Source organism: Streptomyces tauricus, from assembly GCF_014650955.1.
Taxonomy (GTDB): domain Bacteria; phylum Actinomycetota; class Actinomycetes; order Streptomycetales; family Streptomycetaceae; genus Streptomyces; species Streptomyces tauricus.
This window is the reverse complement of record NZ_BMVY01000001.1, coordinates 519044-745890: the sequence shown is the minus strand read 5'-3', so window position 1 is coordinate 745890 and position 226847 is coordinate 519044. Positions and strand designations below refer to the sequence as shown.

221 protein-coding genes and 12 pseudogenes (2 of these 233 running past the window's edge) are annotated in these 226847 nt (G+C 69.3%); 133 read left to right on the top strand and 100 right to left on the bottom strand.

Annotated elements, in window-relative coordinates; genetic code table 11:
• The 8 genes from IE278_RS03145 to IE278_RS03110 all read left to right on the top strand — a co-directional run.
• Nucleotides 1-324: the final stretch of an alpha-amylase family protein gene (locus tag IE278_RS03145; RefSeq protein WP_189768412.1), read on the top strand. Its footprint begins 1377 nt before the window's first position; 324 of the gene's 1701 nt are visible here — the last part of the coding sequence; its start codon lies off the left edge, out of view; the stop codon is at nt 322-324.
• Nucleotides 325-597: 273 nt separating this feature from the next.
• Nucleotides 598-1752, top strand: a complete 1155-nt coding sequence (locus tag IE278_RS03140; RefSeq protein ID WP_189768410.1) for a DUF475 domain-containing protein — start codon at nt 598-600, stop codon at nt 1750-1752.
• A 186-nt stretch (nt 1753-1938) separates the two neighbouring features.
• Nucleotides 1939-2775, top strand: a complete 837-nt coding sequence (locus IE278_RS03135; RefSeq protein WP_189768409.1) for a helix-turn-helix transcriptional regulator — start codon at nt 1939-1941, stop codon at nt 2773-2775.
• 188 nt (nt 2776-2963) lie between these two features.
• Nucleotides 2964-3425: a nuclear transport factor 2 family protein gene (locus IE278_RS03130; protein WP_189768407.1), complete on the top strand. Its 462-nt coding sequence runs from the start codon at nt 2964-2966 to the stop codon at nt 3423-3425.
• 12 nt (nt 3426-3437) lie between these two features.
• A complete protein-coding gene (locus tag IE278_RS03125) occupies nt 3438-4352 on the top strand; it encodes a helix-turn-helix domain-containing protein (protein WP_189768405.1) in 915 nt (304 codons plus the stop codon).
• Between the two features lie 118 nt (nt 4353-4470).
• A complete protein-coding gene (locus IE278_RS03120; RefSeq protein WP_189768403.1) occupies nt 4471-5526 on the top strand; it encodes an aldo/keto reductase in 1056 nt (351 codons plus the stop codon).
• Between the two features lie 39 nt (nt 5527-5565).
• Nucleotides 5566-5868 (top strand): hypothetical protein, encoded by a 303-nt coding sequence (locus IE278_RS03115; RefSeq protein ID WP_189768400.1) that lies wholly within the window; start codon nt 5566-5568, stop codon nt 5866-5868.
• Between the two features lie 76 nt (nt 5869-5944).
• Nucleotides 5945-6313, top strand: coding sequence for a nucleoside triphosphate pyrophosphohydrolase family protein (locus IE278_RS03110; RefSeq protein WP_189768398.1), 369 nt, complete (start codon nt 5945-5947; stop codon nt 6311-6313).
• A 31-nt stretch (nt 6314-6344) separates the two neighbouring features.
• On the opposite strand, the gene IE278_RS03105 is transcribed toward IE278_RS03110, so the two are convergent.
• Nucleotides 6345-6956 (bottom strand): TetR/AcrR family transcriptional regulator, encoded by a 612-nt coding sequence (locus IE278_RS03105; protein WP_189768396.1) that lies wholly within the window; start codon nt 6954-6956, stop codon nt 6345-6347.
• A gap of 164 nt (nt 6957-7120) precedes the next feature.
• Between IE278_RS03105 and IE278_RS03100 the strand changes: the two genes are divergently transcribed.
• Entirely contained in the window at nt 7121-7597 is a 477-nt protein-coding gene (locus IE278_RS03100; protein WP_189768394.1) for a nuclear transport factor 2 family protein, read from the top strand.
• A gap of 108 nt (nt 7598-7705) precedes the next feature.
• Here IE278_RS03100 and IE278_RS03095 read toward each other — a convergent pair whose 3' ends face one another.
• Entirely contained in the window at nt 7706-8041 is a 336-nt protein-coding gene (locus tag IE278_RS03095) for a YnfA family protein (RefSeq protein WP_189768392.1), read from the bottom strand.
• A gap of 173 nt (nt 8042-8214) precedes the next feature.
• Here IE278_RS03095 and IE278_RS03090 point away from each other — a divergent pair, with 173 nt between their 5' ends.
• Together IE278_RS03090 and IE278_RS03085 are read left to right on the top strand one after the other, a co-directional pair.
• Nucleotides 8215-8682: a hypothetical protein gene (locus IE278_RS03090; RefSeq protein ID WP_189768390.1), complete on the top strand. Its 468-nt coding sequence runs from the start codon at nt 8215-8217 to the stop codon at nt 8680-8682.
• A gap of 176 nt (nt 8683-8858) precedes the next feature.
• On the top strand, nt 8859-10322 hold the full coding sequence (locus IE278_RS03085) for a helix-turn-helix domain-containing protein (RefSeq protein ID WP_189768388.1): 1464 nt from the start codon (nt 8859-8861) through the stop codon (nt 10320-10322).
• Between the two features lie 120 nt (nt 10323-10442).
• On the opposite strand, the gene IE278_RS03080 is transcribed toward IE278_RS03085, so the two are convergent.
• On the bottom strand, nt 10443-11618 hold the full coding sequence (locus IE278_RS03080) for an epoxide hydrolase family protein (protein ID WP_189768386.1): 1176 nt from the start codon (nt 11616-11618) through the stop codon (nt 10443-10445).
• A gap of 139 nt (nt 11619-11757) precedes the next feature.
• Entirely contained in the window at nt 11758-12123 is a 366-nt protein-coding gene (locus IE278_RS03075) for an STAS domain-containing protein (protein WP_246569790.1), read from the bottom strand.
• A gap of 234 nt (nt 12124-12357) precedes the next feature.
• On the opposite strand from IE278_RS03075, the gene IE278_RS03070 reads away from it, so the two are divergent.
• The 3 genes from IE278_RS03070 to IE278_RS03060 all read left to right on the top strand — a co-directional run bounded on the left by IE278_RS03070 (nt 12358) and on the right by IE278_RS03060 (nt 14658).
• Nucleotides 12358-12753 carry an ATP-binding protein gene (locus IE278_RS03070; protein WP_189769057.1) on the top strand — a complete coding sequence of 132 codons (396 nt, stop codon included), beginning with the start codon at nt 12358-12360 and terminating at the stop codon, nt 12751-12753.
• Nucleotides 12754-12932: 179 nt separating this feature from the next.
• Nucleotides 12933-13523, top strand: a complete 591-nt coding sequence (locus tag IE278_RS03065) for a TetR/AcrR family transcriptional regulator (RefSeq protein ID WP_246569788.1) — start codon at nt 12933-12935, stop codon at nt 13521-13523.
• 19 nt (nt 13524-13542) lie between these two features.
• Nucleotides 13543-14658 (top strand): DNA alkylation repair protein, encoded by a 1116-nt coding sequence (locus tag IE278_RS03060; protein WP_189768382.1) that lies wholly within the window; start codon nt 13543-13545, stop codon nt 14656-14658.
• A 51-nt stretch (nt 14659-14709) separates the two neighbouring features.
• Here the strand turns inward: IE278_RS03060 and IE278_RS03055 are convergent, their stop codons facing one another.
• Nucleotides 14710-15342, bottom strand: coding sequence for a TetR/AcrR family transcriptional regulator (locus IE278_RS03055; protein ID WP_189768380.1), 633 nt, complete (start codon nt 15340-15342; stop codon nt 14710-14712).
• 110 nt (nt 15343-15452) lie between these two features.
• Between IE278_RS03055 and IE278_RS03050 the strand changes: the two genes are divergently transcribed.
• A complete protein-coding gene (locus IE278_RS03050; RefSeq protein WP_189768378.1) occupies nt 15453-16415 on the top strand; it encodes a zinc-binding dehydrogenase in 963 nt (320 codons plus the stop codon).
• A 20-nt stretch (nt 16416-16435) separates the two neighbouring features.
• Here the strand turns inward: IE278_RS03050 and IE278_RS03045 are convergent, their stop codons facing one another.
• Complete coding sequence (locus IE278_RS03045; RefSeq protein WP_189768376.1) at nt 16436-17155, bottom strand: GntR family transcriptional regulator; 720 nt, start codon at nt 17153-17155, stop codon at nt 16436-16438.
• 202 nt (nt 17156-17357) lie between these two features.
• Here IE278_RS03045 and IE278_RS03040 point away from each other — a divergent pair, with 202 nt between their 5' ends.
• The 10 genes and pseudogenes from IE278_RS03040 to IE278_RS03000 all read left to right on the top strand — a co-directional run bounded on the left by IE278_RS03040 (nt 17358) and on the right by IE278_RS03000 (nt 29378).
• Nucleotides 17358-19598 (top strand): MMPL family transporter, encoded by a 2241-nt coding sequence (locus tag IE278_RS03040; protein ID WP_189768374.1) that lies wholly within the window; start codon nt 17358-17360, stop codon nt 19596-19598.
• An 85-nt stretch (nt 19599-19683) separates the two neighbouring features.
• Nucleotides 19684-20406 carry a response regulator transcription factor gene (locus tag IE278_RS03035; protein ID WP_189768372.1) on the top strand — a complete coding sequence of 241 codons (723 nt, stop codon included), beginning with the start codon at nt 19684-19686 and terminating at the stop codon, nt 20404-20406.
• Nucleotides 20403-21839 (top strand): sensor histidine kinase, encoded by a 1437-nt coding sequence (locus IE278_RS03030; protein ID WP_189768370.1) that lies wholly within the window; start codon nt 20403-20405, stop codon nt 21837-21839. Before IE278_RS03035 ends, IE278_RS03030 begins: the two co-directional genes overlap by 4 nt.
• A 196-nt stretch (nt 21840-22035) precedes the next feature.
• Nucleotides 22036-23157 (top strand): ABC transporter substrate-binding protein, encoded by a 1122-nt coding sequence (locus IE278_RS03025; RefSeq protein WP_189768369.1) that lies wholly within the window; start codon nt 22036-22038, stop codon nt 23155-23157.
• Nucleotides 23154-24899 carry an ABC transporter permease gene (locus IE278_RS03020; protein ID WP_189768367.1) on the top strand — a complete coding sequence of 582 codons (1746 nt, stop codon included), beginning with the start codon at nt 23154-23156 and terminating at the stop codon, nt 24897-24899. Before IE278_RS03025 ends, IE278_RS03020 begins: the two co-directional genes overlap by 4 nt.
• Complete coding sequence (locus IE278_RS03015) at nt 24892-26004, top strand: ABC transporter ATP-binding protein (protein WP_189768365.1); 1113 nt, start codon at nt 24892-24894, stop codon at nt 26002-26004. Before IE278_RS03020 ends, IE278_RS03015 begins: the two co-directional genes overlap by 8 nt.
• Nucleotides 25988-27379 (top strand): acyclic terpene utilization AtuA family protein, encoded by a 1392-nt coding sequence (locus tag IE278_RS03010; protein WP_189768363.1) that lies wholly within the window; start codon nt 25988-25990, stop codon nt 27377-27379. Before IE278_RS03015 ends, IE278_RS03010 begins: the two co-directional genes overlap by 17 nt.
• Nucleotides 27372-27629: pseudogene (locus tag IE278_RS41800) on the top strand (DUF4387 family protein); the annotation flags it as partial. The gene IE278_RS03010 and the pseudogene IE278_RS41800, both read left to right, overlap by 8 nt.
• A gap of 75 nt (nt 27630-27704) precedes the next feature.
• Nucleotides 27705-28496: a class II aldolase/adducin family protein gene (locus tag IE278_RS03005; protein ID WP_373311894.1), complete on the top strand. Its 792-nt coding sequence runs from the start codon at nt 27705-27707 to the stop codon at nt 28494-28496.
• A gap of 10 nt (nt 28497-28506) precedes the next feature.
• Nucleotides 28507-29378 (top strand): IS5 family transposase gene (locus IE278_RS03000; RefSeq protein ID WP_409350854.1). Its coding sequence is split into 2 segments (ribosomal slippage): nt 28507-28890 and nt 28893-29378, totalling 870 coding nucleotides; the frame shifts between segments, so codons are not numbered across the junction.
• Nucleotides 29379-29476: 98 nt separating this feature from the next.
• Here IE278_RS03000 and IE278_RS02995 read toward each other — a convergent pair.
• The 4 genes from IE278_RS02995 to IE278_RS02980 form a co-directional block, all read right to left on the bottom strand.
• Complete coding sequence (locus IE278_RS02995) at nt 29477-29848, bottom strand: fic family toxin-antitoxin system, toxin component (protein ID WP_189768361.1); 372 nt, start codon at nt 29846-29848, stop codon at nt 29477-29479.
• Entirely contained in the window at nt 29845-30096 is a 252-nt protein-coding gene (locus tag IE278_RS02990) for a hypothetical protein (protein WP_246569917.1), read from the bottom strand. Before IE278_RS02990 ends, IE278_RS02995 begins: the two co-directional genes overlap by 4 nt.
• A 129-nt stretch (nt 30097-30225) precedes the next feature.
• Nucleotides 30226-30471 (bottom strand): DUF7660 family protein, encoded by a 246-nt coding sequence (locus tag IE278_RS02985; RefSeq protein WP_189768358.1) that lies wholly within the window; start codon nt 30469-30471, stop codon nt 30226-30228.
• A 202-nt stretch (nt 30472-30673) separates the two neighbouring features.
• Complete coding sequence (locus IE278_RS02980; RefSeq protein WP_189768356.1) at nt 30674-31258, bottom strand: TetR/AcrR family transcriptional regulator; 585 nt, start codon at nt 31256-31258, stop codon at nt 30674-30676.
• Between the two features lie 82 nt (nt 31259-31340).
• On the opposite strand from IE278_RS02980, the gene IE278_RS02975 reads away from it, so the two are divergent.
• Nucleotides 31341-32144: an SDR family NAD(P)-dependent oxidoreductase gene (locus IE278_RS02975; RefSeq protein ID WP_189768354.1), complete on the top strand. Its 804-nt coding sequence runs from the start codon at nt 31341-31343 to the stop codon at nt 32142-32144.
• Nucleotides 32145-32182: 38 nt separating this feature from the next.
• Here the strand turns inward: IE278_RS02975 and IE278_RS02970 are convergent, their stop codons facing one another.
• Nucleotides 32183-33058 (bottom strand): helix-turn-helix transcriptional regulator, encoded by an 876-nt coding sequence (locus tag IE278_RS02970; protein ID WP_373311869.1) that lies wholly within the window; start codon nt 33056-33058, stop codon nt 32183-32185.
• Nucleotides 33059-33163: 105 nt separating this feature from the next.
• On the opposite strand from IE278_RS02970, the gene IE278_RS02965 reads away from it, so the two are divergent.
• A complete protein-coding gene (locus tag IE278_RS02965; RefSeq protein ID WP_189768350.1) occupies nt 33164-33862 on the top strand; it encodes an SDR family NAD(P)-dependent oxidoreductase in 699 nt (232 codons plus the stop codon).
• A gap of 296 nt (nt 33863-34158) precedes the next feature.
• On the opposite strand, the gene IE278_RS02960 is transcribed toward IE278_RS02965, so the two are convergent.
• Nucleotides 34159-34977 (bottom strand): endo alpha-1,4 polygalactosaminidase, encoded by an 819-nt coding sequence (locus tag IE278_RS02960; RefSeq protein WP_189768348.1) that lies wholly within the window; start codon nt 34975-34977, stop codon nt 34159-34161.
• Nucleotides 34978-35443: 466 nt separating this feature from the next.
• Between IE278_RS02960 and IE278_RS02955 the strand changes: the two genes are divergently transcribed.
• The 7 genes from IE278_RS02955 (at nt 35444) to IE278_RS02930 (ending at nt 41812) form a co-directional block, all read left to right on the top strand.
• Nucleotides 35444-36118: a winged helix-turn-helix domain-containing protein gene (locus IE278_RS02955; RefSeq protein ID WP_189768346.1), complete on the top strand. Its 675-nt coding sequence runs from the start codon at nt 35444-35446 to the stop codon at nt 36116-36118.
• A complete protein-coding gene (locus IE278_RS02950; RefSeq protein ID WP_189768344.1) occupies nt 36115-37467 on the top strand; it encodes a sensor histidine kinase in 1353 nt (450 codons plus the stop codon). Before IE278_RS02955 ends, IE278_RS02950 begins: the two co-directional genes overlap by 4 nt.
• A 61-nt stretch (nt 37468-37528) precedes the next feature.
• On the top strand, nt 37529-38380 hold the full coding sequence (locus IE278_RS02945) for an endo alpha-1,4 polygalactosaminidase (protein WP_189768342.1): 852 nt from the start codon (nt 37529-37531) through the stop codon (nt 38378-38380).
• An 816-nt stretch (nt 38381-39196) separates the two neighbouring features.
• A complete protein-coding gene (locus IE278_RS43065) occupies nt 39197-39550 on the top strand; it encodes a lipase family protein (RefSeq protein WP_308434873.1) in 354 nt (117 codons plus the stop codon).
• Nucleotides 39547-40050 (top strand): alpha/beta fold hydrolase, encoded by a 504-nt coding sequence (locus tag IE278_RS43060; RefSeq protein WP_308434872.1) that lies wholly within the window; start codon nt 39547-39549, stop codon nt 40048-40050. The genes IE278_RS43065 and IE278_RS43060 overlap by 4 nt, the downstream gene beginning before the upstream one ends.
• Nucleotides 40051-40205: 155 nt before the next feature.
• Nucleotides 40206-41042: an alpha/beta fold hydrolase gene (locus tag IE278_RS02935; protein ID WP_189768340.1), complete on the top strand. Its 837-nt coding sequence runs from the start codon at nt 40206-40208 to the stop codon at nt 41040-41042.
• Between the two features lie 122 nt (nt 41043-41164).
• Nucleotides 41165-41812, top strand: a complete 648-nt coding sequence (locus IE278_RS02930; protein ID WP_189768338.1) for a type 1 glutamine amidotransferase domain-containing protein — start codon at nt 41165-41167, stop codon at nt 41810-41812.
• A 195-nt stretch (nt 41813-42007) separates the two neighbouring features.
• Here IE278_RS02930 and IE278_RS02925 read toward each other — a convergent pair whose 3' ends face one another.
• A complete protein-coding gene (locus IE278_RS02925; protein ID WP_189768335.1) occupies nt 42008-42460 on the bottom strand; it encodes an Rrf2 family transcriptional regulator in 453 nt (150 codons plus the stop codon).
• 174 nt (nt 42461-42634) lie between these two features.
• A complete protein-coding gene (locus tag IE278_RS02920; protein ID WP_189768333.1) occupies nt 42635-42871 on the bottom strand; it encodes a hypothetical protein in 237 nt (78 codons plus the stop codon).
• A gap of 504 nt (nt 42872-43375) precedes the next feature.
• On the opposite strand from IE278_RS02920, the gene IE278_RS02915 reads away from it, so the two are divergent.
• The 9 genes and pseudogenes from IE278_RS02915 to IE278_RS02875 form a co-directional block, all read left to right on the top strand.
• Nucleotides 43376-44110 (top strand): hypothetical protein, encoded by a 735-nt coding sequence (locus tag IE278_RS02915; protein WP_189768331.1) that lies wholly within the window; start codon nt 43376-43378, stop codon nt 44108-44110.
• 106 nt (nt 44111-44216) lie between these two features.
• A complete protein-coding gene (locus IE278_RS02910; RefSeq protein ID WP_189768329.1) occupies nt 44217-44981 on the top strand; it encodes a GntR family transcriptional regulator in 765 nt (254 codons plus the stop codon).
• A gap of 134 nt (nt 44982-45115) precedes the next feature.
• On the top strand, nt 45116-46240 hold the full coding sequence (locus IE278_RS02905) for a TIGR03364 family FAD-dependent oxidoreductase (RefSeq protein ID WP_189768327.1): 1125 nt from the start codon (nt 45116-45118) through the stop codon (nt 46238-46240).
• Nucleotides 46241-46245: 5 nt separating this feature from the next.
• Entirely contained in the window at nt 46246-46980 is a 735-nt protein-coding gene (locus IE278_RS02900; RefSeq protein ID WP_281403101.1) for a phosphonatase-like hydrolase, read from the top strand.
• Nucleotides 46977-48089, top strand: a complete 1113-nt coding sequence (locus IE278_RS02895; protein ID WP_189768325.1) for an ABC transporter ATP-binding protein — start codon at nt 46977-46979, stop codon at nt 48087-48089. The genes IE278_RS02900 and IE278_RS02895 overlap by 4 nt, the downstream gene beginning before the upstream one ends.
• Nucleotides 48082-48942 carry a 2-aminoethylphosphonate ABC transporter permease subunit gene (locus tag IE278_RS02890; RefSeq protein WP_189768323.1) on the top strand — a complete coding sequence of 287 codons (861 nt, stop codon included), beginning with the start codon at nt 48082-48084 and terminating at the stop codon, nt 48940-48942. Before IE278_RS02895 ends, IE278_RS02890 begins: the two co-directional genes overlap by 8 nt.
• Nucleotides 48929-49726: an ABC transporter permease gene (locus tag IE278_RS02885; RefSeq protein WP_189768322.1), complete on the top strand. Its 798-nt coding sequence runs from the start codon at nt 48929-48931 to the stop codon at nt 49724-49726. The genes IE278_RS02890 and IE278_RS02885 overlap by 14 nt, the downstream gene beginning before the upstream one ends.
• Nucleotides 49727-49799: 73 nt before the next feature.
• Nucleotides 49800-50861: a 2-aminoethylphosphonate ABC transporter substrate-binding protein gene (locus tag IE278_RS02880; RefSeq protein ID WP_189768321.1), complete on the top strand. Its 1062-nt coding sequence runs from the start codon at nt 49800-49802 to the stop codon at nt 50859-50861.
• A 243-nt stretch (nt 50862-51104) separates the two neighbouring features.
• Nucleotides 51105-51224: pseudogene (locus IE278_RS02875) on the top strand (IS5/IS1182 family transposase); the annotation flags it as partial.
• A gap of 82 nt (nt 51225-51306) precedes the next feature.
• Here the strand turns inward: IE278_RS02875 and IE278_RS02870 are convergent.
• Nucleotides 51307-51915, bottom strand: a complete 609-nt coding sequence (locus IE278_RS02870) for a hypothetical protein (protein ID WP_189768320.1) — start codon at nt 51913-51915, stop codon at nt 51307-51309.
• Between the two features lie 700 nt (nt 51916-52615).
• On the opposite strand from IE278_RS02870, the gene IE278_RS02865 reads away from it, so the two are divergent.
• Nucleotides 52616-53047, top strand: coding sequence for a cupin domain-containing protein (locus tag IE278_RS02865; RefSeq protein WP_189768319.1), 432 nt, complete (start codon nt 52616-52618; stop codon nt 53045-53047).
• 318 nt (nt 53048-53365) lie between these two features.
• On the opposite strand, the gene IE278_RS02860 is transcribed toward IE278_RS02865, so the two are convergent.
• Nucleotides 53366-53863 carry a hypothetical protein gene (locus tag IE278_RS02860; protein ID WP_189768318.1) on the bottom strand — a complete coding sequence of 166 codons (498 nt, stop codon included), beginning with the start codon at nt 53861-53863 and terminating at the stop codon, nt 53366-53368.
• A gap of 452 nt (nt 53864-54315) precedes the next feature.
• Between IE278_RS02860 and IE278_RS02855 the strand changes: the two genes are divergently transcribed.
• Nucleotides 54316-54957, top strand: coding sequence for a hypothetical protein (locus IE278_RS02855; protein ID WP_246569781.1), 642 nt, complete (start codon nt 54316-54318; stop codon nt 54955-54957).
• Nucleotides 54958-55427: 470 nt separating this feature from the next.
• On the opposite strand, the pseudogene IE278_RS02850 reads toward IE278_RS02855, so the two are convergent.
• Nucleotides 55428-56431 (bottom strand): annotated as a pseudogene (locus tag IE278_RS02850) (IS5 family transposase).
• 72 nt (nt 56432-56503) lie between these two features.
• Complete coding sequence (locus IE278_RS02845) at nt 56504-56938, bottom strand: winged helix-turn-helix transcriptional regulator (RefSeq protein ID WP_189768317.1); 435 nt, start codon at nt 56936-56938, stop codon at nt 56504-56506.
• Between the two features lie 130 nt (nt 56939-57068).
• Between IE278_RS02845 and IE278_RS02840 the strand changes: the two genes are divergently transcribed.
• Nucleotides 57069-57941: an aldo/keto reductase family oxidoreductase gene (locus tag IE278_RS02840; protein ID WP_189768315.1), complete on the top strand. Its 873-nt coding sequence runs from the start codon at nt 57069-57071 to the stop codon at nt 57939-57941.
• 286 nt (nt 57942-58227) lie between these two features.
• Here IE278_RS02840 and IE278_RS02835 read toward each other — a convergent pair whose 3' ends face one another.
• Both IE278_RS02835 and IE278_RS02830 read right to left on the bottom strand, forming a co-directional pair.
• Nucleotides 58228-58545: a hypothetical protein gene (locus IE278_RS02835; RefSeq protein ID WP_189768313.1), complete on the bottom strand. Its 318-nt coding sequence runs from the start codon at nt 58543-58545 to the stop codon at nt 58228-58230.
• Between the two features lie 42 nt (nt 58546-58587).
• The gene (locus IE278_RS02830; protein WP_189768312.1) at nt 58588-58743 is read right to left on the bottom strand and encodes a hypothetical protein; all 156 of its coding nucleotides are present in this window, start codon (nt 58741-58743) and stop codon (nt 58588-58590) included.
• A 593-nt stretch (nt 58744-59336) separates the two neighbouring features.
• Here IE278_RS02830 and IE278_RS02825 point away from each other — a divergent pair.
• The gene (locus IE278_RS02825; protein ID WP_189768310.1) at nt 59337-60458 is read left to right on the top strand and encodes an FAD-dependent oxidoreductase; all 1122 of its coding nucleotides are present in this window, start codon (nt 59337-59339) and stop codon (nt 60456-60458) included.
• A gap of 315 nt (nt 60459-60773) precedes the next feature.
• Nucleotides 60774-61727, top strand: a pseudogene (locus IE278_RS02820) (hypothetical protein); the annotation flags it as partial.
• A 95-nt stretch (nt 61728-61822) separates the two neighbouring features.
• Here IE278_RS02820 and IE278_RS02815 read toward each other — a convergent pair.
• On the bottom strand, nt 61823-62092 hold the full coding sequence (locus IE278_RS02815; RefSeq protein ID WP_189768309.1) for a DUF8825 domain-containing protein: 270 nt from the start codon (nt 62090-62092) through the stop codon (nt 61823-61825).
• A gap of 1481 nt (nt 62093-63573) precedes the next feature.
• Between IE278_RS02815 and IE278_RS02810 the strand changes: the two genes are divergently transcribed.
• Nucleotides 63574-64818, top strand: coding sequence for an esterase/lipase family protein (locus IE278_RS02810; protein ID WP_189768308.1), 1245 nt, complete (start codon nt 63574-63576; stop codon nt 64816-64818).
• Between the two features lie 67 nt (nt 64819-64885).
• Here the strand turns inward: IE278_RS02810 and IE278_RS02805 are convergent.
• Together IE278_RS02805 and IE278_RS02800 are read right to left on the bottom strand one after the other, a co-directional pair.
• Nucleotides 64886-65404, bottom strand: a pseudogene (locus IE278_RS02805) (serine hydrolase); the annotation flags it as partial.
• A 373-nt stretch (nt 65405-65777) separates the two neighbouring features.
• A complete protein-coding gene (locus tag IE278_RS02800; RefSeq protein WP_189768306.1) occupies nt 65778-68162 on the bottom strand; it encodes an Orn/Lys/Arg family decarboxylase in 2385 nt (794 codons plus the stop codon).
• A gap of 563 nt (nt 68163-68725) precedes the next feature.
• Between IE278_RS02800 and IE278_RS02795 the strand changes: the two genes are divergently transcribed.
• Nucleotides 68726-69559 carry an SDR family oxidoreductase gene (locus IE278_RS02795; RefSeq protein WP_189769049.1) on the top strand — a complete coding sequence of 278 codons (834 nt, stop codon included), beginning with the start codon at nt 68726-68728 and terminating at the stop codon, nt 69557-69559.
• 291 nt (nt 69560-69850) lie between these two features.
• Here IE278_RS02795 and IE278_RS02790 read toward each other — a convergent pair whose 3' ends face one another.
• On the bottom strand, nt 69851-70303 hold the full coding sequence (locus tag IE278_RS02790) for a winged helix-turn-helix transcriptional regulator (protein WP_189768304.1): 453 nt from the start codon (nt 70301-70303) through the stop codon (nt 69851-69853).
• Between the two features lie 88 nt (nt 70304-70391).
• Here IE278_RS02790 and IE278_RS02785 point away from each other — a divergent pair, with 88 nt between their 5' ends.
• Nucleotides 70392-71678, top strand: a complete 1287-nt coding sequence (locus IE278_RS02785) for an MFS transporter (protein WP_246569914.1) — start codon at nt 70392-70394, stop codon at nt 71676-71678.
• A gap of 174 nt (nt 71679-71852) precedes the next feature.
• Nucleotides 71853-73121, top strand: coding sequence for a DUF6357 family protein (locus IE278_RS02780; RefSeq protein WP_189768300.1), 1269 nt, complete (start codon nt 71853-71855; stop codon nt 73119-73121).
• A gap of 426 nt (nt 73122-73547) precedes the next feature.
• On the opposite strand, the gene IE278_RS02775 is transcribed toward IE278_RS02780, so the two are convergent.
• On the bottom strand, nt 73548-74150 hold the full coding sequence (locus IE278_RS02775; RefSeq protein ID WP_189768298.1) for a hypothetical protein: 603 nt from the start codon (nt 74148-74150) through the stop codon (nt 73548-73550).
• 336 nt (nt 74151-74486) lie between these two features.
• On the opposite strand from IE278_RS02775, the pseudogene IE278_RS42100 reads away from it, so the two are divergent.
• The 3 genes and pseudogenes from IE278_RS42100 to IE278_RS02760 all read left to right on the top strand — a co-directional run.
• Nucleotides 74487-74665 (top strand): annotated as a pseudogene (locus IE278_RS42100) (SpoIIE family protein phosphatase); the annotation flags it as partial.
• A 400-nt stretch (nt 74666-75065) separates the two neighbouring features.
• The gene (locus IE278_RS02765; protein ID WP_189768296.1) at nt 75066-75458 is read left to right on the top strand and encodes an Imm7 family immunity protein; all 393 of its coding nucleotides are present in this window, start codon (nt 75066-75068) and stop codon (nt 75456-75458) included.
• Nucleotides 75459-76596: 1138 nt separating this feature from the next.
• Nucleotides 76597-77016: a hypothetical protein gene (locus tag IE278_RS02760; RefSeq protein WP_189768294.1), complete on the top strand. Its 420-nt coding sequence runs from the start codon at nt 76597-76599 to the stop codon at nt 77014-77016.
• Between the two features lie 249 nt (nt 77017-77265).
• Here IE278_RS02760 and IE278_RS02755 read toward each other — a convergent pair whose 3' ends face one another.
• Entirely contained in the window at nt 77266-77838 is a 573-nt protein-coding gene (locus tag IE278_RS02755) for an Imm1 family immunity protein (RefSeq protein ID WP_246569776.1), read from the bottom strand.
• 205 nt (nt 77839-78043) lie between these two features.
• Complete coding sequence (locus IE278_RS02750; RefSeq protein ID WP_189768293.1) at nt 78044-79234, bottom strand: FAD-dependent oxidoreductase; 1191 nt, start codon at nt 79232-79234, stop codon at nt 78044-78046.
• 314 nt (nt 79235-79548) lie between these two features.
• Between IE278_RS02750 and IE278_RS02745 the strand changes: the two genes are divergently transcribed.
• A complete protein-coding gene (locus IE278_RS02745; RefSeq protein WP_189768291.1) occupies nt 79549-80166 on the top strand; it encodes a TetR/AcrR family transcriptional regulator in 618 nt (205 codons plus the stop codon).
• Nucleotides 80167-80587: 421 nt separating this feature from the next.
• On the opposite strand, the gene IE278_RS02740 is transcribed toward IE278_RS02745, so the two are convergent.
• Complete coding sequence (locus tag IE278_RS02740; protein ID WP_189768288.1) at nt 80588-80749, bottom strand: hypothetical protein; 162 nt, start codon at nt 80747-80749, stop codon at nt 80588-80590.
• A 292-nt stretch (nt 80750-81041) separates the two neighbouring features.
• On the opposite strand from IE278_RS02740, the gene IE278_RS02735 reads away from it, so the two are divergent.
• Nucleotides 81042-81416: a hypothetical protein gene (locus IE278_RS02735; protein ID WP_189768286.1), complete on the top strand. Its 375-nt coding sequence runs from the start codon at nt 81042-81044 to the stop codon at nt 81414-81416.
• A gap of 165 nt (nt 81417-81581) precedes the next feature.
• Complete coding sequence (locus IE278_RS02730) at nt 81582-81950, top strand: ArsR/SmtB family transcription factor (RefSeq protein ID WP_189768284.1); 369 nt, start codon at nt 81582-81584, stop codon at nt 81948-81950.
• 459 nt (nt 81951-82409) lie between these two features.
• On the opposite strand, the gene IE278_RS02725 is transcribed toward IE278_RS02730, so the two are convergent.
• Nucleotides 82410-83261 (bottom strand): maleylpyruvate isomerase family mycothiol-dependent enzyme, encoded by an 852-nt coding sequence (locus tag IE278_RS02725; protein ID WP_189768282.1) that lies wholly within the window; start codon nt 83259-83261, stop codon nt 82410-82412.
• 257 nt (nt 83262-83518) lie between these two features.
• Here IE278_RS02725 and IE278_RS02720 point away from each other — a divergent pair, with 257 nt between their 5' ends.
• Nucleotides 83519-83920, top strand: coding sequence for an effector-associated constant component EACC1 (locus IE278_RS02720; RefSeq protein WP_189768281.1), 402 nt, complete (start codon nt 83519-83521; stop codon nt 83918-83920).
• The gene (locus tag IE278_RS02715; RefSeq protein ID WP_189768280.1) at nt 83917-85935 is read left to right on the top strand and encodes a caspase, EACC1-associated type; all 2019 of its coding nucleotides are present in this window, start codon (nt 83917-83919) and stop codon (nt 85933-85935) included. The genes IE278_RS02720 and IE278_RS02715 overlap by 4 nt, the downstream gene beginning before the upstream one ends.
• A 123-nt stretch (nt 85936-86058) precedes the next feature.
• Here IE278_RS02715 and IE278_RS02710 read toward each other — a convergent pair whose 3' ends face one another.
• The 3 genes and pseudogenes from IE278_RS02710 to IE278_RS02700 all read right to left on the bottom strand — a co-directional run.
• On the bottom strand, nt 86059-87024 hold the full coding sequence (locus tag IE278_RS02710) for an alpha/beta hydrolase family protein (protein ID WP_189768279.1): 966 nt from the start codon (nt 87022-87024) through the stop codon (nt 86059-86061).
• A gap of 136 nt (nt 87025-87160) precedes the next feature.
• The gene (locus IE278_RS02705) at nt 87161-87760 is read right to left on the bottom strand and encodes an NADPH-dependent F420 reductase (protein WP_189768278.1); all 600 of its coding nucleotides are present in this window, start codon (nt 87758-87760) and stop codon (nt 87161-87163) included.
• An 87-nt stretch (nt 87761-87847) separates the two neighbouring features.
• Nucleotides 87848-87967 (bottom strand): annotated as a pseudogene (locus IE278_RS02700) (dehydrogenase); the annotation flags it as partial.
• A gap of 106 nt (nt 87968-88073) precedes the next feature.
• On the opposite strand from IE278_RS02700, the gene IE278_RS02695 reads away from it, so the two are divergent.
• The 3 genes from IE278_RS02695 to IE278_RS02685 all read left to right on the top strand — a co-directional run bounded on the left by IE278_RS02695 (nt 88074) and on the right by IE278_RS02685 (nt 90385).
• On the top strand, nt 88074-88922 hold the full coding sequence (locus IE278_RS02695) for a LysR family transcriptional regulator (RefSeq protein ID WP_189768277.1): 849 nt from the start codon (nt 88074-88076) through the stop codon (nt 88920-88922).
• Between the two features lie 216 nt (nt 88923-89138).
• Complete coding sequence (locus IE278_RS02690) at nt 89139-89321, top strand: maleylpyruvate isomerase N-terminal domain-containing protein (protein ID WP_189768276.1); 183 nt, start codon at nt 89139-89141, stop codon at nt 89319-89321.
• Nucleotides 89322-89647: 326 nt separating this feature from the next.
• Entirely contained in the window at nt 89648-90385 is a 738-nt protein-coding gene (locus IE278_RS02685; protein WP_189768274.1) for a dienelactone hydrolase family protein, read from the top strand.
• A 179-nt stretch (nt 90386-90564) separates the two neighbouring features.
• On the opposite strand, the gene IE278_RS02680 is transcribed toward IE278_RS02685, so the two are convergent.
• On the bottom strand, nt 90565-91152 hold the full coding sequence (locus tag IE278_RS02680) for a hypothetical protein (protein WP_246569774.1): 588 nt from the start codon (nt 91150-91152) through the stop codon (nt 90565-90567).
• Between the two features lie 41 nt (nt 91153-91193).
• Entirely contained in the window at nt 91194-92525 is a 1332-nt protein-coding gene (locus IE278_RS02675; RefSeq protein WP_189768272.1) for an MFS transporter, read from the bottom strand.
• A gap of 55 nt (nt 92526-92580) precedes the next feature.
• On the opposite strand from IE278_RS02675, the gene IE278_RS02670 reads away from it, so the two are divergent.
• A complete protein-coding gene (locus IE278_RS02670) occupies nt 92581-93342 on the top strand; it encodes a helix-turn-helix transcriptional regulator (protein WP_189768269.1) in 762 nt (253 codons plus the stop codon).
• Nucleotides 93343-93502: 160 nt separating this feature from the next.
• Here IE278_RS02670 and IE278_RS02665 read toward each other — a convergent pair whose 3' ends face one another.
• Nucleotides 93503-94930 carry a non-reducing end alpha-L-arabinofuranosidase family hydrolase gene (locus tag IE278_RS02665; protein ID WP_189768267.1) on the bottom strand — a complete coding sequence of 476 codons (1428 nt, stop codon included), beginning with the start codon at nt 94928-94930 and terminating at the stop codon, nt 93503-93505.
• A 641-nt stretch (nt 94931-95571) separates the two neighbouring features.
• On the opposite strand from IE278_RS02665, the gene IE278_RS02660 reads away from it, so the two are divergent.
• Nucleotides 95572-96222: a uridine kinase family protein gene (locus IE278_RS02660; RefSeq protein WP_189768264.1), complete on the top strand. Its 651-nt coding sequence runs from the start codon at nt 95572-95574 to the stop codon at nt 96220-96222.
• 205 nt (nt 96223-96427) lie between these two features.
• Here the strand turns inward: IE278_RS02660 and IE278_RS02655 are convergent, their stop codons facing one another.
• Nucleotides 96428-97336, bottom strand: a complete 909-nt coding sequence (locus tag IE278_RS02655) for an NADP-dependent oxidoreductase (RefSeq protein WP_189768262.1) — start codon at nt 97334-97336, stop codon at nt 96428-96430.
• 327 nt (nt 97337-97663) lie between these two features.
• Here IE278_RS02655 and IE278_RS02650 point away from each other — a divergent pair, with 327 nt between their 5' ends.
• Nucleotides 97664-98017 carry a MerR family transcriptional regulator gene (locus IE278_RS02650; protein WP_189768260.1) on the top strand — a complete coding sequence of 118 codons (354 nt, stop codon included), beginning with the start codon at nt 97664-97666 and terminating at the stop codon, nt 98015-98017.
• Between the two features lie 191 nt (nt 98018-98208).
• On the opposite strand, the gene IE278_RS02645 is transcribed toward IE278_RS02650, so the two are convergent.
• The 5 genes from IE278_RS02645 to IE278_RS02625 form a co-directional block, all read right to left on the bottom strand.
• A complete protein-coding gene (locus IE278_RS02645; protein ID WP_189768259.1) occupies nt 98209-99351 on the bottom strand; it encodes a PQQ-dependent sugar dehydrogenase in 1143 nt (380 codons plus the stop codon).
• A 214-nt stretch (nt 99352-99565) separates the two neighbouring features.
• Nucleotides 99566-100249, bottom strand: coding sequence for a S1 family peptidase (locus IE278_RS02640; RefSeq protein ID WP_189768257.1), 684 nt, complete (start codon nt 100247-100249; stop codon nt 99566-99568).
• A gap of 131 nt (nt 100250-100380) precedes the next feature.
• Complete coding sequence (locus tag IE278_RS02635) at nt 100381-100911, bottom strand: hypothetical protein (RefSeq protein WP_189768255.1); 531 nt, start codon at nt 100909-100911, stop codon at nt 100381-100383.
• 172 nt (nt 100912-101083) lie between these two features.
• The gene (locus IE278_RS02630) at nt 101084-103855 is read right to left on the bottom strand and encodes an AAA family ATPase (protein ID WP_189768253.1); all 2772 of its coding nucleotides are present in this window, start codon (nt 103853-103855) and stop codon (nt 101084-101086) included.
• A 188-nt stretch (nt 103856-104043) separates the two neighbouring features.
• Entirely contained in the window at nt 104044-105411 is a 1368-nt protein-coding gene (locus IE278_RS02625) for a cytochrome P450 (RefSeq protein ID WP_373311893.1), read from the bottom strand.
• A 632-nt stretch (nt 105412-106043) separates the two neighbouring features.
• Between IE278_RS02625 and IE278_RS42090 the strand changes: the two genes are divergently transcribed.
• Nucleotides 106044-106496, top strand: a complete 453-nt coding sequence (locus tag IE278_RS42090) for a hypothetical protein (RefSeq protein ID WP_246569769.1) — start codon at nt 106044-106046, stop codon at nt 106494-106496.
• A 33-nt stretch (nt 106497-106529) separates the two neighbouring features.
• Here IE278_RS42090 and IE278_RS02615 read toward each other — a convergent pair whose 3' ends face one another.
• The 3 genes from IE278_RS02615 to IE278_RS02605 form a co-directional block, all read right to left on the bottom strand.
• Nucleotides 106530-107075 carry a DUF305 domain-containing protein gene (locus IE278_RS02615; protein WP_189768249.1) on the bottom strand — a complete coding sequence of 182 codons (546 nt, stop codon included), beginning with the start codon at nt 107073-107075 and terminating at the stop codon, nt 106530-106532.
• Between the two features lie 26 nt (nt 107076-107101).
• Nucleotides 107102-108478: a DUF1996 domain-containing protein gene (locus tag IE278_RS02610; RefSeq protein WP_189768246.1), complete on the bottom strand. Its 1377-nt coding sequence runs from the start codon at nt 108476-108478 to the stop codon at nt 107102-107104.
• 134 nt (nt 108479-108612) lie between these two features.
• Nucleotides 108613-110331: a discoidin domain-containing protein gene (locus tag IE278_RS02605; protein WP_189768244.1), complete on the bottom strand. Its 1719-nt coding sequence runs from the start codon at nt 110329-110331 to the stop codon at nt 108613-108615.
• 328 nt (nt 110332-110659) lie between these two features.
• Here IE278_RS02605 and IE278_RS02600 point away from each other — a divergent pair, with 328 nt between their 5' ends.
• The 3 genes from IE278_RS02600 to IE278_RS42880 all read left to right on the top strand — a co-directional run bounded on the left by IE278_RS02600 (nt 110660) and on the right by IE278_RS42880 (nt 116383).
• Nucleotides 110660-111652, top strand: coding sequence for a LacI family DNA-binding transcriptional regulator (locus tag IE278_RS02600; protein WP_189768242.1), 993 nt, complete (start codon nt 110660-110662; stop codon nt 111650-111652).
• 98 nt (nt 111653-111750) lie between these two features.
• On the top strand, nt 111751-112062 hold the full coding sequence (locus IE278_RS02595) for a trypco2 family protein (protein ID WP_189768239.1): 312 nt from the start codon (nt 111751-111753) through the stop codon (nt 112060-112062).
• Nucleotides 112046-116383, top strand: a complete 4338-nt coding sequence (locus IE278_RS42880) for a trypsin-like peptidase domain-containing protein (protein ID WP_189768237.1) — start codon at nt 112046-112048, stop codon at nt 116381-116383. The genes IE278_RS02595 and IE278_RS42880 overlap by 17 nt, the downstream gene beginning before the upstream one ends.
• Nucleotides 116384-116477: 94 nt before the next feature.
• On the opposite strand, the gene IE278_RS02585 is transcribed toward IE278_RS42880, so the two are convergent.
• Entirely contained in the window at nt 116478-117143 is a 666-nt protein-coding gene (locus tag IE278_RS02585) for a nitroreductase (RefSeq protein ID WP_189768235.1), read from the bottom strand.
• Nucleotides 117144-117340: 197 nt separating this feature from the next.
• Between IE278_RS02585 and IE278_RS42875 the strand changes: the two genes are divergently transcribed.
• Both IE278_RS42875 and IE278_RS42075 read left to right on the top strand, forming a co-directional pair.
• The gene (locus IE278_RS42875; protein WP_281403095.1) at nt 117341-117475 is read left to right on the top strand and encodes a hypothetical protein; all 135 of its coding nucleotides are present in this window, start codon (nt 117341-117343) and stop codon (nt 117473-117475) included.
• Between the two features lie 22 nt (nt 117476-117497).
• Nucleotides 117498-117662 (top strand): hypothetical protein, encoded by a 165-nt coding sequence (locus IE278_RS42075; RefSeq protein WP_246569767.1) that lies wholly within the window; start codon nt 117498-117500, stop codon nt 117660-117662.
• A 91-nt stretch (nt 117663-117753) separates the two neighbouring features.
• Here IE278_RS42075 and IE278_RS02575 read toward each other — a convergent pair whose 3' ends face one another.
• Nucleotides 117754-118770 carry an STM4015 family protein gene (locus IE278_RS02575; RefSeq protein ID WP_189768233.1) on the bottom strand — a complete coding sequence of 339 codons (1017 nt, stop codon included), beginning with the start codon at nt 118768-118770 and terminating at the stop codon, nt 117754-117756.
• A gap of 173 nt (nt 118771-118943) precedes the next feature.
• Here IE278_RS02575 and IE278_RS02570 point away from each other — a divergent pair, with 173 nt between their 5' ends.
• The 7 genes from IE278_RS02570 to IE278_RS02540 all read left to right on the top strand — a co-directional run bounded on the left by IE278_RS02570 (nt 118944) and on the right by IE278_RS02540 (nt 124945).
• Nucleotides 118944-119204: a hypothetical protein gene (locus tag IE278_RS02570; RefSeq protein WP_189768231.1), complete on the top strand. Its 261-nt coding sequence runs from the start codon at nt 118944-118946 to the stop codon at nt 119202-119204.
• A 65-nt stretch (nt 119205-119269) separates the two neighbouring features.
• Nucleotides 119270-120097 (top strand): helix-turn-helix transcriptional regulator, encoded by an 828-nt coding sequence (locus IE278_RS02565; RefSeq protein ID WP_189768229.1) that lies wholly within the window; start codon nt 119270-119272, stop codon nt 120095-120097.
• A gap of 117 nt (nt 120098-120214) precedes the next feature.
• Nucleotides 120215-121153: an NADP-dependent oxidoreductase gene (locus IE278_RS02560; protein ID WP_189768227.1), complete on the top strand. Its 939-nt coding sequence runs from the start codon at nt 120215-120217 to the stop codon at nt 121151-121153.
• A gap of 185 nt (nt 121154-121338) precedes the next feature.
• Entirely contained in the window at nt 121339-122166 is an 828-nt protein-coding gene (locus tag IE278_RS02555) for a helix-turn-helix transcriptional regulator (RefSeq protein WP_189768225.1), read from the top strand.
• Nucleotides 122167-122322: 156 nt separating this feature from the next.
• Nucleotides 122323-123273 (top strand): alpha/beta hydrolase, encoded by a 951-nt coding sequence (locus IE278_RS02550; RefSeq protein ID WP_189768223.1) that lies wholly within the window; start codon nt 122323-122325, stop codon nt 123271-123273.
• A 52-nt stretch (nt 123274-123325) separates the two neighbouring features.
• On the top strand, nt 123326-124393 hold the full coding sequence (locus IE278_RS02545; protein ID WP_189768221.1) for an alkene reductase: 1068 nt from the start codon (nt 123326-123328) through the stop codon (nt 124391-124393).
• A gap of 3 nt (nt 124394-124396) precedes the next feature.
• A complete protein-coding gene (locus IE278_RS02540; RefSeq protein WP_189768219.1) occupies nt 124397-124945 on the top strand; it encodes an SRPBCC family protein in 549 nt (182 codons plus the stop codon).
• Between the two features lie 34 nt (nt 124946-124979).
• On the opposite strand, the gene IE278_RS02535 is transcribed toward IE278_RS02540, so the two are convergent.
• Entirely contained in the window at nt 124980-125681 is a 702-nt protein-coding gene (locus IE278_RS02535; RefSeq protein WP_189768217.1) for a response regulator, read from the bottom strand.
• On the bottom strand, nt 125678-126817 hold the full coding sequence (locus IE278_RS02530; protein ID WP_189769043.1) for a sensor histidine kinase: 1140 nt from the start codon (nt 126815-126817) through the stop codon (nt 125678-125680). Before IE278_RS02530 ends, IE278_RS02535 begins: the two co-directional genes overlap by 4 nt.
• A 240-nt stretch (nt 126818-127057) precedes the next feature.
• On the opposite strand from IE278_RS02530, the gene IE278_RS02525 reads away from it, so the two are divergent.
• Both IE278_RS02525 and IE278_RS02520 read left to right on the top strand, forming a co-directional pair.
• On the top strand, nt 127058-128581 hold the full coding sequence (locus IE278_RS02525; RefSeq protein ID WP_189768215.1) for an alpha/beta hydrolase: 1524 nt from the start codon (nt 127058-127060) through the stop codon (nt 128579-128581).
• Nucleotides 128582-128671: 90 nt separating this feature from the next.
• Complete coding sequence (locus IE278_RS02520) at nt 128672-129325, top strand: hypothetical protein (protein WP_189769041.1); 654 nt, start codon at nt 128672-128674, stop codon at nt 129323-129325.
• A 22-nt stretch (nt 129326-129347) separates the two neighbouring features.
• On the opposite strand, the gene IE278_RS02515 is transcribed toward IE278_RS02520, so the two are convergent.
• A complete protein-coding gene (locus tag IE278_RS02515) occupies nt 129348-129758 on the bottom strand; it encodes a RidA family protein (RefSeq protein WP_189768213.1) in 411 nt (136 codons plus the stop codon).
• A gap of 76 nt (nt 129759-129834) precedes the next feature.
• Between IE278_RS02515 and IE278_RS02510 the strand changes: the two genes are divergently transcribed.
• Nucleotides 129835-130206 carry a winged helix-turn-helix transcriptional regulator gene (locus IE278_RS02510; protein WP_189768210.1) on the top strand — a complete coding sequence of 124 codons (372 nt, stop codon included), beginning with the start codon at nt 129835-129837 and terminating at the stop codon, nt 130204-130206.
• Between the two features lie 36 nt (nt 130207-130242).
• Here IE278_RS02510 and IE278_RS02505 read toward each other — a convergent pair whose 3' ends face one another.
• Nucleotides 130243-130752, bottom strand: a complete 510-nt coding sequence (locus tag IE278_RS02505; RefSeq protein ID WP_189768208.1) for a hypothetical protein — start codon at nt 130750-130752, stop codon at nt 130243-130245.
• A 109-nt stretch (nt 130753-130861) separates the two neighbouring features.
• On the opposite strand from IE278_RS02505, the gene IE278_RS02500 reads away from it, so the two are divergent.
• Nucleotides 130862-132052, top strand: a complete 1191-nt coding sequence (locus tag IE278_RS02500; RefSeq protein ID WP_246569765.1) for a serine hydrolase domain-containing protein — start codon at nt 130862-130864, stop codon at nt 132050-132052.
• Between the two features lie 30 nt (nt 132053-132082).
• On the opposite strand, the gene IE278_RS02495 is transcribed toward IE278_RS02500, so the two are convergent.
• On the bottom strand, nt 132083-133027 hold the full coding sequence (locus IE278_RS02495) for a LysR family transcriptional regulator (protein WP_213089698.1): 945 nt from the start codon (nt 133025-133027) through the stop codon (nt 132083-132085).
• 91 nt (nt 133028-133118) lie between these two features.
• Here IE278_RS02495 and IE278_RS02490 point away from each other — a divergent pair, with 91 nt between their 5' ends.
• Entirely contained in the window at nt 133119-134447 is a 1329-nt protein-coding gene (locus IE278_RS02490) for an aspartate aminotransferase family protein (RefSeq protein ID WP_189768204.1), read from the top strand.
• A 68-nt stretch (nt 134448-134515) separates the two neighbouring features.
• Here the strand turns inward: IE278_RS02490 and IE278_RS02485 are convergent, their stop codons facing one another.
• The 5 genes from IE278_RS02485 to IE278_RS02465 all read right to left on the bottom strand — a co-directional run bounded on the left by IE278_RS02485 (nt 134516) and on the right by IE278_RS02465 (nt 140590).
• Complete coding sequence (locus tag IE278_RS02485; RefSeq protein ID WP_189768202.1) at nt 134516-135511, bottom strand: ornithine cyclodeaminase family protein; 996 nt, start codon at nt 135509-135511, stop codon at nt 134516-134518.
• A 55-nt stretch (nt 135512-135566) separates the two neighbouring features.
• Nucleotides 135567-136490, bottom strand: coding sequence for an ABC transporter permease (locus IE278_RS02480; protein ID WP_189768200.1), 924 nt, complete (start codon nt 136488-136490; stop codon nt 135567-135569).
• Nucleotides 136487-137566, bottom strand: coding sequence for an ABC transporter permease (locus tag IE278_RS02475; RefSeq protein ID WP_189768198.1), 1080 nt, complete (start codon nt 137564-137566; stop codon nt 136487-136489). Before IE278_RS02475 ends, IE278_RS02480 begins: the two co-directional genes overlap by 4 nt.
• Before the next feature lie 88 nt (nt 137567-137654).
• Nucleotides 137655-139379 (bottom strand): ABC transporter ATP-binding protein, encoded by a 1725-nt coding sequence (locus tag IE278_RS02470; protein ID WP_246569762.1) that lies wholly within the window; start codon nt 139377-139379, stop codon nt 137655-137657.
• Between the two features lie 194 nt (nt 139380-139573).
• Complete coding sequence (locus IE278_RS02465) at nt 139574-140590, bottom strand: BMP family protein (RefSeq protein WP_189768194.1); 1017 nt, start codon at nt 140588-140590, stop codon at nt 139574-139576.
• A 166-nt stretch (nt 140591-140756) separates the two neighbouring features.
• On the opposite strand from IE278_RS02465, the gene IE278_RS02460 reads away from it, so the two are divergent.
• Nucleotides 140757-141476, top strand: a complete 720-nt coding sequence (locus tag IE278_RS02460; RefSeq protein WP_246569759.1) for a GntR family transcriptional regulator — start codon at nt 140757-140759, stop codon at nt 141474-141476.
• Between the two features lie 162 nt (nt 141477-141638).
• On the opposite strand, the gene IE278_RS02455 is transcribed toward IE278_RS02460, so the two are convergent.
• On the bottom strand, nt 141639-142247 hold the full coding sequence (locus IE278_RS02455; RefSeq protein WP_189768192.1) for a TetR/AcrR family transcriptional regulator: 609 nt from the start codon (nt 142245-142247) through the stop codon (nt 141639-141641).
• Nucleotides 142248-142356: 109 nt separating this feature from the next.
• Between IE278_RS02455 and IE278_RS02450 the strand changes: the two genes are divergently transcribed.
• The 3 genes from IE278_RS02450 to IE278_RS02440 all read left to right on the top strand — a co-directional run bounded on the left by IE278_RS02450 (nt 142357) and on the right by IE278_RS02440 (nt 145203).
• Nucleotides 142357-143409, top strand: a complete 1053-nt coding sequence (locus IE278_RS02450; protein ID WP_189768190.1) for a zinc-binding dehydrogenase — start codon at nt 142357-142359, stop codon at nt 143407-143409.
• 19 nt (nt 143410-143428) lie between these two features.
• On the top strand, nt 143429-144031 hold the full coding sequence (locus IE278_RS02445; RefSeq protein ID WP_189768188.1) for an NADPH-dependent F420 reductase: 603 nt from the start codon (nt 143429-143431) through the stop codon (nt 144029-144031).
• 74 nt (nt 144032-144105) lie between these two features.
• Nucleotides 144106-145203 (top strand): alkene reductase, encoded by a 1098-nt coding sequence (locus tag IE278_RS02440; protein WP_189768186.1) that lies wholly within the window; start codon nt 144106-144108, stop codon nt 145201-145203.
• Nucleotides 145204-145899: 696 nt separating this feature from the next.
• Here IE278_RS02440 and IE278_RS42070 read toward each other — a convergent pair.
• The 4 genes from IE278_RS42070 to IE278_RS02415 form a co-directional block, all read right to left on the bottom strand.
• Nucleotides 145900-146073, bottom strand: a complete 174-nt coding sequence (locus IE278_RS42070) for a hypothetical protein (RefSeq protein WP_246569939.1) — start codon at nt 146071-146073, stop codon at nt 145900-145902.
• Between the two features lie 763 nt (nt 146074-146836).
• Entirely contained in the window at nt 146837-147781 is a 945-nt protein-coding gene (locus IE278_RS02425; RefSeq protein ID WP_189768182.1) for a CU044_5270 family protein, read from the bottom strand.
• Nucleotides 147778-148536, bottom strand: a complete 759-nt coding sequence (locus IE278_RS02420) for an RNA polymerase sigma factor (RefSeq protein ID WP_189768181.1) — start codon at nt 148534-148536, stop codon at nt 147778-147780. The genes IE278_RS02425 and IE278_RS02420 overlap by 4 nt, the downstream gene beginning before the upstream one ends.
• Nucleotides 148537-148674: 138 nt before the next feature.
• Entirely contained in the window at nt 148675-149517 is an 843-nt protein-coding gene (locus IE278_RS02415; protein ID WP_189768179.1) for an NmrA family NAD(P)-binding protein, read from the bottom strand.
• Between the two features lie 128 nt (nt 149518-149645).
• On the opposite strand from IE278_RS02415, the gene IE278_RS02410 reads away from it, so the two are divergent.
• Both IE278_RS02410 and IE278_RS02405 read left to right on the top strand, forming a co-directional pair.
• Nucleotides 149646-150104, top strand: coding sequence for a MarR family winged helix-turn-helix transcriptional regulator (locus IE278_RS02410; RefSeq protein ID WP_189768177.1), 459 nt, complete (start codon nt 149646-149648; stop codon nt 150102-150104).
• A 42-nt stretch (nt 150105-150146) separates the two neighbouring features.
• Entirely contained in the window at nt 150147-150482 is a 336-nt protein-coding gene (locus IE278_RS02405; protein WP_189768175.1) for a hypothetical protein, read from the top strand.
• A gap of 67 nt (nt 150483-150549) precedes the next feature.
• Here IE278_RS02405 and IE278_RS02400 read toward each other — a convergent pair whose 3' ends face one another.
• Complete coding sequence (locus IE278_RS02400) at nt 150550-150954, bottom strand: SRPBCC family protein (RefSeq protein WP_189768173.1); 405 nt, start codon at nt 150952-150954, stop codon at nt 150550-150552.
• 58 nt (nt 150955-151012) lie between these two features.
• On the bottom strand, nt 151013-151276 hold the full coding sequence (locus IE278_RS02395) for an HU family DNA-binding protein (protein ID WP_189768171.1): 264 nt from the start codon (nt 151274-151276) through the stop codon (nt 151013-151015).
• Here IE278_RS02395 and IE278_RS42870 point away from each other — a divergent pair.
• The 6 genes from IE278_RS42870 to IE278_RS02365 all read left to right on the top strand — a co-directional run bounded on the left by IE278_RS42870 (nt 151257) and on the right by IE278_RS02365 (nt 163255).
• Entirely contained in the window at nt 151257-151805 is a 549-nt protein-coding gene (locus IE278_RS42870; RefSeq protein WP_281403094.1) for an MmyB family transcriptional regulator, read from the top strand. The genes IE278_RS02395 and IE278_RS42870 overlap by 20 nt on opposite strands.
• A gap of 620 nt (nt 151806-152425) precedes the next feature.
• A complete protein-coding gene (locus tag IE278_RS02385) occupies nt 152426-155704 on the top strand; it encodes a DUF6603 domain-containing protein (RefSeq protein WP_189768166.1) in 3279 nt (1092 codons plus the stop codon).
• 6 nt (nt 155705-155710) lie between these two features.
• A complete protein-coding gene (locus tag IE278_RS02380; RefSeq protein WP_189768164.1) occupies nt 155711-157123 on the top strand; it encodes a hypothetical protein in 1413 nt (470 codons plus the stop codon).
• Entirely contained in the window at nt 157120-157941 is an 822-nt protein-coding gene (locus tag IE278_RS02375) for a hypothetical protein (protein WP_189768162.1), read from the top strand. Before IE278_RS02380 ends, IE278_RS02375 begins: the two co-directional genes overlap by 4 nt.
• The gene (locus tag IE278_RS02370) at nt 157938-161579 is read left to right on the top strand and encodes a hypothetical protein (RefSeq protein ID WP_189768160.1); all 3642 of its coding nucleotides are present in this window, start codon (nt 157938-157940) and stop codon (nt 161577-161579) included. The genes IE278_RS02375 and IE278_RS02370 overlap by 4 nt, the downstream gene beginning before the upstream one ends.
• 26 nt (nt 161580-161605) lie before the next feature.
• Nucleotides 161606-163255, top strand: coding sequence for a hypothetical protein (locus IE278_RS02365; RefSeq protein ID WP_189768158.1), 1650 nt, complete (start codon nt 161606-161608; stop codon nt 163253-163255).
• A gap of 197 nt (nt 163256-163452) precedes the next feature.
• On the opposite strand, the gene IE278_RS02360 is transcribed toward IE278_RS02365, so the two are convergent.
• The 3 genes and pseudogenes from IE278_RS02360 to IE278_RS02350 form a co-directional block, all read right to left on the bottom strand.
• Nucleotides 163453-163683: a hypothetical protein gene (locus tag IE278_RS02360; RefSeq protein WP_189768156.1), complete on the bottom strand. Its 231-nt coding sequence runs from the start codon at nt 163681-163683 to the stop codon at nt 163453-163455.
• 357 nt (nt 163684-164040) lie between these two features.
• Nucleotides 164041-164730, bottom strand: a pseudogene (locus IE278_RS02355) (IS701 family transposase); the annotation flags it as partial.
• An 86-nt stretch (nt 164731-164816) separates the two neighbouring features.
• On the bottom strand, nt 164817-165593 hold the full coding sequence (locus tag IE278_RS02350) for an alpha/beta fold hydrolase (RefSeq protein ID WP_189768154.1): 777 nt from the start codon (nt 165591-165593) through the stop codon (nt 164817-164819).
• A gap of 54 nt (nt 165594-165647) precedes the next feature.
• Between IE278_RS02350 and IE278_RS02345 the strand changes: the two genes are divergently transcribed.
• Both IE278_RS02345 and IE278_RS02340 read left to right on the top strand, forming a co-directional pair.
• Nucleotides 165648-166061: a MarR family winged helix-turn-helix transcriptional regulator gene (locus IE278_RS02345; RefSeq protein ID WP_189768152.1), complete on the top strand. Its 414-nt coding sequence runs from the start codon at nt 165648-165650 to the stop codon at nt 166059-166061.
• A gap of 144 nt (nt 166062-166205) precedes the next feature.
• Nucleotides 166206-166802 (top strand): TetR/AcrR family transcriptional regulator, encoded by a 597-nt coding sequence (locus IE278_RS02340; RefSeq protein ID WP_189768150.1) that lies wholly within the window; start codon nt 166206-166208, stop codon nt 166800-166802.
• Between the two features lie 250 nt (nt 166803-167052).
• Here the strand turns inward: IE278_RS02340 and IE278_RS02335 are convergent, their stop codons facing one another.
• The 3 genes from IE278_RS02335 to IE278_RS02325 form a co-directional block, all read right to left on the bottom strand.
• Entirely contained in the window at nt 167053-167310 is a 258-nt protein-coding gene (locus IE278_RS02335; protein ID WP_246569756.1) for a type 1 glutamine amidotransferase family protein, read from the bottom strand.
• Between the two features lie 391 nt (nt 167311-167701).
• Nucleotides 167702-168157, bottom strand: a complete 456-nt coding sequence (locus tag IE278_RS02330) for a GNAT family N-acetyltransferase (RefSeq protein WP_189768148.1) — start codon at nt 168155-168157, stop codon at nt 167702-167704.
• Between the two features lie 34 nt (nt 168158-168191).
• Entirely contained in the window at nt 168192-169676 is a 1485-nt protein-coding gene (locus tag IE278_RS02325) for a carboxylesterase/lipase family protein (RefSeq protein ID WP_189768146.1), read from the bottom strand.
• Nucleotides 169677-170025: 349 nt separating this feature from the next.
• On the opposite strand from IE278_RS02325, the gene IE278_RS02320 reads away from it, so the two are divergent.
• Nucleotides 170026-170928 (top strand): helix-turn-helix transcriptional regulator, encoded by a 903-nt coding sequence (locus IE278_RS02320; RefSeq protein ID WP_189768144.1) that lies wholly within the window; start codon nt 170026-170028, stop codon nt 170926-170928.
• A 32-nt stretch (nt 170929-170960) separates the two neighbouring features.
• Here the strand turns inward: IE278_RS02320 and IE278_RS02315 are convergent, their stop codons facing one another.
• Nucleotides 170961-171890, bottom strand: a complete 930-nt coding sequence (locus IE278_RS02315) for an AraC family transcriptional regulator (RefSeq protein ID WP_281403091.1) — start codon at nt 171888-171890, stop codon at nt 170961-170963.
• Between the two features lie 143 nt (nt 171891-172033).
• Here IE278_RS02315 and IE278_RS02310 point away from each other — a divergent pair, with 143 nt between their 5' ends.
• On the top strand, nt 172034-172786 hold the full coding sequence (locus IE278_RS02310; RefSeq protein ID WP_189768140.1) for an SDR family NAD(P)-dependent oxidoreductase: 753 nt from the start codon (nt 172034-172036) through the stop codon (nt 172784-172786).
• 42 nt (nt 172787-172828) lie between these two features.
• Here IE278_RS02310 and IE278_RS02305 read toward each other — a convergent pair whose 3' ends face one another.
• Both IE278_RS02305 and IE278_RS02300 read right to left on the bottom strand, forming a co-directional pair.
• Nucleotides 172829-173596, bottom strand: a complete 768-nt coding sequence (locus IE278_RS02305) for a hypothetical protein (RefSeq protein ID WP_189768138.1) — start codon at nt 173594-173596, stop codon at nt 172829-172831.
• A gap of 166 nt (nt 173597-173762) precedes the next feature.
• Nucleotides 173763-174032, bottom strand: a complete 270-nt coding sequence (locus tag IE278_RS02300; protein ID WP_189768136.1) for an EF-Tu C-terminal domain-related protein — start codon at nt 174030-174032, stop codon at nt 173763-173765.
• A gap of 361 nt (nt 174033-174393) precedes the next feature.
• On the opposite strand from IE278_RS02300, the gene IE278_RS02295 reads away from it, so the two are divergent.
• A complete protein-coding gene (locus IE278_RS02295; RefSeq protein WP_189768134.1) occupies nt 174394-177369 on the top strand; it encodes an NACHT domain-containing protein in 2976 nt (991 codons plus the stop codon).
• A 43-nt stretch (nt 177370-177412) separates the two neighbouring features.
• Here IE278_RS02295 and IE278_RS02290 read toward each other — a convergent pair whose 3' ends face one another.
• The 3 genes from IE278_RS02290 to IE278_RS02280 all read right to left on the bottom strand — a co-directional run bounded on the left by IE278_RS02290 (nt 177413) and on the right by IE278_RS02280 (nt 179633).
• Nucleotides 177413-177649 carry a hypothetical protein gene (locus IE278_RS02290; RefSeq protein WP_246569753.1) on the bottom strand — a complete coding sequence of 79 codons (237 nt, stop codon included), beginning with the start codon at nt 177647-177649 and terminating at the stop codon, nt 177413-177415.
• Between the two features lie 197 nt (nt 177650-177846).
• On the bottom strand, nt 177847-178509 hold the full coding sequence (locus IE278_RS02285) for a response regulator (protein ID WP_189768132.1): 663 nt from the start codon (nt 178507-178509) through the stop codon (nt 177847-177849).
• On the bottom strand, nt 178506-179633 hold the full coding sequence (locus tag IE278_RS02280; RefSeq protein ID WP_189768130.1) for a sensor histidine kinase: 1128 nt from the start codon (nt 179631-179633) through the stop codon (nt 178506-178508). Before IE278_RS02280 ends, IE278_RS02285 begins: the two co-directional genes overlap by 4 nt.
• 232 nt (nt 179634-179865) lie before the next feature.
• On the opposite strand from IE278_RS02280, the gene IE278_RS02275 reads away from it, so the two are divergent.
• Nucleotides 179866-180270: a DUF6223 family protein gene (locus IE278_RS02275; RefSeq protein WP_189768128.1), complete on the top strand. Its 405-nt coding sequence runs from the start codon at nt 179866-179868 to the stop codon at nt 180268-180270.
• A 301-nt stretch (nt 180271-180571) separates the two neighbouring features.
• Nucleotides 180572-181555 (top strand): AraC family transcriptional regulator, encoded by a 984-nt coding sequence (locus IE278_RS02270; protein ID WP_189768126.1) that lies wholly within the window; start codon nt 180572-180574, stop codon nt 181553-181555.
• 495 nt (nt 181556-182050) lie between these two features.
• On the opposite strand, the gene IE278_RS42065 is transcribed toward IE278_RS02270, so the two are convergent.
• Nucleotides 182051-182506, bottom strand: coding sequence for a DUF1931 family protein (locus IE278_RS42065; RefSeq protein ID WP_246569738.1), 456 nt, complete (start codon nt 182504-182506; stop codon nt 182051-182053).
• A 100-nt stretch (nt 182507-182606) separates the two neighbouring features.
• On the opposite strand from IE278_RS42065, the gene IE278_RS02260 reads away from it, so the two are divergent.
• The 4 genes from IE278_RS02260 to IE278_RS02240 all read left to right on the top strand — a co-directional run bounded on the left by IE278_RS02260 (nt 182607) and on the right by IE278_RS02240 (nt 186193).
• Nucleotides 182607-183713: a hypothetical protein gene (locus IE278_RS02260; RefSeq protein WP_189768124.1), complete on the top strand. Its 1107-nt coding sequence runs from the start codon at nt 182607-182609 to the stop codon at nt 183711-183713.
• A 96-nt stretch (nt 183714-183809) separates the two neighbouring features.
• The gene (locus tag IE278_RS02255; protein ID WP_189768122.1) at nt 183810-183959 is read left to right on the top strand and encodes a hypothetical protein; all 150 of its coding nucleotides are present in this window, start codon (nt 183810-183812) and stop codon (nt 183957-183959) included.
• A 545-nt stretch (nt 183960-184504) separates the two neighbouring features.
• A complete protein-coding gene (locus IE278_RS02250) occupies nt 184505-185152 on the top strand; it encodes an HAD family hydrolase (RefSeq protein ID WP_189768120.1) in 648 nt (215 codons plus the stop codon).
• 492 nt (nt 185153-185644) lie between these two features.
• Complete coding sequence (locus IE278_RS02240) at nt 185645-186193, top strand: hypothetical protein (protein ID WP_308434871.1); 549 nt, start codon at nt 185645-185647, stop codon at nt 186191-186193.
• Between the two features lie 10 nt (nt 186194-186203).
• Here IE278_RS02240 and IE278_RS02235 read toward each other — a convergent pair whose 3' ends face one another.
• The 3 genes from IE278_RS02235 to IE278_RS02225 form a co-directional block, all read right to left on the bottom strand.
• On the bottom strand, nt 186204-186584 hold the full coding sequence (locus tag IE278_RS02235; protein ID WP_220451668.1) for a DUF6083 domain-containing protein: 381 nt from the start codon (nt 186582-186584) through the stop codon (nt 186204-186206).
• 147 nt (nt 186585-186731) lie between these two features.
• Complete coding sequence (locus IE278_RS02230) at nt 186732-187124, bottom strand: NUDIX hydrolase (RefSeq protein ID WP_189768118.1); 393 nt, start codon at nt 187122-187124, stop codon at nt 186732-186734.
• Nucleotides 187125-187190: 66 nt separating this feature from the next.
• Nucleotides 187191-187574: a DUF6281 family protein gene (locus IE278_RS02225; protein ID WP_246569726.1), complete on the bottom strand. Its 384-nt coding sequence runs from the start codon at nt 187572-187574 to the stop codon at nt 187191-187193.
• Nucleotides 187575-187752: 178 nt separating this feature from the next.
• Between IE278_RS02225 and IE278_RS02220 the strand changes: the two are divergent.
• From IE278_RS02220 to IE278_RS02210, 3 genes and pseudogenes are all read left to right on the top strand, one after another.
• A pseudogene (locus IE278_RS02220) lies at nt 187753-187935 on the top strand (hypothetical protein); the annotation flags it as partial.
• 8 nt (nt 187936-187943) lie between these two features.
• Complete coding sequence (locus IE278_RS02215; RefSeq protein ID WP_189768114.1) at nt 187944-188423, top strand: hypothetical protein; 480 nt, start codon at nt 187944-187946, stop codon at nt 188421-188423.
• A 100-nt stretch (nt 188424-188523) separates the two neighbouring features.
• Nucleotides 188524-188898, top strand: coding sequence for a hypothetical protein (locus IE278_RS02210; RefSeq protein WP_246569723.1), 375 nt, complete (start codon nt 188524-188526; stop codon nt 188896-188898).
• 193 nt (nt 188899-189091) lie between these two features.
• Here the strand turns inward: IE278_RS02210 and IE278_RS02205 are convergent, their stop codons facing one another.
• The 6 genes from IE278_RS02205 to IE278_RS02180 all read right to left on the bottom strand — a co-directional run bounded on the left by IE278_RS02205 (nt 189092) and on the right by IE278_RS02180 (nt 193833).
• Entirely contained in the window at nt 189092-189505 is a 414-nt protein-coding gene (locus IE278_RS02205; RefSeq protein WP_220451667.1) for a DUF6086 family protein, read from the bottom strand.
• 162 nt (nt 189506-189667) lie between these two features.
• Nucleotides 189668-190249, bottom strand: a complete 582-nt coding sequence (locus IE278_RS02200; protein ID WP_189768112.1) for a hypothetical protein — start codon at nt 190247-190249, stop codon at nt 189668-189670.
• A complete protein-coding gene (locus tag IE278_RS02195) occupies nt 190246-191634 on the bottom strand; it encodes a hypothetical protein (protein ID WP_189768111.1) in 1389 nt (462 codons plus the stop codon). Before IE278_RS02195 ends, IE278_RS02200 begins: the two co-directional genes overlap by 4 nt.
• Nucleotides 191631-192464, bottom strand: coding sequence for an ABC transporter ATP-binding protein (locus IE278_RS02190; RefSeq protein WP_189768110.1), 834 nt, complete (start codon nt 192462-192464; stop codon nt 191631-191633). The genes IE278_RS02195 and IE278_RS02190 overlap by 4 nt, the downstream gene beginning before the upstream one ends.
• Nucleotides 192461-193333 carry a zf-HC2 domain-containing protein gene (locus IE278_RS02185; RefSeq protein WP_189768109.1) on the bottom strand — a complete coding sequence of 291 codons (873 nt, stop codon included), beginning with the start codon at nt 193331-193333 and terminating at the stop codon, nt 192461-192463. The genes IE278_RS02190 and IE278_RS02185 overlap by 4 nt, the downstream gene beginning before the upstream one ends.
• Nucleotides 193330-193833: an RNA polymerase sigma factor gene (locus tag IE278_RS02180; protein ID WP_373311892.1), complete on the bottom strand. Its 504-nt coding sequence runs from the start codon at nt 193831-193833 to the stop codon at nt 193330-193332. Before IE278_RS02180 ends, IE278_RS02185 begins: the two co-directional genes overlap by 4 nt.
• A gap of 459 nt (nt 193834-194292) precedes the next feature.
• Between IE278_RS02180 and IE278_RS02175 the strand changes: the two genes are divergently transcribed.
• Entirely contained in the window at nt 194293-194526 is a 234-nt protein-coding gene (locus IE278_RS02175) for a hypothetical protein (protein ID WP_189768107.1), read from the top strand.
• 69 nt (nt 194527-194595) lie between these two features.
• Here the strand turns inward: IE278_RS02175 and IE278_RS02170 are convergent, their stop codons facing one another.
• A complete protein-coding gene (locus IE278_RS02170) occupies nt 194596-194919 on the bottom strand; it encodes a winged helix-turn-helix transcriptional regulator (protein WP_189769021.1) in 324 nt (107 codons plus the stop codon).
• A gap of 354 nt (nt 194920-195273) precedes the next feature.
• Here IE278_RS02170 and IE278_RS02165 point away from each other — a divergent pair, with 354 nt between their 5' ends.
• Both IE278_RS02165 and IE278_RS02160 read left to right on the top strand, forming a co-directional pair.
• On the top strand, nt 195274-196008 hold the full coding sequence (locus IE278_RS02165; protein ID WP_189768106.1) for an alpha/beta fold hydrolase: 735 nt from the start codon (nt 195274-195276) through the stop codon (nt 196006-196008).
• Between the two features lie 95 nt (nt 196009-196103).
• On the top strand, nt 196104-196454 hold the full coding sequence (locus IE278_RS02160; protein ID WP_189768104.1) for a DoxX family protein: 351 nt from the start codon (nt 196104-196106) through the stop codon (nt 196452-196454).
• A gap of 232 nt (nt 196455-196686) precedes the next feature.
• On the opposite strand, the gene IE278_RS02155 is transcribed toward IE278_RS02160, so the two are convergent.
• Entirely contained in the window at nt 196687-197610 is a 924-nt protein-coding gene (locus IE278_RS02155; RefSeq protein ID WP_189768102.1) for an NmrA/HSCARG family protein, read from the bottom strand.
• A gap of 193 nt (nt 197611-197803) precedes the next feature.
• Here IE278_RS02155 and IE278_RS02150 point away from each other — a divergent pair, with 193 nt between their 5' ends.
• The gene (locus IE278_RS02150; RefSeq protein WP_189768100.1) at nt 197804-198457 is read left to right on the top strand and encodes a TetR-like C-terminal domain-containing protein; all 654 of its coding nucleotides are present in this window, start codon (nt 197804-197806) and stop codon (nt 198455-198457) included.
• 82 nt (nt 198458-198539) lie between these two features.
• Nucleotides 198540-198908 (top strand): ALF repeat-containing protein, encoded by a 369-nt coding sequence (locus IE278_RS02145; RefSeq protein ID WP_246569720.1) that lies wholly within the window; start codon nt 198540-198542, stop codon nt 198906-198908.
• Nucleotides 198909-199078: 170 nt separating this feature from the next.
• Here the strand turns inward: IE278_RS02145 and IE278_RS43150 are convergent.
• Nucleotides 199079-199147 (bottom strand): annotated as a pseudogene (locus IE278_RS43150) (hypothetical protein); the annotation flags it as partial.
• A gap of 3 nt (nt 199148-199150) precedes the next feature.
• Here IE278_RS43150 and IE278_RS02135 point away from each other — a divergent pair.
• Together IE278_RS02135 and IE278_RS02130 are read left to right on the top strand one after the other, a co-directional pair.
• Nucleotides 199151-199252 (top strand): annotated as a pseudogene (locus IE278_RS02135) (sugar phosphate isomerase/epimerase); the annotation flags it as partial.
• Nucleotides 199253-199343: 91 nt separating this feature from the next.
• Nucleotides 199344-200054 (top strand): AAA family ATPase, encoded by a 711-nt coding sequence (locus IE278_RS02130; protein WP_189768098.1) that lies wholly within the window; start codon nt 199344-199346, stop codon nt 200052-200054.
• A 54-nt stretch (nt 200055-200108) separates the two neighbouring features.
• On the opposite strand, the gene IE278_RS02125 is transcribed toward IE278_RS02130, so the two are convergent.
• A complete protein-coding gene (locus IE278_RS02125; RefSeq protein WP_246569718.1) occupies nt 200109-200573 on the bottom strand; it encodes a peptidoglycan-binding domain-containing protein in 465 nt (154 codons plus the stop codon).
• 433 nt (nt 200574-201006) lie between these two features.
• On the opposite strand from IE278_RS02125, the gene IE278_RS02120 reads away from it, so the two are divergent.
• The 4 genes and pseudogenes from IE278_RS02120 (at nt 201007) to IE278_RS02105 (ending at nt 204798) form a co-directional block, all read left to right on the top strand.
• Entirely contained in the window at nt 201007-201975 is a 969-nt protein-coding gene (locus tag IE278_RS02120; RefSeq protein ID WP_189768094.1) for an AraC-like ligand-binding domain-containing protein, read from the top strand.
• A 552-nt stretch (nt 201976-202527) separates the two neighbouring features.
• Nucleotides 202528-203200 (top strand): annotated as a pseudogene (locus IE278_RS02115) (nucleotidyltransferase family protein).
• A 324-nt stretch (nt 203201-203524) separates the two neighbouring features.
• Entirely contained in the window at nt 203525-204052 is a 528-nt protein-coding gene (locus tag IE278_RS02110; protein ID WP_189768092.1) for a DUF3291 domain-containing protein, read from the top strand.
• A gap of 98 nt (nt 204053-204150) precedes the next feature.
• Nucleotides 204151-204798, top strand: coding sequence for a dihydrofolate reductase family protein (locus tag IE278_RS02105; RefSeq protein WP_189769017.1), 648 nt, complete (start codon nt 204151-204153; stop codon nt 204796-204798).
• A gap of 265 nt (nt 204799-205063) precedes the next feature.
• Here IE278_RS02105 and IE278_RS02100 read toward each other — a convergent pair whose 3' ends face one another.
• A complete protein-coding gene (locus tag IE278_RS02100; RefSeq protein ID WP_189769126.1) occupies nt 205064-205363 on the bottom strand; it encodes a hypothetical protein in 300 nt (99 codons plus the stop codon).
• Between the two features lie 217 nt (nt 205364-205580).
• Between IE278_RS02100 and IE278_RS02095 the strand changes: the two genes are divergently transcribed.
• Nucleotides 205581-206543, top strand: coding sequence for a hypothetical protein (locus IE278_RS02095; RefSeq protein ID WP_189768090.1), 963 nt, complete (start codon nt 205581-205583; stop codon nt 206541-206543).
• A gap of 90 nt (nt 206544-206633) precedes the next feature.
• Here IE278_RS02095 and IE278_RS02090 read toward each other — a convergent pair whose 3' ends face one another.
• Both IE278_RS02090 and IE278_RS02085 read right to left on the bottom strand, forming a co-directional pair.
• Entirely contained in the window at nt 206634-207509 is an 876-nt protein-coding gene (locus IE278_RS02090) for an ABC transporter permease (RefSeq protein ID WP_189768088.1), read from the bottom strand.
• Nucleotides 207506-208417, bottom strand: coding sequence for an ATP-binding cassette domain-containing protein (locus IE278_RS02085; protein ID WP_246569716.1), 912 nt, complete (start codon nt 208415-208417; stop codon nt 207506-207508). Before IE278_RS02085 ends, IE278_RS02090 begins: the two co-directional genes overlap by 4 nt.
• 132 nt (nt 208418-208549) lie before the next feature.
• On the opposite strand from IE278_RS02085, the gene IE278_RS02080 reads away from it, so the two are divergent.
• The 3 genes from IE278_RS02080 to IE278_RS02070 all read left to right on the top strand — a co-directional run bounded on the left by IE278_RS02080 (nt 208550) and on the right by IE278_RS02070 (nt 212060).
• Nucleotides 208550-209791 carry a sensor histidine kinase gene (locus IE278_RS02080; RefSeq protein ID WP_189768084.1) on the top strand — a complete coding sequence of 414 codons (1242 nt, stop codon included), beginning with the start codon at nt 208550-208552 and terminating at the stop codon, nt 209789-209791.
• Nucleotides 209788-210459: a response regulator gene (locus tag IE278_RS02075; RefSeq protein ID WP_189768082.1), complete on the top strand. Its 672-nt coding sequence runs from the start codon at nt 209788-209790 to the stop codon at nt 210457-210459. The genes IE278_RS02080 and IE278_RS02075 overlap by 4 nt, the downstream gene beginning before the upstream one ends.
• A 332-nt stretch (nt 210460-210791) precedes the next feature.
• Complete coding sequence (locus IE278_RS02070) at nt 210792-212060, top strand: cytochrome P450 family protein (RefSeq protein ID WP_189768081.1); 1269 nt, start codon at nt 210792-210794, stop codon at nt 212058-212060.
• Between the two features lie 219 nt (nt 212061-212279).
• On the opposite strand, the gene IE278_RS02065 is transcribed toward IE278_RS02070, so the two are convergent.
• Nucleotides 212280-212870, bottom strand: a complete 591-nt coding sequence (locus IE278_RS02065) for a hypothetical protein (RefSeq protein WP_189768079.1) — start codon at nt 212868-212870, stop codon at nt 212280-212282.
• Between the two features lie 159 nt (nt 212871-213029).
• Complete coding sequence (locus IE278_RS02060; RefSeq protein WP_189768077.1) at nt 213030-214520, bottom strand: alpha/beta hydrolase; 1491 nt, start codon at nt 214518-214520, stop codon at nt 213030-213032.
• A gap of 360 nt (nt 214521-214880) precedes the next feature.
• Between IE278_RS02060 and IE278_RS02055 the strand changes: the two genes are divergently transcribed.
• Both IE278_RS02055 and IE278_RS02050 read left to right on the top strand, forming a co-directional pair.
• Nucleotides 214881-216170: a sensor histidine kinase gene (locus IE278_RS02055; protein ID WP_246569714.1), complete on the top strand. Its 1290-nt coding sequence runs from the start codon at nt 214881-214883 to the stop codon at nt 216168-216170.
• Nucleotides 216167-216835 (top strand): response regulator, encoded by a 669-nt coding sequence (locus IE278_RS02050; protein ID WP_189768075.1) that lies wholly within the window; start codon nt 216167-216169, stop codon nt 216833-216835. Before IE278_RS02055 ends, IE278_RS02050 begins: the two co-directional genes overlap by 4 nt.
• A gap of 25 nt (nt 216836-216860) precedes the next feature.
• Here the strand turns inward: IE278_RS02050 and IE278_RS02045 are convergent, their stop codons facing one another.
• Entirely contained in the window at nt 216861-217760 is a 900-nt protein-coding gene (locus tag IE278_RS02045) for an aminoglycoside phosphotransferase family protein (protein ID WP_189768073.1), read from the bottom strand.
• Nucleotides 217761-218075: 315 nt separating this feature from the next.
• Here IE278_RS02045 and IE278_RS02040 point away from each other — a divergent pair, with 315 nt between their 5' ends.
• The 3 genes from IE278_RS02040 to IE278_RS02030 all read left to right on the top strand — a co-directional run bounded on the left by IE278_RS02040 (nt 218076) and on the right by IE278_RS02030 (nt 220348).
• Entirely contained in the window at nt 218076-218300 is a 225-nt protein-coding gene (locus IE278_RS02040) for a hypothetical protein (RefSeq protein WP_246569713.1), read from the top strand.
• Between the two features lie 147 nt (nt 218301-218447).
• The gene (locus IE278_RS02035; RefSeq protein ID WP_189768071.1) at nt 218448-218750 is read left to right on the top strand and encodes an antibiotic biosynthesis monooxygenase; all 303 of its coding nucleotides are present in this window, start codon (nt 218448-218450) and stop codon (nt 218748-218750) included.
• Nucleotides 218751-218911: 161 nt separating this feature from the next.
• Nucleotides 218912-220348, top strand: coding sequence for an FG-GAP repeat protein (locus IE278_RS02030; protein WP_189768068.1), 1437 nt, complete (start codon nt 218912-218914; stop codon nt 220346-220348).
• A gap of 321 nt (nt 220349-220669) precedes the next feature.
• Here the strand turns inward: IE278_RS02030 and IE278_RS02025 are convergent, their stop codons facing one another.
• From IE278_RS02025 to IE278_RS42055, 4 genes are all read right to left on the bottom strand, one after another.
• Nucleotides 220670-221380 (bottom strand): S1 family peptidase, encoded by a 711-nt coding sequence (locus tag IE278_RS02025; RefSeq protein WP_189769011.1) that lies wholly within the window; start codon nt 221378-221380, stop codon nt 220670-220672.
• A 292-nt stretch (nt 221381-221672) separates the two neighbouring features.
• On the bottom strand, nt 221673-223064 hold the full coding sequence (locus IE278_RS02020; protein WP_189768067.1) for a M1 family metallopeptidase: 1392 nt from the start codon (nt 223062-223064) through the stop codon (nt 221673-221675).
• 108 nt (nt 223065-223172) lie between these two features.
• Complete coding sequence (locus tag IE278_RS42060) at nt 223173-223376, bottom strand: hypothetical protein (RefSeq protein ID WP_246569712.1); 204 nt, start codon at nt 223374-223376, stop codon at nt 223173-223175.
• A gap of 45 nt (nt 223377-223421) precedes the next feature.
• Entirely contained in the window at nt 223422-223568 is a 147-nt protein-coding gene (locus IE278_RS42055) for a hypothetical protein (RefSeq protein WP_246569711.1), read from the bottom strand.
• Between the two features lie 269 nt (nt 223569-223837).
• Here IE278_RS42055 and IE278_RS02010 point away from each other — a divergent pair, with 269 nt between their 5' ends.
• The 3 genes from IE278_RS02010 to IE278_RS02000 all read left to right on the top strand — a co-directional run bounded on the left by IE278_RS02010 (nt 223838) and on the right by IE278_RS02000 (nt 226780).
• Nucleotides 223838-224353, top strand: coding sequence for a DUF4334 domain-containing protein (locus IE278_RS02010; RefSeq protein ID WP_189768064.1), 516 nt, complete (start codon nt 223838-223840; stop codon nt 224351-224353).
• Nucleotides 224350-225441 carry an NAD(P)-dependent alcohol dehydrogenase gene (locus IE278_RS02005; protein WP_189768063.1) on the top strand — a complete coding sequence of 364 codons (1092 nt, stop codon included), beginning with the start codon at nt 224350-224352 and terminating at the stop codon, nt 225439-225441. Before IE278_RS02010 ends, IE278_RS02005 begins: the two co-directional genes overlap by 4 nt.
• Before the next feature lie 142 nt (nt 225442-225583).
• Entirely contained in the window at nt 225584-226780 is a 1197-nt protein-coding gene (locus IE278_RS02000; RefSeq protein WP_189768061.1) for a TetR/AcrR family transcriptional regulator, read from the top strand.
• A gap of 28 nt (nt 226781-226808) precedes the next feature.
• Here the strand turns inward: IE278_RS02000 and IE278_RS01995 are convergent, their stop codons facing one another.
• Nucleotides 226809-226847: the final stretch of an oxygenase MpaB family protein gene (locus tag IE278_RS01995; protein ID WP_189768059.1), read on the bottom strand. It continues 1170 nt past the right edge of the window; only the last 39 of its 1209 coding nucleotides appear in the window; the start codon falls outside the window, past its right edge — the gene reads right to left on this strand; it ends in the stop codon at nt 226809-226811.

Below are 226847 nucleotides of genomic sequence, written 5' to 3'. Positions count from 1 at the left end.
CGCTACCGGGAGGCTCCCGAGCTGGCCTGGGGCGACTACCGCGTGGTGGAGACGGGAGAGAAGGCGGTCCTCGCGCACGCGGGCCGCGCCGGTGACGGAACGGTCCTGGCGGTGCACAACTTCGCGGGCGAGCCCGTCACCGTACGGCTGCGGCTGTCCGAGGCCGGGCCCGGCGGGAGGCTGACGGATCTGCTCGACGAGCGGCACGCCGGTCTCACGGTGCCCGACGACGGCCTGTTCCGGGTCGAGCTGCCCGCGTACGGATATCGGTGGCTGCGTGTCGGCACCCCGGCGGACGACCCCGAGAGGGTGGTGGCCGACTGAGCCCGGGTCCTGAACAGGTCCTGGGCCAGCCGTGAACCGGTTCTGATGCGGCCGTGAACCGGTTCTGATGCGGCTGTGATCCGGCCCTGGCGTGAATCACCACGGAAACCCCTGTGAATCACCGCAAGAGCCTCCGTGGATCGCCGCGAGAGCAGCAAGGACTCCGTGGGTACCATCGACGTGCCCGTCACGTCCCACGCACCACGCGGACACCACCCACCACACAACAGCGCAACGGGGCCCACGGCCCCCCACCACACGATGGGGTAACCAGTGCTTTTGAAAACCTTCGGCTGGTCGTTCGCGGTCACCGCGCTCGCCCTGGTCGCAGCGGTCTTCTACGGAGGGTGGACCGGCTTCGGCGTCGTGGCGATCCTCGCCATCCTCGAAATCTCCCTGTCGTTCGACAACGCGGTCGTCAACGCCGGAATCCTGAAGAAGATGAGCGCCTTCTGGCAGAAGATCTTCCTCACCATCGGCGTCCTCATCGCCGTCTTCGGTATGCGGCTGGTCTTCCCCGTCGTCATCGTGGCGGTCAGCGCCTCCATGGGCCCGATCGAGGCCGTCGACCTCGCCCTCACGGACAAGGACCGCTACCAGCAACTCGTCACCGACGCCCACCCGTCGATCGCCGCCTTCGGTGGCATCTTCCTGCTGATGATCTTCCTGGACTTCATCTTCGAGGACCGGGACATCAAGTGGCTCGGCTGGCTGGAGCGGCCGCTCGCCAAGCTCGGCAAGGTCGACATGCTGTCGGTCTGCATCGCCCTGATCGTGCTGCTGATCGCCTCCCTGACCTTCGCGGCCCATGCCCACCAGCACGGCGGAGTGCACGCCGACAAGGCGGAGACGGTCCTGCTCTCCGGTATCGCGGGCCTGGTCACGTACATGATCGTGGGCGGTCTCTCGAGCCACTTCGAGAACCGGATCGAAGAGGACGAGGAACGCGAGAAGGAGGCGCAGGGCGAGGCCGAACGCGGCGGCGGGCCCCGCTCAGCGGTCGCCCTCGCGGGCAAGGCCGCGTTCTTCATGTTCCTGTACCTCGAAGTCCTCGACGCGTCGTTCTCCTTCGACGGTGTCATCGGCGCCTTCGCCATCACCAACGACATCGTCCTGATGGCACTGGGCCTCGGCACCGGCGCGATGTACGTCCGTTCGCTGACCGTCTACCTGGTCCGCCAGGGCACCCTCGACGACTACGTGTACCTGGAGCACGGCGCCCACTACGCGATCGGAGCTCTCTCCGTCATCCTCCTCGTCACCATCCAGTACGAGATCAACGAGGTGATCACCGGTCTCGTCGGCGTCGTCCTGATCGGCTGGTCCTTCCTGTCCTCCGTACGCCGCAACAAGGCACTCGCCAAGGAGGGTTCGGTGGAACCGGCCGATCCGGACAAGGACAGGGCCGGGGCCACGACCGGCTCCTGAGACCCCGGCGGCACTTTCGTCCTCCCACCGAGGCTCTTTGTCCATGGCCCCACCCCGCCGCCGACGGCGAGGTGGGGCCATGGGTCGTTCCGCCGGTACGAGAACCTTCGGTTCGACCAGTGGTGCTGATCTCGACGAGACTGCATGGGACACGACAGTTGTTCGCCCCAGCGAGTAGGCCGGTAGATGCAGCAGCCACAGAACGAACTCGGCGCATTCCTGCGAGCGAACCGCGCCCGCACCGAACCGGCCGACGTCGGGCTGCCCGCCGGTGGCGGCAGCCGCAGGGTCGAGGGCCTGCGACGCGAAGAGGTGGCCGTACTGGCCGGTGTGAGCGCCGACTACTACGCGCGCCTGGAGCAGGGGCGCGAGCGCAACCCCTCACCCCAGGTGGTCGACGCGGTCGGCCGGGCGATGCGGCTGACCCCGGACGCGCGGACCCACCTCTTCCGGCTGGCGGGCCTGCACCCCGCGCTCACCTCGGCCGCGGGCCGCGACCTGGTCCACCCCTCGCTGCTGCACCTCCTGGACGCCTTCCCCGGGGCCGCCGCCTACGTCCTGAGCCCCGCCTTCGACGTACTCGCGAAGAACGCCGTCGCCACCGCGCTCCTCGCACCCTTCGAGGGCACGTCGAACATGGTCCGGGTGCTGTTCCAGCACCCACGGGCCCGAGAGGTCTTCGTCGACTGGGACGTCGTGGCGCGCGCCACGGTGCACGCGCTGCGGCTGCACGCCGGCCGCTTCCCCGACGACCCCGCCATCGGCGGCCTGGTGTCCGAGCTGTCGCGGACGGCACCTGACTTCCGGCGCCTGTGGCAGGAGAACGAGGTGGAGAACCTGGCCCGCGCGTACAAGGTCTTCGTGCTGCCCGGCGCCGGCCGCATCGAGCTGACGTACCAGACCTTCGACGTCCATGACGTTCCCGGGCAGCAGCTCCTGGTGGGCGTGCCCGAACCCGGCAGCGCGAGTGCCGCGGCGATCGCATCCCTTCTGGCACCGGCCGAACGCGGGGGCGCTTCCTGACGGGCGGCGGTGACGGGTGACGGGTGACGAGTGGCGGTGCCGAGCGGGCGGACCGGAGGCGGCCGGGCGCGCTGCCTGGGTGTGGGACTCCTAGGCGGACACGTCCTTCCTGGCAGGGTCCCGCGCGAGCAGGCTGACGGTGTCCGCCCTACGGAGGCGAACGAAACCCCTGTTGAAAGGCCGCTGCCATGCCGTCTCCCACCGTCTCGATGTCGAGCGCCCGACAGATCGAGAACCTCATCGCCCGGTACTCCCACCTCGTCGACGAGGGCGACTTCGCGCGGTTCGGCGCCCTCTTCGAGAACGCCGACTTCGTGAGCGGAGAGGTGAGTCTCCGTGGCGGCAGGGCCATCGAGGAACTGATCAGCTCGATGCTCGTCGTGCACGACGACGGGACCCTGCGCACCCGGCACATCACGACGAACATCCTGATCGAGGTCGACGAGGACGACGACAGCGCCGAGGCACGCTCGTACTACAACATCCTCCAGTCGGTGCCCGGCCGGCTGCCGCTGCAGATGGTGGCAGGAGGCCGCTACCGCGACCGCTTCGAGCGGCGCGACGGCACGTGGTCCTTCGCGCGGCGGGAGGTCACGATCGACTTCACCGGTGACACCCGCTACCACCTCAAGGCCCCGCGGGACGCCTGAGACCGGCCGGAGGTGTCACCGGCCAACCCCCTGGGAGAGTTCCTACGGGCCTGCCGGTCGCAGCTGACTCCCGCGGACGTCGGCCTGGGCCTGGGTCCCGGCGGTCGTCACCGACGGGTCGCAGGACTGCGCAGGGAGGAGGTCTCCGTCCTGTCGCAGGTCAGCGTCGACTACTACAGCCGGCTGGAGCAGGGCCGGGAGCGACACCCCTCGCCCCGCACAGCCGAGGCACTGGCCAAAGCCCTCCGGCTCGACCCGGACACGCGAAACCGTCTGTTCCTGCTCGCCGGACTCGATCCGCGCCTGTGTTCCGACGACACCCGCGGGCACGCGCACCCCGAGCTGCTGCGCCTGCTGGAGACGGCGAACCCGTCGGCGGCCTACGCGCTGAGCCCGTCCTTCGACGTCCTGGCGGCCAACGCGGAAGCGCGGGCGCTGCTGTCACCACTCGGCGGAGTCGGAGGAGGCGGCGGAGTCGGCGGACCGGCCGGTGTCGGTGGATCGGCCGGTGTCGATGCCGGTGCCAGTGGCAGCGCCGGTGGACAACTGAATTTGATCCGCGCCCTGTTCACCCACCCGCAGGCCAAGAGCTACTACACCGAGTGGCCGCTCGCCGTGACCGCCTCCCTGTACGCGCTACGCCTCAACGCCGCCCGGCTGCCGGGAGACATCGCGATCGCGGGCCTCGTCGCCGACCTGTCCGCCGGGGTGGCCGACTTCGCAACAGCGTGGCGGGACGGGTCGGCAGCCGTCCTGGAGCGCGCGTACGGGACCGTCGTCCATCCCGAGGCCGGGCGCGTCGCGCTCACCTACCGCGTCCGGGGCCACCCGGCCGCTCCGGGACAGCGTCTGCTGGTCGGCACCCCTGCCCCGGGGAGCCGCAGTGCCGAGGCCCTCGTCTACCTGGCGGCCATGGCCGAGCGCTGACCACGACGCCGAAGCCCGCCGTACCGCCGTACCGCCGTACCGCCGTACCGCCGTACCGACCTGACCCTCTGTCCGCAGAACCCGTCAGAGCCGATTCCGAGAACCAAGAAGGAACACCATGTCTCTCACCTCGTACCGCACCCTCGGCCGTTCCGGTCTGCGGGTCAGCCCGTTGGCCTTCGGCGCGATGAACTTCGACGACGGCAGCTGGGGCTCCGGCCCGGAGACCTCGTTCGGGCTGCTGGACCACTACCTCGACGCGGGCGGCAACTTCGTGGACACCGCCAACATGTACAACGGCGGTGCCTCGGAGGAGACCCTGGGCCGTTACTTCGCCCAGCGCCCCGGCCGCCGCGACCGTGTCGTCCTGGCGACGAAGTTCGGCGGCAGCATGCGGGCGGACGACCCCAACTCCGGCGGCGCCGGCCGGAAGGCGATCCGGGCCCAGCTCGACGCGTCCCTGCGCCGGTTGAACACGGACTACGTCGACCTGTACTGGATGCACCAGTGGGACCGGCACACCCCCGTCGAGGAGACCCTGTCGACCCTCACGGACCTGGTGCGGGCCGGAAAGATCAACGCGATCGGCCTGTCCAACGTGCCTGCCTGGTGGGTCGCGGAGGCCGCCACGACCGCCCGGCTGCGCGAGTGGGAGCCCGTCGCCGCGCTCCAGGTGGAGTACTCGCTGCTCGCCCGCAGCGTCGAGGGCGAGACCTTCGGCGCGGCCCGCCGCTTCGGACTCGGCATCACACCGTGGAGCCCGCTGGCCAGCGGGGTCTTGTCCGGCAAGTACTCCCGCACCGCCACCGAGGTGGCAGGTTCCGGACGCACGGCCTACGCCGCCGCCTACCTGACCGAGTCCACCTTCGTCCTGCTCGACGCCCTGAAGAGGATCGCCGACGACCTCGGTACGACCGTGGCCGCGGTGGCGCTGGCGTGGGTCCGGCAGCGCTCCGAGGTCACGTCCACGCTCGTGGGTGCCCGTACGCAGGAGCAGCTGGCCGCCAACCTCGCCTCGCTCGACGTCACGCTCACCGAGGAGCAGACCGGTGAGCTGAGCGCGCTCACGGCGCCGGTCCTCGACTACCCGCACAACATGACCGAGTCCATGGTCGGCTTCCAGCAGGGTGACACCACCATCAACGGCCTGGCCGCCAAGGCCTTCGTCCGCTGACCCCCTCGACACCACGACACGGCAGGAACGGAACACACCATGACGGAAACGCTCGAGATCACCACCCTGCGGCCGGCCCCGGGCCACACCGCCGACGACTTCGTGAAGGCGAACGCCGACATCGACGCCTATCTCAGGCGGCAGCCCGGCTTCCTGTGGCGGCGCATCGTCGGGACCGACGACGGACGCGTCCTCGACATCGTCGCCTACGACAGCCTGCCGCACGCGCGGGCCGGGGCCGCCAGCATCACCGGTGAGATGGCGGACTCGCCCGTCCACGCCACGATCGACCACGACAGCGTGGACTGGCAGCTCACCACTGCGCTGCACCACCTGACGTGATGGAGTCACCATGTCGGACATGTCATTAGCTGTCCGTCGACAGACCGAATCACCAAACTGCTCGAAGGGCACCCGTATGAACGAGACACAGGCGCACGACGGCGAGGCCGGACTCGTCGAGGCCGACGACAGGGCACTGAAGGTCCGGGCGCAGTACGAACAGGTCGAACAGCGGGTGCTGGGCAGGACCTGGACCCTGCCGGAACTCGCGATCGGCTTCACCAACGACGCCGCCTACGTCGGGCGCCTGGTGCTCGCCGCCGAGCGCACCTGGGGCATCGACGGTGACGTGGACGCCGAACTGCGGCACAAGCTGGCCGAGTGCCTGTGGTGGGTCTTCGTGCTCGCCGACCGGCTCGACGTCGACATGCCGGAGGCCTACGCGACCACGATGGACCGCATCGGCGGGGGCCTGGAGCGGACCCTGCGCGACATGGGCGCGTAGGGCCTGCCCCGGGGAGGGTGCCGCCACATCCTCAGGTCGTCGGCGGCTGCGGGGGGTGGTGGATCCAGGCGGGCAGCAGTGCGTACAGGCGGACCGCGATCTCCTCCGGGTCGCAGTCGGTGTTCCCTCCGACGGCGGCCGAGAAGACTCCGTGCACTCCGGAGGCCGTATAGACGTCCTCGACCGAGTTCCCCGGGCCGGTCTCCCGCTCGTCGATGCCGAGGTCGCGCCTCAGGGCGTGGAGCTGTTCGAGGAGGAGGTCGCCGATTCCCATCAGCCCGCTCGGCGACCGCCATGTCGAGGCCAGCAGGAACAGGCTCCTTCGCTGCTTGAGGGTGTCGAGCATGGCGTTCAGTGTCGCCACGGCCAGCTCGGCGGGCTCCCCGCCCCTCCGCCGGTCGCTGATGTTCAGGTCGTGGAGGGCGCGGAATTCGTCCGCGATCACGTACACCGCGGCCTCCTCGACCGAGTCGAAGTGGTTGTAGAAGGTGGCGCGGTGGATGCCGGCGGCTTCCGCCAGGGCGGAGACCGACGGACTCGTCCGCTTCTGCCGCATGAGGTCGGCCAGGGCGTCCGCGATCGCCCGTCGCGAGCGGGTGAAGCGCGGATCCGCTTCGACGGCCGGGGACTGGTCACTCACCATCCCCGCACACTACTGCGCAGGTCATCGGCGGACCTCACCCCCTCGGCCTTCTTCGGGCATGACTCGCCTGCGACCGGCCCGCTGTCGACGTCGACGACTATTCGACATGTGTCAAATAGTCGTCTACGGTGAAGAAGCACCAGCCCACCGACCAAGGACGCGAGATGACGACCACCGACAGCGCCACCGCCCCCACGGCGATCGAGGACAAGTTCGCCGCGGTGGAGACGCTCTACCGCTACGCCGCGGGTCTCGACCTGCGCGACGAGGAACTGCTCGCCTCCGCCTTCGCGGACGACGCGGTGGCCGACTTCGGTCCGGCGACGAAGAAGGCCGGCCAGGAGTACCCGCCGATCAAGGGCGGGGGGACCATCGCCGCGGCCCTGCTGGGCTCACTCGGCCACCTGGACACCACGCACTCGCTGAGCAACCCGAGGGTGACTCTCGACGGCGACACGGCACACCTCGAAGGCATCATGGCGTGCCAGCACCTGCCCCGCGAGGACCACTCGCGTCACGTCCTGATGACCAACCGGTACGACGTGGACCTGGCCAGGCAGGGCCAGGTGTGGGTCATCCGGCACCTCACCGTCGACAACGCCTGGACCGAGGGCGACCCCTCCGTCCTCGCCGGCATCTAGGAACGCACCCATGAGCGACACGTCGACGTCTTCGACGCCCACCTGCCGGAAGGAAGGAAGGCGTTCGGCGGTGTGACGGGCGACGGCAGCCCCGACGGGTGTCGGGAGTCAGTGTGAGCGAGGCGCGTACATGATCACCGCCATGCCGGTGAGGCAGACCAGGGCGCCGACGACGTCGTAACGGTCCGGGCGGTAGCCGTCCGCGACCATGCCCCAGGCGATCGAACCCGCGACGAAGACCCCGCCGTAAGCGGCGAGGATCCGCCCGAAGTTGTCGTCGGACTGGAAGGTGGCGACGACGCCGTAGAGGCCCAGCGCGACCACACCGGCGCCGATCCAGATCCAGCCCCTGTGCTCGCGGACGCCCTGCCACACCAACCACGCGCCGCCGATCTCGAAGAGGGCGGCGACGGCGAACAGGGCGACGGAACGAGCGACGGTCATACCGGCCGACCCTACCCGCGGACCCCACCCGCGACCGGCAGCGTCCGGTCACGCCCGGGACCGTCACCGGGCCGCCCGCCTCCTCTGTGAGCATCGTGCTCCCGACGGTGGCGCGCGGCGCAGGAGGCCGGTATGCGTACAGGGCAGGAATGGACGGCGGCGGTCCGGCTGCTGTGGCGGGCAGGCCCCCCCCGTACACGGCCGCCCTCGCCCTGACCGTGGTCTGCGGGGCGCTCACCGGCCCGCTCATCGTGGTCGGGACCGGTCGGCTCGTGGGCGCGCTGCCCGGAGCCGTGACGGCGGGCGCCGGATCGCAGGAGGCCCGGCGCGCACTGGTCGCCCTCGCCGTGTTCGGTGCGCTGACCCTCGTACGCACGGCACTGCGCGCCCTGGAGAGCGGGCTCGCCGCGGTGCTGCGGCTGCGGGCGGCCGGAGTGGTGGAGTTCAGGAAGGTCGGGAGATTTGTTGCAGATCCTGCTCATGGAGGTTGCGTCTCCTTCGTCGTCCGATATCGGTCATGCCTGGTTCGACGCTCGGTGTCCGGGACCGGGGCCCGGAACGTGAGGCCCCGCACGCGAGGCCCGGAATTCGAGGGAAGCGGTACCAAACCGTTGGGCGGCACTCCACGAATGCCCCAGTGACAGCCGGTGCGATGCCCGGTCGCCGAATCGCGGGACCCGAGCGGTAGTTGGATGCTCGCGCGCGTCCCGGGGAGCGGTTCGGGATATCGGGCAGCGCCGGACAGGTTCGGATGGCCTCGGCCGGGCGACGCCCCCAGCGGTCGCCCGGTGTGCGCCGGTGCGGAGGATGCGAACGAATGTCAGGCGGACCGGGGGCGGCCGGACATCCGGCGGACGGGGAACCGAAGGAGGCGGCAGCGGGCATCGGCCCGGTCGACGCCGTGCACACGACCGAGGAACTGGCGGCGCTGCTACGGCAGTTGCGCAGGCGCGCCGCGCGCAGGGGAGGCGGAGCACAGCCCACCTACCGACAGCTGTCCGCGCTCACAGGCTGGGCGCACGGGGTGATCGGCGACTACTTCGCCGGCAAGACCCTGCCACCGACGGACCGTTTCGACACCCTGGTCCAACTGCTCGGTGTCACCGGCCGTGAGCTCCGGCAGCTGGCGACGGCCCGCCACCGGGTGGAGGAGGCCCGCCGCGCCCGCCTGGCCGCAAGCGGCCGCGCGGTCCCGCCCGGCACGGACGACACCGGTCCGCTGTCTCCCGTCCCCCGCCAGTTGCCCGCGGACATCCCCGAACTCCTCGGCCGGGCGGGGGAGCTGGACGCGCTCGACGTGCTGCGCCCGGGGCAGCGGGGGAGCGGTCCCGTCGTGGTCGCTCTCGACGGCCCCGGAGGCGTCGGCAAGTCGGCGCTGGCGGTGCACGCGGCCCATCGGCTCGGCGAGCGGTTCCCCGACGGTCAGCTCTACGCCGACCTGCGGGGTTCACATCGCGGCGAGCGTCCCGTTCCGCCCGCCGCCGTCCTCAGGCGATTCCTCTGCGCGCTGGGCGAGCCGAGGCTCTGCCCCGGCAGCGAGGCGGACGCGGCGGCGGCCTACCGCACGCTGCTCACCGAGCGACGGATGCTGATCGTCCTGGACAACGCGCTGGACGCGGCCCAGGTACGTCCGCTTCTGCCCGCGGCCCACGGCTGTGCCGTCATCGTCACCAGCCTCGGTGTCCTCGCCACCCTCAACGGCGCCGTCCACCTCCACCTCTCGCCCCTCACACCCCCGGCGTCCATCGAGGTCCTCGGTCTCTGGGCGGGACCGGGACGGCTGGCCGCCGAACGCGGCGCCGCCGAGACGATCGCCCACCACTGCGGCCACCTTCCGCTGGCCCTGCGCATCGCGGGCGCCCGTCTGGCGGCGCGCCCGCGGTGGCCGGTGCGGGAACTCGCCGACCGGCTCGCCGATCCCGCGGGGCGCCTCGCGGAGCTGTCCTTCGCGGATCTCGACATGCACGCGGCCCTGGACGCCGGCCACCGGGAGCTGCTGGCCCGGGGGCCCGCCAGCCGCGCGGCGGCGCTCGCGCTCCCTCTGCTGGCGGCGGGACAGGGCGAGTTGACCGTCACGGAGGCGGCCGCGACGACCGGTGCGGCGGTGTCGGCGACCGAGGTGATCCTGGAGCAGCTGGTCGACGTACAGCTCCTGGAGTCCCGCGCCCCGGGCCGCTACCGCTTCCACCCGCTCACCCGGCTGTTCGCCCTGCGCTCGGCCGCCCGGCACACGGTCGTCGCGCGCACGGCCCCCCGGGCGGACGGGCCGTGGGCCGACTGACGGCGCCTGCCCCTCACGCCTCTCACGCCTGCCGTGCCTGCCACACCGGGCACGCCGGGCACGGGCATCCACCGCGCCTGGGGCAACTGCGGCAGCGCCCTCGTTCTCGCGCCCTCGTTCTCAGTTCTTCGCCGCCGCCCGGTAGGGACGGAAGAACGCCCGCAGTTCCTCCGCGTAGAGCTCGGGCTCCTCGAACGGCGCGAAGTGCCCACCGCGCGCGGGCTCATTCACGTATACGGCGTTCGTCGTGCGCTTTAGCCATGCCCTCGGCGGGCGGACGATGTCCCCCTGGAAGAGCGAGAACCCGGACGGCACCTCGACCCGGCGGGTGAGCTGCTCGGGCGGGAGCGCGCCGTTGGCGTTGTACATGCGCATCGAGGAGCCGATCGTGCCGGTGAGCCAGTAGAGCGTGACGTTCGTCAGGATCTCGTCCTTGGTGAAGCTCCGTTCGACGTCGCCGTCGCAGTCGCTCCACGCCCGCAGCTTCTCGACGATCCACGCGGCGAGCCCGGCGGGCGAGTCGTTGAGTCCGGCGGCGGCGGTCTGGGGCCTGGTGCGGTGGATGGCCCCGTAGGCACCCTCGCTCGCGCCCCACGCCGCCGCTTCCGCGAACCAGGCGCGCTCCTCCGGTGCCAGCTCGGCCGGGTCGCCGGTGAAGACGGGCAGCCCACCGTCCATACGGTGGACGGCCACGACCCGGTCGGGGTGGTCGAGCGCGAGATAGCGGCTCACGTGGCTGCCGATGTCCCCGCCCGCCGCGCCGAACCGCGCGTAGCCGAGGACGTCCATGAGCTCGGCCCACAGGCCCGCGACGCCGACGGAGTTGAGCGGCGGGCCGGTGGGGCGGTCCGAGTACCCGTAACCCGGCATGTCCGGCACGACCACGTCGAACGCGTCGGCGGGGTCACCGCCGTGCGCGCCGGGATCGGTCAGCAGCGGGACGACCTTCGAATAGCGCCAGAACGAGTCCGGCCAGCCGTGGCTGAGGACCAGGGGCAGAACGGGGCCGGCCGGCGCGACGGCCCGGGCGTGCACGAAGTGGATGCCCAGGCCGCCGAGCCGGACGCGGAAGCGGGGCAGCCGGGCGAGCGCGGCCTCCTGCGCGGGCCAGTCGAACGTGTCCGCCCAGTAGGCGACGAGTTCACGGAGGTAGTCGACATCGGTGCCGAGCGACCAACCGGCGTCCTCGGGCGCGTCCGGCCAGCGTGTCGCACGCAACCGCGTACGGAGATCTTCGAGCGCGGCGGGCTCGGTGTGCGGGGTGAACGGCTCCGGCTGAGGCGATGCGTCCGACATGCCCCGCATGCTACGTGGCGCACCCCGCGCGCTCACTGCGAAGAGGGCCCGACCGGCGGCCCGGCGGCTCAGGAGTCCTGGGCCCAGTTACTCGGGCGGCCGGGCAGCCGGGCGGCCATCTGGCGATACGGCCGGGCGGTCAGGCGTTCACGGCCTGTTCAATGGTGGGGTGGCAACTGATCAACGTGTCCATCCCGACGATCTGCAGGATCCGCAGCACCGCTTCCTGGGCGCCTGCGATGCGCAGCCAGCCCTGGGTGTCGCTGACCGCCTGGTACGCGCCGATGAAGACGCTGATCCCGCTGGAGTCCATGAAGGTCACACCGCTGAGGTCGACCACGGTCCGCGGAGGCGTCTCACCGTCGGGCGACAGCAGAGCCTCGCTGAGCATGTCCTTGACGGTGTGGTCGATCTCGCCCCGCACGGTCACGACACGGATGCCGTCGATCGCGGAGTGCTCGACGGAGAGCTGGCCTGGCTGATCCACGCTCTGAATGGGGGTCACCGTCTCCTCGACTGCGGTTGTGTGCCCGGACTTGCCCCGGGCCACGAGGTGCCCGGCCATTGTGCCCGAACGCTTCACCTCCCGCACCCACACAGCTGTGCCGGAGAGCACATTTGTACGATGCATGAATGACGGGACCACGGGTAGCGGAGCGCCTGTGAACGGAGAATGAGGGCGGTGCCGGTGGGACCCCACGACGACGGTGACGGCTGTACAGGGTCGGACAGACACATGATGCAGACCGGCTACGCCATAGGCGGGGACGACGGATGCATCGCCGATGCCCGTCATCACGCCGCGGCCTTCCTCGAACGGGCTCGCACCGAGCACCACTCGGCCGTCACCGCCCGTGTGATGGATCTGACGCAGCTGGTGGTCAGCGAGCTGGTCACCAATGCCTGCAAGTACGCCCCCGGCCCCGTGCTGATGGAGCTGCGCGTGACCCTTGAGACGGTGGATGTCGTCGTGTGGGACAGCGACCCGACGGTCCCCGAGGCGCATGCCGCCGACGCGGGCAGGGTCGGCCAGCACGGCCTGGAGATCGTCAAAGCCGTCGCCAAGGACCTGGAGATCCACCAAGAGCCGGTCGGCAAGCGGATAACAGCCCGCATCGCCCTGTCCGACCCGTAAGGGAGCGGGTGCCTCTTCCTTCTTCCTGGATCCAGGGAGGCAGAATGCTCCGTCTTCCTGGGAGGTGGCGCGGGAGATGAGCAAAGGGCATGGCAGGGCGTGTGCGCTGCGGCGGTCCACGCGAGAACGCTCGTTCCAGGAATCGTCAGGGAGAACGGTCGTTCCGGTATAGTGAGGGCGTGACCTCGTCCCCCGCTTCCGGAACCTCGTCTCCGGCCCGCACCCGGCTCCTGGAGACGGCGTCCGCCATCTTCTACGCCGACGGCATCCGCCATGTCGGCGTGGACCGCATCATCGCCGAGGCCCAGGTCACCAGGGCCACCTTCTACCGGCACTTCCCCAGCAAGGAAGACCTCGTGCTCGCCCATGTCGAGCAGCGCGACCAGCAGATCAGGGCGCTGGTGACGGAGGCGTTCCGGGGGACCACCGACCCGGAGGCGCTGCTCGTCATGATGATGGCCGGGATCGGGGAGGAGATCTGCGGCCCCGGTTTCCGCGGCTGCCCGTTCATCAACGCGGCCGCCGAGTACCCGGACCCCGAGCACCCCGTCCGGCTGGCGGTCCAGGCACACCGGTCCTGGTTCCGGCAGACGGTCCTGAACCTCGTGACCGCCGCGGGCTGCACCGACCGCGAACACACCACGGCCGCTCTGGTGCTTCTGCGCGACGGGGCGATGACCGGGGGAGACCTGGACGATCCCGCCCAGGTGCGTGAACACCTGATGCGAAGCGCCCGCGCGATCCTCGCCGACGGGCGGAAGACCGAGTAACACCGCTGGAGAGCCCGCCATGCCGTTCGCCGACGAACTCATCGGCCGCCACACCGTGCAGAGCCTGATCAGTGCCATGCGGACGGCCGCTCCGGAGGCCGAACTCACGGCGCTGCGCGCGGCGCCCGAACTGATCGACCCGTTGTCCCTGCGGGAGCGTGCCGACCTGCTGCGCGACGCGCTGCTCGCGGACCTTCCGGGCGACTACGCGGCGCTGGCCCGGACGGTACGCGTCGCCCGCGACCACGCCCCGCAGTTCACCGGATGGCTGATCTGGCCGGTCACCAGCGCTCTCGCCACCCGCGCCGTCCAGGAGGGCGGGGCGGCGGCCTTCGACGACGCGATGGACCTCCTCGCGAGTCTCACCGGGCGCCTGTCCTCGGAGTTCGCCATCAGGACCCTGCTGCGGCACGATCTCGACCGGGCCCTCGGCGTCGTCGTGGGCGGCTGGACCGGCTCGGCCGACGCCGACGTGCGCAGGCTGGCCTCCGAAGGCACCCGCCCCTACCTTCCCTGGGCGGTACGGGTCCCGGACATCCTGGCCCGTCCCGCGGTGACCGTGCCCATCCTGGACGCCCTCTACCGCGACGAGAGCGAGTACGTACGCCGCTCGGTCGCCAACCATCTCAACGACCTCAGCCGCGACCATCCGGACATCGTCGTCGCCGCGGCCCGCCGCTGGCTGGAGAACCCCGGCGCCACCACGGAGCGCCTGGTGCGCCACGGGCTGCGCACCCTGGTCAAGCGAGGCCACCCCGGCGCCCTGGAACTGCTCGGATTCCCTCCCGCGACCCTGGAGGTCGAAGGACCCCGACTGGACCACGCCGTCGTCCCGTTCGGCGGCACGGTCCGCTTCACGGCGTCGATCCGCAACACCGGCGACGTCCAGGCGCGGCTCACGATCGACTACGTCGTGCACCACCGCAAGGCCAACGGCGGCCAGACCGGCAAGACCTTCAAACTCACCACCCGCACCCTCGCGCCGGACGAACGGATCGACATCGCGCGGGAGCACTCGTTCCGGCCGATCACGACGCGCCGCTACCACCCCGGGCCGCACGCCGTCTCCCTGCAGATCAACGGAGTCGCGACGGCCCGTGCAGACTTCGAACTGGCGGCCCCGGACACACCATGAGCGGCCCGCACCCGCACGGCTCCGTCAGGTGCTGTGAGCGGTGCTTGCAGTTCAGGTGATGTCCCGTGCCGTGAACGCCGGCCGTGCCGACGGCGGCAGCGGGGCGTGCCGGGGGCAGGCCTCGAACGCCTGGATCACGAACGCCGCGAAGCGCCGGGAGGCCATGACCTGGGCGGCGGTCGAGGCGGTGTGGAGCCCTTTGTTGGCCATGAGCATGAGGATGAGGTCGTCCAGGACGAAGTCGGGACGCAGGCGCCCCGCCTCCTTGGCGCGCTGGGCCAGTCCGGCGACCGCTCGCACCGTGTACTCACGGCCCGCGTCCACGTCGGCCGCGCCCGGGAACGTGGACATGAAGGCTTCGGTGAAACCCCGGTCGCGTGCGTGCAGTTCACAGACCTGCTCGATCACCTGGCAGAAGCCCCGCCAGGGATCGGGATCGGCGCACCCCTCGTCGACGATGGTGCGGCACGCGCGCAGCTGGTCCGCGAAGACCGCGGTGACCAGTGTCTGCTTGGTCGGGAAGCGCCGGTACAGGGTGGCGGGGCCGACCGCGGCGCGCCGGGCGATCTCCCGCATCGGTACGTCCAGGCCCTCGGCCGCGAACAGTTTCCTCGCCGCGTCGAGGATCCGTTCGCGGTTGTCCAGGGCGTCGGAACGCAGCGTGTGAGGCAAATGATCGGTCACCGCTCTCACTTTACCCAAGTGGACGGGGGCGTCCGTTAGCGTCCGGGAGCGGGAAGCAACCGCCCTGGTCACTGGGTGCGGCACATCGATCCGAGCACGTGGAGACGACAGTGAAGGCAATCGAGATCAGGACGTACGGCGGCCCCGAAGGTCTGGCCGTGGTCGACCTGCCCGCAGCCGTACCGGCCGCCGGAGAAGTGGTGATCGCCGCGGAAGCGGTGGGCGTCGGCGGTGTCGACACCGTGATCCGAAGCGGCGCTCTGGCGGCCTACGGCTTCAAGGAGGGGCATGTCCCCGGCAGCGAGGTGGCGGGCCCGGTCACCGCGGTGGGCGACGGCGTCGACCCGTCATGGATCGGCCGACGGGTGTGGGGATTCACCGGCACGGGCGGCGCCTATGCCGAACAGGCCGTCGCCCCGGTGCAGGAGATCCTTCCCCTCCCCGACGGGCTCTCCGCAGCCGACGCCGTGACGCTCGGCAGCTCAGGAGTCGTCGCCCACTACGCACTCGCGCATGCCCACTTCGCCCCCGGGGAGTCGGTCCTGGTGCGCGGCGCGGCCGGCAGCATCGGCATCATGACCGTCCAGTTGGCGGCCAGGGGCGGTGCCGCCGCGGTGGCGGTCACCACGTCGTCGGCCGAACGCGGCGCGCGGCTGGGCCGGTTGGGCGCGACCCATGTACTGGACCGGGCCGGGAACGGCGGACAGGACGCCCCGGCCGGCTACGACGTCATCATCGACATCGTCGCCGGTGACGCCATGCCGTCGTTCTTCGACAGGCTCAACCCGAACGGCCGGATGGTCGCCGTCGGCGTCGTGGCGGGCCAGCCACCGGCGGACTTCGGTACGAAGATGCTCGCCGCGTTCCGGAAGTCGCTGTCCTTCGCCACCTTCAGCGCGGACACCGTCACCTCGGCCGACCGGCACGCCGTACGGGGCGAACAGTTCGCCGCCGCGGTCCGTGGTGAGCTGGCGACGGTCGTGCACGAGTTGCTGCCGCTGGACCAAGCGGTGCTCGCGCACCGGAAGATGGACGACGGTGAGGTCTTCGGCAGGATCGTGCTGACGCCGTAGCCCTGCCCGGAGCAGCCGCGTCAGCTCGGGAAGCGCGTGGCGATCCGGGAGATGTTCGAGGTGTGGCTGTGTGCCCGCATCAGCTCCTCGGCCCGCTCGCCGTTGCCGGCGGCGATGGCCTCGTAGATGATCCGATGCTGTCTGTACCGCTCGTCGACCACCTTCGAGTGCTCGCCGCGCACCTCCGAGAGGATGCTGTCCCGCCGCTCCTCCGAGCCGAAGGCGTCGACGGTACGCAGCATCTGGACCAGGGTCGCGTTGCCGCTGGCCTGGTCCACGATCGTGTGGAAGTGGCGCATGAGTCCCTGGATCTCGAGCACCAGGTCCCGCTCCGAGTCGGTGCCCGCCTCCGCGTCGCGCAGTTCGCCGCGCAAGGCGTCCGCCCTGTCCAGGCAGTCGGACATCTCGCGGCGCTGGGCCGCCGTCGACTTCTCCGCGGCCAGCCGGGCGGCGAGGGCCCGGAGCACGTCCTCCATCATGGTGAACTCGCGCAGCTCTTCCTTGCCGAACTGTGCGATACGGACCGACCTGGGGCCCGTACGCTCCACCAGCCGGTCCTGTTCCAGGCGCCGCAGCGCTTCCCGGACAGGGGTCGCGCTGATGCTGAGGGACTCCGCCAGGCCGCGCTCCGTGACCTTCTCCCCGCGCTTCAGGGTTCCGGTGACGATGGCCTCGCGGATCGCGGTGTACGCCTGATCGCCGAGGGTGACCGGTGATGGGAGCTGGGGGAGCAGAGCCATGACGGACATGGTATTTGCTACAGCATAATTGTCAAACAAGCGAGCCGGTCGTCGAGAAGCCGTCCGGTCGTCGAGAGGCCTGTCCGGTCGTCGAGAAGGCGGCCGGCGACCGTCAAGAAACCCTCAGGTTCGGCGTGGGGTGGCCGTCAAGTCCGCCGAGCAGGATCAGTGCCTCAACCACCTACCCATGGGGGATGCAGGCATGGCAGCACTTCTGTACCGGCTGGGCGCTCTCGGCGCCCGACGGTGGCGAACGACGCTGGTCGGATGGCTCCTGGCACTCGGCGCGGTCACCGGCCTCGGCTTCTCGTTCGCCGGCTCCTTCGAGGACAGCGGTTCCATCCCCGGGTCACCGGCGCAGACCGCGTTGACCAAGATGGACCGTCACTTCCCCTCCCCGGACGTCCAGTCCGCGGACATCGTGTTCCAGGCCCCGCCCGGCCGCGAGGTGACCGACCCCGATCTGCGCGAGGCACTGGCGGCCGGCATCGCCGCGATGGGAGACGTCCACGGCGTGGCCGAGGTCGGAGACCCGGTCGAGGACGACACCGTCTCCGAGGACGGCCGCACCGCCGTCGCGCAGGTCGCCTTCACGACGAAGAAGGACGAGGACGTGCCCGCCGGCACGCTCGACGCCGTGAAGGACGCGGGGGAGCGGGCCAGGCAGGCAGGTCTCAGGACGGTCTACGGCGGTGACGCCTACGCCCCCTCGACCTCGCCCTTCGGGCCGCCCGAGATGGTCGGGCTGGGAGTGGCCCTGGTCATCCTCGTCATCACGTTCGGCTCGCTGCTCGCCGCGGGACTGCCGCTGATCACCGCGGTTCTCGGAGTCGTCGGCACCATGGCGGCCATGATGGGCGCGGCCACGGTGCTCGGAGTGAGTGACAGCGCGCCCACCCTGGCGATGATGCTGGGGCTCGCCGTGGGCATCGACTACGCCCTGTTCATCGTCTCGCGCCACCGGACCCAACTCGCCGCCGGCATGCCCGTCGTGGAGTCCGTCGCCCGCGCCAACGCGACCGCGGGCAGCGCGGTCGTCTTCGCCGGTGCCACGGTGGTCATCGCGCTCGCCGGACTCTCGGTGGCGGGTGTCCCGATGCTGACCTCCATGGGACTCGCGTCCGCGGGAGCCGTGGCCGCCGCCGTCGTACTGGCACTCGGACTGCTCCCCGCACTGCTGGGCATGGCCGGCCGCAGACTCATCCCCAAGGCCGGCACACGCCGGGTCCGGCGACCGGCACGGCAGGGCGGGACCTCGATGGGCGTGCGCTGGACCGAAGGCGTACTGCGTCGGCCGGTGCGTACGCTCGTCCTCGGAGCCGTCGCCCTCATCGCCCTGGCTCTTCCGGCGACACAGCTCAAGCTCGCCCTGACCGACGAGAGCAACAGCCCCACGACGACATCGAGCCGTCAGGCGTACGACCTGGTCGGTGACGCCTTCGGAGCCGGGGCGAACGGCCCGTTGGTGATCCTCGTCGAGGACGACGACCCGGCCGCCGTCGCCTCGACGGCCACCGCCGTCGAGGACAGGCTGCGGGACGTCGAGGGCATCGCGGACGTCAGCGGCGTCGAGGTGGCCGAGGACGAGTCGGCCGCGCGCATCCGGATCATCCCCGACACCGGACCGCGTACCCAGCAGACCAGCGACCTGGTCTCCCGGCTGCGCACCGAGATGAAGCCCGTCGCCGAGTCCGGTGGCAGCTATGTCGCCGTCACCGGTCTGACCGCGGTCAGCATCGACGTCTCCGACAAACTCAGCGGCGCGCTGGTCCCCTTCGCGGTCGTCGTGGTCGGCCTCTCCCTGCTCCTCCTGATGATCGCCTTCCGGTCCGTCGCCGTACCCGTCAAGGCCACCATCGGATTCCTGCTCTCCGTCGGTGCCGCGTTCGGAGCCACCGTCGCGGTCTTCCAATGGGGCTGGCTGGCCGGCCTGCTGGGGGTGGCGAGCACGGGGCCGGTGGCCGGGTTCATGCCCATCATCGTCATGGCCGTGCTGTTCGGACTCGCCATGGACTACGAGGTGTTCCTCGTGTCCGCCATGCGCGAGGACTACGTCCGTCACCGCGACGCCCGCGCCGCCATCCTCACCGGAGCCCGCGACGCCGCCCGCGTGGTCACCTCCGCCGCCCTCATCATGATCTCGGTATTCGTCGGCTTCCTGTTCTCGCACGACGCCGATATCATGCCGATCGCTTTCGCCCTGGCCTTCGGAGTCATGGTGGACGCCTTCCTGGTCCGTATGACACTCGTGCCGGCGGTACTGGCCCTTCTCGGGGACCGGGCCTGGTGGCTGCCCCGGCGCCTCGACCGCTTCCTGCCCCGGCTCGATGTGGAGGGCGAGAACTTCCACGCACCCGACACCGCACTCGATGCCGCGTCCGGCACCGCACCCGATGCCGCGCCCGAGACCCCCGGCAAGCAGTCCGCTCCAGTGGGCCTGTGACGTACCTGCGTCGGTCGCGTCGACGGGCTTCGGACCTGTGTCGGCAGACTTCGTGCAGCCCCATCCGCCCGCACAAGGAGCACGTATGAACGCCGTCGACGCACCGGGCACCACCGACCGGGTGCTCGTCATCGATGACGACCCCGGGATCAGGCGCCTGCTGGTCTCGGCCCTCGGATTCGCCGGATTCGCGGTGGACGTGGCGGGCGATCTGACCGAAGCGCTCGAACAGGTCGCCCGCCGCCCGCCCGACGTCATCGTCCTGGACGTCATGCTCCCCGGCGCCGACGGCTTCGAGATCCTGCAACTGCTGCGCGACCGCGGTATCGAGGTGCCGGTCCTCTTCCTCACCGCACGCGACGCGATCGAGGACCGGGTACGGGGGCTGCGGCTGGGCGGGGACGACTACGTCACCAAGCCGTTCAGCGTCGTCGAGGTCGGTGCCCGACTGCAGGCGCTGCTCCGGCGGGCCCGCAGCGGGGCACCGGCCGCCACCGAGGAGCCACCCCTGTCCCTCGCGGACCTCGCGATGGACGACCCACGCCACGAGGTCCGCCGCGCGGGCCGCCTCCTCGAACTGTCACCCACGGAATACCGCCTGCTGCACTACTTCCTGAGCCACCAGGGCCAGGTCCTCTCCCGCGCCCAGATCCTCGAAGCCGTCTGGCAGTACGACTTCGGGGGAGACACCGTCGTCGTCGAGCGGTTCGTCTCCAACCTCCGCCGCAAGATCGACCACGGTCGTCCGCCACTGCTGCACACCGTCCGAGGCGTCGGCTACACCCTCCGGGAGCAGGCCCGCACATGAGACTCCGCGACCGCCGCATCTGGTCCTTCTCCAGTGTCCGTCTGCGGCTGCTGACCGGCCTCGCCGTTCTGCTCGCGTCCGGACTGACGGCCAGCGCCGTCATCACCGGCGCCCTCCTGGAGGACTATCTGGACAGGCGCTACGAGAGGACCCTCGAAACGAGCGCCGACCGGATCACCGAAGTCATCGGCCGCGGTCCGCAGACCGCCGACGCCGACCAGCTCGGCACTCTTCTGGGGCCTCCGCTGGGTCTCGTCGCCGTGGACGCCGCCAACAAGGTGCTGCTGAGCACCGGTTCGGCGTCCTCGGCGGCCCGCCCGGTCGCCGCGCTCAGCACGACCGCGCCGGTCGGCACCATCGTCGACTACGACGGGCACGACGAGGAGCACGGCCTCGCCGTGATCCGTATCCCCAGCCCCGGGCTCACCGTCGACCGCGGACCCGGTGAGGACGACGTACGACCTGCGGCGCTCGTCCTCACCATCGACTCGTCGGTCGGCGACGGCACGGTCGGCGCCCTCGTCAAACGGCAGCTCGTCCTGGTCGGGACCGCGTTGCTGCTCCTGCTGGGGCTGGCCGTGCTCGTCCTGCGGCTGGGGCTGCGGCCCCTGGCCCGTATGGCGCGTACCGCCGACGCCATCGCCGAGGGCCATCTGACGGAACGGCTGCCGGCCACCCGGAACGGCAGCGAGGCCGACCGGCTCGCCGAGGCGGTCAACCGGGCCTTCGACGCCCAGGCCCGCGCGGAGGCGACCGTGCGCTCCCTGGCGGCCGACACCTCCCACGAGCTGCGCACCCCGCTCTCCACCATCTCGGGCTGGCTCGACCTGCACCGGCAGGGCGGTGTCTCGGGACCGGGTCTGGAGACAGCGCTCGAACACATCGAGAACGAGGTGGGACGGATGCGCCTGCTGGTCGAGGACCTCGCCCTGCTCGCACGCCTGGACGCCGGCCGTCCCGTCGAGCGGCACGACGTCGATCTCACGGAGCTGGCCGCCAGCGTCGTCGAGGACGCCCAGATCATCTATCCCCGACGCGCCATCACCCTGGCGCCCGCGCCCAGGGCGCCCGTCGTGGGCGAGGCCGACCGGCTCCAGCAAGTCCTGCGCAACCTCGTGGGCAACGCCGTCCAGCACACACCCGCCCGGACCGCCGTACGGGTCGAGATCACCCAGGACCGCGAGGGCGTGCGACTGCGCGTCATCGACGACGGTCCCGGTATCGCCGCCCAGGACCTGCCCCGTGTCTTCGAACGCTTCTGGCGCGCCGAGGCCAGCCGCAGCCGTGCCTACGGCGGCTCGGGCCTGGGCCTGGCCATCGTGGAGGCCATCGTGCACGCGCACCAGGGCGGGGTACGGGTGGAGTCCGAGGTCGGAGTGGGCACCACCGTCACCATCCGGCTCCCGCGCGTTCCGCGCGGCGCAACTGGTTGACAATGATGCTGTAGCAAATACCATCTCTACCCATGGGGTGACCCCAGTGGCCCCGCCCGGCGTATCGCCGTACTCACCGCCCTTGCCCTGCTCGGTGCGCTGATCTCCTCGACTTCCGCACCCCGAGTCGCCCGTCCCGCACGGAAAACCCCCGTTCATCTACGGCACTAGTGCTATAGCAAATAGTGGAGGATCAATGATGATCTCGCTCCCCAGGGCCTGTGCTCTGGCAGCCGCCTGCGCGGTCGTTCTGACCGCGTGCGGAGGCTCCACGGGTACGGACGGGTCGACGACACCGACCTCCTCGGTCGACGTGGGCAAGGCGGCGCCCGCCACCCCGCTCGACGCGGCCACCGTGGCCAGGGCCGAGAAACAGGGATCGGTCCTCCTCTACACGAACGCGGACGCCGACCAGATGGCGCCGCTCACCAAGGCCTTCGAGGCGAAGTACACCGGCATCGACGTACGTGTGCTGAACATGAACGACACACAGACCTTCCAGCGCTACGCCACCGAATCCGCCACCGGGGTGCGCACCGCGGACGTCGTCATGGCCACGGACGCGGTGGAAGTACTGAACTTCGTCGACAAGGGCAATGTCCTCGACTACCAGGACCCCAACCTCGAACACCTTCCCGCGTACGCGCGACTCGCCCCGGGAGTGGTCTCCATGTCGGAGGATCCGCTCGTCGCCGTGTACAACACCGCGCTCATTCCCAAGGACAAGCAGCCCAAGGACCTCACGTCCCTCGCCGAACTGTCCAAGTCCCTCAAAGGGAAAATCGGGACCACCGACATCAGCAACCCCCATTCCTTCGGCGCTGTCAGCAACTACACCGCCAAGCACGGCGACGCGGGGTGGAAGAACATCGAAGCCCTGGGCCCGAACACCGGCGTCGAGTCGGGCAACGGAAATCTGATGCAGAAACTGGCCCAAGGGCAGTACCAGGCCACCTATTTCGTGGCCGGCTCGGTCCGGGCGCTGATCGAGGGGGAGGAAGCGGCGAAGATCCTCAACTACACGTATCTGACGGACGGAACACCGCTCCTCCCGAGGGCCGTCGCCGTCACCAGGAAGGCGAAGTCGCCCGACGCGGGAAAGGTCTTCGTGAACTTCCTGCTGTCGGTCGAAGGACAGGAAGCCGCCTGCGAGGGCGGATTCACGCCGTACCGCGACGGAGTGAAGTGCGCCTACGGTCTGCCGGCCGTCGAAAAGGTCGTCGGCGCCGACAACATGATGCTCGGCGGCTATCCCAAGGACATCGTCAAGAACAAGCCGGTGATCGTCGACCGTTGGAAGAAGGCGTACGGCCGATGAGTACCGCCCCACTCCGGCCACCACCGGCCCGTATCCCCACGCCATCGCCGCAACGGCCCCGACGGCGTGGGATCTCCACCAACGCGAGCCACTACATTCTCTGGGCCGTCGCCCTGCTGGTCATCGTCGGGTCCGTCCTCCCGGTCGTGGCCGCCGCGCTGTGGTCGACCCCGCTCTACGAATCGGGCGGGCATCCGACGTGGGACAACTTCCACGCGCTGCTCACCGACCGCACCTGGTGGACCGCGGTCACCAACTCCGTACTGTTCGCCGCCCTCAACACCGTCGGATCGATTCTGGTGGGCGTGACGTGCGCGTTGTTCCTCACGCGCACCGACGTTCCAGGACGCCGGGTACTGACGACGCTCCTGCTCGTGCCGATCGCCCTGCCCGGACTCGTCCTCATCATCGGCTGGGCGGCCATGTGGACCCCGGCGGGGTTCGCGTCCTCCTGGCTGGAGACGCACACGGTCCTGAGCATGCCGGTCGACCTCTACAGCATCCCCGGCATGGCCGTGGTCGCGATGAGCGTGGCCTCACCCACCGTCTTCCTGCTGTGCCGCGGCACTCTGCTGTCGATCGACCCGTCCCTGGAGGACGCCGCCCGCACGTCGGGGGCGAGCCCGCTGCGCAGCCTGCTCTCCGTCAGCCTGCCGTTGATGCGTCCGGCGATCACGAACGCGGCGCTTCTCGTCTTCGCCCTCTCGATGGAAGTACTCGGACTGCCACTGATCCTGGGTTTCTCCAACAGGATCAGCCTGATCTCCACGTATCTCTACGACCACTGGGTGAACGACGCGCAGCAGGGCCTGGTGTCCGCCGGCGCGGTGTTCCTGCTCGTCGCGGTCTCCGCACTCCTCGTCCTGCGGAACCGGCTCGTGGGCGACACCGCGCGCTTCACCACGACCACCGGAAAACCCACCGGCGTCCGCATACTCCAACTGGGGCGTGCCCGCTGGTTCACAGCCGCCGCGATCGCCCTCTTCCTTCTCGTCTTCGTGGTCGTACCGCTCGCCGGAGTCGTCCTCGCGGCCTTCACCTCCATCCTGTCGCCCTTCATCTCCCCGTGGAGCGTCCTCACCTTCAGCAACTTCTCCGCCGTCTTCGAGAACCCGCTCTACACCGACTCGATCATCAACAGCCTGCTCATCGCGACAGTCGGCGGGGCGCTCACGACCCTCGCCATCGCCGTTCTCTCGGTCATCGCACACCGCTCCCGTTTCCGCTTCCGGGGATCCCTGCAACAGGGCATGCTGTGGCCGCGCATGATGCCGGCGCTCGTCACCGGCATGGCGTTCTTCTGGAGCTTCGCCCTCCTCGACCGATCCGGGGCCATCCGCGCCGGCCTGTGGGGCATCGGCATCGCGTTCGCGGTCAGAAGTCTCGCTCTCGGCTACAGCGCCTTCTATCCGGCACTCGCCGGAATCGGCGCCGACCTCGACAACGCCGCCCGTACGTCCGGCGCCACCTGGTGGACGGCGATGCGCACCATCGTCCTGCGCCTGGTCGCACCCGCCATGGGCGCCTCATTCGTGCTGCTTTTCGTAGCCATGCTCAACGACGCCGAACCGGCGGTGTTCCTTGTCACCGACGAGACCCCCGTACTCGGCCTCACCATGCTGCAACTCGCGGCAACAAGCATCGGCGGGACCGTCGCCGCGTTGGGAGTCATCCAGATGGTCATCACCTTGGTCGTCCTGGGCGCAGGCCGCGCCCTGCTGGGGGTGCGTCCGCGTGCCTAGTCTCCAACTGGACGGCATCACCAAACAGTTCGACCGTCATACCGCTCTGCACGAGGTGTCACTCACCGTTCAGGACGGCGAGATATTCACCCTGCTGGGCCCCAGCGGCTGTGGAAAGTCCACCACGCTGTGGTCGATCGCCGGTCTGCACCAGCCCGACTCGGGCAGCATCGCGTTCGGCGACCGTGTCGTCTTCGACCACGGGCGCGTCAACGTCGAACCGGAACACCGCAATTGCGGAGTCGTGTTCCAGTCCTACGCCATCTGGCCGCACATGTCGGTCGCGGAGAACGTGGGGTATCCCCTCAAACTCCGCAAGACCCCCCGGGCGGCACGCGAGCGGCGCGTGCGGGAGGTCCTCGAACTCGTCGAACTGAGCCGCCACGCAGGCCGCTACCCCCACGAGCTGTCCGGCGGCCAGCAGCAGCGGGTCGCACTGGCCCGGGCCCTCGCCCACCCACCCGACCTGCTGCTCCTGGACGAACCCTTCTCGAACCTGGACGCCAAACTCCGCGACCGGTCGAGGCAGTGGCTCAAGACACTCCAGTCGCAGGTCGGAGTCACCACCGTCTTCGTGACCCACGACCAGGACGAGGCCCTGTCCGTCAGCGACCGCGTCGCCGTCATGGACCGGGGAAGGGTACGCCAGGTCGGCACCCCCGCCGAGATCTACGAGCACCCGGCCGACCTGTTCGTCGCCGACTTCGTCGGAACCGCCAACATCCTCGCCGCGACGGTCGTCGAGGCGGACGGCACCCATGCCGTGCTCCGCGTCGACGGCGTCGCCGAGCCACTGAAGGTGCCGCACACGGACAGGCGGCTCGGTCCGGTACGGATCTGTGTCCGGCCCGAGAACATCGACATCCAGCGAGGCGCCGACGCGAGCCACCCCCGCAACACGCTGACGGCCAAGGTCGACAGCCAGGCCTACCTCGGCGACCACTACCGCTACACCATCCGCATCGGCGGCACCCCGGTGATCGTGACCACCACACGACCGGCGGCCACCGGCGAACTCACCGTCAGCCTTCCGCCGGAAGACATCCGCGTCTTCCACGAGGAAGCCGACTCCCACGAGGAGAACCACCATGCCCCCGTCCACTGACGCCGCCGCGCGGGTCGGAATCCTGACACCGTCAGGCATGCTCGGCGCCGGTTTCACCCCGGAGAGCATCGAGCGCGGCCTGACACTCCACCCGGACGTCATCGCGGTCGACGGCGGCTCCACCGACTCCGGACCCCACTACCTCGGCGCCGGTGTCGCGAAGACCACCGCCGCCGCGGTGGGCCGTGACCTGCGCATCCTCCTCAAGGCGGCCGCCACCGCCGACATCCCCCTCATCGTGGGCTCCTGCGGTACCAGCGGCACCGATTCCGGCGTCGACTGGGTGGCGGGGATCGCGGAACAGATCATGGCCGAGGAAGGCCTCGATCTGCGGATCGCCCGGATCTACAGCGAGCAGGAACCCACGTTCCTCAAGGGGGAACTCGACGCGGGACGGATCCACCCCCTGGCCCCGCACGGCCCCCTCGAACCGCACACGCTCGAAAGCTGCACGCACATCGTCGGCATGATGGGCCACGAACCCTTCGTCGAAGCGATCCGGGCGGGCGCCCAGGTCGTCCTCGCGGGACGGGCCACCGACACCGCCCTGGCCGCCGCCGTACCCCTGATGCTCGGCATGCCGGCCGGACCCACCTGGCACGCCGCCAAGATCGTCGAATGCGGCGGACAGTGCACCACGGACCCGCGGGCCGGCGGCGTCTTCGCCACCATCGACCACAGCGGTTTCGTCATCGAGCCCCTCGACCCGGCCAACGCCTGCACACCGATCTCGGTGGCCGCGCACATGCTGTACGAGACCGCCAACCCGTACCGGATGCGGGAACCGGCGGGCACGCTGGACGTCTCCGACGCCACCTACACCGCACTGGACGAGCGCCGGGTACGCGTCGAGGGATCCCGCTTCGAGCCCGCCGGGCAGCACACCATCAAACTCGAAGGAGCCAGGGTCACCGGCTACGAGACGGTCTCGTTCACCGGCATCCGCGACCCGTACATCACCGCCCACATCGACCGCTGGGCGGCGCTCCTGCGCGTCATCCTCACCGAGCGCGTCGGCCAGACCCTCGGACTGACCGACGACGACTACGGCCTGGACATCCGCCTCTACGGCCACAACGCGATTCTCGACGACATCGAGCCCGACTCCGGCCCACCCCGCGAGGTCGGCGTCATGCTCCTCGTCAACGCGCCCTCGCAGGCCACCGCGACAGCGATCGCCAAGGTCGCCAACCCCCTGATGCTGCACCTCCCGCTGCCGGAGATGGAGTACCTGCCCAGCTTCGCCTTCGCCACCTCACCGGCGGAGACCCAGCGCGGGGCGGCCTACGAGTTCGTCCTGAACCACGTCGTCGAGGTCGACTCGCCCACCAGCATGTTCCGCACCCAGCACTCCCGCGAGGTCTCCCATGTCTGAACACGTCCACCGTTCGACCGTGCTGGGTGACTACGCGACCGAGATCCGCTCCAAGAACGCCGGCCCCTTCTGGGTCACCTTGGAAACGTTCATGAAGGACAGCGCCGGATACGCCGTGGCGGCCGACGAGTCCATCCTCAACGAGGCGGTCGTCGCCGACCTGTACCGCGTGGACGCCGAGCAGGTCCAGATCTTCCGCATCCCCGCACTGAACGTCGTGAAGATCTCCTTCCCGCGCCCCGTCACCCAGGCCAGTCTCCGGGACCGGGACATCCACGCCGGCCAACACCACGTCCCACTGGCCGCGTTGAGGGTGCCCGACCGGCTGGGCCGGCAGGACCTGACGCCGATCCCGGAGGAGAAGCTGACCTTCCGGCTCCCCGCCGTGTTCAGCGACCCGGCCGCCGAGCGACGTCACCGCAAGGAACGCCTGGCCGGCGCCCTGCGCATCTTCGGCCGGTTCGGGTTCGAGGAAGGCGTCGCCGGACACATCACCGCACGCGACCCGGAGTTCCCCGACCACTTCTGGGTCAACCCCTTCGGCATGTCGTTCAAGCACGTGAAGGTCAGTGACCTGCTGCTCGTCAACCACCAGGGCGATGTCGTCCAGGGCCGCCACCGGGTGAACCGGGCAGCCTTCGCCATCCACGCGGCCGTCCACGCGGCACGGCCCGACGCGGTCGGCGCCGCCCACAGCCACTCGGTGTACGGCAAGGCGCTGTCGGCGACAGGCCAGCGCCTCGAACCCCTCACCCAGGACGCCTGCGCCTTCTACGAGGACCACGGCTGCTACGAGAACTACTCGGGCGTGGCCGACGACCCCGCGGAGGGCCGGCGCATCGCCGAGGCACTGGGCGGACACAAGGCGGTCATCCTCCGCAACCACGGCCTGCTCACCGCGGCGGGCTCGGTCGACGCCGCCGCGTACTGGTTCATCACCATGGAACGTTCGGCCCAGGCCCAACTCGCCGCCAAGGCATCGGGACCCACGATCCCGATCCCCCACGAAGAGGCCAAACTCACCTACGGCCAGGTGGGCTTCGACCTGGCGGGCTGGTTCCAGTTCCAGCCCCTCTTCGACCAGATCACCCGCACCGACCCGGACCTCTTCGACTAGGTCATTTCGTTTGGATCAGTCGGTCGTTGGTCCGGGTGTGCCGTTGACTGATGCGCAGTGGGCGCGGATTGAGCCGTTGCTTCCGGACCGGACGCCGAAGCGGGGTGGCCGCTGGCGGGACCATCGTGAGGTGATTGACGCGATCGCCTTCAAGTTCCAGACCGGCACCCAGTGGGTGCACCTGCCGGAGAAGTACGGCAACTGGCGGGGCGTCTACAACCGGCTGCGAATGTGGGCCGTCGACGGCACCTGGGAGCGGGTGTTCACCGCCCTGGTCGCACAGGCAGACGCTGACGAAGACCTCAACTGGGCCGTCTCGGTCGACTCGACCATCGTGCGCGCACACCAGCACGCGGCCGGAGCCCGCAAAAAGGGGCCCCGGCCGGCGAGCCGGACAACCACGCCATCGGCCGGTCCCGCGGCGGACTGACCACGAAGATCCACCTCGCGGCCGACGGCCGGTGCCGACCACTCGCGTTCGCCCTCACCGCAGGTCAGGCCGGCGACGCACCCGCCTTCACGGACGTCATGGCCCGCCTGCGCGTTCCCCGCCCTCTTGGACGGCCCCGCACCAGGCCGGACCTGGTCCTGGCCGACAAGGCCTATTCCTCCCGCGCGATCCGCGACCACCTGCGCAGACGCGGCATCCGCGCAGTGATCCCGGAACGCGCTGACCAGCAGGCCAACCGGCGGCAGCGCGGACAGGCGGGCGGCAGACCGCCGGCCTTCGACCGCGAGGCATACAAGCAGCGCAACACCGTCGAGCGGTGCATCAACCGCCTGAAGCAATGGCGCGGCATCGCCACCCGCTACGAGAAGACCGCGACCATCTACCTCGCTGGACTACACATCGCGGGCATCTTCCTCTGGTCCGCCCGCTGATCCAAACGAAACCGCCTAGAGGACCGTGTCCTGCCGGTCACGACGTACTGGCGCACGAGCATGACGACGCGCGCCAGCTTGCCCCGCTAGGAAACCCCTCAGGGTTTCCAGGTGCGGAGGATGGTGGCGATGCGGCTCGCGGTGCTGCGTGGGTTGGCCAGCTCATGGGCGAGGGCGGTGAGTTGTTCCCGTGTGGGGTCGACGGGAATGTTGCTGGCTTCGAGGTACATGACGGCGACGGCGCAGGCGACGGTGAGATTGGAGCGTTCCAGCCAGCGGCAGCGGCCGAGGTTGTGGACCAGGGCGGCGGCGCGGGCGTAGGGGCCGTCGTAGACGGGAGTGTCGAGGAGCTCGCCGCGGTGGCGCGCGACGGCGGCGATGGGCACGCCGTAGTCGTCGGCGGCCGGGTCACGGTGACCGGCCCGTTCGGCGACTTCGAGGATCCAGGATTCGTCGACGTGCAGGATCACGCGGCGGCACCCGGCTGCCGTGGCTGAGCGTACGGGGCGTCGAGCTGCTCCTCCAGGTCGTCGAGGAAGGTGCCGTGCTCCTCGATGAGCCGCTGGGCGGCTGCCATACCCGCGGCGCGGGCGCCGGTGGTGTCCTCGATGATCAGCCGTTCCACATAGCGGTTGAAGTCGAGTCGTCGGGCGGCCGCGGCGGCCTTGCCGGCGGCGAGGACGTCCTCTTCCAGCCGGACCTGCGTCTGCTTCTTCATGGAAGTCACACCCGCATGGTAGCAAGGTGGTAGCAGGCGTGCAGAGGGTCTGCCTGATATTTGTCGCCGTGTGTGCGAGTGCGCGTGGGAAGGCCAGCAATCCGCGTACCTCTGGAGTGTTCAGACCTGTCACTCGTACACAGTGGCCGCTTGCAGACTCCGCGCGAAGAAGGTCCAGTCGCCTCCAGGCGGGAGATCCTTGCCGAAGTTGCGGTAGACACCGTCCGCATCGTCGATCCATGCGGCCAGAGCCCCGAGAAAACTCTCCAGGCTGGCGTTTTCCCACTCTTGGCCTCGACGCGCATACTCCTGCCGAAGACCACGAACGAACGCGGCCAGTTCCTCACGGCTGCGGATCTCATCGCCAAAGCTCATGGGACCAACCTATGTTCGAGCTGGGGTGGGCCGGCCAGACGTCGGGCACCGAACCGGCTTCCTTCGCTGCTGGCGTCGTCGCACTGACCCATGGGCCTGACATTGCGTCGATGTTCGCCGTTGTTCGCGGTCTCGAAGACCGGATACTGCCGCCTGGGGCGGTCAGCAAAGCGATCGGTTGCACGGCGCTGGGATCCGCCCCTCAGCTGCGGCCCCGCACCGCCGCGAGGCATTGAGCGTAGAGGTCTGCCAGGTCGAGTCGTCCGTCGTGCGTGGCCCAGAGTTCGGTTGCCGAGTCGGCGCAGGCGAAGACCGTCGCGACGATCGCCTTGGCACGCGGGTCGGGGGTCGGACCGGGGGCGGCGCCCAGCCGCGCCTGGACGACCGGGACGAGTGCGGCTTGCCAGCGCAGTCGTTTCTCGATGTACCGGGCGTGCAGGGCGGGGGTGTCGAAGATGAGACGGGAAAGTTCCAGCGCCCGCTCGGGAGTGTGGTTGGCGGTCAGGAGAACCTCGAAGCCGGCGCGCAAGGCATCCCATGCGGAGACCTCGGCCGGCTGCTGTTCCACGGTCTGCTTCAGCAGTTCCCCCAGCGCATCCTGATCCCCGCAGACCAGGTCCTCTTTGGTGCCGAAGTAGCGGAACAGGGAGCGCTGCGAGATCCCGGCCTCCCGGGCGATCTGCGCGATCGTCGTCTGCTCGTAGCCCTGCTCGGCGAACAAGCGAAGCGCCGTATCCAGGATCGCCTGTACGGCCACCTGTCGCGAGCGATCCCACAAAGACGTCATGGTCGTCAGGCTATCGCTTCTGGACAGCAGGCGCCTAGTTGGCATTAACTGCCAGGTAGGCATCGACTGAAAGAAGGCAGCCATGACCGCCGTCGACTACCACGGACAGACCACACTGATCACCGGAGCCAGCGCGGGCATCGGCGCCGAGTTCGCCCGCCAACTCGCCGCCCGCGGCTCCGATCTGGTGCTCGTCGCCCGCCGCAAGGAGCGCCTGGAGAAGCTGGCCGCCGAGCTGCGCGCAGAGCATCACGTCCGGGCCCACGTCGTAGGGATGGATCTGACCACGGACAACCCCGGGCAGGAGCTGGCCACGCTGATGGAGCGGCGCGGCCTGCACATCACCAGCGTCGTCAACAACGCCGGGTTCGCGACCTTCGGCCCCTTCCATCAGGCGGATCCGGACCGGCTGCGCCGGGAGATCGCTGTCGACGTGACCGCCGTGGCCGATGTCAGCCGGGCCTTCATCGCGCAGCTGCGCACGGCGGGGCGCGGCGTGCTGGTCAACGTGGCGAGCATGGCCGCCTATCAGCCCAACCCGCGTATGGCGCTCTACGGGGCGACCAAAGCGTTCGTGCTGAGTCTCACCGAGGCACTGTGGGAGGAGTCACGCGGTACCGGACTGCGTGTACTCGCTCTGTCCCCCGGCGCCACCCGCACCGAGTTCTTCGAGGTCGTGGGCACTACGCGGGCCGCGGGGGGCGCCACACTCGCCTCGCCCTCCGATGTCGTGCACACCGCGCTGGCCGCCCTGGACCGCAGGAATCCGCCGCCCAGTGTCATCGCAGGACGCATGAACCGGGTGGCGGCCCTGGTCGGCCGCCGCCTGGCCACCCGACGCCAGATCATCCGGGCCGTCGGCCGGCTCACCGCCGAGGGGGCATGACATGTTCGCCGAAGCCCGTACAACCGCGTGGGGTCGGATCAGTTGTGCGTGGTGGCCAGTGGGCCGGCGACGGCGGTCAGTCGCAGCTTGGTCTCGTCCTCGCTGCCGGGCGCAGCAGTCATGATCACGATCTTGAGTTCGCAGTCGCCGTCGGTCAAGGTGTCGCAGTCCACCGTGACAGGCCCTACCGAGGGGTGGTCGATCGTCTTGTGGTCCTCGCGGTGTGCGGCCACCTCTCCGGTCGTCCACAGCTCGGCAAACCTGGTGTTTCCGGCGGTCAGTTCGCGGATCAGCGAGGCAAGGCGCGTGTCCTGGGGGAAGCGGCCCGTGGCGCGGCGCAGGTCGGAGACGACGGCGGCGTCGGTGGCGTGCCGGTCCGTCTCGGTCACCGGCCACAGCGCGAGGCGGGCGGGGCCTTCGTCGACCGGGAATCTGTCACGGGCGAAATTGCGCAGGCGCGGCGGCGAGGCGGAGGGATCGCCCAGGAGTGCGGCCCATCCGCGGTTCCACCAGATCAGCTGCCAGTCCGCGGCGAAGACGGCGACCGCGACGTCTGCGAGACGGGCGAGCACCCGTTGAACGCCGGGCGGCAGATGGTCGGGGACCGTTCCGTGCGTCGGTGGGACCAGATCGGCCAGCCGGTACAGGTGGTCCCGTTCGGCCGTGGACAGTTGCAGGGCGCGCGCCAGGGATGCCACCACACTCGCTGAGGGTGTGGTGGCGCGTCCCTGTTCCAGGCGCACGATGTAGTCGACCGACATTCCTGCGAGGTCGGCCAGTTCCTCGCGCCGCAACCCGGCCGTGCGGCGTCCTCGTGCCGTCGGGAGTCCGGCGGCCGAGGGGGGCAGCCGGTCACGCCACGTGCGGATCATCGCGCCCAGTCCGCTTTCGGGTCTTGCCGTCATGTTCCCCATACTGCCGCGTTCGTGGTCGTCGGGGCGGGCGCGAGGGTGGTACTGCTCTTCCTACCGTCGAAGTCTCCCTGGCCCGCGCCTCCCGGCCACAGCAAGATCGAAGGCATGACGATCACCTTCATCACCGGAGCCAACAAGGGTCTCGGCCGCGAGACCGCCCGCCGCCTGATCGAGTGCGGTCACACCGTGCTCGTCGGAGCCCGCAACCGTGAGCAGGGCGAGGAGGCCGCCACAGCGCTCGGCGCACGCTACGTTCCCATCGATGTCAGGGACGACGCGTCCGTGGCCGCCGCGGCCGCGGATGTCGCCGCACACGAGGGCAGGATCGACGTTCTGATCAACAACGCCGGTGTGCACGGTGCCGCCGGCGATCCCGGCGACCTCACCGCCGCCGATGCCCTCGCCGTTTACGACGTCAACGTCATCGGCGTCATCCGTACCACCACCGCGTTCCTGCCGCTGCTGCGCCGTTCGGACGACCCTGTGATCGTCAACGTCAGCAGCGGTATGGGCTCCCTCGCCCTCACCCATGACCCCGACCGGCCCGAGTCGCACGTCGTCGCGCCGCTGTACACCTCCTCGAAGGCGGCGCTGACCATGCTGACCACGCAGTACGCCAAGGGACTCAAGGACATCCGCGTCAACGCCGCCGATCCCGGCTACACCGCGACCGACCTCAACGGTCACAGCGGCCCCCAGACCGTCACTGAGGGCACGGACGCGATCGTGACCCTGGCCACCGAAGGGCCCGGCGCCGGAACCGGGCGCTTCGTGTCCCGCGACGGCGAGATCGCCTGGTCCTGAACCCGCACCTGGTCGTCATGCTCTCCCCGGTCCGGGTGGCGTCCAGGGCATCACCCCGCGACCGCGGCCGTGTCATCGGCGGGCGTGCGCGGGCCCGGCATGGTCCGGGTGGTCAGGTCCAGGGCGCGGCGCCCAGTTGACCGGATGCCGCAGGCGCGAGGAGAACCGGTAGCGGGCGGGGTCGAGTGCCGAATTGCGCAGGGGACGGGCCGGTTGCGTGGGGCGGTTCCGGCCCGTCCTCTCAGCTCAGCTCAGCTCAGAGACCGCGGTGGTCCACGGCTTGGGAGCGAGTTCGGTCAGCAGGCCTTGCGAACGTATTCGCTGCTGCCGGGAGCCGTGACGAGTACATCGCGAAGGACGACGCTGAGGCGGCTGCCCCACTGCGCGCACGTCTCGTCGAAGTACTTCTGCTGGTACTCGATCACGATGACGTTGTTGTTGAAGCCCTCGGTGTAGGAGCCGCACTCCTTCCACTCGCCGCACTCCTCGGCGACAGCGAAGTCCAGACCGGTCTCGGAGCGCTCGGTGGACAGTTCAGGCGTGTTCTTCTGTCCGATGGCCAGGCCCTTGTCGTGGGCGTGGTCCGCGAGCAGCCTGACGAACGCCTTGGCGTTGTCCTGGCTGATCAGGTCGGTGCGGGTGAAGGAGTCGAGGTTGTCGGGCTCGACGGCGTCGAAGCCCTTGTCTGCACAGGTGTCGATCCAGGCGTTGACCTTCGCGGCGACCCGCTGGCGCTTGGCGGCCGTACGGATGTCGAGGAAGGCCTCGTCCCAGTCCGGGTCGTAGACGACCTCTCCGTCTGCGTTTGTCAGCAGCAGGTCGCCCCACTCGTCCTCGGCTCCCGGCTGTGCCTGGAAGGCGTTGACGTAACAGATGTTGTACAGGCCGGCCGCCGGGGAAGCGGTGTGGTCGCGGGAGACAACCTTCACGTCGGCGGCCGGGGTGTAGGCCTGGCCGATCTGGTAGTCGAAGGACCCGTTGACCGGCGGTAGTTCCACGGCTTGGGTCGCCGCGTTCGCGCTTGAGGAGACGAGCAGGGCACCGACGACGGCACACGTCAGGGACGCGGCCACGACGGCAGGCTTGCGGGATCGCACATGGTGGGTGTGGGGCATGTGGAGCTCCAGAAGGTGGGAGTACGTCCCCGCCTCGGACTACGCTTGGATGCGTCCGTCCTGGCGACTGAGTCCGGACTTGCGGTTGAGTGAACCGCACTACCGGCTGGGCGTACCTCTGGCGCCAGGAGTTCGATGTTGGCGCTGCAGCGAGTAAACCGAGCGGCCTGCGTTGTGTCAATCAGCCGCAGTCAGCTGCGGAACGTTCGACACCTAACTCATCTTTGACGCCAAGTGGTCTGCATTATGGGCCAGTTGAGGCTTTTGGACGACGCGGCGGCAGACAGCGACATGTGGAGTCAGCCACCACCGTGCGGAACGGCCGTCTGAGTCCTGGGTGAGGGCGGCTAGTGTACTGGGCAGTTTGTCGTCGACCCAGATCCGGTGATGCCGGACGGGCTGACCCGCAAGAGTCCTCGTCATGGCGGGCCCGGAAGAACTCTTTACCCAAGGACGAATCAGAACCATGCGCGTGCTGGTGGTCGAGGACGAAGAGGACCTGCGGTATGTGATCGTGGCGGGCCTTCGGGACGCCGGGTACGCCGTCGACGCCGTGTCCGACTGGCCCGACGCGGACGTCATGCTCGACTCCGTGCCGTACAGCTGCGTGGTGCTCGACCGCTTGGTGCCGTCCGGCGACACCCTGTACCCGCTCCAGGAGCGCCGGCGCCGCGGCTGGACCACACCGGTGCTGTGCCTCACCGCCCTGAACGAGGTCCCGGACCGGGTCGACGGCTTCCGTTCCGGAGCCGACGACTACCTGGCGAAACCGTTCGCCATGGTGGAACTGGTGCTGCGCGTCGGCAGTCTCGTCCGCCGGGCAGCGGAGCGGCTGCCCGTACTTCTGCGCCACACCGACATCGAACTGGACGAGACCCGGCGCGAGGTACGCCGCACCGGTGTCCTGCTGTACCTGCCCCCCAAGGAGTACGGGGTCCTGCGGCTGCTTCTGCTGCACCGGGACGAGGTGGTCACCCGAACCACGTTGATCGAGCACTGCTGGGACGAGATGGCCGACCCCGTCTCGAACGTCGTCGACGCGGTCGTGGCGGGTCTGCGGCGCAAGCTCGGCGCGCCCGGCGTGATCCAGACCGTACGCGGTCATGGGTTCCGTCTCACGGACAACGCCCAGCCGTCATGACCGACGGACCCGCCGGGAAGCGGGCCGCACCGCGGTCCCCGGCCCGCAAGCGCCTGAGCCGTCTGCAGCGGCGGCTGACCCTGGCGTACACGCTGATCACGCTGGCCGGGGTGGGAGTGCTGTGCTGGCTGGTGATCCGCACCGACGGACGGTCCTGGCAGGCGGTCGAGTACGAGGAGATGCGCCGCAGGGCGGCGGTGACAGCCTCGTTGATCTACTACACCGACGCCGGGATCCAGCTCGACGGCCTGTACGACGACGAGGCGACCAGCGGACGCCCCGAGGTGCTCGTCCTCCAGGTCCGCCGTGACGGACTGCGGCAGGTGTTCACCTCACGCGGCTCCGCGCAACGCATCGAGCCCGATACGGCCGCCCGCGTGGCACGTACGGCGATGGCCCGGGACGACACCGTGCGGACAAAGGGCCGTACGAGTGCGGGACAGCCGGTGTACCTGCTGGGGCTGCCGTTCTACCACGACCGGACACAGCAGACGTCGGGTGCCGTGGTCGTGGTCGGCGACCCCGCGAAGGGACAGGCCGAACACCATCGGCTGGTGGTGGCAGTGCTGAGTGGTTCCGGTCTCCTGACGCTGTTGGCGGGCGTGACCGGCCACGTCCTGTCCGGGCGCAGCCTGCGCCCCGCCGCGGAGGCGCTCGACGCTCAGGAACGGCTGCTCGCGGACGCGGCGCACGAACTGCGCACCCCGGTGGCCGTGATGCGCGGCTCGGTGGACCTCGCGGACGCCGACCCCGGCCAACTGCACGTACATCTGCCGCGCTTGCGGCGGGCCACCGACCGTATGACGGATGTCGTCGACAACATCCTCACGCGCGGCCGGCTTCAGGCGGGCCATGCGTTCCGTCCCGTGCCGTTGCGCCTTGACCAACTCGTCGAGCAGGTCTGCGAGGAGCTGCCGCCCTCCCGGCACACGGTGACGTCCTTCCTCGACCCGTCGGTGGTGCGAGCCGACCCTGAACTGGTGCGGACAGCGGTACGCAACCTGCTCGCCAACGCGCTGCGGCACGGACGCACTCCCGGCGATCCGCAGGACAGGGCCGAGGTGGACATCACTGTCAGCGGCACGACGGTGACCGTGGCCGACCGGGGGGTCGGAGTGGATCCGGACAGCCTGCCCGGTCTGCTGGTCCGGTACCGCTCCCCCGGCGGCGGCACCGGCATCGGGCTGTCGCTGGTGCGGGAGATCGCGGCCGCGCACGGCGGAGACGTCACGGTACGGCGGCGGCCCGGCGGCGGATCGGCCTTCGTACTCAGCCTGGGACCGGCACCGCGCTCGTCCGGGCACCGCCGGGCACCACGCATTTCCCCGGACCGCGATCCCACCTCATGAATTCCTCACGATCACCGGCCCAGGATGTGCGTACCAGTACCTTCCTCGCACAGGAGTCCGCGTGTCGAAACACTCCGCCGTACCAGTGCTCCGCCGCAGGAGCACCCGCGTCGCCGGTGCCGTCGGGGCCGTTGCCGCCCTCGGAGCCGGTCTGACACTGTCCAACGTGTTCGCGGCCACTCCCGCGGCGCCGAAGGTGGTGCTTCCCACGGCCAACGCCACGTTCGACTACCAGATCGGCGGCGGGTACGCACCCGCCAAGGGCGTCACCGCCGTGTCACGCGACCGGTCCGCCAAGCCCGCGAAAGGCGTCTACAACGTCTGCTACGTCAACGCGTTCCAGGCTCAGCCCGATGTACTGGACTGGTGGCAGAAACACCACCCCGACCTGATCCTGCGCGACAAGAACAACCACCCGGTCATCGACGAGGACTGGGACGAGGCACTCCTGGACACTTCGACGGCTGGTAAGCGCACCCGGCTCGCCGCGGTGGTCGGTGCGTGGGTGGACGGCTGCGCGAAGTCCGGCTTCCAGGCCGTGGAGTTGGACAACCTCGACTCCTACGAACGTTCCGGCGGTCGCCTCACCAAGGCGCACAACGAGGCATTCGCCAAGCTCCTGGCCGCCCGGGCGCACGCGGCGGGGCTCGCCGCCGGACAGAAGAACACGGTGGACATGCTGCCGGACCGCAAGAAGATCGGCTTCGATTTCGCCGTCGCCGAGGAATGCGGTGAGTACAACGAATGCGGCGCCTACGCCAAGGCGTTCGCGAACCGTGTCTTCGTCATCGAGTACAAGAACGCCGGATTCCGCCGGGCCTGCGCGGACTTCGGCGCGAAACTCGGCATCGTCCAGCGCGATCTCGACGTCAGCCCTCGCGGGTCCGGGGGCTACACCTTCCGCACCTGCTGAGGCGCCGCTGCCCTGCCGCCCCGCCGCCTGCTGCCCACCGCCTGCTGTCCCGCGTGCGGCTGCGTGCTGCGGATTCATCAGCGCGACGCGGCGCGGCGCCGCGCGGCGAGTGCAGGGCCACCGGCTGACCGATCGCCGCGCCGTTGGCCCGTATCGGTGGCCCGTACCGGGGAGAGAGGCCCCTGTAACTGGTGCCGTACGAGACCCTCGCACGGGCTGAGGCGCCACTCGGCGCTGCCATCGAGGAGTCGCACCCGGCCGGCGGTCCGGGTCACCTCGGTGCCCGGGCCGCCGGAAGCACCGGGTGGAATCGGAGACGTACCCGGTCCGGCCTGATGCGGTCCGGCCACTTGCCAGCCCTCAATGTCATGGCCCACGGCCGACAGTTGAGTTGATCCTGTCGGATGAGAAACGGGCCGCGCTGCCATCGGTAGGCGATCCATGCACTGTCGCCTCGCTGCGCCGCCCAAGCGATATGCAGGTCCGAAGGGCGGTAGCGCCGGCCGTCACAACTGGCCACCCACACGTCATCTTCTATCTACCACCAGCGCGGCTACGAAAGTGTCATCGTAGCCGCGCTGGTGGCAGAAGGGTGAGATCTTCGCATTCACGCAGGTGGGAGCGTTGACTCAGGCAGTTCTCCGAACCAGTTGGGCGCGTCTGGCCACTTACCCGGCACCGCATGTGCCGACCTGACAGGCACTGCCCCGGCCCGTCCCGCGGAAGAGCGGGACCGGCCGCTCGCAGCACTACACCTCCCTTGCAGCACAACACCTCTCTCGAACCACGACACCTCTCAAGGAGATACCGGTCCACATGAAGACGAAGATGAAGAGTGCGCTGCGCCCCTCCCGCCGCCGTGTGGTCGCGCTGACGGCCGTCGCGGGCGTGGCCGCCTTCAGCCTGGCATCCATGCCGTCGGCCTCCGCGGCCAAGGCTCAGTCCGCCACTCCGGAAGCAAAGCCGACGGTCGTGCTGGTACACGGAGCCTTCGCGGACTCCTCCAGTTGGAACAGCGTGATCCCGCGTCTGCGGCACGCGGGGTATCCGGTGGCCGCTCCCGCCAACCCGCTGCGTGGCGTGGCCAGTGACTCGGACTACCTGGAGGCTATCTCAAGAGCAAGAAGGGACCGATCGTCCTCGTCGGCCACTCCTACGGCGGCTCCGTGATCAGTGACGCCGCCGCGGACAACCCGGAGGTCAAGGCACTGATCTACATTGCCGCGTTCGTCCCCGACAAGGACGAGACCCTGTCGGAACTCGGCGACAGGTTCCCGGGGGCGACACTTCCCGCCGCACTCGACGGCGTGCCCTACCCGCTGCCGGGCGGCGGTACCGGCACCGATCTCTACGTCCAGAAGGACAAGTTCCACGACGCCTTCGCCGCCGACGTACCCAAGTCGGTCACCGACCTCATGGCCGTCACCCAGCGTCCGCTGGCCGCCTCGGTCTTCGACGAGAAGACCACGAAGACGGCCTGGAAGACCATCCCCTCCTGGGATCTGGTCACCACCGAGGACCACGCGATCACACCGGACGAGCAGCGTTTCATGGCCAAGCGCGCCCACGCACACACCATCGAGGTCAACTCCTCGCACGCGGTGGCCATCTCCCACCCCGGCACGGTCACCCGCCTCATCGAACGAGCCGCCCGAGCCACCTCCAAGTAACCCTTGGGACATCCGTGCCGATCACGACCCGCCGTCTCCGGCCGTCGGTGAGGTGATCGGCGGGCCCGGCCGGGCGGCCACGGTCGACGGGTGAGTGGAGCAGTCGTTCAGTTCTGGATGCCGGAGCGTGAAACACACTGTGGAGGTTGGACGTCATGGGGGGTGTCAAGGTCGGTACGGAGAACAGTGCGGACATCGAACTGCACTACGAGGACAAGGGATCGGGTCAGCCGGTGGTGCTGATCCACGGTCACCCGCTGGACGGGAACTCGTGGGAGGGGCAGACGGCGGCACTGCTGGACGCGGGTTACCGGGTGATCACGTATGACCGGCGTGGTTTCGGCAAGTCGAGTCAGCCCTCGACGGGGTACGACTACGACACCTTCGCCGCCGACCTGAATGCCGTACTGGAGACGCTGGACCTGCGCGAGGCGGTGCTGGTCGGGTTCTCCATGGGCACCGGTGAGGTTGCCCGCTATCTGTCCGTCTACGGTTCGGCGCGGATCGCCAAGGCCGTGTTCCTCGCGTCCCTGGAGCCGTTCCCGGAGATCACCGACGACAACCCCGACGGCGCCGCGCCCGCCTCCTTCTTCGAGGGTGTCTCTGAGGCGGTCAAGAAGGACCGGTACGCCTTCTTCTCCGACTTCTACAACGACTTCTTCAACCTCGACGAGAACCTGGGCACCCGCGTCAGTGAGGGAGCGGTCCGCAACGCCTGGAACGTCGCCGCGGGATCAGGGGCCATCGCCTCGGCCGCCGCTCCTCTGACCTGGCCCACCGACTTCCGCGCCGACATCCCCAAGATCAATGTCCCGGCCCTGATCGTCCATGGCACCGCCGACCGCACCCTGCCCATCGACGCCACCGGCCGGCGCTTCACCAAGGCACTGCCCACCGCGCAGTACACCGAGATCGACGGCGCACCTCACGGGCTGATCATCACCCACACCGCCGAGGTCAACGAAGTCCTGCTGGCCTTCCTCGCCCAGTAGGCCCCACCTCTGCCTGGTCGGCCGGCTCCGGCCGGCCGGCCGCATCCTCGTATCCGCTTCATCACGCCCCCTGCGTGACTCGCCTCACCAGGGGGGCTCGCCTAGATCCACAGGAAGTCATCGTGAAGGTTCTGATCGTTCTCACCTCGCACGACCAACTCGGCGACACCGGCCGCACGACCGGCTTCTGGCTGGAGGAACTCGCCGCCCCGTACTACCGGTTCAAGGAGGCCGGCTGGGACATCACCCTCGCCTCCCCGAAGGGCGGCCAACCGCCCCTGGACCCCAAGAGCAAGGAGATCGCCAACCAGACCGACCAGACCCGCCGCTTCGAGGCCGATCCGGAAGCCACCACCGCGCTGGCCCACACCGTGCGCCTGGACTCCCTCTCCGCCGACGACTACGACACCGTCTTCTACCCCGGAGGCCACGGCCCCCTGTGGGACCTCGCCGAGGACGCCGTCTCCGCCCGCCTGATCGAGACAACCCTGCGCTCCGGCAAGCCCCTGGCCCTGGTCTGCCACGCACCCGGCGTCCTGCGCCACACCCTCAACGAAGACGGCACCCCCCTGGTGCAGGGCCGGAACGTCACCGGCTTCACCAACACCGAAGAGGAAGGCGTCCAACTCACCGACGTCGTCCCCTTCCTCGTCGAAGACGAACTCAAGAGCCTCGGCGGCCACTACTCCAAAATCGGCGACTGGGAACCGTACGTCGTCCAGGACGGTCAGCTCATCACCGGCCAGAACCCCGCCTCCTCCAGCCCGTAGCCGACACCCTCATCGCCTTCACCACTGCTCAGGCGGGGTCCGTCGATGAGGAGAGCGTGTCCGTCTCCAAGTAAAAGATCTTCTTGACGCTTCCGGCCCGTCGGCGTCAGCCTGATGGGCCAGAAGTGTTTCGCGTAACGGCCTCTGACCGCATGTCCATCTTGCGGCACAGTTGTCCTCGGTCGACCGCGAGGATCACAGCCGCGTGCCCTCCAGGAGCAGCGCCGCTTCCGGAACACTTTGCGCGATTTCCTGCACGGTGAAGTGCCCGAGGGCCGTCGCCACGGCGTCAGCGACCCTGCGGTCGATCGACACCAGAGACTTCTGGACGGACCGGCCCGTGACGCAGGTCGGATCGGGACCGTGCAGTCCGAGCACGGGTTCGTCGCCCTGAAGTACCAACCACACCTGTTCCAGGGTGATCTGAGCAGGGTCGACCACCAGTTCCCAGCCGCCGTTCGCACCGGAACGAGACCGGACCAGCCCCGCATTCCGCATCGGTCCGAGCACGCGGCGTACATACACCGGGTTGACATTGGCACTCTTGGAGAGTTCCTCAGAGCTCACGGTGTCGCCTTCGGGGGCGATTGTCAGGATGACCAGTACGTGCACGGCGACGGCGAACTGGGTGTTTGTGGAGCGGGCCATTACCCCATCTTGCCTTTTTTTACCAACGTAGCCACAGGCGCCCGCTCGGGAAGCCAGGGAGGCGCACGGCCGGTCATCGCCGACGGCGGTTGCCATGGCACCGGCCTGGCTGCACACCAGATGCCCACCAGCAGCATGCTGGATCAGTCGCGCCAGACCGCCGACGGCCGACCGCTACCAAGGAGAGTCACGGTCCCGCACGGCACTCAGGCCGCCGCCGTCGTTGAAATGCTGATGAGCATGAGCCTGGCGGCGTGCATCGCGTATGCCGCTCGTAGCCGCCGCTTCGATCCGCTGCGCCTCCGAACTGGAACCCACCCGACGCCGCTGCCGACGCACCAGCACCACCACGGCGGCCACCCCAATGGACACGACTGCTGTCACGGCCAATAACAGGTAGACCATCGTCACCCCGTGTTCGCTTCGAACCGTCCACCACGATCCCGCTCCGCCGTCGATCGCCGACGGCCATGCAACGGTACGCAGTGCACCACTGGAGATGAAGCGATCTTTCCGGCACCGACACCTTCCAGAACCCTGCCGCCGTCCGGCAACCGCACAGCTCGCGTGTCCGCTCTGCTCCGCGACAGAGATGACTTGGGTATACGGCACGACCGTACATATGCGGCTCCCGCAGTGAAGGCCGCCGGAAGGGCGCGGGACGGCGAGTCCGCAGTGGGGTGGACGGCGGTCACCCGGGCCGACGTGCTCCTGGCCCGGTGGACATCCGCATGCCGGGCCGGACCGACGCCGGTGATTTCGCCGATTCCCGTTGCCGCAGGCCCCACTTGAATCGGCATGGTCCGACTCCCGCACGATCTCCGGAGCCGGGAAGCGCCGGACTTGTCCGTGCGCCCGGCACGACGACGCACCGCCACCGCTGTGGGCGGCCGGCGCGGTCAGAAGGGATCAACCATGTCATCTCGCTTCGGTCTGCGGCGTCCGCGCCTGCTCCGCGCGGCCACCGCCGGCCTCATCGCCCTGGGGCTCACCGGTGCGCTCTCCGGCCCCGCCTCCGCGGCCACCCAGGTCTACGCAGAGAACTTCTCCGCCGGGCTCGGGGCCTTCCTGTCCACCGGTTCGGTCAGCGCCTCCAGCGGGGCGGCCCGGCTGAGCGGCTCGCTGCTCACCGACGCGTCGCTCACCTCCGCGCCCATCGCCCTGACCGGTTACAGCGGCGTCTCGGTGTCGTACACGCGGGCGGCTTCCGGGCTCGACCTCGGCGAGGCGTTCACGGTCGCCTACTCCGTCGACGGCGGCGCGTTCACCACGCTCGAGTCCTCGCGCACCGCTTCGGGCGCGGTGTCGTTCCCCCTGCCCTCGTCGGTCGACGGCCGCACCGTGCGGCTCCGCTTCTCGCTGGACGCCGGCGGCGCCCTGGAGACGCTGACCGTCGACGACGTCCTCGTCCGCGCGGAGGGCGGCGGACCGACCGATCCGCCGGGCGGAACGCTGCCCCCGGTGACCGACGTGACCGCGCCGGGGCCGTACCCGGTGACCATCGACACGACCGCCGGGCCCGGCGACGACGGGTGGCTGGTGTATCCGGCGAACGCCGGCCAGAACGGCGTGCAAGGCGTCGGCTGGCCCCCTGTCGGGCGGGACGAACCGCACCGACTGTCCCGTCCCGTCGGCGGAACCGGCACATAGTGCCTGAACCGGCGGGCAGCGCCCCTTCCCCCCAGCAGCGAAGGGGCTGGTCGCCTCCCGCGTCCGAGGGTGAGGGCGTGCCGGTGCGTCTGCCACCATTCATCTCGTGGACTTCCCGACCGACCAGGCACCTGGCGCACCGATCCGTTCCGGCATCCCGGAGCACGGCCGTATCCCCAAGTACTACGTGGTGAAGGCGCATGTCTCCGCTCTGATGGACGAGTTGGGCGAGGGTGGCACCCTTCCCACGGAGCGCGACCTCGCCCTGCGCTTCGAGGTGTCGCGCGAGACCGTACGGCAGGCACTGCGCGAACTGCTGCTGGAGGGACGGCTGCGCCGACAGGGGCGGGGGACGGTCGTGGCGGGCCCCAAGCTCGAACAGCCGCTCTCGCTCGCCAGCTACACCGAGGGCGTACGCCGCCAGGGCCGCACGCCCGGCCGCCATCTCATCGGGCTGGACCGCTTCCCCTGCCCCGAGGCGCTCGCCGCCGAGACCGGCATGGAGCGCGGCGAACCGGTCTGGCACCTGGAGCGGGTCCTGCTCGCCGACGACGAGCGGGTCGGCCTGGAGAGCACTTACGTCTCCGTGGCCCGCGTCCCCCGCCTGGACGACGAGTTCGACCCCGACTCGTCGTTCTACGCCTACCTCAACGACCGGCTCGGGATCACCTTCGGCGGTGCGGACGAGCGCATCGAGACCGTGCTGGCCACCCCACGCGAGGCGCTGCTCATCGGCACGCCGCCCGCGCTGCCGATGCTGCTGCTCCACCGGATCTCGCGGGACGCCGACGGGCAGCCACTGGAACGGGTGCGGACCCTGTTCCGGGGCGACCGGTTCTCCTTCACGGCACAGCTGGGCCCGCGCGACTGACGCCGGACCGGGATGATCCCCGGACGCGTAAGTCACGAAAAGATAACGGGTCTGGTCCAAGCTTGGGTGGCGGTTCACCCTCCCGTTGCCGAGCAGATCGATGCCGGTCACCCGCCCCCAGAAACGTGACCGACGTGAGAGTCATCGTCGTAGGAGCCGGCGTGGTGGGAACCATGCACGCCTGGCACGCAGTGAACCGCGGCCACGAGGTCGTACAGATCGAGCGCGAGAGCGAGGCACGCGGAGCATCACTCCGCAATTTCGGACAGATATGGGTCAGCGGCCGAGCCGGCGGCGAGGAGCTGGAGACCGCACTGCGGGCCCGTGAGCTCTGGGAGTCCATCGGCGAACGGGTGCCGGGCCTCGGCTTCCGGGCCTGCGGCTCGCTCACTTTGGTGCGCACCGCACGGGAGACCGCCGTCGCCGAGGCCGCCGTCGCCCGCCCCGACGCGGCGGCCCGCGGCTACAAACTGCTCACCGCCGAGGAGGCCCGGGCGGTCAACCCCGCGCTGCGCGGCGACTTCACCGCCGCACTGTGGTGCGAACGGGACGCGGCCGTCGAGCCGCGCACCGCCCAGCTCGCCCTGAAGGAGGAACTGCTGGCCTCGGGCCGGTACACCTACCTCGGCGGCCGTGAGGTGCGCGAGGTGACCGGTACGGCATCCGTGCGCGACGACCACGGCGATGTGCACACCGGCGACACGGTCGTCCTCGCCACCGGCGCGTGGCTGGGCGGCCTCGTCCGCGAACTGGCAGGGCCGGATCTGCCCGTGCGCCGTGTCCGCCTGCAGATGATGCAGACCGACCCCCTCGGCGAGACCCTGACCACCTCGGTCGCCGACGCCGACAGCTTCCGCTACTACCCGGCCTACGCGGGCGAAGCCCTCGACGCGCTCAACGCCGGCCAGGCTCAGGCGCCGACCGCCGCCGAGCACCGGATGCAGCTCCTGATGGTGCAGCGCCGCGACGGCGGACTGACCATCGGGGACACCCACGAGTACGAGCACCCCTTCGCGTTCGACACCGTCGAGGAGCCGTACGAGCACCTCACCCGGGTCGTCGAGTCCTTCCTCGGCCGCCCGCTGCCCCGCGTCCGCCGACGCTGGGCCGGCGTCTACGCCCAGTGCACCGACACGAGCCGGGTCGTCCACCGACAGCAGGTCCGCGACGGCGTCTGGCTGGTCACAGGGCCCGGCGGCCGAGGCATGACCTGCTCCCCCGCCATCGCCGAAACAACCGCCGACGAACTGAACTGGTGAAGACGTTGACCGACGACTCCAAGTGGACCGCCGACTCCAAGCTGCCTGACGACTCCAAGCTGAATCTGATCGTCCTCGACATGGCCGGTACCACCGTCGCCGACGGCGGCCTCGTCGAGCAGGCGTTCTCGGCCGCCGCCGCGCGCCTCGGCGTCGAGCCGGGCTCCGCCGATCACGCGCAGAAGCTCGACTACGTACGTGCCACCATGGGCGAGTCCAAGATCTCCGTCTTCCGGCACCTCTTCGGTGCGGAGTCCCTGGCGCAGCAGGCCAACACCGCCTTCGAGGAGGCGTACGGCACGCTGGTGGACAGCGGCCTGATCGCCCCCGTACCCGGCGCCCGCGAAACCGTCGAGCGGCTCAGGGGCGAGGGCCGGACCGTGGTGCTGTCCACCGGGTTCGCCCGCACCACCCAGGACGCCATTCTCCGCGCCCTCGGCTGGCAGGACCTGGCCGACCTGACCCTCTGCCCGGCCGACGCGGGCGGCCGGGGCCGCCCCTACCCCGACATGGTCCTCACCGCCCTCCTGCGCACCGGCGCCGTCGACGGCGTCCAGCAGACCGTGGTCGCGGGCGACACCGCCTACGACATGCTCAGCGGCGTACGCGCCGGAGCCGGCATCGTCGCCGGAGTCCTGACCGGCGCCCACGACCGGGACCGGCTCAGCGGGCACGGGGCCACGCACGTGCTCGGCTCCGTCGCCGAACTGCCCGATCTGATAGCGCGGGCCGAGGCATGACGGGCGCGGCAGCGGGGCCGGCGGCAAGCGGCATCAGATTCGACCGGGTGAGTGTCGCGTACGGCGGGAACACCGTCCTGGACCGGCTCGACCTGACGGTGGAACCCGGCGAGGTCATGGCTCTGCTCGGCCCCTCCGGGTCCGGGAAGACGACCGCTCTGCGCGCGGTCGCCGGTTTCGTGCGGCCCGCCTCGGGGCGGGTCTACCTCGGCGACCGGGACGTCACCGACCTGCCGCCGCACCGGCGGGGCATCGGCATGGTCGTCCAGCAGTACGCCCTCTTCCCGCACATGCGCGTCCGGGACAACGTCGCCTTCGGCCTCAAGGCCCGCAAGGTCTACAAGACCGAGACCGCCACCCGGGTCGCCGACGCTCTCGAACTCGTCGGCATGTCCGCCTACGCCACGCGCTATCCCCGCGAACTCTCCGGCGGCCAGCAGCAGCGCGTGGCCATCGCCCGCGCACTCGCGGTACGCCCCGGAGTCCTGCTGCTCGACGAACCGCTCTCCGCGCTCGACGCCCAGCTCCGCTCCGGCATGCTCGCCGAACTGGCCCGCCTGCACCGCGAACTGCCCGACGTCTCCATCCTCTACGTCACCCACGACCAGGTCGAGGCCCTCACCCTCGCCGACCGGATCGCCGTCATTGACCAGGCGCGGCTCCAGGACTGCGGCACCCCGCAGGAGCTCTACCGCAGCCCCCGCACGGAGTTCACCGCCTCGTTCGTCGGCAACGCCAACCTGCTGCCGGTCACGGTCGGTTCGGGAACCGTCGCCTTCGCCGGGCGCGACCTGGAACTCTTCACCACAGATGCGACCGCCGGAGCCACGGCCACGCTCTGCGTCCGCCCTCACCTCGTCGGACTCGGCGACGGACCCAACGCGCTCACCGGTACCGTCACGGAGGTCCAGTGGCGCGGCTCCACGCACCGGCTGTACGTCGACATCGGCGGCCACCGCGTCAAGGCCGACCTCCGCGAACTCCGGGAACCCCCGGCGCTGGGCCAGAAGGTCACGCTGCACTTCGCTCCCGAGGACGCCGTCCTCCTCCCCGCGGTGGACCAATCGGCGCCCGAAGCCGTGACGGCGACGGGCGGGGCCCATGGCTAGCGCCGTCACCACCACGAGCCGGGGCCAGGGTCGGGGCCGGGCCGGTTGGGTATGGGCACTGCCCCCCGTGGCGGTCCTCGCCGTCGTCCTCCTCTACCCGCTGGCCCTCGTGGTCCAGCAGTCCGTCACCCCCGACGAGGGCAGCACCTCACTCACCCCGTACGCCGATGTCTTCGCCTCCGAGTCCTTCCGCTCAGCGCTCGGCACGACCGTCTGGCTCGCCGTCGGCTCCACGGTCGGCTGCCTCGTGCTCGGCTTCGCGCTCGCGCTCGTCATCGCCTTCGTGCCGTTCCCCGGCGGGAAGGCCGTGGCCAAGTTCATCGACGTCTTCCTCTCCTTCCCGTCGTTCCTGATCACGCTCGCACTGCTGTTCATCTACGGCACGGTCGGCATGGCGAACGGCGTGTGGACCGACGCCACCGGCGCCTCCGAGGGGCCCTTCCACTTCCTCACCACACCATGGGGCGTCCTCCTCGCCGAGATCACGTACTTCACCCCGTTCGTGATGCGGCCCCTGCTCGCCGCCTTCTCCCAACTCGACACCGCGCAGCTGGAAGTGGCCTCCTCGCTCGGCGCACGGCCCGCCCGGATCGTCCGGAAGGTGATCCTCCCGGAAGCCCTGCCCGCGCTCGCGGCGGGCGGCAGCCTCGTCCTCGTCATGTGCCTCAACGAATTCGGCATCGTGCTCTTCACCGGCGCCAAGGACGTCACCACCCTGCCCATGCTCGTGTACGGCAAGGCGATCCTGGAGTCCGACTACCCGGCCGCCTGTGTCGTCGCCGTCGTCAACATCGCCCTCTCCGTCGGCCTCTACACCCTGTATCGGACGGTGAGCCGCCGTGTTGGTGCATAGCCGAGCCGGAAAGTGGGGCACCTGGGCCCTCTTCCTCCTCCTCTTCGTCCCCCTGTTCGCGGTGCCGTTGCTGGTCATCGTCGCCGCGTCCTTCTCCACGAACTGGTCCGGCGCCTTCCCCTCCGGACCGACGGCCGGCAACTACACCGCCGCCACCAGCGGCGACTCGCTCCAAGCCCTCACCACCAGCCTCGTCACAGCCCTGTGCGCGAGCCTGCTGGCCCTCGCCCTCGGCACCTGGGCCGCTCTCGCCGCCGCCTCACTGCGCAAGCCCGGCAAGAGGCTGCTGGACGCGCTGTTCATGCTGCCGGTGGCCGTGCCGTCCGTCGTCGTCGGCCTCGCCGTGCTCGTCGCGTTCAGCAAGCCGCCGCTGCTCCTCAACGGGACGCGCTGGATCGTCATCCTCGCCCACACCGTCCTGGTCACGGCCTTCGCCTACCAGTCGGTGGCGGCCGCGATCCGACGCCTCGACCCGATGTACGAGCAGGCCGCGGCCAGCCTGGGCGCCCGGCCCGCCCACGTCCTGTGGCGGATCAAACTGCCCCTGTTGCTCCCGTCCCTGACGGCGGCGGCCGGGCTCTGCTTCGCCCTGTCCATGGGCGAGTTGAGCGCCACGATGATGCTCTACCCGCCGGACTGGACCCCCCTGCCCGTGCAGATCTTCGCGGCCACCGACCGGGGATCGCTCTTCACCGGCGCGGCCGTCTCCGTGGTCCTCATGGGCACCACGCTGCTGGTCCTGCTCGCCGTCTCCCGCATCCGGACACGGGCCTCCTACCGCTGACCACCCCTGAGCCCTCGTACACCGCGTACACCCACCTCGTACACCCCACCTGCTTCCAGGAGACACGACTCCCATGCGCACGAACATCCTCAGGCCGGCGACCGCGGTCGCCGGAAGCCTCGCCCTCGCCGCCGCCCTCACCGCCTGCGGCGGCTCCTCGGCCGCCTCGGACGACAAGGTCGTCACCGTCTACAGCGCCGACGGCCTCAAGGGCGAGAACGGCGAAGGCTGGTACGACAAGGTCTTCGAGGACTTCGAGAAGAAGACCGGCATCAAGGTCGAATACGTCGAGGGCGGCTCCGGCGAGATGGTGCAGCGCACCGTCCGCGAGAAGTCCAACACCCAGGCCGACGTCCTCGTCACCCTGCCTCCGTTCATCCAGCAGGCCGGAGCCAAGGGCCTGCTCCAGACGTACGAACCGGCCGGCTCCGACCAGGTCGACGCCGCGGACAAGGCCGCCGACGGCACATGGACCTCGGTCGTCAACAACTACTTCGGGTTCATCTACAACAAGAAGGAGCTGAAGACCCCGCCCAGGACCTGGGAGGAGCTCCTGGACAGCTCGTACAAGGAGAAGGTGCAGTACTCCACCCCGGGGGTCGCCGGCGACGGCACCGCCGTCCTCATCAAGGCCATGCACGACTTCGGCGGCCAGAAGCCGGCGATGGACTACCTGAAGAAGCTGCAGACCAACAACGTCGGCCCCTCCGCCTCCACCGGCAAGCTCGCCCCCAAGGTGGACAAGGGCGAACTGCGTGTCGCCAACGGTGACGTGCAGATGAACTTCGCCCAGTCCAAGGACATGCCGAACCTCGGCATCTGGTTCCCGGCCAAGGACGGCGCGAAGCCCACCACCTTCGCCCTCCCGTACGCCGCCGGGCTCGTCCAGAAGGCACCGCACAGCGCCAACGGCAAGAAGCTCCTCGACTTCATGCTCTCCGAGCAGGCCCAGCAGGACGTCAGCGCGGTCGGCGGCGGATTCAGCGCGCGCAAGGACATCGAGGCCACCGACGCCAACGCCGTCGAGCTGGCCGGGCTGATGAAGGGCGTGGAGATCTTCGAGCCGGACTGGTCCGCCATCAGCACGGGCCTCGACGAGTACATCGACGCCTGGAAGTCGGCCACCGGTAGCTGACCGGCATGGACCAGTTGCTCCGAGAGCCCCTTTGACGAGCCGGGCCGGACATCGTGCGCTTCAGGTGGCGCTCGCGGCTTGTCGGGGGGCAATGGCCGACTCGGGCCTGGCGAGGGCATGGCTGGGTGCATGTGTGTTGGCGGGTGTGGTGAGCGGGGTGGCAACGGCACGCTGCGAGGCCGACGGTGGTTGTTGCCGTTGCCGATGACCGAGCGGGTGCTGATGGCTGCGGGGTACTACCGGACGCGTGCGCGCGTGGAACATGCGATCGGCCGCCATATGAAGAACCGCGACCGCCGACAGCGCGGCGACGGCCTCCGTCACGCGGACCAGGCCGTCGCCCACATGCACAACCTCACCCTCGTATTCATGACCAGAGATCGACCGGTTCCGGCGCATGCGTTCTCGGCGTTTTCTCAGGCCGAGAACGGGAGGTGACGCCGCCTCAAATGGTCGGGGTGTCGTCAACAACCGGCCTGTGAATCTCAACGACCGGCTTCCACCCCGCGGAGAACTCGATGAAGTCCGCACGGGTGGGGTAGGTGTCGATCGCGCGACGGTCACGCTTGGGACTGTCGCCCCCCTTGCGCCCCCGGGGAATCTGCTCCTCGAAGATGTCGACCTTCAGGTCGGGAACCTCCTTGAGGCCCTGGCGCCAGATCTGCACGACGTCGGCGCCGAACGCCTGCCGGACCGCGGCGTAAAGGGCCGTGAGGGCACCCTTGTCCCCACCAGGGACGAAAAGCGCCAAGTCCAGCACGACACCGGCGGACTGGAGGACCTCGATGGTCACCGAGCCGTTTTCGTCGGCCAAGTAGACGCCGGCTTCGTTCTCGTCGTCAGGAAGGCAGGAAACCTCTTCCTGAAATACGGTTCTGGCCGTGATCGAACCGCCCTCGAAATCCTCACCGGACTTGGTCAGAAAGGCAGGGACATAACAGTCGGGAATCTTGAGTTCTGCCGTGTCGGCGGAAACGAAGAGCCTGTCCTTTACGCCGAGCTTCGACACCTCTTCCAGCGAGAGGCGGCGAGCGGCGATCTTCTCCGTGTTCACGATTTCCCTTTCAGGTTGCACTGTCCCTCCGAACAAGGACGCTACCACGAAACACTGAGGTCAACTGCCCAGCACCCTCTGGGTAGATGGCCTCCGACGACCTGCACGGGAGGACACCGAAGCGAGTGCCATTCAGCCCGCCCCACGCACCCGCCAGGCAGTACCCCTCGTCATGACATGGGGACCAACTGGCGGTCGCATTGCAGCGCGTTGGGAGGCGCGGAGGAACTAAAAAGAGCTTACGGTAGATATCACCCATATCAACTTCGGGAAGGTGGCGGCACGGCAAGGCGCCCATTCGTCGTGCTTCTCGAAGAGCGAAGCGGAAACCAGCCGGATGGTTCGACAACGCAACAGCGGAGACCACCACCGGCGACATACGACCGAGTTTCGGGAACTCCTCCTGGGCCTCAGCGCCTGCGGCTGCCATCCCTTCTCCTGGATGAAGCGCAACCCGGTGTTGCGCACCACCACGCCCTCTTCGACCAGGTTTCGCCGTGGTCGGCCGGACGCCTAGCCCAGGCTCGGGACCCGCGGGATCCACTGGACCTGCTCCACCCGCGCCGCACCCCCTCCCCCCCCCATTAACTCCGTCCGGCGCAACACGACGGAGGCGAAGAGCCGATCCGGCGCCGTAGCGCTGCTGTGCAGGCTGGCGTGAACTGCTCGAACGCTCCGCAGCCGCTGCTGTACTGCGGAGGTGACAGACCAAAAGCAGTGCACAGTAGTACGAAACGGCAGCTACCAGGGTGTTCAGGGCGGTACCTTCGCCACCGGCATCAGCGCCCAGTCCGCCGGCGCCCAGGCTCTGTGCCTCCACCAGCTGGTGATGCCCGCCGGCAGCAGGGGCCGTCCTCACCTGCACGAGGGACACGAGTCGGCCATCTTCATCCAGTCCGGCCAGGTCGAGGTCTGGCACGGCCTCGACCTCACCGAACACATCGTCCTGCACGCCGGCGACTACCTCCACATCCCTGCCGACACTCCGCACCTGCCGGTCAACACGGGCGACCAGGACATGATCTGCCTGGTCGCCCGCACCGACCCACAGGAACAAGAAGGCGTCCGCCTCTTGGACCTCCCCGCCTGGCTGGCCACCCACATCGGCCCCGTGACCATCGGAAACGGCTGAGAGGGAGCCTCTTTAGTCGCACGCGACGCGCGTTGCCCGGCGCCGCATGCCTGCATAGAGCACATACGACACGTGTATCGAGTACGCACAGGAGTCCTGGCGGGTCGCGCCGAATGACACCAAAACCCCCAAGGCACTGATGCACCACCTGCCGATGCTGATCGCTTGTCGGCCTCGGAAGTCATAATCCAGTGCGTCAGGAGCCTTGCAAGTGTGCGCATGTGACCACACCTGGGCCCGTGCCCGCCGACGCCGCGAGCGGGGCGAGCACGAGCCCAGGTGACGGCAAGCGGTACGGGTGCCGCGAAGCAGCCGCGGTCAGCCCCGCACCCGCTGCCAGCGCCAGAACTGATCCGTCCACGGCCCGACTTCCTCCAGCTGCAGGACGGCGTTCCCTTCCTGATAGCTCTGGCGCGTGGCCACCGCCAGGCCGTCATTGCCCAGCGGCACGATCACGAAGTCCGCCTGGGCGACGTCCATGGAGAGCAGACGCCACAGCTGCCTCTCACTCTTGCTGTCCGACCGGCGCGAGACGACGGCCGCACCGTCCTCGGGGGTCTCCGCGATGAGGGCGAGACTCCGATCGAAAGCACCGGTGTCCTTGTTGTAGGCGGCATTCCTGATGCGCACGACGCGCTCCCCGTAACCGGGCTCGGGAATGAACTCCCACTGCGACTGCCTGTACGCCGTCGTGGCAGCATCCCGCCACACAACAGCCGGCACATCACCGTCGACCCACCCGTACGGCGTGATGTGCATACCCGTCACCGACTGAACGATCAGTTGCGGACCCTGGGGTATCGGCAGGCTGACCATACGCTTCCTCTCGTCGGCAGGCAGCACCCCCAACGCACGGGCTCAGCAGCCGCATACAACCGTCGGGCCCCGCCCGAAGTGCCGACCTGACAGAAGAACGAACACGTCGCGCAGACGCTACGACCGGAAAAGATCCACTGTCAGGGAAAAACGAGCCATGCCGGATTTAAGCAGCTTCACACCGTGGCCAACATGGCCAGTTCGAGAGGGTGCTTGTAGCAACAGATTACGCTGCCGCTGCCGCCGAGGTCATCCCGGGCTACGCCGGAGTCATGCCGGGATGAAGTTCGGCCACCAGGGCGGGACGCTGTCCGGACACAACGGGCCGGGGCAGGAGTCCGGCATGCCGACGAAGAGGACGCCAAGGCCAGTTCCCCTGAACCAGCGACTCGGAGGACTCGACGGCATTGCTCCTCCCTCGCGACAGTTCGCTGCGCAAATCGGTGTGTCCGGTGGAGACAACCGGACTGCGTGCAATTGCCTCTCCGACCGCAGAGTTGAACACGTTCAACAAGTCTGACAAGGTACCTCTCCACGACCCACTCCTATCGGTTGGTCGATGCGGGTTGCAGGGGGAGGTCCTGGTGGCGGCCGGAAGCAGGCTGCGGGTGCGGTGGGCGGCCGTTGGCTGCGTGGTGGTGGTGCTGGCAGTTCTGGCTGCGTGTGCCGGCCCCTATCAGTACTACAACGGGACAGGGGTCCACGACGCCACGGTGGCCGAAGTCGCTGGGGGCTGGGAAAACATCGAGGGGACTCGCGTGGTGCTTCGCGAAGACGCAACGGCTCTTCTCGAAAAGCTCGACGGGCAGGACTTCGACTTCGACGACGGATGGCGCCTCTCCGGTACGGGAACCTGGCAACTGACTGACGAAGACGGCGGACAGGTCGTCCGACTGACGCTGACGACCCGGACCAAGGTGGAGAGCCGTTCCCCCGCAACGGCAACTGATACTTCGAGCCCTGACCCCCCATCGACATATGTGTGGTCCTTCTACGTGGACCGCGATCAGCACGACGAGTTGAAGCTGTTCTTCTTCTACGGCGATCCCGACGCCGGAAACACATACGCGATGACGCGCAAGACGCAGTCATAGCCATTCGTTGATCACTGCGACCAGCACAGTCGCTTCGTAGCGTCCGATGCAGGGCGCGAGGACTCTCTCCAGTACGGGTCCGAACCGCGGCAAGTCCCCGCACTGCCCTACCGCCCGGTGGTTCCCTCTGCAGGTCACCCTGCTTGCGAGCTGCCCCTGGCGCATGCGGGTAAATCGTGATCTTGCTGCTGGGCTAGTCCTGACGTTGATTTCGCCGGATCAGTCGCTGTGTCGGGTGATCGTGATGTCGATGGCGCTGGCGTTCGCCCCAGGCGAGTCCACTGCGAGTCACCACGCCTCCTGGGTGGCCGGGGACGAGGTCTACCAGCAGCCCATCGACTCCGCTGATCCCATTGGCGACGCCGTTACCAGGCCCGATCCCGAGCCAGTTGCGGCCACCGTCAGGCCGCCGCGGCCCCGGCATGATCGCGCTCTACCGCTGGAGTACTAGGGCCTGTGTGAGGTCGTGATCAGCCAGTTGCCTTCAGGAGGTCGTTGATCCAGATCATCGAGGCACGGAGGTGGAGGCCGGCGAGGTAGCTTTCGGGCGTCTTGTCGTATCGAGTCGCGATACCGCGCCATGCCTTCATCTTGTTGATGAGCCGCTCGACGGTGTTTCGCTCCTTGTAAAGATCGGCGTCGTGGCGTGTGGGTCGGCCGCCCCGGCGGCCCTTCTTCTTTCGGTTGGCGGCCTGGTCTTTCTTCTCCGGGATGACTGCCTTGATGCCGCGTTTGCGCAGGTAAGACCGGTTGGCGCGTGACGAGTAGGCCTTGTCCGCGGCGACAGCGTCGGGCCGGGTTCGAGGCCGGCCGAGAGGCAGACGGACCCGCACCTTCTGCAACACGGGGACGAATTGCGGGCTGTCGGCGGCCTGTCCTGCGGTCAGGACGAGCGACAACGGACGGCACTTGCAGTCCGCGGCGAGATGAACCTTGCTCGTCAGCCCACCCCGGGATCTGCCGAGCAGGGCTTGGTGCAAGCGGAGCTTGCGCCGTCGCCTGATGCGCCGTCGCTCTTCCCGTTCGGGGTCGTCCCTGCCGTCCTGTCCGTTCTGTTCTGCCGGGCGGCCCCCTTTTGCCGGGGCCGCTCCTGCTCGGCGGCAGCTTCTTCAAGGGCGTCCATGACGTCCTTGCCGATGTGCATCCCGGCGGCGTCATGATGGGCGCGGGCAGTGGTGGAGTCGACGCTGACCAGGGATAAGTCCGTCTGCCCCCGTCGGGCGGCCTCCGCGATCATGCCTTCCAGAAGAGCGGAGAAGACCCCGGCGTCCCGCCAGACGCGAAAGCGGCCGTAGACCGTCGGCCATGGTCCGAACTCGGAGGGCATCTCGCGCCACTGGGCGCTGGACCGGAACCGCCAGATCACCCCTTCGAACTGCTCCCGCAGCCGTTCGGGGTACGGACCGTACTCGCCTATCGGCAGGTACGGCTCGATGAACTCCCACTGCTCGTCGGTGAGTTGCCTACGTGTCACACCCAGCGTCCTACCAGGTCCTGTCCCCGCAAGGGACCAAAACCCGAGATTGATCACGACCTCACACAGGCCCTAGGAGGCTCGTGCGTCATGGCTCTCGCGATGGGTGAGTACTTGTTCCATATGGGTCTGGGCCCACTGCCTGAGCCCGCGTGTCAGGTGGTGGAGTGAGAGACCGAGGTCCGTCAGTTCGTAGGTGACGGTGACAGGGACCGTGGGTGTCACGGTGCGGATGAGCAGGCCGTCGCGTTCGAGGGCCCGTAGGTTCTGGGTCAGCATCTTCTGACTGACGCCGGCCAGCAGCCGGGCCAGCTCGGAGTAGCGCATCGCCTTCGGAGTCTGCGATGCACCGGACGATTCGGATGTGTCACCGCCCAGTGCACACAGGATCAGGACGACCCACTTGTCCGAGATCCGGTCGAGAAGCTGACGGCTGGGGCACACCGCCAGGAACGCGTTGTACTCCGCCTTGGCCTGCGCCTTTTCGTCGGCCTTCGTCGTCGCCACTGATCTCGCCTCACACCTTCTGGGTCGTTACGCACTTCAGAGTGCCTACTTCCCGGCAGGAAGTTACTCTCCAATAATTATGCAAGTGAGCTGGAGACACCACCCCTCGCATGAAATGAGAGGCACCACGATGAACACGCCCTCCGCACCTCTTCCCGGCGGAACCTGGACGCTGGGTGACTCGCCCGTCACCCGGTTCGGCTACGGCGCGATGCAGCTCGCAGGCCCGTGGGTCATGGGCCCGCCCGCCGACCACGACGGAGCCCTGGCCGTGCTGCGCGAGGCGGTCAGCCTGGGGATCACCCACATCGACACCAGCGACGCCTACGGACCGCGCGTCACGAACGAGCTGATCCGCGAGGCGCTGCACCCGTACCCGGAATCACTGCTCATCGCGACCAAGGTGGGTGCGACCCGCGACGCCCAGGGCGGCTGGCCCACGGCCCGACGCCCCGAAGACTTGCGCAAGCAGGTCCATGAGAACCTCCAAGCCCTCGGACTCGAAACCCTCGACCTGGTCAACATGCGCATGGGCGACGCTCAGGGCCCCCAGCCCGGCTCGATCACCGAAGCATTCGAGACGCTCGCCGGCCTTCAGCAAGAGGGGCTCATCCGTCACCTCGGCGTCAGCAACGTCACTCGGGAGCAGGTCGCTGAGGCGCGCGGCATCGCCCCGATCGTGTGCGTGCAGAACATGTACAACATCGCCCACCGCCACGACGACGACCTCGTAGACCATCTCGCCGCCGATGGCATCGCCTACGTGCCGTTCTTCCCACTGGGAGGCTTCACGCCGCTACAGTCCGAGGCTCTCTCACAGGTCGCGAACCGACTGGGGGCGACGCCCATGTCGATCGCGCTGGCCTGGCTGATGCAGCGCTCGCCGAACATCCTGCTCATCCCCGGCACCTCGTCCACCACTCACCTGCGCGAGAACATCGCCGGAGCCGGGCTTACGCTCTCCGACGAGGATGTGGCCGAACTGAACAGCATCGGTCACTGACCAGCACAGGTCCTCGTGACTCGACACCTCACCCGACGCAAGGCCCGTCCCGCCGAACGGCGAGACGCCGCCCACGGCTACGTAATGCCGGAAGCCGCGTGGCCTCTGCCGGAGGCCGGAGCAGGCTCGTGCACAGTCAGTGCCGTCCGCGTGGCGAAAGGGACAACGGCCTGTCCCCGCAACCGTATTGGGTGAAGACGAGCCCGCTCGTCGTGTTGGGGGCCTCGCCGCCGGAGTCGACGGACTCGATCACCCCGTAGGTACCCTGACCGCCGGTGTCGCAGACCTAGCCCTGGGTCGGGGTCTGCCGGTCCACCCACTCGTAACCGTCGTACTCGCCGCCCGAAGCGCCGGTGTTCGCGCGCCAGAGCTTGTCTCGGTGACAGTGCGTACGCCGTGTGCATGGTCGATCGCCGGTGCCCGGGAAGTGCACCGGTGGAACCAGGCGTTCCCCGTCGGCCGTACGCCGTCTCGGCCGTGAAGCGCTCACCACGCTCTGGGGCAGCCAGAAGCGCGCCCTGGAGCTGTCTACGCCGACCAGCTCCAGGACGCGCTCCCGGATGAACATCAATGCGATGGCCTGCCCCATGGGGGAAGAAGCCACGAACAGTCACCCGTCGCAGCGATCCGGTGAGGCGCCCCGCTTCTAGAAGAAGTGCTTGCGTCCGCCGACCGCGCGGCCGGTCGCGCCCAGGATCCACAGGATGGCGCCGACCACGATGAGGATGCCGCCGATCGTCGTCAGCAGTCCCACGCCGACCAGCAAGCCGATGATGAGCAGAATAAGCCCAAGAATGATCATTTCAAGTTCCTGTCGTCAGGTCCGACTCAGACGCGTGGACGTATGGGCCACAGCGGCCCACATTCCCCTCGACCGATAGGCACCGGCTCCGCATCACACCAGAACTCCGGTGCGATAACACGAGTGCCCGACAACACGACATCCACACACTCTCGAAGATTTGTTAGCCCTCACACGTCACCGACCCGGGCTCCAAGCCCGCGAACCGCAGCCACTGCATGTGATCAATCAGCACATACGCATACGTACGGTCGCACCCGCCCGGCAGATACGCGGGAACCCGTCCGCCGACCGGCGGCTCACCATCCGTCCTTCCCAGACATGTATGTCGCGCTCTTCAGGACCGCACCTAGCTACTACTGCAGGGTGCGGTACCTCGACGCGTGAGCCGCCCCGACTGCCGCGAGGCCGACGGGAGCTATAGTCATCTGGTCGCGAAAAACGATGTCCCACGGGTTCCTCCGCCGGACATCGCTCGTACATCGATCCAGATGGTTCTGATCGTTGAGCGTCTCCTTGCCGAGGCCGGACATCCCGTCCGCTCCTGGCGCTGACCATCGCCGGCGCGTGCCGGTGCGACAGAGGAGCGCAGCATGCAGAAGACCATCGCCATTGTCGGAGCGGGACTGGGCGGGCTGACGCTCGCCCGGGTGCTTCAGGCCCACGGCGTCGCCGCGACGATCTACGAGGGTGAGGCCTCGGCGACAGCCCGTACGCAAGGCGGCCTGCTCGACATCCACGAAGAGACCGGCCAGGTCGCGCTTCGCGCAGCCGGTCTGTACGACGAGTTCCTCGCTCTGGTCCGTCCGGGCGAGGACGCCAAGCGTGTGGTCGACCGGCACGGCATGATTCTGTTCGATATGCCTGCGGACCCCGGTTCGGCCCGCCCTGAGGTGGACCGTGGTGATCTCAGGCGCCTGCTCATCGACTCGCTGGCGCCCGGGACGATCAGGTGGGGGCACAGGCTCGCCTCGGTCCGGCACCGTACGGAGGGCGGCTACGACCTCATCTTCGCGGAAGGTCCCGCCACGCGCGCCGATATCGTCATCGGCGCGGACGGTGCCTGGTCGAAGGTGCGTCCGCTGCTCACCCCCGCCACGCCCCTCTACAGCGGAACCTGCTTCATCGAGATCGCTCTCGCTTCAGGCGGCCAGGCCGATCGGCCGAGCGTGGCGGCGATCGGCAGCGGCACGCTGATGGCGGTCGCGCCGGGCAAAGGCATCATCGCCCATCGCCACGCCGACGGACGCGTGCTCGGATACGCGGCGCTGAACAAACCCGAGGAGTGGATGAGGTCGATCGACTTCGGCGACCCGTCCACGGGCCTCCGTCACGTTGCCGACGAGTTCGACGGCTGGTCGCCACTGCTCACCACCTTCGTGACAGAGAGCGACGCGGAACCGTGGCTTCGACCCATCTATGCCCTTCCCGTCGGGCTCACATGGGACAGGATGCCCGGCGTGACGCTCGTCGGCGACGCCGCGCATCTGATGTCGCCTTTTGCCGGCGAGGGTGCGAACCTCGCCATGTACGACGGCGCGGACCTGGCGGGCCAGCTGCTCGAGCAACTCGACATCGAGGCCGCGCTCACCGCGTACGAAGAGCGGATGTTCCTGCGCAGTAGCGACGCCGCCGGCCGCTCGGCGAAGAACCTGGAGATCTTCTTCGGCCCGGAAGCACCGCAGAGCGTAGTCACTCTGTTCGATCACTCCTGATACCTCGGTCCGGTTTCGCGATCTTGATGCGGACCCGGAGGGGAGCGGCTACGGCCACCGGGCAGCAGCCTCGCCAGAACGGTCGCCGCGTGATACTCGGACGACCGGAGGATCAGCTGGGCGCGCGACGGCTCTCCGTCCCCTCCATCGCGGAGAGGGTGCCGGCCTGGCCTTCGAGCTCGCAGGCGACGTCGCGGCCGACGTCACCGCGGCGCCGGCCGCCGCTCGAACAATCGTCAGCGCGCCGATCCTGCACAGAGGCAGGCCTCCGAGCTCCCGAAGAATGCGGCTGTCGCCGTAGCAGAGTCGGCGTCCCGGGCAGTGAACTGGCTGCTGCCCGGGGTGGCGTCGGTGCTGGAGACGACGATCGCCTACGAGCAGGTGGCCGTCGACCTCACCGCCTGGGTCGCCCGTATGGAACCGGACCCCTACCTGCAGCAGGCCTACCAGTTCGGCGTGCTGGAGGACTTCGACCACCTGTACCGGTACGCGAACCTGTACGAGATGATCGAGCACCGCAAGGCGGACGCGATCGTCGAGGGCCTGACCGAGGTCATGCCGGGCCGGCCGACGAAGTACCACCATCGCGACCCGGCGGACAACGTCCGCGACCCGTACGCCAAGGACGGGACGAACCCGCTGTCGAAACTGCACGCGCTGACGATCATGTCGGCCGAGCAGCAGACCATGAACTTCTACATGAACACCGGCCCCACCTACATGGAGCCGATCGCCCGACAGCTCTATCAGGAGATCGGGCTCATCGAGGAGGAGCACGTCACCCACTACGAGTCCCTCGTCGACCCGGGTGAGACGTGGTGGGAGCAGCTGGTCAACCACGAGTACAACGAGTGCTACCTCTACTACTCCTTCATGGAGCAGGAGAGCGACCCCAAGGTCAAGGCGATCTGGGAGCTGCACCTCAACCAGGAACTGGAACACCTGCACATCGCCTGCGATCTGATGCGCCGTCATGACGGACGTGACCCGCAGTCGGTTCTGGCACCGCAGCTGCCCCCCGTCCTGGCCTTCGAGCCGGACAAGGCCTACCTGCGCGGGCTGCTCGACACGCAGATCGACCTGACGACGCTCGGCGCCGGATACGTCCGGGAAGCGCACGAACGGTTCGAGAAGATGCAGGAGCAGCTCCACGGCGGCGAGGCGCCACCCAGCGAGCGGGTGATCACGCAGCACAACGAGATGTTCGGCCGTGAATACCGCGTCGAGAGCGAAGGCGCCCACCCCGACCCCGCCCTGCGTGAGAAGTGAGGAGACCGGTCATGCCCGAACTACACGGCGCCGGCCGGTGGCCGCTTCCGCGAGCGGCCGGGCCTCCCGCTCGGACAGGTGCGCAGGTCCCAGGTTCACTGCGCGGCCCCTGCCCTTGGGCAAGCGTGCGCGCGCGACTGGGCACTCGAAGGGCGGGCGTGGATGCGCAGCCGCGCCCGCGCGGCCGGAGTACGGCCCGGCCCCGACCAGAACGGATGCCAATACAGACGGGTCGACAGCACCACCAGGCGCCGCCGGAGTTCCGCGTGCCCGGCCGTGGGGCGGGGTGCGGCGAGGGCGGCGTAGGTGCGGTTCCATGCCACCTGCAGCTGGATGAGGTCGTGGGGGAAGGGGGCTTGCTCCATGCCTTCACCATATCGAACTAGTATTCGAACACGCGAGTGGCGGTCCCGGCTGGTCCCGCAGAGCCGGCTGGTCCCGCAGAGCAGGAGGAGAGCATGTTCGACCGCTCCGGAGCCGACTACCCGGACTACCTCACACCGGCCCGACAGCAACTGGACCGCGAGGGCCGCCTGCCGTGCTGCCAAGAGGCCCGCCCAACGTGCACCCTTCTTGGCAGCTAAAGCAGTTCACCAACGGACGGGAGGCATACGTCCGCCCGTCAGAGGCACGAGCAGCATCTCTGAGACAGTCGACATATTCGCCCCCGCACTTCCCGAAGACGTCGTGAAGCTAGCCGACCAGCGAGCAGCATTCCTGGCTTTCTGAAACGCACGGAACAAGAGCAATCAGATCTGAACCAGTCGTCATCCAGTTACTCAACGCCGGCCATCCACGGACGCTGTCCCGCTTTCCATGGTGCGGGGCAGGCAGGGGCAGCTCCGCCAGGGTCGAATGCGTGGTTTTTCGGCTCCATCCGCAGGTCGGGCTGCCCAGTAGTGCTATCTGAAGCAGCGCGTCAGCAGGCGACCGAGGACTACGGTCGGCGTCTCCTTCTGCCGGCGACGACCACGGAAATGCCTCCGCAAACGGCTCCGACGATCCCGGCGACGAGCATCAGTGTGAGATCCATAGTCGGCCTTCACCCTTGAATTGCGGCCTCGCATGCCGACGACGGAGCCGAGGGGGTCGGTGAGGTAGCAGTACGCCCTGCTGTCACGGGTCATGGATTGCGCGTGCCCTCGGCGTCACGAACGAACCTCGTGTAGACACCGGCGGTCATTTCGGCCGCCGGGCCGACGGGGCCGGGGCCGGGGCCGCCGATAGGGGAGGCGAGCTGGCGCCGGCCTCACCCCCGCCGACGGCCTCCAGGCCCTCCTCCGACCCGCACCGCTCGCGTCGCTGAACCCCGCGAGGCGGTGGCACCCGAGCCTGCCGCCGTCGCACGCACCGTGGACTCGTGCGGTCTGCGGCGCCGTAACCCGGGCCTCACACCTCGACCGCAGGACATTCGAGACGCAGCACGAATCGAGCCGCGACAAGAGTCGGCCAATGCACCGAGGGTGCAGCGGCTGTCCCGATGCGCGGTTGGCTCGATTGCTGTCGGTCAGCGCCGCCCCCCTCGTGCCCGGCTTGCGTCGCCCTGGCCACCTCGGGCCAGGTCCTGCGTAATTCCCTCGATCAGCGCCACGCCGCCTCGAAACGGACGCGCAGCCGCGGATCGACCAAATGGCAAGGTAAGTACCAGTTCGCAAAGGCCTATCGAGTGGTCATCCCATTGGATCGGGGGGCGTGTCCGTGTACGAGAGGCGCGCATCAGGGAGTGAAAAGGACCGTTACATCCCCGGAAGGGTGATCTCATGCGGTTCGGCGGAGCATGGGTGCTCGCGTCGGGACGATGGCTGTGTTCGGCATGTTCGCCGCGGCACAAAGGAGACGTCGAAGTATGTCCAAGCCTGTCGTCAGTATTTGGGGTACCCCTCCGGGGACTGAGTCCACAGCCACGCAAGCCGCTCCCTCGGACGCCACGTGGGATCTGCGCAACGGGACCGCCTGGGTCTTCCACAGCTCGTCCGACCAGGAACACGTCAAGCGGCCGGTGATCCTCTCCGACGGCTTCTCCCCCGGAGCGACCAACGTCGACCTGCTGTACGACGGTCTGGAGAACGGCGCCTACCCCTTCATCTCCACACTGCGCGACAGCGGCTTCGACGTCATCCTGCTGGGCTTCGACGACCGCAGTGCGGCCATCCCCGACAACGCCGAAGTCGCGATCGAGTGCATCTTGCGGACCATCGCCGACCGCACCGGCAGCGCCCCGCTGACGGTGGGCGGCTTCAGCATGGGAGGGCTGGTCACCCGCTACGCCCTGGCCAAGCTGGAGCGCCAGCGGATGCAGCACGAGACCTCCACCTACCTCTCCTACGACGCTCCCCACCGCGGCGCGTGGCTGCCCCTTGGGGTCCAGGCCTTCGCCCACTACGTGAAGGACCGCTGGGGAGGAGAAGGAAAGCCGCTCTACAACCTCTACTCCGACCTGATCAACAGCCCCGCCGCCCGCCAGATGCTGCGCTGGCACCTCGCGACCGGAACCGACATCACCCTCGACGTCGCCGCCGGCCAGGACCAGGCACGGACCGACTTCCTGGACGCACTGGAGCGGATGGGGGACTGGCCGCAGATCCCCCGCCTGCTCGGCGTCTCCAACGGAACAGGAACCGGCGCCGGAAACAACATCCCCGCCGACACACCCGCGCTGGAATCCTCCGGGCCGACGGTGGCCGCGCAACTGCGCACCCAGGGCCGGGGAAGCAGGACTGTCGCCCGGATGCGGGAACCGGAGCAGGCCGAGATCACGATCAACACCACAGGCTTCCCTGAGCTCGACGGCGCTCCCGGCGGCCTCTTCCCCGAGCTCCTCGGCGGCGCCTCCAACTTCGGGGTGGCCGCCATGCTGGCCAACCTCCTCAACGGAGGCACGACGCAACCCACTTACAACGCCTCCACCTTCGTCCCCACCGTCAGCGCCGTCGCGACAGGCGGCATCGACGACCACGACACCCTCTACAGCAAGGTCGATGCCGTTTCCAGCGACCTCCACGACTTTCTCTGCGCCACCGCCAACGAAGGCCACACGGTGATGACCCCGGAACTCGGCGAGTGGATCGTGACCAAGCTCAAGGAAGCGTGAGCGCAGGCCGAAGCAGCCTCGGCGAGCGCGCAACTGAATGGGCCCGGGACCGTACTGGTCTCGGGCCCGTCCGGCACAGTTCCTGGTCCACGAGGGTGAGCATGGCCTGCTCGGTGTCCTGACCGCCGTCACTGCTGACGTACACCACGGCGGTCCGGGTACCGTCTCGAGTGGCGCCGCCCCAGGTGATGTAGCCGAGCAGTTCGCCCCGGTGGCCGAAGTAGCTGCCGCCACAGGACAACGGGATCTCGGCGAGACCGAGTCCGTACCGCACGCCCAGCTCGGGCGCGTTCACGGTGGTCGTCATCTCGTCCAGTTGCACCGGAGCCAGCAGACGGCCGCCGAGCAGCGCGGCGTAGAACCGGTTCAGGTCATGCGCGGTGCTGATGACCGATCCGGAGCCGACCGCCATACTCGGATTGAGCACCGTGACGTCGATACCGGTGCCGGTGCCGGTGCCGGTGCCGGTGCCGGTGCCGGTGCCGGTGCCGAACGCACGATGATCCCCGTCCTGTTCGGGTGCCGGCGTGTTCAGCGCCCAGGCAGCGGCCCCCGGGTGTCTTGCACCCCCCGGAACGAGTGGCCGACGACCATCCCACCAGTGATGAAGGGATCGGCCCATCCGGCTCTCCCCCCGACGTGCGGCCTGCTGTCCTCAGGGGCGGTGCTGGGGGTTACCCCCAGGCGACACAGACGGACCGCCGAGCGTGTCGGCTGGGGTGCCCGCCAGGCGGAGTGCACGCCCCTCGGTCATCGCCCCGTCCTCGTTCGTCAGCCTTCCAGGAGGCAACTTCCATACGCCACTCCCCCGGCATCCCCTATGAGGAATGCAAAACCGGCTCGACGATCCCGCGCTCCGGCCCCGCCCCTGAGGGCAAGTCCGTCCAGAGCACCAGACGTCACGTCACCCGAGACAGCCGATGCCCGTCGCTATGGCATGCCCCTCGTGCAGCAGGTTGTCAGCGTCGGTCGGGCTCCGCCGTCCGTGACTGCCCCCGTCGTTGCGCCGGCGTCGTGGCGCCGAGGGGGCCGTCCTGCTCGTCCGGGCGCAGGCACTCGATCAGATAGTCGCCGGTGTCGGGGGCACGGGTCACCCCGTGCGTCTCGCTGCCGAAGCCGGGGAAGTGACGGTCGAAGGACTCCAGGGCGCCGAGGTAGCGGAGCAGGGGGCCGTCTTCGGCTCCGATGCTTTCGCCCGGCATGAGGACCGGGATACCGGGCGGCGTCACCGTGACCATCGCCGCGGCGACCCGGCCTGGCGCGTCCGCCAGGGGGATGCGGTCCGTGCCGCCGCGGATCAGACGCTCGTAGCACAGCTGGGGCGGCGTGACAGGCTCCGGGAGTTGTTGGAAGGCCGTGTCGAGCAGTTCGACCAGGCGGGCGTCGCGCAGGTGGGCGTGCATCTCCTGGCAGAGGTCGCGCAGGCTCCGCCCCGCGTAGCGCCGCGGGTGCTCGGCGACCAGGGCCGGCAGCACCCGCTCCAGCGGGGTGTCACCGTCGTAGAGGTCCTTGAAGTCCATCAGGGCGTCCAGCAGCGTGCCCCACTTGCCCTTGGTGATGCCCATGGAGAACAGCACCAGCGTGGTGTAGCTGTCGGTCTTCTCCACGACGATGCCGCGCGTACTCAGATAGGCGGTGAGGATCCGTGCCGGGATGCCCCAGTCGGACATCACACCGGTCGCGTCGACTCCCGGGCAGGTCAAGGTGACCTTGATCGGATCGAGCATGCAGTAGCCGTCGGTCAAGCCGGGGAAGCCGTGCCAGTCCGCGTCGGGTGCGAGGTGCCAGCAGGACGCCTCGGTCCGCAGCAACTCGGCCGGAGCCTCGTCGAACGGAAGCCGCGTCCCGTTCGCGGGGTCGGTCACCTCGTCCGGCTGCCACACCCCGAAGAACCAGGGCGGCCGGTCCCCGGCGGCCTCGATCCGCCGCCCGATCCGCACCATCTCCTGGCGGAAGCGGACCGCCTCCGTGACCGCCTCGTCGATCAGCCACTGCCCTTGCGGACCGTCCATCATCGCCGTGGCCACGTCCAGCGAGGCGATCATCGGGTACGAGGGCGATGTCGTGCCGTGCATCATCAGGGCCTCGTTGAACCGGTCGTGCTCCACCGGCGCCCGCGGGGCGGGCCGGACGTGCACCATGGCTGACTGTGACAGCGCCGCCAGCAGCTTGTGCGTGGACTGAGTGGCGAAGACCGTCGGCCGGTCGGGGCCGGGGAACGTCTCCTCGTCCACGGACATGCCGTAGCGCCCCGCGTAGAGGGGATGGAAGCGGGCGTACGCGAACCACGCCTCGTCGAAGTGCAGCCGGGGAGTGCTGGCCGCGAAGGCCCGGGCCGCGGCCGACGCGTCGTAACACAGGCCGTCATACGTGGAGTTGGTGAATACCGCGTACTGGGCCCGCGGCGACACCGCGCCCACGGAGAGAGGGTTCCTCGCGATTCTCGCCGCAACCGAGTCCGCCGCGATCTCGGCGGGCGGCAGCGGCCCGGCTAGCCCGTAGCCGTTGCGGGTCGGGACCAGGTACACCGGTCGGGCACCGGAGACGACCAGGCCGTGCAGGACCGACTTGTGACAGTTGCGGTCCACCAGGGCGATCTCGTCACGCGTCACACTGAAGTGCCCCACCAGACGGTTGCAGGTGGAGTCGCCGTGCAGGACGAAGTACGTACGGTCGGAACCGAAGACCCGCGCGGCGTTGCGTTCCGCCTCACCGATGGGACCGGTGTGCTCGAACAGGGAGCCGAGTTCCCCCACCGAGATCGACAGGTCGCTGCGCAGCAGCCGCTCCCCGAAGTAGTCGTGGAAGGCCCGGCCCACGGGCGACTTGAGGAAGGCGACGCCGCCGGAGTGCGCCGGGGTGTGCCATGAGTACTCGTGCGCGTCGTCGAAGCGCCGCAGCGCTTTGAAGAACGGCGGGAGCAGGGCGTCCTGGTAGGCACGCGCGGCGGTGGTGATCCGCCCCGCGATGAACGCCGGCGTGTCCTCCAGCGGCCACAGGTAACCCACCACTGACTGCGACACCCACAGCGGCAGTTCGCCCAGCCCTTCGTCGGCCATGACCAGGAACACCGGCAGATTCTGGAACCGGCGTCCGATCCTCTGCAGAACGGTCGCGCCGGCCGGCCCTTCCTCGGCCCCGGGCGGAAGATCCCAGGCCACCACCGCGGCGGCCAGACCGGCCTCCGTCCTGAGCACCGCCTCGGCGTCCGAGACGCTCGCCACCCACCGGACCTGAAGGCCGCTCGCCCGGATCCCCTCGGCGATACGCGTCAACTGCCCAGCGGTGGCGCACCTGTCGTTTGGATGTTCCGCCACCGCCACCAGAACCGTGCCCTCAGCCATGCCGCCCCCCTGCCCGATGACCTCGCGCCACCTGCCACCAGTGTTCGCGGCCTGCGTGCGCATGATCGGGCAATGGTCGGTAAACCACCCCAAGAGGCGGCAACACGGGCCTCTCGTTGACGTGTCAGCGTGGCGAGCCCAGGGTCCCGGTGGGTGGCGCCCCCGTGGCGTGCCGGCCAAGAGCCTTGTCGATCACGCGAAGCTGCAAGGCGGCCGCCCACCTCGTGGAGCGCGCTGGCTGGGGGACGGTTTGCGGCCGTGCGATGAACGACGCGGAGGCACGCCCCGACCCGCCGGCCCCAGGCACTTCTCAGGGCCGACTCACCGCGGCGACGGATAGTTGATGCCCCGGTCACCGCACCGGACGGCGCGAACCGCACGGGCAGCCAGGAGCCTCGCCGCGTTCCCGCACGGCACAGCGGTCGACAGGTCAACAGGGCGTCAGGGCGTCGTCTTCGGGTCGCTCCGTCTCGCGGGCATAGCCAGACGTCTTCTTGACCTGAAGCATGATTGAGGTTCTAGCGTGTCGCCTACTCGATCATCTGACGATGGGAGACACGCTCGTGATCCTGGTGACCGGAGCCACTGGAAACATAGGCAGTGCCCTGCTCAAGGAGCTGCACGCACGTGGCGTCGGACCGCTGAGAGGACTCACCCGTGATGCCGCACGGGCCGTCTTCCCCCAGGGGGTCGAGGCTGTGGAGGGCGACTTCGCAGAGCCGGTGTCGTTGAAGCCCGCACTGGAGGGGGTGCGTTCGCTGTTTCTTGTGTCGCGCCTGGGCTCGGACGCCGACATTCTCGAAGCCGCCCGGCAGGCAGGGGTGGAGCACGTCGTACTGGTGTCGTCCATCACCGTCCAGACCCACCCGCACCTCGGCCCCGCCGACGAGAACCGGGCGGTGGAGCAACTGCTCAAGGAAACCGGAATGGCCTGGACGATCCTGCGGCCGACACAGTTCGCGTCGAACGCCATGATGTGGGCTGCGTCCATCCGTGACCGCGAGACCGTCCGCGCGCCGTACGCCGAGACCGCGCTGCCGACCATCCATCCCGCGGACATCGCATCGGTGGCACGGGTGGCACTGACCGAGCCCGGCCACCACGGACGTACGTATGCCTTGACCGGGCCGGAGCCGATAACCGCCCGACAGCAGGTCGAGGCCATCGCGGCGGTACTGGGTCGGGAGGTTCCCTTCGCCGAGATCAGCCGTCGACAGGCCCACGCGCAGATGGTCGCGGTCTTCGGGGTTGTGGCCGCGGACGCGGTACTGGACGTCACTGGTGGAGACGTGAACCCCGAGCTGCTGATGGTGCGCGACACGGTTTCCCAGGTCACCGCAACGCCGGCTCGCCCGTTCCGGCAGTGGGCTTCGGAGAACGCCGACGCCTTCCGTTGATCCGCCAGGGCCTGCGGGAATCCGCGCCGCCTTCAACCACACCCGCTGGCACAGCCGTTGACGGAGACGGCCGCCGAGCTCTACCGCGACCGCGACCGCATGCCGCCCCTGACTTACGTATTCACGGAACTGTGGCCAGAACCCTGGATCCTGGATCTCCCCACGCAGTGCTCGGGTTGTCCTCAGAGTTGCTCCGTTTGAAACCCAGGTAAGTCCTCGCCAACCAGCGGGCGGGTGACGCAGTGGGGATTCCACTCCAGCGACGTGTGGGCGCCGGGTCTCCGGCGCAGATCACTGGGTGGAAACCTTGTGGACGGTGGTGTCGTCGGGGTTCAGCCGTTGCCCATCCGCGGAGAGCACTTCCAGCGGGCGGAGGGGCTGTCCCTGCCGACGGTCGACCAACTGCGAGTGGGGTTCGTCGGGGGCGAAGAAGTTCTGTTCGCCCCACTGCCGCAGCGCCACGATGACGGGGAAGAGCGCCTCGCCCTTCGGAGTCAGTACGTACTCGCGGTAGGCGCTGCCGTCCGAGGCGGGGACGGATTCAAGAACACCGCCATCGACCAGAGTGCGCAGTCGCGTGGCGAGGATGTTCTTCGCCACGCCGAGGCTGCGCTGGAACTCCCCGAAGCGCCGGCTTCCGTCGAAGGCGTCTCGCACAATCAGCAGCGACCACCAGTCGCCGATCGCGTCCACCGACCGGGCAACGGGACAGTCGCTGTCGTCGAAGCGCGTCCTGGTCACCATGGCATCCCTCTTCCTCGACGGTTGCAACATGCTACCAAAATAGTTACGGTCATGGCCGGTGGCAAGTTGCAACCAAATGCGCGGAGGAGTGCTGGTGCCCGGCAAAGGTGAGGCTGTGACTCGACGGATCGATCACCGCAGCAGGGAGGGCTCCGAGGTCGTCCTGCCCCGTGGCGTCGTCATACTGTTCGCCGTCGCCTGCGGGGCCGCAGTGGCCAACGTCTACTTCTCCCAGCCGCTGTTGGTGACCATGGGCCACGACCTGGCCATGAGCCCGGCGCTCGTCGGCAGCGTGGTCACCCTCACGCAGGTCGGCTACGGGCTGGGACTCTTCTTGCTCGTACCGCTGGGCGACGTGGCCGACCGCAGACGGCTCATCGTCACCCAACTACTCCTCCTCGTGGTGGCGCTGGCCGTCGTAGCCACCGCCCACACGGCAGCGATCCTGCTCGCGGGCATGGCCGCGGTGGGACTTCTCGCGGTCGTCACGCAAACTCTGATGGCTTTCGCCGCATCACTGGCCCCTCCCGCCGAACGCGGACGGGTCGTCGGTCTGGTCACCAGCGGAGTGGTCATCGGAATCCTGCTCGCCCGCACCGTATCCGGCCTCCTGGCCGATCTCGCGGGCTGGCGCTCCGTCTACCTCGTCTCAGCGTCGCTCACCGCGCTGCTCACCCTGGTCCTGTACCGCGTACTGCCACACCACAGTGACGCGCCACCGACGATCCTGCGCTACGGACAACTCCTGCGCTCCACGATCACCCTGTTCGCAACGGAACGACTGCTGCGGCTCCGAGCCTTGTTCGGTTTGCTGATCTTCGCCGCCTTCAGCACGCTGTGGAGCAGCATCGCGCTGCCCCTCAGCGAGGCCCCGTATTTCCTGTCCCACAGCGCGATCGGGGCCCTGGGACTGATCGGTGTCGTCGGCGCCCTGGCCGCGACCGCCGCCGGCCGCCTCAATGACCGCGGACTCTCCCGGCAAACCACCGGCATCGCCCTGGCACTGCTCACCGCCTCGTGGCTCCCCTTGTCCTTCACCCGCAACTCGCTCTGGACCCTGATCGTCGGGGTGATCCTTCTCGACCTCGCTGTACAGGCGGTCCACGTCACCAACCAGACCCTGATCTACGCGCTGCACCCGGACGCGGGCAGCCGACTGATCGGCGGATACATGGTCTTCTACTCGATCGGCAGCGCCATCGGCGCCATCGCCGCGACCTTCCTCTACACGCTGGCCGGCTGGGGCGCGGTATGCGTACTGGGTTCCGCGTTCAGCTGCCTGGGGCTCGCCCTGTGGGCCTTCACGCGACACACCATCCCGGACCCCGCTGCCGGGGGTGCCTCTCGCAGTAACGACCCGCACCCCACCAGGTGAGCGATAAGGCGAGTGTCTGACGGACTGCCCTCGGGCCGGGCCCCGAACGAGCAGAGCCTCGACATCGAATTCGCACGGTGGTCGTGAACCGAGTGGCCGCGAACGGATCGAGCGGGATGAGGCTGCAACATCGCCGTGCTGCCAGCCCGTGCCGTTCCAGGAAAGACTGAATCCATGAGCGACATCGTTTTCACGCGCAAAAGCGGCTGGATCCCGAACGTGATACGCGAGGACGGCGAACTGAAGCTGAGGCTCGGTGCCGGAGCCGACGCCAACCACGCGCCTCGCACGTTCACGTTCTCGATCAGCGAAGCCCATCTTGCGGTGATCCGGGAGGACCTGGCCAGACACCTGCTGCTGTGGAGTGCGGTCCTTCCCCTGTGCGACGCCGCCGGAACCCGAGGCCGGCTCGACGAGAACGCTGCCGCCGCGCTCCTGGACCCGATCCTCCTCGCCGCGCCCGCGGACGTCGACGCGCTCTTCCGGCGCATCCGATGGGACAGGATCCGGCTCATCGCCCACGGGGCCGACATCGGGCTGCTTAAGCACGGTCAGGTGTACGCGGCGATGCGCGCGGCGACAGAGACGTCGAACGAGAAACGGACTCAGGAGTACCACGCGGACCGCCGTCGCGCCCAGCGCGGAGCTGTACTCGGTCCACTGGACGCCGCGATGCTGCGGTACACGGGCCAGTATCTGCACGGCGCGACGGTTCCGAGGCGGATGCCTGATGCCGTCGCCCCCGCGCTGCTGCCCGAGGTCATGCGGGTGATCGCCACTGCGGAGCAGGCGTGCGCCGGGATGCGGATCGGCCGCGATCCGCGACGGGGAAAGCGCGCCACGGACAAGCGCGACTGGGAACGGATGCAGACCACCGTCGAAGCGGCCGTGCGCCGTGCGCACCCTGAACTCGTCGATGACGCGGTACGTACCGTGAGCTTCCTGATGTGCTCGGAGGCGGCGAACCGTTCTAGGAACGCGCCCATGGAGGAAGACGAGGAGACCGCCGGCCACCTCGCCGACTTCGGCGGAAGTACGAGCAGGACGGTCCTGTCGTTCACCGACGACAAGGGCGTCGAGAAGAAGTGGCAACGGGACAGTCCCCGCACTGCCGCCGCGGAGTTCTGGGAGTTCGTCGGCGATCGCTCTGCCGCCGACAACGAAGTGTTCACCATCGAGGACGAGGAGATGGGCGAAGGGATCCAGCTCCACTTCTACGCGGACTCCATCGCCCGGATCACGACACTGCGCGCAGGCGAAGGCGGGTCGGATCCGGAGTATCGGGTCGAGTACGGCCTGGTCGACGGGATCAGCGGGTACCGGAACCTGGTGAGCATCTTCGTCCGCGGCGGCTACGCCGCACTCGAACAACACGGCCCCTGGATGTCGGACGTCGCCGAGTTCGAGCGCGCACGCCGACAGCGCAACGCCCGGGAGTCATAGCAGAAACTTACGCACGCGCCGCCTTACCGTGCTTGGTGTTGTGGCGGCGCTTCCACCGCTTGGGCCCAAACCCCGACACGGTACGCGGACGGATCCACCCGCGCCTAGACACACCTCGTGGGTCCGCGGCACAAACATCCCCTTCGGCTTGACCCGGCCGGCCGAGGCCTACATGTCCCGCTCGAAGACTGGGAATTCACCCAGAAGAGAAGGCATCCTCGCAGCCCTTGGTTGCATGGAACCCGGAGCAGCCGCAGCGTCACCGCGCCCCCTCATCCAACCTCAGCGGGGCCCATCACGGTTGGATCGCCGCAGCGTTGGACGACCGGACCCCGCTGACGAATCGCGGTCAGGCTTCCGGCTCCGTCCTCGATGAGTCCTTAACCCAGGTCGGCGAGTCGGCTACGTGCCCGAGATCGGAGCCGGTCAGCTCGTACGGCTCGCCAAGGGGGCAGGAAGTAACCCCTTCCCCCCCATCGCGCGAATGGTGAAACGTTCGCCTGGAAAGAGCGCGAGGAGCGCTACTTGAGAGATGAGCGGCTTATGGATCAGGCTGCGTCCAGCGTCAGCATCTGGTGACGCGCTCTCGATTTCCAGATGGCTGACTTCCTTATCCACGAGCAATTCAATGAAGCGCAGCAGTTCATATCCATCGTCGGCTTGAGGTCGGCCCGTGAACAAATCCGTCTCGGATTCACCGAACACCACCAAGGACCTACCGCTCAGAATTTCCGTGATGTCCCGGGCGTTGGTCGGATCGATTCCCACGGCGCCACCGGAGAGGTGTTCGGATGCTGTCCAGCTTGCGTCATCCAGTTGGGTCGAGAAGTAGAGCTCTTCGGCGAAGCAGGCGTCTTTGCGCCGGTGAGAAAGGAGGACAAAGCCGAGACCGTCGCGTATGCATGTGTCGACGACGGCGCCCGTGGACGTACTGTCGCGGCGGGTAGGCAGGGCGCGCGGTGCGGCAGCACCCAGCGTGTGCTTGGCCGTCAGAGCCGCGCGGGCGAGTTCTGCCAGATTCTTAGGCATCCTGATCCTTGCGCGAATACGGTTGTTTCATGGAAGCGACCAGAGCCGGGGTGACCCACCCCTGTGGGGGGCCACCCGGATATGTCACGTACTCATGTGGTGATCATGATACGTGACGCCGGATTACGCGCTGGCCTTACAGATGGAGGAGACGGAGGCCATGAAACCGTTCCACCCGAGAACGATGCCGTTGCCGTGGGTCACGATTCTCATTCCGGATTTCACTTGGATGTCGCAGTGACCTCCTATCTATTCTTCCAGGGCGTGTATCAGCTGGCCTTGCCCTGAAGTTTGCCCATCTTCCCCTTGCCCGCTGTCCGCCGAACGCACGCGGCCGTGGGCTGGTTCGTCTTCCCGGACGCATCGACGCTACTGCTGAGCACCGACGGACTCACCGAAACCCGCGCAGCCAACGGCACCTTCTATACCGTCGACGGGCGACTGACGAACCATCCCGGCCCCTCGGCCACTCCCCCACCGAGCTGCCGCAGGCACTGCACGAAGACGCCCGCGCATCACCGCCGGCGGAAGTCAGGACGACCTCGCCGCCCTGCCGCCCTGCCACAGGACCGGTATCAACTCAGCGTGTTCAGTGACGCATTGCGTGGCCCGACGGCCACCGCACTCCTCGTCCTCCCCACCGGTGGCTCTTCCTCACGGAGCACGCGGTATTGTCCGCGCTCGCCGAGAGGGAAGTCATGACGTGGGCCGATACCGCCGCACACACAAGATCCACCGGTCGGGAGGCCTTCGGCGAACGGGTTCGGCGCAATGGTGCACAGTCAGAAGCTGTCCGTACGCCTGTCGGCGGGCCTCACCAGGCATACGGATGCGCCGGCTTGCGCGCTAAGGAATGTTCGGCGGATCATGCTGCGACCGGCACGGTGTAGCAGGCCATCTCACTACGATCACGGCATGTTTGAATACCACGGTTGGATTACCGTCCGGGAGACCGTAGCTGATGGCGACGATGCCCGTCTTCGACAGATCGTCGATGAGCTTCGGCTTCACATCGCCCAGATGGACAGTCCGTACTTGCTTGAGCTTCGGTGGATGAACGGCGAACCGTTCATCCACCTCGGCGGCTGCTCCAATCACCGCTCGTCGCCTGACGTTGCCGAACTGTTCGAGCATGTGGCTGTGGTTGCCCCTGGTTCCTATGGGCTCCTCCACGTTCGCGACGACGAAGAACCAGACCATGAAAACGAGGTACGCGTGCTCAGGCTCGTTCGGGGTGTGGTCACGCAGCATACGGAGGCGCTGCTGTCTCCCTGCATCCCAACAGTGGAAGATCCCTTCACCGACTGACACGTCTGCGGCGCATCATCGATCCGCTCACCACAGCGTCTGCGCCTCGGCACGGCCCGTACCCCGCTCCGGTGAGGCCACCCACGGCCTCGCCTCGGAAACCGGAAGCCAGCGGCGACTTAGCGAACGGGCAGCCTCGCCTGTCCGAACTGATGGAGTTCTTCTCCTGATGACCGCCGCCGGTACGTCGTCGGCTGCCAGGACCGGACCATCAAGATTGCCGGTGCAGGCAGCGGGGCACCCCGGCTGCTCCCATTCCGTGGAGAACTCACCTCCAATTTCGATCTGACCACCGTCCACAAGGGCTCGCACCACCGAGGGGCTCGGTCATGGCTCACTACCGTCCATCAACGCGGCTCCGCACGAGTGGTCCTGCCCGCGAACTGCGATGCGCGCTCTCGGCGCGACGCGTGCGATACCGCGAGAACGCGGGCGGCTTCAGCCGCTGGAAACTGCGCGTCATCGAACCGGCCGGACCTTCCGAAAGTATCCAACGCAGAACTCCGAAGGGAAGCGCGGGCCACTACTCCTTCGGCACCAGTGGTGGCATCCATGGCACGCACCCTGCGCTGGTCCCCAGCCGAACGCGACCACCTGTACCGACTGGCACAGCTCGCCCCTCCGGCGGATGGTGCGCCTCGACGAGATCTGTCTGAATGCTCAAGGACGAGCTCCGTCCCCGCATCGGTGTGCCGGACTTCGACGTAGTCAGGGCCCGCCCCCCCGAGACATCCACAGAGTCCTGGCCTTGCCAGTGATGTCAGTGCGTCGTGCCAGAGTGACGGTGCCCGGCGGTGTCCGTCACCTCGAAGCCGATGCTGCCGCCGGGCGCCCCTCCTCCGACCGAGTGATGCGCGCAACCGGAACCGAAACGATGTGGCGCCGAAGCCACCGATGGCGGCCAGGTCAGATCCATACCTTGTGCTCTACGGCGAAGCACGGCCATGGCTGCCAGGCGGCAGGCGTCTGTCGACGTTCCCGCAGGTCCCGAGCCCACTGCACGCCCGAGAAGGGTTTCCGCCGTCAGATTCTACGCCGTGGCTGACATGCACCTTTCACGAATGGTCCCAAATGGTCATGCTGGACCCGTTCGGTTGCGGTGGACGGACCACCGGCCGGACGGGGGATTCAGATGAGAATGAGTTCGGCGCTGGCTGCAGCCGCCCTGACCATCGGACTCAGCTTGGCCACCACCATCCCTGCGGGAGCCGCCGAAACCACGGCTCCCGGCCCTCGACCCACGGTCGCAGGCAAGGGCGAAGGCGATGTCTCCATCAAACGCGCCTTCACCACCTGGGCCACGAACGTGAACGTGCGCCACAACAACAGCAACTTCGCCGCCTGTAACAACTCGCCGTCCGTGGCCAACTGTCCGAACGTCGAGGGACAGGTGAACCCGGGCGTCTCCTTCGAGGCCTGGTGCCAGAAGATCGGCAGCCAGACAGTGGGCGGCAACCCGTATTGGGTCTATGTCATCCTGCCCAACTTCGACGGCTGGATGGCCAGCTACTACGTCGACTACCCGGACAACGTGCTCCCGGACACCCCGTTCTGCTAGGACTGGACCGGTCGGTCAAGTGACTACTTCTCTGTCCGGCGCGTTGAAGTGGCAATGGGCCGGCGACCACGTCAACGCCGCCTGATCCGCCGCACGTTGATCGGCAGGAAGAACTGAACCGGTGGTGGGACCGGGCCCGGCATGGGCCCGGTCCCACCACCTGCCACGCAGAGAACGGCTGTCCGGGCCTCGGCGAACGTGGTCTGCTTCACGCCGCCGTCGCGTGTCACGTCTAAACCATTTCTGTTCTTACACTGACTGCTCAAGACGCTGCCACGGCAGACATTCTGGCCGCGCGCCCGTTCGCGATCGGCAAAACTCCTCGACGGCTTCGCGGACCAGCTTCACCGGGATTGCCGCCTCTGGTGGGTAGTACGTGGGGTTCCCCGGATCCGAAATCAGTCTCGGATCGAAGGGCAGAGGGGTCGAGACTCCCGAAGTCCATACAGATCGGGTGACGTCATTTTCAGGCGATCCCTCCGGAATGTTTGCCGTCCACCACTTCAACGCCCCATACCCGTTTCGGTTGTTCACCGAAACATACATGTAGTTGTTGGGCCATCTCTCATTGCTCTCTTCCGGATACTTACCCTTGACGATACTGAGCACAGCCCTCTCGGGAATGATCTCGAAGCCATCTGGAGTTCGCCCTTCTTGGATGAGCTCACTCATGATGTGATCAATAAGTGAACCCACCTCCCGCTCGGTGCGGGCATAGAACTCCCCTGCGTGCGTACCACCAAGCACGATCATCTTGCTCGTCACCTGTTGCGCGTTCCCTTCAGCATCTTCGGTTCCGTCATACCCGATCAATGCACCCACATGACCTGATCCTCGTGCGGCCCCGGGGGCCAGGGAGCAGCCGGGCGTCTCCAGCACGACTTGCGAGCTTCGTACGCGAGGCCCGCTCCGAGTTCAGCGTCCGTCCGAGGGAGGCCGGACGGCCGTGAACGGCAGGGAAAGAATCATGGACTTGGCCATGCCGGACAGGGTTCAGCGGTCTCATCGCCACCGCCGGCCTTGTAGGTCAGGTTCCGTCGATCTGCCTCTGTTCCTGGAGTTTCTGCTGCAGGGCGCGGGCCTCGTCCTGGCCGTCGGGCTGCTCGTCCACTTCTAGGAGGAAGTCGGCGCCGCCGACGAGTGCCTCGGCCAGGTCGGTGGAGCGTGGGAGCATGACCTTCTCGTAGGCACGGACAGCTTCGTCGACGGTGGGGTGGGTGGCCAGGGCGAGAGCGAGGTCGTGGGCGTCGAGCATGGCCAGGTTGACGCCGACGCCGATCGGCGGCATGAGGTGTGCGGCGTCGCCGAGCAGGGTCACTGTGGGCACGTGGTCCCAGGTGTGCGGTGCCGGAAGGACGAACAGCGGCCGGTCGGCGTAGGGACCGTCGTTGTTGCTGATCATTTGCCGCATGCGGGGTGCCCATTCGGCGAACTCGTCCAACAGGTGGTCGCGGATACCGGCGGTGTCCTCTGCGCTCAGACCGGACGCGGTGATCCAGTCGGCCGGGGCGCGCCGGATGATGTAGACGCGGATGTGCCCACCGCTGTTGCGCTGGGCGAACAGCGCGCGCTCGCCGTCGGTTGCGGTCGCGCTGCCGCTGCCGACCAGAGCTGAGAGATCGGCGTGACGGTTTTCGACGTCGTCGAACCATGCTTCCGTGAAGGTGACTCCGGAGTAGGCAGGGACGGCTGCTGAGACGGCCGGTCGGACCCGGGAGAACGCGCCGTCCGCTCCGATGACCAGATCCGTCTCGATACTCGTTCCGTCGGTGAAGTGCAGCGTCCGTGGCCCGTCCGCGGGGCCGGCGACGGAGGCGAGGGCGCGGCCCCACTGCACCGTGCCCGGCGCGAGGGAGTTGAGGAGCAGGTCACGCAGCTGGCCGCGGTCGATCTCCGGCTTGTGGAGGTCGTCCTCGTCGGGTACCTGATCGAGCAGGATGTTGCCGGCGGTGTCCCAGCGGCGCATCTGCTGTCCTTCCGGACGCGCCAGTTTCCAGAACTGTCCGATCAGGCCCGCCTCGCGCAGGGCGAGTTGACCGTCGTCGGCGTGCAGGTCGAGGCTGCCGCCCTGATTGCGGGTGTCGGCGTTCAGGTCGCGGTCGTAGACGGTGACGCCGATGCCGTGGTTTTGCAGGATGCGGGCGCAGGTCAGCCCGCCGGGGCCGGCGCCGATGATCGAGATGCGGGGTGTGGGTGTGGGTGTCAGTGGGGTGTTCATGGTGATGTTCCGTTCGTGAGTGGCGCGGCGGTGACGTGCCGGTGCGATGTCCTGCCGGTGTCGTGTCCTACTGGCTGGTGCCGGAGGTCAGCCGGCGGTCGTGGCCGAGGTGGGCGTGCTCGCGGCGGCAGGCAGTGGGCCGGCCCGCAACAGGGCCTCACCGACTGGGCAGCCCCGCACAGTGCGGGGAGGTGACAGAGGGATGTGGTCAGGTGTGCGGTGCCTGCGACCACGTTGCTAGAAAAGCACAGCGACTCATTTAGTTCAACCGTTGCACTTTCGGAGTTGGGCAACTGAAAGATACACTGCAAGGCATGACCGACACCGAGACCGGCACCGCACCTGCGCCGATGGGGCGCCGTGAGCGCAAGAAGGCCGCCACCCGCCAAGCCATCGCCGACGCCGCGCTGCGCTTGTTCCTGGAGCGCGGGTACGACGAGGTGGGCATCCGCGAGATCGCCGACGCTGCAGATGTCTCCACCACCACGTTGTTCAAGCACTTCCCGGTCAAGGAGGCCCTCGTCCTCGACGAGGACGCCGAGCACGAGGCCCGCCTACTCGCTGCCGTACGCGAACGCTCCCAAGGCCAGTCCATCCCCGCGGCCCTGCGCGAGCACGCCCTGCGCTACCGCATGGCCGCCGCGGACGGCGACGCCCGCTTCACCGCGTTCTTCGACCTGGTCAACGGCACCCCTGCCCTGCGCGACTACGCCCAAGCCATGTGGCTGCGTCACACCGGCGCCCTGGCACAAGCCATCGCCGAGGAGAGCGGCCTGCCCGAAGCAGACCCCGCCTGCACCGCCCTCGCCCACTTCGCACTCGAAGCACCCCGAGCCGCCCGCAGCCACGAGAACCCCCGAGAAGCCGTCATCCGCGCCTTCGACCTGCTCGAAGACGGCTGGCAAGCCCTCACTCCCGCGACTGAATCCTGACGTCATGCCTCAGCACTCGAGGACCTGTTCCGCGAACGCCGACTGACAGCGCCGTGGGTGCTGTGCCCCGCCAACCGCCTACCCCGACACCGTGCGCGAGTGACTGGTCGGAGTGGTCGTCTTCTACCGCGTGGGGAGGTGGGGAGGCGCTGGACGTCGTGCGCCTCCTTGCGAGGCTGGGCGTGCAGGCAGGTACCGCAAGACGGGGCACAGACCCTCCAGCGCAAGTCGACGGGCGAGTGCTGCAGCATGCAGGAGTGGCTCGCGCACGTGCGCGCCCCGCCTCGCAAGCCCGCGCCCCTGCTGACGGTCGTCTCACCGTCACCGCCGTGACTGACGGGACCGCAGCCCAGGGGGCGTTCGCCGGGGCAGGAGCGACTGGGTCCGACCGCGGCCAGGACTGCGGTGCCGGTCCTGCGCGTCACGCGACGGCTGCTCGCCACATGACCAGCACGACCAGACCGGTCTCGTCGACGACCACCAGCGCGTCCTCGGCCGCTTCCAGCAGGCCCATGAACCGGTGTACGGCGGGCCGGTCGTGCCGGTACAAAGCGAACGTACTGCCCGTGTTCGCGTCACTCATGCCAGTTCCCCGCTCCGTTGCCCGGCGGTCCTGAAAGGTCGATGATGTCGGTGCGGTCGGGCCTCGGGGGTTCCGGTACGGGCGCGACGGGCGAGGCCCGCAGGCCCGTCACCCCGGGCATTTCCGACGATAAAACGATCGAGTACTTTCAATAAATTTCGCTTGGCTGCAACGCTCGGCTGCAATTTCACTCAACTGTGCATATGCAGCCCTTGTGCACGGGCTTGCTCCTACCGTGGCTGGCGCAACGGGGCGGGAACAGCCCGGCCCGGCACACGAACGGAGAGAAGCCATGGCCGATGTGGAGGTCTCGCTCAAAGAGCTGATGACGGGCGTGGAAGGAGCACTGGGGGCCGCTGTCGTGGATTACACCAGCGGCCTGGCCCTCGGCGTGCTGGGCGGCGGCAAGGACCTGGACCTGGATGTCGCCGCCGCCGGAAACACGGATGTCGTCCGCGCACAGATGCGGACCCTGGAGCATGTCGGCCTGGCCAGCCAGATCGAGGACATCCTCATCACCCTCGACCGGCACTACCACGTCATCCGGCTGATGAACGGACGCGGCGGAAACGGCCTGTTCCTGTACCTGGTGCTGGACAAAGCCAGGTCGAACCTGGCGATGGCACGTCACCAGCTCAAACGAGTGGAGGAAAACCTCGCTGTCTGACCCTCGTTTTCGCATGCCCTCGATGTGAAGAAATTTACAACTCTCGACATCCACACATATCCATTCCGTAGATCCCGGCGGGACGAGGTGCGACAGACTGCTCACCCAGACGGGAGCACCGAGTCCCGCCCGGCCTCATCGCCCACGCGCAGGGAGCTAACGGCTATGCAAGTGCCCCTCTACCAGGCCAAAGCCGAGTTCTTCCGCATGCTGGGCCATCCCGTACGCATCAGAGTGCTCGAACTGCTCCAACACGGCCCTCTCGCAGTGCGGGACCTCCTCGCCGACATCGAGATCGAACCGTCGAGTCTGTCCCAGCAACTGGGAGTGCTACGCCGGGCGGGCATCATCGTCTCCACCCGCCAGGGCTCCACCGTCATCTACGCCCTCGCCGGCGGCGACATCGCCGACCTCCTGAAGGCCGCACGCCGCATCCTCACCGAACTCCTCGCCGGTCAGTACGCCATCCTGACCGAGTCACCCGCCGGAACCGGAGCCTCTGCCGGCCCCGTACCGGTGGGCAAGGAATCCTGACGGCACCTTCTCCCACGGGCGAACCCCCGGCCGGCTGAGCCTTACGTGTATGTACCTTCCGGATCGCGACTGCGCAGAACGCGAACAGCCGCTGCCGGGAGGGAAGTCCCGGCAGCGGCTGCCACGAAAGCGTGGTTGTGGAGGGCGGTCGCCTACGCGGCGAAAGGCTCCATGAGGCTTCAGCCGAACGATCGTCCTCATGGGCTATAGGTGAGGCCCGGGGACACTGTCCCCTCCATAACCACACCTGCTGTAACCAGCACGCACCGCCAGATGTTCCCGGCGCGTGCACGCACTGCGACCGGACCCGTTCCGGGAGCCCGCGACTGCCCCGACGCCAGGCCGAAAGACGGCATCCACGCCCTTGTACGGATTGGCTGCCAGCCAGGTGTGAGGTATGCATGCCGTCAAGGAGGTTGCCGGCACACCGAGGCGGTGGACCTCGATACGCGGCATCCATCAGTGGACGATGGACACGATCTGGCAGGCGGCTTCGGCGATCCGGCGGTCTCCGCTGACGCGGGCCCGGGCGAGGGCAGTGCCAGGATCGATGCCGCGGGTGCAGAGTCGCCAGGCCGTCTCCGGGTCCAGCCGCACCGACGCGGTCGACCGGCCGCCGGGCGCCTCTGCCAGTGACCAGCGGTCCGCCGTGGCGGTCACGGTCCAGGTGCCGACGGCCAACTCATCGATGAGCACCTGCAGTTGCGTCCCGGAGGGCGCGGGTGTGCCACGCAGAGTGTGGGGCAAGGCCCTCATGAAGGTGTCCAGGACCGTGGACAGAGCGTTCGGTTCCGGATCGGTTTCCCGTCCGGTGGCGTGACGGATCTGCTGGCGGTGGGTCCAGTACTCGGTGAACTCCCGGGCCACGTCGAGCCACATGGGTGCCGGGTCGATCCCCGCCCAGGACACTCCCAGACCCGTCGCGTCGAGGTCGGCACCCTCGAATCGCCGGGCGACGAGGGCCCCGGCCCGTTCCAGGGCCTCGATGATCTCGGCGGGGCTGCGATCGGCGTGGAGGTCGATCCATTCCTGGTTGGCCCGGTGGATGAAGGCTTCCAGCGTCTCCCCGGAAACCGCGGCACCCTGCTGGCTCCCTGCCCTCCAGCCGAGACGGCCGTGGCAGTCGCCGAGGATGTGCACGGCAAGACCACGCACGGTCCAGCCCGGGACCGCGGTCCTGCTCCACTCATCGCGCCGCAAGCCACGCAGCAGGTCGAGGAGCGACGCCAGCTCCGGCCCGAACAGCGGGCGAGCGTCGATCGGCCGGCCCAGCCAGGCGGGGCCGGATGCGCCGTTGGACTGGACAGTCATGGTGACAGCCTGTCAGCCGGGAGGCTCAGGATGCCATCGATATTCCTCCCACCTCACGGACAGGGGGATACATGTGGGCCAGCCGCCCGTCATGCGGCCAGTAGGGCAGTCCGCACCACGCTCCGATGACCAACGTCCATCCGTCGATCGCCGGGGTGGTCACGACTGTCGGGAACCGTGTCAGCACCGGGTAGATAGTGCTGCCGGAGTTCGTCGAACCACCCCAACGAATCGGCGGATTGTGCCAGTCTGATGGTGTGCGTGAGGCAGAGGTTCCTGGGGTGGGATCGGCGGAGAAGCGGTTAGAAATCAGGTTCAGGGCGGAGGGGCGGGATCAGCAGGAAGTACTGCGGTCGCTGCTGGGCTGGTTCACGGACGACCGGTCGCTGCGCGGTCTCGTACAAGTGGAGCGGACCGTCACCGACAGGCCCGGACGCATGGGCCCGGAACTCGACTCTGTTCTGGCAGTGATCTCTACGGCGGTAGGTGTACTGCAACTGCCTCTGTCCTACCTCGCTTGGCGGCAAAGCCGCAGGTCGGCCGCACCCTCCGTCACCATCCAGGTCGTCGGCGCGGACCCTACGGAGACCGAGGCGCTGCTGCGCAGGCTCCGGGACGCGTCCCCGGGCAACGGCAGCTCCGGCGAGCCCGGAACGTGACCGCATTCAGCACCATCACGGAGCCCATCTCAGCCGAGGGCATCGACCCCAGCCGTTCGGCCTGCGTGCTGATCGGTGTGGACGACTACACGCTGCTCGACTCACTGCGCAGCGTCCGCCACAACCTCGTCGAACTACGAGCCGCGCTCACCAACGAGGAAATCTGGGGAATCCCCGAGGACCGGATCTTCACGGTGGCCAATCCGTCCGCGCCGGCCGACCTGGCCGGCCCCATCCGCGAGGCCGGGCTCCTTGCCGAGGACACGCTGATCGTCTACTACGCGGGCCACGGCCTCATCGACCGCCACGAGCAGCAACTCCTGCTCACGTTGCCCGGGTCGGTGGAAGACCAGCCGGACACCTGCGTACGGGCCGGCGACGTACGGCGCGCCATCCGTGACACGGGCCCCGCGCTGCGCCGCGTCCTGATCCTCGACTGCTGCTTCAGCGGTCAAGTGCTCACCGAGATGACCAGCGTCGACAGCGGACGGCAGGGCGGTCAAGTGGCGGTGGAGACGCTGCGCGGAGTCGAAGGCTCCTACGTCATGACCTCCGCACCGCGCGACCGGCCCTCCCACGCCCCCGATCCCAAACGCTGCACGGTCTTCACCGGTGCGTTGGTGGACGTCCTGCGACACGGGCTGCCGGACGGTCCCCCGAAGCTCGGACTGCACGCGATCTTTCAGACGGTCAAGGCGCGGATCACGGCGATGCGGCCCGAAATGCCGCAGGAGCCTCAGGACGAGGACCGTAACGGGGTCGGCAGGCTGGACTTCGTCCGCAACGTCGCCGTGCTGCCGCCTCTGGCTCCAGCGCCCGACCTCGTCACCGAGCTGCCGCGGCGGAGCCGGCTCCGCACCCTCCTGTGGTCGCTGACCGCCGGAGCGGCCGGCCTCGCCCTCGGCCTCGGCGCACCTGCCGCCGCCGACTGGTGGCAGAGAAACCATCCCGCGTCCGCGACCGGCAGTTGCGGTGGACATCTGGCTGACGCGGACGCGCCCCGTGCGGTCCTCCTGGACCACTCCGACGCGCTGAACAAGAAGAACGTCGACTACGAAGCCGTCGAAGGGCTCTCCGCGCTCGCCCTCGTCTCCGAGAGACCAGCCGGTGTCGAAGCTCTGGCGCTCGCCGACAACTCCCCCGGCCTGCTCTTTCCTCTCACCCTCGGCAGCCCCTTCGACCTGAACCCCACCGCCGACACCGCGCACACGCTGCGCCGCGCCACGGGCAAGAAGTTTCCCCAGTGGTACGACGGTGAGGGCATGGCACTCGAAGAGGGCGGCCGGACGGTACTGGTCGGCTCCGAGACCGGACCGGCCATCCGCCGCTTCGACATCGCCACCGGCAAACAGCTCGGGGCTGACTTCCCCATCCCCGAAGACCTGCGGTTCTGGCCTCAGGGCAGCGCACAGACCGGCCGCAGCATCGAGTCCCTCACCCTCTCGCCGGACGGACGGCATCTCTACGCGGGCTGGGAAGCAGCCCTGGCCAAGGACGGTGACCAGCGCGGGCGGGCCCTGATCCGTATCCAGCGCTACACCGGCGAGCCGGGTGGCGCCTACACCCCGGACAAGCAGTACGCCTATCTCGCCAGCGACGGAATGCACCTGGTGGAGCTTGTGGCCCTCAACAACAGCAACGGACTTCTCGCCTTGGAACGCGCCTACACCGCGGGCCTCGGCACAGCCGCGCGTGTCGTCCAACTGTCCCTCGATCAGGCCCGCGACGTGACCGCTGAGGACTCCCTCTACGGACTCCCCGCGGACGTCTTCGCCGACGAGACCCCCGTTCTCGACCTGGCCGCCTGTCCCGCCGGCGGCCCCGGGGCAGTCGCCACACCCGCTTCGAACCACAGCAACCCTCTGATGGACAACGTCGAAGGCATGGCTCTGGGCAAGGAATGGAGCACCGGCCGCTACAAGGGCTGGCGCCCCCTCTACCTGATCTCCGACGACAACGGCAGCGGCGACCAGATCACCCGGTTGTACTCGCTGGCGGTGCGGCTGAACCCGTAGCGGACCACACGCCCCGGGTACCTCAGCGACGGACATGCTGCCAGGGCCGCTTTCCGCGAGTACACCGACGATCCGGTCTCCCCTTCCCCCTTCCCTTCCCCTTCCGGACTCAGTTCACCGTGGCTACCTCACTTCGACGCGACCCCATGGCGTGGGCTGGGCGGCCAGGGCCGCGCATGCATCGGTCCAGGCGGGGTCGCTCGGGTCAAACGCACTGCGGAGGTAGGCCCAGATGAGTGCCCGCAGCGCGGCTACGCGTTCGGGGTTCTCGTCGGTGGTTTCGGCTGCGTCGTATCCCGAGACGCCGCCGAGTATGTGCTCGGCTTCGAACAGGGTGAGCAGCGTCTTGTTCTGGCCCGGACTCCGCCAGTAGGCGTCCGCGCGCCAGGTCTTGCGCTCGCTGAACACCGGGTTGTAGTCATTCTCACCGACGACCACGAGAGCCTGCTCGGTCATCTGCGAAAAAGTCGTCCCGCCCAGTTCGGGGAAGCGTTCCGAGGCCGGCGCCGCGAGATCCTCACCCGCACCCGGGCCTGCCATGACGACACTGGCCGTGATCCGCTCATCGCGCAGGTCGAAGACGGTGCCGTCGCGAGGGTCGGTCACGGTCATGCCGGAGAGCATCCCGACGGTGTGACCTCCCATCGAATGCCCCACCGCTGCGATCTTCGTCCGGTCCATCCGGCCGCCCAGTCCCGGCACGGTCGATTCGATGTCCTCAAGGTGGTCGAGGATGAAGTGCATGTCCTCCACCCGCGCACGCCAGAACAGCGGGGCGCCGGCCGACACGTCATCGCGCAACCCCAGGCCGGGGAAGTCCAGGTGACTGGGCTGCAGGACGATGAATCCGTGCGCGGCCCAGAAGTTGGCAAGTGGACCGTAGCCGTTGAGAGAGGCGAGGAAGTTCGATGCGCCATGGCCGTGGGAGAACAGGATGACGGGCAGGTTCTCCCCACCGACCGGTGCGGAGACTTTGATCTCCAACGGAGCCGGACGGCCCGGGACGTTGAACGTCACCGGGCTGTACGTGACGACGGGCTGGGCGGCGTTGACGGGCAGGCCGGCGGTTTCGGTGAACGGAGTGCTCATGATGATGGTCCTGACTGGTTCTGAAAGTGGACGTGTTCTCGCGAGTACGTAGATGCGTGGGTACGTGGCTATTCAGCGGTACGCGCGAATGGGCGGGCCGGGGCGTCGGGCACCCGAGTTCCGGGGCATTCGGTCGTCACCGGGAGATGGAGAGGTTGAAATTCGCGGTGCCCAGGGACCGGGCGGTCGCGAAGAACAACGGTGCGGCGTGCTCGGTGGCCAGAGCGGTCTCGACGCCGCCCAGGTCGAGGATGGAATCGCGGGGCCATCCCAGGTCAGCCAGCAGGTCGGTGACGACGGTCTTGGCCGCGGCGTCGTCGCCGCTGACGAAGGCGGTCGCCTGCGGGAGGGAGGCAAGCGGGTCGACCATGATGGTGAAGTTCATCGTGTTGAGCGTCTTCACCACCCGCGTCCGCGGGAACCGCTTCTGCACCTGCTGGGCCACGCTGTCGCCGGGATAGGCCATCGTCATCTGCGGCGTGAACGCGGCCGACGGGTCCAGCACCACCTTCTCGCCGAGGACGTCTTCCCCGATCTCCTCCAGAGTGGTGACGACTTCGGTGCCAGGCAGCGCGGTGACTATCACGTCGGCGGAGGCAACGGCTTCACGGTGGGTGAACATCCCTTTCTCACCGGCACGCGTGCGCGATCCGTAGACGACCTGATGACCGGCGGAGGACAGCCGGGTGCCGAGTGCCGTGCCGACCTTGCCGGTGCCGAGGACTGCGATGTTCATGAACTTCTTCCTGTGGGGTGGTTGTCCGGTTCTTCAGTGGCGTCACTGGCATCTCACCAAGGGATGACGCCCGCGGCCTCGAAGAAGTCGCGTCCGGTCGCGGGCACCGACTCCGACGCTGTAGCCCAGCGTGCCCAGTCCGGCCGCGATCTCGTAGCCGATGCCCTTGTTCGCCCCGGTCACCAGAGCGGTTTTGCTTGCGGTCATGTCAGGAATGCTGCGGCCGGACCGGATGCGGCGTCCAACACCGCCTGGGTCTTGAGCGATACCGTAGAAGTATCGATGAAGAACGATTCGCGAGTAGCCTGATCGGGTGGAGACCCGGGAGTTGCACTACTTCATCGCCGTCGCCGAAGAGCTTCACTTCGGCCGAGCGGCCCAGCGCCTGGGCATCGCCCAGCCGCCGCTGTCGCGCGCCATCAGCCAGCTGGAACGCCGACTGGGCGCCGCGCTGCTTCAGCGCACCAGCCGTTCGGTGACCTTGACTGAAGCCGGGACCGTCCTGCTGCACGAAGGGCGCGTGGCTCTGGACGCGGTGGAGGCCGCGGAGCACCGCACCCGACGCGCCGCCCTCGCCGCGGCCGGTGAGCCAAGCATCGTCCTGGCCACCAAAGCCGGCGCCTCCAGCCAAATACTGGCGAAACTGCTGCACGCCTACGCCGCCGAACCAGGTTCCGTGCGCGTCGACGTCATGCTCTGCGGTCCCGGCGAACAGGTACGGCTCCTGCGCAGCGGCCGGGCGGACGTGGCGATCCTCCACCAGCCCTTCGACGACACCGCGGGTTTCGACACCGAAGAACTCCTCACCGAGGGGCAGATCGCGGTCCTGCCGGCCGGGCACACACTCACCACCAGCGAGGACCTGCGCCTCGACGACCTGACCGATGTGCCGGATCTACCGGCACCCCGCTGGCCCGGACCTGACGGAACCTACGCGGCCGGGCCCGGCCCCGAGGCGCAGAGTCATACGCAACTGCTGCAACTCGTCGCCCTCGGTCGGACGTTGATGACGGTACTGGATTCCTGTCGCCCGCAACTGGGTGACGACGTGGTCGCCGTGCCGATCGTGGACGCGCCGGCGGTCACCACGGTGATCGCCTGGCCCCCGCACAGTCGTATCCGCGCCGTCGCCGACCTCGTACGGACCGCGGTCAGTCTCTGAGTTCGGCCTCCTGCCTCTGGTCGTCACCCTCGGCTCGGTCGGCCTGGAGGTGAAGACCCTCGGCTGACCCGCCCGCCTCAAGGCGGTCGGCTACGAAGTCGAGTCGGTCGTCGCGGACGGCGAGCAGAGACGGTCCGGTCGCGACGCCGTCGCTCGGCTTTCGTTCGGTTCCGTTCCGTTCGGGGAAGGCGGAAGATCATTACGTACCGTGCCGCCATGACGAATCCATCCCTGCGCTTGATTCCCGATGCCATCGACCGCTTCGGCTCACGAGTCCATGCGGTCGACGGCCACCAACGGGGCGACTCAACTCCGTGCGCCGAGTGGACCGTTCGGGATCTCGTCAAACACTTGGTCGGGTCTGACCTACGCGCGCGCCGACGCCGGCAGGATGGCTGAGCTGGGAATCATCGCTGCTGCGGTGCGCACCTTCAGCGCCGATCCTGCCGTTCGCTTCTTTCCTTGCTGGGGCGCGACGTCTGACGGGCGCCGTCTGACGGGTAATGAGCCAACTACGGAGTGCCGAAGAGCTCGGCTCGTTCCAGACCGCCCGCAAGCGGCTGATCAGGTGGGCCATGGACGGCACTGACGTGGGGACGAGGTCTGGGACGGTTCTTGTGCGCCCTCGTCGTATGTCAGTCGTATGTCAAGGTGATACCCACGCTGCTCTGCCTGCGGCAGAACAGCGGCCGGATCGGGCTCGACGATCACTACAGTCCAGCCTCATGACGACGATTACGACGCGTTCGGTCGAGTACCCGGCCGACGGTCTGACGATGATCGGGCACCTCGCGCTCCCGGCCGGTGTCGACCGCCGGCCCGCGGTGCTGATCGGACCAGAGGGCACGGGGCTCAGCGACATCGAGCGCCGCCGGGCCGATGCTCTCGCCGAACTGGGATACATAGCACTGGCCTTCGACCTCCACGGCGGGCGCTATTTGAGCGACCCCGAGGAGATGCTGGCCCGTTGCATGCCCCTGCTCTCCGATCCCGACCGGATGCGGGGCATCGGCCATGCGGCCCTCGACGTGTTGCGCGCCGAACCGCGGACCGACTCCGACCGGATCGCCGTCGTCGGCTACGGAACCGGGGGCGCCGTCGGGCTGGAACTCGGGCGCGACGGCGTCAACCTGCGCGCGATCGGGACGGTCAACGCCCTGATCACGGGCCGACCGGGCGAGGCAGCGCGCATTCGGTGCCCGGTGTGGGCCGGGGTCGGGTCGGAGGACCCGATCATGCCGCCCGCTCAACGGGACGCGTTCACCGCTGAGATGCAGGCCGCGGGCGTCGACTGGCGCCTCGTGGTCTACGGCGGCGCCTTGCATGCCTTCCATCACCCCACGGTCGACCACGTCGTGCTTCCCGGGGTCGGTTATCACCCTCAGCACGCGCAGCGCGCCTGGCGGGACGTCGTCGACCTGCTCGCCGAGTGTCTGCCCGTGACGGAGGGTCTGGGGGCATGACCCAGGCGCACGTGCCGGCACCAGGCTTGGTCGGCGTCATGCCTGGGACACCTCACCCAGACACCGGCGCCGCCCGGGCCACCGGCTGGCCGCCCACCGGTATTCCTTGATCGTGTTGTCGGGGACGTTGGGTCCTCCGAGCACGCCCGCACGCCTCAGGAGCCAGGTCGAGAGCAGCTCTAGGAGAGATCGCCGAGGCCAAGCGCGTGTTCTTTGAGGAACGCGCCCGCATGAGCCGCCGCCTCTTCCGCGGTCGCGTAGCGCGGCCCATCGACGGCTGTGCCGGATGTGCCGTCAGCACCCCTACCCGTCCAGCTCCAGTCGCCGGCAGGCGTCCGCACCAGCTCAGCAGTGCCTCCGAAAAGTGCAAGCTCGCGTTTGTCCGCCGACGCGGGGGCCGGACGACTGACGGCGTCGGGCCACTTCTTGCGGGCACCCTGCCGGGTGATGCCCCAGACAGCTCCCAACTGCTCGTAACTTGCTCCGTACGAACCAGCGGTTGCTGCCGCCTGCCCAGCCAGCCGTCTGACCTCGATATCCACCACCTTCCAAGCGGCCAGGACGGACAGCGCCACTTCGACAGGATCCGCTTCCCACATACGGTCCGCGGACATCCCGCTCTCACGGGATCGGATAGCCGAGGCCAGGGGATTCAGGGCGTCGTACAGGGCCTTGTCGAGCTCTACCTGCTCTTCTTCGGTGATCCCAGAGACCATCATGCGACAACCATAGTTACCGATGCCCTGGATGTAAACCAGAGTTTCCATGCCGCAGCCGTTGCACTTCCGCCGCATCGGAGAGACACGTTCTAGCTCTGCCGAGCCCCGTGGTCGGCGTGCGTCGCGGTCACGTCGTAGCGCCAGAACGGTCGCACCAGCAGCGCTCCGCCGAGGACGACGACGAGGCACAGCAGCGAGCTGCCGCTCCATGCGAGGCCGAGGCCGGTGGCCGAGGCCATTGCACCTGCGCGGAGGTCGCCGAGGCGGGGCCCGCCCGCGACGACGACGGTGAAGACACCCTGCAGACGACCGCGCAGGGCATCGGGCGTGTAGGTCTGCAGGATCGTCTGGCGGTAGACCGCGCTGACCAGGTCCGCCGCACCGGCCGCCGCCAGCAGGACCACGGCGGCCACGAGATGGTGGACCGTGCCCGCGAGGGCGACGGCCGCCGACCAGACGGCCACCGCGAGAGCCAGCGCCCGCCCCTGACGGCGTACCCGGCCGATCCATCCGCTGAAGAGTCCGGCCGCGACCGAGCCGATCGCGATGGCCGAGTACAGCAGGCCCGCTCCCCCGTGGAACCGCAACTCCGCCGCTTCCGGGAAAAGGGCGGTCGGCATGGCCAGTGTCATGGCTGCGATGTCGACCGCGAAGGACATCCACAGCACAGGGGCGGCCGCGATGAAGCGCAGCCCGTCCAGGACCGGTCGCAGTCCGCCGGCAGCAATCCGCGTACCGCTCGGCTTGACCGGAGGGAGGCGGAACGTCGAGTACAACAGGAGGGAGAACAGCAGGGCATCGGCACCGTAGGCCCAGCAGTAGCCGTTCGGCAGGGAGATCAGGGCGCCGGCCACCAGCGGTCCGGCGATCTGCCCGACGTTGCCGGCGGTGAAGTACAACGTGTTCGCGGCGGGCACCAGGTGGGTGGGGACTACCCGGGGGATGATCGCGCCGCGAGCCGCGGACGACATGGCGAACGCGCCGGCCTGGACGGCCACCAGAAGCAGGATCAGCGGTACCGATCGCAGCGCCGCGACGGCCTGGAACAGCAGCGCCAGCGTCGTCGCCCAGGTGACGAACGCCGACGCCAGGTACAGCACGCGGCGGTCGAACCGGTCCGCGACGACTCCCCCGTACAGACCGAAGACCACGAGCGGCACGAGTCCCGCCAGTCCGGTCAGGCCCACGGACAGGGACGACTGCGACAGCGCGTAGACCTGCACGGGGATGGTGACTCCCGTGACCATGGTCCCGATGTACGCCGCGCTCTGCCCGATGAGCAGGCGCCGGAAGACCGGATGTGCCAGAGGGCGGGTGTCGAGTGCGGCGCCACGCAGACCGGAGGTGATGCGTGTTTTCAGCGGGTACGGGGCGGCGGAGGGGCGGTAGTCGGGGGGCGGGGTCTGCGGCGTCGTGGGCATGGTCGTCACGCTCGCAGGGCCGTACGGTGTGTCGCTTCCGTTATTCTGCCGTCGTATGTCGGAAAACGGTCAGACGGCGGAGACGGACACGGAGCCCAGGGACTCCACCCACGCACATCTCGCGGGCGAGGTCATCGGGCGCCATCAGCACGGCTACCACCAGCTCCTGTACGTCAGCGCCGGTGTCCTGGCGGTCCAGACGGGCGAGGCGTCCTGGGTGGCGTCCAGCGCACGCGCCATGTGGATCCCGGCGGGGACCTGGCACCAGCACCGGGTGCACGGACACAGTTCCGTGCACACCCTCGGTTTCCCCCTCCATGACGTCCTGCTCGACTCCGGGACGCCGGTCGTCGTGGCCGTGGACGCCCTGGTCCGCGAACTGATCATCGCGTGCAGTGAACCGTCCCTCCCCCTGCCGGAGGCGAACCGCCTCCGTGCCGTCCTGCGGGACCGGTTGCGGCGCGCGCTCATCGAGCCGTTGACGCTGCCCGTGCCCGGCAACCCTCTCTTGCGGCAGGCCTGTGCGCTGGTGGCCGACGATCTGCAACACCCGCGCACCGCAGTCTGGTTGGCGAAGCGCATCGGGGTGAGCGAGCGCACCCTGGCCCGGCTGTTCAGGACCGAGTTGGGCATGACGTATCCGCAGTGGAGGACCAATGTGCGGGTCTTCCACGCCATGGTGCTGTTGGCGGAGGGTGCCAACGTCAGCGAGACGGGACGGCGATGCGGGTGGGCGACAACCAGCGCCTTTATCGACACGTTCAACCGCACCATGGGACAGACGCCGGGGGCCTACCGCACCGAGTCCGGCGCGTAAGGCACACGCTGACGAGGGCCCCCGACCAGCACACGGCCGGGGGCCCTCCATGCGGGGAGCAGGTGAGCATCGATCAGCAGGTGGAGTCGCCCATCCCGCAGACCGCTCGTCCGCGCGCCGGCCGACCGCACCGCAGCGCGGTCACCGTGCATCGGGAAGTTCAGCGCTGCAAGGTGAGGACACCCGGCCGCCACGGCAGCCTGTTGTAGTCACCGCCAGCGGTGGGGGACTTGCCCTGGTAGAGGAACTGCAGGTTGCAGGGGTCGATGGTCATGGTCTGGTCGGGGTTGTTGCGGACGAGGTCACCGTGGCTGATGTCGTTGGTCCAGGTGGCGCCGCTGTTGGCCTTGCCCGCGAAGGGGTTGCTCTCGCTCGCGGCCTGCGGGGTCCACGAGCCGCTCAGGCTGGAGGACGTGAAGGAACGGAAGTAGCGCCCGTTCGCACCCATCGCCTCGACGATCATGAGGTATTGGTTCTGGCCCTGCACCTTGTAGACCTGTACGCCCTCGAACAGGTTGGCCTTCGTGTCACTCATGATCGTCGTGTACGAGGAGCCGAAGCTGCCCGGGAAGTTCCCGATGGGCATGCTCGCCCGGTAGATCTTGCCGTTGTCACCGGCGAAGAACAGGTACATGTTCTGGCCGTCGGCGATCAGGGTCTGGTCGATCGGGCCGGTGTCGGACCCGGAGATGCTCCCGGTGAACAGCGGCTGCGGAGAGGACCAGCCGTTGGGGTTGGTGGGGTCGCTCGAAGTGCGGTAGATGAACGGCCACGCACCCCACTGGTACGCCAGCACCCAGATGTTCTTGGGCGCGAAGTAGAACAGCGTGGGTGCCACCGCGGCCTGGCTCATCCCGGACTGCCCGGCCGACGCCATGTCCGACCAGTTCGTGAAGGGACTGAACATCATCGAGCCGTACGACGCCGAACCCGACACGTTCGACGCGTAGACCAGGTGTTTGCCGTTGTGCGTCACGGTGGTGAAGTCCTTCACCGCGAGCCACCCGTTCCCCGGCTGCGCCAGCACACCCGTCGACGTCCACCGGTACGACGACGGAAGCGTACATGCGCCGTCCGGCGGCGGGGTCGACGTCAGTCCGGTCCACTTCTGGTTGCTGCCGCCGTTGCACGTCCACAGCTGTACCGCCGTGCCGTTGGCCGTACCGGTGCCCGCGGCCTCCAGACACAGTCCGGACTCCACGCCGACGATCGTGCCGTCGGAGTTCACCCGCCACTGCTGGTTCGCACCGCCGGAACAGGTCCAGAGCTGCACCCGGGTACCGGCCGTGGTGGCGTGGCCCGGAACATCCAGGCATGTGTTGCCGTACACGGTCAGCTGGTTGGCGTCCGTCAACGTCCACCGCTGGTTGGCCCCGTCCCAGCAGTCGTAGATCTGCAGGTACGTGCCGTTGGTCTGACTGGCGCCCGGCACATCGAGACACCGGTTCGAACCAACTCCGCGCAAGGCGCCGCTGCTGGCCGCCTGAGCCGGGCCGACGACGAGCATCGCCGCCAACGCGGCCAGGACCGTAATCGCGGCGGCGAGCACCCCGGACGGATGCCTGAGGCTGAATCTTCCTCTGCGCATGGGAACTTCCCCAACCTTGAGTAGGCGGTTCCGGTCGACCTCGTCAGAGGTCGACCGGGCTGTCGGTGCGGTGCGTCGTGCGGTGCTGCGCGTCGTGCAGTGCGGTGCGCAGCGGCGACGGATGCCCGCGCTCGCCGGCTCGTAGCCGGTTCCGCGCGCACCTCCCGAGGCCTCCTTCGCGCGACCACAGGAAAGTGGCTGACGCGTTCATGACACATGCACACACGGCGCACTCCTAGCGGCTCGGCGTTCGGCGCACGGCCCGGACACGTCCTGCTGCGCAATGGACCGACTTCAACGTGTTCGCAATACCGAACAGGGGCCGAAGTATCGAGCAGTCTGAATCATAGGGAGCCCGTAAATGACGTCAATACCTCTCGCATGTATCGCTTCCGGCACCGAAATCTTTCGAAGAGGCCATACGTGAAACTGTGCACGTCACACCACGTCACACCACACACAGGCTGAGGAGCTCTACCAGAAACGCGAGGCCGCCGGGCGATCTCGACGAGAGAATTCTCCGCATCCTTGCGGCCGTCGTACCGACTGTCCCCCGTGTGGATGGCGCCTCGGCTAAGGTCAGGCGACCTGCGGACCGTCAGGGCAGGTCCGACCCGTGTACGTCCGGAAGCAGGTTGTCGATGCGTCTACATCCAGGCGAGACCGGGGCCGTCGACTGGCGGGTGGTGACGCTGCTCGGCGCCGTCCGGCAGCTGCGCGATGCGTCGCCCGACGTCATGGGACGTCCGCGGGTGATCGCGATCGACGGCCGGGGCGGCGCCGGCAAGACGACTCTGGCCGAGCAGCTGTGCGAGGCGGTGCCCAACTCCGCCGTCGTCCACACCGACGACATCGCCTGGAACCACGCCTATTTCGACTGGGGCCTCTTGCTCGTCGAGAACATCCTGCAACCCCTGCGCCGGGGTGAGGCTGTGGACTTCCGCCCTGAGGCCTGGATCACCCACAACCGGCCCGGATCCATCGCCGTACCGGCCGGTGCCGACTTCATCTGGGTCGAGGGCACCGGCATCATCCGCGAGGAGCTTGCCCCGTGGTTGGACGCGTCGGTGTGGATACAGGGTGACCTCGATGAACAAGAGCGCGTGTCAGCCGTACGCGACGGTGACTCCCCCGAACAACTGGAGCACGTGGCGAGCTGGCTGCTGGAGGAACTGCCGTTCATGTTGCGAGAACAACCGTGGGCCCGAGCCACCATGATCGTCGCCGGCCCTCCGCGGATCGGCCACGCCCCGGACACCGAGTTGGTCATCGCCCCGCCGACCAGCCCTTGAGCCGGCCCAGTTCCGGTGGTAGCCGGAGCGGCGGGCGATGTCGGCGGCCAGGTCGACCCTCGCCGCGGAGGAGCCGAGGGCGTTGTCGCCGCCGTGACGACGACCCCGCCCGGCGCCGGCTGCGCGACACGGTCCGCAGCTTCCTTACGGCGCACGGATCACGCCACTTGAGCCAGAACCCGCTGAGATCTCAGGATCGGGCTCCTCAGATGCAGATCACGATCTTTCCTCGGGTGCGTCCGCCCTCGGCGTGCGCGTGGGCGTCGGCGATCCGCTCCAAGGGGTAGGCCTGTTCGATACGGGGTGTGTAGCGGCCTTGCCCGCCCAGTTCCGCCGCCGCGGACAGGAGAGTGGAGTCGTTCACCGCGTTGGCCACCTGCGTGCCCAGGCGCTGCCCGCCCGCGTGGTCGGCTACCGTCGCGACGCGCTTGGGGTCGCCCGCGATCGAGACGAGGTCGTCCAGGGAACCGGAGGCCGCGGTGTCGAGCACGAGGTCGACGCCCTGCGGAGCGAGGGTGGTGAGGCGCTGCGCGAGGCCGGGGCCGTAGGTGGTGGGAACGGCTCCGAGGGAGGCGAGGAACTCGTGGTTGCGTTCACTGGCTGTCCCGATCACGGTGTCGGCACCTTGTGCCACGGCGATCTCGACCGCCGCGCTGCCCACGCCTCCGGCGGCGCCTTCGATGAGGAGGGTGCGCCCCGCGAGGGGGCCGAGCGCGTCGAGCCCGCTCATCGCGGTCACGGACGCGAGACCGGCGCCAGCGGCCTGCTCGTCGTTCCACGTGGCGGGGGTGTGCGCCCAGGCCGAAAGGATGAACAGCTCCGCGGTCGCGCCGGTGACGCCGCCCAGCCCGAAGACCTGGTCGCCGATGCTCACCCCCTGCACCCCGTCGCCGATCTCGTCGACCACACCGGCGGCGTCGCGCCCGGGAATGCCGGGCAGATCCAGGGGGAAGATCTGCTGCAGGGCGCCGGAGCGCAGCTTCCAGTCGATGGGATTGACGCTGGCCGCGGCGACGCGGACACGAATCTCACCGGGCCCGGGGTGGGGGTCGGGGGCCTGCTCGATCACCAGGATCTCCGCTCCGCCGTATGCGTGGAACCGGGCTGCGCGCATGATGGTCTGCCTTACTTCGATGGGCCGGAATGAGGTGTTCATCCGGTGCTCGGCACTCTAAAACCTGACGTTGACGTGAGGTGCAAGTCGCAATTTCCGGACGTCCGGAGGAAGGCAGGCGCGGAGGGGTGAGGTTGCCTAGCGGGTGGGGTGAGAGTGGGGGCCCTGCGCGTGCACCGCACGAACGCCCTCGGGTCCCCTACCGGGCCATGATCAATCTCGGCGTCGACAGCGGTTCCGGCGGCCCTCAGGGCTGTCCCGGAGCCGGTATTGCTAGCCTCAACCTGACGTGAACGTGAGGTACGAGCGAAGGGAGCGGCCTGCGTCATGCGCATAGGACAGCTCGCCAGGCGGTCAGGGGTCAGCGTGCGGGCCCTGCGCTACTACGAGGAGCAGCGGCTCCTGGAATCGACGCGGACGACCGGTGGGCAGCGTGACTATCCCGACGAGGCCATGGAGCGGGTCCAGCTCATCCAGGACCTCTTCGCGGCCGGCCTCTCCAGCCGTACCGTCGTCGAACTCCTGCCGTGCGTGAGCACGGGAGTCGCGACCCCCGACATGCTCGACCAGCTCATCGTCGAACGCGACCGTATCGCCGCACGTATCCAGGACCTGACCCGGGCCAAGACCAAACTCGGCCATGTGATCGAGAATGTCAGCGCGGCGAACGTGGGCCGGTAACCGCACTGATCGCTGTGGTCGCGCCATGCCGTCGGCCTCGTACGGGGGCCCGCGCGGTCACCTCGAAGGCCGGCCCTCTTCTCTGCACAACTGCCCCTGCGACACCAGGTGATACCCGGTGTCGCAGGGGCGAGGTGCCGACGGAGACCCGGCCTTCGAGGTGAACGCGCAGGCCCCGAGGTCAGCGGCCGTTACGCGGGGTCGAGGCGGAAGACGCTGCCGCCGCTGGCGAGCACGTACAGTTCCCTGTCGCCGCCCTGAACGAACGAGACCACTTCGCCGGCGGTGACTCCGAGGTCGCTCACGCCGGTGACCTCGCCGTTCTCGATCTGAAGCGTACGGATGGTTCCGTCGCAGTAGTCACTGAAGACGTATCGCCCCTTGAGGTCCGCGATCTTGTCGCCGCGATAGACGTACCCGCCGGTCACCGAGCAGCCCAGGCCGCTGCGGTCGTACTCGTGGACCGGCGGCACGTGGTTCGCGGGCTCCGTGCCGCCCCGGAAGGGGTGGTTGCCCTCCATCTGGGACCATCCGTAGTTCTCGCCGCCGTCGCTGTCGGCCGGGGCCCAGTCGATCTCCTCCCAGTCACTCTGTCCGACGTCACCGATCAGCAGATCACCCGTGCCCTCGTCGAAGGAGAACCGCCACGGGTTGCGCAGCCCGTACGCCCAGATCTCGTCCTTCGCGTTCGGATCGTCCACGAAAGGGTTGTCCGGCGGGATCGCGTACGGCTCGCCGCCTCGCGGATCGATGCGCAGCAGCTTGCCGAGCAGCGTGTCGAGGTTCTGGCCGTTTCCGTGGGGGTCACCGCCTGAGCCGCCGTCCCCGAGCGCGATGTAGAGGTACCCGTCGGGGCCGAACTTGATGTCGCCGCCGTTGTGGTTCGCGTAGGGCTGCGTCTGGGTGAGGACCGTGCGCCGGGTGTCCGGCTGGATTTTGCCGTCCTGGACGGTGAACTCGTCCACCGTGCTGGTGCCTTCGAGGTTCGTGAACGAGATGTAGAAGTGAGTGAAGTCGTTGTCGAACGCGATGCCCAGCAGGCCTCGTTCGCCGTCGGTCGTGGTCTCGTCGGACACGTCGAGGACGGGCTGGCCGAGGCCCTGATCACTCAAGACCCGTACTGTTCCAGCACGTTCGGCGATCCAGACCGTGCCGTCGGGGCCGGCTGCGCCGGCGGTCGGACTCTGGGCCGCGGTCAGCGTCGTGAGCACGACCGTCGGGGCCCGAACTGGTGAGACGGATTCATCGGCGGAGGCTGTGGTCAGGGCCAGGGTCAGCGAAGCGACAAGGCAGAGGGTGCCGATGATCGCCGAGCTTCTGGTGCGAACTTTCACCGTGATCCTCCTGGAGGCGGCGAATCGGTAGGTCACGCAGTCAGCGGCCGGAATGCGGTGGGGATCCGTCCGTGACGGAACGCAACCTGAGTGGGGGGATGGTGGACTGCTGTCCACCTATGAGAATACTGAGACAACTGTGGTTGGTGGAGACGAAAACTGCCAGACTTCGTCCCCGGTCTCGGCCCGGTGCTGGGGCAGTACCGACCGCTTTTCAGTACGCGGTGAGGCCGAAGTGTGCCATGACCTCCGCGACGGGCTGGTGGTAGGAGATCCCGCCGGAGGTGCAGTTGCCGGTGGCCCCGACCAGAAAGCCGACGGCCAGGGTGCCGGAGTATGCCGGAGCGCCCGTGTCGCCGGGTTCCGAACACGTGGTGGACCGGATCAGGCCGTGGACGGCGCCCTCGGCGTAGTTGACCGTGGCGTTCACCGCGGTCACCCGGCCGCAGTGGACCCCGCTGGTACGGCCGACGTGGCAGAGCGACTGCCCGATCGCCGGGCTCGCCACCCCGGTGATGTCCTGGTAGACGCCCCCGCCCAGCGCGATGCCACCGGGCAGGTTCAGCGTGTTCGAGGTGTAACGGACCACCCCGTAGTCGTCGATGGGGTAAGAAGCTCCGGCGGTGACCCCCACCTGCACGGTACGGGCGGCGTCGGCGTACCAGGTGGTGGTGTGGGTGCCCGAGCAGTGGCCGACCATCACACCGTAGAAGACGCCGTTGCCGGTCGCGTTGAAGCCGACGACGCACCGGGCGCCGGTGGCCGCGTAGAGCATGGTGCCGCCCCGGATCGTCGTCAGTTGCAGTGCGGTGGCGGACGAAACGGTGCCGAAGAACAGGGTGACCACAGCCGTCACGGCTGTGGTCAGCATCGCCAGACAGGTGTGCAGACGTCTCACGGCCCCTCCTGGGGTCATCGGTGGCCCGGTACCGGACAGTTCCTTCAGGGTGCCGGTGCGACGGGCGCGGCGACAGACCTACTCCGGCCGTGACCGCGGCCGGGACGGGGCCCGGCCGCGGTCACGGGGTCTCAGGACTCGCAGCTTCCCGGGTAGTAGCTGTAGCCGTCGAGGTAGAGAAGATTGACTCCGAGCGCCTCCTCGTAGGCCACCGCCCACGTCGACTCGACCGGGTCCGCCCCTTCCATGTAGAAGGTCATGACGTCTCCCTCGGTGACCACATACCCGGAGAAGCTGTCGCGTTGGTCCTTCGCCGCGAACGCGCCCTCCGCAGTGAAGGCGTACGTCCAGTGACCGTTCGGTCGGTCGTTCGCGCCGCCGCACCAGACACCCACCACACTGGCGGGAACCGACCCCTGCAGTTCCTCTTCGTCGAGGTCTGAGGCGGGGTCAGGCGAAGTCGTCTCCAGGGTCGTGCCGGGTTCCGATGTATCCGGCTCGGGTTCCGGCGTCGTCTCATCCGGCGTGTAGATCACCTGGTCCGGGTCAGATCCCGAAGGCTCGGAGCAGCCGCTCGCCGTTGCGAGAACGAGGCCGAGAACGAGGCACAGCATCAGGGTGCGGCAGAGCTTGTAGGCCGTGTACGGCGCTGAAGGCAGCATTGTTCCCCCCTTGCAGGTCGGAGTACTTGTCCGACGTGAAGTCCTTCCGTGCAGCACGCTAGGCAAACGGGGGTTTGCGCGCCTCGGTGATTCCCCGGGGTCGTACCCCGGGTTGTCGGGCCACCCCGGGTTGTCGGGCCACGAGCGGCAGCGCGAACGGGTGCTCCGCCCGTCAGCTCTCCTCGTCCAGCTCGGTGATCAACCCCATCCGCGAGTTGATACCGAGTTTCGTGTAGGCGTTGCCGAGGTGGTATTCGATCGTCTTGACGCTGAGCACCAGTTCCCGAGCGATCTCCCGATTCGACATGCTTCGTCTGGCGAGCCTGGCCACGGTCAGTTCCTGCGCGGTGAGTCCCGTATGCCGGGCAGTGCCAGGACGTGCTTGTACGCGCCCGCAGGCGGCGAGCTCACGGGTGCACCGCTCCAGATACGGAGTGGCTCGCAGACGGAGGAACTTCCCCTGTGCGGCCTCCAGTTCGGCCACTGCCTTCCTGCGCCGGCCCTCGCGGCGCAAGAACGTGCCGTAGGAGAGGTGCAGGAGTGCTTCTTCCCAGCACGGGGTCCCCTGCGCGCAGAGCCGTACCCCGGTCCGGAATGCCTGGTCCGCCGCTTCGCGATGGCCGTTCGCCTCTTCCAGCAGGCCCCGACAGTGTGCTGCTGTGGCCTGGTCCAGCCATCGGCCTCGTACGGTCGCGCCCCTCTCGTACGGGATGAGCACCTCCAGGGCTTCCTCCGTGCGCCCGAGGCGCGTCAGGGCTTGTGACAGCAGCGGACGCCAGGCGACGATGCCGACCTCCTCCAGGCCGCCGCGGTGGGCGATCTCCTCGCTCAGGAAGGGGCTCAGCTCGGCCGCTGTACGCTCGTCGTCGCCTCGTGCGGTGTGCACCAGCGCGAGCGCTGTCGCCGCGAACGCACCGTCGTTGACGTCGGCCAGGGTCCGGGCGTGCTGCGTCGCGGCTCTGGCGTGGGCCTCGGCGTCCTCGTACTCGCCTCTGCCGGCGAGGGGGAAGGCGGTGAAGGCGTGGACGACCGCCAGGATCGATATCTGGTCGGTGTCCTCGGCCAGGGACACGGCCTGAGTGCCGTGCGCGACGGCTTCGTCCCACAGCCCGGACCGGTACTCGGTGTCGGTGAGGAAGCCCAGCGCCACAAGGGCCGCGTACGGCAGCCCGCCACGGCGGTGCGCGGCGAACGCCTCCCGTAAGTCGCGGCGTGCTTGCGGCAGTTGCCCGTTCCACAGTTGCAGCATGCCCCGCGCGAGCAGACCGTCCAGTTGTCGAGGGGTCTGGCGGGGTCCCGAGGGCGGTAGGTGGGTAAGGGAGCGGATGCCTTCCTCGTACCGGCCGGAGAGGGCCAGACCGATGGCGAGGGAGTCGGGCAGGAAGGATGACCGGCTTCCCCGCGGGAGTTCGAGCCCGAGCCGCGCCCACCGCACGATGTTCGGCGCGTCTCCCTGGATGAGGCACAGCCAGGCCATCTGCTCGGCGGCCTTGCGCAGGCTTTCGGCTCCGGTGGCCGCGTCGCAGCTCTCCCAGCACGCCGCGAGCCGTCGGCGCGCTTCGTCCAGGCGACCTGTGGTGAGGGCAAGATGCCCGAGCACGTACTGCTGTTCGGCATCGGGTGCCATATCGCGGATCGTCTGCTCAAGTTCGGTGGCCTGACTGACATCACCGGCGAGCAGACGGTACTCGACCGCCCGGATCAGCCATCGCTCACGAAGACCGGCCTCGGGAGACACGTCGGCGGCGGAGATCGCCGCCGCGGCGGCCGCCGCCCAGGCGCCGTTCTCGGCCTGCTCCGCTGCGAAGCGGATGAGTTCGTCCGTGAGCTCGCGGTCCGGTGCGACAGCGGCGTGCACCCGGTGCTGCAGCGCCGCGTACCGATCCTCGGAACAGGTGGCCGCCCGCTGATGCAGGCCGAAGCGTTCGGCCGGCCCCAGCCCTCGGTAGACGGCCGCCCGCAGCAGCGGATGGGGGAAGGTCACCCGGGGCACGGCGCCGGTGGGAACCTCCTCCAGGAGGTCGCATGCCATCGCCTCCGTCAAGGCACCCAACGGGTCCGGCACCGCCCCTACCTGTGCCGCCTGGTGCAGGGAGCAGGAGACGCCGAGGACGCTGGCGGCTTCGACCAGGTCACGTGCGGCAGCACCACAGCGCGCGAGCCGTGCCGAGACCAGACGCTCGTACCGGCGAGGGGCAGGCAAGACGGTGTGACCGCTGAGCACGTCAGCGGGAGCTTGCAGCAGTAGTGCCTTGGTGTGCAGCGGGTTTCCGTGCGTGTGCTCGCGCAGCCGGGCGATCGCCCAGCGGGGCAGGGCGGAGGGCCCCAAGGCCACCTGGAGCGCGACGACGTCAGAGAGGGCGAGGCCCTCCAACGTCAGCTTCAGCGTCGTGTCGTCATGGAGGATGCGGTGCAGTCCCTGCGGAAGCCGGGGATCGTGGGCGTCCCGCGTCAGCAGCACCGCCAGCAGCCGGTCCTTGCGCAGTCGCCGCAAGGCGAAGGTGAGAGCGTGCGGTGAAGGGGTGTCGGCCTCATGCACATCGTCGATCAACAGCACTACCGGGGTGCGGTTCTGGGCCTGCCCCAAGGCGTCCAGGAGCAGCGCGCCGACAGTGATCGGATCCCGCGTGGCGGCGGCCTCGGGCATGCCCAGGACCAACTCCCGCAGGCCCTCCGGCACATCGGGCAGCTGCGGTACGAGCTGTGCGACGAGACCGTAGGCGAGCTCCCTCTCCAGCTCTTCGCCACTGGCCTCGGCGACGCAGCACTCCGCGGCGGCATCGGACAAAAAACGCCGGGCCAGTGAGGTCTTGCCGATACCGGCGGGTCCGTCGACGAGCACGACCTGGGGCGCGCCACGAGCCGCCGCCTCCAGACGGCTCGCCATCCTGCGCAGTTCCTCCTGCCTGCCCAGGAACAGAGAATCTGGTGTCTGTCGCTGCACCTCAGCTCCTCCCCCTTGCAACCCAACTCCGTGTGGGCGACCACGCACGAACCTCCGCGGAAGGTTCGTTGCTGTCGCCGTCTTCACCCGACCGAGTGGCTCCGGCGCGCAGGGCAGGAACGCGGCAGCCTCACGAAGGAGCAGGGCACGCGTCTGTCCGCTGCCGTCGGGGCGAAGCGCGTGCCACGTCAGCCGCCGGGACGCGCCGACGTGGCTCGCACAGTGGCGTGCAGCCGGGTGGCGGGCTGGAGCTGGAGGCCGGCAAGAGGGGTGATGGCACCCTCAGCGACATCGAGTTGGAACCGCTGGGCCAGTGTTGCGAGGACCAGTGCCGTCTCGACGAGGGCGAAGCGGGCGCCGAGGCAGCTGCGCCGGCCGCCTCCGAACGGGAACCAGGCATGCTGCGGTACCGCCTCCCCGCCGTCGGCGTCCCAGCGTTCGGGTCTGAAGGACGTGGGGTCGCGAAACCAGCGCGGATCCCGGTGAGTGACCCACTGGCTGCACCACACCATCGTGCCGGCCGGGATCGGCGTGCCTGCCAGGACAGCGCCCTTCTGCGCGACGCGGGGCGGGATCATCCAGCCGGGCGGGTACAGCCGCAGAGCTTCTCTCACGATCTGCTGTGTCCAGGTGAGCTGCTCGTAGTCGTCGATGGTCGGGAGCCTGCCGGCCAGCACGCGCTCGAGCTCGGCGGCAAGGCGCGTACGAGCATTCGGTGCGGTCGACAGCAGATACCAGGACCAGGTCAGGGCGGTGGACGTGGTCTCGTGGCCACCGACCCACAGGGTCACCGCCTCGTCCCGTACCTCGGTGCGGGTGAGCGGTCGGCCTGCCTCGTCCCGGGCGGCCAGTAGTCTGCTCAGCGCGTCTTCGCGGCCGTCGTCCTGAGTCCGCGTCGCCCGGGCGTCGATGAGCCGGCCCATCTCCGTGTCGACCGCCGCGACGGCTTCAAGCAATCGCCGCCGGGCAGGGGTGCGCACCCAGGGTGGCAGGAACAGTCCGATGCCCCGCAGCTCGGTGCCGATCTCGCGCCCCGCCACGGTCATCGCCTCGGCGAGGACGCGTGCCTGGTCCCCGATGTCGTTGCCGAACAGGGTTCGGACCACGATCCGCTGGGTGAGCAGGGTCATCTCTCGCAGTACGTCGATCCGGGTCCCGTCCTGCCAGCGGTCCGCGAGCGCCGCGGCACATTCGACCATGGTCGCCGCGTACATGGAGACCTGGCGGGGGCGGACGGCTGGTTGGACCAGGGACCTCTTGCGGCGCCAGTCGGCTCCCTGGCTCCGGATGACGCTGCGGCCGACCAGGCGTCCGAATGCCCAGCCGATGTCCGGGGTCGCATAGTCTCGTTCGTGGGCGGCCAGCAGTTCCGCGATGTGTTCGGGGTGGGCGAGGAAGATGATCCGTGCCGGGCCGAGCGGCCAGGTCACCACGTCGCCGAAGTCGTCGCGCAGATGTTCCAGGAACGCCAGCGGCCCCTTGCCGAAGGCGGGCAGGTTGCCGAGGAACGGCAACCCCCGCGGGCCGGCAACGGGAAGAAAGGGGATAGGAGGCACCACAACCCAACGAGCCGGTGCTCCAACAGTTGCGTCCGCCGGAGCTCGGCATCACGGCTGTGGGCCCCCGTGCTCGAGGCCTACGGTGTGGGAGCACCGTCCTCCGATCGAGCAGCAGGGAGCAACAGTTCGTGAAGGTGAGATCCAGGCGCACGTACGCGACATCGCCGCCCGGCTCGGGGCAGACGTTCCCTACGCGCTGAAGGCTTTGGCAGGCCGGCTGGCCGACGACCCCGACCTGGGCCTGCCCTCGGAACTGCCCGGCGTCCTGACGGTGACGGTCGACGGCGACATGTTCGACAACTGCCCCGACCTGTCCGTCGGTTATCTCCGCGAAGCGGATCGGATCGACATTCGCTTCCTCGAAGCGCTGCCCTCCCCCGAGGCCTCCACGCCTGCCCCTGACCAAGAGCAACCGGAACCGGGCGAAGGCCAGGAGCAGTCCGGTGGTCCGTTGGCCGCCACGGTCACCGTGCGGCAAGTCGCCGACGCCTGGCGGCGCATCACCGGGTGGTTGAAGCACAACGCCCCCGACTCCTACGCCGCGCTCCGCGCCGGCGCCGGCCCAGCTGCCATCGCCGCCCTGGAAGAGTCTCGGCATCCCGATACCCGTCGAGCTGCGCACGCTGTGGATGCTGACCGGGGGCGACGACGGGGCCGACGGCTGGGGATGCCTTCCGGGCAACATGGCGCTGATGAACCTGGACGCCGTCGCAGCCCGCTACCGGCTGAAGACGGGCGCCCAGACCCGGCAGGCTGCCCTCGACGCCCGCCGTCCCGAGGAAGAGCGGATCACCGTGTGGGAGGCGACGCGGATTCCGGTGATCGCTTTGGGCCCGGCCGACCACACCATGGGCCTGTACCTGGACACGGCTACGGGCTGCCTGGGCTTCTTCTCCGGCGAAGTCGAAGCCCTCGGCGACGTACTCGACACGCTGGTCACCTACCTGGAGGAAGCGGCCGACATGCTGGAGACTCCGGCCCTGGCCGCACGGGACAAGCCAGGCCTGATCGGCGGGGCGCTGGTGTGGCTCAGCAGCGTCGACCCAGCACACGAGCAACGCTGGCAGCCTCTGTCCGGCTGACCACGTAGCCGACCACGTACGAGAAGGGGTCCGTCAATGTGTCGTAGGACGTGCTGCTCGCAGTTCGTCCAGATCGGCCATCTGCTGCGACGTGCTCCTCGCGATGGCCGTGGCCAGTCCCTTCGCCTCGTCGGCCCTGCCTTGGTTCTGTTCGCCGGCGCAGAGTGTTCGGGACTGGGTGAAGTGGGCGCGCAGTGCGTCGGTGAGGATCCGGTCGAACGGTCGGCCCTTCGTGGCGGCCGCCTTGTCGAGGGTGTCGAGGCTGACCATGCCTGGCATGTTGTGCCCCTCGTGGGGGCGTGTGTCCGGTACACCTGACAGTTTCAGTGCGGCCCGCAGACGGCGGAGATCCGTGCGCAGTGTCGAGCCCGTCTTCGCCGCCAGCGTGGTAACCGCCGGGTCCGCCGAGCGGGAGGGTGCCAGGTCGGTCAGCTGCCTGGCCCGCTCGGCCATGGGGATCATCAGCAGGATCCAGGCGGTGTCGGTCGCGTTGAAGGCCGATGTCCGCGACTCGGCGGCTGCCGGCGACGTACCGCCGGTTGTCGGCTGCGGGGAGCAGCCGACAACCAGCAGTGCCACAGCCGCGGCGCACACCGACCACAGGGTCAGAACGTGCCGGCGGAGTTGCACTTGGCCTTCTGGGTGATGCAGTCCTTCACACGGTGTCCGAGAGCGGCGTTGTCCCAGGCGTTGAAGAAGTCGCCGTGGATGGACGAGGCCATGCCCGAGGCCAGCCGGAAGCCCGCGCTGCTGCCGCTGGTCGGGTAGCTGACGACGAAGGACAGGTTGGGGATGGCGACGGGGTAGGCGCCGCTGCACTTGCCGTCGTAGGTGAACGCCACGTGCGACTTGTGGTCGGGGCTGTCGAGGTTCTTGCCGTCCCAGCAGTCGGGGAAGACGAGCTGGTGGGTGAGGTGGGCCTTGGGGGCGCAGACCGGCCAGTTGCCGTCGGCGCTGCGGCCGATCTCACCGCCCTCGCCGGAGCACCAGTACTGGCCCGTCGATCCCGCCGGGGTGGGCGTCTGCGCCTTGGCGTCGCCCGCGATCATGCGGAAGCCCTCCGGGAAGGGCACGGTCGCCGAGGGGTCGGGCAGCCGGGAACCGTAGTAGACGATCATGCCCTCGGCTTCGACGGCCTTGTCGCCCTCGTAGAGGCTGGGGATCCAGTACGCCGAGAGGTCCTCGGCGGGCGTGCAACTGGTCGCCTTGTTGGTGAGCAGGGACTGGGTCGTGGAGAACGCGTCGGTGCTCTTGTTGCCGAAGAAGCTGTGCATGTGGGACGCACCGGGCAGGCCCGGCAGGACGATGGGGTCGTCCTGCTTGGAGTGACTGTAGGTGCAGGTGGCGTTGAACTCCGGAACCCGGACCACACCGCCGGGCACCGCGGCCGGTGTCATCGCACGGAACTGGCTCAGCTGGGCGTTCCACTTGGCCTGGTCGACGGGGACCCAGCCGGGCGCCGCGCCGCCGCCCTCACCGACGAAGGAGAACCAGTTGATGTTGACGAAGTCACCGGACCCCGTACCCGTACCGCGCAGGACGGCGAACACCGTCTGCGAGCCGGTGGGGTGGCTGGAGACCTCGGTCTCCCGGGTCGCCCAGTTCTGCCAACCGCCGGTCGGCGAGACCGGGATGACCGCGAGCAGCGGTCCGGTGAGGCTGCCGGTACGCAGCTCCACCGTGCCCGAGCCGACGGCGGAGGCGATCCGGGCCGACACCGTCAGCCGGCCGGCCGTGCCGAGGTCGACGTTGTCGAACCGCATCCAGTCGCCGTCGGCGAGGAACGCGGCGTTCTGCCCGCCTCCCATGTCCGCGGTCGCCTCCAGCGCGACGCCCGACTGGGCCGCGTAGGACTCGGCCTGGACGGTGACCGTCGCGGCCTGCGCCCGCTGGGTCGAGACGGTCAGGCTCAGGGTGGCGGCCAGCGCCACCACCAGGGCATTTACCAAGAGTGTGTACAGAGGGACGCGATATCTGCGCATCTCACTTCCTCACGAACATCGGGGGCGAAGGGAGCGAACGAAGGGGCCGGGCAGGGCCGGGCGAAGGGACTGGTTCCTGCCGGAGGGCCGCTCCGCCCCGAGAGGGCGGGGCGGAGCGGCCCGGGAGCCGGGGGTTACTGATAGACCCGTACGAAGTCGACGAGCATCTTCGACGGGAAGGGAGTGCTGGCGTCCGTCGGGCCCGGCCAGTCACCGCCGACCGCGAGGTTGAGGATCATGTAGTGCGGGTGGTCGAAGATCCACGGCCCGCGTGTCTGCTCCACCTGGTCCTTGTCGAGGGTGAAGACGGTCCGGCCGTCCAGGCTGTAGGTGATGCCCTTGCTGTTCCAGTCGGCGGCCCAGGTGTGGAAGTCGTCGGAGAAGTCGGCGTTCCCGGGCAGGGTGTACGGCGAACCGATTCCGCCGCCGCCGTTGTAGGCGGGCGCGTGGACGGTCGAGTACGCCGTCTTCACGTCCTTGCCGAGGACCTCCACGATGTCGATCTCGCCGTTGTACGGCCACGGCCGGCCCGTCAGGAAGTCGGCGCCCATCATCCAGAACGCGGGCCACAGGCCGTTGCCCTTGGGCACCTTGATGCGTGCTTCGACGCGCCCGTAGGTGAACTGGAACGTCGCGCCGGTGTTCATCCGCGCCGAGGTGTACTGGCAGGTGGTGCTGCCGCTCAACGGGTCGCGCGGGCACGACGATCCGGCGGTGACCTCCTTGCGGGCCTCCATCACCAGGTGTCCCGAACCGTCCAGTGAGGCGTTGCGGTGGTCGGTGTAGTACTCCAGTTCATTGTTGGGCCCGGTGCCCGGGTCGGCCCGCCACTTCGAGGCGTCGGGCCTGCCGCCCGCGGCGCCGTCGAACTCGTCGCTCCACACCAGCCGCGGCGGGTTCGCGGGGTCGCTCGGCATGGGCGGGGGTGTGATCGGGGCGCCGCCGGAGCCGTACACCTGGAACTCCCAAAGCGAGTAGCCGTACGGCGTGGCGCGTTCCGTGCCGTACATGCGCACATGGCGGCCGGAGCCGGAGACCGTCAGGGTCTGTTTGAAGCCCGTGCCGGAGGTCGTCGAGTAGATCGGCGTCCAGTCGGTGCCGTTCGGTGAGACCTGGATCTGGAAGGACTTGGCGTAGGCGGGATCCCATTGCAGGACGACCTTGTCGATCTGCGCCGTCGCGCCGAGGTCGATGGAGATCCAGCCCGGGTCGGTCCAGCCGGTGGTGGAGCTGGTGGCCCAGCGGGAGGCCGGGTCCCGGTCGAACGCCCTGGCCGGTGTGCACTCCCAGCAGTTCCCGTCGCTCTGGGAGGAGGAGGCCGCGCCCGGCCTGCCGTAGGAGAGCAGCCTGCCGGGGTCGCCGCCGGAACCGCCGGCGGTGCCGTACACCTGGAACTCCCAGAGTGAGTAGCCGTAGGCGGTGGCGCGTTGCGTGCCGTACATGCGCACATAGCGGCCGGTGCCGGAGACGGTCAGGTTCTGGGTGCCGCCGGTGCCCGTGGCCGTCTGGTGGACGGTGGTCCAGCTCTGCGCGTCGCTCGACACCTCGATCCTGAACGCCGTGCCGTACGCGGCTTCCCAGTTGAGGACGACCCGGCTGATCCCGGCACTCGTCCCGAGGTCGATCTGGATCCACTGCGGGTCGGCGAAGGCGCTGGACCATCGGGTGCCGGGATCTCCGTCGACGGCGCTCCGCGCGTTGAAGTCCCCTTCAGTACTTGAGGCGGTGGCGGTCTTTCCCTGCGAGAGCAGGGCCTCCGCAGCCTGTGCGGGAGGTGCGGGCAGAGCGATGAAAGTGAGTAGTGAGGCCGCGAGTGTCAGAAATAAGGCGAAGCGACGCAGCGGGGCTTGCATGGGCGACTCCTCAAGTGGGGGCGAGGTGAGGGAGCGCTCCCTGAAGGGGAGAATGGAGGGGCGCGTGAGAGCTGTCAAGAGTTGTTTCACCTTGAAAAAACAGGGGCGTAACGCGTTCGACTTATGGAGGGAGCGGTCCCTGAGGGGTCCCGTGGCGGGATGTCGGCCCGAGCGCGGCGCAGGGGGCCAAAGGCTCTTCGGCATGCTCATGACGCCCCGGCCTGCGGATACGCTGCTTGCAACGTCATGACGCTGAGCCGGAGGTCGCCCTGATGAGAAAACCCGCCCCGCGCACGAACCCGGGCGGCGGCACAGGGGACGGACAGGTATGAAACGCCCCACTCTGGAAGTGGTCGCCGCTCGGGCGGGCGTGTCCAAATCGAGCGTCTCCCGCGTCATCAACGGCGAGACGACGGTCGCCCCGGAGATCCGGGACGTCGTCATGCAGGCGGTGCACGAACTGGGTTACGTGCCCAACGGGGCCGCCCGCAACCTCGTCACCCGCCGCACCGACACCCTCGCCGTGGTGGTCTCCGACCCGCCGCAGGGAGTCGTCTCCGACGACCCGCTCTTCTCCGCCGTGGTCCGCGCCGTCAGCAGAGAGCTGGAGAAGGCGGGCAAACGGCTCGTGCTCATGCTCGCGGAGTCGGACCAGAGCCGGACCCGCGTGGTGCAGTACATCGCCGGCGGACACGTGGACGGCGTGCTGCTGGTCGCCCTGCACGGTACGGATTCCCTGCCGGCCGCGCTCGCCCGGCAGGGTCTGCCCGTCGTGTCCTTCAACCGCACCTCCGCACAGGACGTCCCGTACGTGGCGCTGGACAACGCCGGCGGTGCGGCACTGGCCGTAGGTCATCTGCTGGAGCGCGGCCGGCGCCGGATCGCCACCATCACCGGGCCGCTCGAACTCTACGAGGCACGTGAACGCCTCGACGGCTACCGGCAGACGCTCCGGGACACCGGCCGTCGCTCGATCGTGGCACTGGGCGACTTCACGCGAGTCTCCGGCGCCGAGGCCATGCGCCAGCTCCTGGAGGACGACCCCGACCTCGACGCGGTGTTCGCGTCCAACGACCTGATGGCGATCGGAGCCCTGCGCACCCTCCAGAAGGCGGGCCGACGCGTTCCCGAGGACGTGGCGGTCATCGGCTTCGACGACATCGAGGCCGCGTCCTACACGAGCCCCGCGCTCACCTCGGTACGCAGCCCGATGGCGGACCAGGCGACCGCGGCCGTCCACCTGCTCCTCAACCTGATAGACGGCGGCCCCACGGACCCGGTGATCATGCCGAACGAACTCGTGGTACGCGAATCGACCTGACCGCGCGACCGGCCTCCCGTCAGCGCAGCCCACCGGTGTCGCGCCGCGCCGACTTGTAGCATCTGAGCACCGCCGTACAAGCCGTACCAGGGGGACGCGTGATCGAACTGGCCGACATGATCCGGGAGTTGCGTGAGCAGCTGACCTCGGCCCTCGCGGACGGCGACGGCAGGATGCTCCGCTTCGAACTGGGACCCGTGGAGGTCGAGACGTCCGTCGCCGTCACCCGGGAGGGCGGCGGCGACGCGAAGGTACGGCTGTGGGTCGTCGACGCCGGAGCCAGCGGCACGTACGGGCACGCCGAGACGCAGCGGATCACGCTCACCCTCGTTCCCAAGGTCGTGCCGCCCGGCGGGGGTCCGGCGGAGACGGCGCTGATCACGGGTGACGAGGTTGACGACGAGATCTGAGCGCGGGATACGGCCGGAGCGCACCGCGGAGATCATCGTCAGCATGCCGGCGGGCGGGGGCGGTGGGCGGCGTGGTTCCGGGTACCTCGTCGCGCCGGGCACGGTCCTCACCGCCGCGCACGTCGTCACGGGCGCCGACGGCATCCGCGTCCGCTTCCAGGCGGGGCGGCCCGGGGAACGAGTCGTCGACGCCGAGTTGGCCTGGTCGAATGACGCCGTCGACATCGCCGTACTGACGTTGCCGGAGACCGCCGCCGAGGACGTCCCGCCCGTCTCCCTCGGCAGGATCGACGAGCAGGACACGGTACTGAGCTGCACGGCGATGGGATTCCCCCGCTTCAAACTGCGTACCGACGCAGCCGGCAGGCGCTTCCGGGACGCCGAGCACATGGACGCAAGTTGCGCGGTGCTCGCCAACCGGCGCGAGGGCACCCTGGACCTGCGGATCACCGCGCCGCCCGCCGAGGACCCGGACCCCGCGCGGGACGCCTGGGAAGGCATGTCGGGCGCGGCCGTGTTCAGCGGCGCACACCTGGTCGGTGTCGTCAGCCGCCACCACCGCAGGGAGGGGCCGGGCCGGATCGCGGCGGGACGGGTCGACCGGTGGGCGGACGCGCTGAGCGCGAGCGAACGGGCCCGCCTGGAGAGCCTGTTGGGCCACGACCTCATGGCGCTGCCCAGCAGCGGGCCGGCCGCCGCCCTCGACCTCGTCCAGGAGGCGTACCGGGCGCAGCTCACCGACATCGCGCCCGAACTGCTCGACCGGCGGGAGTCCGAACTGGCGGACCTGGTCTCCTTCTGCGGCGGACCGGAGCCGTACCTCTGGCTGCAGGGTCGTCCGTGGGCGGGCAAGACAGCACTGGCGGCCTGGTTCGCGCTGCGTCCGCCGCGTGGGGTCGTGCCGGTGTGGTTCTTCATCACCGCCCGGTACGCCGGACAGTCCGACAGCGACGCGTACACGGCGGCCGTCGTCGAGCAACTCGCGGCGATCGTGGGCCGCGAGCCGGCCGTCGCGGGTTCCCCGGCGGCCCGCGACGGCGAACGCCGGCTGCTGCTGCGGGAGGCCGCGGAACGGGTCGCCGAGGACGGCGGCACGCTGCTGCTCGTTGTCGACGGCCTCGACGAGGACCAGTCCCGGGTGCCCGGTGGCGCGGGCACCAGCATCGCCTCCCTGCTGCCGGGACGCCTCCCGCCGAACGTCCGCGTCCTGGTGACCAGTCGGCCGAACCCCGGCATCCCGCCGGACGTCACGGGCGGGCACCCGCTGCGCCACTGCCCGGTCGTGGAGCTGGCCACCTCCGAAGCGGCCCGCCACACCGAGCACGAGGCGAAGTTCGACCTGCAACAGGCCTTGGCCGGCGACCGGTTGGAGCGTGATGTGGTCGGCCTGCTCACCGCCGCGCGTGGCACCCTCTCCATCGAGGACCTGCGCGAACTGACGGGTGAGACGGGCTACTCGCTGCGGCAGAAGCTCGGGAGTGTGTTCGGCCGCATCCTGCGGCTGCGGGGCGGCGGTATCGGCGGTTCCGGCGAGGCCGACGTGACGCTGTACACGACCAGCCGCGGCTACCTCTTCGCCCACGAGACACTCCTCGTGGCCGCCCGGGACGAACTCGGGCCGGACGTCGACACGTACTGGGAGCGGCTGCGCGTCTGGGCCGAGACGTACGAGCGCCGGGGCTGGCCGGAGAGCACCCCGCTGTATCTGCTCCAGCCCTACGGCCGTCTGGTGGCGTTCCTCCAGGACGCGGGACGCGCCACCGCCCTGGCCACGGACCTACGGCGGCGGAACCGGCTGCGGGAGGCGACGGGGAGCGACGCGGCGTGCCTCGCGGAGATCGCGGCGGCGCGGGAGACGGTTCGCCGGGGCACCCCCGACGACCTGGGGGCGCTGGGCGCGCTGGCGGCGGCGGAGGATCTGGTGGCCCGGCGCAACGAGTCGTTGCATCCGGACATCCCGGCCGGATACGCGCGACTCGGCCGGGTACGCCATGCCCTCGGCCTGGCCCGCAGCGTCTTCAGGACCGGGGACCGCGCCAGGGCCGTACTCGGTGTGGCACGTGTCCTGGCGGAGACGGGTGACAGCCGGACGGCCGGGCTGGCGGAGGAAGCGGCGCGGCTGGCGGAGCGGGCGATGAACGAGGCGGCGTCCGGCCGCACGGGCGGCCTGCCGGCGGCGCAGGGCGTGTGGGCGGCGCAGGGTCTGCGGGCGACGGCCCTGGTGTTGGCGGGGCGTGAGGAGGAGGCGGTGCGGGGGTTGCGTGAGAAGCCCCGGGCCCACGACGGCCCGGGCGCCAAAGCCTTCGTCGGGGCCCTGATCACGACCGCGGGCGTCCTGCGGGACCCGGCGGCCGCGGCCGGCCTGCTCCGGCTCGCGGAGGAGTCCGCCGAGCTGATCGAGTTCCTTCCGGACCGGGTACGCGTCCTGGCGGCCCTCGCCGAGACGTGCGCGGCGTGCGGCCTTCCCGACGACGCGACACGGCTCTACGGGGAGGTGGCCGAGCTCGCCGGGTGTCGTGACACCAGCGACTTCGAGAACCTTTACGCCATCACCGCGGAGGCCCTTCGGGACACGCGTCCCGAGGATGCGGAGCGACTGGCCCGGATGCCTGCGGCCCAGCCGCGCGGGGTCGAGCACGTAGCTGGGCATGGGGGCGGGCACGGAGCCGAGCGTGGGGGCTGGCACGGAGCCGATGGCAAGGCGACGTGTGGTGACGTCTGCGCACTCGTCGCGGCCGGCCGGATGACGGAGGCCCACCGGCTCGCGGAACACATCGGCAATCCGGGCAGGTTGCGTGCCCAGCGGGTCGTCTGGTCGGTGGTCGCCGAAGGCTGGGCCCGCCGGGGTTCGGCCACCGAGGCCTGGGCGGCACGCGAACAGTCCCGGCGGGCCGGCGTACTCGACGGCGACATCGACGACACCACTCAGCGCGTCGTCGAGTCCCTTGTACGCGCTGGTGCCGATGCCAGTGCCAGTGCCAGTACCAGTACCGGTGTCGGTGCCGCCGAGCAGCTGGTGGCCGCGTTGGTCGCCCAGGAGTACTCCGCACCGGACGGCCCGTCCTGGTGGGAGGCCGCCGAGGTGCTGGCCGTACTCGCCGGGCACCTCGCCGCCACCGACCCGCAACGAGCGCTGGAACTGCTCCACACGGCCGAGCACGGGCCGCCGCGAACCGCCACGAAGGTAGCGCCGACGGTCGATCAGGAGCGTCTCGCCGCCCTGGCGGGTGCCCTCGCCACCGCGGGCCGGCCCGACGAAGCGGAACGACTGGTGACGGCGATCAGCGAACCCTCCGTACGCGCCTGGGGCCTCGCCGCCGTGTCGCTGGCCGTAGCCGCAACCGACCCCGGCCGGGCGCTGCGTCTCGCCGAGGCGGCCGTCGACCTGTCGTCGGAGCTCGACGAGGACTGGGCGACCCCCTCCCCCATGGCCACCGCCGTCCAGGCCCTGGCATGGGCCGGCGCGGGCGAACGCGTCGCGGACATCCTGCGGGCCCCGGCGCACGAGAACGCCCCGCCGGGCACGTACGACCGCGATCGTGCGCGTGTCGAGGCCGCCGGGGGACTGTGGGCGCACGATCCGTCGGGGGCGGCCCGGCTGGTGAACGACCTGCTCGGCGAAGTACTCGACGGCGTGCCTGGCGGCGCGAGCGGCGTGGGCGGCGATTCCGTGCTGCCCCTCGTACGGCTGCTCGTCGCGGTGGGGCCCCACGACGGTGAACTCGGCGCGCGCGTCAGGCAGGTACTGCACTCCCCCGCCGTCCTGGACCCCTCGGAGGATGTGGGTACGGGCTACCGAGGCCATGACGGGCTCCACCCGGGCAGCAGAGAGGTGCTGCTCAGTCTGCTGACCGCCACCACCGACCCGACCGGCGCGCGCAGGCGCCTCGACGGGATTCGGAGATACGCGCCACCGCGGCCCGGTGGCGCACGGGCGGTGAGCGGATCGGCCCTCGTCCACGCCGCGCTCGGCGACCACGAGAGTGCGTGGACCATGGCCGCGCGCGGAGAGGACGCGGAGCAGCGCGCGACGGCCTTCGCCCACCTCGCCGCGTACGCCGCCCTGTTGCCCGGCGATCGGGTACCGGTTCCGGTTCCGCTCCATGACCCGTCCGACGTCGTCCTGCTCGCCCGGCGCCTGGCCACGCTCCTCTTCCCGCCTCCCGCCGGCCCCGACCTCCCGCGTGCCCGGAGCCTCCTCGCGGAGGCACTGTCCCCGGAGGGCTGGCAGCACGCGCTGCCGGTACTCGCCGCGATCGATCCCGATGCGGTACTGCGGGTACGGGACGTCGTCTTCGCCCACCTCGGGTTCGACGCCTGAGGGCCCGGTTCCCGGACTGCCTTGACGCGCCGGGACCACCCGCCGGAAGGGAGTAACACCGCCCGTGTGAGCGGCGGGGCGTCGGAGCGGACCGTCACGCTCCGAGGAAGCTCACTGTTTCTGTCACGTCCGCCCGCCCGGTGCGCAGTTGTGCCGCGCCTTCCTTCTCGAATCCCACCGAGACACCGCAGAACAGCACACGCCCGTCGTCGGCTCCGACCAGCTGGCTGACGGTCCTGCGGTACTGCGTCCACATCACCTGGGGGCAGCTGTGCAGCCCTTCCGCCCTCAGCAACAGCATGACCGTCTGCACATACATCCCCGCGTCCGCCCACTGCCCGGGGCCCATCGTCCGGTCGAGATAGCAGAACAGTACGACCGGCGCCCCGAACGCTCCGGTGTTCAACGCGGCGATCTTCATAGGCCTGTCAGGGTCGTCGCGCTCGATTCCCAGCGCCTCGTACCGCAGGGCAGCCGCAGCGGAGAAACGGTCCAGATACGGTGAGGCCAGATCGGGCGGGTACATCGGATACTCGCGCTCATCACCGGGGTCCCCCGTCAGCGCCCTGGTCGTCGCGCGCCTTTTCAGTTCGGCCAAGGGTTCGCCCGTCACGACATACACATGCCAAGGCTGAAGGTTGCCGCTTGAGGGAGCCCGCGCCGCTGCGGCCAGCACTCGATCAAGTACCTCCCTGGGTACGGGCTCGTCGCTGAACGCCCGCACAGCCCTGCGACTGTTCACGGCTTCATACACATCCATGTGTTCGTCCTCTCACCAAGGTCAGCTCTACGGATGGGCCTTGCTGCGGATTGCTCCGCATGATGATCCTGCTGCAATAACCTCCGCGGCCATCAGGCAACATGAGCCCGGCTCCCCTCGCGCCACGCGTATGGCCGGGAACACGGCGGCCCGGCCGGGCTGGTGAGCGATACCGGCGTGAACGACGGAGGCAAGACGTGAGGACAGACGTGGACCTGGATTCGCTCCGCTGGGCGGTGGCCGGAATGTGTGTCACCTTCTCCCGGGACCTGAGCCCCGAGGAGGTCTTCACCCGGTACGGGGCCGACGGCGCTCGCGGCGCACGAAGGTGAGGGCGCCGGGACGGCACCTGCGGTGGCTCTCGTACTGGACCATCTCGGCATCGCCCTGGACGACGCCACCCTCGCCGGGCCCTGGCCCAGCCTGACGCTCGCCGAGGACGACGCTCCGTCGGCACCACGGGGCGACACCTACGCGGGCGAGGGACCGGTTCCGCCCGGGGCTGTCGAGATCTTGTAGGACCCCGCAACGGGCGGCCCTGTCGCGGTGTCCGAGCTCAAGATCGATGAGTTATCGGTGAGCCAGGACTCTTCGACCGCTCTCGCGGGGTTCACTCCGCGACGGCGACATAGCGCTGGACGGTGTCGTCATCGTCGGCGTCCGGTTCCGCGTCGCCCCGGTCGAGGTCCACCTCCACACCCGCGGGTTCGAGCGTCTCGCGTATCCGTTGCCGGAACGGCTCGCTCAGGAAGTTGTGGTGCAGGTCCAGCTTCTTGAGGTGAGTGAGTGGCTGGCCTTCGAGGAGCGCGGCCGCGCCGTCGTCGCTCAGCGTGCCCATGGACAGGTCGAGCACGTCGAGCCGGGCAACCACCGGAGCGGAGGCCAGGGCGGCGGCGATCTCGTCCTGGATCTCGCTGTTGCGCAGGGCCAGGTGTCGCAGCCGGGGTAGCCGGTCGCCGTACAGGATCGGTTCCAGGTCGGCGACCGTACAGTCGCTTCCGTACTCCGAGATGCCCAGCCACAGGTCGAGGTGCTCCAGCGCGGGCAGTTCACTCGCCCCCACACCGCGTACGACGTCCGCCCGAAGGCCACCGCTCTGCACAGTCAGCCTGCGCAGCGCGTCATGGCGCAGGGCAGGGAACCGCAACCGCAGTACCTCTCCCATGGAGTTGCCCTCCCCCGCGCGCACGCCGAATTCCTCCAGCGCGGGAAAGCCGGCCAGCAGCGGTGTGACGTCGGTCTGGCTGATCATGGAGATCTCGGCCTCCTCGCCCACGATGTCCCCCAGGAACAGTGACCGCAGGGCGGGCAGCCGGTCACGCGCGGCCAACAGTGACTCGATGGCCTGAGAGGGGTCCGTGTCGAGGGGGTCGTCCCAGCTGCCGACGATCAGGGCAGGGACCCGCGTGGTGTCGACCTCGGCGCAGAAGCGGTCGAAGGCCTCGTCCCAGGACTCCTCTTCGGGTAACGGCTCCCCCACGGTGCTTCGCCAGACCACCGCGTCGGGCTGGCCGTTGATCCGCCATGCCACGGCGTCGGGTGCGGGCAGCACCGTCGCCGCCTCCCGCGCGGGAAACGTGAAGGCGGGAAGGCCGTACAGCTCCTCCATCCGGTCGTAGAAACTCATCCGGGCTGCTCCTGTCCTGCTGTACGAGGCGACGAAGGGGAACGACGAAGGGCAAATCTGCTGGGGCCCACTCTGGCAGGGGTGTCCGTCCACGGGTTGACGGACCCTGGTGGTGTAGGGGGTGGCCCCTGTACCCGTAGCCTTACGCGACACCCGATGCGTACCATGCGGCCATGGACACAGGCCTGGGCACGGGCGATGGTTGCGAACTGCCCGCCACCGCGATCTACTGGCTCACCGACGATCCGCAACCAGGGCTGGTCCTGGTGGAGTTCGCCGACGCCTACGGCCGCCCTCACCAACTGGTCGGCAAGACCGCCTCTGTCGACGGAGACCTGCAGTCGACCTCGGACTACCCGTCCGCTCAGCCTGACGATGTTCGTCCCAGCGGCGCCCAGCGGCGCCCAAGCCAGGGACAAATTGTCCCCGGTTAAAGTCGGCCTTCATCCGATTCCTGGTTCGCGCCAGGATAGGCGTGTCGAACAGGGGAGGTCGGACGATGGACCGGGCGTTGCTGGCGGATTTCCTCCGTGCACGTCGTGAGGTGTTGCAGCCCGAGGATGTCGGACTTCCTCGCGGGCAGCGCCGCCGCACCGGAGGCTTGCGGCGCGAGGAAGTCGCGGCACTCGCCGGCATGTCGGCCGACTACTACAGCCGGATCGAACAGCAGCGTGGTCCAGCACCCTCGGAACGGATGCTCGTCTCGCTCGCCCGGGCGCTCCGGCTCAACCTGAGCGAGCGTGACCACCTCTTCGTCCTCGGCGGCATCGCAGCACCCCGGCGGATCGTACGCGACGACCATGTCGGTCCCACCATGATGCGAATCGTCACCAGCCTCTCGGACGTGCCCGCCATCGTGTTGTCACGGTTCGGCGAGGCGTTGCTGCAGACGCCTCCGGCGATCGCGCTCCTGGGCGACTTCACCCAGTACTCGGGACTGTCCCGGTACCTGGCCTACCGCTGGTTCACGGGTGAGGCGCAGGTCCGCAGCCTCTATCCCGCCGAGGACCATTCCCTGCGAGGCAGAGTGTTCGCGGCGGAGATCCGGGACGCGTACACCGCCGACCCCACAGGCAAGGCCGGTGAGATCGTCGCCGCGCTGCTCGACGCCAGTCCCGAGTTCAAGGAGGTCTGGCGGCTGCACGAGGTGGGGGTGACCCATCACCACGACCTCAAGCGCTACCTCCACCCCGAACTGGGCGAACTGGAGCTCTACTCCGAGATGCTGGTGGATCCCGAGCAGTGCCAGCAGTTGCTGGTCTTCACCGCCATACCCGGCTCCCCCAGCCATCAGAAGCTCCAACTCCTGTCCGCTGTCGGCGCTTAGCGGTTGTCGACTCTCCCGTAGTCCCGGCGGGGCGTCTCTTCGAAGTCGGAGCAGGCTCCGACCGAAAACTAGTCCAAATCTGAATTAGTTCCTGCGTCGTGAAAGTTGAGGTACGCCATGAAGGCAGTGCGTTTCCACGAGTACGGCTCTCCCGACGTCCTGCGCTACGAGGATGTGGAACAGCCGGTCCCCGGCGCCGGAGAGGTCCGCATCCGGGTGGCCGCGACCTCGTTCAACCCGGTCGACGGCAATATCCGCGCCGGCTTCATGCAAGGCCCCATCCCTGTGGCACTGCCGCACACCCCAGGGATCGACGTCTCCGGCACGGTCGACGCGTTGGGTGAGGGCGTGGACGGTATCGAGACGGGTGACCGGGTGGTCGGCTTCCTTCCGATGACCGGCGCCGGAGCCGCCGCGGAATACGTCCTCGCACCGGCGGGGATCCTGGCACCGGCGCCCGCGAGCATTCCGCTGGCCGACGCCGGCGGGCTGCCGCTGGTCGGCCTCACCGCCTGGCAGGCCCTCTTCGACCACGCGGGGCTGACCGCCGGCCAGCGCGTGCTGATCAACGGCGCGGGCGGCGCGGTCGGCGGCTACGCCGTGCAGCTCGCGAAGCGTGTCGGCGCCCATGTGATCGCCACGGCCGGCCCGCGCAGCAGCGAGCGCGTCAAAGCTGTCGGCGCCGATGAGGTTCTCGGCCACGGGCTTCCCGAACTGGCTGAGCCGGTCGACGTCGTCCTCAACCTCGCGCCGGTCGAACCGGCGCAGCTGGCCGCGCTGACCGGTGTGGTCCGCGACGGCGGTGTCGTGGTGAACACGACGGTGTGGATGCCCGCGCCTTCCGACGAGAAGCGCGGCGTCCGCGGCATCGACCTCTTCGTCGAGAGCGACGCCACCCAGCTGGCGCAGTTGGTGGCACTGGTCGACGCCGGTGAGTTGCGCGTGGACATCACCCGGCGGGTGCCTCTGGCCGACCTGCCGGCCCTGCACGCCGAAGCCGCCGCGGGCCCGGTCTCCGGAAAGGCCGTCATCCTTCCCCCCACCTCGCTCACCTAGAGGACGTGGAGGCGAGGGTCGACCGCGCGCGGCCGTCAGCCGACGACCACCCGGGCCGCCCCGGCCACCACACCCGCCCACCCCGGCCGGCCCGACCAGGGACAACTTGTCCCCGGATGAAGTAGGCCTTCATCCGCTCCGCCGCCCACGCCAGGATCGATGTGTCGAACAGGGGAGGTCGGACGATGGACCGGGCGTTGCTGGCGGATTTCCTCCGTGCACGTCGTGAGGTGTTGCAACCCGAGGATGTCGGACTTCCTCGCGGGCAGCGCCGCCGCACCGGAGGCTTGCGGCGCGAGGAAGTCGCGGCACTCGCCGGCATGTCGGCCGACTACTACAGCCGGATCGAACAACAACGTGGTCCGACACCCTCGGAGCGAATGCTCGTCGCACTGGCCCGGGCATTGCGCCTCAACCTCAGCGAGCGTGACCACCTGTTCGTCCTCGGCGGCATCGCAGCACCCCGGCGGATCGTACGCGACGACCATGTCGGTCCCACCATGATGCGAATCGTCACCAGCCTCTCGGACGTGCCCGCCATCGTGTTGTCACGGTTCGGCGAGGCGCTCTTGCAGACGCCTCCGGCGATCGCGCTCCTGGGCGACTTCACCCAGTACTCGGGACTGTCCCGGTACCTGGCCTACCGCTGGTTCACCCATGACCCGCGGCTACGCGGTCTGTACCCCATCGAGGACCATCCGCGACGGGGCCGGCTCTTCGCCGCGGAGATCCGGGACGCGTACACCGCGGACCCCACGGGCAGAGCCGGTGAGATCGTCGCCGCGCTACTCGACGCCAGTCCCGAGTTCAAGGAGATCTGGCGGCTGCACGAGGCGAGAGTGACCCACCACCACGACCTCAAGCGCTACCTCCACCCCGAACTGGGCGAACTGGAGCTCTACTCCGAGATGCTGGTGGATCCCGAACAGCGCCAGACGCTCGTGCTCTTCACGGCCGTACCCGGTTCCCCCAGCCAGGGCAAGTTGCAGCTGCTGTTCGCTGTAGGCCCCTGAGGCCCCTGAGGCCCCTACGGGCAGTTGCCACCCGCCCACCCTGCGGTGCCCCTTCGAAACCGGAGCACGCCCAGGCCTCACAACACTTCAAATTTGAAGCATGTTGTGTGCGCGGCCTTGCCCATTACCCAACTCACCCAAGAAGGCAGGACAGTCATGTCACTGAGTCTCGACCCCGAGTTCGCCCAGGTGTTCGCCTCCATGGCCGAAGCCATGGCGGGCACCACCCCTCCGCCGGTCGGCGACGTCGCCGCGCGCCGCGCCCTGTGGGAGCCGATCATCGGCGCCGCCTCGGCGGCCCAGCCGGTCCCGGCCGACGTCACGACCACCGAGTACCACGCGATCGCCGATGACGGCACGAAGATCACGATGCGCTGGTACGCCAAGACGGACACCCCTGCCGGTCCGGCCGCGCTGTTCTTCCATGGCGGCGGCTACATCTTCGGCCACATCGACCTGTTCGACGGTCCCGTGGCCCGCTATGTCTCCGCCAGCGGGGTGCCGATGCTGTCGGTCGAGTACCGCCGAGCCCCCGAACACCCCTTCCCCACCCCGGCCGAGGACGCGTACACCGCCCTGCGCTGGCTGCACGAGCATGCCGGCGAACTGGGCGTCGACCCGAGCCGGATCGGGGTGATGGGCGACAGCGCCGGCGGCGGACTGGCCGCGGCGCTGACGATTCTCGCCCGGGAGCGCGGCGGCCCGTCCATCGCCCGGCAGATCCTGCTCATGCCGATGCTCGACGACCGCACCGCCGCGCCCGACCCGCACATCGAGCCCTATCTGCTGTGGTCCTACGACGACAGCCGCACCGCGTGGCCCGCCCTGCTCGGCGACGCCGCGGGCGGGCCCGACGTACCCGCCACCGCCGCCCCGGCCCGTTTGGAGGACGCGACCGGTCTGCCTCCCGCCTACATCGAGGTCGGCCAGCTCGACGTCTTCCGCGACGAGGACCTCTCCTACGCCCTCAAGCTCAGCCGGGCCGGTGTGCCGGTGGAGTTCCATCTCCACCCCGGTGTCCCGCACGAGTTCGACTCCATCGCCCTCACCTCCGACGTGGCCCGCCGAGCCGTCGCCGACCGCGTACGCGCCCTCGCCTCCCTCTAGCACCCCACGCCTTCCAGCTCTCAACTCCCCTCAAAAGAAAGAGCGTTCACCCATGAATGTCTGGACCCCCGTGGTCGTCGGCGCCCTGCAACTGCCGCACCGGCTCGCCATGGCGCCCATGACCCGCGACCGCTCCCTGGCGGACGGCCTCCCCAGTGAACTCAACGTCGAGTACTACCGGCAGCGGGCCTCGATGGCTCTCATCATCACCGAGGGCACCCAGCCCTCCGAGGACGGTCAGGGTTACCTGCTGACGCCGGGCCTCCACACCGACGCGCACATCGCCGGCTGGCGCGAGGTCACCGACGCCGTCCACGCCGAGGGCGGCCGCATCGTGGTCCAGCTGATGCACACCGGCCGTATCTCCCACCCGGACAACACCCCTCACCACCGCACGCCCGTCGCCCCCTCGGCCGTACAGCCCAAGGGCGTCATGTTCACCGCGACCGGCCCCCAGGAGATGCCTGTCCCCCGGGCCCTGACGGCCGACGAAGTCACCGGTGTGGTCGGCGAGTTCCGCCGCGCTGCGGCAGCCGCCGTCACCGCAGGGTTCGACGGCGTCGAGATCCACGGCGCCAACGGCTACCTCGTCCACCAGTTCCTGTCCGCCAACGCCAACGAGCGCACCGACCGGTACGGCGGCTCCGTCGCGAACCGCATCCGCTTCGCCACCGAGGTGACGTCCGCGGTGGCCGCCGAGATCGGCGCCGACCGCACGGGCCTGCGCGTCTCCCCCGGCAACCCCTACAACGACATCACCGAGCCCGACACCCACGAGGTCTACCCGGCGCTGCTCGACGCCATCGACCCGCTCGGCCTCGCCTACCTGCACATCATCCAGGGCCCCGACGAGGAACTCCTGCGGCGCATACGTCGGCAGTGGTCCACGGCGCTCATCGTCAACCGCGGCGGCACCCCGCTCGCCACCCGTTTCGCCGACCTCGACTCCGGCCTGGCCGATGTCGTCTCCGTCGGCGCCGCGGCACTGGCCAATCCCGACCTGCCCCACCGCGTCCGCACGGGCGCGCCGCTCAACGAGCCCGACCCGGCCACCTTCTACGGCGGCGACCACCGCGGCTACACCGACTACCCCACCCTCCTCACCACCTCGGAGCACTGAACCATGACCACTCTCCTCATCGGCCCGGCCGACCGGACCGTCGCCATCACCGTCCAGCAGCGGACCCGTACAGCGCCGCAGGACGCCTTCCGTGTCCTGGCGCCCATCGATCTGCCCACCGTCTTCCGCCCGGTGGCCCCGTTCCCAGGGGTCAGCAGCGTGCAGAACCAGACCGAGGCCTGGGATCACGCGGGACCGCGGAGAAACCCGCAGTTCGACGACGGCTCCCAGGTCGACGAAGAACTCACCGAGTACGTACCGGACTCCAGCTTCGCCTACCAGCTCACCAACTTCACCAACGTGCTGTCCCGCCTCGCGGCCGGCGTCCGGGGCGAGTTCAACGTCAACCCCGACGGTGACGGCACGCTCATCCGCTGGACCTACGAGTTCAAGCCGCTGCCCGGCCGCCGCTGGATCCTCGCCGGACCCTTCGCCCCGCTCTGGCGCCGCTACATGACTGCCGCCCTCGCCCGGTGCGTCCACGTCATCGAAACGCACGACAACCACGACAACAGTGACATCAGCGAGCAGGGGCGGCTCCGGGCCGGGTGACAGCAGGCCCCCGCGGACAGGGGAACTCCCCCGCTCAGTCCTCCGCGTCGCGGATCAGGAGCGCGATCTGTACCCGGTTCTCGACCACCAGCTTGGTGAACAGGCTGCCGGTGTGGGCCTTGACCGTCGCGACGGTGATGCGCAGCCGTTCGGCGATCTGCGCGTTGCCCAGTCCGTCCGCGATGGCCCGGGCGGTCTCCCGTTCCCGTTCGGTCAGCGTCGACAGCCGTTCGCGGGCGGCGGCGCGGTGGTGGTCGCGGGTGTGCGCGGAGTCCGGGCCGGTGACCGCGGCGATCACCCGTGCGGTGGCCGCGGGGGACAGTACCGGGTTGCCGTCCGCGACGGTGCGCACCGCGTCGAGGATGCGGGCGGGCGGGGTGTCCTTGAGGACGAAGCCGAGCGCTCCGGCGCGCAGCGCCCCGAGCACCAGGTCGTCGGAGTCGAAGGTGGTCAGCATCAGCACCCGGGGCGGTGCCGGCCGGGTGAGCAGTTCCCGGGTGGTGTCCAGACCGTCCCGGCCCGGCATCCGTACGTCCATCAGCACGACGTCGGGCCGCTGCTCGTCCACCACGGCGAGCGCGGTGTTCCCGTCGGCCGCCTCCGCCACGACGGTCAGGTCCGGTTCGCCGTCGATGACGAGCCGCAGGGCCATGCGCACCAGTTCCTCGTCATCGACGACGACGATCCGTACGGGATCGTGCCGGCCTTCCGTCGACGTGCTCTCGTCGTGGCTCATGCGCTCTTCTCGTGGCTGTGGGCGGGGCCGTCCGGCCAGGGCAGTCGTGCGGTGAGAACGTACCCGCCCTCGGGCGTGGAACCGTGCTGGAGTTCACCGCCGGCCAGGGTGATCCGTTCGCCGAGGCCCAGCAGGCCGAAACCGGAAACGGGTGGCCGCGTGGTGCGCAGGGGGGCCGGACCGTTACGGACGCCGATGTCGAGGGTGCCGCCCGCGGTGCCGTCGAGGGTGACCTGTACGACCGCGCCGGGAGCGTGCTTGGCGGCGTTGGTCAGCGCTTCCTGGACGATCCGGTAGCAGGTCCGCCCGACCGCGCCGGGCGGGGTCGCGGTCACGGTGTCCGTCAGCCGGACGTCGAGTCCCGAGGCGCGGGCATCGGCCACCAGGTCGGGGATCCGGTCGAGGGACGGCTGCGGCGGTTCCGGACGGCCGGGGTCGGCGCGGAGGACACCGAGAACCTCCCGCAGCTCTTCGAGTGCCTGGTGGGAGCCCTCGGCGATACCACGGACCAGGACCCGGTTCTCGTCGGCCGACAGGTCACGGCGGTGGTCGAGCACCCCGGCCTGCATGGCGACCAGGGAGATGCGGTGCGCGAGGACGTCGTGCATCTCGCGGGCGATCCGGTTGCGCTCAAGGGCCCGCGCCTGCGCCGCCCGCGCGCTCTGCTCCCGTTCCGCGCTCTCCGCCCGCTCCCGCAGGGACCGCACCTCGACCCGCCGCGCCCCGACGGCCATGCCCGCGGCCACCGCGATCCCCGCGGTCAGCGCCGGCACCACGACCTGGACCCACCACTGCACATCGGCCGAGCCCTCCACCGGGAACATCCCGACGGCGAGCTGCGACGCGATCACGTACGCCAGGACGACGGCCCCGATCTCCACCGGACGGCGGCGGGTGGCGACCGAGCACAGCGCCAGCAGGGCCGCGCCGGTGGCGAGCGCCGACGTGGTCGAGGCGACCGTGACCGCCAGGGCAACCGTGAGGGGCCATCGCCGCCGCCACAGAAGTACTGTCAGGCAGCCCAGCGCGACCAGTGGATCACCGACGAGGATCCAGGTGTCCGGGCCGCCGGACTGCTTACGCATCAGGGCGAGGGTCGTCAGCCAGATCGGCAGGCTCACGGCCGCGGCCACCATCAGCCGCCAGGCCTGCTGCCACACCCCGAGCCGCGGCACAACGTCCGTGTTCACCAGGCCATTGTCGCCACATCGGGCGATCGGTGGATCACACCCAGGGCGGATACGCCTTCGACCCAGGTCTAACCAGCCCCTCTCCCCCGGTCGGGGCCGGGTCGGTCCGCCGGGCCGATGTGCCGGCCGTTCCCGATCAACAGACTCGTTCGCGTGCCGGTAAAGCCCCCCACAGGAGGACACCTCATGCGTAGAAGTCTGTCTCTCGCCTTCACCGCCGCGGCGTTGACGGTGACCGTGCTTCCGGCGTCGGCCTCCACCGCGACACCGTCGTTGCCGGCGTCCGCCACGACGGGAGCCACGACGACACCGGCGCCCGGCACCCTGCGGTGGGGTCCTTGCCCGCAGGGCGCCGCCGCGCCCCGCCTGCAGTGCTCGACGCTCGAAGTCCCGCTGGACTACCGCCATCCGGACGGCAGGAAGATCGAGGTCGCCGTCTCCCGGCTGGCGAGCGAGAAGCCGTCGCGGCGGCGCGGCGTCCTGCTGACCAACCCGGGCGGCCCGGGCGGTTCCGGCCTGATCTACCCGGCCGTCCTGGCCGCGTCGGGGCTGCCGCGGGACGTGCTCGACTCCTACGACATCATCGGCCTCGACCCGCGTGGTGTGGGCCGCAGCACCCCGGTGACCTGCGACCTGACGAAGGAGCAGCAGTGGCGCGGCAACTTCCCGCCGTACGCGCACACCGCGGCCGACGTGGCGCGGGAGGCGGGGTACGCGCGGAAGATCGCCGGGCAGTGCGAGAGTTCACGGACGGCGTGGATGCTGCCGCATATCACCACCGCCAACACCGCGCGCGACATGGACCGCCTGCGGACAGCGCTGGGCGAGCCGAGACTGTCGTACCTCGGCGCCTCCTACGGCAGTTACCTCGGCGCGGTCTACACGACGATGTTCCCGCGGCGCGGCGACCGGATCGTGCTCGACAGCAATCTGGGTCCCGGCGGCTACGACGTCACGGCCATGCGGTTGTTCGCCCGGGGGCTGGAGGACCGCTTCCCCGACTTCGCCGCGTTCGCCGCCGGGCACCCCGAGTACGGTCTGGGCTCCACGCCGAGGCAGGTCACCGCCAAGTTCTACGAACTCGCGGCCCGGCTGGACGCGAAGCCGGTCCAGGACGTCAACGGGACCGCCTTCCGCGCGTTCACCTTCGAGCAGCTGTACGCCGACAGTTCCATGCCCCAACTCGCGAAATTCTGGCAGGCGGTGGACACCGGCGGGGAGCTGCCGCTGCCGGAGCCGCCCGCGGACCTGGAGAACCTGATGGCCTCACGTTTCGCCGTGGTCTGCGGTGACTCGCGCTGGCCGGGAACGGTCCGGGAGTACCAGCGCAATGTCTTCATCGACCGGCTCAGGTACCCGATGCTGGGCGGCTCCACGGCAAGCATCAACCCTTGCGCGTACTGGCCGCGGGAGCGGACCGAACCGCCGGTGCGCATCAACGGCAAGGGCCCCTCGAACGTGCTGATGGTGCAGAACGAGCGTGACCCGGGCACGCCGCTGGCCGGCGCGCGGGAGTTGCGGCGGGCCTTCGGCGGGCGCGCCACGATGGTGACGGTCGACCAGGGCGGCCACGGTGTCTACCCGTACGGCGGCAACACGTGCGCCAACGACGCCGCCACCGCGTTCCTGACCACCGGGGAACGCCCCGCACGGGACCTCGCCTGCGCGGCGAAACCGAGCAACCACGCCAGCAAGCAACCGAACAGCTGAGCAGCCGAGGCTGGGCAGCTGAGCGAGGAAGCCAAGAGGCATGGAGGCGAGTGGCACAGTGACGGAGGCACAGTGACGGAGGCGCGGGACATGTTCGAGGCGATGCGGAGCCGCCGGGCCGCCCGGCGGATCACTCCCGGGGACGGACGGCCGCTCAAGCGGTTCCGCTGGTGGCAGCTGCCCTACCGTTCCCTGTTCTACCTGCAGCTGCCCGACGGTGACGGCGGGAAGGCGGTCTACGCAGTGGACGTCGGACGCGGTCAGGACCAGACCTCCGCGAAGGCGAAGGCCGACCTGTACCTCGACGGCAGGCACCACGCCCGGTCGAGGCTGCCCGCCGCCTTCCCGGTCCCCGGCGGCACCGTCGAAGTGCGGCTGAGCAACTTCGGGCTGCGGCGCTGCCACTACGTCACGGCCGAGGGCACCCAGCAGCTGCTCGTCCCGGACCGCGACTCCGCCGAGGGACGCCGCGCCCACCTCGACCGCGCGCATCCGGTACTCAGCCGCTGGATCGGCGCCCTGTCCCTGACCTTCCTCGTCGTCGCCCTGGTCGTGCTGGTCACGCAGCTCGCCGAGCAGGTCACCGAGGTGCCCGCGGTTGCCGAGCGCATCGGAGTCTTCACCACGCCGGTCCATCCACCGGCCTGGTGCAATGTCCTCCTGACCCTGGTCACCCTGGCGGCCAGTACCGAGCGGGCCCTGCGGCTGCGGTACAGCCGGCTGCTCGACGGCGCGGCTGGCTGACACTCCGGGGTGGCCCAGAGGTTCACGCAAGGATCGCGGTTGCCTCGACCTCTACGAGTACATCCGGCTCGAAGAGGTAGTCGACGCCGATGAGGGAGGCCGGCGGTATGGGAAGCCGGAGCCCGATCTCGTCGGCGACGGCCTCCACACCGGCCATGAAGTCACCGATCCGGTCCGGGCTCCAGTGGGTCACGTAGAACGTCAGGCGTAGCACGTCCGTGAACGACGCGCCCGCGCCGGCCAGTCCGACGGAGGTGTTGCGCAGTGCCTGGGCGACCTGCCCGGCCAGATCGCCGGGTGCGACCGGAGTCCCGTCGGCCTGGCGTGCGATCTGCCCGCTCACGTGGACATGCCTCGTCCCGGTGCCCACGGCGACGTGGTGGTACGGGGCCGGCCGCAGCATGCCTTCGGGGGTGAAGTACTGGACAGTCATGGTCTTCTCTCCTCCAAGTAAGTATCTGTAAGCTACCTAGTGGAAGAAGGACACTTCAACGAGACCAGGTTTCGCCATGGATACCGACGACGAACTCCGGATCGAGGCCCCGCACCGTGAACTGCTCGATCAGATTCTCGACAAGTGGTCGCTGAGCGTCCTCAACGAACTCTGCGAACGCCCCTGCCGCTTCAACGAACTGCGCCGGGCCATCCCCCAGGTCACGCAGAAATCGCTGACCGCGACGCTCCGGCGGCTGGAACGCAACGGTGTGATCGAGCGCGAGGTCGTCTCCACCCGCCCGGTGGCGGTCATGTACCGGATCACGCCTCTCGGCAAGACCCTCCGGAACCCCGTCGACGTGTTGCTGGCATGGGCCGCACAGCACATGCCCACCATCGAACGCGCACGCGGAGACTTCGACAGGCAGGAGGAAGCCGGCTTCTGAGCCGTACTCGCTCTCCTCCGGTTCGCCCGTGACGCCTCAGAGCCGGGCCGATGTCGGTGTCTCCCGCACCACTTCTTCGTCGTCGGTGAGGACGCCGGCCGCCGTCGTCCCGCCGAGGAGCGCGGTGACGAGCGCCGCCACGCCGACGAGCGTCCACCGCAGCCGCCGGGGCCTGGTGCGCGCCGGTACGACCACCGCGGGTGCGATGTCCGTGGGCGTGGTGCCCGTGTGCGTGTTGTCTGCGGATGCGGGCGCGGGCGCGGATGCGGGACCGCACGCGATGTCGGTGCGGGCGTCGAGCCATGCCTCCGCCTCGTCGCCCCGGATTCCGCAGGCCGCCACGAACGCCGCGACCAGTTCCTCGCGGGGAAGCCGTTCCCTGCCGAGCATGGTCGCCGCCGTGGAGTACGGCAGACAGTGGCCCGCGTCGGCCGCCTCGCGTTCCAGGCGTCGGTAGCTCAGACCCGACCAGGCTTTGAGCCGCCGCAGCGCCGCCACGAAGGCGGCCGCGTCACTGTCCGGCGGTGTGGGCGGTGCGGTGGTCATGACGGTGGCCCCCCTGATGAGCTGGACGTACACGGGCTCGCACAAGCTCGAACACCCTGACAGCTTGAAGAACGGTGGAAGCCACCGTCAACCTCGGTGCCAATTCCCGATGTTGGAGGTCATAGGTCATATGGGTCTGCCCCGCTGCCGTCGCACCCGCGCCGCCGTCACCGCTCTGGCGGCCCTGCTGATGCTGGGCTCGTGCGCCGAGGACGGTGATGCCCGGCGGCCGGACACCGCGTCGGCCCCGGGCGCCCCGAAGGCGCGCGGCACGGAGTCGGTCGCCGACTACCTCCACCATGTCCTCCCCACCGGGGTGAGCGGCACCGTGATCGCCGCACGCGGCGACGAACTCGCGTACTGCGGAGGCTTCGGGGCAGCGGACCGCGCCTCCGGCACTCCCGCGAGCTGCGGCACCGTGTACGACATCATGTCGATCACGAAGCAGTTCACCGCCGCCGCCATCCTGAAGCTGGAGGTGATGGGACGGCTGCGGGTGAGCGACAGGATCAGCCGGTTCCTGGGGCCGGTGCCCGAGGGCAAGCGCGACATCACGATCGAGCAGCTGCTCACGCACACCTCGGGTCTCGTGGAGGCGCTCGGCGACGACTATCAGCCCGTCTCGCGCGACGAACTGGTGCGCCGGGCGATGGCGTCGAAACCACGGTCGGCCCCGGGTGCGGAGTTCCACTACTCGAACACCGGATACAGCCTGCTCGCCGTGATCGTCGAGAAGGCGTCCGGGGAGGGGTACGAGCCGTTCCTGGCCCGGCACCTGTTCGCTCCGGCCGGCATGGAACGTACCGGATACGTCCTGCCCCGCTGGCCGCGGAACCTGATCGCGGTGGAGTACGACAGCGAGGGGCGCAGCCAGGGCAGGCCCGTCGACCACCCCTGGGCGGCCGACGGGCCGTACTGGAACCTGCGCGGCAACGGCGGCATGCTCTCCACCGCCCAGGACATGTTCCGCTGGCACCGCGCTCTGTCGGGCGACGAGGTGCTGCCGGAGGAGGCCAGGCGGAAGCTGTTCGCGCCACGCGTCGAGGTACCCGGCCTGGACGGCTCGTACGGATACGGCTGGGCCGTCCGCGAGACCCCCGCCGGACGGACCGTCTGGCACAACGGCGGCAACGACTGGTCGCTGGCATACCTTTCGAGGTCGCTGCGCGACGGCGTCCTGGTCCACTGGGTCAGCAACCACGCCTACAGGGACGGCAAGTGGAACCTGGAGGACCAGGCGGAGGAGCTGACCCAGGGCATCGCCGACCGCGTGCGCGCCGCACATCGTGGTCCGTCGTGAGGCGGCGGACCGGTGGCCGCTGGACGGTCCTCAGGGCGTGCGGCCGGGTGGCGCCGCGACGCCCCGCCCGGTGGGCGGGGTGAGGGGCGACGGCGTCGGATCGTGGCGCAGGGCGTCGAGGACGACGCGGACGGCGGCGCGGGTGGGGGTGCCGCGACGGACGGCGGCGGTGATGGTGCGGGTGACCGGGGTGGCGAGTTCGCGCGTGGTCACGTCGTAGCGGCTGTGGGCGACGGCGAGGGCCGGGAGAAGGGTGACCGACAGTCCGGCCTCGACGTGTTGCAGCGCCATCATGTAGTTGCTGAAACGGCACACGACCCGCGGTTCGAAACGGGCCTGGCGGCACAGCCGCCGGGCGAGGTTGGCCATGTAGGAGCGGGGCATGTCGAAGGCCCAGGCCTCGTGCGCGAAGGCGGCCAGGTCCACGGGGCCGCGTCCGGCGGGGTGGTCGGCAGGCAGGACAAGGAGCACAGGGTCCTCGGCCAGCGGCACCAGGTCGACGTCCGGGCCCAGCGGGAGTTCGTCGAGGTCGGTCGTGGTGATGATGATGTCCGCGTCCGCCATGCGCAGGGCGGGCATGCTCGCGTGCGGTTCCAGTTCGAGGATCTCGACGTCCAGGTGGGGATGGGCGGCCGCGAGCCGGGTCACCGCAGGGACGGCCAGCGTGTGGATGGCGCTCTGGAACACGCCCAGCCGGACCAGCCCCGACGGCTCCTCGCCGAAGCCGCGCAGTTCGCTCTCGACGCCGTCCATGTGGTCGAGGATCGCGCGGGCCCGCTGGGCGAGGATCAGCCCGGCCGACGTCAGCCGTACCCGCCGCCCCGTGCGCTCCAGCAGCGCGATGCCGGTCTCCGTCTCCAGGACGGCGAGTTGCTGGGACACGCTCGACGGGCTGAGATGGGCGGCCTGCGCCACCGCGCGGACCGTGCCGAGCGTGTCCAGCTGGCTGAGCAGCCTCAGCCTCCACGGGTTCATCACCCCGGCGATTCTTGTACGGTTTTCCCGCACAGCAAAGCCGACATCGTGTGATGGACGCGCACCCCGCCCCGTCCCTACCGTCGACGTCATGGCAGACGACACGACCGGCACGGACCGCGACGCACAGTTCTGGCACGACGCACGGCGCCATCTGCTGCGCTACGGCGTCGCCTTCACTCCCGAGATCATCGAGCACGCGAGCGGCAGCTTCGTCCACACCGCGGACGGCCGCCGTATCCTCGACTTCACCTCCGGTCAGATGAGCGCGATCCTGGGGCACAGCCATCCACGCATCGTGGAGTGCGTCCAGCGGCAGATCGCCGGCCTCGACCACCTCTACAGCGGCATGCTCAGCCGCCCCGTCGTCGACCTCGCACGGCGACTGGCCGGCACCCTGCCCGACCCGCTCGACAAGGTACTGTTGCTCACCACCGGCGCGGAGTCGAACGAGGCCGCGCTGCGGATGGCGAAACTCGTCACCGGCCGCCACGAGATCGTGTCGTTCGCCCGGTCCTGGCACGGCATGACCCAGGCCGCGGCGTCGGCGACGTACAGCGCGGGACGCAAGGGCTACGGTCCTGGCGCGCCGGGCAACTTCGCCATCCCCGTGCCCCACTCCCACCGTCCCGGCATCACGCACGCCGACGGGACCCTCGACTGGCAGCGCCAGCTGGACCTCGCCTTCGACCTCATCGACGCCCAGTCCAGCGGCAGCCTGGCCGCGTGCCTGGTCGAGCCGATCCTCAGCTCCGGCGGGGTGATCGAGCCGCCCGTCGGCTACTTCGCCGCCCTGCGCCGCAAGTGCCGCGAGCGCGGGATGCTCCTGATCCTCGATGAGGCGCAGACCGGCCTGTGCCGCACGGGCACCTGGTACGCCTTCGAACGCGACGGGGTCGTCCCCGACATCCTCACCCTGTCGAAGACACTCGGTGCGGGGCTCCCGCTCGCCGCGGTGATCACCAGCGCGGAGATCGAGGAGCGGGCCCATGAACGCGGCTTCCTCTTCTTCACCACCCATGTCTCCGACCCGCTCGTGGCGGCGGTCGGCAACACGGTCCTCGACGTCCTCGAAACCGAGCGGCTCGACGAACAGGCCCGTGCGCGCGGGGAGTTCCTGCGCAAAGGGCTCGACGAACTCGCCGCCCGCCACCCGAGCATCGGCGACGTACGCGGCAGGGGCCTGCTCCTCGGCGTCGAGTTCGCCACGGACGACGGCGACACATCGGCGAGGGACGCCCTGGGCGCCCGCGTCACCGGCCGCTGCCTCGAACTGGGCCTGCACATGAACATCGTGCAACTGCCCGGCATGGGCGGCACCCTGCGCATAGCCCCGCCCCTGACCGCCACAGAGGAGGAACTGACTCTCGGCCTGGAGATCCTGGACCGAACCCTCACGGAGGTGACCGCCACGGCATGAGCCCCACACACCGGCTCCCGCCGCCGGCGTTCGGGCGTCCTGCCGGCATCGTGGTGGGCGGGGCGTGTTCACTCGGTCAGGTCGATCCGGGTGCCCGTTCCGGACGCGGTGGCGAGGTCGATGAGCAGGCGGGTCACCGCCAGGTCCTGTACTCCCACGCCCACCGAGTCGAAGAGGGTGATCTCATCGTCCGCCGTACGACCGGGGGCCAGTCCTTCCAGGACATGCCCGAGCTCCAGCTCGAAGTCGCCCTCCACGAGGGCGCCCTCGGCCAGCGGGATCAGTACCTCCCCCGACTTGCGGCGCGCGGTGGCGAAGGAGTCGACGACGATGCGCGAGCGTACGACGCCTGCCGTGTCGACCTCCCGGTGGTCGGGCCGGGGCGGCGCCCCCACCGCGTTGACATGTTGCCCCGGCCGCAACCAGGCTCCCTCGACGACGGGTTCGCGGGAAGGGGTGAGGGTGCACAGGACGTCCGCCGCCTCCGTCACCGCACGCGGATCGGCCAACTGCTCGGCACGCAGGCCCAGTTCGCCCGTGATGCGGTCGACGAGGGCGGCTCCGTGTTCCGCGGTTCGGCCCCACACCACCACCGACTTCCAGTCCCTGACGGTCAGCAGGGCCCGCACATGGGCCAGGGCCAGCGGGCCCGTTCCGATCACCCCGAGCACGCGGGCGTCCTGCCGGGCGAGCGCCCGGGTGGCGACCGCCGTCGCGGCGGCCGTACGGAAGCGGGTGACCAGCGCCCCGTCCAGTACGGCCGCGACCTCGCCGGTGCCCGCGTCCAGGGCCAGCACCGCCGAGCGCTGTGCGGGCAGTCCCAGATCCCGGTTCCCGGGCAGGTCGGCGAGGAGTTTCACCGTCGCCAGACCGGCCGGGGCGGACAGGGCCGCCATCGGCAGGAACACGCCGTCCGAGCCGGCGAGGCTCAGAGCCGGTGGCGCCGGGAGCGCGGCACGTCCTCGGGCGACGTCACGGTGTGCCTGCTCCACCGCCGCCTCCACCTCCGCGGTGGCGTGTTCGAGGAGGCGGCTGATCTCGGAGCGGGTCAGGATCAGGGTCATCGTCGGCGTTCTCCGGTAGGTCGGCTGGCGCGGGCTGAGGGACGGGTGCGCGGCGTCAAGTGCCGCGTACGAAGGGCACGGTGAGCGCCGCGGGTGCCCGGCTGCGGCCCACCAGCCCGCTGACCGCGAGAAGCGCGAACAGGTAAGGAAGCGTGGTCAGCAGCGGGGCGGAGACATGCAGGCCGAGGGCGGGCGCGGCGAACTGGAGCGCCTGGACTACACCGAAGAACAGGCAGGCCAGCACGGTGGGCCAGGCCCGCCAACGGCCGGCGATCACCGCGACGACCGCCAGGTAGCCGATACCGGCGGTGATGTTGTCACTGAAGGCATGCACCTCGGACAGCGCCAGCTGGGCACCGGCCAGGGCGGAGACGGCGCCGGTCAGCAGGACGACGGCGTAGCGGACGGCGCGTACGGGCAGCCCGCAGCGGTCGGCGGTGGTCGCGTCCTCCCCCACCGCGTCGATCGCGAGCCCCCAGGGGGTTCGCCGCGCGAGTCCGACGGCAAGCGCGCCGGTCACGGCACAGGCCAGATAGCCGAGGGCGCTCTGCTCGAACAGGGCCGGGCCGAGCACCGGCAGGTCGTGCAGGACGGGCACCGGCATCGGGTCGAAGCCGGGTACGGAGTCCGCGGCGCCGTCGCCGAACAGCAGCCGTGCCCCGTAGGTCGTGCCGCCGAGAGCCAGGGCGTTGATCGTGATCCCCGTGACGATCTGGTCGGCGCGCAGGGTGACGCTGAGGACCGCCTGGAGCAGGGCCACGGTCAGCCCCGCGGCGAGCGCGGTGAGGACGCCCACGGCCGCGCTGCCCGAGGCGAGCGCGCCGGCCGCGCCCGCGAACGCGCCGGTGAGCATCATGCCTTCGACCGACAGGTTGAGAACTCCCGCGCGTTCACTGAGGAGCTCACCGGCGGAGGCGAGCAGCAGCGGTACTGCCAGTCGGACGCCGCCCGCGGCGAGTTCGTCGAGTACGGCGCTCATGTGGCGGCTCCCGTACGGCGGTTGCTCCACAGCATCGTCGCCGCGATCAGCAGGACCAGGACGCTCTGCACGATCTGCACCGACGACGCCGGTACCCCGGCCGCGAGTTGGAGGTTGATGCCACCGCTGGTGAGGAAGCCCAGCAGCAGCGAGACGGCGGCCACGGCGATCAGCGAGCCGCGGGCCAGCAGCCCCACCACGAGCCCGGTGAAGCCGTACCCGGAGGAGAAGTGCTCGGCGAGCACGTACGGCGCGGTCGCCACGAGGCAGGCACCCGCGAGGCCGGCGAGCCCGCCCGCGACCCCGAGTCCGCCCTCCTGGAGGCGGGCCACCGGCAGTCCGAGCCGGGCCGACGCCGAAGGACTGTGTCCCACCGCCGTCAACCGCAGGCCGGTGCCGGTGAACCGGAGCACGACCGCGGTGACGACGACGGCGACCGCCGCCACGGCGACGATGACGGTCGCGGGCGACTCGGCCCCCGCGATCAGCGGGAGGTGCGCACCGGCGGGCAGCGCCTCGGACTGGGGCAGGGTCTCCGACGAGGTCACCGGCTGCCGCAGCAGTCCCTCCTCGTGCACGGCCACCGACACCGCGCCCACACCCACGAAGTTCAGCAGCAGTGTGGTGATGACCTCGCTGGTGCCGCGGCGCGTCCGCAGAACCGCGGCGAGCCAGGCCCACAGGCCCCCGGCGAGGAACCCGGCCACGAGGGTCAGCGGCACACCGAGCGCGGTCGGCACCTGTGGGGGCAGCGCGAGTCCGGTGGCCGCGGCGGCGAGCCCGCCCGCACACAACTGCCCCTCTCCCCCGACGTTCACCAGCCCGGCGCGGTGGGCGACGCTGAAGCCGGTGGCGATGAGGGCGAGCACGGCGGCGGAGTTCAGCGAGGTGCCGACGGAGTACGGCGAGCCGAACATGCCCTCCTCGAGGGCCGCCCAGGCCGTGGCGGGGTCGGTGCCCGCGGCGACGACGAGCGCGGCCCCGAGACCGACGGTGACGAGCGCGGCGCCCGCGGCGAGGACCGACGGGTGACGTAGACGGCTGAGCGGACGGGGCGGAGCCAGGGACAGAGTCATGAGGGTCCTCGGGGCGGTCGAACGGGTGGCGGCGGGTGAAGAGTTGGGCTGTGTCGCGGGGCGCGGGCCTGAGGGCTGCGCGCCCTGGCTAGGCGGTCGGCGGGGTGGGGGGCGTGATGGCTTCGGTGGGTGGGGCGGGATCGGCGGGCGTGGCGGGATCGGCGGGGGCGGGGGCGGTGAGGGTGGGTGCGGCGACGGTGGGTGCGCTGGCTCTTGCGGAGTCCTCGGCGGCGGCGCCGAGCATGAGACGTCCGATGCGCTCGCGTGCGGCCGGTTCGTGCGGGTCGACCGGGGCGGACAGGCGCCCGCGGTAGGCGACGACCACGCGGTCGCACAGGGCGAGGAGTTCGTCCAGTTCGGAGGAGACGACGAGGACTCCGGCGCCCCGTGCCGCGGCCTCGCGCATACGGCTGTGCACCGCGTGCACGGCCCCGACGTCCAGTCCGCGGGTGGGCTGCGCGGCGGCGAGACACACCAGGGGGTCCAGGGCGAGTTCGCGGGCCAGCACCACCTTCTGCTGGTTGCCTCCCGACAGCGCGGACATCGGGGTGTCCGGGCCCTCGGCACGGATGTCGTGGGCGGTGAGGACCGTGTCGGCCGCACGCCGCATCGCGCGCCGGTCCAGGAACAGCCCGGCGCGGCGGAACTGTCCGAGGCGGCCGAGGAAGAGGTTGGCCGCGACGGACAGCGCGGGGACGCAGCCGTCGTGGTGACGGTCCTCCGGGACGACGCCGAGACCGGCATCGGTCCGCTGCCGCGGTGTGGCCCGGGTGATGTCCGTGTCGCCGACCGCGACGGTGCCCTCGTCCGGCGCACGGGATCCGCCGAGTACGGCCAGGAGTTCGCTCTGGCCGTTGCCCTCCACTCCGGCGACGCCCACGATCTCGCCGTGCCCGACCTCCAGGGAAGCGCCGTCGAGGGCGTGCGTGCCGTCGGTCCCGCGCACGGTGAGGGCGTGCACGCGCAGGGCGGACGGCCCTGGGCGGTCCGCCGGCGCCTGCGGGGTCTTACTCATGCTGGACCCGGTCAGCTCTGTCAGCTCTGTCAGCCCGATGGTGCCGGACAGGGCCGGGTCCAACGAGTCGGCCGAGCGTCCGATCATCAGGGGGACGAGCCGCTCGGCGGGCAGTTCGGCCAGCGGACCGCCGCCGGCGACCCGTCCCCCGCGCAGCACCGTCGCCGTGTCGCCGGTCCGGGCGACCTCACCGAGCTTGTGGGTGATGAGGACCACCGCGCCGCCCCGGTCCGCGATGCGCCGGCAGGTCTTGAGAAGCGCCTCCGTGCCGACCGGATCGAGGACACCGGTCGGCTCGTCGAGCAGCAGCAGCCGTGGCTCACGCAGCAGCGCCTTGACGATCTCGACCCGTTGGCGCACTCCGACCGGCAGATCGGCGACGCGGGCGCCGAGGTCGAGGGTGAGCCCGTACTCGTCGGCGACCCGGTCCACGCGCCGGGCGAGGTCCGGCAGCCGCAGCAGGCGCAGGTTCTCGCCCACGGTGAGGGTCGGTACGAGGCTGAAGTGCTGGTGGACCATGGCGATCTCGGCGGCGAGCGCGTCGGCGGGCCTGCGGGGCGCGTACGGCTTCCCGTACAGGCGCAGCGTCCCGGTGTCGGGGGCGAGCGAGCCGCCGATCAGATGGCACAGGGTCGACTTCCCCGCGCCGTTCTCGCCCAGGACACAGTGCACGGTGCCGGACTCGACGACGAGGCTGACGTCGTCCAGGGCGCGGACGGCGCCGAAGGACTTCGTGAGCCGCCGGATCTCCAGGGCGGGGACCCGCGCCGCGGCCGGGGAGGCGGGCCGGGCCCGCACCTGAGCGGGGACAGAGGGTTGGTCCGGAACCGGGACAGCGGGCTGGTCCGGCTCCGGCGAAGGAGGCTGGTCCGGCGTGGGAGTGCAGGAAGAGGTGCGTTCCGGTGCGGGAGTCCGCGAAGGGGTGTGTTCCGGTGCGGGAGTCCGGGAAGGGGGCTCGGCGGGACGCCGGGTTTCGCGGTCGTGTGGGGTGCTCATCGGGTTGTGATGTCTCCGGCCGCGATCTTCGCCTTGAGTTCGTCGAGCTTCTTCGTGGTCGCCGCGGGCGCGTCGCCGCACAGCACGATGTCGTTGTGCGGCTCGTCGAAGGTGAGACCGAAGTGGACCGACTCGGCCTTCCAGGTGTCGGCGGCGAGGTGGTCGGCGGCGTACTCGATCTCCGCGCCGATGTCCGTCTCGACGTATCCGGCGTAGGCCGCGTCGGCGGAGCACGGGTGCGCGATCGGTCCGCCGATGACGAAGCCGCCGCTCTGCGTGGCCGCCTGCGCGAGGCCCCGGTGTCCGAGGTTGAGGATCTGGCCGAGGACGTCGGCCCCGGCGCCGTAGTCGGCCAGCGCGGACTGCTTGGCCTTGGCGGCGTCGTTGAAGTCGCCCACGTACTGGGGGGCGAGCACCCGCACGGCGGGGTCCGCGGCCTTGGCGCCCTTGGCGAACTCGCCCGCGGCGTTGACGATGGCGGGCAGTTCGGCGCCGCCGACGAAGGCCACGGTGCCCTTCTTCGTCACCAGCGCGGACGCGGCCCCCGAGAGGTAGGCGGCCTCGGCCTGCTGGGGGTCGTAGAGCGCGAGGTTGGCGGTGGATTTGCCGTCGGCGGGGCCGCCGATCTCCGCGAACTTCACGTCGGGGAACCGGGCCGCGACCTTGCGCACGGCCGCGTCCGTCTGGCCGCCCAGGGAGATGACGAGGTCGGAGGCGGTGGCGAACCGGACGAGTGCCTGCTCGTAGTCGGCGGTGGTGACCTGCTCCACCTTGCTGAAGGTGATCGTGCCGTCGTGCTTCTCCGCCGCCCTGCGGTAGCCGAGGTACGCCGATTCCATGAAGCCGTCGTCGGAGAGGGAGCCGGGGAAGAGCACGCCCACCGAGAGCGTGTCGTCGGCGGCGGACGCCGACGGGGAGCCGCCGCAGCCGGTGGCGGCGACGAGCCCGCCGAGGGCGGCCGCGCAGGCCAGGGTGCGCCGGACCGGCGCGGTGCGGGGACGGGAGTGCGGCATCTAGTGCCTCCGGGAGACAGGGCCCGTGAGCCGGTTACTGGTATACCGTTAAGTGCCCTCAGTGTCCGAGCTGTGTGTTTCAGCGGTGTTAGGGCGCGGTTAGCACTCACGGCACCTCGGTGGCGGCGGCCTAGAGTGAGCAGTCCCCGAGACGTGGAGGACATCCGTGGTGAAGAGCGCCGGGCCGACCGCCGAGCCTCGCGGCTCCCTGCGCCAGCACGTGTACGACACGCTGCGCCGACGGATCGTCGAGGCCGAACTCCGCCCGGGTCAGCGGCTGGTGGAGCGCGACCTCGCGACCGAACTGGAGGTGTCCCGCATTCCTCTGCGGGAGGCGCTGCGGCTGCTGGCGGCCGACGGGCTGGTCCTGCTGGTGCCGCACCGGGGCGCGCTGGTGGCCCCCTTCACCCCCGCCGACGTACGCGACCTGTTCGACGTGCGCGAATCGCTGGAGTCGCTCGCCGCCCGCCTCGCGGCCGAACGCACGGACCGCGCGGGTCTGCTGCGGCTCGCCGCACGCCTGGACAGCGCACGCGCCGCGACCCGCGACGGCGACCGGGACGCCATCGCCGCCGCCAACTCCGGCTTCCACAACGACATCGTCGAACTGGCCGACAACCCGCTCCTGACCGGCCTCATGCGCCCGCTGGAGGCGCGCACCCACTGGCTGTTCCGGCTCACCGCGCAGCGCGATACCGCCCAGCAGTGCAGCGAGCACGAGGAGTTGTACGAGGCGATCGCGGCCGGCCACGGCGACCGCGCCGCCTCCCTGGCCCACGACCACATCACGGCGGGCCGCCAGGTCAGTGTCGCGCTGGCCGCGGAGTGGACCGACCCGGAGATCGACCCCGAAGCGGTGGCGGCCCGCCGCCGACGCCGACGCTGACGCACCTCTCGGCCTACGCCGGCCTCTCCGCGGCCGACGAGGGCGGCGACGCGGGCATGGACGCGGACGCCGACGCGGGCGGGAGCTGTGCGCGTAGGCGGGGCAGCACAGGTGGAGCAGCGTCGTCGCGGGCCTGGGGTTCAAGGACCGTTCCGAGTCGCGTCAGTCGAGGGCGTGGCCGCGGCCGGTCCGCAGGATCTCGTCGGAGAGCTCGGGCTCGACATGGCGCACGGCCCGGGCGAGCATCAGCGCGCCGACCATTTCACTGAGCAGGCGCATGGCCCTGCGCCGGGCCTCGCCCGGGTCGAGCTTCTCGCCCTTCTCCTCCGCTTCGCGCAGAAGCTCGGCGGCGAAGCCGGTGAGATAGCCCTCGACCCCTTCGGCATACGCGCTCTGCACGGCTTCGCTGTGCCGTCCGGCGTCGGTGACCAGGGAGGCGGAGGGGCAGCCACCGTCCGGGGCGTCACGGTGTGCGGTGGACAGGTATCCGGCCACGACCCGCTCCAGCGGAGAGCCATCCTCGTCCGGGCCCTCCTCGACCGTCCGGGCCAGGCTCCCGAGTGAGGCGGCGAAAGAGGCCCCGCACACCTCCACGACCAGGTCGTTCTTGGAGGCGAAGTGGTTGTAGAAGCCGCCGTGGGTGAGTCCCGCTTCCTTCATCAGCTCGGCGATGCCGACCGCGTCGATGCCCTGCGAGCGAAACATGCGGCCCGCCGCTTCGAGGATGTTCTGCCGGTTACGGGCCTTGTCCTCCTTGGTGATCCGCGGCATTGCCGTCCTCTCGCGTCGCTCTCGACTTGACCTTTTCAATGACGGCTCTCATCATAACAAGAGTTTCAATGACACCCATCATCAATAATCCATCTCGAACGGGAGCTCCATGCGCGCCATCACCCATGACCAGCAGGGCGAAGCCAGTCATGTACTACGCCTGAGCGAGCAGCCGACCCCCTCCGCGCCCGCAGCCGGACAGGTGCATGTGCGGGTACTGTCCCGGCCCGTCCACCCCGGCGACCTGGCGGGAGTGCAGGGCTTTCCGGATGTGCCGCGGCAGCGGTTCGCCACGCCGCGGATTCCCGGCCTGGAGGGAATGGGCGTCGTCGAGTCCGTCGGCGAGGGCGTGCGGGAGCTGTACGCCGGTCAGCGGGTCGCGTTCTTCCCGGTGCCGGACGCGTGGAGCGAACTCGTCACGGCACCGGCCGATCTGGTGGTGCCGGTCCCCGAAGGTGTCAGCGACGAGACCGCGGCGCTGATGCTGGTCAACCCGATCACCCTGCTCATTCTGCTGCGGGCGGTCGAGGACGCCCAGCACGGCCGGCGCGGCGAGCACAGTGAGCACGGCCGACGCGGCCAGCACGGCCAGGCGGGTCCGGTGGTGCAGACGGCCGCCGGTTCGTCGGTGGGAAAGCTGGTCAGCGCCGCAGCGCTCAAGCACGACATCCCGCTGGTCAACCTGGTACGCAGTGCCGCCGGGGCAGAGACCTTGCGCCAGCGCTTCCCCGGACTGCCGACCATCTCGACGGCCGACGCGGACTGGCGCGCTCAGGTCCGGGACGCGACCGGCGGCCGGGGTGCCGAGGTCGTACTGGACGCGGTGGGCGGGTCCCTGACCGGTGAGTTGGCCGGGCTGCTCGACGACGGCGGCACGCTGATCACCTACGGACAGCTCGGTTCCGGCAGTACGTCACTGGAGTCGGTCGCGCTGATCCCGCGAGGCCTCACCGTACGAGGCGTGTCCATCGGCCGGTGGATGACCCGCACGCCGGACGAACGGGCCGAGGACGTCGCCTTCGCCGCCGGGCTGGCCGCGACCGCCCCGGAACTCTTCGAGGTCGCAGCCTCCTACGACCTCGCCGACTTCGCGCAGGCCGTCGACCATGTCCGCCGCCCCGGCAAGAGCGGAACCGTCCTGCTCACCAGCCCCGCCTCCTGAACCCTACGAAGGGAAAGCCATGAAGATCGGAACCCTCGGCGCCGGTACCGTCGCCCAGGCCATCGCCCACCACGCCGTGGCCCACGGCCACCAGGTCGTACTCAGCAACAGCCGCGGCCCCGCCTCCCTGGCCGGGCTCGCCGACGAACTCGGACCGCTCGCCCACGCCGGCACCCCGGAAGAAGCCGCCGCGGCGGAACTCGTACTCCTCGCGGTCGGCTGGCCCCAGATCCCGGACGCGACAGCCGGCCTGCCGCACTTCGACGGACGCATCGTCATCGACGCCACCAACCAGTTCGCCTCCCCGCCCCCGCACCCGAAGATCGCCGACCTGGGCGAGCTGACCGGCAGCGAGTACGTCGCCTCACTGCTGCCGGGGGCGCGCGTCGTCAAGGCGTTCAACACCCTCTACGGCCAGTACATCGCCGCCGACCCGCGCCATCAGGCCGGGCGTCAGGTGCTGTTCCTCGCCGGTGACGACGCCGACGCCAGGACGACGGTCAAGGACCTCACCGCCGATTTCGGCTTCGCCCCCGTCGACCTCGGCTCCCTGCGCGAGGGCGGACGCCTCATGCAACTCGGCGGCCCGCTCTCCGCCCTCCACGCCCTCAAACAGGACTGAGCCCACCCTCGCGCATTCCTCGCGCCCATCCTCCCTGTCCTCCTCATCCTCCCCTCGACACAAGGAAGTTGCTCATGACCACCCAGCCCCAGACCCAGCCCTTGCTTCAGCCCGTCCGACTCGGTGCGCTGGAGCTCCCCAACCGCGTCGTCATGGCCCCCATGACCCGCGCCCGCGCCCACAACGCGGAGCTGGCTCCCACCGATCTGCACGCGACCTACTACGCGCAGCGCGCCGGCGCCGGGCTGATCGTCACCGAGGGAACCTGGGTCAGTCCCGACGCGATCGGCTTCATCAACGTCCCGGGCATCTACACCGACACGCAGACCGCCGGCTGGGCGAGGGTGACCGAAGCCGTCCACGAGGCGGGCGGGCAGATCGTCTCCCAGCTCGGCCACGTAGGAGCGGCCTCCCACCCCGACCACCTCGGCGGCCGCCTGCCGGCCGGACCCTCGGCCATCAACCCCGGTGAGAAGTCCTTCACCCCCTCCGGCCCCAAGGACACCCTCACCCCGCGCGCCTACACCGCCGCCGAGATAGCCGACACCATCGCCGACTACCGCCACGCGGCCGAGAACGCCCGTCGCGCCGGTTTCGACGGCGTGGAACTCCACGCCCAGGTCTCCCACTTGATCCCGCAGTTCCTCAACCCCCGGCTCAACCAGCGCACCGACGCCTACGGAGGCAGCAGCGAGAAGCGGGCCCGGCTGCTCCTCGACATCCTCGACGCCGTCAGCGACGTGTGGGGCAGCGACCGTACAGCCGTGAAACTATCCCCGGGCTGGACCAGCGGGACCGCGTTCACCGCGGACGAGGAGACACTCGCCGACTACGACCAGCTGCTCAAGAAGCTCAACGACAGCGAGCTGGCCTACCTGCACCTCCTGGGCGCCCCCGGCACCATCGAGGAGCGCGTCGCTCTCTTCTCCCGCTACCGCGCCCACTACCAGGGCAACATCGTCGCCAACCTCGGCTTCACCCAGGCCCTCGGCAACGAGATCCTCGACCACGGCATCGTCGACGCGGTCTCCTTCGGCGCCCCCTTCATCGCCAACCCCGACCTGGTCGAGCGCTTCGCACAGGGCCACCCGCTGGCGACCGACGACCCGGCCACCCACTACGCCGGACACACGGAGGGCTACACCGACTACCCGGCCTTCACGGCTGCCTGAGCAAGGGAGCAGGAGCAGGAGCCGGGGCCGGGGCCACTCGTTGCGGTTGTGGGTGGCGCGCTACTGGTCGAGGCTCGCGAGCCCGGCGCCGTCCGCGCGAACTCCCCAGCGGGCAACTCCCGTCGAAGTCCGTGCTGCCTGTGCAGCCGCCCGACCTGTGTGGTGGGATGTGCCGGTGACATGCGAAGCACCGGAGCCCGCGGCTGCGAAGGCCCAGCATATGTACGGCCCGATTCCGACGGGCGCGGTCGTTGTGCTGGAGTCGTGGCGGTGAGAGGCCGCAGGGCATGGCGCTGGGCTGTGACGGTCTGGCTGGTTCTTGTGGCGGCCACGGGCGGGCTGACCCTGTGGTGGCAGGACTCGACGGAGCCGCAGCGACATGGTGGGGAGGAGTCTCACCCCACGCCCTCGCTCCCGGAAGGATGGCAGTCGGCGTGCGCGGACGCCACACCCGACGAGAACGGCCGGGCGCTTTGCTTCATCAGAACCCGCTAGCACTGTGGCCGCATGGGAGGACACCCTCCGGAAACGCCGCGCCCTGCTGCGCGTCCGCGACGACGCGATCGTCCTGCATGCCATGCGCCGGCCCGACGAGATCGCTTCTGATCCGTCCGCAGCCGGTGCTGCCGTTCTTCCGACAGCGCGGCCGGGGCCCTGGTCGAGGGCCCCGGCTCAGGTGCTGTTGTCAGTGGCGGGTCACCTGTGGGTGGTGTCTGAGCTGTCGCGGGTACCGCTCTTGGCCAGTCCGCGGCTGATCAGGTAGCCGATGGTCAGCAGGGTGACGTACAGCCATGCCTGGTCGGCCGGGAAACGGTCCACGCCGTCAGAGCCGTCACCGACCGCCAAGGAGGCGATGAGGACGGCGATCACCGACGCCGCGTAGACGAAGATCTCCGAGGTCTGAACGAGGGCTTGGTCTCGGACTGCGTTCGACGTGCCGTATGCGTGTCCCTGGTCGGGCCGGATTCCGCTGCCGGATACCCGGGGGACGAAGCTGCGGTCATCGTGTCCTGCTTCCTGAGATAGGGGGTGCCTTGTGGCTTGCAGGCACGCAGCGCGTACCCAGGGTCCGGACATCACACCGCTCCACCCCTATGCGTAGGCCGGACCCCCTCCCCCGTCAGCCAGCCGCGCAAGGGACGGCTGAGGAGCATGCGCCCCATTGCGCCGCATCAGGCGGCCGGTGTCACCGGAGGGTGTCCGTGAGGCAGGGCGCCATCGCGCACTACGGCCCAAAGAACGCGCCCCGAGAGCGATCGTCGTGTACGCCGGTAAGCGAGTTGCCCCGCCCGATCACGCACCAGGATCCGTTCGGCCTCGCGGAAATCGCCCCACGGAGACCGACTCGTAGAGATCGGTCTCGTGGAGATCGGTCTCGTGGAGATCGGTCTCGTGGAGATCGGTCTCGGCATGGCCGCCGTTGCCGTGCGGCGCGGTTCGATCGGATCGCCGCGCAGGACGGCGCAGGATGGCATTGCGCCCGGCGTCGCCGGTGAGCAGGCCGCCGTGAACCCCTCGCCCAGCGCGCATGTCGCCAGCCGCGCCGTACAAACCCCAGGCCGGCGGCCTGGGGTTTGTACGTTGTCCGGGCTGCTTCAGTCCCGCGACGGAACAGCTCTCCGGGAACTGCGAGTCATGCGGCCGGCGCCTCGCCTGTCTCGTCCACGACGTCGACGTCCAGCAGCGCCTCGTCCGCCGAGCCCATGAAGTCGAGGGACTTCTTGTTGAACACCCAGACCGTGCGGCCGTCACGCTCCTTGAAACTCAGGCCGATGCCGGTGCGGCCGGTGTAGTCCTTGGCGTCGGCGACGACCGAGACGCCCGGGATCTTCGCCGCCGCGCGGTAGAGCGCGGCGTCCAGTTCGGGCAGAAGCATGGCGTCGGGCAGCATGCCGCCGATCTTCTCCAGCGCCGCGCTCTCCCTGGTAGGCCCCTCCCCCTTCGTGTCGGCGTAGATCCTCTGCAGCAGCGCATCGGGGTCGGTGGGCAGCTCCTGTAGCTCACGGAACGTGGTGACGTTCGGGTCCGGGTTCAGCGTCATGTCGTGCGTGCCCTTGGAGTACGAGGAGAACGGGTCGCCGGCTCGGAACGGCGGACCCTCCAGCACCGTGATTCGGCGCAGTCCCGCGCGCTTGCCGTCGACGGCGGTCCAACTCGCTTCGCGCAGGACCCGGATGTCCTTGTCAGAGAACTTCATGGTGCCCTGCGTACGGACATAGACGTACTGGTCGTCCCTGACGGGCACGGACTCCTTCGCGGCGGCGACCGCGGCGATGCGATGGAGGAGGTCGACCGCATCCGCGTCGGTCGTGGCGTTCTTGGATCCGCTGCCGTCGGCAAGGACGGCGGCGATGACCGCCGTCGCCGTGACGAGGGGGACGGCGATGGCAACGAACCGGCGGCGCGGGGCGCTCGCCCGCCGGCCGGGTGCCGTCGCGATGTCCGGGAGTTGCGGGGCGCGCTCGGTGAGTTCTCTCATCAGATGGTCCTTCAGCAGGTCGTGGCGGTCGTTCGTCAGGACCGGCTCACCCGGGCTCGGCAGCAGTTCGGCCAGTTCCTCGCGCTCTTCGGGGTTCATCGGTGCTTCTCCTGAGTCGACCGGGCCGTTTCGGGACGGCCACCCGGTACCTGTCCGGTGCGCTGGCCGAGTCCCGGTTTTTCTTGCGTAGTTGGGCCATCGGGTAGCACGGCGGCACGTGGCTCCCCGGGGTAGGCGGCCGGGGGCCCGGCGCGCCCGGGCCGGGCCAACTCAGCCTCCGACAGGGTCCGTAGGCGCTGCCTCGCCCGGGCGAGCCGCGACCGTACGGTGCTCGCGGGTACGCCGAGGGCCTCGCCCGCCGCCGCGTAGCTCAGTCCCGACCAGACGCACAGCGCGAACACTTCACGCTCGGTCCTGCGCAGCCGGCCGAGCGCGGTGTGCGCGGCAGCGAGCCGCTCGGCCCTCTCCATGCGCCCGACGACGTCGTCGGCGAAGTCGGGCAGGGTGTCACGGTCCACCGGGCGGCCTGGCAGCCGGGCGAGCGCGGCGCTGTGCCGGCGGGCGGCGCGGCGCGTGTTGCGCAGGACGTTGGTGGCGATGCCGTACAACCAGGGGCGCAGTCCGTCGCCTTCGGGAACGTCGGCGTCCTCGTCCAAAGGCGCGGCCTCGGGTCTGAGTTTCTCTCTGAGCCGCCAGGCTTCCAGGAAGGTCAGGGACACCACGTCCTCCGCGGTGTGCCGGTCTGCCGACAGGCGGGCGGCATGGCCGTAGACGGCCCGGGCATGCGCGCTGAACAGTTCGGCGAAGGCTTCCGGATCGCCGGCGCGTATCCGGTCACGCAGGGAAAGTTCCACAACCAGCCCTGTCCGCTCGGCACTCGTCGTCTCTGTGGCGACGATCACATCACGAGCAGGCCACCAGCAGCGCGGCCCCGGTCAGCGGATCGCCGCCGCGCACAACGCGCCCCGGTGAGCATCCGAACCGACTGCGCCTCAGGAGAACGCGGCCAGGTGATCGGTGATGAACTGCTGGAAAGTGCGGGCCTGCCTGCGAAGGATCGCCGGCACGTCATCGGACAGCCAGGCCGCCTCGCCCTCGGCGATCAGGCTGACCGCGTGGGCGTTCATCGCGGCCACCGGCTCCGGCACACCGACGTTCGTCATCGCCTGCTTGTCCTCTTCGACTGTGCGTTCGTCGAAGGCGATGGGGCGACCGAGCACAGCTGTCAGCGTCGCCGCCACATCGGCGTAGGAAAGCAGCTCGGGCCCGGTGAGCAGATACGTGCTGCCGGTGTGCCGCTCGGGAGAGGAGGCGATCTCCGCGGCCACCGCCGCGACGTCACGGGCATCGATGAAACCGACCTGCCCGGCACCGGCGGAAGACCCGAAGCGGCCGGTCCGTGAAATGCCGGATGCCAGCATGAGGAGGTTCTGCATATAGAAGTTGCTGCGCAAGAGGGTGTACCCCAGCCCTGAGGCGATCAGACCGGTCTCGATTTCGACCTGTCCGCGCTGCCGGGCGATCGGTGAGTCCGCCGATGCCCTGCTGGTGATCTTCACGACGTGGGCGACGTTCGCGCGAGCGGCGCTGTCGATCACGTTCAGCTCCTGCACCGGCACAGCAGGGCTGACAAGCACCACGCTTTTCACGTCCCGCATGGCCGCGTCGATGGACGCCGGGGCGTTGAGATCACCTTCGACCACATCCACTCCGGCCTGCCTCAGCCCGTCCGCCTTGGCCGGGTCGCGTGCAAGGACCCGGACGGCCTCGCCTCGCTCCGCGAGCAGACGCGCCGCTTCGGAGCCCACCTTGCCGGGTGTCGTTATGAGGATCATGGGCGGCACTTTCCTTTACGGGCAGGGAGTGGGTGCGGAGCACCATGACATACACGTTGGCGCACCCAACGTTGGCTGCCCCAACATAAGCCAGAACTGTTGGGGTGTCCAACGGCTAGGATCAGAGGATGTCGGACATGGAGCACCCCTTGCAGCCCCCCGGTCGGCTACGCGCGCTTGCCAGTTGGCAGGTCAACAAGGTGTCGACGCTCAGCGCCCGGCTGACCGCCCAACGCATGCAGTTGGGCGCCCGCACCGATTTCGCCGTCCTGGCGGCGCTGGAGGAGTACGGGGCGCTCAGCCAAGCCGAGATCGGCCGCCGTCTGGGCCTGGACCGCAACGACGTCAACGGGGTCCTCAACCGCCTGGAAAGCCACCGTCAGGTCGACCGGCAGACCGATCCCACGGACCGGCGCCGCAACCTGATCCGCCTCACCCCCGTCGGCGAAGCGCACCTCGAAGAACTACAACGGCACACCGACGCCGTACAGGACACACTCCTCGCCGGCCTCACCCCAGAGGAACGACAGCAACTGAGCCATCTGCTCAGCAAACTGCTCGACAGTCACCAACCACAGTCGGCGTAACGGGAGCGGAGGACGATCTTGCGACACCCTCGACCTGGGTTCATGTGGGACTGGTGGGCGGTCGACGCCGAGGGCTTCCTCGTGCAGTTCAGCGGCGGGCCCGCTCCTGAGCAGGTGCTGGCGCAGGTGGATCGCGTCGATGCCGCAGCGGCGTGGGCGGAGGAGAACCGCCCTTCGTGGTTCAACGACGCCCCCCAGCCGCTCCACGCCTTCAGCTGTAACGGCGAGTTGCCGACCTACACTCGGCGCGACGTCCCGGACTCCCCTCTGCGGCTGTCCGACGCGCCGGCAGCCGTAGCCGACGTGGCGGCCTTGGCTGTACTTCGCCGGGCAGTGGGAGACACCTGGACGATCTACCTCGACGAGGGATGGGTCTAGCAGCTTTCAGCGCTGTGGCTGACGTCAACCGCCGGCGTCACTGCCGCACTCCCGCACGGGCCGCCGCTCAGCTACGGACGAGCCGGCGCAGGGCAAGGTATGCCAGCGGAGCGTAGGCGACCAGGGCGAGCAGTGGTCCCCGCATCACGAGCCGGGTCTCGGCGCCCGTCCCGGCCGCGGCGCCGGTACGGCGTACGTGCACGTCGTGCCGGAGACGCACCCGTACCGGCCCCAGGCGTACCCGCCAGCTCCAGCTGCACCGTTCGTGGTCGACGCCCTCAACCACGAAGGCGACGCTGAGCCCGAGCACGGACTCGACGCTCCCGCGGACCCCGGGCGCGATGCACGCCGTATCCGTGCGCACCGCCCTGATCTGCGGCGACCAACCGGGCCACTGCTGAAATTCCACGTAGCGCCGCCACACCGTGCCGACCGGGGCGGGGCCGGTGGCCCGCAGACTCAGCGTAGCCATGGGCGCGGCCGCACAGCGACGTATGCGACCGGTGAGCGGCCGGCGCCGGTTGCCGAGCTCACCCCGTACCGTCCTGGAGATAGGCGGCCAGGGCCTTGCCGGGCCGGAAGGCGGCCGTGCTGTCGGCGCCGTGGAAGTCGCCGAAGCTGCCCAGGACGACCGTCTCTCCCGACCTGACGGCCTCGGCGATCACTCCGGGGTGTTCCACCGTCCCGAACAGCGCGTCCAGTACGCGCTCGACATCCTGCGGCGCAAGCCGCTCGCCGTCGCCTGCGGCGTCCGTCTGGCCCGCGGTCCTGTCGATGAGCTGCTGCTTGTCCATAAAAATCAAACCCGTATCCCGTGATGGGGCCCAACCGCCCGCGTACCCCCGCCCTCATCAGCCAGGGCCGCAAGGAGCAGGGGACTCCCTCACCACGATCACGGCTGTCCGTGCCGACCGCACCTCGACAACACTGGCGGCCACGGACTCGAACACTTCCAATGGCACGGAACATCCGACAGCCATTCCAAAGATCGACGGGAACAACGAGCGCGCCCTCGTCGCCGACCTGCGCCAGGCCGTGACCGCCTATCCGGAAGATGCAAACCTGCGCTCCCTCGTCGCCGAAGTCAGCGACGCCAGCCCGCGCTTTCGTGATCTGTGGAACTCAGGAGCGGCAGGGCGGCACGTCACCTCCCGCAAGGTGATGCACCACCGGCTCGCCGGTGAACTCGCCCTGGACTGCGACGTCCTGACCGTTCCCTGCTCCGACCTGAAGATCACCCTGTACACCGCCGCAGCAGACAGCCCCGACGCCGAACGCCTGGAATTCCTACGCGTCAGCGCGGTCCACACCATCACCCCCTGACGCCCGTCACCGGTCGGTGCCGCCCGCGTGAGCGGCGCCGCGCCCCGTAACGCGTTTCCGCCCGCCACGAAGCACACCCCGCTCACGAGTCGCCGGTCGCCTTCGAACTCAGCCAGTTCAGGGCCGCGGTCGGCGCGGCGTCCCGTGCGGCGGTCCGGCTTGGCGCCTCGGGGTGTGGAAAGCCACGTTCCGGTGAATGTGCCCCCGGATTTGCGCTTTGGGGTATGCCGCAGACCCATTCAGGAATCACACTCAGTAATCGTCCGAGTGTGCTGCGTTGCTATCGGATGGTCGCGTCCTGTCGTCTCCTCACCCCCGGGCGGAGGCGGCGTGACCGACGACGGGCCTCGGCTCGGTCGGCGCAGAGGAGCCGCGCGGGCCGCCGCTTGGAGGGGAGAGCTCATGGACGTGACGGAGGGACCTCGGTCCCACAGGGCGACAACACGGCGCGGGAGAGGCCTGTCGGCAGACAGCTTCAGCTCCGGTGATGCAGGCCGGTGGCAGCGATGGCTGGGCGACATCGCGGTGCATTACTCCCCCGGCATCGATATGTGGGGGCCCGACGGAGCCGGCGCGCAACAGGCACCCCACCCAACCGTGTCCACAGACGGGGGTCACCCATGGCACTGACGGTCGACGACCTGGTTGCACTGTTCCCGGCGGACGGGGCCGGAACGTTCGAACTCGACACCGGGCGGCTCGGGATGAGCGGCGAGTCCGAGTCCCTGGAGCATCTGCCCGGCGGTGTCCTGACCCTCACTCAGGCGACGGCCGACAGGGCCACGCTGACGGTGACCGGCAAGGTCAGCTTCGCCGGTGAGGAGATGCCGGCCAGCGCCCGGTTCTTCGCCACCGGCACGGCGGTCGACGCGCTGCTCTTCGAGGCGAGCCCGGCGACCTGGCTGCTGCAGACCGCCGTGGCCCGCGTCGACCTGTCCGCGCTGTCCGGCGGCCGTTCGCTGCGGGTCCTGCTGGCTGCCGGGCAGGCCGCGGCCGAGGCCGGACGGTGCCCCGGCACCGGGCCATGGGTGGGCTTCCAGCTCGGCGGCGCGGTCGCCGACCCGCTGGAGTTCCGCGCCGAACTGCGCAGGGACTCCATCGGCACGGCCCAGCCCCTCGACGGACCACCCCTGTTGATCACCCCACTGCTCGAAGCCCTCGGCGAGTACGACGTCGAACTGCCCGGCCCGCTGGTCGACTGGCTGGAGCGGGTCCAGCTGCACCAGCATCCGATGGGCAAGACGGACAACCTGATGGTCACCGCCGAGGCTCCGGTGGACCACGACACCGGCGCGAACCCGGTGGAAGTGCTGGTGCTGCGGACCACGGTGCTCGGCCGCACCGGCCAGGACGGCAAACCCAAGGCCACCACCGTCGCCATGGTCCGGGTCCGCACGGACTGGGACGGCTCGGGGCTGCCGGTGATCGGCCCCATGATCGGCGACGGGCTGCTGTCCCTGCCCGCACTCCAGGTCATGTACGTCTCCGAGAACCTCGGCGCCGAAGACGTCATCAAGATCAACCGGGTCGTCACGGAGTACGACCTCGGACCGCTCCAGCAGTTGCCGGTGGCGAACGAGGCGGCAGGGGTCCCACTGGGCAAGAACGTGAGTGCGGCGGTCCACCTCGCCGTCATGGGCCAACCGACCCCGGCAGTGGTGATCACCGTGCCGCCGAAGTTCGGACCGGATCCGCAGGGCCCGGACAAGCCGAAGCTCGAATACGAGTTCGTGATCGGCAAGCAGTTCGGGCCTGTCTACCTGTCCGCGATCGTGTTCCGTCACGACTTCAAAAAGGGCTTGCTGATCGAGCTCCAGGGCCAGGTCACGATCGGTTCCCTCACCTGGCAGGTCGCCGGACTCGGCTTCTACGTCGGCATGGGCGGCGGCTTCCCGCTGCTGCCCTTCCTGCACGGCATGAATATCGAGGCCACCGCCGCCGACGGGCTCATCGGCCTCAAGGGCGGCCTGCTCAACAAGACACCCGACGACCCCACCCTCGACTTCGAACTCGCCGGACTGATCCTGGTCCAGGCGATGGCGGTCGAACTGGGCGCGCAGGCCGTGTGGGCACGCAGCGTCGAAGGCTGGCACTCGGTCTTCATCTACGGTGAGGTCTCCCTCCTCGGCGGTGCCTCGGTCTTCGGCCCGCCACCCTTCACCGTCACCGGCTTCTCCGCCGGATTCGGGATCAACAGCTCCTTCAAGAAGGTCCCCAGCGGTGCCGAGCTCGCCGAATTCCCGCTGGTGGCACGGCTGGACGCGGCCCAGGCGCTGCCCGGCATGCCCGCCCCGACGCCGTACACCCCCGAGGACGCGCTCAAGGCCCTCACCGGACCCACCGGCTGGATCCGCCCCACCGAGGGCCAGTACTGGATCGCCGCCGGAGTGAAGTTCACCAGCTTCGGCTTCATCGAGACCAAGGCCCTCGCCGTCATCGAACTCGGCGACTCCGTCAAGGCCATGCTGCTCGGCCGTACCTCCGTCAGCCTGCCGCGCACCCTCGTTCCGACCGCCCGCGCCATCGCCAGGGTGAACATCGGCCTGAGCCTCGGCTTCAGCTCCGCCGAGCACTGCCTGTCCATGGACGTGGCCCTGCTGCCCGGCAGCTATGTGCTCGACCCGTCGATCGAACTCACCGGCGGTCTGGCCGTCTATGTCTGGACCGGCGGATACCGCGCCGGGGACTTCGCCATCAGCCTCGGCGGCTACCACCCCGCCTACAACGTCCCCGCGCACTACCCCCGGCCCAAGCGGCTCGGGTTCGTGTGGTCCCCGGCGAGCGACATCACCGTACGGGCCGAGGCCTATGCCGCGATCACCCCCGCCGCGTTCATGTTCGGGGGGCGCCTGGCCGCCGTCTACGACAAGGGCATCTTCTCCGCCTGGTTCACCGCCCACCTGGACGTGCTGGTCCAGTGGAAACCCTTCTACCTCGACGTCCGGCTCGGCATCAGCATCGGCGTCGCGGCCACCATCAAGGTCTGGTTCGTCCGGGTCCGCATCTCCGTCGAGGTCGGCATCGACCTGCACCTGTGGCTGCCGCCCTTCGGGGGCCGGGCCACCGTCAAACTCTGGTTCATCTCCTTCAGCTTCGGCTTCGGCTCCTCCCGCGACAGCACCCCCGCCGTGGACTGGCCCGAGTTCCGCACCCAGATCCCCGCACCCGTCCGGGTCGTAGCCAACGAAGGCCTGCTCGCCGACGCCGACCAGGGCGAGATCGCCCGGCGCGCGGCCGCCAAGGAACCGATCCTCGTCTCGTCGGCCGGCTTCACCTTCACCACCGAGGCCGGCATCCCCGCCTCGCACCTCTACCTCAACGAACGGCTGATCAAGCAGTCCGAGGACGGGACCATCGACATCCGCCCCATGCGGAAGACCGGTGTCACCTCCGCCCACCGGGTCACCCTCACCAAGGACGGCACGACCTTCCACCCCGCCGACCACTACTGGGTGGTCAAGCCGGTCACCGGCACCGTCGCCCCCGGCCTGTGGGGCAAACCCCTGGCCAAACCCGGCGATGCGCTCGACGGCGACCAACTGCTCGAGAACCGCCTCACCGGACTGCGCATCACCCTGCCCGCGCCGGACTACGGCACCGACACCGGACCCGTCACCTCGAAGGCGCTCTCGTACGAAGGACTCCCGGACGGCCGCATGCCCCTGCGCGTCTCCGATCCCGCCGGACCCGAACCACGAGCCGACGACGGAAGCGTACGGACCATCGTCGACACCGTCGCCGATCCCACCGTCAAGGGCCGCCGCACCGCCGTGCTCAGCACGCTCACCCGGCTCGGCGCGGGACCCGGCGCCGACACCGACAGCCCGCTCAGCGGTTACGCCGCGCTCGCCGGCCGCAGCCTGACCACCCCGCCCCTGACCACCACCGCGACGAGGTGACCGGCCGTGAGTGCTGAACCGGATCTCCGCATCCACTTCCTCGACCACCTGATCCCGCGCGCCACCCCCGGCGACTACCGGGTCGTCGTCAAGAACACCCTCACCGACTCCGGCGGCGAACTGGACGCCCAGGACAAGCTGCCCCCGTCCGAGGAGACCTTCGAGATCAAGGCTGTCCGCTTCGTGCTCAACGAAGCGTCCGTCCACGCCTACTACCCGCCACGCGAGAGCACCGGCGCCTACACCAGGACCCTGCCGCACATCACCCTCAGCCGGTCGATCCTGCCCTGGGAACGCAACCTCGCCGGAACCCGCGCCGAGCAGCCCCCGGCCCGCCCGCCCTGGCTCGCCCTGCTCGTCTTCGCGGAGAACGAACTGCCCGACGACCCGGCCGCGTCCGGGGTCACCGCGTCGCGCACCGTCGCGGAGTTGCGGAACCCCGCCGAGGCAGGGGTCAAGGGGCCGAACCTGCCGGCTGGCGGCGTCGACGAGGACGAGGACCGCAGCACGTGCCGGACCGTCGACGTCCCCGCCGACCTCTTCAACGCGGTCGCCCCGCGCGACGACGAGATGTACTACCTCGCGCACGTCCGCAAGGTCGTCGACGCGAGCAAGACCCGGGCCGACGGCGAAGTCCTCAAGGAAGGGGAGTACGCGGTCGTCAACGCCAGCCGCTTCCCGCACAACCCCGGCAACTACGCCGTCCACCTCGTCTCCCTCGAAGGCTTCGAGGGCCGCCTGTCCGGCACCCTGCCCGACGGCACCACGGCCGTCCGCCTGTGCTCACTGCACAGCTGGAGCTTCACCAGCAGCGAAGGGCCCGCCGCCGACCCCGGAGCGCTGCTGGAGAACCTCGTCGCCCCCGGCGCCGAGGAACCCGAAAAGCTCGCCCTGCGCCTGCCGGTGACCGCACCCGCCACCGACGACACCGAGGACGACTACGTCCGCGACCGCCTCGAACGCGGCTACACCGCCGTCCCGCAGCTGACCCTCTCCGGAGAACGCACCTTCGCCTGGTACCGCGGCCCGGCCACACCGGTCACCGCGTTCGACGTGCCCACCGAGCACAGCCCCGGCCCGCACACCACCTCCGACCACGCGCTCATCTACGAGCCCGAGCACGGCATCTTCGACGTCAGCTACGCCGCCGCCTGGACCCTGGGCCGCGCCATCGGCCTGGCCGACCCCGAATACACCACCACCGTCAGCCGGGCCCGCCGCGAACTGGCCAACCGGGCGACGACGTTGATGGCACTGGCCGCGGATCCGGCGCGCGCCTCGGTCGACCCCGACGCCCCGCCCGCCCTCGGCGCGCTGCGCGAACTCGCCTCCGCCCGCTTCCGCGAGCAGCTCAGCACCGGCCTCAAGGGCCCCAGCTCCCGGACGACGCCGGCCGCAGGACCCCGCAGCCGAGAGTGACACGTACCCGGGCGAGGGCCGTGCTCGCGGACGAGCGCGCCCTCTCCCTGCTGCGGACCACCGCGGAACGCGACGCCGGGACCATCGCCGCCTGGCAGGCCCGCCTCGGCCTGCTCCAGGGCGTGCCGTTCCACCACCTCGTGCCCGACCCGCGCATGCTGCCCCTGGAATCCCTCCGGATGTTCCGCCTCGACCAGAGCTGGCTCGACGCGCTCGTCGCCGGAGCCGCCGACGTCGGCGTGCACACCTCCGTCGACAGCCGCCTCGCCCCCGAACTCAACCGCGCCACCGCCCGCGCGACCAGCGCGAAGGATGCCGCCGGCGGGCTGCTCATCCACTCCGAACTCATCCCCGCCTGGCCGGACATCAAGATCACCGCCTACCTGGAGGACGGCACCGTCCTCACCGAACTGCGCCGCGCCACACCGGACAAGAGGATCCTGCTCGTCCTGTGGGACGGCGTTCCCGACAAGGTCGTCCTCCGCGAACCGGGACAGGGCATCCACTACGGCATCGACTCCGGGAACCGCCTCGGTCTGCGCAGCCTGGCCGCCGACCCACCGATCGGCACCCCGCTGGAGACCTACTACCCGGCCACCGGCGACCTCTTCGACCTCCATCTGCGCGGCGACCCGGACACCGGACCCGCAGTGCTCCAGATGTTCGGCACCGACGGCCTGGTACCCGCCCTGGCCCGGGAGTTCGGGCTCACCGACCTGGATCCCGGACAGCTGGCCCTGGAACTCGTCAACGCCCCGCTGGAACAGGAAATCCTCAGCCCCACCGCCCTCACTGCCCGGACGGAGACCGCCCTGTGAGCGCCACGGACCTGATCATCCCCGTCAAGGTGAACGCCCTGGTCGTCAACCGGCTGACCCGCACCGCCGAGACCTTCAACCGGTGGACACCGAACTTCGACGCCATGATCGAGGAGGGCGCGGGCGCGGAGCCGTCCCCCGGCGTCGGCACCGAGACCATGGGCCCGGACAGCGAAGGCGTCTACGTCCAGTGGCAGTTGCCCGAGGCGCTGGCCAACGGGCACTACGACCAGACGACCGGGGAGACGACCTTCCCCTTCGTCCCCAACCGCTGGCTGGTCGTGCGCTACAGCAGCACACCGACGGCCTCGGGCCCCAAAGCCGTCGGGTGGGTCGTGCAGAGCGACTACCTGGAGAGCCGTCCGGTCCAGGACGCCGACGGCAACGACGTCCTGGGCACCAACAAGCACCCGAACCCCGAATCGCCCGAGGGTGCTCCGCTGGAACTGACCTTCCTGGGCCGCCGCCACGACCTCACCCAGGCGCCATGGACGGAACCGCCCGCCCAGCAGCCGCACCTGACCGCGGCCGGGCCCGGGCTGCCCGGCTTCGCGGCCTACCAGCCGTACAACAAGGACGTCTTCTCGATCCACGACACCCTTGAGGACCTCAAAGGCGACCTGGACAACCACCCGCCCGACGCGACGCTGAGCTACTTCGTCGCCGGCTGGTACAGCGACGACGATCTTGACTACCTCCACCGCGCCGCAACGGTGCCCGGCCTGCTCCCACCGGACGCGGCCGGGACGGCAGACCTCCTCGAAGCCCTCGGCTGGGACGCCCCCGAGGGCACCGCCGCCGACGCCCTGGACCGCACTCTCTACAGCGGCTTCGCGCTGGGAGTCGACTGGCAGCGCGAAGGCGCCACCCACGAGTCCGACAAACCGAGCAACATCGAGCTGAGCGAAATCCTCACGCTGGGCAGCAGCAGCGCCGAGGCCCTCGGCCGGCTGGCCGGCCGGCAGACCCGGTCCGCACGCACCGGGGACCTCGTACGCTCACTCTTCCAAGGCACCCTCGAAACGCTCGACACCGCCGACGGCGAAGAAGACCTCGACACCATCACCCACCACTCCTGGTTCTCCGGATCCGACGGCGGCCATGTGTGGAAGGTGTCCGCGCGCCCCGTCGAAGGCGATGACGAGCTGCCGCCCCCACCGCCGGCACCCGGGTGGCTGGCCGGGCTCAACGACGTCCAACGGCAGTACGACGACCTCACGCCCAGGCTCCGCCGGTCTCAACAGCGGCTGTGGAACATCTGGTGGCTGCGCAACAAGCCGGTCCCCGCGTTCACCCCTGAGCACCCCGCCGGGTTCGACGACGACGCCGATGTCCAGCTCGACGAGAGCGACCCGACGAGTCTGGCCGGGCGGACCGGGGCTCTGCTCGACGAGCAGTTCGCGCTGTCGCGGCAACTGCCCACCGGAAGCACCCCGGAGGAACTCGCGACCGACATCGCGAAGTACGCGACCGAGCGTGGACTCGACCCGCGCTACCAACTGGAGCGAACCGCCCGCGAGTCCTACTACCGCCCCGCCGACCCGGTCGTACTCATCAAGGACACCGGAGCCAGGGAACCCCTCACCCGGGACGCCCCACTGCCCTGCCGCCTCCCCGAGGCTCTGATCACCCGGATCACCGTCGACGGCAAGACCTACGACCGGCCCACCACTCCACCCAGCCCCGGACTGGCCGGACTCCCCGACGCCTGCACCCCGCTGCTCGCCGAGTTCGCCCTCCTGGACCAGGTGGTCCGGGTCCCCGGCGCCCTCGAAGCGGCTCTCGCGGACCCCACAGCCGTCGCCGGACCCGTCCCCGAGCACACCGCGCCGTGGCGGCAGCCCTGGCTGCCCATGCACCTCGAATACGAGCTGAAGTACTGCCCCACGCCCTTCCAGGGCGACGGCACCACCTACTCGACCTTCGACGGCAGCCGGTACGAATGGTCCGGCCGGGGAGCCGAGCCCGGCGGCGGCGAAGCCGACCTGCGCTGGCTCACCTTCAAGAACCGGGCGTTCCTCACCCCGAGCGCGCCGTACGTCCTGCAGAAGCAGATCGACCGCTACCTCGACACCTACTCCGGCGCCCCCACCGAAGGCCTGCTCGCCCTGCGCGAGGAACTCGGCGACCCCGGCCTGCTCTCCCAGCGCCTCGACGGCTTCCACGACTGGCTCGTCCAGCAGGACGGCACCGCCAGGACCACCGTGCACGTCCCCGAGGCCACCGCCCGGCTCGTCGGCGACATCCAGAGCGTCCCGGAGGGCGGGCCGCTTGACCCGCCCGCCGACGACCCCGGAACACCGTTCCAGCCGGTCCGCGCCGGTCAGTTCGCCTTCCACGACCTGCGCATCGTCGACCGTTTCGGCCGCACCTACAACATCGTCAACAGCACCAACTACGAACAGGTATCCCTCACCCTCGCGGACAGCGTCGCCCCTGACAGCGTCCTCGACGAGGACATCATCGGCACCGCCCGCTTCGTCCAGCTCGGCCCGCGCCTTCTCCAGGGCGCCCGCGTCCGGCTGGAGACCGTACGCGCCGTGGACGGACAGCGACTCTCGCCGATGGCCCGCGCGGCCACCACGGAGAACCCCCTGGCCGGCTGGCTGCTGCTCAACCACCTCGACCAGACCCTCGTCGTGCACGGACCCGACGGCGTCGCCCTCGGCGAACTCCGCGTCGTCAAGGACATCGACGCGGCGGACGACAGCGTATGGCTGCCGCTCCCCGGCTCACCCCATCCCGACGTCGACGCCGACGAGTTCGAGGACGCCATGCCGCACCTGGCCCGGTTCGTCCGCACCCTGAAGGACGAACCCGCCGCCGCCCTCACCGGTCTGCTCGACACCATCGACCAGACCCTCGACACCATCCTCGACGACGCGGCCCAGGAGGACGGCTCCCCGCTGCGGCTCATCGGCCGCCCCCTCGCGCTGGTACGCGCCGATCTGGGCGTCGAGCTCGAAGGACCACTGCTGAGCAACCCCAGCTGGGACCAGGTACTGGGCGAGTCGCAGGAGGAGTACGACGGCTACCGCTGGCCGGTGCGGCTCGGCAACGAGAAGCGGCTCGGTGACGGCCTCATCGGCTACTTCGCCGGGGCGACCGGCCCCGACCAGGAGATTTCGTACGAGCTGTTCCACGCGGTCATGCCGCAGGGCGGAGGGGGTTACCTGACTCCGATCGACAAGGGCCACGGCCTGTCCGTGCCCGCACGCACCCCGGACCAGCCGGTGAAGCACCACCTGACGCTGCTGATGGATCCGTACGCGGCGGTGCACGCCACCACGGACATCCTCCCGGTGACCAAGGTCCAGCTGCCCGACGACCTGGTGTCCGAGGCCATGCGGCGGATCCGGGCGTCGTTCCGGCTCGGCCCGCTGCTGGCCGCCGAGCGGGTCGACAAGGCCGAGGAGGCCCGGCGGACGCGGGAGGGGCAGGAGCCTACGGAAGCAGGTGTGGTGCTGCCGCAGCCGGCGTCGTGGCACGGGGCGTGGAGCTGGGCCGAGCCGCGCGGGTCGGACACCGAGTGGGTGGAGCTGCCGATCGTGCCGGCCGATTCCGCGGCGCACTTCGGGGATCCGCAGGCGCAGGCCCGGTACGGATACCTGCTGCTCGACGCGACCGAACTGTCCTGAACCTCCGCCCAAGGAAAGGCTGTTGCATGAGCGTCATCATGGTGAACGCCACCAACCTGCTGCCGTACGAGCCGTCGACCGACCCGAAGCCGTTGCGGGTGAGCTCCGCCGAGGAGACCGAATACGGCTCCGTCAACATCAATGTGGGCGGCGGGATCACCACGCCGGCCTGGTGCAGCAAGATCACCGTCCGGGTGCCGGTCGGCGCGGGGGCCGAGCACCTCACCACCGAAGGCGCCGGCATCAGGACCGGCGCCAGTACCGGCTGGACGCCGTCCGCTCCCGCCGTCTCCGGCGGCTTCGCGGTCATCACCTTCACTCCGGCGCGTGCCGTGCAGTTCACCGGGCAGATCGTCACCCTCACCCTGTCCAACATCGCGGTCAACCGCACGGCGGGTCAGGTCTCCCTCGCGATCGTCGAGAGCTCGTCACCGACGAACGGGAGTTTCACCGACAAGAGCGGCGCGGTCGTGGTGGACAAGTTCCCGGCCGGTTTCGTGTTCCGGAACTTCGCGCCCGAGAAGATCATGGTGGAGAACGGTGAGGCAGCCGTGCTCCGCTGGGAGGGCTCGGACGCGAAATACACGATGCACTGGGGCGACACGCCCGCCGGAGTCTCCCTCGACAAGGAACGCGTCTGGCCCACCCCGCGCGGCCTGACGACCGTCACCGGCTTCATGCTCCGTGCCGAAGTCACAGCCGGTGGCTCCACCCTCACCCACACCCTGACCACGGCGGTCACCGTACGCATCCCCGACCTCGTCGTCAGGAACCTCACCGTCCAGGGCCCGGCCACCTTCGCCGACAACGTCAGCCTCAGCAACACCGCCAAGGACCTGACGGTCGCCGGATCGGTGCGCGGCGCGGGCAGCAGCCCGCTGCGGGTCAGCCAGCCCGCAGGTCTGAAGGTCGACGCCGCCCTGAACGTCCACGGTTCGAGCACGTTCGCCAACAACGTGGCGGTCACCGGATCGGACACGACGACGGTGACCGTCACCGGCTCACTCCGCGGTGCGGGCAGCAAGCCGCTGCGGATCAGCCAGCCCGCGGGCCTGAAGGTCGACGCGGCCCTGAACGTCGCCGGAGCGAGCACCTTCGACAACAACGTCACCGTCGCTACGGGCAAGACCCTCCGCGCCGGCGGGCCGGTCCAGTTCGCCGGTGCGGTCCAGGCGTACGGCTCACCCGCGTACCGGCGCTCCTGGCCACAGCAGTCCGTGCCGTCCTTCGGTAACTACTTCCACGCGACCGCCCCCACCGACGGAACCCTGTCCGGACAGGTGACGGGTCCGACCGGAATCTCCGGAAGCACGACCAGGCTGACTGTCTATACCGACGGCCGCTACAACAACATCACCCCTCCGGCGCAACCCGGCATGGCATCGTTCTCGATCCCACTGCGCAAGGGCCAGTCGGTCTGGATCTACGCGGAGGTGAACCCTGACTTGTACCGCGTGTTCATGACGCTCACCGTGCTCTGGTTCCCGATGGGCCAGTCCCTCGACCTCCAGGTGCACTCCGCGGGAGCCCCGGCACCGACCGCGGAGACGGAACAGGGGTCGGAAAGCGGTCCCGTTCCACAGGAGTTCGTCGCACTGAACATGCCGGAAGAAGACATTCCCGAGGCCGATCCCGAGACTGCCCGACAGCCCACGGATGCCCCTGAGCCCGGCTGATTCTCCGGGCCCGGGATCAGAGGGTCGTATCCGGGGGCGGTCGGCGTCATCCTCCCGGTGCACCCACACTCAGCCAACTTCCCTTTTTCATAGCCAGATAGGTCATGCACATCGCTGACTATGGAAAATAGAAGTTAGCTGAGTGTCGGCGCACCCGGCGCAACGCTTCCGCTTCCCGTCCACGAGAGCCGTGGCACTCAGATTAGTCCGTGCAGGAAGCAGCCGAGTGTGGTGGCCGACTGGGGTGGGTGGCCGCCATCGGGAGCGATGTTGTTGTAGTCGGCGATGCGCATCACCACCGTCCCTACCTCAGCGGGTGAAAGCTTCCCGCTGAGGGGCAGGAAGCCGAACGGTTCGACCTCAGCGACAGCCCAGAGGTCGAAGCCGTCAGGTACGTACATCTCCAGGACGGGGTGCATCGTGATCACCGTGCGAAGTGTTCCGCACCCACCGTCCGGATCGCCTCCCGATTACGCCGCGCATCCTCGTCCAGGCCGACGAGGATGAGCAGCTCCGTCCAGGCTCAGGTCGACTGCGTTCTGGCGGTGCGCAAGTCCGCGCATTCCAGGCCCCGTTCGGGATCTGGCGCACCGGCCAGTGATGCATCATCAACCCACCACGCCCCAAAGACCGCGCGACCAGCGGGAACGGAGCCCAGCGGAGTACACCGCTAGTAGGGCTTGGTCAGGTTCGTAGGGGTGTGGGTATGTTGCGGTGGCAGGTGGGGCAGGCGCCGGTCCAGGTGGCGAGGAGTGTCTGCAGTTCGCGGACTGTCTGGTAGAGGCTCAGACCTGCGCTGCGTCTTTTGGGTCTCGTGCCAGTCGTTGCAGGGTGCAGAAGGCATGGGCGGCGGAGACGAGGGTGACGTGGTGGTGCCGGCCGTTCCAGGTGCGGCCCTCGAAGTGAGCCAGGCCCAGGGCCTGTTTCATCTCGCGGTAGTCGTGCTCGATGCGCCAGCGGAGCTTGGCCAGCCGCACCAGCGCCGCCAGGGGCATCCCCGAGGGCAGGCTGGATAGCCAGTACCGCACCGGCTCGCTCTCAGTGGCGGGCCACTCGGCCAGCAGCCAGCGTTCGGGCAGTTCCGGGCCGTCGGTGGCCCGGCGGACATCGCGTCCGGCAGGGCGGACTCTGAGAGCGACGAACCGGGAGTACATGCGCTTGAAGCCGCTGCGGCCGTTGCCCGGCCGGGATCCCTCCCGCCAGGACACCGGCCTGGCCGCCGTCCGTCCGGCCGCGATCACCAGGTCTTTCACGGTCTGCGGTGCATCGGGATACTGCATTTTCGGCGGCCGGCCGGTGCCCGCGTAGGCGGGCTGAACGGGCTGGGCATGGGATGGATGGGCGGTGTGGCGCGATGAGATGCCCATCGCGTAGGGCAGACCGCGTTCCTCCAGGCCATGCCGGAAGGCGGCGGCATCACCGTAGCCGGCGTCCGCGACGACCAGGGGAACGTCGATGCCCCAGGACCGGACCTCGGCCATCTCCCCAGGTTTCACACCATCACAACGACACCAACAGCCCAACAGACACGCCACTCGAAACTGAAGCTGACCAAGCCCTACTAGGACTTCGTCAGGAACGGGTCGATCGCCGACCATGTCGCGTCCGGGGCTTCGAGGTGCGGGAGGTGCCCGGCCGCCGGGATCTCGACGAACTGCGCGTCCGGCACCGCACGTGCGACAGCCCGTCCGTATGCCGGCGTGACGATCCGGTCGCTCTCGCCCCACACCACGAGCGTCGGGACGTTCACCGCGCCGAGCTGGCCGAGCAGCGTCGGGTCGCTCATGCCGGTGCCGACGAAGGCGGCCATCGTGCGTCCGTTCGCCTGCTGGATCGCGCGCTGCTCATCGGTGAGGCCTGCCGGGTCGACGTAGCCGCGCGCCGGGTCGTGCCAGGCGGCTTCGGCGAGGCCGCGGGCGTCCAGGGCGAAGAAGTCCGCGACCGGCTCACCCTCCACGACCGCGCCGACGCCGTCGATGTCGATCACGGCCCCGACCAGTCCCGCGTACCGCTCGTCATGGGCGGCCTGCACTGCCATCTCAAGCGCGATCCACCCGCCGATGGAAGACCCGATCAGCACGACGTCGTGCTCCTTGTGCTCAAGCAGGCGCGCCAGGTAAGCGGCCGCTAGGTGCGCGACCGAGGCGATGGAGTCGGGGCGCACTGTGCCCTCCCACCCGGGATGGGTCGGCCCGATCGCGTGCATGGTGGCCGAGAGGTGTCCCACTATGGGCGCGACTGTCCGCGGCCCGCCACCGCCGTGCAGCACGAGAGCCGTGCGTGCCTCGGGCGCGCCGGCCTGGATGACAGGAAGGTCCTTCGGAAGGGAAATGCTCATGACGCTCCTCCATGACTCAACATGTTTATATACCGATGTTGATACAGTAGCACCATGACGACCGACCTAGAAGTCCTCGGGCAAGCGATCAAGCGTGCGCAGTACCGGAACCACCGCACGATGGATGCCGCGCTCCGCGAGATCGGGGTCAGCCTCGTCCAGTGGGATGCCCTGCGCGCCATCGAACGGATGCCGGGAGCCTCCGGGCATGAACTCGCCGTCGCCACGTTCCAGAGCGATCAGGCGTTCGGCACGCTCGCGAACCGCCTTGTGGACCGTGGGCTCATCGCTCGGTCCGCAGGCCGCGGGCGACGCTTCGAGCACACCCTCACCGAGGAGGGACGTACAACACTCGCGGAGGGTCGGCAGTTGTCAGTCGGCGTACTGCAGGACCTCTTCGCACCTCTCGACGAGGCGCAGCGCACGGAACTGCTTCGAACACTGCGGGTACTCACCGAGGACGCATGATCTGACATCGAGCACGGGAATCAACCTGCCCACGCGAGGCGGGGACGTCGACTTCCCCGGTTCACCCGTCCCCCCGGCGGTGGGCACCTGGACTTTCGCGACAAGTTTAGACGACTGGTCTATTGCTCGGGTACAGTTCGGGGTATGCCAGCCACCACAGCGCGCAGCGCCGACACTCGTCGGAACATCCTCGACGCCGCCCGGCGGATCATGGCCCACAAGGGCTACTCCGCAGTCGGCCTCAACGAGGTGCTCGCGGCGGCCGCCGTACCGAAGGGGTCCTTCTACCACTACTTCTCCTCCAAGGACGCCTTCGGCGAGGCCCTGCTGAAGAGCTACTTCGACGACTATCTCGCCGACATGGACCAGGTACTCGCACAGCCCGGCCGGTCCGCCGCCGAGCGTCTGATGTCCTACTGGCAGATGTGGCGGGAAACGCAGAGCTTCGACGAGTGCCAGGGCAAGTGCCTCGCGGTGAAGCTCGGAGCCGAGGTGTCGGACCTTTCCGAACCGATGCGGCTGGCCCTCAAGGAGGGCACGGGCGCGATCGTCGACCGCCTTGAGCGGGCCATCACGAGTGGCCTCACGGACGGATCGGTCGCGATCGACGGCGCTCCGCGCGAGACGGCACAGATCCTCTACGACATGTGGCTCGGCGCCAGTGTCATGGCCAAGATCCATCGGAGCCTCGAACCCCTCGATGCCACCACGGCGATGACTCGCCGACTCCTGCACGCGTAGAGGCGATTACAGCGGGCCGGATTACGCCCTTCCTCCCCCGCGGCTCGCTGCTGCTTCCTGCTGACGGGAGCCGACGCGACGCATGGTGAGTGGACACCCGTCTGGTCCGGTCCCGGCCAGGCCCCGGCATGAGGGGCGGCTGGGAGCCGGGAGCCGTCCCCCGCCCAGATCACGCGGCACTGCCTGCCTGGCTTCAGCCAGGCAGGCAGTGCCGAAACCTCTGCTTCACTCCGAGGCGGACAAGCCGTCCTCACCGACCGATCCGGCCCGATCCGGCCTGAGCAGTGGTGAGCGCGATGAGGGTGTCGGCTGCCGGGCCGGAGGAGGCGGGGTTCTGGCCGGTGATGAGCAGGCCGTCCTGGACGACGTACGGTTCCCAGACGCCGATCTTGGAGTAGTGGCCGCCGAGGTTCTTGAGTTCGTCCTCGACGAGGAAGGGGACGACGTCGGTGAGTTGGACGCCTCCCTCTTCGGTGTTGGTGAAGCCGGTGACCTTCCTGGTCTGCACCCGGGGTGTGCCGTCTTCGCTGACGGTGTGGCGCAGGACGCCGGGTGCGTGGCAGACACTCCTCCTGCTCGGGACGGCCGTCGTCCTCGGCTCGGCCTACGGTCTCCTGCTGGTCAGCGGTCTGCAGCTCGTGGAGTCACTCGCCGGGCCGCAGACCATCTCAACAACGGTGGCACGACAAGGCGATCCGCATCGAAATCACCAGCGCTCTGAAGGCTCTGAAGAGGAGCGACCCGGAATTCGCGCGGGGCGAGGTATCGATCACGGACCGTTTTCCAGGTGCCAGCGCCGGTGTCGGCGGGCGCCTCTCCGTGGTTCAACGGAGCCCAGGCGCAACCGCCCAGCCAACGGTGTCCCGTCCTGCGCATGTACTGGCCGATGCCACTCCAGATCAGATATGGATGACCTCGCCGTTTCGGTGATCCGGATGTACACACGAGCGTCCGGTTTCCACCAGGTCCGCGGCAACGGGGTCCAGCGGCCCGAGATCAAAGGTTCGGTCCCCGAACCGATCACCCACGAGTGCCGCACACCGCGGTGGCATCATGCGATACGTACCGACGATCATCCCGCTGCGATTCTCACGCACGATCAGATGGTCCGCGTACTCGGCGTACTCGTCGATATCCAGTCCACTGCCCAAAGAGGACAGGTGGGGACCGAACTCGGTCGTGAACACGAGGTGGCGCAGTTGCTGGGCTTCACGGATTTCATCGCGGTTGGCGATCGCCAGCGAGTAACCGTCCTTGCCGCGGATTGCGGCTTTCGGTTCATCGGCCGATGTGTAGGTATCGGGTATGGGCTCCCTTTCCTCACGCCTTGGCGCAGTGTGGATGATTCCTTTCACGAGCTCCCGCTCCTCTTTCGAACTCGACAGCGTGTCAGCGCCGTCCGTCCCACAGCGACCGCTGCTCGGCGTCGGGGTCGTCGAGGGGACGGGATTCGGTGTCGAAACGCATCGTGGTGCGGTTCATGATGTCGTAGGGCGCCCAGCCAGGATCTCCGTGGGTGGCGAAGGCGATCCAGGCAGCGTGCATCTCATCGGCGAGTTGCTGAGGGGGTTCAGGGCCGAGCAACGGCGACAGGGCCGGCACCTGCAGATTGTCGAAGACGAACGGGATCTCAAGGGTGTGGCACGCTCCCAGGCGCCCCTCGAAAGTCGACGGCCGCCACGCGAATTCGTACAGGTAGGTACGCCCGGGCCGGCCGACGTGAGCTTCCGCGAGGCGAATGGCGGGAATCCGGTAGTACCAGTCCGTCGCGAGTGCCGCGAGCAGGTCACCGGGAGTGCCATCGGGATGCTTCGCGCGGTAGACAGCGACAGCCTCTTCGGGATCGAGACCGTAGCCGGCGGCGGCACCTTCCAGGGTCGCGGAGTCTATGAAGCCGATGACACCCGTGGGCTCCAGGAAGAGCCTGAACTCGTCGGTGTTGCTTCCGACCAGGACATCGACAGTGGCTGCTGAACCGTCCGCGATCGAGGGGAGCGGGTCGCGGGGCAACAGGTCTCCGTCGACGACCGGTTCGAAGGGCATCAGGTTGTGCGCGACCTCGTTCCAGCGCCGCGGATCGGGATCGGCCGCGATGGCAGTACGCAGCTTCTCCGCCGCCTCGGCCAAGCGGTCGAAGGAGACACCCGAGAGGCTGTGCCGAGTGGGGGGTATACCCAGCATGTCCGTGAAGTGGTGGCCGATCCGGCGCGCCGTCGCTGCGGGGAGGGCATGGTGTGCTGCCCCGCTCTGCAGGACTGCACGCTGGAACAGTCCGTCCGCGGCGGGGACGGCGAGGAGAGCGCCGATGCTCATGGCGCCCGCGGACTCGCCGAAGACAGTCACCTTGCGGGGATCGCCACCGAACAGCGAGATGTTCTCCTGGACCCACCGAAGCGCGGCCAGCTGGTCGCGCAGTCCGAGGTTGGCTGTGTCGCCGTCGCCGAGGTACAGGAACCCGTCGGCTCCCAGCCGGTAGTTGATGGTCACGCACACCACGCCGTCCCGGGCGAACCGGGCGCCGTCGTAGGCGGGCGCGGCGCCGGATCCGTTGGTGAAAGATCCGCCGTGCAGCCACACCATGACGGGGAGCCGAGCCGCCAGGTCAGGTGTCCAGATGTTGAGGTTCAGACAGCCCTCACCTGTCCTTTCGACCTCGGGGACCAGGACGTCAAGGGGAGCGGGATAGGCGACTCGGGGCGCGGTGTGCCCGAAGTGATGTGCGTCGCGTATGCCCTGCCAGGGTTCGACCGGCTGGGGAGGCAGGAAACGGTTCGGGCCGAAAGGTGCGGCGGCGTACGGGACTCCCTTGAAGGCGGTGACGCCATCGGTCTCAGAGCCACTCAAGGTGCCGTGCGGGGTCGCGATGGTGGGCATGGAGCCTTCCTGGTGTTTCGCACAGCGCACTTCGTCTGTGCCGAACTCGCATACTGCGTCCGTTCGCGGGGGAGAACAACGCCCGCGTGAGACCCGCTCTCCCAGGGCGACCCTCAATTCGTTACGCATCCGTACGTACTCTCCGTCCGTCGCAGCGCCCCCATCGCCCGCGCCGGCGTATCCGCCCGGTGTCGGGCGCGAGGTGAGCCGGTACAGTCGGTTCCCTGACCTGAGCCGACCTGAGCTGCCCTGACCTGACCTGACCTGAGCTGAGCTGACCTGAGCTGAGCTGCTCCGGCCGTGCGGCAGATCGCTCACCGTCACGAACACGGCAAGTGGAGGATCCTCGTTGAACTCCGGTGAGTTGGGGCGTTTTCTCCGAACTCGACGGGAAGCGGTGCAACCCGCCGATGTCGGGCTGTCGACGGGCGCGCGTCGCCGCACGCCGGGACTGCGGCGCTCCGAGGTCGCCCTCCTGGCGGACATCTCAGTCGACTACTACGAGCGCCTGGAACAGGATCGTGCGGGCCGGCCGTCGGTGCGGCTTCTGACCGTCCTGGCAACGGTACTGAAGCTTGACGATGCCGAGAGAAACTACCTCCACAACCTCGCCGGCTACCCGGCCAGTGCGGCGTCCGACACCGAGGACCGCGTCGAGCCGGAGTTGCGCTTTCTCCTCGACTCGCTCATTCACACACCGGCCCATGTGGTCGACGACCTGAGCAACGTCCTCGCGCAGAACCGTCTCAGCGTCATGCTGTTCGGTCCATGGGCCCAGCAGACGGGACGACGCGTCAACGCCATCTGGCGCTGGTTCACCGAACCAGAAGCCCGCGCCCAGAGCTTCCTCGAAGATGACCCGGCGGTCGGGCGACAGTACGCGGCCATTCTCCGATCGGCTTGGGCGGCACGAGGACACGACCGAGCGTCCAGCGACTTGGTCACCGATCTGCTGGCGTCCAGCGCGGAGTTCCAATACCTCTGGGAGGACATGGGCGTTGGCCACATCCAGTCCACGCACAAGGAATTGGTGCACCAGCGGCACGGACGGTTCGAGGTGAGCTGCGACACCATCCGCAGCGCGACCACGACTCGCAGCCTGCTGGTCATGAGGCCACTCGCGGGCACCGACACAGCTCAACGCTTCGAAGCCCTCAGCGCTTCCGCGGCCCACCCCGCTGATGCGGGTAGTCCGACCGCACGCCAGGTCTCGCCCGCACCGAGGAGAAGCCGGCAGACCTCAGGTGCATGAACCGGCCATCGTCGATCCGGCCGACCTCTTCTTCAGTTTTCGTTCGCGGTCGAGGGCGACGACTGCCGCGTCTGGTTCCGGAACTGCGCGGGCGATGTACCGACCACGCGGCGGAACGCGGTGCTGAACGCGCTCTCGGACAGATATCCGGTGGCCCGTGCGAGCTCGGAGATCGACAGGGTGTCGCGGGCGAGGGCGTCACGCGCGAGGCTCATGCGCCATTGGATCAGGTACTCCAACGGCGGGACCCCGACGTGGCTCTTGAAGGCATGGGCGAACGTCGAACGGGACATGTGACTGATCTCGGCGAGCTCCTTGAGGCTCCAGGAGTGCGCCACGTCCGCGTGCACGGCACGCAGAGCGGCACCGATGCCGTCCTCGTTCAGGGCGCCCAGCCAGCCGGTGGGCCGGTCCGTCTGACCCGCGTGCGCACGCAGCATGTGCACGAGCAGGATCTGTGCGAGGTGGTTCTGCACCAGCGGGCCGCCGGCGGCGGCGACCCCGACCTCGATGGCGAGTAGATCGATCAGCTGCGCCAGCTGCCTGCCATGAGGATCGGCCACACGGACGATCACGAGCGGTGGCAGGAGGTCGGTCAGGAGAGCCGCGTTCCTGTCGTCGAACGCGATGTGCCCGACGCAGAGGTAGAGGTCCTCCTCGGACTCCGGGCCGAGCCGCACGAACCCGTCCTCGGCACCCACCCACACCGCCTCTGCGGGGCGCGGCCTCGCGTCCAGCGTGCTGGCCAGCACGTACGGCGGCGGATTGCCCAGCATGAAGGTGTCCCCCTCCCGCAGGAGCACCGGCTCGTGGCCTTCGAGGATCAACCAGCACGTGCCGTGCACGAGGCCCCCGATCCGTACGTGCAGGAACGGGTCGAAGCGCACAGCCCACTCCCCCGCGGCCCGGAGACTGGGCCCGATCACCGTGTGGGGGCGTAGCAGACCGATCGCGTCAGCCACGGGGTCCCGAAATCCGAGCACCGACGACTCCTCCTGGACGGTACGTAAAGAATGCCGGACTTTTCATCATGGATGTTATCGCCGAGTGCCCGCACTATCGACAGCGAACGGATCGGCACCACGAGAGTGATGGAGACATTCACATGGGACAGCTGGAAGGCAAGACGTCGGTGGTCACCGGGGGCAGCACCGGTATCGGACTGGCCACCGCCATACGGCTGGCGGACGAGGGCGCGTACGTGTTCGTCACCGGCCGACGCGAGTCCGAACTGGAGGCCGCCGTCAAGACGATCGGAGCGGACCGGGCCACCGCGGTCGTCGGCGACATCGCGAAGCCTGAGGACCTGGACCGGCTGTACGAGGCGGTCCGGGCGCGAGGCAGAGGTTTGGACGTGCTCGTGGCGAACGCGGCGATCGGTGCGTTCGTGACGCTGGAGCAGACCACCGAGGAACACTTCGACCAGACCTTCGCGGTCAACGTCCGAGGCACGTTGTTCACCGTGCAGAAGGCATTGCCGCTGCTCAACGACGGGGCCTCGGTCGTCCTGGTCGGTTCGACGGCGGGCGACCGTGGGGTGGAGGCGTTCGGCGCGTACGCGGCGTCGAAGGCGGCCGTCCGGTCCTTCGCACGGACGTGGTCCAACGAGCTCAAGGGCCGTGGCATCCGGGTCAACGTGGTCTCGCCGGCCTGGATCGAGACGCCCGGGGGCACGGCGGCTTTCGGCGACGAGGAGACCGCCCGGGCCGTCAAGGAGAATGTCGCCGCGACCGTGGCGAAGGGCCGCATGGGTCAGCCCGAGGAGGCCGCCGCGGTCGTGGCCTTCCTGGCCTCGGAGCAGAGCAGTTACGTCGTCGGCGCGAACATCTACGTCGACGGCGGCACGAACCAGATCTGAGCAGGTAGCTGAGCAGACACCGCACGGTGGCCGGAGGAGTGCCTATGGCGTACCCGAAGCGAGAGTGCGCAGCGTGCGTTCGATGTGACCGTGGAAGTCGCCCGAGTTGTAGTCGGTGCAGGAAGCGGGAGCGGGGCCGGCGGCTGCGGCGGTGAGTTCAGCGACGGCACGGTCGACCAGCGCGGACTCGAGGCCTGCTCGACTGCCACTGGCGATGCGGGCGAGCGCAGTGGCGGCCGCCCAGCGCACCAGTCTGTCCGCGCTGTCCAGGTACGGGGCGACGCGGACGGCGTGCGCTGGGCCGCCGACGAGGCCGACGGCGACCAGGGCGGTGGCCGCCGCGACAGGCTCGTGCTCACGCTCGGCGAGGGCGAGCAGACGCGGCAGCGTGGTGGGCGCGGCTTCGGGGAACCAGGCGGTCAGATAGGCGATCCGGGTACGCGGGCGGGGATCGCCGTGGTCGAACAGGGTCAGGAGTCCGGGCAGTTCGGCGAGGACCGCGTCGTACGAGCACAGTGCCGTCCATCGCGCGTCCGGCGAGTTACCGGCTGCCACCCAGTCCCGTATGTCGCGCAGTTGCCGCCGCTGCCGCTCGTCCGTCTCCGCGGCCAGTTGCTCGTCGTACCAGAGGAGCATCTTCTGCGGGGAGCACTCGGACGCAGCCGCACGCCAGGCCGCCGTGTCGATCCCGGTGGTGAGCCGGTGCTCGTCGTACCAGTCGACCGCGAGGCGCGTCAGCGGCCACATCGTGTTCTCACGGGCGGTCGGCGGCCCGGCCACCGCGATCCGGGCGAGGAACGGAACAGCCACCGGGGATGCCTGGTACCGGCTGCCCTGGTGGAAGATGTTGTTGAACAGGCCGTCGAACGCCTTCTCCCGTCGGGATGACCGGCGTATCCCTTCGGCCCGCGCTGATGTCCGACCGCGCAGTCACCGCTATGCGATCCAGCTCCGGCTCCGGCTCCGTTCGTGCAGTTCAGCGCCGGAGTCGCCTCACGGTGCCGGAGCCGGCGGCACGACCGCGCTGGCGGAACGCGAAACGCTGGACTGCCTCCAGGGCGATTTGTTCTTCGATGGTGACTGTCACTTCGGCTCCGTGCAGGGGCCGCACCACATCCACCCCGTGAAGCGTGACGGTGCCCCACACTGCGGCGCTGCGCGTGTAGAAGCGAAGGCGATCGCCGGATACTACGTCCGCACCGCCCTGTTCCTCGGACATGAGGGTGATGTCCGCAACGAAGCACATTCAGCCGAGGCTAACAACGCGTACTCCCCCTACAGCTGAGAGGCGCCGGAACAGTGTCGAAGGTGGCGCCCTGTTGCGGACGTTCGTAGAACTTGACCGGGTCGCCATGGGCCCCGACGCCGAACGCCTGACGGTGAAGAGCGGCGCCTACGCCCGCTTGCACCCGTAGGTGCCCGCGTCGGCAGCGCGGCTACAGCGGCGTTCGGCCCGTTCGAGGCGTTCGGCCAAGACCGCGGTCGCGGAGATTTTCGTGCTCCGCCGACAGCAGGCCCCCGCTCCTCTAATCTGATGTCGACGCGACGGTTCAATCACCGGAAGGCGGTCGAGGGTGGAGCCTGCGGCTCTGGGGATGGCCGCACGGGTGGCCTCGACACTGATCAATCCGCTCGTGGCGAAGCTGTTCGTACGGGAGGAGAGCGGCGCCGACCTCGTCAGCAAGCCGATCCGTGTCTCCCAACTGGTCAGCTGGCGCGGCCAGAAACGCACCCTGGACGAGCGGGACGTACGCAAGATCAGCGAGAAACTGATCAGCCGGACGCTCGCCGCGAACCCGTACGAACCCGCGGTGCACGACGGTGACCGCATCGCCGTGGTCGACGCGTTGACCAAGACCCTGCTCTCGCTCGGCGACCTGGAAATGGAGGACGTCCAGGCGGTCCACCTCGGGCACGTCGAGCTGGCACGCAGGTTGTCGGTCGCGGCGAACGACTCCACGCGGAACATGAGCGCCGACGCGACGAACCTCTACCGCTCCCTGCTCACCGTCTGCTGCCTCCACATACTGCAGTTCTTCACGCAGCGCTCGTCCTTCATCCCGGCCACGCTGATCACGCAGACCCGCATGATCGACGAGACGCTGCGGCGCATGGAGGTGCTGACGGCGCGGCTTCCCCCACCGCTCAGCCAGGACGCCGACTTCGAGCAGCGATACCTGGAGTATCTCGGGCTCAAGTACGGCAAGCTCGCCATCTTCGGACTCGACCTCAGCGCCCCCGGTCAGGCTCGTTGGCCGCTCGACACGGCCTATTTGAGCCTGGAACTCTCGGCGCAGAGCCGCGACGGAGGTGTCTCGGCCACCCACCGGCTCCGGGTCGAAGGAGCCCTGACCGGGAAGCGCCGTGTGGTGCTGCGGGGCCCCGCCGGTTCGGGCAAGACGACACTGGTCCAGTGGCTCGCCGTCAGCGCAGCACAGAACGACTTCGACGACGAACTCGCCTTCCTTCGCGGCCGCGTCCCGTTCATCCTCCCGCTCCGCAGCCTGGCGCAGGAGTCCACGCTTCCCACCGCGCACAAGTTCCTCGCCATGGCCGGCAGCATGCTGGACGGTGCGCAACCGAAGGGCTGGGCCGACCGGGTCCTGCACAGCGGGCGCGGCATCGTGCTCGTCGACGGCATCGACGAGATCTCGGAGTCGAAGAGGGTGCTGACCAAGCGGTGGCTCACGGAACTGACCGAGATCTACCCGCGTACGTTCTTCCTCGTCACCACGCGCCCTTCCGCGGTCCCGATCGGCTGGGCGGCGGACCTCGGGTTCGTCGAGTTCGACCTGCTGCCCCTCAATCAGGGCGACATCGACAAGTTCGTCAACCGCTGGCACGACGCGGCCCTGTCGACTCTGGGGGACGCCGAGGAGCGTACGGAGGTGGAGCGGTACCGGGCCGCCCTGCACGTCACCCTGCGCCGCAAGCCCGATTTGTATCAGCTCGCCACCAATCCCCTGATGTGCTCAGTGATCTGCGCCTTGCACCGCGACCGGCACTCGCAGCTGCCCGAGGGGCGCATGGACCTGTACGCGGCCGCGCTGCGGATGCTTCTGGTCCGCCGCGACAAGGAACGCGAGGTCATCGCGCCGGAGGGCTTGCAGCTGACCGAGGAGCAGCAGATCCAGCTCCTCCAGCGGCTTGCGTACTGGCTCATCCGCAACGGGCGGTCCGAGGCGACTCAGGCGCTGGCCGTGCGCATCATTCGGGAACGGCTGCCCTCCATGCCGCCCGTCGTCCCGCTGGACGGCGCACACCAGGTGTTCCGTCATCTGCTGCTGCGCAGCGGGCTGTTACGGGAGCCCACGCCTGACACGGTCGACTTCATCCACCGGACCTTTCAGGACTACCTCGGCTCGAAGGCGGCCGTCGAGTCCTCGGACCTGGATCTGCTCGCCCAGAACGCCGGTGACGACCAGTGGGAAGACGTCATCCGCATGGCCGTCGGCCACGCTCGGGAACGCGAGCGAGCCGAACTGCTCCGCAAGCTGGTGGCCATCGGTGACCAGCGTCCCTCCCAGCGGCGCCGCTATCATCTCCTGGCCGCGGCAAGCCTGGAGAACGCCACGACGCTCGACCCGGCGGTCAGGGCGGAGGTCCTCAGCCGCGCGTCCTTCTTGATCCCTCCAGCCACCTTCGAGGAGGCGGAGAACCTGGCGCAGGCGGGCGCGGTGGTCCTCGACGTACTGTCGGGTCCTGCCGACATGACGGAGGAGCAGGCCGTCGCGAGCGTGCGCACGATCGGGCTGATCGGAGGCCCCGCCGCACTGCAGCGGATGCGGGCCTACAAGGACGCGCCCCAGCGCGGTGTCCGGCAGGAGGTCGTCAACACGTGGCCGCGGTTCGACACCGTCGAGTTCGCCGAGTCCATCCTGGCCGGCTGCCGCTGCGACGACATCGACATCCCGGTGACGAACGTGGAGCAGGTGGCGTGTCTGCGGCAGCTCCCCGAAACGCCCAATCTGTCGCTCCCCCGGCCGTCGCTGATCTACGAACTCTCCGCCGTCCTCGACCGGGACTCCTTTGTGTCCCTCGCGCTGGGCACGGCAGAGCACCGCACGTCGGAGCTTCCCTCCCTCGCCGGACTGCCCGGGCTGCGGCGCCTGCGCGTACACAGTCCGACGTCCACGCTGTCCCTGGAACCGCTCGCCGACAGCGCCATCCAGGAACTCGTGCTCGACCGCGTACCGGTCGGCCTGGACCTCTCCGCGCTCCAGGCCGTTCCGCGGCTGACCACGCTGAGCCTGAGTTTCGCCGACCGACTCGCTCTCCCGGATGTCGCGCTGCCCTCCGTCACGTCTCTGCGGCTCAAGGGTGTGGCCGACACAGCTGAACTGCCCGACTTCGCCGCCCTTTTCCCCGGCCTGACTCGGCTGCACCTGAACCTGCATCGCAGGCCGCGCCGGGCGCCCCTTGATCTGTCCCGAGTGCGAGGCATCGACTCCGTCACCGTCCGCGTCCGGAACACGACGAAGGTCATCGGCCTCGACGCGCTCGACCTGGGGCGGGTGTCGGTCACGGTGGAGGGCCGCCGCACGAGCGGTCTCCTCCCCTCGTTCCGCAACCAGCGCCCCTGACCCGAGCGGTAAGCCGGCACACCCCGCTGACTTGTCGGGCTGGTCACCGGTCTTCGGCTGACTCCTCCACCGCGTCGAGCAGCGTGTCCACCAGTACTTCGTGGCGCTGCCGCTCCACGTTCCTTGACGGGCTGGACAGCACGATGCCCTTGGCGTCGCCCAGGGCATGGGGACCCGCGCCGAGCAGCTCCCGCGTGATGATGATCGAGTCCAGCACGCTCACCCCGCGGTCACTCAGCAACCGCTGCACGGTCCCCATTCCTGCGTCTGTTTCCAGCATCGACCGGCACTCCACGACAAGAGCGGAGATCCGTGCAACGCGAGCTGGATCAAGCGCCATCGGTTCCTCACCCCTCTGCCCGGTGCAGCCAAAGTACCGTGCCCGTGACTCATCAAAGCCGCGCCTCAGGATGGAGCTTGTTTGAGCACGACCCTCTGGACACGCTGCTGCGGGCCTTCTCGTCCAGTCCGTGGATGTCAGGGGTTGCGCGGGGTTACCAGGCCGGATTCATAGGCCAGTACGACGAGTTGGGCTCGGTCGCGGACGTGGAGTTTGGTCATGGCCCGGTTGACGTGGGTCTTCGCGGTCACCGGACTGATCACCATGCGGTCGGCGATCTGGTCGTTGGACAGCCCGTGTGCGACCAAGGTGACGGCTTCGCGTTCACGGCCGGTCAACTCCGCCAGTCCGGCGCCGGCGGCGACGGGGAGCGGCTGGGTGACGTACTGCTTGATCAGCTTACGGGTGATGGACGGGGCGAGCAGAGCGTCACCGCGCGCGGCGACGCGTACGGCGTGTACGAAGTCGTCCGGGACGATGTCCTTGACGAGGAAACCGGCGGCGCCGGCACGCAGCGCGTCCAGGACGTATTCGTCCATGCCGTAGTTGGTGAGGATGACGACATGCACCGAGGCCAGGGCCGGGTCGGCGGCGATGCGCCGGGTGGTCTCGATGCCGTCGATGACCGGCATCTGGATATCGATCAGCACGACATCGGGCAGGTACCGCTCGGTCAGCGCCAGACCCTGCTCGCCGTCGGCTGCCTCGGCCACCACCTCGATGTCGTCTTCGAGGTCGAGAAGTGCCCGGAATCCGCTGCGAATGAGCGGCTGGTCGTCGACGAGCAGGACACGGATCATGAGGCTCGTTCCACGGGGAGTTCGGCCCGGACGGTGAAGCCGCCTTCGTCGGTCGGCTGGGCGGACAGCCGACCGCCGAGGGCGGCGACGCGTTCCCGCATGCCGAGCAGTCCGAGGCCGGTCTCCGCCACCGCAGCCGGTGCGGCCTTGCCGTCGTCGTCGACCTGGATGGCCAGTGAGCCGACCTGGTGGACGATACGGACCGACGCGGTCGCGGCGTCGGCGTGCCGGGTGATGTTGGTCAGCGCCTCCTGAACGATCCGGTAAGCGGTCCGGCCCACCGCGGCCGGCACGTCGCCGCGCTGTCCCTCGATCGTCAGCGTTGCTTCCAGGCCCGCCCCGCTCGCCCGCTCCACCAGCTCCGGGATGTGGTCGAGCCCGCACGGCGGGGTGGTGTCGTCATCGCGCAGCGCCTCCAGGGTCGCGCGCAACTCCCGCATCGCCTCCCGCCCGGCCGCCCGGATTGCCAGCAGCGGTCCGGGCACCTGCTCGCCGCGTCTGCGGGCCACGTGAACGGCGACCTCGGACTGCACTTTGATGATCGAGATCTGGTGAGTGAGGGAGTCATGCAACTCCCGGGCGATGTGCAGGCGTTCCTCATCCGCGCGGCGCCGCGCGGCCTCCTCCCGGGTGCGCTCGGCTTCGTCCGCCCGCTGCTCGGCCTGCCGTACCGCCTCGCCGGCGGCAAAGGCAGCGATCAGCCAAGCGATCTCCAGGACGTTCCGGGCCTGGGCGAACGCCTCGCGCGCCGGCCCGTCGCGGAAGACCAGCGCCGTGAACGGGAGGACGACAAGGACGGACACGGATGCCACCACCGTCAGGGCGCGGTGCCCTGCCCGCACTGCGCCGTACACAGCAACCAGGTACGACACGGCGAGCACCTCGAAACCCACCGCCTCGTACCCCACCGCGCACAGGCCGGTGACGGCCAGCACGGCTATCGGGGCCTTTCGGCGCGCGGCCAGCGCCAGACCGCCCGCCACCAGCAGCGCGGCGCCGAACAGCTCACGCCCCGCGGCCGGGTGCTGCCCGGACAGCCCGGTTCCCAGCAGCAGTGCCGCCACGCCGACGGCTGTCGCCCAGTCCATGGCACCGGCCGGGACACGAAAACGCCCTGTGTCCATGCGCGCACCCTAGCCGGACGCCGCTGCGGGCGAGTCCCGCCTGCGGACGAGTACCCGGCTACCGCACCCGCGGTACAGGCCCGCGCCCTGCCGCATGCGCAGCAGCCGCCTGCCACATCGACGGCAGACCGAAGTGACCGCGTCTGCCGGACGACGAGCGGTGTGGTCGGCAGGGACGCTCAAGGGACAGCGATATCCCGGACATCCGGCACGCGCGAAGGAGGAGAGTGACATGAGGGCAACAGATGTCCTGACGGTGGCCGCCGAGGGCGGAGTCATCGGCGACGGGCGGACGGGAGCCAACCTGGCCCTCGGGGTGGGGCTGCTCGGCGTGGCCATCGGCTGGCTCGCCCTGGCCCGCGTCGCCGGCCGGATCAGCACGGGCAGCGCGCGTATCGGCGCCATGTCGGCCATGGCTGCGGGCGTGGTCGGCATCGTACTCGCGGCGCTGCATCTGGCCACCTCCAGCGGTGGCCCCGGCACAGGCAACGGGATGGTCGGAGCCGTCGCAGCCCTCCCCCTGGGACTGACAGCCATGGCCATCGGCCGACGAGCACTCACCCGCTCCCGCTCCCGAAGCACCGAGCTGAGCGACGAACGCGCCGTACACGAGCGGGGGTCCGGGTCCGTATCGTAAGGACCACCAGACCTACGTCGACGCCCCGCCGGACGGGTGTGCTCGGGCCGGCATCCCGCTCATGCAGGTGAGCGGCCCGTGATGTCCAGCGGACGCCGGTGGCTCGCACCGCTCGTGATCATCGAGCGCTTCAGTGATTTGATCCTCAGAGCTTTAGGATCTTCGACAAGGTCGGCCGGAGGCGACGTCTCGTTCCGATCCAGGCAACCGTGAGAAGGGAACACTGGGCATGGCGGCAGGCAATGGGTGACGATGATCTGCACCATCCCTCGTATGCCCAAAAGGCACAGGAGATCACGGTATGCACCACTCGCCCCACCAGGGCCAGAATTTGCTGAAGTTCCGGACGACGGATGTGGACGAAGCTCGGCAGGTCATGCACGAACGCTTCTACGCCAACTTCATCGACGTACCCGACGGCGGCGCCGAGTTCATGGCGCGGTACGACATCGCAGCCCTCGGTCCGTTCGCACTCGGACGACTCTCTTTCGGGGCGGAGGTGCGCATACAGTTCGGGGAACTCGGCTCGTACCACGTGGACATCCCTCTGGACGGCCACCTGGCCTGGCGGCAGGGAAGGCACACCAAGGCGGTGGCGACCACCGCGAACGCCGCCGTCTTCCAGCCGCACGGCGACACGGCCCTGGATCGAGTGAGCACCGACTGCTCCATGCTGGCCGTGAAGATCGACCCCGAGGCCCTCAACGAGCAACTCGAACGCCTACTCGGCCGACCACTGAGCACGCCCGTCGCCCTCACGCCCGAACTCGACGTAGCGCAGGGAGCGGGTCTGAGCTGGGTACGGATGATCCGCGCGGCGTTCGCCGAGATACAGGTCGGCGGGCTGCTCACACGGCCGATGGTCGCCCGTCCGCTCCAGGAGTCCCTGCTGACCGGGTTCCTCCTCGCCACCGGCCACCGCTACCGCGACGAGCTCGACCGGCCGAAAACCGCCCTGCGCCCGGGCCACGTCAAGCGTGCCGTCGAGGCCATGCACAGCATGCCGCAACATCCATTCACGGTCGGCGAGTTGGCCGTGCTCGCCGGGGTGAGCGTGCGGCGACTCCAAGAAGCCTTCCAGCAGTACGTCGGCATGACCCCGCTGGCCTACCTCACCGACGTCCGCCTCACCCGCGTCCACGACGAACTACGCCGCGGCACACCGGGCGAGGTGAACGTGAGCGAGGTCGCCCATCGTTGGAGCTTCGGCCACCTGGGCCGCTTCGCGTCCCGTTACCGGGCGCGCTTCGGCGAGTTGCCCTCGCAGACACTGCGTTCCGGGTGACCACGGCCCACGGCCATTGCCCCGCGCTGTGCGGACGACAACCGCGCTCAGCGGATCGTGCGCGATGACGACCACGTCCTAGGGTTCCTGGTGTTCGCGCGTCCCCGTGTTCGGTCCGCCGCGCGGACATCGGTCGGCCCGTCTCCCCCGTTCGGGCCGGCCATCGCCCGTCGGCGCCCCCCCAACAGCCGCGGGCGGGTCGGCAGCGCACATGTGGCCTGGACCCCGCCAACGTGTACTGCCCGACGCCGGAGAGGTCCGGGCCGGGGTCGGCGCTGGCCCGGACCTCGAACGGGCAAGGTGCGCAGTCTTCGCGATGAGGTTGGACGTCGATCGCCGGTGAGGCGGCGGGCCATCTGATCGGTCATGGCGGCCAGGCTGATCAGGCTTCGGAGCGGGCCGGGGGTCCTTCAGGTCGGGGCAGGGGATCTTGAAGCTCTGGGCAAGGGTCGGTCCGAGTGCGCCGATGGTGTCCGGGAAGGCCGCCTCGATCTCCTAGTCGGGCGTACGGTCCAGGGCGGAGTGGGTGGCGAGCTGTTCCAAGCGGAAGTGGTGAATGCTCTCCTGCAGGCCTATCGTGATGGGTAGGTCACAGGTCTGGATGGTGTCGCGTTCCTTCGGCCTTGAAGCGGTCTGCGCGGCGGTCAGCAGATCGCAGGGCTCGGAAGGACCTCTGGAACCAGGCAATAAACATCGCGGCCATGACGGCAACCTCCGCTGCGGGTGCCGGGGCGACTCCCGGTTCCAGGCATGTTCGACGCGGCGGCGTTCGCCCTCACCAGCAGCGGCATCTGAAATCACGCGTTGCACGGGGCGCGTAGGGCCACTCCGTGACGTGACGTCGTCCTGCTGCCGATCCGCGCGGACGTCCGGCTCCCCAGGAACAGTGGAACGCCTGGACCTGGCAGGGCAATGAAGGGAAAGCCGATCGAGCCCGACAGACGCATGCATTCGCGCCGTGCTTTCGGACAGGCTGACTGCAAGCCCAACGTTCCCTCAGCGACATCTGCGGGCGCTTGGGATCGCGGGCAGTTACGAGGAGGTCCCACACATGCGGGTGTCATCTCAGGGCGTTACGGTCGTGGCTCTCCTGGCGGATCCGGACGCGCCGACGGAAATCGCGCAGCGCATGGCCCGCACACTTCCTACTCGGCTCGCCACCAAGTCGGGCCAGGAGCGACGGTTCAAGATCGAGGTGATCAGTGAGCCCTTCACCGCCGGGACCGAGGACCCGCCCACCTTGATGCGTCGCATCCTGGACCGCGGAAGTGCGGAGAACTGGGACATCGTCGTAGCCCTTACCGACCTTCCGCTGCACTTGCACGGGCGTAAGCTCGCTGTGAATCTGAGCCACGAACACGGTTTGGCTCTGCTGTCCCTTCCCTCTCTGGGCGGCCTGCGGCTGCCGAAGAGGGCCCGGCAGGCCGTGGAAGAAGCCGTGCTCGGCCTGGCGGGACCGCCGGCCACTGGGGCTGAGGAGCCTCCGCAAAACAGGCCACTGCTGGAGCGCTCCGCCCCGCCCGGCCAGGAGGAGGCCCCCGACCTTCGGTACGTCGCCGGCGGGCCGCGCGGCTACCTGCGGGTGCTCTCCGGCATGGTCCGCGCCAACCGGCCCTGGCGACTGGTGCCGGGCTTGTCCAAAGCCCTGGCGGCCGCACTCGCCACGGGAGCAGTCGCCACCGTCAACTCCACCGTTTGGATCTTGGCTGAGGCGCTGAGCGCGCCACGCCTCGTCATCGCGATGGTCGGATCGGTCGGAATCATGATCGGCTGGCTGATCGTGGACGCGGAACTGTGGCATCGCTCAGCAGATGGCTCGCCGGAGGAACGGCAGAGGGCGCGGCTGTACAACGCCTCGACGGTCTTGACCGTAGGAATCGGGGTGCTCGTCTGTTACGTGGGTTTGATGGTCATCAACTTGGTGTGGGCACTGTTCATCCTCAACGACCGAGTGTTCGCTTCTATGACACGAACCCCGCTGGACGCCGCGGAGTACTGGACGTTGTCCTGGTTCGTCGCTTCGGTCGCCACCGTGGGCGGCGCGCTGGGATCAGGTTTGGAGAGCGACGAGGCGATCCGGGCGGCCGCCTACTCCAAGCGGGAACAGGAACGTCGTGACTCCCTCCAGGACAACCACGGTCACCAGCCCTCGGAGTGAACCGACAGGTCCGCGCCTTTCCCTGACGGAATACGTCTGCTCGGGCGTCTTGATGGCTCCGTGATGGGTGGTCCGTGTGGTTGCTAGTGTCCGGGCGTGACCCTCACCGACCTCAGCAACGGCTTCCGTGACGACGAACAGAGGCGGCGCGTCCAGGCGGTCATTCATGATCGTCTGGCAGACGACCGCGATCAGCAGGAGTGTCGCTTCCTCATGCGGTTCTGGTGGCAGCTGAGCATGTCGTAGCCCCCTTTTAGCACCCGGCCGTGGGAGCGCCAGCAGGTCATGCCCGGACCGGTGGCCGTGGAGGGGTAGGTGTGTCAGCCTCCAGTGCCGGGAGTGGTCGCCTCCGAAGCCAAGCCGCTCCCGCACGCTCTCCAGCGATGTCTCCCGTGCCGTCTACAGCCGACGGAACCGGAACGGGCAAGTACCGCGCCAGTAGCTGAGTCCGAAGGCGGGTTCTCCATCGACCATGGGCAACCTGCGTCCCGGCCTGCCCCCACTCTCCTGAGGCTCCGTCTCGAAGCGCGGCCGCGCCTCGAGGGCTGGGACGCCGAGCTGGCGCGGCTCGCCGGATTTGATCATCACGGGCCGACGGTACGGGACTCTGCGGAACGGCACCGCCGACCACTGAGCGAGTGTCTGGCCAGTCCGCCGAGGGCCTCGCGGCGCTTGGCGGCAGCGCGGCGGTCGAGACGGTTCGTCATCGTCATGGCCGTGGCGGGTGAAAGGGGCTGCCCCGCTCCCGGAGGGTGATCGGTGCAGGTGGCCACCCAGATAGGGTCCCTCGTATGCGCCTCGCTCTCTTCGACCTGGACGGCACCCTGGTCGACCGCACGGCCGCCTTCGCGGACGCCATAGCCACCCTCAGCCACGACCACGGCTACGGCCCCGACATCGAGCACTGGTTGCTCACCGAACTCGCGGACCGCGCCGAACGCAGCGACTTCGACCGCCTCGCCGCCACCTTCCGGCTCAGCGAGCCTGCCGACCATCTGTGGCGCGTCTACGTCGACCGCATGGCCGCCGCTGTCACCTGCCGCCCCGCTGTCCTGTCCAGCCTGACCCGGCTCAAGGACGCAGGCTGGAGCGTCGGCGTCGCCACCAACGGAGCCAGCGACATCCAGCGCGCCAAGATCCGCGCCACCGGTCTCGCCGACCTGATCGACGGGATCGCCGCCTCCGGCGACATCGACGTCCGCAAACCCGACCCGCGGCTCTTCGAACTCGCCGCCGCACGATGCGGCACCCAGCTCACCCCCGGCGACTGGATGACCGGCGACAACCCGCAGACCGACATCGCCGGCGGCGCGGCCGCGGGCCTGCGCGCGATCTGGGTACGCGGCCGGCCCTGGCCCGACGGCCTCGCCACCCCCCACCACACCGTCGACGACGTCACCGAAGCCATCGACTACCTCCTCACCCACTCCACGGAGTGACCGGAGGCCCTAGCAGCCCGTCGTCCGCGTCCTGCAGCCAGTTGAGCGCTGCCCCCGGTTCGGGCAGCCGGGACTGTCAGTGGCTGGTGGCAGGATCACCGGCATGGTTCTCGTACGTACGACTCCGCCGCGGCCTCTTGAGTGACCGCGGTCTTTCCTGAGCTGACTCCGTTCGCGCGTCCTGCGATCCGGCTCCATCCTCGTCCTGGGTCGCCTTCGGCGGGGGAGGGTTCGGTCGGGGGTCCGTTGTTGTGGCCGGCTGCGGAGCCGTGGCCACATCGTGAAGGCGTGCACCCGGACAGTGGGTTCCGCCGATCCCCGGCGGACATACGGCTGACCAGACGCAGGGTGGCCCGGCAGCACCGGGATCCGCAGGGTTCCGCGTTCACGCCCGAGGAGGAGGTCAGCAGGGAACAGGATGCCGCGAGACTCGCGACGCGGTTCGACGCCGGCTCTCCCCCGCTCGCGGAGTGCCCGGTCCCCATGTTGCCCGTGGCCCAGCTGTATCTGCGCGACATACCCCTGTTCTGGCCGCCCGGAGAGGCGGACCTGCTGCAGGACCGTACGAGGCGAACTACCCGGGTGCAGCGAGGGTTGAATATCGACGTGCAGAACACCTGTACACCGGCACGTCGAGCGGTGGAGAACGAGGACGGCGTGGGACTGATTCTGTTTCCGGGCGACGACGACACCACCAGTCCGGATGTCGCCTGGTCCTACAGCGCTTTCCATGAGTTCCGCTGCCGCTTGGCACAGGCAGAGGGGTTCGGCCTCGACGAGATGCAGGGCTTCGGCGGAGAGCGTCCCTGGAGCGAAGTCTCCACCACGCTGGAGTGTTTCCTCGACCGTCCGGACGACGGTGGCGGTGAGCTCTCGTCCGCCGAGTGCACCGCGATTCTGCCGCGATTGGAAGCGATCACCGGCGAATGGCAAGGCCAGGCCACCACGCCTCTCCTCCAGCGACACATCGCAGGCGCCCGACAACTCACGCTCGTCCTACGCTTCTGCATCGAGAAAGACGTCGAACTCCTCTTCCTGTGACGTCCGTCGCTCACCCGACGTCCGGCCACTCCAGCTCGCCGGCCACCGGTTCTGTACTCGCCTCCCGCTCGACCCGCCGCGCGTTCTCCAACCGCAATGCCGTCAGCCACGGCCACAGATCCGGCAACCGCTGCCCCGAACACGCCAGTCGATGCTCGATCCGGCAGCGCTGCAACGCTTCCGGCGGCCACACCGCGTACACCGCCACCCGCCCGTCCGTCAGAGCGATCCACCGATGCTCGGCCGGCACGAGATGCGCCAGCACGTCCACACCCGGCTCCAGCAGAACCCAGTCGTGCTCCAGCGTCGCAACCCGATCCTGTGGCAGCCCGCAGAACGGGCATGCAACCGTCTGGCCACCGCCCAGCAGCGAAACCCCATCAACCCCCATATGGTGAGCGTGCGACCTCCGCGCCCACGCCACACGGCGGCTTTCAGACGGGACACCTGTCGACGGACGAGACGGTCCGCACCAGACGAGGCGTTCCCCGCAACACGGCAACCCTTTCGACCCAGCGACGGCGGCCGAGCAAGCGGCCTAGCGCGCCAGCGCCCTGTCCAGGTATGCCCGCACCGGCGGGTACACCCCACCAGGTACGTATCCGCCCAGCTCACCGACCGGCACCCATGCCGCCTCGGTCACCTCCCGCGAAGACGCCACCCGAGCCACTCCGCCCAGCAGCCGACAGGCGACGTACACGACCCGCCGGCCCGTCACCGGATGGACCCGTGACCCCAGCGCCACGACCGGCGTCACCGACACGCCCGTCTCCTCCAACGCCTCACGTGCGGCAGCGTCGGTCACCGACTCCCCCGGTTCGACCTTGCCCGCCGGAAACGACCAGACGAGCGAACCCACGGGACGGGCGCGCCGGATCAGGAGCACCTCGCCCTGACGCGCCACTACCGCACCCGCGATCAGCCCACCCACACTGAACCTCCAGCTTTCCTCTGTTGCTTCCACGGCGCTCGGGTGGCGGGGTGGACGCGGTCGACGTCAGGAGCCGTCGATCAGTTTCCGTATCTCCGGGGGGAGTTCGCTGCCCGAGTAGGCTGCCATGAAGGTCGTGTCGTCGCGGCTGTCGCCGACCGCGACGGCCACATCGGGAGAGATGCCGTCCACGGCGTAGGCGGTGGTCGCCTCCCCGGACTCCTCGTCCTTGTCCCTGTCCTGACCGCCGGTGTCCTCACACGGTGGGACGGTGGCGGAACCGAGCTTGTCTCCCGGCGTGAACTCCACATTCGCTACGTCCCGGTACGTGCGGTCATGGAAGCGGACACTGTAGGCGCAGGATGCCGCGTGCTCGCCTCCGCCTCCGTCACTGCTGCTCTCCGAGGTGCAGGCCACGGCCAGCACCATCATCGCTGCCGCGAGAGGCATTCGCGTGGTTCGCCCTGACCGGCTCATTGTTCCTCCTGGTAGATGTAAGAGAGGGCCAGGACCTGTCCCGTCCGGCCTCATGAGTACTGACGGAGCGGGTGTCGTTTTCGTTCGGGCAGCTGCTGGTCGGCTTGTTCGTGAAGTCCCCCCCCCGTGGTGAGCAAATGCTCATGACCGCAGCGGGGGCTACCTCGAATCAGCCGACTCCTGGGCCGACTTGCTGCGAGACTGTGCACGCCGGGAGTCCGTCGCCGCGTTCGCCAAGACCTACGGTGCGGCATTCCTCATGGCCAACGAGAAGATCACCGACGAAGCCGACGAGCTGCTGGCGTTCTACGACTTGCATCCCGAGCACTGGATCCCAACAACATGACCGACTCCCCCATCGACGAGGAACCAGCTGAGCACCGACGCTTCGCCCGTTACCTCTCGGCGCTGGAAGCCGTCGCCGAGGCAGACGAGGCCGAGCTGGTGACCGCCGTATTGCAGGACAAGGACGCATCGATGGCCCACAGCGTGGTGGTCCGCCACATCGACCGCCGGGCCGCCGAGCTGCTGGCCCACTCCCGGTTCACCACGTGGGCCGACACTTTGACCGGCATCATCGCCGAACACGACTTCCTTACCCGTCGCTTGCGGGAGTGGAGCCTGGTCAGAGCCATCGCGCTGGGTGACCGCTGGGGCACCGAAGACCTGACCACGGCATCCGACTGGTGCCAGCGCACGGTCACGACCGGGCAGATCGCCACTTCGCCTGAAGCCCTTGCGCTACTCGCCGAGCAGGGACGGACTCGCCGTGTCCGAAACGCAGCCACCCGCGGCCTCCAACACCCCATGCAGTTGCGCTGACTTGGCCCAGAGGGCTTGACTACTACTCGTTATAGGCGTTGACCACAGCGTCACCGAGATCGAAGACCTTGCCGGCGGCGCGATGGGCGATCATTGCCACATGGATCATGTGATAGATCTGGACGAAGTTGTTGCTGAAGTCGCTGCCCGCCGGTCCGCCTGGCAGACCGCAGGGATAGTCGTCGACTCTGTGACCTGGCGCGACTCGGCAACTCCTTGGCCACAGCGGCTCGAGACCGACAGGGCCACGGTGAGTGACCCTGACTCAGTCGGTTTCCACCTGCACAGCTCGCACAAGCACGGGGCCGAACTGCGCCTTGTCGTCTTCCGTGGTGGGTGGGTCGATGCCGACTTCATCGCGGACATCGACGACGCAGGCGTGATCTCCACCCCTGCGATCAGTTCCGCTGAAGCGTTCGGCACATTGATCGACACGTGCGTGGCTCGTGTCTTCAGCCTCCAAGACCCCACGTAGCAGGAAGCAGTTCCCGGAGACAAGAGCCGCGGCTGAGCGTACGGGGCGTCGACAAAGTGGTGACTTCCGCCCGCAGCACCACGGCACGTGACTCGGCCGCCGTCTCGACGTCCGCCATCGACGCCGGCCCAGTATCCCAGTCCCCCATGATCGCCCCGCTACCGGAGTGGACAGACGTGCTGGCAGAGGAGGTTCAGGGCGCCAGGTGTCGGTTGAGCTCCCGTGACCTCTGCTGCAGTGCGGTCGTCCACTCCCTCGCACGGGGATCCGAAGTCGTCTTGAGGTAGTGGCTCTCGGCGCGCTCGGCCGCCTCCCAGCTCACCTCGATGTTCGCCTTCTCGGCCAAGGCCAACACCGTGGCGACGAACCCTTCGGACAGTGTGGCCATGACGGCGTGCCTGGTGTTGGCATGCCAGGCGAGCAGGGCTTCGACGAACGCCGCGAAGGCAATCGGGTCGATCTGACACTCATCGGCTTCCATGGGGCCGATGCCGGATGGCACCCCCACTTCGGCTTGGTAGACGGTGACCTGGCTCATGAACAGGCGGGACGCCCCGTCGGACGGATTCCACAAGGTTCGGTCGCCCAAGTCGTAGTACTGGCTCACATCAGCCTCCCACCGCTGGTCATAGGGGTCGACATTACGGCCAGTCAGTCCTCCGCGGAGGGGAGCAGAGTCCGTTGATACCTGAACCGGGCCGGAAGGACCCTGCCGGCAGCACCGCAGCCTCCCCCATCGCCTTGCCCCGCTCACGTGTCCCCGACCCGCCTACCGCCTCGGGCCCGCCAACGCGTAGGCCGTGATGCCCGCCGTCGTGAGGATCGCGGCCGTCCAGGTGGCCGACGGGGTGCCGGGGGGCAGCAGCATCCACGTGGCCACCCGCATCGGCGTGCTGGTCGGCGGCGGGGCGAAGAACGCGAACGAGAGCCAGGCGAACGGCAGCGTCCAGGCGTACTGGCCGCCCGTGAGCGCCGCACCCAGGGCGACCAGTCCCAGCAGGCCCGCGCTGTCCCGGACGACGAACGAGGCGGTGGCCATGGGCTCGCCCGGTATCTGCGCCGTCAGCAGCACCGCGGCGACGATCGCGCCCGCGAACAGCACGTGCGCCGCTCTGCGGGGCACCCAGCGGATCGCGGCCGTCCGGTCCAACGCCGGGTCCTGCCCACTGAGCCCGACCGAGACGGCCATCGCCCCGGCGGCGAGGACGAGCACGGGCAGCCCCGGGTCGGGGGGCCCTTCTCCCCCACCCCCGTCCCGGCCGAGTACCGCCGCCGTGACCGCGCTGACGACCACCGCGGCGAGCGATGCGGGGACCTGGCGTGAGCGGGCGTACAGCGTCAGCCACCTCACCGGGACGCACCGCCCTTCAGCGCGGCGAGCGGGTCGCCCTCGCAGGACAGCGCGGCGGCACGCATCGTACGGATGCGGGAGAGCTGTTCGTCTCCCGGCAGCGCCCTGAACTCCGCCCACACCGGGCGGGCTTCGGCCAGTTGCTCCGCCTCGGAGTACCCGGTGCCGTCGAGCGGTGCGAGGTCGCCGGTGACCCAGCCGACCGCGATGATCTGCGAGGAGGCGTCGGTCGTACCGCTCCAGCCGACGGGGACGCACGTCGGCACCATGGCCTGCGCGATCAGGGCCCGGGTCAGCTCCTCGCCCTTGACCCCCGTGATCATGTCGTCGTCGAAGTCGAACAGCACGTTCTCGCGGGACCATCGCGGCGTGGAGCCCTGCGGCAGTACGGCGGCGTTCTCCCGGACCGAATCCGGTGCCTGGCCGCCCAGTGCGGCGTGCAGCAGGCGCAACGCCTTCTTGCCGGGGCCCGCGAGGTCGTCGAGTCGCGCCCGTTGCGCCGTGGTCACGCACACCGGGCCTTCGCACACCAGCTCCGCGGCTGAGGTGTCGACGACGTACATCCGGCGCGGGTCGGAGGGCAGCATCAGCAAGGCGATCACCGCGCCCGCCAGGAGGGGTACCAGGGCGGTCAGCCGGGTTCGCGGGGTCGCCGCGATCAGCAGTGCGAAGCCGGTCGCGGCCATACCGAGCAGCCAGACCGTCTGCCCTGCGTGCACGGGGACGGAGAGCGTGACCAGTGTGTCGCGCACCTCCTCCACCGTCGGCGACAGCAGCGAGACCCGGTTCGGCTCCGTGGACGGCAAGCCGCCCGCCATCACCGTCTTCGTGCGGCCCAAGGACATGTGCATCAGGACGGTGAAGACGAATGCGGTCATGGCCAGCGCGGGCGGGGTGAGCGCGGACGGCAGGGCACGCCCCGCCCCCATGCCCAGTACGGCCCCCGCGACGAGGAAGAGGGCCCCCACCAGTGAGATCGGCAGCCAACCGAGGTGCGTGTACTCGGTGTTGCCGAGCACCTGGAATCCGCCGACGAGGACGAGGAGCGCGAAGGCCGAGGCCAGTGTGAGCGCCGTCGTGCCCGCCAGTGCGGCGGCGCGGTGCCTGGCCGGCCGCGGCGTGCTCGTCAGCAGTTCGTACATCGTCGAACGGTGGTCGCGCAGGCCCTGCAGCGCTCCGAGGCCCACGGCCAGCGGCCACAGGTAGAACAGCAGGGAGCGGGTCCACAGGGCCATGGACGTCCACTGGGCCGTCCACGCCGTGGTGTCTCGCCACCACGCGCCGTCCACCAGGTACAGGAACGCCAGCGCCGGAACCAGGACCACGGCGCCGGCCCATGGGGCGACGGAGCGCCTCAGCTCGATGCGCAGGACACGGAGGTTCACCAACTGCCCCTCTCCTGGCCGGGCTTCTGCAGCAGCGCCGAGTAGCCCCGCTCCAGGGGGCTGTCGCCCACGTGCTCGGGGCCGCCCGCCGCCGCCAGTTCGTCCGGGGTTCCCTGGAAGACCAGCCGGCCCTCGGCGAAGAGCACCACATCGGTGCAGGCCGCGGCGACGTCCTCCACCAGATGGGTCGATACGAGCACACAGGTGTCCGTGCCCAACTCCTGCAGCAGTTCGCGGAAACGCAGCCGCTGCGCCGGGTCCAGCCCGACCGTCGGCTCGTCGAGGAGCAGGACCGTCGGGTCGTTGACGATGGCCTGGGCGATTCCGACGCGCCGCACCATGCCGCCCGACAACGCCTTCATCCTGTCGTCGGCGCGGTCCGCCAGGCCCACCCGCTCCACGGCACGCTGCACCGCGCCGGGGATGTCCGCCTTCGGCACCTCCTTCAGCCACGCCATGTACTCGACGAACTCGCGCACCGTGAAGCGCCTGTAGTAGCCGAACTCCTGCGGCAGGTAGCCGATCCGGCGGCGCAGCGCACGGTGCTCACCCAGGCCGCCCGCGGTCTCGCCGAGCATGACCAGGGTGCCCTCGGTGGGGCGCAGCACGGTGGCCAGCGTCCGGATGAGCGTGGTCTTGCCCGCCCCGTTGGGGCCGAGCAGGCCATGTACGCCGGTACCGAGCCGCAGGTCGAGGCCGTCAACGGCCATCCGTTTCCTGCCGACCCTGACCTTCAGCCCGGTGGCCTGGATCTCCCAGGCGTAGGGCGTCGGTGCGAGGTCGGCCGCGTTGACCGCGGACGTCATGTGGTGTTCCTTTCCGGTGATCATCGATGAGTTCTCAGCACGGAGTACGCGCCCCTGCGAGCGATCACGACTCCGGTGCCCAGGACGAGGAGCAGCGCCCAGGCGGGCAGTCCGTCCGTCCGCAGGGCGAGGGCCGTCCGGCTGGTGGCCAACGTCGGCGCCAGGATCAGGACGGCCCACCCGGCGGCCAGCACGACGGCGGCGCGCGTCACACCGACGGCACCGCCGAGCGCCAGCGTCGCCGCGGTGAACGCCAGGCAGGGGAGCAGCCATTGGGCCACCATCACCCCGGTCAGCCACCCGCACACCAGCAGCACGGGGACGACCACGCCGAGCACGGAGGCGGTGCGCCGCAGCACCAGCTGGAGCCCGGCCCTGGGCGCCGAGGCCGTCAGCTCGTACGCCGGGTCCAGCCCGCGGGCCCAGGACGCCGCGACACCCAGTACGGGCAGGACCGGTGCGAACAGCAGCACCAGCGACACCTCGCCCGTGCCGACGCCGACCAGGTCGAGCAGCAGAGCCAGCAGCGTCACGGCGACGACCATGGCCAGCCAGGGCACCATCGCGGGCGTCATCCACCGCGACAGTCTCGACAGCCGCGACAGCCATGCCTGTTGGAGCCGTCCGCGCCGCATGGTGGCGGTGACCGCCAGCCGGGGCTCCAGGCCGGACCACACGGCGCCGACCAGTGACGTCACGGCGGGCACCTGGACGGCGACCACGGCGGACAGCCGGTCACGGCACACCCGGCACGCCTCCAGGTGGGCCTCCACGGCCCACACCTCGTCAGCGGCGAGGTCCCTGCCCCCATGGGCGTACCTCTCGATGATCCGCCCCGACGCATGTTCCCGCCCTGGCGCATGTGCCCGCTCCGACGCGTGTTCTCCACTCATGCCAGCGCCCTCCGCATCGCGGTCCTCGCCCGGCGGGCACGGGTCTTGACCGTGCCCTCAGGCAGCCCGAGCAGGACCGCGGTCTCCCGGACGGACAGCCCGTCGAGCACCATGGCCTGCAATACCTGTCGTAGTTCCGGCGCGAGATACCGCAGCGCGTCCCCGACCTCACCGCCGACGCTCGCGGCGAGCGCCTCCTCCTCGGCGGCGGGCGCCGCAGCCGGCACAGCGGCAGCCGGTGGCGGCTCCGCATGGTGGGCCCTGCGCCGGAACGCGTCGACCAGGCGCCGCGCCGCGATCGTCCACAGCCAGCCGGTGGCCGTCCCTCCGACCGCGGCCCCGGCGAACGCGCCCGCAGCACGCCACACGGCCAGGTAGGTCTCCTGCATGACCTCCGCGACGATCTGCTCGTCCACGCATCGGCGACGCAGGCGCACCGCCAGCCATGGCGACGTGCGCCGGTACAACTCCTCGAATGCGGCACGGTCGCCCTTCGCCACGAGCCGGACGAGACGTACCTCGTCCACCTCGTGCAGCAGCGGTGCCCTGACTGATCTCACACCCGCTAGACGCCGAGCCCTCGCGTCAGGTTTTCGTATCGACGTGATCCCCATCACACGAGGGGCGCTCCCGTCGTCCCGGTCAGCAGTAATCGATCGTTGCGTTCGACGTCGCTGAACAGGCTGCAGTCGAGATGAGCGTGAAAGACGAGAACAGCGAGGACGTTACGGACGAGATCTGCCCTCCGCCCGTACGTGACGACCGCGCGCGGGCTTGGGTTGCCGCGACCGTTCAGGGACACATGGGAGGCAGATGAACCGACCGGGAAGCGGGGACCTCATGCAACGCTGCCACGCAACCGCGCACCTCACGCGGATGAACTCGTCCAAGTGTCGTGCCACCACGGGCCTGTGCGGTGATGCGGTGCTCCAGGCCGACATCGATGCGGGAGCGGAGAGGTGAGCGGTGGCCTGCCGCCGCTGAGGAACCGATACCTCGCTGCGGGCTTCATCGTCGTCATGTACTCGCTGATCGGGGCGTTTTTGGGCGGCTTGCTGGGTACGGGGCTCTCGGGCAGCGCCGTGTGGGCAGGTGTGGCAGCCTTCGTGGGCGGGGCACTTGGAGCCGCTTTCGGCGTGTGGCGTATCCGGCGCACCCCCGAGGAAGAGCGTCTTGACGACAACACCTACTGACTGAGGGGCTGTTGCCGCCGCTCGTCTGCACCACGCCCACCGGTTGTCGGCCGGAGAGATGGCCGCGGCTCATCGGTCAGACGCATCCTCAGCTGCCTCGTGAAAGGCGACGACCGCCTCACCGTTGGTCCTTGCCCATTCGGTGAGCTTTCTGATGGGTTCCTCCAGGGTGCGCCCGAGCTCGGTCAAGCCGTATTCCACCCGTGGCGGCGCTTCGGCGTACGCGCGCCGCTCGACGAGCCCGTTGTCCTGCAAGCGGCGCAGCGTCTGCGTCAGTACCTTGCGCGAGACACCTCCGATCAACTCGGCCAGCTCTCCATGGCGCACGGGGCCGTCGGTCAGAGCGAACAGGGTGACCACGGCCCATTTGCTGGAAATGATCTCGATGGCCATGCGGGCGGGGCAGTCGGCGAGGAACACGGTTCCGGGGCGGAGGCTCACAAGCCGAAGGTTACCTTTTAGTACCTAACGGATGCCTAACGTCGAAGGCATGCAGCGCACCACTTCTTCGGGCGCCCTTCGCAGGGGCCCGCGAGGTCTTCGGCCCCTACGGCCGTTACTACCGCTACTACCGCGCATATCTCGCGCAGGGCCGAAGCCTTCAGGTTGACCGTCCGCCCGCTTCGAGGCGATGACCGGTCCCGACGGCGCCTCATGGTCGGCGGCACACAGGAGATCACCGCCTTCAGGAAGTTCGCTTCCGACGCCGCACCCACCTACCTCCCCACCACCTCCAAGGAAACAGTCATGACCAGCCCGACCACCTACGTCCTCGTGCACGGCGCATGGCACGACGGACGCTCATGGAATCGCGTCGCCCCCTTGCTCACTGCTCAGGGGCACCGTGTCTTCACGCCGTCCCTCACCGGCCACGGGGACAAGGCACACCTGCTCAGCCCTGAGATCGGTCTTGTCACCCACACCGACGACGTCGTCGACCTCATCCTCGACCACAACCTGAACGACATCGTCCTGGTCGGACACAGTTACGCGGGCATGGTCATCTCCAGCGTGGCGAACCGGGTTCCCGAGCGCATCTCACGCCTGGTGTACGTCGACGCCATGGTGCCGACGCACGGCGAGAACGCCGTCGATGTCATGCCGCTCACCCAGGTCCTCATCGACAGAGCCGCCGACAGTGCCCAGCCCTGGCGCATTCCGCCGCTGCCGGAGGCTCCCGCGCCCTTCGGTCTTTTCGGAATCACTGACCCTGACGACATCGCGTGGCTCAAGACCACGCTGGCGGACGAGTCGGTCCTCTGCTTCCAACAGCCGGTCGATATGTCCAACCCCGCCCAGGCAGCCATCCCCCGGGCTCACATCCTCTGCACCGGCAACGAGCCCAGCGGCGTCACGCGCCGGCCCATCCCGAAGCTCCAGCCCAACGGCACGCCGTCTCGCGTCCACACGCTGGACACCGGCCACGACGCCATGGTCACCAGGCCCGCAGAACTTAGCGCCCTGCTGCTCGAAACCACCTGACCGGTTGACCGGCTGACCGGCGAAGCAACGCATTGCTGCCAGGTCGCCGAATGTCCAGCCACTCCCCCAACCCGTCCGACAGTTGAGGTCTCCCCATGTTCATCGTCTACGCCATCGTCGCCGCACTCATGTCGGCGGTGCTGCTCGCTTCGGCCGGCGCCAAGTTCACCCGGCCGAAGCGGCTTGTGGAGCAGATGTCCACTCTTGGCCTGCCCTACGGCGTACTGCCGTTCCTGGGCGTCGTGCAGCTCGCCGGCGCCGGCGGCCTCGTCATCGGGCTCTGGTGGGGGCCCCTCGGAATCGCTTCCGCCGTCGGCCTGGCGCTCTACTTCCTCGGCGCGGTCGCCACACACCTACGCGTCAGCGACTACAAGGGCGCACCCCCGGCAGCCGTCCTCACGGTCACGGCAATCGCACTCATCGCACTCCGCTCCGCAAGCCTGTAGGAGGGCAGCTGATCACCGTCCAGGATGGGTGTGCATCGGGGACTGGTGCGGTCGGCCTCCGCGTTTCGATCCGGCCGCTTACCGTGATCGTCACGCAGTCGAGTGCGGTATCAGCGGGCAGTGCTGCCGCGGAAGGTGGGACATGGTGATCCTCGCGCGGTAGATGGTGTTCCCGACGGCAGGCCGCCGCCGGGAACACCGCTGCGCTGGTGAGGCCGAGGGCTGCCCGGGTTCACGCGACCGGGAGGGTCCAGTCCTGCTGCGCTGCCCACTGCTCGAAGGTGGTGGTGGTCAGGCCGTAGCGGGCGGCGTGGTGGGGGCGTGCGGGGTAGCCGACGCGGTCGTTCCAGATCTGGCCGTCCGCCGCGGGCGCGCCCAGGCGCTGTTCCTGCTCCTCCCAGGAGACGGAGACGGCGGTGATCTCGCGGCCGGATGCCTTGGAGAGGGTGTCCGCGATTTCGGGGTGGGTCAGCGCGTCGCCCGCGAACTCGATCTCGGCTTCATGGAACTTCTCGGGCTCGGTCACGGCGGCGGCGACGGCTGCTCCGAAGTCGTCCGAGTTGATGAGCGCCAACTTGGTCTGCGGGCTCGTGGCGGTGACGAGCCTGCCCTGGGGCAGGTCGGGGAACATGGGGTCCTGCTTGGCCGGGAGGAAGTTGTCCATGTAGAAGGCGGGCTTGAAGATGGTCCAGTGGTCGAGGCCCGACTGCCGGATCGCGTCCTCCGCGGCCTCCTTCTCGCCCCAGTACGCCTTCCACAGGGCGGACTGCTCGTAGCCCGGGTGCCGGCTGCGCCACCCGGTGCCCGATACGGACGTGTGGATGATCTGGACGATGCCGGCCCGCTGGGCCGCGGTGGCGATGTTGCGGGCCTTGCGCTGCTCGGCGCCGGGGTCGGCCGGGTCGACGCCCGCCAGCTGCACGGAGAAGACCGCGTCGTGTCCGGCGCCGGCCGCCTCCAGGGATGCGAGGTCGTCCATGTCTCCCCTCGCGAGGGCGACGCCCTGCCGGGCGAGCGCCTGGGCGGGGGCCGAGGTGGGGTTGCGGACGAATGCGGTCACGGGGTGTCCCGCGCGCAGGAGTGCCCGGACGGCGGCGCCGCCCTGCATGCCCGTGGCCCCGGTGACCAGCACTTTCGCCTTGCCGTTGTGCGTCATAGCGCGCCTTGCCTTCGGTTGGTCGTGTGATGTCGGAGGTACGGGCACGAAGACCCGTCAACTAAAGACCTTACAGTATCGAGTCTCGCGTGTATCGAGTTGATGGCCTGCCTGAGCAGAGACGGGCGGCCGACAGCCGGACGAGGCAGGAAGACCCGGCGGCAGAGGAAGCGGATGCAGTACCGTCGTGCGTATGACCAGGTCAACCCGCCCCGCTGGACGCCAGCGCCCCAGCGGCGCCTTCGGGCCCGTCCGCGACGAGACGCGCAATACCCGCATCATCGAAGCGGTCCTGGACCTGATCGTCGAGAGCGGCTACGCGGATCTCACCATGGCCGCGGTGGCCGCGCGCGCCGAGGTGGCCAAAGCCACCGTCTACCGCCGCTGGGCCTCGCGCGAGGACTTGGTCGCCGACGCCCTGGAAAGCCTCATGCTCCCCGCCGCTGTCCCGGCCGAGGTGACGGCCGCCCAGACACTGCGCGAGGACCTCATCGCCACGCTGGCCCACAGTTCCGCGTGCCTGCAACCCCAGGGCCGTCGCTTCTCCACTGTGCTCGCCGCCGCCACCGACTCTCACCCCCAGATCACCGACACCTTGCGCGAGCGCTACATCGCCGGGCAGCGCGAAGGAATCACCGCCTGCCTCCACCGCGCTCAAGAGCGCGGCGAGATCACCGCGGAGAGGGTTGCGTTTCTGCTTGCCCCGGACAGGATGGAGATCGCCGCAGCCGTCGGGGTGATGGTCCTCCAGGAGCACCTGCTCGGCGCGGTTCTCGACATGGACGGGATAGCCCGCCTGGTGGACCAGGTGCTGCTGCCACTCCTCAGTGGCACCCCCACCGGCTGAAGCCCCTCCGGCCGGCTTCCCGATTCCACGCCATGCCTTCGCGGCCCTCACGTTCGCCGCTCCCGCTCCGGCCGCCGGTGCGGTGCCCGCACCCCCCTCCGCAGCCGCTTCCACAACCAATTCCACAGCCACCCTCGATGACGACGAGGACGAGCTCAACGACCTGAGAGTCGCGATCGCTCAGCTCATCTCCCTGCCGCAGGCCGGTTCGGAGGTGGAGGAGAAGGGCCGGGCGGCCCTGCACGGCACGGTCGAGGACATGCGTGCCTTCCTGGACACCGGTTACCGACTCGCGCAGGCCCAGGACGACCGCGTCGCCCTCGCCCAGCTCCACTCCAAGCCCGACACGAGCCCGGAGCTGAAGGAAGCCGTCCGCGCGATCCTCAGGACCAGCGACCCGGAGGAGATGCGCTGGTTCCTGGAAGTCGGCCAGTACGAAGTCGACCAGTAGAAGGTCACCGGCCGAGACCCTGACTCTGGACTGCGGCAAAGACACCGCACTCCGTCGGTGAAGGACACGGAACCACTGGTCCGGCTCACTCGTCCCGAGGCGGAGAGCAGGGCGTCCTGACGGACCGTCGTCAGGTCGACGGGCATCACATGGGACGGGCGGCTGTCGTCGTAGCCGACGACGGAGACCTCGTCCGGAACCTCTACGCCCGCCCGGGTGAACGCGATCAACAGGCCCATGGCTTCGACGGGGTCGCCACCGCCTGCGTCTTCGCGTGGGAGGAACGCGCACGCGAGTCCTCGGCGTTCATGCTCGACAGCAGGCGGAAGGAGCTGACCGGGTGAGGCTCTGGCCGTCGACGGGCGAGGAGGGTACGCCTCATGGCGCGCGTGGGGGGCGCGTACGTCGACCGGCGTCTTGCGCGACACTGGTCGCGTGATCGTCGAACGCGCGTATGCCCACCTCTCCTCGTACGACGAGGACTCCTGGCCCTGGTCCGTGCCCTGCGTCAGGCAGTTGCTCGACGAAGGGCTGCGCTTCACCGCGCCGGTGACCTTCCTGGTCGGTGAGAACGGCTCGGGGAAGTCGACCCTGGTCGAGGCGCTGGCGGAGGGGTTCGGTCTGGACTCGTACGGCGGTTCCCACGACTGGCGCTACGCCTCGCCGCGTGGCAAGTCGGTACTCGGCGAGCGGATGAAATTCGACGCGGCCCCGCGCGGGCGCCGGATGGCCACCAGTTGGTCGGCCCGCAAGGGCTTCTTCCTGCGGGCCGAGACAGCTCTGGACGCCCTGGGCAGGGAGGGGCTGTCACCTGACTCGGTCAGCCATGGCGAGGGCTTTCTCGCGGCGTTCCGCGGGAAGTTCCTCCACACCGGGCTCTATGTTCTCGACGAGCCGGAGGCCGCGCTCTCCTTCTCCTCGTGCCTCGAACTGATCGGGCACATCGACCGGTTGGCCAAGGAGGGCGGCCAGATCATCTGCGCCACCCACTCACCCCTGCTGACCGCCCTGCCCGGCGCGGACATCATCGAGGTCGGCGAACACGGCATACGGCGGGTCGCCTGGCAGGAGCTCGGCGTCGTGGACCACTGGCGCCGCTATCTCGCCGACCCGCACGCCTATCTGCGGCACATCATCGAACCGTAGGAGCGGTGGCCCTCGGTTTCCGCTCCACCCGGCATGCGGTGGAGCGAACTGCACTCACACGCATCGGGGGTCCTGCGTAGGGACGCCGTTGAATTCCCAGAAGGCATCCGTGGTCCTCGGGCCGGCGACTCCGTCAACGGCAAGGCCAAAGCCGAAAGAGTTCAAGAAGCGCTGCAACGCCTTGATCGTGTACTGGCCGACGATTCCATCGACCTCCAAGCGGACACCTCCGTTGAAGCCACGCGCGTTGAACATCCGCTGTGCTGCCTTCCAGCTGTCGGTGCCCAGCAGGCCGTTGTGCTCCCAGGGCTCGTAACCGGAGCGGGTCAGAAAGCACTGCCAGTTCTTCGCCCGGGCGACGGTCAGGCCGAGGTTTTTCACCGCGAGAACGGAAACGTCCTGGGCGCTCGCCGCTGGCTTGGCTATCGGCTCGGATGCCGCGGAGCTGATGGTCGCACCCGCCAGACTGCCGGTGGCGAGCCCGATAACGGTGGCAGCGCTGACGAACGTCCTCGTCAAAACAGGTCGCATTGTTGTCCTCTTCATTGTCTCGCCGCTACAGAGCGAGCGGGATAGGGGAATCTGGCCTTGAAGGACCGGAGACATCTCGTGCGTGGTCTCGGAAACCGGGATACCGGGAAACCGGAAAGGACCGATGTCCAGGCCATCCGTCGACTCTCCTCTCTCCGGCCTCGACCAGGACCTTAGGACCATCCAGGGCTTCGGCCTTTGTCATCCGTGCAGGGGAATGTGTCAGGAGTGCACAGCCGCAAGGTGACGCCGCACCAGGCAGGCAGGAGCTCAGCGCGGGCCCGTCGAGGCCGCTGTACGGCGGAAGAGAATCCCGCCAGACTGATGCCGGGAACCATCTGTGACGAGGGGGGCTTGTGGGGGAACGGGGCAAGGTATTGCCGGGCCGGCTCGACAACCGACGCAGACGAGGGGCTGCCTCATGAGCCCGGTCCTGGACACCGCGTACATACCGCCGCGGGACCGAGAGGAGGTGGTCCGAGAAGCGGTGTGGGAATCCGTGGTGGCGGTCGATATCGACCATCCGCTTCCGGCGGAGGACATCTCCGTTCGCATTGGGCTCGGCAGCGTCGGGCCGCTGAGAATCTGTTCGGCGCGGGCGACCGCGGTCACTGTCCGTCGGACGGAGCGGCTGGCCCGTGAGGACGAGGAGCCACTCGTCTTCCTCGGTCTGCAGATGACGGGCACCAGCCTGGTGATGCAGAACGGCCGCCAATGCCTGCTGCGGCCGGGAGACTTCGCCGTCTACGAATCGGTCGCTCCCTACACACTTCTCTTCGACGAGGGAGTCGACCACCACTTCTTCCGTCTCCCCCGCGCCGCACTCGCGCTTCCCGAACGGCTGCTGCGCGACGTCACCGCGGTCACGCTGGGCCCCGGCAATCCCGTCGCGCGCCTGGCCTCCACCTATTTCTCCCAACTGGCCGCCAGCGACGAATTACGCCAGGGCGTGTACGCCGACGCCGTCGTAGAGCCCAGCATCGAACTGCTCCGTGCCGTCCTGACCTCCCAGCACGGTGACTCCAGCCGCGCCAGAGCCCCGCTGGAGGCAACGCTCAGCCTGCGCATCACCCACTACATCCGGGCCCACCTGGATGACCCCGATCTGTCGGCCGCACGGATCGCCGCCGCACACGGAATCTCCGTACGTCATCTCTACGCCGTGCTGTCCCGCTCGGGTATCAGCCTCGGGGACTGGATCCGCGCACGCCGCCTGGCCGAATGCAAACGGGATCTGGCCGGCCCGAACGGCCGCCTGCGGACCATCGCGGCGATAGGGCGGAGCTGGGGCTTCCTGGACGCGACGCATTTCAGCAAGGTGTTCCGGCAGGCGTACGGGATGTCGCCACGGGACTGGCGCGACCAGCATCACCCGCGCTCCTCCGGGTGATGGCCTCCGCGCGCCCCGCGTGTCGCGTGACCGACCCTTGACTCCCGGTCGGGCCCTGGCCGGAGGCCAGGCGAGGCGACCAGCGCCGGTTCTCCGGTTCCGGTGTGTTCCAGGCATGGCGGTGCGGGATCACCAGGCCGGCACCTGGTGATCCGGTAGGCCGCGGACTTCGAGACAACGAACAGCGGTACAAGCCGCCGCGGCGTCAAGCTGGTGCGCCCGTACGCCATGATCTCGCCGGAGCTGGTGCCGATCACTTGCTGGACAGGTGGAGGTCTCCGGACCAGGTATCGCACCGCACACGGCCAGAGCCGAAGGTGATCTCCAGTGAGATTCGCCCGCTGATCGGCGCCATCTCTATGCGACCTGACTCCGCCATGTCGTACCCCGCAAAGGGGGCAAAGGTCTCCACGATCAGGCACCAGTTGCAGCGACTCTCTCGGAATGCAGCACGCAACACGCCCGGCCATACGCAGCGCGGGCGTCTCCCCGATGCTTCGTCGGCGTCTCGGTCAACCGAGGCTGACCGCGAACGAGTTGTGGTAAGGAGGGCTGGCGATCAGTCGACTCCCTCTTGACCAGCAACTTGAGTCCCTGCGCTCGGTGCTCTCCCGTAACGACGTCTTGACGGAAGTGCTGGCGCGAACCGCGGCGCTGGACCTCCCCGGGTGGTACGTGACGGCCGGATGCCTGTTCCAGACGGTATGGAATGTGGTCACGGAGAAACCTCCGACCAGCGGGATCAAGGACTACGACGTCTTCTACTTCGATGGCAGCGACCTTTCCTGGGAGGCGGAAGACTCAGTGATCCAGGCCGCGGGAGGTCTTCGCCGATCTGCCTGCAGAGGTCGAGATCAGGAACGAGGCACGAGTTCACCTCTGGTACGAGGACAAGTTCGGTGTCCCGTGTCCGCCGTATGACTCCGCCGAGGCGGCGATCGACAGCTTCGCCGCGACGACGTGCTGTCTGGGAGTGCGGGTGGAGACGAACGGACGGTGGCGTGTCTATGCACCCCATGGGCTGTCGGACGTGTTCAACCTCGTCCTCCGGCCGAACCCGGTGCTTGCTCCGCGGTCGGTCTACGAGGTCAAGGCGGCCCGGTGGCAGCAGGAGTGGCCCGAACTGACCGTGCTGGGCTGGCCGTCCGCGGACATCACGGCGACTTCAGACCCCGCCCGCGTGCGTGACCGGAGCCCGGGCGACAGACGTAGCGACCGGCGCTGACGGCCAGGCCTTCCGCCGGCCGGAAAGACGACCACCGCGAGCACGTCACCGCGAGCACGTCACCGCGCTCATCGACGCCGCCACATCACTGCGACAGTGAGCGTGCAAGAAGCCACTTGGACGGGGAAAACGCAACTTCGACAGCGCCCGCAGAGGCAGTTACCGTCCTCTCGTCTTCGGCGATCGCCCACGGTCGCGCAGGAGGTCCTTGGGGCTGAGCCACCCGTGACGGGTTGGGTTTGTCCTGCCCCACGCACCCTCGCCCCAGTGCGTAAACCGGAACACCGGGTCCACGCCAGGCAGCCTCAACCAGGGAGAGGACGCATGCTTCATCTTGCTCTGTACACATTCGGCGTCCTGAAGTCACCTCTCGCCGATCCCTCACCTCTCACACGAGAGTTCTACGACACAGGTGAGGCCGTCTATCGGAGGATCAGCCAACACCCCGGATACGTCGCGCGTGCCGAGGCGGCAGGCGGTGACAAGGGCATGCTCTTCGAGGCGGACTGGGGTGCGTGGGGAGAGTTCGCCGTACCGGCCTGGTACGGCAAGGGCCGTACCGTGGAAACCACCGCCCTGGCCGCGACACTCTCACTCTGGACCGACCTGAGCCCCGCCTTCGACGCCATCTACACCGGTCTGCACCGGGAGGCGCTGAACCGGCGTTACGACTGGTTCGAGAGGACAGGGCACCCGAGTCACGCGTGCTGGTGGGTCTCCGGTGGCGTGATACCCACCTGGCAGGACGGGGTCTCCAGGCTGGAGCACCTCCACGACCGCGGCTCCGCGCCGCACGCCTTCACCTTCCACCACCCATTCGCCCCGGACGGATCTGCGACCAGGGTCAGATAGAGAACTTGAGCGCTGCTGTCGATCCCGTCCCGTCCCGTTCGACGTGCTGTTGTAGGGCGCATCAGCAGAGGGTGCGACAGGACCGGATGAGGGAACACATGGAGCAGTTGCTGCGCGTGCAGAATTTCACCATCTCCAGCGACGGGGTCGCCGCCGGCGAGGACCAGAGCCTGGAACGGCCATTCGGCCACCACATCGATCCGGGAAAGCTGTTCTCCTGGGCCGGCTCCACGGCGAGCTGGCCCCACCGCACCGAGCCCGGAGGAAGCCGCGGCCTCGACGACTACTTCACCCGGGACTTCCAGCACAACATCGGCGCCGAGATCATGGGCCGCAACAAGTTCGGACCCCAGCGCGGCCCCTGGCAGAACCATGAGTGGCAGGGCTGGTGGGGTGACGAACCACCCTTCCACACACCGGTGTTCGTCCTGACCCACCACACCCGTCCATCGATCACGCTGTCCGACACCACGTTCCATTTCGTGGACGACGACCCCGCCGGCGTGCTCGCGCAGGCACGAAAAGCCGCGCAGGGCAAGGATGTTCGACTCGGCGGGGGTGTGAGTACCATCCGGGAGTTCCTCGACGCGGGTCTCGTCGATACCCTGCACGTGGCCGTCGCACCGGTGAAACTCGGATCCGGGCTTCGTCTGTGGGACTCCCCCGATGAACTGCTGGACCGGTTCCACATGGACATCGTGCCGAGCCCGAGCGGCGTCACCCACCACCTCTTCTGGCGCAAATAGGTAGGAGAGGCGCCCGGCGACCTCGGCCGGGGTGAGGCGCGCAGTCCCATCGACCAACCGCCGACGCCGCAGCAGCCTTCCCGGTCGGGTGTGCACGCCCGGCCGGGACCTCAGCGCTTGCGGTTCCTGGCCACCACCACGAACAGGACTCCCGCAACGAGGACGACGCCCAGAACGATGCTGATCACCGTGCTGCCGCCACTCGCGCCGCCTGCTGCGGTAATCATCGCGCTGCCTCCCTGGCTTGCGATCGTACGGGGGATCGTCATCGGATGAGGTTACGCAGGACGCCGGTGCTGGCACCGGCGGCGGTCAGCCCGGTGATGGCAGCCGTGGCCGGGTGCGCGCCGGACAGAACGGTGAGAGTGGCGATCACCAGGCCGATGACCACGGCGGCAAGCAGGACGACGGCGGTGTGCAGGGACACGAACGGCTCGGTGCCGGGAGCGGGGGCGGGTACGACGACTGGCTGGCCAGTGGGTTGGGATGAGGCGGCGGCATCCGGCCGGGAGGCCGAAACGGAATGGCCGGACTGGGCGGACTGCGCGGGCTCAGGAGTGCTCATGGCTCAACCGTCTCGCCGAGCAGGACGACGGTAGGCGCGCACCGAACAGATCCGATGACACCCGATCAACAGGCCAGTGCCGGTGAACACTTTTCCTATCGGGTCGAACGCAACGTTGCCTCTCTGTCACACCGGCGGGCTGTTCGGCCAAGTTCGGTACTGGTCCACCGCAGCCCTTCTAGCCTGCTCAGCACAGCTGGACGGGGGATGGACGACGGTGAGCGAGCACAACACGACGGTCGAAGGCGCTGAGGGTGCAGACCTGTACGAACAGCACCTGGAACGCCAGGCGCAGGCGCTGCGGCGGTTGAAGGTGCAGCGGGGTGATCCCCCGTTGCGCAGGATCCAGGCGCGGGCCAAAGAACTGTTCGGCGATGGGGTGCCGCTGCCGCTGGCTACCCAGCACGCCGCGTTCAACGGTCGCTACGTCAGCCTCGACAAGCTGATCGTCCTCGTGCGTACCCTCATGTCCTGGGACCCCTACGGCCAGCCCTGTTCGCCCCCTGACCGCACCCATCCCGACCTCGCTCCCTGGCACGAACAGTGGCGCGCCATCGCCGAACTGCGATCCCGCCGACACCGGCCCGCACCCGCCCCCACACCCGCCCCCGCCCGTACGCCGGCTCCGGCTCCTGCTCCGGCTCCTGCTCCTGCTCCTGCTCCTGCTCCTGGTGCACTCGAAACCCCCTCGCCGACCGTGACGGCACCTCATCCATCGACAGGACCCGGCCACTTCGCGGCGCGCGCTCTCACCAGGGCAAGCCGAACGCTGACGGCGATGGGCCTGGCGGGCGTGCTGATCCTCGCCCTGGACGCCAGCAGCCCTCACCTCTGCGCGGCCGCACACGCCAGCAGCACCCAGCTCTCGCTCCCCGCCGAAGAGACTCGAGAGGTCCACTACCCGGCTCTCGCAGCGGGAGTGCTGCAGCAAGCGGCCCCGCAAGCCCCGCAGGCCCCCGGCATGTGCATCCTCTACGCAGCCCAGACCAGCTGCCCTGCGGACTTCCCCCAACCCACACCCACCGTCAACCCCACACCGAACACAACTCCCCCGCCCAGCGCGGCCCCAGCGACGGCCCTCAGCCCTAGCCCCAGCCCCAGCCCCAGCCCGGATCCGAGTCCCAGCGTGACTCTCGCCTCGCAGCCAGAACCCACCCACAAGCACGACATCTGCACCTAGCACCATGTCCGGCAACACGCCCGACGGCATCAGGGCTGACGAGTATCGACAGGTGGCTTTCCGCAAGAGCTGGCGCCCACCCTCCCTCGTTCACACGTCCCGGCGTCGCACCACGAGCGCCGCGACAGTCACCGCTACGCCAGCCCACGCGCCGTACACGATCCATGCCTCGGTGACCGTCAGCGGGTACTTGCCCAGGTCGTGCGCCCGTTCAGGGTTCGTCACCAGCCGCTCCCACGCGCTGAGCGGCATGGCGTTGCCGATCTCCTTGACCCAGCGGAAGCGCTCACCCTGGAAGAGCACCGGTACCAGGAGCAGCAGGGCGACGATCGTGACGACGGAACCCGCGGCGTGCCGGACGACCGCACCCACCGCCGTACCGACCAGTGCGCACAGCGGTGCGAGCAGCGCGGCCGCGGCCACGGCGCGCAGTGCGCCCGGGTCGCCCAACGACAGGCCGCCATGATCGCGCAGCAGCATCTGGGTGACCGCGAAGGAGGTGCCGGAGACGAGCATGCCCAGCGCCGCCATGACCGCCGACACCACGGTCATCTTGGCGGCGATCACCGCCTGGCGGTCGGGGACGGCGGCGAAGGTCGTACGGATCAGCCCGCTGGAGTACTCGCCGAAGACCGCGATCGCCCCCACCGCGGCAGTGATGATCATGAACATCTGCCAGGCGGGATCGACGAACGCCGTGGTCAGCGGATCGAACGAGAACTCGGAGCGGTCCGGAAAGTCCGGCCGGTCCGGCGACCACGGTGTCTGATGCGCCAGCCGGTCGGCGTTGGACACGGCGGAGTTCACGTTGATGCCGATCACGGTCAGCGCACCGACACCGAGCACCCAGTACGTGGACCGCAGCGACCAGAGTTTGATCCACTCGGCGGCGAGGAGGTGACGGAACCGGGCAACAGGTACCCGGGCCTGGAGGCGGGCAGGGGCCTCGTCGAGTTCGGGGGTCATCGGGCGGCTCCTGCCGCGTATTCGACGCTCTGCGTGGTCAGTTCCATGAACGACTCCTCCAAGGAGGCCGCGTGCGGGCTGAGTTCGTGCAGCCGCACCCCGTGCGCGAAGGCGAGCTCGCCGATGCGGTCCGCGGGCAGACCGGTCACCGTGTACGCCCCGTCGAGCTCCAACCGGACCGTCGCCCCCGCGCCCTCCAACAACCCGGACAGGATCTCCGCGTCGGGCGTACGGACGCTCACCCGCAACTGTGTGCCGCGGGCGGCGAACTCCCGCAGGCTCTCCGCCGCGATCAGCCTGCCGCGGCCGATGACGATCAGCTCGTCGGCGGTCTGCTGCATCTCCCCCATCAGATGACTGGAGACGAGTACGGTGCGGCCCTCGTCCGCCAGTTGCCTAAAGAGGTTGCGCAGCCAGCGCACCCCCTCCGGGTCGAGGCCGTTGAGCGGCTCGTCGAAGAGCAGTACGGGTGGATCGCCGAGCAGCGCGGCTGCGATACCGAGCCGCTGTTTCATCCCCAGGGAGAATCCGCCGATCCTGCGGCCCGCCGCGTCGGCCATGCCGACCTCCGCCAGCACCTCCGCGACCCGCCGTAGTGGCAGCCCGTTGCCGGCCGCCAGTGCCCTCAGATGGGCGCGGGCGGTGCAGCCGCCATGCACGTCATGGGCATCGAGCAGGGAGCCGACATGTCGCAGGCCACGGGGGCGGTCGCCGAACGGCTGCCCGTCGACGGTGACGGTGCCGCCGGAGGGCTGGTTCAGTCCGAGGACCATCCGCAGCGTGCTGGTCTTGCCGGCGCCGTTCGGTCCCAGGAAGCCGGTGACCACGCCTGGGCGCACGGTGAAGGACAGTCGGTCGACGGCGGTGGTCCGGCCGTAGCGCTTGGTGAGTTCGGTTGCTTCGATCACACGTCCACGCTGCCGGGGCGGGCCCCGCCCGGGCATCTGGCCACCGGCCACAATCGGGTCATCCCAAGTAGCCCCGAGGAGTAGGCCCGTGGGCCGATTCCCGGGTGCGGGCGGCACACCTATGATCTGCGCATGAAAGCCCCGCTGAATCCTCCGCGGTCGCTGCTCACCGAGACCCTGGCCTGGTGTTCAGGCATCGCGTACGTCATCGTGCTGCACGTCGTCGTGCTGAACACGGGCCGCGATCTGACCGGGATGCGCCTGCTGCTGGTCGCCCTGCCCGGCGTACTGCTGCTGCCCCTGATACTGCGTCGGCCGCTGCCCGCCCTGGTACTGCTGCTCGGCGCCTCCTTCGCGGCCACCGTGAGCACGGACTCGGCGATGGCCGCGGGGCAGGAAGTGGGGCACGACGTGGGGCAGGACGTGATGGGCGGCGTCGCGCCCTCGGGGACACAGGCGTGGCAGATCGCGTATCTGCAGGCGGTACTCACCGATCTCACCGTCGGACGGATCGCCGCCACCAAGTCGCGGCTGATGTCGGCCGTCGCCGCACTCGTGGCCCTCGGCGTGCAGATCGGGGGCGCCAGTTACTACCGGGACGGCTCCTCGTCGTTCCTCGCGGCCTCGGTTTTCCTCGCGTTGACGATGGTCACCGCCTCGACGGCCGGCTACTCGATCCGGGAACGCCGCCGGCACACCGCCGGCCTGCGGGCCCGGGCCGCTGAGCAGGCCGTCACCACGGAACGGCTGCGCATCGCACGGGAGTTGCACGACATGGTGGCGCACAGCATCGGTGTCATCGCCATCCAGGCCGGGGTGGGCCGACGCGTCATCGACACGCAGCCGTCGGAGGCCCGCAACGCCCTCGGTGCCATCGAGGACACCAGCCGCGACACCCTGGCGGGCCTGCGCCGGATGCTCGGCGCGCTGCGGCAGGCGGACCCGGAGGCCGGTGCGCCGCTCGGCCCGGCACCGGTCCTCGCCGATCTCGACGAGCTGGTGGAGCGGACCCGGGACGCGGGCGTACGGGTGGACATGAAATGGCGGGGCAAGGCGCACGGCGAAGGGCGGCCGCTGCCTGCGGAGATCGAGCTGTCCGCGTACCGCATCATCCAGGAGGCGATCACCAACGCCGTCCGCCACTCGGGCGCCGACACCTGCCGGGTGACCGTCGACCGCCGGGAGGACGACCTGTCCGTCGAGATCACCGATGAGGGCCGCGGCATGTCCACCCTGCCCGGCGCGGCGGGCTACGGGCTGACGGGCATGCGGGAACGGGCGGCGCTGCTGCACGGCGAGTTCACGGCCGGGCCGCGCGCCGAAGGCGGCTTCCGCGTGGCGGCGCGGCTCCCGGTGTCGGCGGCTGTCGGATGACCCGGGTGCTCCTCACCGACGACCAGCCGCTGGTCCGCCACGGGCTGCGGGTGCTGATCGCCGACCACCCCCAGCTGGAGGTGGCGGGCGAGGCCTCGAACGGCGAGGAGGCGGTACGGCTCGCCGAACGACTGGCGCCGGACGTGGTGATGATGGACATCCGGATGCCCGGCATGGACGGTATCGAGGCCACCCGGCGGATCTCCGCGAGCCCCGGCACCCCGCCCAAGGTCCTCATCCTCACCACGTTCGACGACGACGAGTACGTCTACGGCGCGCTCCGGGCCGGGGCGAGCGGCTTCCTCGTCAAGGACATGGACATGGACATGGACCAGATCCTCACCGCGATCGAAATCGTCGCCGCGGGCGACGCCCTCATCGCGCCGAGCGTGACGCGCCGGCTGATCGCGGAGTTCGCGGCCCGCCCTGCCGCCGTACCGTCGCCCCATCGGCCGGTGGTGGAGGGCATCACCGCCCGCGAACGAGAGGTACTCACCCTGGTCGGCGGTGGACTCTCCAACGCGGAGATCGCCGCGCGGCTGCACATCAGCATGGCCACGGCCAAGGCCCATGTCGGCAGACTCCTGACGAAGCTGGACGCGCGGGACCGCGTGCAACTGGTCATCATGGCCTACGAGTCGGGGCTGGTGACGCCGCCTCGGGGATAGGAGCGCCGGTGGGAGAGGCGGTTCGCGGCTCGCTGCCGGTCGAACCGGTCAACGCATCGGGGAAACCGGTCAACGTACCAGTTGAACCGGACGACTTGAGTCCGTCGGGCAGGGCTTCGTCCGCTTCGTACGTATACGCAGAGCCGGGTCGTTACGATGACGATGGATGACATCGGATGACAGTGGTGGGGTCGGCTCCGGGGTTCGCGCCCGGCGACGGTTCCGGCCCTGTCGGGCGGTCGGCCCGGACTCGGTACAGCTTCCTTCGCGGTACGGCCGCACACGGTAAGCGGACGCAAGGCAACGTATCCCACGTGCAGTTGGAGCTGTCCATGCGCATCGACCATTCGAAGCTGTCGCTCGACCAGCCCGTGTCCTACCTCGATCCGAACCGCGGGACCCACGAGGAAGCAGCCGAGTGGCTGCGGTTCGGCCCCGTGGTACCGGTGGCACTGCCGGACGACGTCCGTGCCTGGGCGGCCATGTCGGCCGCGGCGGCCCAGACGATACTGGACGCGCACCCCGACCTCTCCAGCGATCCGCGGCACTGGGGTGCGTACACGCGCGGAGAGATACCCGCCGGATGGCCGCTCCTCAACCTGATCGTCGGGGAGTCGATGCTGAACGCGGACGGGGCCGACCACCGCAGGCTCCGCCGCCTGGTGAGTTACGCCTTCACTCCGCGGCGTATCGAGGCGTTCGCGCCCCGGATCCGTGAGATCAGCGGGGAGTTGCTGGACGGTCTGGAGTCCGGGCTGAAGTCCGGGGGGCCCGGGGCGGTGACCGATCTCAAGGAGAGTTTCGCCTATCCGCTCCCGCTGCTGATCATCTGCGAGCTGTTCGGCCTCACCGAACCCGATCAGCAGCACCGATTACGCGGCCACTTCCAGACGATGCTGAGCGTCGAGGTGAGCGGCGCCGAACGGCAGGAGGCCGCGGTCGGGCAGCGCGAGGTGCTGGCACGGCTGGTCGCCGACCGGCGCGCGGCCCCGCTCGGCGATCTGACCAGCGCGCTGATCGAGGCGTTGGACGACGAGGCCGGCAGGCTGACGGAGAAGGAACTGATCGACACCCTGGAGATCATCCTGCTCGCCGGGCACGAGACCACGGTCAACTCGCTGACCAGCACCGTCCACGCCCTGCTCACCCATCCCGACCAGCTCACCGCGCTCCTCGACGGCGAACTGGACTGGCCGGCCGCCGTGGAGGCGGGCCTGCACTGGAACGCCCCGCTGCGCAACCTGTTCATGCGGTACGCGGTGCGGGACACCGATCTGCACGGGGTGACCGTGCGCCGCGGCGAGCCGATCGTCGTCGGGCTGGCCGCCGCCAACCGCGAACAGCGCGGAACGGTCCCGGCGCGGTTCGACATCCGCGACTCCCGCCACTACGACCGCCAGCTCGCCTTCGGCGCGGGCCCGCACTACTGCCTCGGCGCGCCCCTGGCCCGCCTGGAGAGCGCGATCGGGCTCTCCCAGCTCTTCACCCGCTTCCCCACCATGCGCCTGGCCGTGCCCGAGTCGGAACTGGTCCCCGTGATCTCCACAGCGGTGAACGGCGTCGCCGCCCTCCCGGTCATCCTCCGCCCGGAACCCACCTGAGGCCTGGCCGACTTCGGCGATCCCGTTACGGGGGCTGAGCCCGTTCATTGTCCGTTCCCCGTTCCCCGTTCATGACGGGATACGGGGAACGGGCTGTCCTGTGATCACCGGGCGCCCCTTGCCGTCGTGAGGGGGACGGTGACAGTTCTCGATCACGTGATCGACGCACTTCGCCCAGCCTCGACGTCCGCCGCATCGATCGCCGGGTCGATCGTTGAGTCATCTGTTGGCGTCAGCTGCTTCAGGGAAGCCCAGTTGGTCCAGCAGGGCGTCGAACAGCTCCTCCACGAAGGTCTCCTGTGCACGCAGCAGCTCCTCGATCCGCGCCTGCTGCGCTGTGGCCCGGACACCAGCGGCTGAAGCCCATACGAGAGCACCTTCGGCGTCGGCCGGCACCTCCGCGTCGAGTTCCGCGCGCTTACGTCTGAGGGCCTCGTCGAACTCCGGGGTGGTCACCCACAGGCTCACGTCGTCCACGTCCTCAGGCTCCTCGACGAGGAGGGCCGCAGCGTTGTCGAGGTTCAGCCATGCCTGCCAACGCCGCCCGCTGGTGTCCAGGCCGGTCACGAGGGCGACGCTGCTGTCGGAGACATCGGCGACGCAAGCCGCCGCACCAGTCCGTTCGACCAAGGCGGGGAGGTAATCGTCCTCCCAGATGCCGTGTTCCAACTGCAGGGTCTGCCAGCCACCCGGACGCGACGGCCACTCGTGCGCCTCGCCCCTCAGCCCCGGGCCGGCGCTGGCGAGCAAAGGCGCTTCCAGCAAGCGGCGTTCGCTGCGCGCAAAGACCAGATGGCCGGAAAAGCCCATAGAACCTCCTCGTTGGACACCACCGCACCCTATGAGTTGGCACTGACATCACGGGAGTGGCCGACCCCTGGGCGAACCGACCGGCGGTAACCCAAGGATCAGCGGTAGCAGGGCCGAGCTGGAAGAACGGCCGTGCCCGGACCTGCGTCGCGCAGTTGGTCAGCGGTCGTCGCCCGGGCCGTAGACGCTGAGGTCTCCGTAAGCCGACAGAACGTCGGCCAAGTCAGCCGGTTTGTGACGCAGGGTCGTATCCAAGAAGGCGAGCGTGGTTGCGGCGACGACGCGGGGGCTCTCGGTGCGGCCCAAAGTGCCGACTATCGAGGGCACCGGTGGCAGGTAGAGGGGGCCGTCCATGAACGTGAGGTGTGCGGTGTCGGGGATCGTGAGCCGGTAGCTGGTCGCGGTGTTGAGCTTGAGGACCTTGGTGAGACGGGGGATGTAACGCCGGTCGGTTTCCGGGGTGATGGTCTGGGTGAGGGCGAGCGTCGGCCGGCGGAGGGTGGGAGAGAGGGGGCCGTGCGGGTAGCCGTCCAGATCGATGACGGCGTCGAACCGGCGGTCCTGCCGGGCCGCCTGCAGTGCGGCGGCTCCCCCCATGGAGTGGCCGGTCGCCGCGACCCGGCCGGTGTCCAGGCGTCCCGTCAACGGCCCCGCGATCTCACCTCTGTCCAGACGGCCCAGCTGAGTGAGGACGAACCCGAGGTCGGCGGCCCGAACAGCCGTCGCGTCGGCGGCCGACGCGGCGTCCTTGTCCCGGTCACCGGTGGAGGTGAGTGTGGTGCGAATCGTTCGGCCGTCGGTGAGGACGACGACGGCGGAGTCGTACGGGTGGTCGAGGGCGGCGACCAGATAGCCGTGGCTGGCCAGTTCCTCCGCCCAGGCGGTGTTCTGGGTGCGCACCCCGCCCGATCCGGGAGAGAACAGTACGACCGGGAAGCGTCCGCCCCCGTCGGCCACGGACGCGTTGAAGACCGCATGGCTGTGGGCACGCGGGACGCCGTCGATCAGGAAGCCGGGCAGGCCGGCCCCGCGGGCGAGGGCGTCGGAAACGGTGCGCGCCTCGTGCTCCGTGCGGCCGAGGTACTGAGCCCGTTGCGCGCCCGCGGGGCTCTTCCGCGCGGGGTACCAGAGCTGGACCACGACGGTGCGCCGGTCGTGCGGGTCGGCGGTTGCGGTCTCGGGGCGCTTCGCGTCGGTCCACTGCATCACGCGGGTGCCGACCGCGAAATGGCCCGACGGCTCGGGAAACACCGGTACGGGAAAGGCCCAGGCCGCCACCGGTCCCGTGGCGATCAGGCCGACGCAGGCCACCGATCCCGGCAGCGCCAGCCACCGGTGGGCCCGCCACGACGGGCGGCCGGTACGTCGTCGCAGCAGAGGCGCGACGGCGAACGGCAACGCGAGGCCGGCACCCGCCAGTACCGGCAGCAGCTGCCAGCGGATCCCCATCACGCTCAGCACGACCGCGGACAGCACGAACACCGCGCCCGCCGCGATCGTGACGCGTGGGCGGACGGTCGGCGGGAGCCAGCGTGCCACCACCAGCGCGACGGCACTCAGCAGGGCAAGGACTTCCAGTAGGGACATCTGCAGTCCCATGATGATCTCGGTCACCCGGCCATCCTCGGCGCGGGGCACGCGCTGCCACATCGGCCCCGGATCGCCATCGTGTACACCCGAAGTCGCAATCCGAGACACGCCTGTGTGAACGGCTTTGCGACCGTGGGAGGTAGCCGGGCTCCTCCTGCGGTCGTACTTCCGCGCGATTCCTTCAGACGGTGGGCTCATGCGCACCGCTGGATCGCGGCCTACCGTGACAGGACCGCGGTACGTGCGGACAGCGCGACTCCTACGCGCCGCCCCGTGAGCGACGCGGCTCCAAATGCGCCGACCCGCGTTCAGCGTGCCGACCCGGTTCCAGCTGCGCCGACCTGGTCCCAGCTGTACGCGATGGCAGGTGGCAGCCCCGGCCGGGGCTGCCACTATGACGCTGAATCGACAGGACGTGTGATGACCGAGGCGGCCGCGGAAGTCAGCAGTACCCACCCGGAGCGCCACCAGGAACGGGTGCCTCGGGCTAGGACAGCCGTACGACCGACGAGGTACACCGACCAGGCCTCCGCACGAGCGGCGCGACCGCTGAGAGCCGTCCACCGCTGGGGCTCCCGGCTGCCGCCCATGGTGTGGGACTCGCTGTTGCCGGCGCTGCTCCTGCTCAACATCCTCACCACGCGCACGCCACAAGAACTCCCGGTGGCGATGGCCCTCACCGCAGCCCTCGCGCTGCCCCTGGTGTGGCGACGCCGGGCCCCGCTCACGGTGTTCGGCGCCGTATCAGCCGCGGCCTTCGTCCAGTGGCTGATGGACGTCCAACTGCCCGCGGACATAGCCTTGTTGGTGGCTCTCTACACAGTGGCCGCGAACTCAGGCCGGCGCGGCACGCTTGTCGCCGGTGCCGTCGTGGAGGGCGGGGCCCTGCTGGCCTGCCTGCGCTGGGCGACGGCAGGCGCCTTCGTGACCCCCTTCGTCGCGGTGACCGCGATGGTCGTCGCCGCCGCCGTCCTGGGGGCGAACGCACGGACCACGCGCGCCTACCTCGCGGCCGTGGAGGAACGTGCCGCACGCCTGGAGCAGGAGCATGACCAGCAGGCACGACTGGCGGTCGCTGAGGAAAGGACCCGTATCACCCGGGAGATGCACGACATCGTCACCCACAACCTGTCCGTCATGGTCGCGCTCACCGACGCCGCCGTCTACGCGCAGCACCGATCGCCCGACAAGGCCACCACCGCGATGCTCCAGATCTCCGAGACGGGCCGGCAGGCCCTGACCGACATGCGGCGCTCCCTGGACATCCTGCGGACCGACGAACCCGACGCGGAGCGCCACCCGTTGCCCGGCATCGCACAACTGGAGGCCCTCGCCGACCAGATGTGCGCCGCCGGACTGCCGACCCGCGTCGAGGTCCGGGGCGGCCACACCCACATACCCGCCACCGCACAACTGACCGTCTACCGCCTCGTACAGGAAGCCTTGACCAACACCCTCAAGCACACACCCACCGGCACACACGCGGACGTCCGGATACGGTGCTCGGCCGAGACCGTCACAGTGGACGTCACCGACAACGGCCCCACCCCGCCACAGCCCGGCGCCGTCCCATCCGGCCACGGCATCCCCGGTATGCGTGAGCGCGCGGCCGTCTACGGGGGGACGTTGCGGTCCGGACCGCTCCCGGGCGGCGGCTGGGGAGTCCACACCCGGCTCGACCTCGCCAGCAGGGGAGCGGCGTCCGCATGACGATCCGCATCCTGATCGCCGACGACGAAGCGCTGCTCCGCATGGCCTTCAGTACGGTCCTGGAGACCCAGCCCGACATGGCACCGGTCGGCGAAGCCGCGGACGGCGTCCAGGCCGTACGCCTCGCCCGGGACCTGCGCCCCGACGTCGTCCTCATGGACGTCCGGATGCCCGGGACCGACGGGATCGAGGCAACCCGGCAGGTCGTCCGGATCTCCCCGCGCAGCAGAGTACTGATCCTCACCACCTTCGACCTCGACGAATACGCCTTCACCGCACTCCGCGCCGGAGCCTCGGGCTTCCTGCTGAAGAACACCAGGCCCGAGGAACTGCTCCACGCGATACGCAGCGTGGCGGCGGGCGACGCGGTGGTCTCCCCGCGGATCACCCGCCGCCTGCTGGAGAACTTCCGCCCGCACATCCCTGACGGCGGCAACATCGACCGCGACGAGCGGCTGAACCGGCTCAGCGCCCGCGAGCGCGAGGTGCTCGTCCAGGTGGGCCGCGGCCTGTCCAACACCGAGATCGCGGCCACCCTGCACCTCGCGGAAGCGACCGTGAAGTCCCACCTGGGCCGCATCCTGCAGAAGCTCGAACTCCGCGACCGGATCCAGGCCGTGATCTTCGCCTACGAAAACCGCCTCATCGACCCTCGTACGCCATGAAGTGATGCGTCTTCGTCCCGCTTGCCTAGCCGATGAGGGCCTCGGTGATCTGACGGGTGGTCTGCGCGGCGACTCGCGGATTGACGGCAGCGTAGTAGGTGTACGCGTTCAGGCCCGTGGCCAGCGCCCAGCCGCGGCCCCGGAGCCAGGTGGCGTCGTCAACTCCGAGCGCGGCGCGGAAGGCGGCCCGGGGCCCGGCCGACATCAGGGTGAAGGCGATCATCAGGTCGCAGGCCGGGTCGCCGATGCCGAGTCCGCCGAAGTCGACGACCGCGCTGAGGCGGCCGTCGACGGTCAGCAGGTTGCCGGTGTGGAAGTCACCGTGGAACCAGACCGGAGGGCGATCCCACGCGGGGGCGCTGAGCGCCGCGTCCCACAGCCCGGTCATGGCCGCGCCGTCGAACGCAGCGTCGACCTCCGCGATGGCGGCGCGCGTCGCCCGGTCCCGTGCGGCCAGCGGCCCGACGGTGAGATCCTCGCGGACCGCCAGAGCGCACATGTCCTCGGGCTCGAACCGCTGGAGGGCGAGCAGGAACGCGGCCAGTTCGACGGCGGCCTCGGACGAATCGGCCAGTGCCTCGACGGTCGCCACCTCGCCGTCCAGCCAGCGGGACACCGCCCACGGCCAGGGATAGCCGAAGCCGGGCTCCCCCACCCCCACCGGTACCGGGACGGCCAGGGGCAGCCGCGGGGCGAGCCGGGGCAGCCACTCGGACTCCTTCCTCGCCTGCCCGATGGCCCCGGAATGGCGGGGCAGCCGGACGGACAGTTCCTCGCCGAGCCGGTAGATCACATGGTCCGAACCGGCCGGGTCGAGCAGTTCCAGCGGCAGCCCGGCCCACTGCGGGAACTGCGTATCCACGAGGCGCCTGACGAGCGCGGCATCAATAGCGGGACGGGTGTCCGCGATGCTCTCGGTTGCCAAGTGCAGCTCCTGGAGTCGGTCCGCCCCGTGCGGCGGGCGGTCGGACCATCACAGTGGGTCGCGGGCTCGCCTGTCGACCGGATTTCCCCGTCGTCAGTCATCCGCCGGGCGGGCCCGCACAGCCCTGCGACTCAGTGACCGTCAGCGCGCTGCCCGCGCCCGTCGTTCGAGGCGTGAGGCGTGAGGCGTGAGGCGTGAGGCGTGAGCCTGAGCCGTGAGACCGGAGACGAACAAATGCACACCATGATCGCTGAGCCTGGATCCGGGGAAGATGTACAGCGGGGATCTGATGGAAACGGCGACGGGAGGCGGCGAGTGAGTGTGCAGCACGGACGTGACTGGACGCGCATGACCCCGGACGACTTCGACCAGGATGCGCCACTGCGACCGGACGCGCCCGCCGGTCCGGCCGCCGTCCTGGCCGTACCCGACGAGTGCGGTACGGCCCCGCTGTTCGGTGACGAGACTCCCGCCGCGGACCCTCCGCGCGCGGAGAAGCGCCCGGCGGTCCCGTCCTTCGACCAGGCCAGGCTGTTCTGACCCCGCGCGCACCCGCCGGTCCCGGGCAGACCCGCCGGTCCTGAGCACACCTGCCGGCACGGCGCGGGAGCCACCGGCACACAAGCGCAACGTGTGCCGGGGGGGGCGGCGAACAAAGGACATCGCAGCCGCCCGTGTGCCACCCTGATGGCCGTGATCATCAGAGTGAGTGAGGCCCACGTACGTCCTGAACGTTTCGAAGCGTTCCGCGACATGATCGTCTCCGCGGTGCGCGACTTCCCCGGCCGCTATCCAGGTCTGCTGGAACACGAGGTACTGCTCGCGCCACCCAACTCGCTCCTGTACGTGAGTCGTTGGCGCAGCGAGCAGGACCTGGTCGACTACGCCGGTGAGCACTGGCGGGACCAACCCGTAGTTCTGCCGGGTGAGGACGAGTACCTGGTCGAACCACTCCAGGTACGGCACTTCACGCTCGCCCCGCTGACCTGACTCCCAGACCTGGCGGGCTGCACGGCACCCTCACGGAAGTCACGTTCACCAGACGGACACCTACGCACAACCCTTCGTACACCTCATGAGTCACAGCCCCCGTAAGCCCTGCCCCCCTTGTTTCTTTCGCCTTTTGATTTTCTGACTACGGGAGTTCCCCTGTGCGTGTACGTACCCTGGCCGCCACCGCCGCCGTGGTGGCACTCACCGCCACCGGTCTGACCCTGCCGCTCGCCGGAAGCGCCGCGGCCGCGACGCCTCCGCGGTTCGACTTCAACGGTGACGGATACGCGGACATCGCGGTCGGCATGCCCGACGCCACGGTGGACGGCAAGGCCAAGGCCGGTTACATCAGCGTGATCTACGGCGGCGCGCAGAGCCCGTACCAGTCCACCGGCGTCATCAGCCAGGCCGAGGCCGGCATACCCGGCACGCCCGAGGCGGGCGACCGCTTCGGCTCCTCCCTGGCACCGGTCGACGTGAACGGCGACGGCGTCTTCGAACTCGTCGTCGGCGCGAGCGGCGAGTCACTCACCTCCGACCAACTGAAGGACGAAGGCACCATCACCGTCCTGGAGGGCCTGCAGTGGCAGCCCAAGGGCACCACCGTGGCCAGGGGCACGTCCGAATACAGCAGCATCGGTCGCACCATCGCCACGGGCGACTACGACGGCGACGGTGACACCGACCTCGCGTACGGCGAGAACGGCGAGGAGCACGGCGCGCTCCGGTTCCGCCCGGGCCCTCTCACCGCCGACCCGGTGAGCACCACCACCCTGCGCCGCTACAGCATGGGCGGCGCCACCCGCGCCCTGGCCACCGGCGACTTCGACGGCGACGGCCGCGACGACCTCGCCGCCACCTGGCGGGGCCTGGAGGACTCCAGCACCTTCATCACGCGCTGGGACGACCAGGCCGTGCCGGCCCAGTGGTACGCCGACGCCGACCGCGGTAGTGCGCTCGCCGCCGCCGACTTCGACCGGGACGGCACGGACGACCTCGCGGTCGGCCTCGTGCAGCCCAACCCCGAGTCGGAGAGCACGCATTGTGAGAACCGGCTCGGTGGTGCGGTGCTCCTGCTCAAGGGTTCGAAGAGCGCGAACTTCGGCGCCGAGTACGAGTGCATCACGCAGTCGAACCCGGAGGTCGGCGGTGCCTCCGAGGAGGGTGACGACTTCGGCGCCGCGCTGGCGGTCGGTGATCTGAACGACGACAGCCGTCCGGAACTGGTGGTCGGTGTGCCCGGCGAGGACGTGGGCACCGTGAAGGACGCGGGCGGATACGTCACCATGAACGGCACGGAGGACGGCCTCTACGGAGGGCTGGCCCGCAGCCAGAGCACCCCGAACATGCCCGGCACCGCCGAGGCCGGCGACCGTTTCGGCGCCCAGTTGGCCGTCGGCGACTACAACCGCGACGGACTGTGGGACACCGCGGTGAGCGCACCCGGGGAGAACGCCGGTGAGCCGAGGTCCGGTGGCGTCTGGTTCGCGCCCAGCAGCGCTGAGGAGACCTACCCGCTGGGCAAGTCACTGACTCCCTACGGCTTCGCGCTGCCCTACGGCGCCATCAAGTACGGCGAGGTACTGGGGCTTTAGACCTCCGCGCGCCCACCAGTACCTGCATCTGGCCTTGCTCCCTGGCTGGTTGGAGGTCACTGGATCGGCGCTCTGGTCGAACTGAGGCGGCCCCGCCCGGCGGGGAGGAGAAACGGGGCCGCCTGCGAGAGCGCCGTGAGCTCTCCGGCCGTGCGGCGCTCTACGAGGCCGCCAGAGGTCCGGCGACGCCCTCCAGGGCGACTATCTCATCGGACTCCATGACCATGGCATATTCCAGCCACATGTGGGAGCTCGCCCTCCGGTCGTGTGCGTGAGATGGACACCCTGGCCTCCGGCGAGAACTCGCCCCTGACAGCGGCCTCAATAGATGCTCAGGCCGAACGCCGACAGCCACTCGACCACAGGCTGGTAGTAGGTGACTCCTCCTGTGCTGCAGTTCCCGCTGCCGCCGACGATGACGCCGAGCGCCGTGCCGCCCGAGAAGGCCGGACCTCCGGTGTCTCCCGGCTCGGAGCAGATGGTGGACCTGAACAGCCCGGACACCACTCCCCCGCCGTAGTTGACGGTGACGTTCACCGCCTGGACGCTCCCACAGCGGTATCCGCCGACCCGCCCGACATGGCAGATCGACTGCCCGACCACGGGATTCGCGGCGCCGGTGATGTCACGAGTACCGGCCCCGACGCCCAGCGAGACCTCACCCGGGTAGGAAACCGTCGTGTTCGTGTACCGGACAGTCGCGTAGTCATTGCCCGGGAAGCTCACTCCCACAGTCACACCGACGTTGACCGTCAGGGCGGCATCGGCGTACCAGGTAGAGGCGCCTTGAGCGCACCGACCCGAAAGGAACGCGTACAGCGTGGCACCGGAACGGGCGTTGAAGCCCACCGTGCAGCGGCTGCTCGTGCTGTAGAGCGTGTCACCACCACGCACGACGACGGCAGCCTGCCGCTCCACCCGCTCATCGGCGTGAGCGGACGCCCCAACAGCAGTGGCCCACCCGAAGAACAGCGCCAGCACGACAACGGCACGACCGACGACTCGCAAACGCCTCACAGAACCCATGGCCATCACGACGCCCCCCTACGGCATGTACCTGCCAGCATGGGGCCGTTCGAACCCCCACGACCAGGCCGAAAAACGCCAACAACAAGACGTCGACCGCTGACACCGCGGCTGCTCGTCATAGGCCCGGACGTCCCACAACAACCGTCTACCTCGGCCAGGACGACCGCCACCTGGTCGCCCTGACCCGGCTCACCCGACCCATCGGACAGGTTCTAGAGGTAGACAGTTGCCGTGCGGCAGCACCAGCCGAAAGCCACGACCTCGCTTGTTCTGAACGGGACTCCCCAGACACCCCCTACAGCGCGGGCTTGCCCTGTGTGAACAGCCATGTCTGGAACAGTACGTCGAGTTGCTTGCCCGAGATCTTCTCGGCGAGGCGGATGAAGTCGTCGGTGCTCGCGTTGCCGTACCGGTTCTGCTTGGTCCACGCCGGGAGCAGCTTGAAGAACGCCTTGTCACCGATGCGCTCACGCAGGACCTGGAGCGTCATCGCGCCGCGCTGGTAGACGGCGGAGGCGAACATCGTGTCGCGCTGCGGGTCGCCGACGACCGTCTGCCAGAAGGCCGAGTCGGCGGGGCGTGCGTTGTAGCCCGCGAGGAAGGCGTCATGGGCGGACTGGGTGCCCCTGTGTTCGGTCCACAGCCACTGGGAGTAGGTCGCGAAGCCCTCGTTGAGCCAGATGTGCTTCCACTTCTCGACCGAGACGGAGTCACCGAACCACTGGTGGGCGAGTTCGTGGACGATGGTCCCCTCGCTGCGCACGGCGGAGTAGACCGGCTTGGTCTGGGTCTCCAGGGAGAAGCCGGCCTGCGGCATGTCGTCGACGATCGCGCCGGTCTCCTCGAAGGGGTAAGGGCCGAAGATCTTCGACCAGTAGTCGGTGGCCTCGGCCGTGAGGCCGTACACGTCGACGTTGTTGCTGTTCTCCAGGACGGGGTCGATGGCGACGTAGATCGGGATGCCCCCCGGCGTCGTGCCCTGCCGCACGTCGAACTTGCCGATGGTGGCGGTCGCGAGATACGTCGCCATGGGCTTGCTCTCGCGCCAGTGCGCGACGGTCTGGCCGCCCTTGTCGTACGTGCCGACCAGACGGCCGTTGGAAACCGCCGTCAGGCCCTTGGGGGCCTTGATACGGATGTCGAAGGTGGCCTTGTCCCCCGGGTGGTCACTGGAGGGGAACCATGTCGACGCGGCGTTGGGCTCGCACGCGACGAAGACGCCGTCGGTGGTCTTCATCCAGCCGTAGTCGGAGCCGAAGACGATGGGGCCGCTCAGCGGCTCGGGTACGCCGCCGTAGGTGACGGTCACCGTGAACGTCTTGTTCTTGCGCAGGCTGTCGCGCGGGCTGATGCGGATCTCGTCGCCCTCGCGCGTGAACCGCGCCCGTCTGCTGTTCACCTCGATCTTCGTCACCTCCAGCTTCTGGAGGTCGAGGTTGAAGGAGGAGAGGTTCTGGGTGGCGCGCGCGGTGATCGTGGTACGGCCGTCGAGGCGGTCGGTGTCGGGGTTGTACGCCACGTCGAGGCCGTAGTGGCGTACGTCGAATCCGCCGTTGCCGAGCTGTGGAAAGTACGGGTCGCCCACGCCGTCGGCGCCCGGGTGGGGCGCGGGCGCGGCGGCGATCAGGCAGAAGGAGGCGGCGGCCGTGGCCAACGCGCCCAGACGTGCCGAACGGGAGAGTGCCATGAGTCATCCCTTCGCGCGCATTCCGATGCAACGGACACGCAGACTCTGCACTCTTCGGTGTGGACGTGTACATGACCTAAGGCCTGGTTTTTACCAAGTCATCAGGGGCTAATGGCCAGTTGACGCCTGACCCTTGGCTTCCACTTCGCGCCTCGGCACGTCGCGCGCCTCTCCCCCGCCCCCTCGCTCCCGCACGAGCACCACCAACTCGGCCGGTCCGCCGTCCTCTCCGAGGGTGACGCCGAGCACGGGTATCGCGATCGGCCCGCGCATGACGACTTCCATGCTCCACGGCAGGCGCGGCTCGTCCACGCCGACCTCCTCCTCCCCCTCCTGGCCGGTCGGCGCGTAGTTCAGCTACGTGACGCCCTCGCCCGTCACCCGGTACTCCACCCGCAGGCGCGTCCCGCCCTCGGTCCCGGAGAACCGCGGTGACCCACCGATCGCCCCGTCCAGCACGCCCACGTCGCCCCAGGGGATCCGGTCCCATTTCTGCTCGCTCATGATCAGGCTCCCTCCTCCGCGCGGCGCGGCGCCTGCGCTTGCACCCCTTCTACGGTATGCCGTCTGTCGGCATGTCTACATTTGAGACGTACTGAGCGTTCGCTAAGAACTCCGACGTACGGGTGTGGTCGAGCAACTTCCCCTGTAATACTGGATTTTGCGCGTCCTAGTCGTGGCGGTGACGTCATGACTGGCGCCTGATGCCGAGTTTTCCTGATCGACCGCTAAGCAGACGGTTCCTGTGTCAGCACCGACGAGAGGCAAGCCGCATGGACGTGTTCGAGGCCCGCGCCAGGTTCCAGGAGCTCCGGGAGAAGGACGGCCCGGTCGGCGCCCCTGAACTCGACGCGATCTGGGCGGCGTTGGCCACAGTCCGCCCCGAGGACATACTCGGCGAGTGGAAGGGCGGCGAGTTCGACACGGGTCATCCCCTCAACGGCGAGCTGGAGAAGGCCGGTTGGTACGGCAAGACGTTCAACTCCGTGCACGACGTCAAGCCGCTGATGTGCCGGGACGCGGCCGGCCGGCTGTACTCCAACCGCGAACTCGGCAAAGGCGAGGCCAGCCTCTGGACCGTCGAGTTCCGCGGCGAGACGACGGCCACCATGGTCTACGACGGGCAGCCGGTCCTCGACCACTTCAAACAGGTGGACGACACCACGCTGATGGGGATCATGCATGCCAAGGGGGTCCCCGACGAGGGCCCCTTCTACTACTTCTTCCTGGAGCGGGTCCCGGTGACGGCGGGCGGGGGCGCCGGCGCGCGTGCCGGAGAAGGCGCGTGAGACGCGTCCGCGCCGCGGTCACCGGGGCGCCGGGCGCCCCGTTCACCGTCCACGCCGCGGACCTTGAGGACCCACGGGCGCACGAGGTGCTGGTCAGGATGACCGCGGTCGGCGTCTGCCACACCGATCTGGGGATGCGGGACAACTGGCCGCCTCGGCTCACGCCGATGGTCTTCGGCCATGAGGGCACGGGCCGGATCGAGGCGGTGGGCACGGAGGTGACCGGCCTCGCGCCCGGGGACCGGGTCTGTCTCACGTTCGCCAGCTGCGGCACCTGCGACCAGTGCGCGGCGGACCACCCGGCCTACTGCCGCGCCGCCCAGGCTCGTAACCTCTCCGGAGGACGCGCGGACGGCACCACCCCGCTCTCCCTCGACGGCACACCGCTGTACGGCGGCTTCTTCGGCCAGTCCAGCTTCGCCACGTACGCCGTCGTCCACGAACGCGGTGTGATCAGGGTGCCGGACGCCCTGCCGGACGCGGTCGCCGCGCCGCTCGGCTGCAGTGGCCAGACGGGCGCGGGGACCGTCCTCAACCGGTTGCGGCCCGAGCCGGGCTCGTCCCTGGTCGTCCTGGGCGCTGGCGCGGTCGGTCTCAGCGCGCTGATGGCGGCGGTTGCCGTGGGCTGCGACCCGGTGGTGGCCGTCGACCCGGTCGCCTCCCGCCGCGACCTGGCCATCGCACTCGGCGCGAGGGCGGCGCTGGCACCCGAGGACGGACTCGTGGCGGCGCTCCGGGACCTCACCGGCGGCGGCGCGCACCACGTCATCGAGACCACCGGCCGTCCGCAGATGGCCCGCCGGGCCGTCGGCGCGCTGCGCCCGCGCGGCGACCTCGTCCTGCTCGGCCTCGGCGGAGAGGTGACGTTCGACGTCATGGGCCTGCTCGCCAAGGGGGTCCGGGTGCACGGAGTGATCGAGGGTGACTCCGACCCCGCCCGCTTCATACCCGAACTGGTACGCCTCTACGAACGTGGCCTCTTCCCGGTCGACCGGCTGGTCACCACGTTCCCCTTCGAGGACATCGGCGCGGCCGTGGCCGCCATGGGCGACGGCGGTGTGGTCAAGCCGGTGCTCACCTTCGCCTGACACGCCTGACAGGGACTGCTCCCGGCATGCCTGTCACCAGGTGAGGGCTGTGCGAGCGGGGAGGGCAGCCCGGACGTCTGGGGGCAGCGCGGGCGGCGCCGAGGGAGCCCGCCTTCTGACGCCGTGTGATTGACTGATTCGCATGGCCTCCGCCTCCCCGTCCGCCCGTTCGGCCGAGACCGCCGACCGCACCGCGGCCGCTCGGCCCCGCAATCGCAGACAGCTCATCGTCGAGGCGGCCGGGCGGGTCTTCAGTGAGCGCGGCTACCATTCGGCGTCCATGGAGCAGGTCGCGGCCGGTGTGGGCATCTCCGCCGCCGCCCTGTACCGCCACTTCCCCAACAAGTACGCGCTGTTCGCCGAGTGCGCCGACGTCATGGTGGACGGACTGGTCGCCGCGCTCGACGAGGTGCCGCCCGGGGCGGCCCTGCCGGACGTGCTGACCCCCATCACCCGCATCACCGTCGCTCATCGCGCGTCGGGCGGCGTGTACCGCTGGGAGGCCCGGTACCTCAGCCGCGAGGACCGCCACCGTCTCGCGGTGAAGTTCGGCCACCTCGTCGGGCGGGTCGATGACGCGGTACAGCGCGCACACCCGCTGGCCGACGAGCGGCTGCGGGCCATGGCGGCCCTCGGCGCGATCGGCTCCATCACGATGCACCACACGTCCATCGCCCAACGCAGGGCCGAGGAACTGCTGTTGGCGTCCGCGTCGGGCGTGGCGGCGAGCGATCCGACCTCGGGCCCACCCGGCGCGCACCGCGTCGATCTGCCCGCCCGGCCGGTGCCGCGCACGCGACGCGCGGAGATCCTGGCGGCCGCCATCCCCCTGTTCGCGCGGCACGGCTTCACCAGCGTCACGAACGGACAGATCGCCGAGGCGGTCGGACTGACCCCGTCCGCGCTCTACCGCCACTACCCCGGAAAGATCGACATCCTGGCGGCCGCATGCCTTCAGGCGGCCGGGCTGCTGGCCCAGGGCGTGGAGCGCAATCTGCACGAGGTGACGGGGCCGCACGAGGCCGTCGGCGCGCTGGCGGCGACCTACGTGGCCTACAGCTTCGAGTACACCGAACTGAACAGCGTCGCCGAGGCCGAACTCGCCGGCCTGCCCGACGGACTGCGACAGCCCGTGGTCCTCGCGCAGCGGGACCACATCGCCGTCTGGGAACAGGAACTGCGGCGGGCCCGTCCCGAGTTGGACCCGCGCCAGGCCCGGGTGCTGGTACACGCCGGGTTCGGAGTGGTGGTCGAGGCGGGACGCAGACTGCGGTGGCGGGACAGCCCCGACCATCGTGGGGCCGTAACCGCTCTGATGCTGGGTGCGCTGGGGCTCTGAACGGCCGCCGGTCCCATCGACGGCTGGCTCAGCCCGCTCTGTTGCCGGTGGGGATCGTGATGGGGGT

Excerpts from the sequence above, each read along its gene's own strand:
- IE278_RS02690 (WP_189768276.1), top strand. The coding sequence starts at position 89,139 with ATGACGAATCCATCCCTGCGCTTGATTCCCGATGCCATCGACCGCTTC.
- IE278_RS02935 (WP_189768340.1), top strand. The coding sequence starts at position 40,206 with ATGGGGGGTGTCAAGGTCGGTACGGAGAACAGTGCGGACATCGAACTG.
- IE278_RS02080 (WP_189768084.1), top strand. The coding sequence starts at position 208,550 with ATGAAAGCCCCGCTGAATCCTCCGCGGTCGCTGCTCACCGAGACCCTG.
- IE278_RS02950 (WP_189768344.1), top strand. The coding sequence starts at position 36,115 with ATGACCGACGGACCCGCCGGGAAGCGGGCCGCACCGCGGTCCCCGGCC.
- IE278_RS03025 (WP_189768369.1), top strand. The coding sequence starts at position 22,036 with ATGATGATCTCGCTCCCCAGGGCCTGTGCTCTGGCAGCCGCCTGCGCG.
- IE278_RS03035 (WP_189768372.1), top strand. The coding sequence starts at position 19,684 with ATGAACGCCGTCGACGCACCGGGCACCACCGACCGGGTGCTCGTCATC.
- IE278_RS02020 (WP_189768067.1), bottom strand. The coding sequence starts at position 223,064 with ATGGCACTCTCCCGTTCGGCACGTCTGGGCGCGTTGGCCACGGCCGCC.
- IE278_RS02385 (WP_189768166.1), top strand. The coding sequence starts at position 152,426 with ATGGCACTGACGGTCGACGACCTGGTTGCACTGTTCCCGGCGGACGGG.
- IE278_RS02325 (WP_189768146.1), bottom strand. The coding sequence starts at position 169,676 with ATGCCCACCATCGCGACCCCGCACGGCACCTTGAGTGGCTCTGAGACC.
- IE278_RS02510 (WP_189768210.1), top strand. The coding sequence starts at position 129,835 with ATGGATACCGACGACGAACTCCGGATCGAGGCCCCGCACCGTGAACTG.
- IE278_RS02445 (WP_189768188.1), top strand. The coding sequence starts at position 143,429 with ATGAAGATCGGAACCCTCGGCGCCGGTACCGTCGCCCAGGCCATCGCC.
- IE278_RS02965 (WP_189768350.1), top strand. The coding sequence starts at position 33,164 with ATGACGATCACCTTCATCACCGGAGCCAACAAGGGTCTCGGCCGCGAG.
- IE278_RS02675 (WP_189768272.1), bottom strand. The coding sequence starts at position 92,525 with ATGCCCACGACGCCGCAGACCCCGCCCCCCGACTACCGCCCCTCCGCC.
- IE278_RS03120 (WP_189768403.1), top strand. The coding sequence starts at position 4,471 with ATGTCTCTCACCTCGTACCGCACCCTCGGCCGTTCCGGTCTGCGGGTC.
- IE278_RS02275 (WP_189768128.1), top strand. The coding sequence starts at position 179,866 with ATGAGGGCAACAGATGTCCTGACGGTGGCCGCCGAGGGCGGAGTCATC.
- IE278_RS02065 (WP_189768079.1), bottom strand. The coding sequence starts at position 212,870 with ATGGGCTTTTCCGGCCATCTGGTCTTTGCGCGCAGCGAACGCCGCTTG.
- IE278_RS02170 (WP_189769021.1), bottom strand. The coding sequence starts at position 194,919 with ATGGCCATCGAGATCATTTCCAGCAAATGGGCCGTGGTCACCCTGTTC.
- IE278_RS02550 (WP_189768223.1), top strand. The coding sequence starts at position 122,323 with ATGTCACTGAGTCTCGACCCCGAGTTCGCCCAGGTGTTCGCCTCCATG.
- IE278_RS02825 (WP_189768310.1), top strand. The coding sequence starts at position 59,337 with ATGCAGAAGACCATCGCCATTGTCGGAGCGGGACTGGGCGGGCTGACG.
- IE278_RS42055 (WP_246569711.1), bottom strand. The coding sequence starts at position 223,568 with ATGAGCGAGCAGAAATGGGACCGGATCCCCTGGGGCGACGTGGGCGTG.
- IE278_RS02075 (WP_189768082.1), top strand. The coding sequence starts at position 209,788 with ATGACCCGGGTGCTCCTCACCGACGACCAGCCGCTGGTCCGCCACGGG.
- IE278_RS02655 (WP_189768262.1), bottom strand. The coding sequence starts at position 97,336 with ATGCGCGCAGCCCGGTTCCACGCATACGGCGGAGCGGAGATCCTGGTG.
- IE278_RS02775 (WP_189768298.1), bottom strand. The coding sequence starts at position 74,150 with ATGCCTAAGAATCTGGCAGAACTCGCCCGCGCGGCTCTGACGGCCAAG.
- IE278_RS02765 (WP_189768296.1), top strand. The coding sequence starts at position 75,066 with ATGTTTGAATACCACGGTTGGATTACCGTCCGGGAGACCGTAGCTGAT.
- IE278_RS02680 (WP_246569774.1), bottom strand. The coding sequence starts at position 91,152 with ATGGAAACTCTGGTTTACATCCAGGGCATCGGTAACTATGGTTGTCGC.
- IE278_RS02490 (WP_189768204.1), top strand. The coding sequence starts at position 133,119 with ATGGCAGACGACACGACCGGCACGGACCGCGACGCACAGTTCTGGCAC.
- IE278_RS02585 (WP_189768235.1), bottom strand. The coding sequence starts at position 117,143 with ATGGATGTGTATGAAGCCGTGAACAGTCGCAGGGCTGTGCGGGCGTTC.
- IE278_RS02880 (WP_189768321.1), top strand. The coding sequence starts at position 49,800 with ATGCGCACGAACATCCTCAGGCCGGCGACCGCGGTCGCCGGAAGCCTC.
- IE278_RS02830 (WP_189768312.1), bottom strand. The coding sequence starts at position 58,743 with ATGATCATTCTTGGGCTTATTCTGCTCATCATCGGCTTGCTGGTCGGC.
- IE278_RS42870 (WP_281403094.1), top strand. The coding sequence starts at position 151,257 with ATGAGCTGCTGCTTGTCCATAAAAATCAAACCCGTATCCCGTGATGGG.
- IE278_RS02055 (WP_246569714.1), top strand. The coding sequence starts at position 214,881 with ATGACCGAGGCGGCCGCGGAAGTCAGCAGTACCCACCCGGAGCGCCAC.
- IE278_RS02410 (WP_189768177.1), top strand. The coding sequence starts at position 149,646 with ATGTCGGACATGGAGCACCCCTTGCAGCCCCCCGGTCGGCTACGCGCG.
- IE278_RS02530 (WP_189769043.1), bottom strand. The coding sequence starts at position 126,817 with ATGGTGGCCGCGGCCGTGAGCCTGCCGATCTGGCTGACGACCCTCGCC.
- IE278_RS02310 (WP_189768140.1), top strand. The coding sequence starts at position 172,034 with ATGGGACAGCTGGAAGGCAAGACGTCGGTGGTCACCGGGGGCAGCACC.
- IE278_RS02635 (WP_189768255.1), bottom strand. The coding sequence starts at position 100,911 with ATGCTGCCTTCAGCGCCGTACACGGCCTACAAGCTCTGCCGCACCCTG.
- IE278_RS02890 (WP_189768323.1), top strand. The coding sequence starts at position 48,082 with ATGGCTAGCGCCGTCACCACCACGAGCCGGGGCCAGGGTCGGGGCCGG.
- IE278_RS02155 (WP_189768102.1), bottom strand. The coding sequence starts at position 197,610 with ATGACGCACAACGGCAAGGCGAAAGTGCTGGTCACCGGGGCCACGGGC.
- IE278_RS03135 (WP_189768409.1), top strand. The coding sequence starts at position 1,939 with ATGCAGCAGCCACAGAACGAACTCGGCGCATTCCTGCGAGCGAACCGC.
- IE278_RS02525 (WP_189768215.1), top strand. The coding sequence starts at position 127,058 with ATGCGTAGAAGTCTGTCTCTCGCCTTCACCGCCGCGGCGTTGACGGTG.
- IE278_RS42090 (WP_246569769.1), top strand. The coding sequence starts at position 106,044 with ATGCTGACCGGGGGCGACGACGGGGCCGACGGCTGGGGATGCCTTCCG.
- IE278_RS02780 (WP_189768300.1), top strand. The coding sequence starts at position 71,853 with ATGAGCGACATCGTTTTCACGCGCAAAAGCGGCTGGATCCCGAACGTG.
- IE278_RS03085 (WP_189768388.1), top strand. The coding sequence starts at position 8,859 with ATGTCAGGCGGACCGGGGGCGGCCGGACATCCGGCGGACGGGGAACCG.
- IE278_RS02705 (WP_189768278.1), bottom strand. The coding sequence starts at position 87,760 with ATGAACATCGCAGTCCTCGGCACCGGCAAGGTCGGCACGGCACTCGGC.
- IE278_RS03080 (WP_189768386.1), bottom strand. The coding sequence starts at position 11,618 with ATGTCGGACGCATCGCCTCAGCCGGAGCCGTTCACCCCGCACACCGAG.
- IE278_RS02260 (WP_189768124.1), top strand. The coding sequence starts at position 182,607 with ATGCGGGTGTCATCTCAGGGCGTTACGGTCGTGGCTCTCCTGGCGGAT.
- IE278_RS03100 (WP_189768394.1), top strand. The coding sequence starts at position 7,121 with ATGACGACCACCGACAGCGCCACCGCCCCCACGGCGATCGAGGACAAG.
- IE278_RS43065 (WP_308434873.1), top strand. The coding sequence starts at position 39,197 with ATGAAGACGAAGATGAAGAGTGCGCTGCGCCCCTCCCGCCGCCGTGTG.
- IE278_RS02970 (WP_373311869.1), bottom strand. The coding sequence starts at position 33,058 with ATGGGGAACATGACGGCAAGACCCGAAAGCGGACTGGGCGCGATGATC.
- IE278_RS02050 (WP_189768075.1), top strand. The coding sequence starts at position 216,167 with ATGACGATCCGCATCCTGATCGCCGACGACGAAGCGCTGCTCCGCATG.
- IE278_RS02505 (WP_189768208.1), bottom strand. The coding sequence starts at position 130,752 with ATGACCACCGCACCGCCCACACCGCCGGACAGTGACGCGGCCGCCTTC.
- IE278_RS02405 (WP_189768175.1), top strand. The coding sequence starts at position 150,147 with ATGTGGGACTGGTGGGCGGTCGACGCCGAGGGCTTCCTCGTGCAGTTC.
- IE278_RS02495 (WP_213089698.1), bottom strand. The coding sequence starts at position 133,027 with ATGAACCCGTGGAGGCTGAGGCTGCTCAGCCAGCTGGACACGCTCGGC.
- IE278_RS02975 (WP_189768354.1), top strand. The coding sequence starts at position 31,341 with ATGACCGCCGTCGACTACCACGGACAGACCACACTGATCACCGGAGCC.
- IE278_RS02535 (WP_189768217.1), bottom strand. The coding sequence starts at position 125,681 with ATGAGCCACGACGAGAGCACGTCGACGGAAGGCCGGCACGATCCCGTA.
- IE278_RS02725 (WP_189768282.1), bottom strand. The coding sequence starts at position 83,261 with ATGACTGTCCAGTCCAACGGCGCATCCGGCCCCGCCTGGCTGGGCCGG.
- IE278_RS02250 (WP_189768120.1), top strand. The coding sequence starts at position 184,505 with ATGCGCCTCGCTCTCTTCGACCTGGACGGCACCCTGGTCGACCGCACG.
- IE278_RS02570 (WP_189768231.1), top strand. The coding sequence starts at position 118,944 with ATGGACACAGGCCTGGGCACGGGCGATGGTTGCGAACTGCCCGCCACC.
- IE278_RS02745 (WP_189768291.1), top strand. The coding sequence starts at position 79,549 with ATGACCGACACCGAGACCGGCACCGCACCTGCGCCGATGGGGCGCCGT.
- IE278_RS02600 (WP_189768242.1), top strand. The coding sequence starts at position 110,660 with ATGAAACGCCCCACTCTGGAAGTGGTCGCCGCTCGGGCGGGCGTGTCC.
- IE278_RS03010 (WP_189768363.1), top strand. The coding sequence starts at position 25,988 with ATGCCCCCGTCCACTGACGCCGCCGCGCGGGTCGGAATCCTGACACCG.
- IE278_RS02120 (WP_189768094.1), top strand. The coding sequence starts at position 201,007 with ATGAGCCCGGTCCTGGACACCGCGTACATACCGCCGCGGGACCGAGAG.
- IE278_RS02345 (WP_189768152.1), top strand. The coding sequence starts at position 165,648 with ATGACGACCGACCTAGAAGTCCTCGGGCAAGCGATCAAGCGTGCGCAG.
- IE278_RS02735 (WP_189768286.1), top strand. The coding sequence starts at position 81,042 with ATGGCCGATGTGGAGGTCTCGCTCAAAGAGCTGATGACGGGCGTGGAA.
- IE278_RS02440 (WP_189768186.1), top strand. The coding sequence starts at position 144,106 with ATGACCACCCAGCCCCAGACCCAGCCCTTGCTTCAGCCCGTCCGACTC.
- IE278_RS02025 (WP_189769011.1), bottom strand. The coding sequence starts at position 221,380 with ATGGCCATGGGTTCTGTGAGGCGTTTGCGAGTCGTCGGTCGTGCCGTT.
- IE278_RS02925 (WP_189768335.1), bottom strand. The coding sequence starts at position 42,460 with ATGGCCCGCTCCACAAACACCCAGTTCGCCGTCGCCGTGCACGTACTG.
- IE278_RS02860 (WP_189768318.1), bottom strand. The coding sequence starts at position 53,863 with ATGGTCAGCCTGCCGATACCCCAGGGTCCGCAACTGATCGTTCAGTCG.
- IE278_RS02980 (WP_189768356.1), bottom strand. The coding sequence starts at position 31,258 with ATGACGTCTTTGTGGGATCGCTCGCGACAGGTGGCCGTACAGGCGATC.
- IE278_RS02395 (WP_189768171.1), bottom strand. The coding sequence starts at position 151,276 with ATGGACAAGCAGCAGCTCATCGACAGGACCGCGGGCCAGACGGACGCC.
- IE278_RS02515 (WP_189768213.1), bottom strand. The coding sequence starts at position 129,758 with ATGACTGTCCAGTACTTCACCCCCGAAGGCATGCTGCGGCCGGCCCCG.
- IE278_RS02750 (WP_189768293.1), bottom strand. The coding sequence starts at position 79,234 with ATGAACACCCCACTGACACCCACACCCACACCCCGCATCTCGATCATC.
- IE278_RS02185 (WP_189768109.1), bottom strand. The coding sequence starts at position 193,333 with ATGAGTGGAGAACACGCGTCGGAGCGGGCACATGCGCCAGGGCGGGAA.
- IE278_RS02575 (WP_189768233.1), bottom strand. The coding sequence starts at position 118,770 with ATGAGTTTCTACGACCGGATGGAGGAGCTGTACGGCCTTCCCGCCTTC.
- IE278_RS02955 (WP_189768346.1), top strand. The coding sequence starts at position 35,444 with ATGCGCGTGCTGGTGGTCGAGGACGAAGAGGACCTGCGGTATGTGATC.
- IE278_RS02840 (WP_189768315.1), top strand. The coding sequence starts at position 57,069 with ATGAACACGCCCTCCGCACCTCTTCCCGGCGGAACCTGGACGCTGGGT.
- IE278_RS02480 (WP_189768200.1), bottom strand. The coding sequence starts at position 136,490 with ATGAGCGCCGTACTCGACGAACTCGCCGCGGGCGGCGTCCGACTGGCA.
- IE278_RS02790 (WP_189768304.1), bottom strand. The coding sequence starts at position 70,303 with ATGGTGACCAGGACGCGCTTCGACGACAGCGACTGTCCCGTTGCCCGG.
- IE278_RS02165 (WP_189768106.1), top strand. The coding sequence starts at position 195,274 with ATGACCAGCCCGACCACCTACGTCCTCGTGCACGGCGCATGGCACGAC.
- IE278_RS02455 (WP_189768192.1), bottom strand. The coding sequence starts at position 142,247 with ATGCCGCGGATCACCAAGGAGGACAAGGCCCGTAACCGGCAGAACATC.
- IE278_RS02610 (WP_189768246.1), bottom strand. The coding sequence starts at position 108,478 with ATGCGCAGATATCGCGTCCCTCTGTACACACTCTTGGTAAATGCCCTG.
- IE278_RS02160 (WP_189768104.1), top strand. The coding sequence starts at position 196,104 with ATGTTCATCGTCTACGCCATCGTCGCCGCACTCATGTCGGCGGTGCTG.
- IE278_RS02070 (WP_189768081.1), top strand. The coding sequence starts at position 210,792 with ATGCGCATCGACCATTCGAAGCTGTCGCTCGACCAGCCCGTGTCCTAC.
- IE278_RS02270 (WP_189768126.1), top strand. The coding sequence starts at position 180,572 with ATGCACCACTCGCCCCACCAGGGCCAGAATTTGCTGAAGTTCCGGACG.
- IE278_RS03020 (WP_189768367.1), top strand. The coding sequence starts at position 23,154 with ATGAGTACCGCCCCACTCCGGCCACCACCGGCCCGTATCCCCACGCCA.
- IE278_RS02915 (WP_189768331.1), top strand. The coding sequence starts at position 43,376 with ATGTCATCTCGCTTCGGTCTGCGGCGTCCGCGCCTGCTCCGCGCGGCC.
- IE278_RS02225 (WP_246569726.1), bottom strand. The coding sequence starts at position 187,574 with ATGCCTCTCGCGGCAGCGATGATGGTGCTGGCCGTGGCCTGCACCTCG.
- IE278_RS02105 (WP_189769017.1), top strand. The coding sequence starts at position 204,151 with ATGGAGCAGTTGCTGCGCGTGCAGAATTTCACCATCTCCAGCGACGGG.
- IE278_RS02650 (WP_189768260.1), top strand. The coding sequence starts at position 97,664 with ATGCGCATAGGACAGCTCGCCAGGCGGTCAGGGGTCAGCGTGCGGGCC.
- IE278_RS03110 (WP_189768398.1), top strand. The coding sequence starts at position 5,945 with ATGAACGAGACACAGGCGCACGACGGCGAGGCCGGACTCGTCGAGGCC.
- IE278_RS02000 (WP_189768061.1), top strand. The coding sequence starts at position 225,584 with ATGGCCTCCGCCTCCCCGTCCGCCCGTTCGGCCGAGACCGCCGACCGC.
- IE278_RS02485 (WP_189768202.1), bottom strand. The coding sequence starts at position 135,511 with ATGACCCTGATCCTGACCCGCTCCGAGATCAGCCGCCTCCTCGAACAC.
- IE278_RS02215 (WP_189768114.1), top strand. The coding sequence starts at position 187,944 with ATGACCGACTCCCCCATCGACGAGGAACCAGCTGAGCACCGACGCTTC.
- IE278_RS02340 (WP_189768150.1), top strand. The coding sequence starts at position 166,206 with ATGCCAGCCACCACAGCGCGCAGCGCCGACACTCGTCGGAACATCCTC.
- IE278_RS02760 (WP_189768294.1), top strand. The coding sequence starts at position 76,597 with ATGAGTTCGGCGCTGGCTGCAGCCGCCCTGACCATCGGACTCAGCTTG.
- IE278_RS02475 (WP_189768198.1), bottom strand. The coding sequence starts at position 137,566 with ATGACTCTGTCCCTGGCTCCGCCCCGTCCGCTCAGCCGTCTACGTCAC.
- IE278_RS02540 (WP_189768219.1), top strand. The coding sequence starts at position 124,397 with ATGACCACTCTCCTCATCGGCCCGGCCGACCGGACCGTCGCCATCACC.
- IE278_RS02465 (WP_189768194.1), bottom strand. The coding sequence starts at position 140,590 with ATGCCGCACTCCCGTCCCCGCACCGCGCCGGTCCGGCGCACCCTGGCC.
- IE278_RS02565 (WP_189768229.1), top strand. The coding sequence starts at position 119,270 with ATGGACCGGGCGTTGCTGGCGGATTTCCTCCGTGCACGTCGTGAGGTG.
- IE278_RS02740 (WP_189768288.1), bottom strand. The coding sequence starts at position 80,749 with ATGAGTGACGCGAACACGGGCAGTACGTTCGCTTTGTACCGGCACGAC.
- IE278_RS02960 (WP_189768348.1), bottom strand. The coding sequence starts at position 34,977 with ATGCCCCACACCCACCATGTGCGATCCCGCAAGCCTGCCGTCGTGGCC.
- IE278_RS03070 (WP_189769057.1), top strand. The coding sequence starts at position 12,358 with ATGCAGACCGGCTACGCCATAGGCGGGGACGACGGATGCATCGCCGAT.
- IE278_RS02100 (WP_189769126.1), bottom strand. The coding sequence starts at position 205,363 with ATGAGCACTCCTGAGCCCGCGCAGTCCGCCCAGTCCGGCCATTCCGTT.
- IE278_RS03115 (WP_189768400.1), top strand. The coding sequence starts at position 5,566 with ATGACGGAAACGCTCGAGATCACCACCCTGCGGCCGGCCCCGGGCCAC.
- IE278_RS03030 (WP_189768370.1), top strand. The coding sequence starts at position 20,403 with ATGAGACTCCGCGACCGCCGCATCTGGTCCTTCTCCAGTGTCCGTCTG.
- IE278_RS02290 (WP_246569753.1), bottom strand. The coding sequence starts at position 177,649 with ATGCTGGAAACAGACGCAGGAATGGGGACCGTGCAGCGGTTGCTGAGT.
- IE278_RS02425 (WP_189768182.1), bottom strand. The coding sequence starts at position 147,781 with ATGAACCCCGAAGAGCGCGAGGAACTGGCCGAACTGCTGCCGAGCCCG.
- IE278_RS02400 (WP_189768173.1), bottom strand. The coding sequence starts at position 150,954 with ATGGCTACGCTGAGTCTGCGGGCCACCGGCCCCGCCCCGGTCGGCACG.
- IE278_RS02150 (WP_189768100.1), top strand. The coding sequence starts at position 197,804 with ATGACCAGGTCAACCCGCCCCGCTGGACGCCAGCGCCCCAGCGGCGCC.
- IE278_RS02665 (WP_189768267.1), bottom strand. The coding sequence starts at position 94,930 with ATGCGCAGAGGAAGATTCAGCCTCAGGCATCCGTCCGGGGTGCTCGCC.
- IE278_RS02350 (WP_189768154.1), bottom strand. The coding sequence starts at position 165,593 with ATGAGCATTTCCCTTCCGAAGGACCTTCCTGTCATCCAGGCCGGCGCG.
- IE278_RS42065 (WP_246569738.1), bottom strand. The coding sequence starts at position 182,506 with ATGCATGCGTCTGTCGGGCTCGATCGGCTTTCCCTTCATTGCCCTGCC.
- IE278_RS02710 (WP_189768279.1), bottom strand. The coding sequence starts at position 87,024 with ATGAGCACTCCGTTCACCGAAACCGCCGGCCTGCCCGTCAACGCCGCC.
- IE278_RS03130 (WP_189768407.1), top strand. The coding sequence starts at position 2,964 with ATGCCGTCTCCCACCGTCTCGATGTCGAGCGCCCGACAGATCGAGAAC.
- IE278_RS03105 (WP_189768396.1), bottom strand. The coding sequence starts at position 6,956 with ATGGTGAGTGACCAGTCCCCGGCCGTCGAAGCGGATCCGCGCTTCACC.
- IE278_RS02800 (WP_189768306.1), bottom strand. The coding sequence starts at position 68,162 with ATGGCTGAGGGCACGGTTCTGGTGGCGGTGGCGGAACATCCAAACGAC.
- IE278_RS02035 (WP_189768071.1), top strand. The coding sequence starts at position 218,448 with ATGGCCGTGATCATCAGAGTGAGTGAGGCCCACGTACGTCCTGAACGT.
- IE278_RS03040 (WP_189768374.1), top strand. The coding sequence starts at position 17,358 with ATGGCAGCACTTCTGTACCGGCTGGGCGCTCTCGGCGCCCGACGGTGG.
- IE278_RS02545 (WP_189768221.1), top strand. The coding sequence starts at position 123,326 with ATGAATGTCTGGACCCCCGTGGTCGTCGGCGCCCTGCAACTGCCGCAC.
- IE278_RS03060 (WP_189768382.1), top strand. The coding sequence starts at position 13,543 with ATGCCGTTCGCCGACGAACTCATCGGCCGCCACACCGTGCAGAGCCTG.
- IE278_RS02090 (WP_189768088.1), bottom strand. The coding sequence starts at position 207,509 with ATGACCCCCGAACTCGACGAGGCCCCTGCCCGCCTCCAGGCCCGGGTA.
- IE278_RS02110 (WP_189768092.1), top strand. The coding sequence starts at position 203,525 with ATGCTTCATCTTGCTCTGTACACATTCGGCGTCCTGAAGTCACCTCTC.
- IE278_RS02190 (WP_189768110.1), bottom strand. The coding sequence starts at position 192,464 with ATGATCACCGGAAAGGAACACCACATGACGTCCGCGGTCAACGCGGCC.
- IE278_RS02300 (WP_189768136.1), bottom strand. The coding sequence starts at position 174,032 with ATGTGCTTCGTTGCGGACATCACCCTCATGTCCGAGGAACAGGGCGGT.
- IE278_RS02685 (WP_189768274.1), top strand. The coding sequence starts at position 89,648 with ATGACGACGATTACGACGCGTTCGGTCGAGTACCCGGCCGACGGTCTG.
- IE278_RS02500 (WP_246569765.1), top strand. The coding sequence starts at position 130,862 with ATGTTGGAGGTCATAGGTCATATGGGTCTGCCCCGCTGCCGTCGCACC.
- IE278_RS02060 (WP_189768077.1), bottom strand. The coding sequence starts at position 214,520 with ATGTGGCAGCGCGTGCCCCGCGCCGAGGATGGCCGGGTGACCGAGATC.
- IE278_RS02235 (WP_220451668.1), bottom strand. The coding sequence starts at position 186,584 with ATGGGGGTTGATGGGGTTTCGCTGCTGGGCGGTGGCCAGACGGTTGCA.
- IE278_RS02285 (WP_189768132.1), bottom strand. The coding sequence starts at position 178,509 with ATGATCCGTGTCCTGCTCGTCGACGACCAGCCGCTCATTCGCAGCGGA.
- IE278_RS02280 (WP_189768130.1), bottom strand. The coding sequence starts at position 179,633 with ATGGACACAGGGCGTTTTCGTGTCCCGGCCGGTGCCATGGACTGGGCG.
- IE278_RS02210 (WP_246569723.1), top strand. The coding sequence starts at position 188,524 with ATGGATCATGTGATAGATCTGGACGAAGTTGTTGCTGAAGTCGCTGCC.
- IE278_RS02670 (WP_189768269.1), top strand. The coding sequence starts at position 92,581 with ATGTCGGAAAACGGTCAGACGGCGGAGACGGACACGGAGCCCAGGGAC.
- IE278_RS02555 (WP_189768225.1), top strand. The coding sequence starts at position 121,339 with ATGGACCGGGCGTTGCTGGCGGATTTCCTCCGTGCACGTCGTGAGGTG.
- IE278_RS02415 (WP_189768179.1), bottom strand. The coding sequence starts at position 149,517 with ATGATCCTCATAACGACACCCGGCAAGGTGGGCTCCGAAGCGGCGCGT.
- IE278_RS02815 (WP_189768309.1), bottom strand. The coding sequence starts at position 62,092 with ATGGAGCAAGCCCCCTTCCCCCACGACCTCATCCAGCTGCAGGTGGCA.
- IE278_RS02520 (WP_189769041.1), top strand. The coding sequence starts at position 128,672 with ATGTTCGAGGCGATGCGGAGCCGCCGGGCCGCCCGGCGGATCACTCCC.
- IE278_RS02560 (WP_189768227.1), top strand. The coding sequence starts at position 120,215 with ATGAAGGCAGTGCGTTTCCACGAGTACGGCTCTCCCGACGTCCTGCGC.
- IE278_RS02010 (WP_189768064.1), top strand. The coding sequence starts at position 223,838 with ATGGACGTGTTCGAGGCCCGCGCCAGGTTCCAGGAGCTCCGGGAGAAG.
- IE278_RS02730 (WP_189768284.1), top strand. The coding sequence starts at position 81,582 with ATGCAAGTGCCCCTCTACCAGGCCAAAGCCGAGTTCTTCCGCATGCTG.
- IE278_RS02895 (WP_189768325.1), top strand. The coding sequence starts at position 46,977 with ATGACGGGCGCGGCAGCGGGGCCGGCGGCAAGCGGCATCAGATTCGAC.
- IE278_RS02985 (WP_189768358.1), bottom strand. The coding sequence starts at position 30,471 with ATGAGCTTTGGCGATGAGATCCGCAGCCGTGAGGAACTGGCCGCGTTC.
- IE278_RS03045 (WP_189768376.1), bottom strand. The coding sequence starts at position 17,155 with ATGGCTCTGCTCCCCCAGCTCCCATCACCGGTCACCCTCGGCGATCAG.
- IE278_RS02660 (WP_189768264.1), top strand. The coding sequence starts at position 95,572 with ATGCGTCTACATCCAGGCGAGACCGGGGCCGTCGACTGGCGGGTGGTG.
- IE278_RS02810 (WP_189768308.1), top strand. The coding sequence starts at position 63,574 with ATGTCCAAGCCTGTCGTCAGTATTTGGGGTACCCCTCCGGGGACTGAG.
- IE278_RS02450 (WP_189768190.1), top strand. The coding sequence starts at position 142,357 with ATGCGCGCCATCACCCATGACCAGCAGGGCGAAGCCAGTCATGTACTA.
- IE278_RS02990 (WP_246569917.1), bottom strand. The coding sequence starts at position 30,096 with ATGAAGAAGCAGACGCAGGTCCGGCTGGAAGAGGACGTCCTCGCCGCC.
- IE278_RS03095 (WP_189768392.1), bottom strand. The coding sequence starts at position 8,041 with ATGACCGTCGCTCGTTCCGTCGCCCTGTTCGCCGTCGCCGCCCTCTTC.
- IE278_RS02605 (WP_189768244.1), bottom strand. The coding sequence starts at position 110,331 with ATGCAAGCCCCGCTGCGTCGCTTCGCCTTATTTCTGACACTCGCGGCC.
- IE278_RS02365 (WP_189768158.1), top strand. The coding sequence starts at position 161,606 with ATGAGCGTCATCATGGTGAACGCCACCAACCTGCTGCCGTACGAGCCG.